The 220,225-nt window shown below is 62.3% G+C and carries 228 protein-coding genes, 5 tRNA genes and 1 pseudogene (2 of these 234 cut by a window edge); 105 read left to right on the forward strand and 129 right to left on the reverse strand.

The features are described 5' to 3' along the window. From JOY50_RS03880 to JOY50_RS03895, 4 genes are all read left to right on the forward strand, one after another. Positions 1-404, forward strand: partial view of a maleate isomerase gene (locus tag JOY50_RS03880; protein WP_028613312.1) — the 3' portion only. 349 nt of this gene lie to the left of the window's left edge; 404 of the gene's 753 nt are visible here — the last part of the coding sequence; the start codon falls outside the window, past its left edge; it ends in the stop codon at positions 402-404. Between the two features lie 15 nt (positions 405-419). Next, positions 420-1,061, forward strand: a complete 642-nt coding sequence (locus JOY50_RS03885) for an N-carbamoylsarcosine amidohydrolase (protein ID WP_243054805.1) — start codon at positions 420-422, stop codon at positions 1,059-1,061. Positions 1,062-1,268: 207 nt separating this feature from the next. Further along, positions 1,269-2,582, forward strand: a complete 1,314-nt coding sequence (locus JOY50_RS03890) for an MFS transporter (RefSeq protein WP_016498888.1) — start codon at positions 1,269-1,271, stop codon at positions 2,580-2,582. Between the two features lie 139 nt (positions 2,583-2,721). Then, positions 2,722-4,014 (forward strand): OprD family porin, encoded by a 1,293-nt coding sequence (locus tag JOY50_RS03895; RefSeq protein ID WP_132841671.1) that lies wholly within the window; start codon positions 2,722-2,724, stop codon positions 4,012-4,014. Positions 4,015-4,185: 171 nt separating this feature from the next. Here JOY50_RS03895 and JOY50_RS03900 read toward each other — a convergent pair whose 3' ends face one another. Further along, entirely contained in the window at positions 4,186-4,371 is a 186-nt protein-coding gene (locus JOY50_RS03900) for a hypothetical protein (RefSeq protein WP_132841666.1), read from the reverse strand. Positions 4,372-5,042: 671 nt separating this feature from the next. Here JOY50_RS03900 and JOY50_RS03905 point away from each other — a divergent pair. Next, the gene (locus tag JOY50_RS03905) at positions 5,043-5,237 is read left to right on the forward strand and encodes a hypothetical protein (protein ID WP_019470696.1); all 195 of its coding nucleotides are present in this window, start codon (positions 5,043-5,045) and stop codon (positions 5,235-5,237) included. Positions 5,238-5,368: 131 nt separating this feature from the next. On the opposite strand, the gene JOY50_RS03910 is transcribed toward JOY50_RS03905, so the two are convergent. Then, positions 5,369-6,274: a LysR family transcriptional regulator gene (locus tag JOY50_RS03910; RefSeq protein WP_132841664.1), complete on the reverse strand. Its 906-nt coding sequence runs from the start codon at positions 6,272-6,274 to the stop codon at positions 5,369-5,371. A gap of 98 nt (positions 6,275-6,372) precedes the next feature. Between JOY50_RS03910 and JOY50_RS03915 the strand changes: the two genes are divergently transcribed. Beyond that, positions 6,373-7,134 (forward strand): TSUP family transporter, encoded by a 762-nt coding sequence (locus JOY50_RS03915; protein ID WP_019470694.1) that lies wholly within the window; start codon positions 6,373-6,375, stop codon positions 7,132-7,134. Position 7,135: 1 nt separating this feature from the next. Here JOY50_RS03915 and JOY50_RS03920 read toward each other — a convergent pair whose 3' ends face one another. The 4 genes from JOY50_RS03920 to JOY50_RS03935 all read right to left on the reverse strand — a co-directional run bounded on the left by JOY50_RS03920 (position 7,136) and on the right by JOY50_RS03935 (position 11,304). After that, entirely contained in the window at positions 7,136-8,560 is a 1,425-nt protein-coding gene (locus JOY50_RS03920; protein ID WP_019470693.1) for a GGDEF domain-containing protein, read from the reverse strand. A gap of 137 nt (positions 8,561-8,697) precedes the next feature. Then, positions 8,698-10,527: an SLC13 family permease gene (locus JOY50_RS03925; RefSeq protein ID WP_243054806.1), complete on the reverse strand. Its 1,830-nt coding sequence runs from the start codon at positions 10,525-10,527 to the stop codon at positions 8,698-8,700. 125 nt (positions 10,528-10,652) lie between these two features. After that, entirely contained in the window at positions 10,653-11,045 is a 393-nt protein-coding gene (locus JOY50_RS03930) for a glycine zipper domain-containing protein (RefSeq protein WP_016498896.1), read from the reverse strand. A 73-nt stretch (positions 11,046-11,118) separates the two neighbouring features. Continuing rightward, positions 11,119-11,304, reverse strand: a complete 186-nt coding sequence (locus tag JOY50_RS03935; RefSeq protein WP_016487966.1) for a hypothetical protein — start codon at positions 11,302-11,304, stop codon at positions 11,119-11,121. Positions 11,305-11,528: 224 nt separating this feature from the next. On the opposite strand from JOY50_RS03935, the gene JOY50_RS03940 reads away from it, so the two are divergent. Further along, positions 11,529-12,689 (forward strand): GGDEF domain-containing protein, encoded by a 1,161-nt coding sequence (locus JOY50_RS03940; protein ID WP_138736074.1) that lies wholly within the window; start codon positions 11,529-11,531, stop codon positions 12,687-12,689. A gap of 1 nt (position 12,690) precedes the next feature. On the opposite strand, the gene JOY50_RS03945 is transcribed toward JOY50_RS03940, so the two are convergent. Further along, the gene (locus tag JOY50_RS03945) at positions 12,691-12,981 is read right to left on the reverse strand and encodes an RcnB family protein (RefSeq protein ID WP_132841654.1); all 291 of its coding nucleotides are present in this window, start codon (positions 12,979-12,981) and stop codon (positions 12,691-12,693) included. Positions 12,982-13,096: 115 nt separating this feature from the next. Here JOY50_RS03945 and JOY50_RS03950 point away from each other — a divergent pair, with 115 nt between their 5' ends. Both JOY50_RS03950 and JOY50_RS03955 read left to right on the forward strand, forming a co-directional pair. Further along, the gene (locus JOY50_RS03950) at positions 13,097-13,447 is read left to right on the forward strand and encodes a hypothetical protein (RefSeq protein WP_132841652.1); all 351 of its coding nucleotides are present in this window, start codon (positions 13,097-13,099) and stop codon (positions 13,445-13,447) included. 260 nt (positions 13,448-13,707) lie between these two features. Beyond that, entirely contained in the window at positions 13,708-14,529 is an 822-nt protein-coding gene (locus tag JOY50_RS03955; RefSeq protein WP_132841650.1) for a bifunctional 2-polyprenyl-6-hydroxyphenol methylase/3-demethylubiquinol 3-O-methyltransferase UbiG, read from the forward strand. On the opposite strand, the gene JOY50_RS03960 is transcribed toward JOY50_RS03955, so the two are convergent. From JOY50_RS03960 to JOY50_RS03975, 4 genes are all read right to left on the reverse strand, one after another. Beyond that, positions 14,530-15,297 (reverse strand): SDR family oxidoreductase, encoded by a 768-nt coding sequence (locus tag JOY50_RS03960; RefSeq protein WP_243054807.1) that lies wholly within the window; start codon positions 15,295-15,297, stop codon positions 14,530-14,532. Positions 15,298-15,333: 36 nt separating this feature from the next. Beyond that, a complete protein-coding gene (locus tag JOY50_RS03965) occupies positions 15,334-16,401 on the reverse strand; it encodes a phosphotransferase family protein (protein ID WP_132841646.1) in 1,068 nt (355 codons plus the stop codon). Between the two features lie 185 nt (positions 16,402-16,586). After that, complete coding sequence (locus tag JOY50_RS03970) at positions 16,587-16,904, reverse strand: SCP2 sterol-binding domain-containing protein (protein ID WP_132841644.1); 318 nt, start codon at positions 16,902-16,904, stop codon at positions 16,587-16,589. Positions 16,905-16,960: 56 nt separating this feature from the next. Then, positions 16,961-17,671, reverse strand: a complete 711-nt coding sequence (locus JOY50_RS03975) for a histidine phosphatase family protein (RefSeq protein WP_132841642.1) — start codon at positions 17,669-17,671, stop codon at positions 16,961-16,963. Between the two features lie 198 nt (positions 17,672-17,869). Here JOY50_RS03975 and sohB point away from each other — a divergent pair, with 198 nt between their 5' ends. Then, on the forward strand, positions 17,870-18,889 hold the full coding sequence (sohB, locus tag JOY50_RS03980) for a protease SohB (protein ID WP_132841640.1): 1,020 nt from the start codon (positions 17,870-17,872) through the stop codon (positions 18,887-18,889). 154 nt (positions 18,890-19,043) lie between these two features. After that, a tRNA-Cys gene (locus tag JOY50_RS03985) sits at positions 19,044-19,117 on the forward strand. Between the two features lie 387 nt (positions 19,118-19,504). Here the strand turns inward: JOY50_RS03985 and JOY50_RS03990 are convergent. Both JOY50_RS03990 and JOY50_RS03995 read right to left on the reverse strand, forming a co-directional pair. Next, positions 19,505-19,825 (reverse strand): hypothetical protein, encoded by a 321-nt coding sequence (locus tag JOY50_RS03990; protein WP_019470682.1) that lies wholly within the window; start codon positions 19,823-19,825, stop codon positions 19,505-19,507. 45 nt (positions 19,826-19,870) lie between these two features. Then, entirely contained in the window at positions 19,871-20,572 is a 702-nt protein-coding gene (locus JOY50_RS03995) for an SOS response-associated peptidase family protein (RefSeq protein ID WP_132842056.1), read from the reverse strand. A 102-nt stretch (positions 20,573-20,674) separates the two neighbouring features. Between JOY50_RS03995 and JOY50_RS04000 the strand changes: the two genes are divergently transcribed. From JOY50_RS04000 to JOY50_RS04010, 3 genes are read left to right on the forward strand one after another with little or no spacing between them, the layout of a single operon-like run. Beyond that, entirely contained in the window at positions 20,675-21,103 is a 429-nt protein-coding gene (locus tag JOY50_RS04000; RefSeq protein ID WP_132841629.1) for a LexA family transcriptional regulator, read from the forward strand. Next, the gene (locus tag JOY50_RS04005) at positions 21,093-22,367 is read left to right on the forward strand and encodes a Y-family DNA polymerase (RefSeq protein WP_019470679.1); all 1,275 of its coding nucleotides are present in this window, start codon (positions 21,093-21,095) and stop codon (positions 22,365-22,367) included. Before JOY50_RS04000 ends, JOY50_RS04005 begins: the two co-directional genes overlap by 11 nt. Beyond that, positions 22,361-22,570: a hypothetical protein gene (locus JOY50_RS04010; RefSeq protein WP_132841625.1), complete on the forward strand. Its 210-nt coding sequence runs from the start codon at positions 22,361-22,363 to the stop codon at positions 22,568-22,570. Before JOY50_RS04005 ends, JOY50_RS04010 begins: the two co-directional genes overlap by 7 nt. 81 nt (positions 22,571-22,651) lie before the next feature. Here the strand turns inward: JOY50_RS04010 and JOY50_RS04015 are convergent, their stop codons facing one another. The 3 genes from JOY50_RS04015 to adhP form a co-directional block, all read right to left on the reverse strand. Next, positions 22,652-22,888 carry a hypothetical protein gene (locus tag JOY50_RS04015; protein ID WP_132841623.1) on the reverse strand — a complete coding sequence of 79 codons (237 nt, stop codon included), beginning with the start codon at positions 22,886-22,888 and terminating at the stop codon, positions 22,652-22,654. A 386-nt stretch (positions 22,889-23,274) separates the two neighbouring features. Beyond that, a complete protein-coding gene (locus tag JOY50_RS04020; protein ID WP_132841620.1) occupies positions 23,275-23,481 on the reverse strand; it encodes a DUF6434 domain-containing protein in 207 nt (68 codons plus the stop codon). A 91-nt stretch (positions 23,482-23,572) separates the two neighbouring features. Next, positions 23,573-24,583: an alcohol dehydrogenase AdhP gene (gene adhP / locus JOY50_RS04025; RefSeq protein ID WP_132841618.1), complete on the reverse strand. Its 1,011-nt coding sequence runs from the start codon at positions 24,581-24,583 to the stop codon at positions 23,573-23,575. 482 nt (positions 24,584-25,065) lie between these two features. Here adhP and JOY50_RS04030 point away from each other — a divergent pair, with 482 nt between their 5' ends. Then, a complete protein-coding gene (locus tag JOY50_RS04030) occupies positions 25,066-25,263 on the forward strand; it encodes a hypothetical protein (protein ID WP_063425561.1) in 198 nt (65 codons plus the stop codon). A gap of 1 nt (position 25,264) precedes the next feature. Here JOY50_RS04030 and JOY50_RS04035 read toward each other — a convergent pair whose 3' ends face one another. Continuing rightward, positions 25,265-25,678: a DoxX family protein gene (locus tag JOY50_RS04035; protein ID WP_016498950.1), complete on the reverse strand. Its 414-nt coding sequence runs from the start codon at positions 25,676-25,678 to the stop codon at positions 25,265-25,267. A gap of 104 nt (positions 25,679-25,782) precedes the next feature. Beyond that, positions 25,783-25,867: transfer RNA gene (locus JOY50_RS04040), tRNA-Leu, on the reverse strand. Positions 25,868-26,084: 217 nt separating this feature from the next. Between JOY50_RS04040 and JOY50_RS04045 the strand changes: the two genes are divergently transcribed. From JOY50_RS04045 to JOY50_RS04055, 3 genes are read left to right on the forward strand one after another with little or no spacing between them, the layout of a single operon-like run. Beyond that, positions 26,085-27,245, forward strand: coding sequence for a nitrogen regulation protein NR(II) (locus tag JOY50_RS04045; RefSeq protein ID WP_132841616.1), 1,161 nt, complete (start codon positions 26,085-26,087; stop codon positions 27,243-27,245). A 5-nt stretch (positions 27,246-27,250) separates the two neighbouring features. Next, complete coding sequence (locus JOY50_RS04050; protein WP_132841613.1) at positions 27,251-28,696, forward strand: ATPase domain-containing protein; 1,446 nt, start codon at positions 27,251-27,253, stop codon at positions 28,694-28,696. Positions 28,697-28,707: 11 nt separating this feature from the next. Continuing rightward, the gene (locus JOY50_RS04055; RefSeq protein WP_132841611.1) at positions 28,708-29,061 is read left to right on the forward strand and encodes a response regulator; all 354 of its coding nucleotides are present in this window, start codon (positions 28,708-28,710) and stop codon (positions 29,059-29,061) included. A 41-nt stretch (positions 29,062-29,102) separates the two neighbouring features. Here the strand turns inward: JOY50_RS04055 and csrA are convergent, their stop codons facing one another. The 8 genes from csrA to JOY50_RS04095 all read right to left on the reverse strand — a co-directional run bounded on the left by csrA (position 29,103) and on the right by JOY50_RS04095 (position 34,935). Further along, entirely contained in the window at positions 29,103-29,300 is a 198-nt protein-coding gene (gene csrA / locus JOY50_RS04060) for a carbon storage regulator CsrA (RefSeq protein WP_012051904.1), read from the reverse strand. A gap of 254 nt (positions 29,301-29,554) precedes the next feature. Then, positions 29,555-30,577 carry a DNA topoisomerase IB gene (locus JOY50_RS04065; RefSeq protein ID WP_019470669.1) on the reverse strand — a complete coding sequence of 341 codons (1,023 nt, stop codon included), beginning with the start codon at positions 30,575-30,577 and terminating at the stop codon, positions 29,555-29,557. Positions 30,578-30,634: 57 nt separating this feature from the next. Continuing rightward, on the reverse strand, positions 30,635-31,726 hold the full coding sequence (gene modC, locus JOY50_RS04070) for a molybdenum ABC transporter ATP-binding protein (protein WP_019470668.1): 1,092 nt from the start codon (positions 31,724-31,726) through the stop codon (positions 30,635-30,637). Position 31,727: 1 nt separating this feature from the next. Beyond that, the gene (modB, locus tag JOY50_RS04075) at positions 31,728-32,408 is read right to left on the reverse strand and encodes a molybdate ABC transporter permease subunit (RefSeq protein ID WP_132841608.1); all 681 of its coding nucleotides are present in this window, start codon (positions 32,406-32,408) and stop codon (positions 31,728-31,730) included. Next, complete coding sequence (modA, locus tag JOY50_RS04080; protein WP_132841605.1) at positions 32,408-33,166, reverse strand: molybdate ABC transporter substrate-binding protein; 759 nt, start codon at positions 33,164-33,166, stop codon at positions 32,408-32,410. The genes modB and modA overlap by 1 nt, the downstream gene beginning before the upstream one ends. Before the next feature lie 188 nt (positions 33,167-33,354). Beyond that, positions 33,355-34,431 (reverse strand): nitronate monooxygenase family protein, encoded by a 1,077-nt coding sequence (locus JOY50_RS04085; protein ID WP_243054808.1) that lies wholly within the window; start codon positions 34,429-34,431, stop codon positions 33,355-33,357. Positions 34,432-34,454: 23 nt separating this feature from the next. Beyond that, positions 34,455-34,625, reverse strand: a complete 171-nt coding sequence (locus tag JOY50_RS04090; RefSeq protein ID WP_016498959.1) for a hypothetical protein — start codon at positions 34,623-34,625, stop codon at positions 34,455-34,457. Between the two features lie 7 nt (positions 34,626-34,632). Beyond that, positions 34,633-34,935, reverse strand: coding sequence for a DUF1883 domain-containing protein (locus JOY50_RS04095; RefSeq protein WP_016487931.1), 303 nt, complete (start codon positions 34,933-34,935; stop codon positions 34,633-34,635). Between the two features lie 160 nt (positions 34,936-35,095). Between JOY50_RS04095 and JOY50_RS04100 the strand changes: the two genes are divergently transcribed. From JOY50_RS04100 to JOY50_RS04135, 8 genes are all read left to right on the forward strand, one after another. After that, positions 35,096-35,455, forward strand: a complete 360-nt coding sequence (locus JOY50_RS04100; RefSeq protein ID WP_019470664.1) for a hypothetical protein — start codon at positions 35,096-35,098, stop codon at positions 35,453-35,455. Between the two features lie 77 nt (positions 35,456-35,532). After that, positions 35,533-36,183 (forward strand): cytochrome c, encoded by a 651-nt coding sequence (locus tag JOY50_RS04105; protein ID WP_243054809.1) that lies wholly within the window; start codon positions 35,533-35,535, stop codon positions 36,181-36,183. After that, entirely contained in the window at positions 36,180-37,094 is a 915-nt protein-coding gene (locus JOY50_RS04110) for a c-type cytochrome (RefSeq protein WP_132841598.1), read from the forward strand. Before JOY50_RS04105 ends, JOY50_RS04110 begins: the two co-directional genes overlap by 4 nt. Before the next feature lie 297 nt (positions 37,095-37,391). Further along, positions 37,392-38,231: a UTP--glucose-1-phosphate uridylyltransferase GalU gene (galU, locus tag JOY50_RS04115; protein WP_016487927.1), complete on the forward strand. Its 840-nt coding sequence runs from the start codon at positions 37,392-37,394 to the stop codon at positions 38,229-38,231. A gap of 97 nt (positions 38,232-38,328) precedes the next feature. Continuing rightward, positions 38,329-39,684 (forward strand): glutathione-disulfide reductase, encoded by a 1,356-nt coding sequence (gene gorA / locus JOY50_RS04120; RefSeq protein ID WP_019470661.1) that lies wholly within the window; start codon positions 38,329-38,331, stop codon positions 39,682-39,684. Between the two features lie 268 nt (positions 39,685-39,952). Further along, complete coding sequence (gene ahpC / locus JOY50_RS04125; protein ID WP_004375926.1) at positions 39,953-40,516, forward strand: alkyl hydroperoxide reductase subunit C; 564 nt, start codon at positions 39,953-39,955, stop codon at positions 40,514-40,516. A gap of 126 nt (positions 40,517-40,642) precedes the next feature. Then, a complete protein-coding gene (ahpF, locus tag JOY50_RS04130; RefSeq protein ID WP_243054810.1) occupies positions 40,643-42,205 on the forward strand; it encodes an alkyl hydroperoxide reductase subunit F in 1,563 nt (520 codons plus the stop codon). A 155-nt stretch (positions 42,206-42,360) separates the two neighbouring features. Next, positions 42,361-42,549 (forward strand): hypothetical protein, encoded by a 189-nt coding sequence (locus JOY50_RS04135; RefSeq protein ID WP_016498965.1) that lies wholly within the window; start codon positions 42,361-42,363, stop codon positions 42,547-42,549. Positions 42,550-42,553: 4 nt separating this feature from the next. On the opposite strand, the gene JOY50_RS04140 is transcribed toward JOY50_RS04135, so the two are convergent. The 3 genes from JOY50_RS04140 to nhaR all read right to left on the reverse strand — a co-directional run bounded on the left by JOY50_RS04140 (position 42,554) and on the right by nhaR (position 45,532). Beyond that, the gene (locus tag JOY50_RS04140) at positions 42,554-43,201 is read right to left on the reverse strand and encodes a YceH family protein (protein ID WP_132841590.1); all 648 of its coding nucleotides are present in this window, start codon (positions 43,199-43,201) and stop codon (positions 42,554-42,556) included. A 120-nt stretch (positions 43,202-43,321) separates the two neighbouring features. After that, entirely contained in the window at positions 43,322-44,533 is a 1,212-nt protein-coding gene (sstT, locus tag JOY50_RS04145) for a serine/threonine transporter SstT (RefSeq protein ID WP_138736084.1), read from the reverse strand. A 105-nt stretch (positions 44,534-44,638) separates the two neighbouring features. Next, complete coding sequence (gene nhaR, locus JOY50_RS04150; RefSeq protein WP_016498968.1) at positions 44,639-45,532, reverse strand: transcriptional activator NhaR; 894 nt, start codon at positions 45,530-45,532, stop codon at positions 44,639-44,641. 131 nt (positions 45,533-45,663) lie between these two features. Between nhaR and JOY50_RS04155 the strand changes: the two genes are divergently transcribed. Together JOY50_RS04155 and JOY50_RS04160 are read left to right on the forward strand one after the other, a co-directional pair. Further along, complete coding sequence (locus JOY50_RS04155; protein ID WP_019473606.1) at positions 45,664-45,903, forward strand: hypothetical protein; 240 nt, start codon at positions 45,664-45,666, stop codon at positions 45,901-45,903. A gap of 29 nt (positions 45,904-45,932) precedes the next feature. Continuing rightward, positions 45,933-46,685, forward strand: coding sequence for a TerC family protein (locus JOY50_RS04160; protein WP_019473607.1), 753 nt, complete (start codon positions 45,933-45,935; stop codon positions 46,683-46,685). A 61-nt stretch (positions 46,686-46,746) separates the two neighbouring features. Here JOY50_RS04160 and JOY50_RS04165 read toward each other — a convergent pair whose 3' ends face one another. Further along, the gene (locus tag JOY50_RS04165) at positions 46,747-46,923 is read right to left on the reverse strand and encodes a hypothetical protein (RefSeq protein ID WP_016498971.1); all 177 of its coding nucleotides are present in this window, start codon (positions 46,921-46,923) and stop codon (positions 46,747-46,749) included. 165 nt (positions 46,924-47,088) lie between these two features. Here JOY50_RS04165 and JOY50_RS04170 point away from each other — a divergent pair, with 165 nt between their 5' ends. Further along, positions 47,089-47,823, forward strand: a complete 735-nt coding sequence (locus JOY50_RS04170) for a peptidase C39 family protein (RefSeq protein WP_243054811.1) — start codon at positions 47,089-47,091, stop codon at positions 47,821-47,823. Positions 47,824-47,917: 94 nt separating this feature from the next. On the opposite strand, the gene JOY50_RS04175 is transcribed toward JOY50_RS04170, so the two are convergent. Beyond that, on the reverse strand, positions 47,918-49,201 hold the full coding sequence (locus tag JOY50_RS04175; protein WP_016498973.1) for an FAD-binding oxidoreductase: 1,284 nt from the start codon (positions 49,199-49,201) through the stop codon (positions 47,918-47,920). 203 nt (positions 49,202-49,404) lie between these two features. Here JOY50_RS04175 and JOY50_RS04180 point away from each other — a divergent pair. Then, a tRNA-Val gene (locus JOY50_RS04180) sits at positions 49,405-49,481 on the forward strand. Between the two features lie 169 nt (positions 49,482-49,650). Further along, positions 49,651-49,727 (forward strand) — tRNA-Val (locus JOY50_RS04185). Between the two features lie 48 nt (positions 49,728-49,775). Here the strand turns inward: JOY50_RS04185 and JOY50_RS04190 are convergent. Genes JOY50_RS04190 through JOY50_RS04205 form a run of 4 tightly spaced genes read right to left on the reverse strand, consistent with a single transcriptional unit; the run spans position 49,776 to position 53,451 of the window. Further along, positions 49,776-51,056 carry a TRAP transporter large permease gene (locus JOY50_RS04190; RefSeq protein WP_132841582.1) on the reverse strand — a complete coding sequence of 427 codons (1,281 nt, stop codon included), beginning with the start codon at positions 51,054-51,056 and terminating at the stop codon, positions 49,776-49,778. Continuing rightward, complete coding sequence (locus JOY50_RS04195; RefSeq protein WP_138736087.1) at positions 51,050-51,655, reverse strand: TRAP transporter small permease subunit; 606 nt, start codon at positions 51,653-51,655, stop codon at positions 51,050-51,052. Before JOY50_RS04195 ends, JOY50_RS04190 begins: the two co-directional genes overlap by 7 nt. Before the next feature lie 25 nt (positions 51,656-51,680). Next, positions 51,681-52,730, reverse strand: coding sequence for a TRAP transporter substrate-binding protein (locus JOY50_RS04200; RefSeq protein ID WP_132841576.1), 1,050 nt, complete (start codon positions 52,728-52,730; stop codon positions 51,681-51,683). Between the two features lie 49 nt (positions 52,731-52,779). Beyond that, positions 52,780-53,451, reverse strand: coding sequence for an RraA family protein (locus JOY50_RS04205; RefSeq protein ID WP_019473950.1), 672 nt, complete (start codon positions 53,449-53,451; stop codon positions 52,780-52,782). 112 nt (positions 53,452-53,563) lie between these two features. Between JOY50_RS04205 and JOY50_RS04210 the strand changes: the two genes are divergently transcribed. Then, positions 53,564-54,463, forward strand: a complete 900-nt coding sequence (locus JOY50_RS04210; protein WP_243054812.1) for a LysR family transcriptional regulator — start codon at positions 53,564-53,566, stop codon at positions 54,461-54,463. Between the two features lie 78 nt (positions 54,464-54,541). Here the strand turns inward: JOY50_RS04210 and JOY50_RS04215 are convergent, their stop codons facing one another. The 5 genes from JOY50_RS04215 to JOY50_RS04235 are packed head-to-tail and all read right to left on the reverse strand — an operon-like array spanning position 54,542 to position 59,038. Then, entirely contained in the window at positions 54,542-55,342 is an 801-nt protein-coding gene (locus JOY50_RS04215) for an HpcH/HpaI aldolase/citrate lyase family protein (RefSeq protein WP_243054813.1), read from the reverse strand. Positions 55,343-55,360: 18 nt separating this feature from the next. Beyond that, entirely contained in the window at positions 55,361-56,164 is an 804-nt protein-coding gene (locus JOY50_RS04220) for a carbon-nitrogen hydrolase family protein (protein WP_132841571.1), read from the reverse strand. 51 nt (positions 56,165-56,215) lie between these two features. Then, positions 56,216-57,211: a TRAP transporter substrate-binding protein gene (locus JOY50_RS04225; RefSeq protein ID WP_138736090.1), complete on the reverse strand. Its 996-nt coding sequence runs from the start codon at positions 57,209-57,211 to the stop codon at positions 56,216-56,218. A gap of 28 nt (positions 57,212-57,239) precedes the next feature. Further along, entirely contained in the window at positions 57,240-58,523 is a 1,284-nt protein-coding gene (locus JOY50_RS04230; RefSeq protein WP_019473954.1) for a TRAP transporter large permease subunit, read from the reverse strand. Next, positions 58,523-59,038 (reverse strand): TRAP transporter small permease, encoded by a 516-nt coding sequence (locus JOY50_RS04235; protein ID WP_138736091.1) that lies wholly within the window; start codon positions 59,036-59,038, stop codon positions 58,523-58,525. The genes JOY50_RS04230 and JOY50_RS04235 overlap by 1 nt, the downstream gene beginning before the upstream one ends. A gap of 329 nt (positions 59,039-59,367) precedes the next feature. Between JOY50_RS04235 and JOY50_RS04240 the strand changes: the two genes are divergently transcribed. Continuing rightward, entirely contained in the window at positions 59,368-59,937 is a 570-nt protein-coding gene (locus tag JOY50_RS04240) for an SPOR domain-containing protein (protein ID WP_138736092.1), read from the forward strand. A gap of 246 nt (positions 59,938-60,183) precedes the next feature. Further along, positions 60,184-60,609, forward strand: coding sequence for a bifunctional (p)ppGpp synthetase/guanosine-3',5'-bis(diphosphate) 3'-pyrophosphohydrolase (locus JOY50_RS04245; RefSeq protein WP_028613309.1), 426 nt, complete (start codon positions 60,184-60,186; stop codon positions 60,607-60,609). 3 nt (positions 60,610-60,612) lie between these two features. Here JOY50_RS04245 and JOY50_RS04250 read toward each other — a convergent pair whose 3' ends face one another. After that, on the reverse strand, positions 60,613-61,305 hold the full coding sequence (locus JOY50_RS04250) for an endonuclease (protein WP_132841561.1): 693 nt from the start codon (positions 61,303-61,305) through the stop codon (positions 60,613-60,615). A 6-nt stretch (positions 61,306-61,311) separates the two neighbouring features. Continuing rightward, positions 61,312-61,554 (reverse strand): DUF1654 domain-containing protein, encoded by a 243-nt coding sequence (locus JOY50_RS04255; RefSeq protein WP_028613307.1) that lies wholly within the window; start codon positions 61,552-61,554, stop codon positions 61,312-61,314. Positions 61,555-61,754: 200 nt separating this feature from the next. Between JOY50_RS04255 and JOY50_RS04260 the strand changes: the two genes are divergently transcribed. Continuing rightward, the gene (locus tag JOY50_RS04260; protein ID WP_138736093.1) at positions 61,755-63,800 is read left to right on the forward strand and encodes a TonB-dependent receptor; all 2,046 of its coding nucleotides are present in this window, start codon (positions 61,755-61,757) and stop codon (positions 63,798-63,800) included. A 150-nt stretch (positions 63,801-63,950) separates the two neighbouring features. On the opposite strand, the gene JOY50_RS04265 is transcribed toward JOY50_RS04260, so the two are convergent. Next, positions 63,951-65,039, reverse strand: a complete 1,089-nt coding sequence (locus JOY50_RS04265; protein WP_028613281.1) for an asparaginase — start codon at positions 65,037-65,039, stop codon at positions 63,951-63,953. A 403-nt stretch (positions 65,040-65,442) separates the two neighbouring features. On the opposite strand from JOY50_RS04265, the gene JOY50_RS04270 reads away from it, so the two are divergent. The 7 genes from JOY50_RS04270 to JOY50_RS04300 all read left to right on the forward strand — a co-directional run bounded on the left by JOY50_RS04270 (position 65,443) and on the right by JOY50_RS04300 (position 72,471). Further along, the gene (locus JOY50_RS04270; protein WP_132841554.1) at positions 65,443-66,402 is read left to right on the forward strand and encodes a sugar ABC transporter substrate-binding protein; all 960 of its coding nucleotides are present in this window, start codon (positions 65,443-65,445) and stop codon (positions 66,400-66,402) included. Positions 66,403-66,422: 20 nt separating this feature from the next. Then, complete coding sequence (locus tag JOY50_RS04275) at positions 66,423-67,976, forward strand: sugar ABC transporter ATP-binding protein (RefSeq protein WP_243054814.1); 1,554 nt, start codon at positions 66,423-66,425, stop codon at positions 67,974-67,976. Then, the gene (locus JOY50_RS04280; RefSeq protein WP_132841548.1) at positions 67,973-68,968 is read left to right on the forward strand and encodes an ABC transporter permease; all 996 of its coding nucleotides are present in this window, start codon (positions 67,973-67,975) and stop codon (positions 68,966-68,968) included. Before JOY50_RS04275 ends, JOY50_RS04280 begins: the two co-directional genes overlap by 4 nt. Positions 68,969-68,972: 4 nt before the next feature. After that, a complete protein-coding gene (locus JOY50_RS04285) occupies positions 68,973-69,995 on the forward strand; it encodes a LacI family DNA-binding transcriptional regulator (RefSeq protein ID WP_028613277.1) in 1,023 nt (340 codons plus the stop codon). Between the two features lie 15 nt (positions 69,996-70,010). Beyond that, complete coding sequence (gene rbsK, locus JOY50_RS04290) at positions 70,011-70,919, forward strand: ribokinase (RefSeq protein WP_138736096.1); 909 nt, start codon at positions 70,011-70,013, stop codon at positions 70,917-70,919. Next, the gene (gene rbsD / locus JOY50_RS04295; protein WP_028613275.1) at positions 70,916-71,314 is read left to right on the forward strand and encodes a D-ribose pyranase; all 399 of its coding nucleotides are present in this window, start codon (positions 70,916-70,918) and stop codon (positions 71,312-71,314) included. Before rbsK ends, rbsD begins: the two co-directional genes overlap by 4 nt. Positions 71,315-71,469: 155 nt before the next feature. Further along, entirely contained in the window at positions 71,470-72,471 is a 1,002-nt protein-coding gene (locus JOY50_RS04300) for a nucleoside hydrolase (protein WP_132841542.1), read from the forward strand. Here the strand turns inward: JOY50_RS04300 and JOY50_RS04305 are convergent. Continuing rightward, positions 72,443-72,655 (reverse strand): hypothetical protein, encoded by a 213-nt coding sequence (locus JOY50_RS04305; RefSeq protein WP_003250649.1) that lies wholly within the window; start codon positions 72,653-72,655, stop codon positions 72,443-72,445. The two genes, JOY50_RS04300 and JOY50_RS04305, sit on opposite strands and share 29 nt — an antisense overlap. A gap of 275 nt (positions 72,656-72,930) precedes the next feature. Here JOY50_RS04305 and JOY50_RS04310 point away from each other — a divergent pair, with 275 nt between their 5' ends. Beyond that, a complete protein-coding gene (locus JOY50_RS04310) occupies positions 72,931-73,260 on the forward strand; it encodes an I78 family peptidase inhibitor (RefSeq protein ID WP_132841540.1) in 330 nt (109 codons plus the stop codon). Between the two features lie 165 nt (positions 73,261-73,425). Here JOY50_RS04310 and JOY50_RS04315 read toward each other — a convergent pair whose 3' ends face one another. Next, positions 73,426-73,638, reverse strand: a complete 213-nt coding sequence (locus JOY50_RS04315) for a cold-shock protein (protein WP_016499013.1) — start codon at positions 73,636-73,638, stop codon at positions 73,426-73,428. Positions 73,639-73,801: 163 nt separating this feature from the next. Then, positions 73,802-74,107 (reverse strand): hypothetical protein, encoded by a 306-nt coding sequence (locus JOY50_RS04320; protein WP_019471869.1) that lies wholly within the window; start codon positions 74,105-74,107, stop codon positions 73,802-73,804. Positions 74,108-74,445: 338 nt separating this feature from the next. Between JOY50_RS04320 and thrS the strand changes: the two genes are divergently transcribed. The 10 genes from thrS (at position 74,446) to JOY50_RS04370 (ending at position 82,997) form a co-directional block, all read left to right on the forward strand. After that, complete coding sequence (gene thrS, locus JOY50_RS04325; protein WP_019471868.1) at positions 74,446-76,368, forward strand: threonine--tRNA ligase; 1,923 nt, start codon at positions 74,446-74,448, stop codon at positions 76,366-76,368. Next, the gene (infC, locus tag JOY50_RS04330) at positions 76,368-76,919 is read left to right on the forward strand and encodes a translation initiation factor IF-3 (RefSeq protein WP_016499016.1); all 552 of its coding nucleotides are present in this window, start codon (positions 76,368-76,370) and stop codon (positions 76,917-76,919) included. Before thrS ends, infC begins: the two co-directional genes overlap by 1 nt. A 60-nt stretch (positions 76,920-76,979) precedes the next feature. Beyond that, entirely contained in the window at positions 76,980-77,174 is a 195-nt protein-coding gene (gene rpmI, locus JOY50_RS04335; protein WP_003250667.1) for a 50S ribosomal protein L35, read from the forward strand. A 27-nt stretch (positions 77,175-77,201) separates the two neighbouring features. Next, positions 77,202-77,558, forward strand: a complete 357-nt coding sequence (gene rplT, locus JOY50_RS04340; RefSeq protein WP_003250671.1) for a 50S ribosomal protein L20 — start codon at positions 77,202-77,204, stop codon at positions 77,556-77,558. 109 nt (positions 77,559-77,667) lie between these two features. Further along, positions 77,668-78,684, forward strand: a complete 1,017-nt coding sequence (pheS, locus tag JOY50_RS04345) for a phenylalanine--tRNA ligase subunit alpha (protein ID WP_016487883.1) — start codon at positions 77,668-77,670, stop codon at positions 78,682-78,684. A 31-nt stretch (positions 78,685-78,715) separates the two neighbouring features. Next, positions 78,716-81,109: a phenylalanine--tRNA ligase subunit beta gene (gene pheT, locus JOY50_RS04350; RefSeq protein ID WP_019471867.1), complete on the forward strand. Its 2,394-nt coding sequence runs from the start codon at positions 78,716-78,718 to the stop codon at positions 81,107-81,109. A 4-nt stretch (positions 81,110-81,113) separates the two neighbouring features. Beyond that, positions 81,114-81,416 carry an integration host factor subunit alpha gene (ihfA, locus tag JOY50_RS04355; RefSeq protein WP_003250679.1) on the forward strand — a complete coding sequence of 101 codons (303 nt, stop codon included), beginning with the start codon at positions 81,114-81,116 and terminating at the stop codon, positions 81,414-81,416. Next, complete coding sequence (locus JOY50_RS04360) at positions 81,397-81,753, forward strand: MerR family transcriptional regulator (protein ID WP_003250681.1); 357 nt, start codon at positions 81,397-81,399, stop codon at positions 81,751-81,753. Before ihfA ends, JOY50_RS04360 begins: the two co-directional genes overlap by 20 nt. Positions 81,754-81,864: 111 nt before the next feature. After that, positions 81,865-81,941, forward strand: a tRNA-Pro gene (locus JOY50_RS04365). 249 nt (positions 81,942-82,190) lie between these two features. Further along, positions 82,191-82,997, forward strand: coding sequence for an HNH endonuclease (locus JOY50_RS04370; protein ID WP_138736236.1), 807 nt, complete (start codon positions 82,191-82,193; stop codon positions 82,995-82,997). A 214-nt stretch (positions 82,998-83,211) separates the two neighbouring features. On the opposite strand, the gene JOY50_RS04375 is transcribed toward JOY50_RS04370, so the two are convergent. The 3 genes from JOY50_RS04375 to JOY50_RS04385 form a co-directional block, all read right to left on the reverse strand. Then, positions 83,212-83,475, reverse strand: coding sequence for a DUF3077 domain-containing protein (locus tag JOY50_RS04375; RefSeq protein ID WP_243054815.1), 264 nt, complete (start codon positions 83,473-83,475; stop codon positions 83,212-83,214). 162 nt (positions 83,476-83,637) lie between these two features. Further along, complete coding sequence (locus tag JOY50_RS04380) at positions 83,638-83,880, reverse strand: hypothetical protein (RefSeq protein ID WP_243054816.1); 243 nt, start codon at positions 83,878-83,880, stop codon at positions 83,638-83,640. 481 nt (positions 83,881-84,361) lie between these two features. After that, complete coding sequence (locus JOY50_RS04385; RefSeq protein WP_019471428.1) at positions 84,362-84,541, reverse strand: hypothetical protein; 180 nt, start codon at positions 84,539-84,541, stop codon at positions 84,362-84,364. 215 nt (positions 84,542-84,756) lie between these two features. Between JOY50_RS04385 and JOY50_RS04390 the strand changes: the two genes are divergently transcribed. Then, complete coding sequence (locus tag JOY50_RS04390; protein ID WP_243054817.1) at positions 84,757-85,473, forward strand: hypothetical protein; 717 nt, start codon at positions 84,757-84,759, stop codon at positions 85,471-85,473. Positions 85,474-85,504: 31 nt separating this feature from the next. Here the strand turns inward: JOY50_RS04390 and JOY50_RS04395 are convergent, their stop codons facing one another. Both JOY50_RS04395 and JOY50_RS04400 read right to left on the reverse strand, forming a co-directional pair. Continuing rightward, positions 85,505-86,203 (reverse strand): hypothetical protein, encoded by a 699-nt coding sequence (locus tag JOY50_RS04395; RefSeq protein ID WP_049277758.1) that lies wholly within the window; start codon positions 86,201-86,203, stop codon positions 85,505-85,507. Between the two features lie 69 nt (positions 86,204-86,272). Further along, on the reverse strand, positions 86,273-87,055 hold the full coding sequence (locus JOY50_RS04400; protein WP_243054818.1) for a hypothetical protein: 783 nt from the start codon (positions 87,053-87,055) through the stop codon (positions 86,273-86,275). Positions 87,056-87,381: 326 nt separating this feature from the next. Here JOY50_RS04400 and JOY50_RS04405 point away from each other — a divergent pair, with 326 nt between their 5' ends. Continuing rightward, entirely contained in the window at positions 87,382-87,879 is a 498-nt protein-coding gene (locus JOY50_RS04405; protein WP_243054819.1) for a hypothetical protein, read from the forward strand. Between the two features lie 66 nt (positions 87,880-87,945). Here JOY50_RS04405 and JOY50_RS04410 read toward each other — a convergent pair whose 3' ends face one another. Beyond that, positions 87,946-88,773, reverse strand: coding sequence for a helix-turn-helix transcriptional regulator (locus tag JOY50_RS04410; RefSeq protein WP_243054820.1), 828 nt, complete (start codon positions 88,771-88,773; stop codon positions 87,946-87,948). A gap of 432 nt (positions 88,774-89,205) precedes the next feature. Here JOY50_RS04410 and JOY50_RS04415 point away from each other — a divergent pair, with 432 nt between their 5' ends. Continuing rightward, on the forward strand, positions 89,206-89,406 hold the full coding sequence (locus JOY50_RS04415; protein ID WP_132841518.1) for a DUF1737 domain-containing protein: 201 nt from the start codon (positions 89,206-89,208) through the stop codon (positions 89,404-89,406). Here JOY50_RS04415 and JOY50_RS04420 read toward each other — a convergent pair. Further along, on the reverse strand, positions 89,403-90,785 hold the full coding sequence (locus tag JOY50_RS04420; RefSeq protein WP_243054821.1) for a PLP-dependent aminotransferase family protein: 1,383 nt from the start codon (positions 90,783-90,785) through the stop codon (positions 89,403-89,405). The genes JOY50_RS04415 and JOY50_RS04420 overlap by 4 nt on opposite strands. Before the next feature lie 121 nt (positions 90,786-90,906). On the opposite strand from JOY50_RS04420, the gene JOY50_RS04425 reads away from it, so the two are divergent. Then, positions 90,907-91,776 (forward strand): DMT family transporter, encoded by an 870-nt coding sequence (locus JOY50_RS04425; protein WP_132841513.1) that lies wholly within the window; start codon positions 90,907-90,909, stop codon positions 91,774-91,776. 438 nt (positions 91,777-92,214) lie between these two features. Then, a pseudogene (locus JOY50_RS04430) lies at positions 92,215-92,604 on the forward strand (glutaminase); the annotation flags it as partial. Here the strand turns inward: JOY50_RS04430 and JOY50_RS04435 are convergent. Next, a complete protein-coding gene (locus JOY50_RS04435; protein ID WP_132841508.1) occupies positions 92,605-93,528 on the reverse strand; it encodes a LysR family transcriptional regulator in 924 nt (307 codons plus the stop codon). Between the two features lie 138 nt (positions 93,529-93,666). Between JOY50_RS04435 and JOY50_RS04440 the strand changes: the two genes are divergently transcribed. Both JOY50_RS04440 and JOY50_RS04445 read left to right on the forward strand, forming a co-directional pair. Then, on the forward strand, positions 93,667-94,491 hold the full coding sequence (locus tag JOY50_RS04440) for a phytanoyl-CoA dioxygenase family protein (protein WP_132841506.1): 825 nt from the start codon (positions 93,667-93,669) through the stop codon (positions 94,489-94,491). A gap of 80 nt (positions 94,492-94,571) precedes the next feature. Further along, complete coding sequence (locus tag JOY50_RS04445; RefSeq protein WP_243054822.1) at positions 94,572-95,963, forward strand: amino acid permease; 1,392 nt, start codon at positions 94,572-94,574, stop codon at positions 95,961-95,963. Between the two features lie 194 nt (positions 95,964-96,157). Here the strand turns inward: JOY50_RS04445 and JOY50_RS04450 are convergent, their stop codons facing one another. The 5 genes from JOY50_RS04450 to JOY50_RS04470 form a co-directional block, all read right to left on the reverse strand. Then, a complete protein-coding gene (locus tag JOY50_RS04450; protein WP_310505122.1) occupies positions 96,158-96,697 on the reverse strand; it encodes a DUF6708 domain-containing protein in 540 nt (179 codons plus the stop codon). A gap of 272 nt (positions 96,698-96,969) precedes the next feature. Then, the gene (locus JOY50_RS04455) at positions 96,970-100,176 is read right to left on the reverse strand and encodes a T6SS effector BTH_I2691 family protein (protein ID WP_243054823.1); all 3,207 of its coding nucleotides are present in this window, start codon (positions 100,174-100,176) and stop codon (positions 96,970-96,972) included. Positions 100,177-100,472: 296 nt separating this feature from the next. Beyond that, positions 100,473-101,825 (reverse strand): MFS transporter, encoded by a 1,353-nt coding sequence (locus tag JOY50_RS04460; protein ID WP_243054824.1) that lies wholly within the window; start codon positions 101,823-101,825, stop codon positions 100,473-100,475. A gap of 63 nt (positions 101,826-101,888) precedes the next feature. Then, positions 101,889-102,071, reverse strand: a complete 183-nt coding sequence (locus JOY50_RS04465; RefSeq protein WP_132841499.1) for a DUF2783 domain-containing protein — start codon at positions 102,069-102,071, stop codon at positions 101,889-101,891. 11 nt (positions 102,072-102,082) lie between these two features. Next, a complete protein-coding gene (locus JOY50_RS04470; RefSeq protein WP_243054825.1) occupies positions 102,083-103,783 on the reverse strand; it encodes an FAD-dependent monooxygenase in 1,701 nt (566 codons plus the stop codon). Between the two features lie 173 nt (positions 103,784-103,956). On the opposite strand from JOY50_RS04470, the gene JOY50_RS04475 reads away from it, so the two are divergent. The 3 genes from JOY50_RS04475 to JOY50_RS04485 all read left to right on the forward strand — a co-directional run bounded on the left by JOY50_RS04475 (position 103,957) and on the right by JOY50_RS04485 (position 105,289). Then, on the forward strand, positions 103,957-104,424 hold the full coding sequence (locus tag JOY50_RS04475) for an anti-virulence regulator CigR family protein (RefSeq protein WP_243054826.1): 468 nt from the start codon (positions 103,957-103,959) through the stop codon (positions 104,422-104,424). Positions 104,425-104,550: 126 nt separating this feature from the next. After that, complete coding sequence (locus tag JOY50_RS04480) at positions 104,551-104,775, forward strand: hypothetical protein (RefSeq protein WP_132841491.1); 225 nt, start codon at positions 104,551-104,553, stop codon at positions 104,773-104,775. Positions 104,776-104,926: 151 nt separating this feature from the next. After that, positions 104,927-105,289: a hypothetical protein gene (locus JOY50_RS04485; protein WP_063426880.1), complete on the forward strand. Its 363-nt coding sequence runs from the start codon at positions 104,927-104,929 to the stop codon at positions 105,287-105,289. Between the two features lie 57 nt (positions 105,290-105,346). On the opposite strand, the gene JOY50_RS04490 is transcribed toward JOY50_RS04485, so the two are convergent. The 3 genes from JOY50_RS04490 to JOY50_RS04500 form a co-directional block, all read right to left on the reverse strand. Further along, positions 105,347-105,805, reverse strand: a complete 459-nt coding sequence (locus JOY50_RS04490) for a GNAT family N-acetyltransferase (RefSeq protein WP_243054827.1) — start codon at positions 105,803-105,805, stop codon at positions 105,347-105,349. Between the two features lie 123 nt (positions 105,806-105,928). After that, entirely contained in the window at positions 105,929-106,693 is a 765-nt protein-coding gene (locus JOY50_RS04495) for a hypothetical protein (RefSeq protein WP_138736848.1), read from the reverse strand. 66 nt (positions 106,694-106,759) lie between these two features. Next, positions 106,760-108,037: a bifunctional O-acetylhomoserine aminocarboxypropyltransferase/cysteine synthase gene (locus JOY50_RS04500; protein ID WP_138736847.1), complete on the reverse strand. Its 1,278-nt coding sequence runs from the start codon at positions 108,035-108,037 to the stop codon at positions 106,760-106,762. A gap of 230 nt (positions 108,038-108,267) precedes the next feature. Here JOY50_RS04500 and JOY50_RS04505 point away from each other — a divergent pair, with 230 nt between their 5' ends. Next, positions 108,268-108,435, forward strand: a complete 168-nt coding sequence (locus JOY50_RS04505; RefSeq protein WP_165931604.1) for a hypothetical protein — start codon at positions 108,268-108,270, stop codon at positions 108,433-108,435. A gap of 65 nt (positions 108,436-108,500) precedes the next feature. On the opposite strand, the gene JOY50_RS04510 is transcribed toward JOY50_RS04505, so the two are convergent. From JOY50_RS04510 to JOY50_RS04545, 8 genes are all read right to left on the reverse strand, one after another. Beyond that, on the reverse strand, positions 108,501-109,271 hold the full coding sequence (locus JOY50_RS04510) for an SDR family NAD(P)-dependent oxidoreductase (protein WP_132841485.1): 771 nt from the start codon (positions 109,269-109,271) through the stop codon (positions 108,501-108,503). Positions 109,272-109,390: 119 nt separating this feature from the next. Next, positions 109,391-110,428 (reverse strand): NADP(H)-dependent aldo-keto reductase, encoded by a 1,038-nt coding sequence (locus tag JOY50_RS04515; protein ID WP_243054828.1) that lies wholly within the window; start codon positions 110,426-110,428, stop codon positions 109,391-109,393. Between the two features lie 41 nt (positions 110,429-110,469). Further along, complete coding sequence (locus JOY50_RS04520; RefSeq protein ID WP_243054829.1) at positions 110,470-111,426, reverse strand: hypothetical protein; 957 nt, start codon at positions 111,424-111,426, stop codon at positions 110,470-110,472. Positions 111,427-111,720: 294 nt separating this feature from the next. Continuing rightward, complete coding sequence (locus tag JOY50_RS04525; protein WP_243054830.1) at positions 111,721-114,165, reverse strand: TonB-dependent siderophore receptor; 2,445 nt, start codon at positions 114,163-114,165, stop codon at positions 111,721-111,723. Positions 114,166-114,263: 98 nt separating this feature from the next. Continuing rightward, a complete protein-coding gene (locus JOY50_RS04530) occupies positions 114,264-114,761 on the reverse strand; it encodes a RidA family protein (protein ID WP_063426870.1) in 498 nt (165 codons plus the stop codon). Positions 114,762-114,777: 16 nt separating this feature from the next. Beyond that, on the reverse strand, positions 114,778-116,358 hold the full coding sequence (locus JOY50_RS04535; protein ID WP_243054831.1) for an FAD-dependent oxidoreductase: 1,581 nt from the start codon (positions 116,356-116,358) through the stop codon (positions 114,778-114,780). Between the two features lie 46 nt (positions 116,359-116,404). After that, entirely contained in the window at positions 116,405-118,564 is a 2,160-nt protein-coding gene (locus JOY50_RS04540; RefSeq protein ID WP_243054832.1) for a TonB-dependent receptor, read from the reverse strand. Positions 118,565-118,988: 424 nt separating this feature from the next. Beyond that, positions 118,989-119,459, reverse strand: a complete 471-nt coding sequence (locus tag JOY50_RS04545) for a MarR family winged helix-turn-helix transcriptional regulator (protein WP_019473961.1) — start codon at positions 119,457-119,459, stop codon at positions 118,989-118,991. 199 nt (positions 119,460-119,658) lie between these two features. Between JOY50_RS04545 and JOY50_RS04550 the strand changes: the two genes are divergently transcribed. The 5 genes from JOY50_RS04550 to JOY50_RS04570 all read left to right on the forward strand — a co-directional run bounded on the left by JOY50_RS04550 (position 119,659) and on the right by JOY50_RS04570 (position 126,950). Continuing rightward, a complete protein-coding gene (locus JOY50_RS04550; protein ID WP_019473962.1) occupies positions 119,659-120,489 on the forward strand; it encodes a p-hydroxycinnamoyl CoA hydratase/lyase in 831 nt (276 codons plus the stop codon). A gap of 72 nt (positions 120,490-120,561) precedes the next feature. After that, complete coding sequence (locus JOY50_RS04555; protein ID WP_132841472.1) at positions 120,562-122,010, forward strand: aldehyde dehydrogenase; 1,449 nt, start codon at positions 120,562-120,564, stop codon at positions 122,008-122,010. Positions 122,011-122,083: 73 nt separating this feature from the next. After that, the gene (locus JOY50_RS04560; RefSeq protein WP_138736843.1) at positions 122,084-123,967 is read left to right on the forward strand and encodes a feruloyl-CoA synthase; all 1,884 of its coding nucleotides are present in this window, start codon (positions 122,084-122,086) and stop codon (positions 123,965-123,967) included. Further along, positions 123,964-125,205 carry a thiolase family protein gene (locus JOY50_RS04565; protein ID WP_243054833.1) on the forward strand — a complete coding sequence of 414 codons (1,242 nt, stop codon included), beginning with the start codon at positions 123,964-123,966 and terminating at the stop codon, positions 125,203-125,205. Before JOY50_RS04560 ends, JOY50_RS04565 begins: the two co-directional genes overlap by 4 nt. A gap of 14 nt (positions 125,206-125,219) precedes the next feature. Next, entirely contained in the window at positions 125,220-126,950 is a 1,731-nt protein-coding gene (locus tag JOY50_RS04570; protein WP_132841465.1) for an acyl-CoA dehydrogenase, read from the forward strand. Here the strand turns inward: JOY50_RS04570 and JOY50_RS04575 are convergent. Beyond that, complete coding sequence (locus JOY50_RS04575) at positions 126,931-127,956, reverse strand: formylglycine-generating enzyme family protein (protein WP_138736841.1); 1,026 nt, start codon at positions 127,954-127,956, stop codon at positions 126,931-126,933. The genes JOY50_RS04570 and JOY50_RS04575 overlap by 20 nt on opposite strands. Then, complete coding sequence (locus JOY50_RS04580; RefSeq protein WP_243054834.1) at positions 127,953-129,635, reverse strand: arylsulfatase; 1,683 nt, start codon at positions 129,633-129,635, stop codon at positions 127,953-127,955. The genes JOY50_RS04575 and JOY50_RS04580 overlap by 4 nt, the downstream gene beginning before the upstream one ends. A 250-nt stretch (positions 129,636-129,885) precedes the next feature. Here JOY50_RS04580 and JOY50_RS04585 point away from each other — a divergent pair, with 250 nt between their 5' ends. Together JOY50_RS04585 and mhpT are read left to right on the forward strand one after the other, a co-directional pair. After that, the gene (locus tag JOY50_RS04585) at positions 129,886-131,277 is read left to right on the forward strand and encodes an alginate export family protein (RefSeq protein WP_243054835.1); all 1,392 of its coding nucleotides are present in this window, start codon (positions 129,886-129,888) and stop codon (positions 131,275-131,277) included. Positions 131,278-131,310: 33 nt separating this feature from the next. Then, a complete protein-coding gene (gene mhpT, locus JOY50_RS04590; RefSeq protein WP_132841455.1) occupies positions 131,311-132,543 on the forward strand; it encodes a 3-(3-hydroxy-phenyl)propionate transporter MhpT in 1,233 nt (410 codons plus the stop codon). Here the strand turns inward: mhpT and JOY50_RS04595 are convergent. Further along, positions 132,540-133,550, reverse strand: coding sequence for a 5'-nucleotidase (locus JOY50_RS04595; RefSeq protein ID WP_132841453.1), 1,011 nt, complete (start codon positions 133,548-133,550; stop codon positions 132,540-132,542). The genes mhpT and JOY50_RS04595 overlap by 4 nt on opposite strands. A 179-nt stretch (positions 133,551-133,729) precedes the next feature. Here JOY50_RS04595 and JOY50_RS04600 point away from each other — a divergent pair, with 179 nt between their 5' ends. Further along, positions 133,730-134,239, forward strand: a complete 510-nt coding sequence (locus JOY50_RS04600; RefSeq protein WP_243054836.1) for a hypothetical protein — start codon at positions 133,730-133,732, stop codon at positions 134,237-134,239. Between the two features lie 174 nt (positions 134,240-134,413). Here JOY50_RS04600 and JOY50_RS04605 read toward each other — a convergent pair whose 3' ends face one another. From JOY50_RS04605 to JOY50_RS04615, 3 genes are all read right to left on the reverse strand, one after another. After that, positions 134,414-135,391 carry a D-2-hydroxyacid dehydrogenase family protein gene (locus JOY50_RS04605; protein ID WP_243054837.1) on the reverse strand — a complete coding sequence of 326 codons (978 nt, stop codon included), beginning with the start codon at positions 135,389-135,391 and terminating at the stop codon, positions 134,414-134,416. A 61-nt stretch (positions 135,392-135,452) separates the two neighbouring features. Beyond that, entirely contained in the window at positions 135,453-135,944 is a 492-nt protein-coding gene (locus JOY50_RS04610; protein WP_132841447.1) for a DUF1543 domain-containing protein, read from the reverse strand. A gap of 214 nt (positions 135,945-136,158) precedes the next feature. Further along, the gene (locus JOY50_RS04615; RefSeq protein WP_132841445.1) at positions 136,159-137,070 is read right to left on the reverse strand and encodes a LysR family transcriptional regulator; all 912 of its coding nucleotides are present in this window, start codon (positions 137,068-137,070) and stop codon (positions 136,159-136,161) included. 94 nt (positions 137,071-137,164) lie between these two features. Here JOY50_RS04615 and JOY50_RS04620 point away from each other — a divergent pair, with 94 nt between their 5' ends. Beyond that, a complete protein-coding gene (locus JOY50_RS04620; RefSeq protein WP_132841443.1) occupies positions 137,165-138,340 on the forward strand; it encodes an MFS transporter in 1,176 nt (391 codons plus the stop codon). Between the two features lie 163 nt (positions 138,341-138,503). Here the strand turns inward: JOY50_RS04620 and JOY50_RS04625 are convergent, their stop codons facing one another. The 4 genes from JOY50_RS04625 to JOY50_RS04640 all read right to left on the reverse strand — a co-directional run bounded on the left by JOY50_RS04625 (position 138,504) and on the right by JOY50_RS04640 (position 143,259). Next, the gene (locus JOY50_RS04625) at positions 138,504-140,987 is read right to left on the reverse strand and encodes a TonB-dependent siderophore receptor (protein ID WP_243054838.1); all 2,484 of its coding nucleotides are present in this window, start codon (positions 140,985-140,987) and stop codon (positions 138,504-138,506) included. Positions 140,988-141,082: 95 nt separating this feature from the next. Continuing rightward, positions 141,083-142,051: a FecR domain-containing protein gene (locus tag JOY50_RS04630; RefSeq protein ID WP_243054839.1), complete on the reverse strand. Its 969-nt coding sequence runs from the start codon at positions 142,049-142,051 to the stop codon at positions 141,083-141,085. After that, positions 142,048-142,554, reverse strand: coding sequence for a sigma-70 family RNA polymerase sigma factor (locus JOY50_RS04635; protein WP_243054840.1), 507 nt, complete (start codon positions 142,552-142,554; stop codon positions 142,048-142,050). Before JOY50_RS04635 ends, JOY50_RS04630 begins: the two co-directional genes overlap by 4 nt. Before the next feature lie 81 nt (positions 142,555-142,635). After that, positions 142,636-143,259: a glutathione S-transferase family protein gene (locus JOY50_RS04640; protein ID WP_243054841.1), complete on the reverse strand. Its 624-nt coding sequence runs from the start codon at positions 143,257-143,259 to the stop codon at positions 142,636-142,638. 198 nt (positions 143,260-143,457) lie between these two features. Here JOY50_RS04640 and JOY50_RS04645 point away from each other — a divergent pair, with 198 nt between their 5' ends. The 6 genes from JOY50_RS04645 (at position 143,458) to JOY50_RS04670 (ending at position 147,707) form a co-directional block, all read left to right on the forward strand. Then, positions 143,458-143,757, forward strand: a complete 300-nt coding sequence (locus JOY50_RS04645) for a DUF3077 domain-containing protein (protein WP_132841434.1) — start codon at positions 143,458-143,460, stop codon at positions 143,755-143,757. Between the two features lie 79 nt (positions 143,758-143,836). Continuing rightward, complete coding sequence (locus JOY50_RS04650) at positions 143,837-144,559, forward strand: hypothetical protein (RefSeq protein ID WP_132841432.1); 723 nt, start codon at positions 143,837-143,839, stop codon at positions 144,557-144,559. 290 nt (positions 144,560-144,849) lie between these two features. Further along, a complete protein-coding gene (locus JOY50_RS04655; RefSeq protein WP_028613243.1) occupies positions 144,850-145,770 on the forward strand; it encodes a LysR family transcriptional regulator in 921 nt (306 codons plus the stop codon). A gap of 170 nt (positions 145,771-145,940) precedes the next feature. After that, positions 145,941-146,717, forward strand: a complete 777-nt coding sequence (locus tag JOY50_RS04660) for an SDR family oxidoreductase (protein WP_243054842.1) — start codon at positions 145,941-145,943, stop codon at positions 146,715-146,717. A gap of 106 nt (positions 146,718-146,823) precedes the next feature. After that, a complete protein-coding gene (locus JOY50_RS04665; protein ID WP_243054843.1) occupies positions 146,824-147,273 on the forward strand; it encodes an antitoxin Xre/MbcA/ParS toxin-binding domain-containing protein in 450 nt (149 codons plus the stop codon). Next, complete coding sequence (locus JOY50_RS04670; RefSeq protein ID WP_243054844.1) at positions 147,270-147,707, forward strand: RES family NAD+ phosphorylase; 438 nt, start codon at positions 147,270-147,272, stop codon at positions 147,705-147,707. Before JOY50_RS04665 ends, JOY50_RS04670 begins: the two co-directional genes overlap by 4 nt. 7 nt (positions 147,708-147,714) lie before the next feature. Here the strand turns inward: JOY50_RS04670 and JOY50_RS04675 are convergent, their stop codons facing one another. Continuing rightward, a complete protein-coding gene (locus JOY50_RS04675) occupies positions 147,715-148,869 on the reverse strand; it encodes a cysteine desulfurase family protein (protein ID WP_243054845.1) in 1,155 nt (384 codons plus the stop codon). A 194-nt stretch (positions 148,870-149,063) separates the two neighbouring features. Next, positions 149,064-149,990 (reverse strand): LysR family transcriptional regulator, encoded by a 927-nt coding sequence (locus JOY50_RS04680; protein WP_243054846.1) that lies wholly within the window; start codon positions 149,988-149,990, stop codon positions 149,064-149,066. A gap of 139 nt (positions 149,991-150,129) precedes the next feature. Here JOY50_RS04680 and JOY50_RS04685 point away from each other — a divergent pair, with 139 nt between their 5' ends. The 3 genes from JOY50_RS04685 to JOY50_RS04695 all read left to right on the forward strand — a co-directional run bounded on the left by JOY50_RS04685 (position 150,130) and on the right by JOY50_RS04695 (position 153,305). After that, the gene (locus tag JOY50_RS04685) at positions 150,130-151,359 is read left to right on the forward strand and encodes an acyl-CoA dehydrogenase (RefSeq protein ID WP_028613239.1); all 1,230 of its coding nucleotides are present in this window, start codon (positions 150,130-150,132) and stop codon (positions 151,357-151,359) included. Between the two features lie 163 nt (positions 151,360-151,522). Further along, a complete protein-coding gene (locus JOY50_RS04690; RefSeq protein WP_243054847.1) occupies positions 151,523-152,923 on the forward strand; it encodes a PAAR domain-containing protein in 1,401 nt (466 codons plus the stop codon). Next, complete coding sequence (locus tag JOY50_RS04695) at positions 152,916-153,305, forward strand: hypothetical protein (protein WP_243054848.1); 390 nt, start codon at positions 152,916-152,918, stop codon at positions 153,303-153,305. The genes JOY50_RS04690 and JOY50_RS04695 overlap by 8 nt, the downstream gene beginning before the upstream one ends. 21 nt (positions 153,306-153,326) lie before the next feature. Here the strand turns inward: JOY50_RS04695 and JOY50_RS04700 are convergent, their stop codons facing one another. From JOY50_RS04700 to ribBA, 7 genes are all read right to left on the reverse strand, one after another. Next, positions 153,327-154,382 (reverse strand): TerC family protein, encoded by a 1,056-nt coding sequence (locus JOY50_RS04700; RefSeq protein WP_243054849.1) that lies wholly within the window; start codon positions 154,380-154,382, stop codon positions 153,327-153,329. A gap of 182 nt (positions 154,383-154,564) precedes the next feature. Next, positions 154,565-155,872, reverse strand: coding sequence for a substrate-binding domain-containing protein (locus JOY50_RS04705; RefSeq protein WP_132841420.1), 1,308 nt, complete (start codon positions 155,870-155,872; stop codon positions 154,565-154,567). A 185-nt stretch (positions 155,873-156,057) separates the two neighbouring features. After that, positions 156,058-157,206, reverse strand: coding sequence for an ABC transporter ATP-binding protein (locus tag JOY50_RS04710; protein ID WP_138736830.1), 1,149 nt, complete (start codon positions 157,204-157,206; stop codon positions 156,058-156,060). A gap of 19 nt (positions 157,207-157,225) precedes the next feature. Then, positions 157,226-158,035 carry an ABC transporter permease gene (locus JOY50_RS04715; RefSeq protein WP_132841412.1) on the reverse strand — a complete coding sequence of 270 codons (810 nt, stop codon included), beginning with the start codon at positions 158,033-158,035 and terminating at the stop codon, positions 157,226-157,228. 6 nt (positions 158,036-158,041) lie between these two features. Next, positions 158,042-158,959: an ABC transporter permease gene (locus JOY50_RS04720; RefSeq protein WP_016499075.1), complete on the reverse strand. Its 918-nt coding sequence runs from the start codon at positions 158,957-158,959 to the stop codon at positions 158,042-158,044. Beyond that, positions 158,956-159,981: an ABC transporter substrate-binding protein gene (locus JOY50_RS04725; protein WP_028613232.1), complete on the reverse strand. Its 1,026-nt coding sequence runs from the start codon at positions 159,979-159,981 to the stop codon at positions 158,956-158,958. The genes JOY50_RS04720 and JOY50_RS04725 overlap by 4 nt, the downstream gene beginning before the upstream one ends. A 356-nt stretch (positions 159,982-160,337) precedes the next feature. After that, complete coding sequence (ribBA, locus tag JOY50_RS04730; protein WP_243054850.1) at positions 160,338-161,459, reverse strand: bifunctional 3,4-dihydroxy-2-butanone-4-phosphate synthase/GTP cyclohydrolase II; 1,122 nt, start codon at positions 161,457-161,459, stop codon at positions 160,338-160,340. A gap of 78 nt (positions 161,460-161,537) precedes the next feature. On the opposite strand from ribBA, the gene JOY50_RS04735 reads away from it, so the two are divergent. After that, positions 161,538-161,831, forward strand: a complete 294-nt coding sequence (locus JOY50_RS04735) for a DUF1330 domain-containing protein (RefSeq protein WP_132841405.1) — start codon at positions 161,538-161,540, stop codon at positions 161,829-161,831. Between the two features lie 153 nt (positions 161,832-161,984). On the opposite strand, the gene JOY50_RS04740 is transcribed toward JOY50_RS04735, so the two are convergent. Next, positions 161,985-163,004: an alpha/beta hydrolase gene (locus tag JOY50_RS04740; RefSeq protein WP_243054851.1), complete on the reverse strand. Its 1,020-nt coding sequence runs from the start codon at positions 163,002-163,004 to the stop codon at positions 161,985-161,987. Positions 163,005-163,150: 146 nt separating this feature from the next. Between JOY50_RS04740 and JOY50_RS04745 the strand changes: the two genes are divergently transcribed. Continuing rightward, positions 163,151-164,038: a LysR family transcriptional regulator gene (locus JOY50_RS04745; RefSeq protein ID WP_132841402.1), complete on the forward strand. Its 888-nt coding sequence runs from the start codon at positions 163,151-163,153 to the stop codon at positions 164,036-164,038. A gap of 198 nt (positions 164,039-164,236) precedes the next feature. On the opposite strand, the gene JOY50_RS04750 is transcribed toward JOY50_RS04745, so the two are convergent. Genes JOY50_RS04750 through purU form a run of 6 tightly spaced genes read right to left on the reverse strand, consistent with a single transcriptional unit; the run spans position 164,237 to position 171,059 of the window. Then, positions 164,237-164,842: a sarcosine oxidase subunit gamma gene (locus tag JOY50_RS04750; protein ID WP_132841401.1), complete on the reverse strand. Its 606-nt coding sequence runs from the start codon at positions 164,840-164,842 to the stop codon at positions 164,237-164,239. Positions 164,843-164,844: 2 nt separating this feature from the next. After that, entirely contained in the window at positions 164,845-167,748 is a 2,904-nt protein-coding gene (locus tag JOY50_RS04755; RefSeq protein WP_243054852.1) for a 2Fe-2S iron-sulfur cluster-binding protein, read from the reverse strand. Continuing rightward, positions 167,745-168,050 carry a sarcosine oxidase subunit delta gene (locus JOY50_RS04760; RefSeq protein ID WP_028613225.1) on the reverse strand — a complete coding sequence of 102 codons (306 nt, stop codon included), beginning with the start codon at positions 168,048-168,050 and terminating at the stop codon, positions 167,745-167,747. Before JOY50_RS04760 ends, JOY50_RS04755 begins: the two co-directional genes overlap by 4 nt. Before the next feature lie 11 nt (positions 168,051-168,061). Continuing rightward, positions 168,062-169,303 carry an FAD-dependent oxidoreductase gene (locus tag JOY50_RS04765; protein WP_132841399.1) on the reverse strand — a complete coding sequence of 414 codons (1,242 nt, stop codon included), beginning with the start codon at positions 169,301-169,303 and terminating at the stop codon, positions 168,062-168,064. Further along, complete coding sequence (gene folD, locus JOY50_RS04770; RefSeq protein ID WP_132841397.1) at positions 169,285-170,196, reverse strand: bifunctional methylenetetrahydrofolate dehydrogenase/methenyltetrahydrofolate cyclohydrolase FolD; 912 nt, start codon at positions 170,194-170,196, stop codon at positions 169,285-169,287. Before folD ends, JOY50_RS04765 begins: the two co-directional genes overlap by 19 nt. Beyond that, positions 170,193-171,059, reverse strand: a complete 867-nt coding sequence (gene purU, locus JOY50_RS04775; protein WP_138736825.1) for a formyltetrahydrofolate deformylase — start codon at positions 171,057-171,059, stop codon at positions 170,193-170,195. The genes folD and purU overlap by 4 nt, the downstream gene beginning before the upstream one ends. Positions 171,060-171,270: 211 nt before the next feature. On the opposite strand from purU, the gene JOY50_RS04780 reads away from it, so the two are divergent. The 5 genes from JOY50_RS04780 (at position 171,271) to JOY50_RS04800 (ending at position 174,547) form a co-directional block, all read left to right on the forward strand. Next, positions 171,271-171,672 (forward strand): hypothetical protein, encoded by a 402-nt coding sequence (locus JOY50_RS04780; protein ID WP_138736824.1) that lies wholly within the window; start codon positions 171,271-171,273, stop codon positions 171,670-171,672. Positions 171,673-171,921: 249 nt separating this feature from the next. Next, the gene (locus JOY50_RS04785) at positions 171,922-172,143 is read left to right on the forward strand and encodes an MbtH family protein (protein ID WP_016499090.1); all 222 of its coding nucleotides are present in this window, start codon (positions 171,922-171,924) and stop codon (positions 172,141-172,143) included. After that, positions 172,140-172,859, forward strand: coding sequence for a thioesterase II family protein (locus JOY50_RS04790; protein ID WP_243054853.1), 720 nt, complete (start codon positions 172,140-172,142; stop codon positions 172,857-172,859). The genes JOY50_RS04785 and JOY50_RS04790 overlap by 4 nt, the downstream gene beginning before the upstream one ends. A 57-nt stretch (positions 172,860-172,916) precedes the next feature. Then, positions 172,917-173,468 (forward strand): hydrolase, encoded by a 552-nt coding sequence (locus JOY50_RS04795; RefSeq protein WP_028613220.1) that lies wholly within the window; start codon positions 172,917-172,919, stop codon positions 173,466-173,468. Between the two features lie 26 nt (positions 173,469-173,494). Then, positions 173,495-174,547, forward strand: a complete 1,053-nt coding sequence (locus JOY50_RS04800; RefSeq protein WP_243054854.1) for a DUF1615 domain-containing protein — start codon at positions 173,495-173,497, stop codon at positions 174,545-174,547. A gap of 173 nt (positions 174,548-174,720) precedes the next feature. Here the strand turns inward: JOY50_RS04800 and JOY50_RS04805 are convergent, their stop codons facing one another. The 9 genes from JOY50_RS04805 to JOY50_RS04845 all read right to left on the reverse strand — a co-directional run bounded on the left by JOY50_RS04805 (position 174,721) and on the right by JOY50_RS04845 (position 182,264). Next, complete coding sequence (locus tag JOY50_RS04805; RefSeq protein ID WP_243054855.1) at positions 174,721-175,584, reverse strand: metal ABC transporter solute-binding protein, Zn/Mn family; 864 nt, start codon at positions 175,582-175,584, stop codon at positions 174,721-174,723. Next, the gene (locus JOY50_RS04810) at positions 175,581-176,480 is read right to left on the reverse strand and encodes a metal ABC transporter permease (protein ID WP_028613217.1); all 900 of its coding nucleotides are present in this window, start codon (positions 176,478-176,480) and stop codon (positions 175,581-175,583) included. The genes JOY50_RS04805 and JOY50_RS04810 overlap by 4 nt, the downstream gene beginning before the upstream one ends. After that, on the reverse strand, positions 176,477-177,226 hold the full coding sequence (locus JOY50_RS04815) for a metal ABC transporter ATP-binding protein (protein ID WP_132841382.1): 750 nt from the start codon (positions 177,224-177,226) through the stop codon (positions 176,477-176,479). The genes JOY50_RS04810 and JOY50_RS04815 overlap by 4 nt, the downstream gene beginning before the upstream one ends. Continuing rightward, positions 177,223-178,125 (reverse strand): metal ABC transporter substrate-binding protein, encoded by a 903-nt coding sequence (locus tag JOY50_RS04820; RefSeq protein ID WP_028613215.1) that lies wholly within the window; start codon positions 178,123-178,125, stop codon positions 177,223-177,225. The genes JOY50_RS04815 and JOY50_RS04820 overlap by 4 nt, the downstream gene beginning before the upstream one ends. Positions 178,126-178,141: 16 nt before the next feature. Further along, positions 178,142-178,711, reverse strand: coding sequence for a DUF6162 family protein (locus JOY50_RS04825; RefSeq protein ID WP_243054856.1), 570 nt, complete (start codon positions 178,709-178,711; stop codon positions 178,142-178,144). Beyond that, positions 178,708-179,028, reverse strand: a complete 321-nt coding sequence (locus JOY50_RS04830; protein WP_138736820.1) for a hypothetical protein — start codon at positions 179,026-179,028, stop codon at positions 178,708-178,710. The genes JOY50_RS04825 and JOY50_RS04830 overlap by 4 nt, the downstream gene beginning before the upstream one ends. After that, a complete protein-coding gene (locus JOY50_RS04835; RefSeq protein WP_138736819.1) occupies positions 179,025-179,564 on the reverse strand; it encodes a thiamine pyrophosphate-binding protein in 540 nt (179 codons plus the stop codon). Before JOY50_RS04835 ends, JOY50_RS04830 begins: the two co-directional genes overlap by 4 nt. Then, positions 179,561-180,754, reverse strand: coding sequence for a PepSY domain-containing protein (locus JOY50_RS04840; RefSeq protein ID WP_138736818.1), 1,194 nt, complete (start codon positions 180,752-180,754; stop codon positions 179,561-179,563). The genes JOY50_RS04835 and JOY50_RS04840 overlap by 4 nt, the downstream gene beginning before the upstream one ends. A 175-nt stretch (positions 180,755-180,929) precedes the next feature. Then, the gene (locus JOY50_RS04845) at positions 180,930-182,264 is read right to left on the reverse strand and encodes a lysine N(6)-hydroxylase/L-ornithine N(5)-oxygenase family protein (RefSeq protein ID WP_132841377.1); all 1,335 of its coding nucleotides are present in this window, start codon (positions 182,262-182,264) and stop codon (positions 180,930-180,932) included. 172 nt (positions 182,265-182,436) lie between these two features. On the opposite strand from JOY50_RS04845, the gene JOY50_RS04850 reads away from it, so the two are divergent. Continuing rightward, positions 182,437-182,883, forward strand: coding sequence for a hypothetical protein (locus JOY50_RS04850; protein WP_132841374.1), 447 nt, complete (start codon positions 182,437-182,439; stop codon positions 182,881-182,883). 163 nt (positions 182,884-183,046) lie between these two features. Here the strand turns inward: JOY50_RS04850 and pbpG are convergent, their stop codons facing one another. Next, positions 183,047-183,973: a D-alanyl-D-alanine endopeptidase gene (pbpG, locus tag JOY50_RS04855; RefSeq protein ID WP_132841372.1), complete on the reverse strand. Its 927-nt coding sequence runs from the start codon at positions 183,971-183,973 to the stop codon at positions 183,047-183,049. A 494-nt stretch (positions 183,974-184,467) separates the two neighbouring features. Here pbpG and JOY50_RS04860 point away from each other — a divergent pair, with 494 nt between their 5' ends. Continuing rightward, positions 184,468-184,791: a DUF1654 domain-containing protein gene (locus tag JOY50_RS04860; RefSeq protein ID WP_132841219.1), complete on the forward strand. Its 324-nt coding sequence runs from the start codon at positions 184,468-184,470 to the stop codon at positions 184,789-184,791. 38 nt (positions 184,792-184,829) lie between these two features. Here the strand turns inward: JOY50_RS04860 and JOY50_RS04865 are convergent, their stop codons facing one another. After that, entirely contained in the window at positions 184,830-185,654 is an 825-nt protein-coding gene (locus JOY50_RS04865; protein ID WP_132842037.1) for a S24 family peptidase, read from the reverse strand. Positions 185,655-185,818: 164 nt separating this feature from the next. Between JOY50_RS04865 and JOY50_RS04870 the strand changes: the two genes are divergently transcribed. Continuing rightward, positions 185,819-186,151, forward strand: a complete 333-nt coding sequence (locus JOY50_RS04870; protein ID WP_019473702.1) for a hypothetical protein — start codon at positions 185,819-185,821, stop codon at positions 186,149-186,151. Between the two features lie 145 nt (positions 186,152-186,296). Here the strand turns inward: JOY50_RS04870 and JOY50_RS04875 are convergent, their stop codons facing one another. After that, a complete protein-coding gene (locus JOY50_RS04875) occupies positions 186,297-186,479 on the reverse strand; it encodes a hypothetical protein (RefSeq protein ID WP_028613209.1) in 183 nt (60 codons plus the stop codon). Between the two features lie 94 nt (positions 186,480-186,573). Further along, positions 186,574-186,918, reverse strand: a complete 345-nt coding sequence (locus JOY50_RS04880; RefSeq protein ID WP_243054857.1) for a hypothetical protein — start codon at positions 186,916-186,918, stop codon at positions 186,574-186,576. A gap of 160 nt (positions 186,919-187,078) precedes the next feature. Between JOY50_RS04880 and JOY50_RS04885 the strand changes: the two genes are divergently transcribed. Next, a complete protein-coding gene (locus JOY50_RS04885) occupies positions 187,079-187,900 on the forward strand; it encodes a shikimate 5-dehydrogenase (protein ID WP_243054858.1) in 822 nt (273 codons plus the stop codon). 126 nt (positions 187,901-188,026) lie between these two features. Here the strand turns inward: JOY50_RS04885 and JOY50_RS04890 are convergent, their stop codons facing one another. The 3 genes from JOY50_RS04890 to JOY50_RS04900 form a co-directional block, all read right to left on the reverse strand. Beyond that, entirely contained in the window at positions 188,027-188,269 is a 243-nt protein-coding gene (locus JOY50_RS04890; protein ID WP_132841213.1) for a hypothetical protein, read from the reverse strand. Positions 188,270-188,366: 97 nt separating this feature from the next. Continuing rightward, positions 188,367-188,894: a lactoylglutathione lyase gene (gloA, locus tag JOY50_RS04895; protein WP_132841211.1), complete on the reverse strand. Its 528-nt coding sequence runs from the start codon at positions 188,892-188,894 to the stop codon at positions 188,367-188,369. 222 nt (positions 188,895-189,116) lie between these two features. Next, entirely contained in the window at positions 189,117-189,476 is a 360-nt protein-coding gene (locus JOY50_RS04900) for a histone-like nucleoid-structuring protein, MvaT/MvaU family (protein WP_019473796.1), read from the reverse strand. 359 nt (positions 189,477-189,835) lie between these two features. Here JOY50_RS04900 and JOY50_RS04905 point away from each other — a divergent pair, with 359 nt between their 5' ends. Continuing rightward, on the forward strand, positions 189,836-191,125 hold the full coding sequence (locus JOY50_RS04905) for an OprD family porin (RefSeq protein ID WP_132841209.1): 1,290 nt from the start codon (positions 189,836-189,838) through the stop codon (positions 191,123-191,125). Between the two features lie 67 nt (positions 191,126-191,192). Further along, on the forward strand, positions 191,193-191,942 hold the full coding sequence (cobF, locus tag JOY50_RS04910) for a precorrin-6A synthase (deacetylating) (protein ID WP_243054859.1): 750 nt from the start codon (positions 191,193-191,195) through the stop codon (positions 191,940-191,942). 129 nt (positions 191,943-192,071) lie between these two features. Here the strand turns inward: cobF and JOY50_RS04915 are convergent, their stop codons facing one another. Beyond that, complete coding sequence (locus JOY50_RS04915; RefSeq protein ID WP_132841204.1) at positions 192,072-192,422, reverse strand: response regulator; 351 nt, start codon at positions 192,420-192,422, stop codon at positions 192,072-192,074. Positions 192,423-192,670: 248 nt separating this feature from the next. On the opposite strand from JOY50_RS04915, the gene JOY50_RS04920 reads away from it, so the two are divergent. From JOY50_RS04920 to JOY50_RS04940, 5 genes are read left to right on the forward strand one after another with little or no spacing between them, the layout of a single operon-like run. After that, complete coding sequence (locus JOY50_RS04920; RefSeq protein ID WP_243054860.1) at positions 192,671-196,138, forward strand: response regulator; 3,468 nt, start codon at positions 192,671-192,673, stop codon at positions 196,136-196,138. Further along, entirely contained in the window at positions 196,135-196,956 is an 822-nt protein-coding gene (locus JOY50_RS04925) for a protein-glutamate O-methyltransferase CheR (RefSeq protein WP_016499120.1), read from the forward strand. The genes JOY50_RS04920 and JOY50_RS04925 overlap by 4 nt, the downstream gene beginning before the upstream one ends. Then, positions 196,953-197,528 (forward strand): chemotaxis protein CheB, encoded by a 576-nt coding sequence (locus JOY50_RS04930; protein ID WP_132841200.1) that lies wholly within the window; start codon positions 196,953-196,955, stop codon positions 197,526-197,528. Before JOY50_RS04925 ends, JOY50_RS04930 begins: the two co-directional genes overlap by 4 nt. After that, complete coding sequence (locus JOY50_RS04935; protein ID WP_132841198.1) at positions 197,522-198,748, forward strand: hybrid sensor histidine kinase/response regulator; 1,227 nt, start codon at positions 197,522-197,524, stop codon at positions 198,746-198,748. Before JOY50_RS04930 ends, JOY50_RS04935 begins: the two co-directional genes overlap by 7 nt. Before the next feature lie 44 nt (positions 198,749-198,792). After that, complete coding sequence (locus tag JOY50_RS04940) at positions 198,793-199,170, forward strand: response regulator (protein ID WP_019472991.1); 378 nt, start codon at positions 198,793-198,795, stop codon at positions 199,168-199,170. A 109-nt stretch (positions 199,171-199,279) separates the two neighbouring features. Here JOY50_RS04940 and JOY50_RS04945 read toward each other — a convergent pair whose 3' ends face one another. From JOY50_RS04945 to JOY50_RS04955, 3 genes are read right to left on the reverse strand one after another with little or no spacing between them, the layout of a single operon-like run. Beyond that, positions 199,280-199,861 carry a TetR/AcrR family transcriptional regulator gene (locus JOY50_RS04945; RefSeq protein ID WP_016499123.1) on the reverse strand — a complete coding sequence of 194 codons (582 nt, stop codon included), beginning with the start codon at positions 199,859-199,861 and terminating at the stop codon, positions 199,280-199,282. 12 nt (positions 199,862-199,873) lie between these two features. Further along, on the reverse strand, positions 199,874-200,722 hold the full coding sequence (locus tag JOY50_RS04950) for a 3-hydroxybutyryl-CoA dehydrogenase (RefSeq protein ID WP_132841196.1): 849 nt from the start codon (positions 200,720-200,722) through the stop codon (positions 199,874-199,876). A gap of 13 nt (positions 200,723-200,735) precedes the next feature. Beyond that, positions 200,736-201,920: an acetyl-CoA C-acyltransferase family protein gene (locus JOY50_RS04955; protein WP_132841194.1), complete on the reverse strand. Its 1,185-nt coding sequence runs from the start codon at positions 201,918-201,920 to the stop codon at positions 200,736-200,738. Positions 201,921-202,088: 168 nt separating this feature from the next. Here JOY50_RS04955 and JOY50_RS04960 point away from each other — a divergent pair, with 168 nt between their 5' ends. Continuing rightward, a complete protein-coding gene (locus tag JOY50_RS04960; RefSeq protein WP_132841192.1) occupies positions 202,089-203,099 on the forward strand; it encodes an AraC family transcriptional regulator in 1,011 nt (336 codons plus the stop codon). 129 nt (positions 203,100-203,228) lie between these two features. On the opposite strand, the gene JOY50_RS04965 is transcribed toward JOY50_RS04960, so the two are convergent. Then, positions 203,229-203,666: a carboxymuconolactone decarboxylase family protein gene (locus JOY50_RS04965; protein WP_132841190.1), complete on the reverse strand. Its 438-nt coding sequence runs from the start codon at positions 203,664-203,666 to the stop codon at positions 203,229-203,231. 201 nt (positions 203,667-203,867) lie between these two features. On the opposite strand from JOY50_RS04965, the gene JOY50_RS04970 reads away from it, so the two are divergent. Beyond that, the gene (locus JOY50_RS04970) at positions 203,868-205,064 is read left to right on the forward strand and encodes a cyanate transporter (protein WP_138736814.1); all 1,197 of its coding nucleotides are present in this window, start codon (positions 203,868-203,870) and stop codon (positions 205,062-205,064) included. Here JOY50_RS04970 and JOY50_RS04975 read toward each other — a convergent pair. Both JOY50_RS04975 and JOY50_RS04980 read right to left on the reverse strand, forming a co-directional pair. Next, on the reverse strand, positions 205,057-206,490 hold the full coding sequence (locus JOY50_RS04975) for a PLP-dependent aminotransferase family protein (protein WP_132841185.1): 1,434 nt from the start codon (positions 206,488-206,490) through the stop codon (positions 205,057-205,059). The genes JOY50_RS04970 and JOY50_RS04975 overlap by 8 nt on opposite strands. A 141-nt stretch (positions 206,491-206,631) precedes the next feature. Continuing rightward, a complete protein-coding gene (locus JOY50_RS04980) occupies positions 206,632-206,970 on the reverse strand; it encodes a hypothetical protein (RefSeq protein ID WP_132841183.1) in 339 nt (112 codons plus the stop codon). Between the two features lie 196 nt (positions 206,971-207,166). Between JOY50_RS04980 and JOY50_RS04985 the strand changes: the two genes are divergently transcribed. After that, positions 207,167-207,751, forward strand: a complete 585-nt coding sequence (locus JOY50_RS04985; RefSeq protein WP_132841181.1) for a flavin reductase family protein — start codon at positions 207,167-207,169, stop codon at positions 207,749-207,751. Positions 207,752-207,853: 102 nt separating this feature from the next. Here the strand turns inward: JOY50_RS04985 and JOY50_RS04990 are convergent, their stop codons facing one another. The 5 genes from JOY50_RS04990 to glcD form a co-directional block, all read right to left on the reverse strand. Then, on the reverse strand, positions 207,854-210,022 hold the full coding sequence (locus JOY50_RS04990; protein ID WP_138736813.1) for a malate synthase G: 2,169 nt from the start codon (positions 210,020-210,022) through the stop codon (positions 207,854-207,856). Positions 210,023-210,174: 152 nt separating this feature from the next. Further along, complete coding sequence (locus tag JOY50_RS04995) at positions 210,175-210,573, reverse strand: heme-binding protein (RefSeq protein WP_132841176.1); 399 nt, start codon at positions 210,571-210,573, stop codon at positions 210,175-210,177. Next, the gene (gene glcF / locus JOY50_RS05000) at positions 210,566-211,801 is read right to left on the reverse strand and encodes a glycolate oxidase subunit GlcF (protein WP_243054861.1); all 1,236 of its coding nucleotides are present in this window, start codon (positions 211,799-211,801) and stop codon (positions 210,566-210,568) included. Before glcF ends, JOY50_RS04995 begins: the two co-directional genes overlap by 8 nt. Before the next feature lie 9 nt (positions 211,802-211,810). After that, positions 211,811-212,863 carry a glycolate oxidase subunit GlcE gene (gene glcE / locus JOY50_RS05005; RefSeq protein ID WP_243054862.1) on the reverse strand — a complete coding sequence of 351 codons (1,053 nt, stop codon included), beginning with the start codon at positions 212,861-212,863 and terminating at the stop codon, positions 211,811-211,813. Continuing rightward, positions 212,863-214,362: a glycolate oxidase subunit GlcD gene (gene glcD, locus JOY50_RS05010; protein WP_243054863.1), complete on the reverse strand. Its 1,500-nt coding sequence runs from the start codon at positions 214,360-214,362 to the stop codon at positions 212,863-212,865. Before glcD ends, glcE begins: the two co-directional genes overlap by 1 nt. Before the next feature lie 195 nt (positions 214,363-214,557). Between glcD and glcC the strand changes: the two genes are divergently transcribed. Beyond that, positions 214,558-215,322, forward strand: a complete 765-nt coding sequence (gene glcC, locus JOY50_RS05015; protein ID WP_028613196.1) for a transcriptional regulator GlcC — start codon at positions 214,558-214,560, stop codon at positions 215,320-215,322. A 121-nt stretch (positions 215,323-215,443) separates the two neighbouring features. Here glcC and JOY50_RS05020 read toward each other — a convergent pair whose 3' ends face one another. From JOY50_RS05020 to JOY50_RS05030, 3 genes are all read right to left on the reverse strand, one after another. Beyond that, entirely contained in the window at positions 215,444-215,761 is a 318-nt protein-coding gene (locus tag JOY50_RS05020) for a DUF2388 domain-containing protein (RefSeq protein ID WP_016487609.1), read from the reverse strand. Between the two features lie 208 nt (positions 215,762-215,969). Then, the gene (locus tag JOY50_RS05025; protein WP_132841161.1) at positions 215,970-216,938 is read right to left on the reverse strand and encodes an NAD(P)-dependent oxidoreductase; all 969 of its coding nucleotides are present in this window, start codon (positions 216,936-216,938) and stop codon (positions 215,970-215,972) included. Between the two features lie 10 nt (positions 216,939-216,948). After that, a complete protein-coding gene (locus tag JOY50_RS05030; protein WP_243054864.1) occupies positions 216,949-218,340 on the reverse strand; it encodes an FAD-binding oxidoreductase in 1,392 nt (463 codons plus the stop codon). A 200-nt stretch (positions 218,341-218,540) separates the two neighbouring features. Here JOY50_RS05030 and JOY50_RS05035 point away from each other — a divergent pair, with 200 nt between their 5' ends. After that, positions 218,541-219,599, forward strand: coding sequence for a GlxA family transcriptional regulator (locus JOY50_RS05035; RefSeq protein WP_132841155.1), 1,059 nt, complete (start codon positions 218,541-218,543; stop codon positions 219,597-219,599). 228 nt (positions 219,600-219,827) lie between these two features. On the opposite strand, the gene JOY50_RS05040 is transcribed toward JOY50_RS05035, so the two are convergent. Both JOY50_RS05040 and JOY50_RS05045 read right to left on the reverse strand, forming a co-directional pair. Beyond that, positions 219,828-220,178 (reverse strand): cupin domain-containing protein, encoded by a 351-nt coding sequence (locus tag JOY50_RS05040; RefSeq protein ID WP_132841152.1) that lies wholly within the window; start codon positions 220,176-220,178, stop codon positions 219,828-219,830. Between the two features lie 12 nt (positions 220,179-220,190). Next, positions 220,191-220,225 carry the end of an MFS transporter gene (locus JOY50_RS05045; protein ID WP_132841149.1) on the reverse strand. Its footprint extends 1,342 nt past the window's final position, so only the last 35 of its 1,377 coding nucleotides appear in the window; the start codon falls outside the window, past its right edge; the stop codon is at positions 220,191-220,193.

Raw genomic sequence — 220,225 nt, forward strand, 5'->3', positions numbered from 1 at the left:
GGGCGTTGGTCGAGGCCTTGCATGTGATGAAGGCCAAGCGCATTGCCATCGTCGCGCCGTACATGAAGCCTTTGACCGAGCTGGTGGTGAACTACATCCGCGAGGAGGGCTTCGAGGTGCAGGACTGGCGCGCGCTGGAAATCCCCGACAACCTCGCCGTGGCCCGCCACGACCCGGCCAACCTGCCAGGCATCGTCGCCGGCATGGACCTTGAGGGCGTCGATGTGGTGGTGCTCTCGGCCTGCGTCCAGATGCAATCGCTGCCGGCAGTGGCCAAGGTCGAGGCGCAAACTGGCAAGCCGGTGGTCACTGCTGCTATCGCCACTACCTACGCCATGCTCAAGGCGCTGGACCTGGAGCCGATCGTGCCGGGCGCCGGTGCCCTGCTGTCGGGCGCTTACTGAAATCGGGAGACGGACATGAGCGACGCACAAAGCGCCCGTGACAACTACCAGGGCGTATGGGGCCAGCGCATCGGCTTTGGCCGCAAACCAGCCCTGTTGATGATCGACTTCATGCAGGGCTACACCACCCCCGGCGCACCGCTGTACGCCCCGGGCGTGGTGGTGGCGGTCGAACAGGCCGCGGGCCTGCTGGCGCTGGCCCGCGACTGCGGTACCTTGGTGGTGCATACCAACATCCGCTACCAGCCGCCGCATTTTGCTGACGGCGGCGTGTGGGTGCGCAAGGCGCCGGTGATGAAGGACATGGTCGAAGGCAACCCGCTGGCGGCGTTCTGCGAGGCCGTTGCGCCACAGGCAGGGGAGGTGGTGCTGAGCAAGCAGTACGCCAGTGCCTTCTTCGCCACCAGCCTGGCCCCGCTGCTGCATGCTCAAGGCGTGGATACCGTGGTACTGGCTGGCTGCTCTACCAGCGGCTGCATCCGTGCCAGTGCGGTGGATGCCATGCAGCACGGGTTTCGAACTATCGTGGTGCGCGAGTGTGTCGGTGATCGCCACAACGACCCGCACGAAGCCAACCTGTTCGACATCGACAGCAAGTATGGCGATGTCGTCAGCCGCCAGGAGGCCATGCAGCAACTCAGGCACCTGGCCGGCTGAATGCCGGGTAGCCGTTACCAATAACAATCAAGGACCGGTGCGGGAAGCCCGTCCATGACCGCCTGCTGTCCGGGTGGTCGCCCCGCAGGAGCACTCGGGGTCTTCAGGCGCTGCCCCGGCACGCCGCGTATAGTGCGCGGGGTGCCCGGCGCGTCGAAAACTGCTGGCCTTAAAACAACCACAAAGTCGCCCGCCAGGAGACAGGAAATGCCAATTGCGAATGCAACCACGGTCCACAGTGACATCGACCATGGCACTAAAGCGCTGTACAGCAAAATCACCTGGAGGCTCATCCCCTTCCTGTGCTTCTGCTACCTCGCAGCTTATCTGGACCGCATCAATGTCGGCTTCGCCAAGCTGCAGATGCTCGAAGACCTGCAGTTCAGCACAGCGGCCTATGGCCTGGGTGCCGGGCTGTTCTTTGTCGGCTATATCATTTTCGAAGTACCGAGCAACCTGATCCTGCAGCGCGTTGGCGCCAAGCTGTGGATCGCACGCATCATGATCACCTGGGGCCTGCTGTCGGCCTGCACCATGTTTGTTTCCACCACCACCCAGTTCTATGTCCTGCGTTTTCTGCTGGGTGCTGCCGAGGCCGGCTTCCTGCCGGGCGTGTTGTACTACCTGACCATGTGGTACCCCACCTATCGGCGCGGGCGCATCATTGCCTTGTTCATGATCGGGCTGCCCTTGTCGAGCGTGATCGGCGGGCCGATTTCTGGCTGGATCATGGGGCATTTCGACCAGGTGCACGGCCTGCACGGCTGGCAGTGGCTGTTTTTGCTGGAAGCGATCCCCAGCGTGCTGCTCGGCATTCTCACGTTCTGGGCATTGCCTAACCATTTCCAGCAGGCCAAGTGGCTGTCGGCTGACGACAAGGCGCAGCTGGCAGCGGACCTGGCGGCTGACGATGCCGAGGGCAAGGACAGCAAGCACAGCTTCCGTGACGGCTTTTTCAACCTGAAGGTGTGGATGCTCGGAGGCATCGACTTTTCGATTTTGCTCAGCGCCTATGCCATGGGCTTCTGGATGCCGACCTTTATCCGTGATGCTGGCGTCAGCGATACCTTCCACATCGGTCTGCTCACGGCCATTCCGAGCCTGGCCGCACTGGCCGGCATGCTGATGATCGGGGCCAGCTCCGACCGCCACCGCGAGCGCCGCTGGCACATCATCGTGCCATTCATCATTGGTGCAATCGCCATGGCCAGCAGCACCTTGTTCAGCCAGAACCTGGTAATGACCGTGGCGCTGTTCGCCATTGCCTCGGCAGCGATCATCGGCGCGGTGCCGGTGTTCTTCAGCCTGCCGGCGACCTTCCTCAAAGGCACTGCGGCTGCCACCGGCTTCGCCCTGGCCTGCTCGGTGGCCAACATCGCAGGCCTGGTGAGCAACTCACTGATGGGCCTGGTCACCGACCTCACCGGTACCTCACACGCCGCGCTGTGGGTGTTTGCCGGCTGCCTGATCCTCAGCTGCTTCCTGGTCATCGCCTTGCCGGCGAAGCTGGTCAACCGCTAGCGGCCCAGCGCTTCAAGCAACGGCAGGGCAGGCGGGCCGGGTGCCCGCCTGCCGACCCTCTCTCGATGCAACCCGCACGTTGGCGGCCATACACGGCCGCCGCGCCGGGTTGCTGTTGCCCGAATCCAGGAGTAGCTCCATGCAAGATTCCACTGCACCGCGTTTTTCTTCATCTGCGTGCCTGGCCGGCGGGTGTATTGCCGCCGCGTTGTGCGCCGAGGCCTCGGCAGAAGAGGCCGGTTTCATCGAAGGTGCCCGCGCCACGCTGCAGGCGCGCAATTACTTCTTCAGCCGCGATTATGCCGATATCAAGGGCGCGAGCACCCAGTCGCGTACCCAGGAATGGGCACAGGGTTTTATCCTGAACGCAAGCTCTGGCTACACCCAGGGCACGCTCGGCGTCGGCGTGGATGTGACCGGCCTGCTGGGGTTCAAGCTCGACAGCAGCCCGCAGCATGCCAGGTCGGGTTTGCTGCCCAGCCTGGACAGCGGCAAGTCGGCGGACGAATACAGCCGCCTGGGGGCGGCGATCAAGTTCAAGGTCTCGCAAACCGAACTGAAGGTGGGCGAGTTGATGCCCAACCTGCCTGTGCTGCTGTTCAGCGATTTGCGCCTGCTGCCGCCGACCTACCAGGGCGCGATGCTGGAATCGCGCGAGTTTGCCGGGCTGACCCTGAATGCCGGCCAGTTCCGCTCCACCAGCCTGCGCGACTCGTCCAACAGCCAGAAAATGTACGCCCTGGTCAACGACCCGATCAACCCGGCGCGGCTGGCGCGCTTTACCAGTGATCGCTTCAACTACGTTGGCGCCGACTATGCCTTCAACGACAACCGTACCAGCGTCGGTGTGTGGCAGGCGCAACTGGAGGATATCTACCAGCAGCGCTTCTACAGCTTCAAGCACGCCGAGCCGCTGGGGGACTGGACGCTGGGGGTCAATGCCGGCTATTTCGATGCCCGCGAGGACGGCCGCAAGATTGCCGGTGACTACGACAACCATGCGCTGTTCAGCCTGTTCTCGGCCAAGACCGGCGGGCATACCTTTTACGTGGGCTACCAGCAGATCGGCGGCGATGATGGCTTTATCCAGGTGGGTGCCAACACCAACCCGATGGGTAATACGCTGCCGACCTATGAGTTTTCGGCGCCGGGCGAACGCTCGTGGCAGGTGCGGCATGACTACAACTTTGTCGCCTTGGGGCTTCCGGGCCTGACGTCGACACTGCGTTATGTGAAAGGGCGCGACGTGGACACCGGGCTGGGCTTTGAAGGGCGTGACCGCGAGCGTGACCTGGACCTGGCCTACGTGGTGCAGAGCGGGCCGCTGGCCGGCCTTGGGGTGCGGGTGCGCAATGTGATGGCGCGCTCCAACTACCGCACCGACATCGATGAGAACCGCTTGATCCTGAGTTATACGGTCAAGCTGTTCTGAAGCCGCCCCGCTGCGCGGCTTTTGTAGGAGCGGCCTTGTGTCGCGAAGGGCTGCGCAGCAGCCCCAGGGGTTCAGCGAAAATGCATAGATTGCCGGGGCTGCTACGCAGCCCTGTCGCGACACAAGGCCGCTCCTACAGGTCCGGGGCATGCTTTGCGGGAGCAGTAGGGGTCACTGCAAGGTCACGGGCTTCAGGCTGTCCGGCAACTGCCTGAGAGCCGCTTCAATCCGCGCTATAGGGCCAGCCAGAAGGTCCGCTTCCACGTCCTTGCCCTCACTTCTCAGGCGGTCACACTCAAGGCGCAGGTCCAGCAATTTTTTTTGTAGCTTCAGGGCCGAAGTATTGAACGGGTCCATGCTTTTCTCGTGGTGTAGGCTTCCGTGCCGTTGTAGGAAAAATGGACCGTAGCAGCTCGAATCTGCTGGAGAAACTGATGTTTCATACAGGTTGGCGCTCCTACCGCGATACTTCCCACAGCGCACAGTAAAAAGTCCTACAAATTGCGTTTCAATTCATGTGCTCCCAATCGCGCTCGACTTCCCGTGTCAGCTGGGCTCAGTCACCTCTCCAAGGGCAGGCCACCCTGCGTGGTTGCAGCCGGAGCCTGTAACACGTCTTGAAATCTCATGTAGCAATAATGTATCTGCGCTGTATCTGATCCGCTTTTTTTCCACAAACCTGAATCTGTAACCGTATCAGCCCAAGCCCGACAATATGCCCATTCCCGCATCACAACTGTAGAGGTTCCAATGGGCAAGCTGGCGCTGTTCCTGGGTGGTTTTCTGCTACTGACCATTCTGATTGGTATTCTTGGCACCATTCCGCCAAGCTGACTTCAACGGGTTTTCCTGCGCGGCCCGTCTACTTCAACTGGCGGGCCCAATACCTGGCCAATTGGCCAGTATTCTCCCCTCTTGCACTGCTGGACCAGCGGTAGGTGCAAGTCATTCTCAAGTGCAAAAGCCTCGTGTAGTCTCACGCCGCCGCTCGTTCGGGCCGGTCTTTTTGCCTTGGAGTCGATACATCAATGGAATACAAGAAAGGCACTTCAGCCATGCTGGAGTGGCGTAGCCGTTTTCTTGCCGAAGGCACACTTGATGAGCAGGGATATGACCAGGCATTGCGCGATGCCCTGGTGCTGGAGCAGGCTGGCGTGATCAGTACGCCGGAGTGGATCGAGCTGGTCAAGCTGGCAAACACGGCGTTGCTGGTTGTGCGATAAGTCGTTCTTTGCGTTGGGAAATCTGTCCACAAAAAACGTGGGTAGGTCTGTGGATAAAGTGCTGCAAGCCAGGCCCGCGGCGGGCTCTGTTAAATTGAGCAGAAATTGAACAGTCATTTCAGGGGGCTGTTTCAGCAGGCGAGGCCGGCACGGCGCAACGCCGTCAGCAAGTCGCGCACCCGCGCCGGCAGCTCGCCAGCAGGGTACACGGCATGCATCTGCGGGTCCTGGCCGCTGCTGGAAGTCAGGCGATAGTGCGGGCATACCCGTACCAACCGCCCGGCCTTGACCTGTGCTTCGCCAACCCAGGCAGCCAGGCGGGCGATGCCTGCGCCGGCCAGGGTGCCGTGGTACACCGCATCACCTGAGTCCAGGCGCAGCCGGGGCCTGGGGCGCAGGCTGGTGATCTGGTCGTCGCGGCAAAAATGCCAGGCCTTGAGAATGCGCGGAGCGGTGTGCAGGATCAGCGCATGCCCTTCGAGGTCCTCTGGTTGCTGGGGCGTGCCGGCCACGGCGAGGTACGCCGGGCTGGCATACAGGTGACGCTGGTAGGGCCACAGCGGGTAGCCGATCAGCTCGCTTGATTGCGGGAAGGCCCCACGCACCACGAAATCGAACTTGCCTTGCAGCGGGTCGAGGGTTTCGTCGCAGTACTGTACGTCCAAGGTCACTTTGGGGTGGCAGCGGGAGAACTCGGCAAGCACCTGTGGCAATACATGTTCACCCAGCAGTTGCGGCACGGCAAAGCGTATCCAGCCTTGGGCGCTGCCGCTGAGCGCGGCCAACTCGTCGGCAGCATCACGTTGCACATCCAGCAAGCGTTCGGCATGGGGCAGCAGGCGCTCGCCGGCTTCGGTGAGGGTTACCGCGTTGGCGTTGCGGTTGAGCAGTTTGCTTCCCGCGTTGTCTTCCAGGGTTTGTACCGCGCGGGTTACCGCGCTGGGCGAGCGCCCCAGTGCACGTGCGGCGGCCACGAAGCTGCGCTTGTGCGCCACGCTGACGAACGCCTGAATTTCCCGCAACATGTCCAATGCCATTGCCTGCTCCTTGTTGCAGTTTTTGCAATACGGCATTTCAACACAAGCGCGACACTTTGATTAGCCTTGCAGGCGTCTTCACTGCCTGGAACTGCGTCATGATGGATATTGCTGTGCTTTCTGTGTTCGCCTTTGCTGCTGGGCTGATCGATGCCGCAGTGGGGGGCGGCGGGCTGATCCAGATCCCGGCCTTGTTCAATGTGCTGCCCACCGCGCAGCCAGCGGCTTTGCTCGGTACCAACAAGCTGGCGTCGGTCTGTGGTACGGCCTTCGCGGCGCGCTCGTTCATTCGCAAGGTGACGCTGGACTGGGGGCTGATCGTGCCGGCGGCGCTCAGCGCCTTTGTCATGTCGTTCGCTGGTGCGGCCACGGTGTCACTGGTGCCGCCCAGTGTGATGCGCCCGGCCGTGCTGGTGATGATCGTGCTGATGGCCATCTACACCTTTATCAAGAAAGACTTCGGCACGCTGCACAAGCCTGCGCACATCGGCCGCAAGGAGCAATGCCTGGCGGTGCTGATCGGTGGCGCGATCGGCTTTTACGATGGCCTGTTCGGCCCTGGCACCGGCAGCTTCCTGATCTTCCTGTTCATCCGCTTTTTTGCCCTGGACTTCCTGCACGCCTCGGCCTCGGCCAAGGTGGTGAACATTGCCACCAATCTGGCGGCGCTGGTGTTCTTCGTGCCTTCGGGCAACGTGCTGTATGCCATCGCGCTGCCCATGGCCGCGTGCAATGTGCTCGGGGCACTTACCGGCACCTGGCTGGCGGTACGCAAGGGCGCAGGCTTTGTGCGCGGGCTGTTCCTGATACTGCTGTGCGTGCTGATCGCCAAGCTGTCGTGGGACTTGCTGGCCGGTTGACTCACACCACCTGGCGCTGTGCTTCTGCCTGTTCGACGCGGTTGCGGCCATGGGCTTTGGCCCGGTACAGCGCCTGGTCGGCACTTGCCAGCAACGCATCCAGGCTGGGGGCCGGGATATTGGCGTCACAGCCGGCCAGGCCGATACTCACGGTAATCTGCAAGCGCTGGTCGGCCTGCACCACGTGCAGGTCCTGTACCGCGCGGCGCAGGCGTTCGGCGGTGAACTTGGCACGTTCTGGCGCAAGGCCCGGGAGGATGACGACGAACTCCTCGCCGCCCAGGCGCGCGAGCAGTTCATCGTTGTGCAACTGGTCTTGCAGGGTGCTGGCGAACTGGCGCAGCACCTGGTCACCAACCCCGTGGCCGTGGGCATCGTTGATCGACTTGAAGTGGTCGATGTCCAGCATCATCAGGGTCAGTGGCAGCGCCTGGGCATGCTGCTGGCGGCTGTCCAGCAGCGCGTTGGCGCGGCGGGTGAAGGCGCTGCGGGTGAGCACGCCGGTCAAGTGGTCGATGGTGGCCTGGTGCGCCAGGCGGGCCATCAGGCTGCGGTTGGCCTGGCTGACGCAGGCCACCACCAGCGGGCCGAGCACCAGCATGGCAATGCCCAGGCGCGCCGACATCAGCGTGGTCACCCCAGGCTCGCTTTGCGGCACGCTGAAGTGCATGAGGTTTTGCGCCACCGCCACAATCAAGGTGCTGCCGGCGGTGAGTGTCAGCAGCGAAACCATGAATGGCGAGTAGGTCCAGGCACACCACAGCAAGGCGGCAATCGGGAAGGCAATGGCACCGGGGCCGCCAAAGGCAATGCTGACCGCCAGCGAGACCAGCAGCACAAGCAGCGGCGCCAGGCGGATGGCCTGGGCACCCCCGCGCACCAGGGCCCGTACCGAGGGCGCGGTGAGTAGCACTGGCAGCACCAGCACGCTGGTCGAGAACTGTTCGCTGAACCAGGCCAGCCAGGTGGCGCGCAAGGATTGCTCGAACCATGGTGCAGCCATGACCGCTGCCATGCTGGCCGCCACCATGGCGGCGGCGGCACAGGCGGCGAACACGCTGAGAACGCCGTGCGGCGTGCGCATGCGCCGGTGCAGGCGGGGCAAGCGCGACAGCAGCTGCCAGAGGGTGACCACCACACCAAGATTGCACAGGTTGAACCACAGGGCCGGCACCCAGGCACTGCCACACAGCAGGTCGGCACCGACCATGGCCAGCCAGACCAGGCTGAAACCGGTCAGTGTGGCCTGGCGGGGGTAGCGCAGCAGCACGCCGGCCAACACAGCGTTCACTGGCCAGAACAGCGACAGCGATTCGATCGGGCGTGCCAGAATGCCGCCCAGGGTGAGGGCAAAGGTCAGGCAAAGCAGAACTACGTAAGGCAACAAGCGCGATTGGGCTGGAAAAACCATGAACTCGACCGGCAAGCGGAAACGAAATCCAGGACAACGCCTTGAAGCACCTGGGGCAATTGCCCCCAGTGTGTTTCGTCAGGCCACTTGATGTCAATCTGCCGCGATCGGTCGAGATAATGTCAAACTGCTTCTAATCCTTGCCGCTTTCCTTACAACCCGAAGAACCACGGCACCATTACGACGGTGACCACCATCACCAGTACGGTGAACGGCACGCCGATTTTGACGAAGTCGGCGAAACGGTATTGCCCGGGGCCCAGCACCAGTGTGTTGACTGGCGATGACACCGGCGTCATGAACGCCGCCGACGCGGCCAGCGCCACGGTCATGGCAAACGGGTAGGGCGACATGCCCAGTTGCGCTGCGGTACTGACAGCCACCGGTGCCATCAATACTGCAGTGGCCGTGTTGGAAATGAACAGGCCAATCACCGCCGTGACGGCGAACAGGCAGGCGAGAATGGCACTGGGGCCGGCGCCACCCAGCACGCTGACCAGCCCACCCACCGCCAGGTCGATACCACCGGTTTTTTGCAGTGCCTGGGCGAACGGAAGCATGCCGACGATCAGCACCAGGCTTTGCCAATGAATGGCCCGATAGGCGCTGTTCATGTCGATGCAGCGGCCGGCGCCCATCAGCAGGCAACCGATCAAGGCCGCGATGACATTGGGCACGGCACCGCTCACCATCAGCCCGACCATTACCGCCAGGCTAAGCAATGCCTGCGGCGCACGGGTGCGGGCTGGCGCGACCTGGTCGATCTCGGCGGGCAGGCTCAGTACCAGGAAGTCTTTGGGCTGGCTTTGCAACTGGCGCACGGCCTTCCACGGGCCGACCACCAGCAAGGTATCGCCAAGGCGCAGTTGTTCTTCCACCAGTTGCTCTTCGATCGCCGCCTGTTCCCGGCGCAGGCCCACCACGTTGAGGCCGAAGCGGGTGCGGAAGGCCAGTTCGAGAATGCTCTTGCCGATCAGCTGCGAGCCCGGTGGCAGCGAGACCTCGGCCATGCCCAGCTCCTGGGACTGATCGATGAAATAAGCCGCCTTGAAGTGCAGTGGCTCCAGTTGCATGGTCTGGCACAGGCTGCGCAAGTCGTCGCGGTTGGCAAACAGGTCGAGCAGCAGCACGTCGCCCTGGTGCAGCACGGTGTTGGAGTCGGCGCCGATCACCCGTGTGGTGAACTTGTGCTGGCGCTCGATGCCGATCACGTTGGCGCCGTGCCGGGTGCGCAACTCCAGCTCGCCGAGGGTGTGGCCGATCAGCGGTGAATGAGGGCGTATACGCAGGCGCCGTTCACGGCCGTTGAGCTTGTAGTCCAGCACCAGGTCCAGCAGGGTGCGGCGGGTTTCCACGCGGCCGTCCTTGCGCACTTCGCCGTTCAGCCAGTGCCGGGTCAGCAGCATGTAGCCGATGCCCAACACCAGCACGACCAGCCCGAACGGGGTAAAGCTGAAGAAGCTGAAGCCCGCCTCGCCATTGCGCACCAGCTCGCTGTGCACCACCACGTTGGGCGGTGTGGCCACCAGGCTAAGCATGCCGCTGATCAGCCCGGCAAACGCCAGTGGCATCATCAGGCGGCTGGGCGACAGTTGCAGGCGCGCGGCAATGCTCAGCACCACCGGGATGAAAATGGCCACCACGCCGGTGGAGCTCATCATCGACCCTAGCCCGGCCACGGCCACCATCAGCAGCACCAGCAGACGTGTTTCGCTATTGCCGGCCCGCTCGCTCATCCATTCGCCAATGCGGTAGGCAATACCGGTGCGCACCAGGCCTTCGCCGATGACGAACAGGGCGGCGATCAGTACCACGTTGGGGTCGCTGAAGCCGGCCAGGGCCTGCTCCACGGTAAGGATGCCGAGTAGCGGCAGGGCCAGAATCACCATCAGCGCGACCACGTCCATGCGTGGGCGATTGATGATGAACAAGAGGACGACGATGGCCAGCAGGCCGAGGACCCAGAGCAGATCTTGGTTCATGGGTGGGGGGTGTTCCTTCACACGGGTCACGATAGACAGTAGCAGCCAGTGTGCCAGTTCGTGATGAAGGGGGTGTTGATGTGCTGCAACAAAAAGGGCTGCGCAGCAGCCCCTGAGTCAGGTAATCAGTGACGGTGACGGCGGTGCTTCTTGCTGCCGCGGTTGTCATCACCCAGGTGGTTGCCGAGGGCACCACCGGCCGCGCCGCCCAGGCCGGCACCGACGGTGGAGCCGGTCTTGCCGCCCACCGCGCCGCCCAGCAGCGAGCCGCCAGCCGAGCCCAGGCCACCGCCGATGGCGGCTTCGGTACGGTTGCCCTTGCGCGCACCTACCGCACTGCCGGCTGCGCCGCCGACGCCGGCACCGATGGCCGCGCCGGTCTTGCCGCCCAGTTGTTGACCGACAACGTTACCCAGCACACCACCCAGGCCACCGCCAATGGCGGCAGTACCGTCACCGGCGAAAGCGCCCTGGCAAAGCAGCAGGCCGAGGGCAAGGGAAGGCAGAGTCAGACGCATGATACGAACCTCAAAGGAATCATCAGGTTAAAGTGCCGCGCAGCGGGCGGCAGGTCAGGGGTGCAAAGACGCTTCAGCGGTAGTCGCGGTCACCGCGGTACTGACGATTGTCATCGTCATCGCGGTCATGCCGATGGTGGTGGCGGTGGCCACGGTCGCGGTCGCGCCAGCCATCGTCGTCGTCATGGTAGCGGTGGCTGTGGCAGCCTGCGGTCAGCAGGACGGCAGCAATCAGCGAAAGGCTTGCAAGGCGGGTCATCACGATATAGGTCCTTGATCCGCAATGGTTTACGGGACACTTCCTGAGACTGGGAATGATCCATTTGGTTTCCCGGGCGGGCAAAAAATTGTCGCTGCAGTGATAAGCGGCGAGCTTGAGGGCTGCTGTTCTGTCCCATTCGGTCATGGTCGAGTGCGCAATGTCCCCCTAGACTGTGAGGTAAGCCGCAGCCAAGACGGCAATCTGCCACTCGGTGAATCACGATGATCGCCCACACCCCCACGTTGTTCGCCGCCGTTGCCTTGGTTGCAACCATTCTGGCCTTCTGCCTGTTGCTGGTCGGGCGCAGCAATCGCCGTGACAACCTGCTGCTCACGGGTTGCGGGCTGCTGGTGCATGCCCTGGCTTATGTCTGCTACACCGTCTATGCCCAGGCCCCGCTGTGGGTCAGCTATGGGCTGGGCAACAGCTTGCTGTCGCTGGCTTTGGCGTTGTACACCGCCAGCCTGTTCCGGGTACGTGAGCAGGTGGTGCCCTGGCGTGTCATTTTCGTCATCCCCGCCTGCATGCTGGTGGGGCTGATGCTGCTGCTCGATACGCTGGAGCCGCGCATGCTGCTGGCGACACTGGTATTGATGCTGCAGTGCTCGCTGATCCTTTACTGGGCGTGGCGCCATGCCGAGCGGCCGGGCAGGGCCCACTTGCTGCTGCAGATCGGTGCGTTGATCAGCCTGGTCGGCCTGGGCATGCGTGTGGTCGCGGTGGCCAATGGCACGGCGGTGGAAATGCGTTACGACACCAGCAACCTCAAGCAGAGCATTTCCGTGGCAATCGGCACGGCGACGGTGATGATGTATTCGATCGGGCTGGTGCTGATGGCCAAGGAGCGCAGCGAGTCCCGTTTGCAGCACCTGGCCCTGCACGATGTGCTGACCGGCACATTCAACCGCAGGGCGATACTGGAACGGTTTGCCGTGGCGCTGGACCATGCCCGCCAGCAACAGGCCAGCCTGGCCGTGGCAATGATCGACATCGACCATTTCAAGCGCATCAACGACCTGTATGGGCACCTGGCCGGCGACGAGGTGCTGTGCCATTGCGTGCGCCAGTTGCAGCAGCGGCTGCGCCAGGGTGACAGCCTGGGCCGTTATGGCGGTGAGGAATTCCTGCTGGTGCTGCCGGGCACTGACCGCAGCGGGGCGATGGCTGCGCTGCAAGGGCTGCGCGAGGCCATTGCGCGTAGCCCGGCGTGTTTTGCCGGTGACCAGATCGAGTTGCGCTTCAGCGTCGGCCTGTGCTGTGGCGTACCGGGCCCCAACGACAGCACCGCCAACCTGCTGGCCCAGGCGGATGCTGCGCTGTACCAGGCCAAGGCCGCCGGGCGCAACACGGTGCACATGGCGGCATTGATCCAGGCGGGTTGAATCAGGACGCCGGCTGGATCGCCAGCACTACACCATTAGTGATCTGCACCAGCACGTAATGCTCGCCCATACGTACCCAATGGCTTTCCTTCTCGGGTGCGGGCAAGCCTTTGGCTTTCCAGTCCTTGATAGCCTCCTCGTCACGTTTGTACTGGTCCGGGGCCTTGTCGCCCACTTCAAGCGTGCGATTGTGGGTTTCCGGGGCGGTGATGCTTTCTTCGCTGGAAGGCGCGGCGCTGACGGCCAGGGGCAGGCAGGGCAGGGCGGCGAGTAGCAGATAGTGAAGCTTCATGTGGTGCTCCTTATGGCGGCATACCTTATCTGCGACAGCGGCATGCGCGTGACAATTCACTCGGGATGCTCGCGAGTGCTAGAGTCGCTTCTTTTTCGATACCCGAGGATGGAACATGCGTGCGATTCTGCCGATGGCCGCGGCGCTGATACTGGTCGGTTGTGCTTCTGCGACCATGGAGACGGCCCGCGGCGGCAAGCCGACTGCGCAGCTCGATTCGTACAAGGCGCCGCAGCTGGTGGCGCAGTGCATCCAGTTCAGCTGGCAGGAAGAGAAGGTGTTCGGCGACGATGCCAGTGGCTACCTGGAACCGCGCAAGCAGGGCGGGTTTACCGTGTATACCCGTGAGGCCGAAGCGTTTGTGGACGTTTACCCGCAGGCGGGTGGGGCGCGGGTGGATTACTACGCGCAGAAGAATGACGGCGTGGCGCTGCAGCGCCGGGCAGCGGCGGCTACCTGCCTGTAAAGGCCGGAGCCTGTAACGGCTTTATCGCCGACCTGTAGGAGCGGCCTTGCGTCGCGATAGGGCTGCGAAGCAGCCCCAGGGTTTCAGCGCAAATGCACATATTGCTGGGGCTGCTGCGCAGCCCTATCGCGGCGCAAGGCCGCTCCTACAAGGGCCAGTGCAGTCCAGTTGTTTGCTCTTTACAATTTTTAGCAATGCAGTGGTGTCGTAGATGGCCAAGTGGCAACTAGCATGAGCCGTTACCACTCAAGGAAGACACCATGGACCGTTCACTGCAACTCAACCGCACCAGTTGGGACGAACGCGCCCCGCTGCACGCTGCCTCGAAGGACTACGAAGTCGAGATTCTGGTCCAGCGCCCCGGGCACCTGTCCGAAACCGTGCGCTTCGACCTGCCTTTGCTCGGCGATATCAATGGGCTGAAGACCGTCCACCTGCAGTGCCACATTGGCACCGACACCCTTTCGCTGGCGCGCCTTGGCGCCAAGGTTAGCGGCCTGGACTATTCCGCGGCTTCGCTGGCCGAAGCGCGGGCACTGGCCGAGCGCTGCGCGGTGCCCATCGACTATGTAGAGTCCGACGTCTATGCCGCCGACAAGGTACTGCCGGCAGGCACGTTCGACCTGGTCTACACCGGTATCGGCGCGCTCTGCTGGTTGCCCCGCATCGAGCCCTGGGCACGCACGGTCGCGGCGCTGCTGAAACCGGGCGGGCGGTTGTTCCTGCGTGATGGGCACCCGATGCTGATGGCCGTGAATGAAGACCACCAGGACCGCCTGCAACTCGAATACCCGTATTTCGAGCACGAAGCGCCCACGGTGTGGCACAACGACCAGACCTACGTTGAAACTGAACAGCGCCTTGCCCACACCGAAACCCACGAATGGAACCACGGCCTGGGTGAAGTCGTTACTGCCCTGCTGGCGCATGGGTTGCAACTGACGGTGCTGGTCGAGCACCAGAGCATCCCTTGGGAGGCCCTACCGGGGCAGATGGTCAAGGGCAGCGATGGTGAGTATCGCTTGCGCGAGCAGCCTGCACGCCTGCCCCTGAGCTACACCTTGGTGGCGGTCAAAGCCTGATCAGGACAGGAAGCCGCCGTCGACGTTGAGTGCCGTGCCAGTGGTGTAGCTGGACGCATCGCTGGCCAGGTACAACACCGCGCCGGCCATTTCCTTGGGGTCGGCCACGCGTTTGAGCGGAATCTGCTGCAGTGCGGCGTTCAGGATGGCATCGTTTTTCACCAGTGCAGAGGCAAACTTGGTGTCGGTCAGGCCCGGCAGCAGGGCGTTGCAGCGAATGCCGAACTGGGCGCACTCCTTGGCGAAGACCTTGGTCATGTTGATGACTGCCGCCTTGGTCACCGAATAGATACCCTGGAAGAGGCCGGGTGACACGCCGTTGATCGATGCCACGTTGATGATGCTGCCGCCGCCATGCTCGCGCATCAGCTTGCCGGCCTCTACCGACATGAAGAAGTAACCACGGATATTCACGTCCACGGTCTTCTGGAAGGCATTCGGATCGGTGTCCAGCACGTTGCAGAACTGCGGGTTGGTGGCGGCGTTGTTGACCAGGATGTCCAGGCGCCCGAATTGTTCCCGGATACCGGCGAACACCTGCTGGATCTGCTCCAGTTCACCGATGTGGCAGGCCACCGCCGTCGCCTTGCCACCCGCCGCGATGATCGCCTCGGCCACCTGCTGGCAACCGTCCAGCTTGCGGCTGGAAACGATCACATGGGCACCTTGCTGGGCCAGCAGGTGGGCGATGGCTTCGCCGATGCCGCGGCTGGCGCCGGAAACGAAGGCAATCTTGCCGTCGAGGTCGAACAGGTGGGTCTTGGACATGCTGTTTTCCTTGTTATCCGTCGTCGTAGGCGTTGTTCAGAGGCTGGACTTTGCAATGGCCTGCAAGCTCATCTGCTCCAGCAAGCGGTTCATGTGGATGAACTGGGCGAAACGCTTGTCCTGGGTCTGGCCGTGGTAATAGCGGTAGTAGATCTGCTGGACAATGCCGGCCAGGCGGAACAGGCCATAGCAGTAGTAGAAATCGAAGTTGTCCAGCGCGATGCCCGCCCGCTCGGCGTAGTAATCCACGAACTGGCGGCGGGTGAGCATGCCGGGCGCGTTGCTCGGCTGGCGGCGCATCAGCTGCACCGGCGCCGGGTCGTCGGCCTCGATCCAGTAGGCCAGGCTGTTGCCCAGGTCCATCAGCGGGTCGCCCAGGGTGGCCATTTCCCAGTCCAGCACACCGATGATGCGCATGGGGTTGTCGGCGTCGAGGATCACGTTGTCGAAGCGGTAATCGTTGTGCACGATGGCGGGCTTTGGATGGTCGGCGGGCATTTTATCGTGCAACCACGCGGTCACCGTTTCCCAGCGCGGGGCATCCGGGGTCAGGGCTTTTTCGTAGCGGCTGGTCCAGCCCTCGATCTGGCGCTGCACATAGCCTGCCGGCTTGCCCAGGTCGGCCAGGCCACAGGCGTTGTAGTCCACCTGGTGCAACTCGACCAGGCGGTCGATAAAGCTTTTGCACAGGGCCTCGGTGCGGCTGGCGTCAAGGTTCAGCTCGGCAGGGATGTCCGAGCGCAGGATGATGCCCTTGACCCGTTCCATGACGTAGAACTCGCCGCCGATCAGGCTGCTGTCGGTGCAGTGCACATACGCTTTGGGGCAGAAGGGGAACCCGCTGTTCAACTGGTTGAGGATACGGAACTCGCGGCCCATGTCGTGGGCTGACTTGGCCTTTTGCCCGAATGGCGGGCGGCGCAGCACAAAGTCCCGGCCCGGGTAGCTGACCAGGTAGGTGAGGTTGGAGGCCCCCCCAGGGAACTGGCTTATGCTCGGCAGGCCGTCCAGGCCGGGGATGTTGGCCTTGAGGTAAGGGTCGATGACGGCCGCGTCGAGTTCTTCGCCGGGGCGTACCTGGGTGGACTGGTCGGTGAGCGTCATGCGTTTTCCTTATTCTCGATCGCAAGGACTATTGGCTAATCTAATGGCCTGACGGCGCTGGAACAAGCGTGCCAAGTGCCATATAGGCGAGGGTGTTGCAGGTCGATCACTGCACCGAATGCAGGCCAAAAAAAAACCGAAGCCGCTATGGCTTCGGTTTTTCGATCATCCAGTGTACCCAGCCCTCAGGACGGGAACAGCTCGCTGAGTTTCATCGACAGCATCATGTCGCCTTCAACGCGCAGCTTGCCGCCCATGAAGGCCTGCATGCCGTCGGTTTCACCACTGACGATGCCCTTCAGGGTTTCGCTGTCCATCACCAGGGTGCAGTTGGCGTCCGGGTTTTCGCCTTCCTGCAGGTCGCAGGTGCCGTCTTTGACGATCAGCGCGTATTGCTTGTCTTCGTCGGTGATGTTGAAGCCGAACACCAGGTCCAGGCCGGCGGCAGCGGATGGGTTGAACTTCTCTTGCATTTTTTTGACGGCATCAGCTACGGAGGTCATGGCGCATTCCTTATAGAGTTATTTACACGTCCCCGCAGGGACACAACAAACCGGGCTCATCGATAGGTGACAAGCTCCGGTACCCTCAACAGCTGCACATGGGCCTGGCTGTTGAAGGAGGCCAGTGCCACGTCGCGGCCGCGAAACTTCAGCTGGCTGAGCGACGTGTTGATGATCTGCCAGTTCAGCGCGAACGCCTGGCTGGGGGTAATACGTGTCACCAGGTGGAGCAGGGCGGCAATGGTGCCGCCCGAGGTGAAGATAGCGACATTGTCACCGCTGCCAGCGGTATCGAGCACGCGTTCCAGGCCAGCTTGTACACGGCAGATGAAAGCCTGCCAGCTTTCCAGGCCATCGTCGGCATGTTCGCCCGTGTGCCAGCGCTGCACCATCAATGCGAACAGGCGCTGGAATTCGCTGCGGTGTTGCGCAGCATTGCGCAGGATGTGCAGGGCATCGGGCTCTTCTGGCAGCAGCCCGGGCAACAGGGCGCGGATGACGCCATCGGCATCGAACTCATTGAACGCCGCGTCGGTCTCAACAGCCGGCACCGGGCAGCCGCTGGCATGCAAGGCCTGCAGGGCCAGGCGCGCGGTATCCTGCTGGCGGCGCAGGTCGCCTGCCACGCAGCGGTCCAGCCGAATACCCAGTTGGGCCAGGTGCTCACCCAGGGCGTGGCTCTGGCGCACGCCCACGGGCGAGAGGACGTCGTAGTCATCGGCACCGAAGGAGGCTTGGCCATGTCGGATCAGGTAGAGGTTGCCCACGAAAGGTTCCGGCCTGTCTGGAGGTTGCTGCGAGGTTAGGATGCAGCACACGGGCTGTCAACGAAAAAACATACAAGCGTTTGAAAAGGTTGTTTGAAAGGTGTTGCCAGCGTTTACACCGGCTGGCAGCACCTTGGGCGCAGCGGTATGCTTGCATCAGTTACGCGCCGCTTTGGCGCAGGTATTTAAGGAGTCAACGTGGAGTTTCTTGCCGAATACGCAAGCTTTCTCGCCAAAACCGCCACCCTGGTCATTGCCATCCTCGTGGTGCTGTCGGCCATCGCCGGGTTGCGCAGCAAAGGGCGGCGCAAGCCGGGTGGGCAACTGCAGGTCACCCGCCTGAACGAATTCTACAAGGACCTGCGCGAGCGCCTGGAGTCCGGCCTGCTCGACAAGGGCCAGCTCAAGGCTTTGCGCAAGCAGCAGGCCAAGGCGGAAAAACAGCAGAAGAAAGGCAAGGCCGACGAGAAGGGCCGGGTCTTCGTGCTGGACTTCGATGGCGACATCAAAGCCTCTGCCACCGAAAGCCTGCGCAACGAAATTACCGCGCTGCTGACCCTCGCCACAGCGCGTGATGAAGTGGTGCTGCGCCTCGAAAGCGGTGGTGGCCTGGTGCACAGCTACGGCCTGGCGGCGTCGCAACTGGCGCGCATTCGTCAGGCGGGCATCCCGCTGACCGTGTGCATCGACAAGGTGGCCGCCAGCGGCGGATACATGATGGCCTGCATCGGCGAGAAAATCGTCAGTGCGCCGTTTGCCGTAGTGGGTTCGATCGGGGTGGTGGCGCAGCTGCCTAACGTCAACCGCTTGTTGAAGAAGCACGATATCGACTTCGAAGTGCTGACTGCCGGCGAGTACAAACGCACCCTGACCGTGTTTGGCGAGAACACCGACAAGGGCCGGGAGAAGTTCCAGGAAGACCTGGACATCACCCACCAGCTGTTCAAGGACTTTGTCGCCCGCTACCGCCCGCAACTGCACATCGACGAAGTGGCCACTGGCGAAGTCTGGCTCGGCGTTGCAGCCCTCAACCGCCAGCTGGTGGACCAACTGCAGACCAGCGACGAGTACCTCAGCGAGCGCGCGCGCAACGCCAACCTGTTCCACCTGCACTACGCCGAGCGCAAGAGCTTGCAAGAGCGGATCGGCATGGCGGCCAGTGGCACGGTGGAGAACACTGTGGTGGGCTTATGGAGTAAACTCGGTCGCCTGCGCTAACACCTTGAACCCGTTGAAATTTTTTTTCGTTCAGGGGGTTGCAAGGTTAAAGGAATGAAGACATAATGGCGCCCATCGAAACGCAGCAAACTTTGAAAAAGGTTCAGCGTTTCAAGGAGATAGCAAAGCGCAAGCAGCTAGATCCGACCTTTGAGGCCGAGTAGCAAAGTGGTTATGCTCCGGATTGCAAATCCGTCTACGCCGGTTCGATTCCGACCTCGGCCTCCACCATTCGAAAGCCCCGCAGATTAGCGTCTGCGGGGTTTTTCTTTGTGCGTAGAAAACCCAGGTCGTTTCCGTATCAGCCCTCTCCTTGGAGTAGGGGATCCGCCGGCTTAACGCTCAGGCTGTCACTCCACGATACAGATCCACCGGTGGTTGTACCGGTATGGGGCCCTTGTGAATGCCACGTCTGATACTAGGGTCATGCCACGCTTCTGAAGCGCTTCGGTCAGTTGAGCGAGTGTCTCTGCCTGGATAGTCATTGCTGTCACCTCGTCAGATTTACTGCGTTCTTAATTCCTGACCGAGAAGACAACCGCCGGATTCAATTTTTTTGGCTCGCTGCACGATTGCGAGAAGGATCTCGCGGGCAGCGCCTACCCCGCTGACGCCTCAAAGCTTGTATTGAATGGTGTAGGACTCATCGGCTCTAGGCTCCATGGTGATAGGAATGCCGAAGATCTTTCCGTTACATTCACTGACGACACAGCGATACACGGCCCCTTGCCTGAGTTGGGTCCACAAGCCTTCATCATGTATCACTATGCATGCCACACGCTCTTCCGGATCATTTCTGACCTGGGCAACGTGGTGGTCCAGGTCGCAGCCGAACTCGGCAGTCGTGAACTCTGGATCGTAGCCTATCAACACCCCGTGCCTTTGCAGGTCGTCCCTTATACGTTCAATCACGTCGTCTGCTTCTTGTTTTAACATGATGGTTACCTCACGGTGCTTGTACCCCTCAAACTCTAGCTGACCCTACAGCTTTTCGTTGTCCAGTGGCGTAACCAACGATTCCCCCTCATTCCTGACATTACCTACCGCCTTGCTGACCGGGTACCAGCGAAAATCTGCTGCGGGCCGGCAGCCCTGTTCCACGATTGCCGCGGCCCGCTGCGGCGACGTAGTGGGTGCGATCCATTCCCGGGCGAGCTCAGGGGACAAGACCAAGGGTTTGCGGTCGTGGATATCGATCAGCCCTTGATCCGCTGCTGCTGTGATGATCACAAAACCATCGCGCTCGTCAGGCTCGATGTTCTGGTGCACTTCTGCAAGTGCCGCGAAGTACAGCGGCGCGCCATCCGCGCTGGTGATGTACAAAGGCTGCTTTCGCTTCGGGTCCGCTGGATCAGGAATCCACTCGAACCAGCCATTTGCCGGTGCCAGTACTCTGCCTGCGGGCCACAGCCCTTTGAAGAACTTGCCCGTCACCACCGTTTCGGCCCGAGCATTGATCGGATCCGGACGTTTCCCTTTTGCCCAGAACGGCGACCATCCCCATTTGACCCGATCCACACTCAGTCCTCCCTCCACCTGGCGTATGACCTCTACCCGGGTCGACGGCGCCACGTTGTAGCGGCTGATTGGCGCGTGGTCGTAGCCATTGATCACCACCAGGTCCAGCGATAGCTGGCGCAGGTAGTGATCCATCGACTCATAGATCGAGTACCGTCCGCACATCTTCCACCTCTCGCCCGTCAGAAATTTCATCGCCCAGGATTGACCAGGCAGCCGATGCCAGATTTACTGTATATGCATACAGTTTGCATTGGACCTTCCGTCATGACCATCACATCCCTGGGTACGCCAACCGGCGGCACCGAACCGCTACCGCTCTATTCGTTTCACGTTCCTGCGGGGTTCCCATCGCCTGCAGCGGACCATCTGGAAGGTCATATTTCCCTTGATGAACTGTTCGACCTGCGTGCGCCCCATGTGTATCTGGTAAAAGTCGAGGGTGACAGCATGCAAGGTGCAGGGATCTACTCGGGCGATATCGTCATCGTAGACCGCGGTCGCGAGGCCGAGCACGGCGATGTGGTGATTGCCGCCGTAAACAGCGAGCCGGTCTGCAAGCGCCTCCACCGTCGCGACGGCGTGGTGATCCTGAAATCGGAAAACCCTGCCTACCCACCACGGTACATCATGGAGGGCGACGAGCTGGTCATCTGGGGCGTCGTGCGTTACAGCGTTCGCGACCATGCGCAGTGACCCGGTATTTGCGCTGATCGATTGCAACGCGTTCTATGCGAGCTGCGAGCGGGTATTCCGGCCGGACCTGACCAAGACCCCGATTGTCGTGTTGAGCAACAATGACGGCTGCGTGATCGCCAGGTCGTACGATGCGAAGCCCTACGTGAAGATGGGCGAGCCGTATTTTCAGGCAAAGGACAAGCTGCGCCGCCACGGCATCATGGCCTTCAGTAGTAATTACGCGCTGTACGGCGACATGAGCGAGCGCGTCATGACCCTGATCGAATCGATGGTGCCTGACACCGAGGTCTACAGCATTGATGAATGCTTCGCCGATCTGTCGGGCATTCAGGAAAACCTGACGCAGTTCGGGCGAACCCTGCGCTCCAGGATCTTCCAGTGCACTGGGATCCCCGTGGGTGTCGGCATCGCCGGCACAAAGACGCTCGCCAAGCTGGCCAACCACACGGCCAAGCGCCTGCAGGCGCAGACGGGCGGGGTGGTCGACATTACCGATCCGTTCAAGCGCGATTGGGTGCTGCGCAATACCGAAGTGAAGGAAGTATGGGGCGTTGGCCGGCGGATGACCGCCCACCTCGAGGCGATGGGCATTCACACGGCGATGGATCTGGCCAAGGCTGATGCCTGGACGCTGCGGCAGAAATTCAGTGTGGTGGTGGAGAAGACTGCCCGCGAGCTGGCCGGCACGCCGTGCCTGGAACTGGACGAGGCCGAACCCCCGAAGCAGGAAATCTGTTGCAGCCGGATGTTCGGCAAGCGGCTGACAGAGCTGGCGCCCATCAAGCAGGCAGTGGCCACGTACGTTGGCCGAGCAGCGGAAAAGCTCCGGGCCCAGGGCTCAGTGTGCAAGCGCATGCGCGTCAGCATCCGCACCGGCATGTTCAACCCGGATGAGGCGCACCACGCACAGGGCGCGCTGGTGGAACTGCCATACCCAACCTGCGACACGCTGCTGATGACCCGGCTGGCCACCGATGCGGTCGGGCGAATTTTCAGGCCAGGGTTTCGCTACAGCAAGGCAGAAGTGCTGCTGATGGACCTGCGGCAACCAGGTGAATTTTCAGAGGACTTGTTTGCGCTCAAGCAATCAGTGGCCTGTGACCGACTGATGCAGGTGATGGATGACATCAACGGGCGCTGGGGGAGGGGGACGATGCGAGCCGCCAGCGTGCCGGCAGCCCCGGACTGGGGCATGAGGAGGGAGATGATGAGCCAATCCTACACGACGCGGATCGATCAGCTGTGGACGGTAAAATGTTGAGCCTGCCATCGGCGTGGCTGGACGAGCTGAGTGACCAGCCGGCCCTGGTGGCCGACCCCGATGGCAGGGCCGCAGTGCTTGCCGAGCTCGCGGTTTTCGCGCACCGACGCGGCGACGTTGACGCAGACCAGTTGGCCGACATGCTGGAGTTCGCTGAGGCGGCAAGGTTGTGGGCGCTTATTGAGCATGAAGAGGCGGCTTGAGCCGTGATCAAGGCAATTGATGAAGCCAAGGACGCAGGTCCTCCCCAGGGCTTCATGGTCCTCACCCTGCTCGGGCACGCGCTAGCCCTCAGGCAGGCTCACCCCGCAGATAAATTCATCCGACCCAAGCCGGTGCGACCCATACTCGACGACGTAACCAGCTCCAAGGCGCTCTGCTTCAACCTTGGCTGTATTCTGGTCCGCATAAACGTCGACAAAATGCCATGGGTGGCGGTCACGAAGCACGCCCCATCCGAGCACCCAGCCGGTATGGGCTGGGTCAGGCGGGAGATTCTTGGCCAGGCTGCGTATTGTCATGTGCATCCCTCGGGCACCGGTGATTACCCGCAATTGAACCGCTACTGATGAGAAACTGCGAGGTATTTCGTGGTGGGTACTGAGAACCTTTGCCATCAGCCGAACGTGCTGCGCCTGGCGACCCAGGTTTGACGTTTTTCTTTGAACCTGAAGCCGTGATGGTGGGTCATCAGAGAGGGCGAGCTTTGGTACCTTGTCATGTGCGCAAGCAATTCTGAAACGTTTGCCCGCTATCGTTTAACGTACGTGAAAACTCACCAACGACGGAGTCAAGGAATGGACTATTCCAGCATGGTTGAATCGTTGGACAAGATGCTGAAAGAAGCGGCCGCCAATCCTGATCGCAGGGCTGGGCAAGCCGGGCTACCGATGCCCGAAGCTGGTGGTCACCGTTGCATACGCAGCCATTCGTCCGCAACCTCGCCCATCGTGGATGGCGTGCCACTTTTGATCCATGCCATAAATGCACGGTCGAACTTGAATGCTTCCCCGCACTCACTGAGCAGAAACTGACGAACCTTCTGCGTGTTGCGGTAATGCTTGTCCAGCGGGGTGGCTCTGGTAATCGGCCCGGCGTGCCAGTCGAAGCTCATGGTCTGTTCCTTGACTGTTGAGAAAGCAAAAAGCCCGTAGAGGATCATTTACGGGCTTTGTGGTCGTTCGGAATGATCTGCTTTCAGGCTATCAACCTTCGAACTGGATCACCATGCGGCCTTTGATCTTGCCTTCCAGCATCTCGTCAAAGATCTGGTTGATATCCTCGATTGGCCGCAGAGTCACCTTGGGCACTACTTTGCCTTCAGCCGCAAACTGGAAGGCTTCCTGCAGGTCCTGGCGTGTGCCTACCAGCGAGCCCACCACTTCGATCCCATCCAGCACCAGGCGGGGAATATTCAGGTCCATGGACTCCGACGGAAGCCCGACGGCAACCAGTCGCCCGCCAGCGCGCAGGGCATCGACGGCCGAGTTGAACGCGCCTTTGGCGACGGCCGTCACCACGGCAGCGTGGGCGCCACCGGTCTTGGCCTGGATAACCTTCGCAGCGTCTTCGTTGAGCGGGTTGACGAGCAAATCTGCGCCCATCTCGCTGGCGAAGCGCAGTTGCTCTTCGTTGACGTCGATGGCGATCACTTTGGCGTTGAAGACGTTCTTGGCATATTGCAGGGCCAGGTTGCCCAAGCCGCCGAGGCCGTAGATAGCGATCCACTGGCCGGGGCGGATATTGGAGATTTTCACCGCCTTGTAGGTGGTGACGCCGGCGCAGGTAATGCTGCTGGCGGCAGCGGAATCGAGGCCGTCAGGTACTTTGACCGAGTAGTCGGCATTGACGATGCAGGCCTCGGCCATGCCGCCGTCTACGGTGTACCCGGAGTTCTTCACATCGCGGCACAGGGTTTCGTTACCGCTATTGCAGTACTCGCAATGCCCGCAACCCTGGTAGAACCAGGCAACACTGGCACGGTCGCCTGGCTTGAGCGAGGTAACGCCCGGCCCGACTGCCTGGACCACGCCGATGCCTTCGTGGCCCAGCACCACGCCGGTCTTGTCACCGAAGTCGCCATTCTTCACGTGCAGGTCGGTGTGGCAGACGCCGCAGCATTGCATCTTCAGCAGCGCTTCGCCGTGTTCGAGGGGCCGTAGGGGTTTCTCTACTATGGCCACGCGACGGCCTGGTGCAACAACAGCAGCTTTCATAAGAGCCTCCGTGTCTATCCGAGTGAGCTTGGGTTATCGCTGGGTTAGCATAGCCCTTGGCTGGTCGGGCAAAACTGCTACAGGTCATGCTTCAAAGCGTTAGCAGGCCGCGCCCTCGCGAGGCTGCAAAAAAAGGGGGCTGCTGCGCAGCCCATCGCGACACAAGGCCGCTCCTACCGGTTTTGCGTAGGCTTCAAGAACACGCTGCAAAAAGAAAAGCCCGCGGCAAGGGTGCGGCGGGCTTCAAGAACGTACGGAGCAGGGGTAGTGTGCCGATCCGGTTGTCAGTATTTCGTGAAGCTCAGGTCATGAGGCTGTCATGGTCCCTGGACCAAAAAAAGCCCGCCATGAAAGGCGGGCAAAAGACGTTTGAAGGGAGAGCCTGCAGGCTGCATGCGGCCGGTTAACCCAGGATTAAGCGAACGCATTGACCTGGGAGCCTGTTCAGCCTATACAGGCCTGCCATCACCCCAGGAGCCAGCATGCACGACGAAGACGACCTGCACGAACCCGAGCACGATCACCTGCTTGACCATGAATTTCTCTACGACGACATGGAGCCCGAGGCGGATGCCCAAGGCGCCGAGGATGAAGTGGAAGAAGACGAGGAAACGCTGGATGACCTCGATGACGAGGAGCGTGATCACCCAGCCTGGTTCGATGACTGCGAAGACGACTGACTCAGCGCCCGTCCACCGAAAAACGCCCTGGGCCGCTCACGGCCAGCAACAGAAGGCCGCCCATGATGCTCATATTTTTCAGAAACTGGGTCATGTTGGCGCTGCGTTCGGGGTCGACCATGTTCCAGAACGGGTGGCCCAGCAGCGCCGTGCCCAGCACGAATAGCGCGAACAGAAACGCCAGCGGACGGGTGTAGAAGCCCAGGATCAGCAGGATGGCGACGACAAACTCCATGATTACGGCAATTGCAGCCGCCAGCATGGGGGCAGGGGCGCCCAACGACGTCATGTAGCCAACCGTGCCATCAAAGCCGGTCAGCTTGGCCCAGCCAGACAAGACGAACAGGATCATCAGCAGCACGCGGGCAATCAAGATAATGATGTCGCGTTGGCCATCGAACAGGGAGTAGCGCATGGTGGCGTTCCAGTGGACGGGGACAAGCTCCACTTTAGCAGTTGCGCCAAGGATTGCTGGCAGGCAGCAAAAAGGCGCCGCAAGGGCGCCTTTTCGAGGAAGTTTGGTGCGAGTGGCGGGACTCGAACCCGCAAGGCTCACGCCGACAGATTTTAAGTCTGCTGTGTATACCAATTCCACCACACTCGCACGCTTGAAGGGGTCGCAGCGACCAGCTCGCTTCTAAGCAGAAGGGCTTTGCAATCAAGCGCGCTTTATAACCCATTGTTATAGTTGAGTCAACTGCAGCACCTATGATCAACAGAATGAGGGGTCGAACCTTTGGGCAATAGCCGCATCGCTAGCCGCTGCCGGGCACCCTCGGTTAAGCTCATAGCATCCCTCCTGCTGTACCAGTGGAGTCTTCATGGTTTCAGCTGACTGTCTCGACCACCCCGTCATGCCTGCGCACCGCTATGAACAGCTGGTTCAGTCGGTGGTGGATTACGCCATCTATATGCTCAACCCGTCTGGCCATGTGGTGTCGTGGAATGCCGGGGCGCAACGGATCAAAGGCTACCGCGCCGATGAAGTGATCGGCCAGCATTTCTCGCTGTTCTTCACCCCCCAGGATTGTGCCGACGGCCGCCCTGAGCGCTTGCTGCGCCAGGCGCTGGAACAGGGTGTGGCGCAGGATGAGGGCTGGCGCGTGCGCAAGGATGGCACACAGTTCTGGGCCCTGGCGGCGCTGGATGTGATCCGCGATGACCAGGGCCAGATCATCGGCCTGGCCAAGGTCACGCGGGACATTACCGACCGCCGTGAGTCGGCGATGCAGCTGGATGCAGTGCGCGCCCAGTTGTTCCAGGCGCAGAAGCTGGAAGCCCTCGGCCAGTTGACCGGCGGGCTGGCGCATGACTTCAACAACATGCTCACCATCATCATCAGCTCCGCGCGCCTGGCGCTGGCCAGCCAGGACCCGGCGCGTATCCAGCGCATGCTGCAGCATATTCTCGTCGCCGGGCAGCGGGGCACCGAGCTGACACAGCAGCTGCTCAGCTTTGCCCGCCACCGTCAGCTCGATGTGGCGTGCGTTGCACCGCAAGACCTTGTAGCCGCTACCCGCGGCCTGTTGGAACACGCACTGCCCAGCTCGATTGAGCTACAGGTGCAGTTGCAAGCGGGCTTGCCGTTGATCGAAGTGGACGCCGGGCAGTTGCAGATGGTGCTGCTGAACCTGCTGTTCAATGCCCGCGATGCCATCGCAGGGTCGGGCCGGATAGGCCTGACGGTCGAGTTGGTTGAGTTGGCGGGCGAGGTGGAAGGGCTGCACGGCAGCTTTGTGTGCTTTGTAGTGGAAGACGACGGCGAAGGGATTGCACCAGAAGTATTGCCGCGCATTTTCGAGCCATTCTTTACTACCAAGGCGTTCGGCAAGGGCACAGGCCTTGGCCTTAGCCAGGTATATGGTTTTGCCAGGCAGAGCGGTGGCGCCATCCACGTCGACAGTGATCCCGGCCATGGAACTTTCATGCAGCTTTACTTGCCCACGTATCAGGACAAGACCAACAGCCCACTCGACAGGTAAGCATCATGGCGCAGGCACTCAGGCGGTTGGCGACAGGTATCGAAGGGCTCGATGCGCTGCTCAGGGGTGGGCTGGTAGCCGGAGCCTCCTACATCATTCAAGGCCCGCCGGGTGCCGGCAAGACCATCCTGGCCAATCAGCTGGCCTGCGGGCACGTGCGCACGGGCGGCCGGGTGCTGGTGGCCACTTTGCTGAGCGAGTCGCATGAGCGGCTGTTCCAGTACCTGGCCACGCTGGACTTTTTCGACCCGACCCTGGTCGGCGATCAGATACAGTTTGTCAGTGCCTTCGACACCCTGGAGCAGGAAGGGCTGGATGCCGTGGTGCGGCTGCTGCGCCAGGAAATCGCCCGGCAGCAGGCCAGCCTGCTGATCGTCGACGGTGTGCTCAATGCCCGGGTGCGTGCCGAAACCACGCTGGACACCAAGAAGTTTGTCTCCGAGCTGCAGGGCCATGCGGCCTTTGCCGGCTGCACCGTGCTGCTGCTCACCAGCGCGCGCCTGGACGAGGGCAGCCCGGAGCACACCATGGTCGATGGGGTGATCGAGCTGGGTGAGCAACTGGTGGGCAGCCGCGCCGTGCGCCATATCCAGTTGCGCAAGACCCGCGGCAGTGCGGCGTTGTCGGGGCGCCACGAATGCCTCATCGACGAGGCCGGCATGCACGTCTACCCGCGTCTGGAGGCATTGTTCAGCCATCCCAGCCAGATGGGCAGCGGCACCTTGGCGCGTGTCAGCAGTGGGGTGCCAACCTTCGATGAGATGCTTGGAGGTGGCCTGGCCACGGGTTCGGTCAGCCTGTTGATCGGGCCTTCGGGTATTGGCAAGACGTCATTGGGCCTGGCCTTCCTGGCGGCCAGCACCCCGCAGGCGCCGGGGTTGCATTTCGGCTTCTACGAAACGCCCGAACGCCTGCGCAGCAAGGCTGCGTCGTTGGGTTACGATTTTGCTGCGATGGAACAGAGCGGTAGCTTGCAGCTGTGCTGGCAGCCGACCACCGAGGGCCTGCTGGACCAGGTCGGCGCGCGGCTGCTCGAGCTGGTTGCGGCGCGGGGCAGCAAGCGCGTGCTGATCGACAGCCTGGGTGCGTTCAGTCGCCTGGCCATCGACCCGACACGGCTCAATGCGTTTTTCCGCGCCATCGCGGGCGAGCTGCGCGCGCGTGATGTCAGCGTGATGCTGACCTGGGAAATGCGCGACATCTTCGGTGCCGAGATCAGCGCACCGGCCCCGGACCTGTCGAGTATCGTCGACAACCTGATGCTGATGCGCTTTGTCGAGCTGGACTCGCAACTACGGCGCATGGTGTCGATTCTCAAGGTACGTGACAGCCACCACGACCCAGCCTTGCACGAGCTGCTGATACAGCCGCAGGGCATTACCTTGCGCAGGGCATTCGAAGGCGCCTGCGGTGTGCTCTCGGGTACCCCCGTGCCCCAGGGGAGCGGGTGACGGATGAGCCAATGAACACCATCCTGATCGTTGATGACGAGTACCTGATCGCCGATATCCTCGGTTTTGCATTGGAGGACGAGGGTTATCTGGTAGAAAAGGCCAGCAACGGCAGCAAGGCGCTGGAGGTGCTGAAGGAGAAGCGCTTTCAGCTGGTGATCACCGATTACATGATGCCGATGCTAAACGGTGAGGAGCTGGTACGTGCAATGCGTGAAGACCCGGCATTGTGCGAGTTGCCGGTCATTCTCATGAGCGGCGCGCAGGCCAGCCAAGGATGCCCGGCCCTGTTCGCCGCAGTATTCGACAAGCCCTTCGACATGGACGTGATGATTGCCAAGGTGCGTCAGTTGCTGGGCACCTGAGCCTGGCGATCGAGCGCATCCATGTACCCTGGGGGGTAGGCTCAGTGTGAGTCTTCGTGTTTTTCCGGGGCCGGGCTGCCGGCCTGGATACGCTTGAAGATCTCTTCGCGATGGACCTGGACATCTTTCGGTGCATCGATACCGATCCTCACCTGCATCCCTTTGACGCCCAGAATGGTGACTTTGATGTCATCGTTGATGACGATGCTTTCGCCAACCTTACGGGTGAGTATCAGCATGTAGTTCTCCTTGGTGATGTAAAAGTCCGCAGGGCTTGTTTGCCACAGCGGCGGGAGCTTGTCCCTCTTCCTTCTCATTAAAGACGCTTTCGGCGGATAGGAATTCCCCGACAGACAAATTCTGTTGCGTGTCTTCACTTGCAGGGGCCGATGCAAACCGTCAACGGTTTGTCGGCCAAGGTGCTCGATGGCAAGAATAGGGGGCTTGGCGGCTAATGGGAAATTTCTTCGCATCATGGACTAAATAGACAGGCTTAATGGCCATCCTGTTCCTCAAGTGCCTGAAGAAACAGCAACAAGGCCACTTCTTCCGGGTCTAGGCCTTTGCGCACACGGTTTTTTGGCAAGCTGGCGAGGCGCCCCAGCGCATAGTGCTCCAGCACCGCCGGGTGGATATAGCAGCGCCTGCATACGGCCGGCGTGTTGCCCAGGCGCGTTGCTACCTGGCGGACTATCGCCGCGACCTGGCGTTTGGCTTCACTCTCCGGCTCCCAGGCCAGTGGCTTTAGCAAATCCAGCGCCAAACTGCTGCCGGCCCAGGTGCGGTAATCCTTGGCGGTAAAGTCCGCGCCGGTCAGCTGCTGCAGAAACTGGTTCACCTCGCCCGAGCCGACGCTATGGCGCTGGCCGTCTTCATCCAGATACTGAAACAGCGCCTGCCCAGGCAGCTCCATGCAGCGTTTGAGCAGGCTGGCCAGGCGCCGGTCGTTGAGGGTGACGTTGTGTTCGACGCCGCGCTTGCCGCGAAACTGAAAGCGGATGGTGCTGCCTTTGACTTGTACGTGGCGGTTGCGCAGGGTGGTCAGGCCGTACGACTGGTTATCGCGCAGGTAGCGCTGGTTGCCGATGCGGATCAGGGTGTGGTCCAGCAGGCTCACCACCAGCGCCATTACCTTTTCCCGGTCCAGCCCTGGGCGCGCCAGATGGGCTTCCAGCTGCCCACGCAGCTTTGGCAGCGCTTGGGCGAAGGCCAGCATGCGTCCGTACTTGTGCTGGTCGCGCAGTTCGCGCCACTGCGCGTGGTAGCGGTACTGCTTGCGGCCACGGGCATCACGGCCGGTTGCCTGCAAGTGGCCCTGCGGGTCGGTGCAGATCCACACATCGGTATAGGCCGGGGGGATCACCAGGGCGGCGATGCGCGCGAGGGTTTCGCTGTCGCGTACCCGCTGGCCGTCTGTATCCAGGTAGATGAAACGGTCGCGCCAGCGTCGCCGGGTCAGGCCCGGCTGGCTGTCGTCAACGTAGTGCAGGGTGCGCGGCAGGGGGCAGTCGAGCATGGGATGCTGGCCTCGATCGGGTCACTGATCAATGGACAACACCTGTGCGCAGGATGCTCAGCCCAAAAGGGCCACCGACTTGATCTGGGCGAACAGTACCTGGCCTGGGTGCAAGCCGAGCTGGTCTGCCGAGAAGCGGGTAATGCGCGCAAGCAGGGCATTGCCACCGGCATCCAGGCTGACCAGCACATGCGCCGGGTTGGCCGCCGGGCGGCTTTCGCGCACTCGCACCGGCAGGCGGTTGAGGATGCTGGACGTGCTGTCTGCCGCCAGTGCCAGGCTTACGTCCCGGGCCTGCACCTTGACCCGCAGCGTGCTGCCCATCACCTGCGCAGGGTGGGCAATGCGCAGCAACGGCCCGCTGCCGCCGGGCAGGCGCAGGTCGAGCAGGTCGTAGTGCGGATCGTGCCCAACCACCATGCCCTCGAATACCACGCCAGCATCCTCGCCCTGGGCCAGCGACAGGTCGAGGCGGGCCAGGGTTTCGCCAATCGGGCCGCTGGCGACCACCTGACCTTGTTCAAGCAACACCAGGTGGTCGGCCAGCCGCGCCACTTCATCCTGAGCGTGGCTGACATACACCAGCGGGATGTCCAGTTCGTCGTGCAGGCGCTCAAGGTAGGGTAGGATTTCGCGCTTGCGCGGCCCGTCCAGCGCCGCCAGCGGCTCGTCCATCAGCAGCAGGCGCGGGCTGCTGAGCAGAGCACGGGCAATGCCCACCCGCTGCGCCTCGCCACCCGACAAGGTCGCCGGGCGGCGTTGCAGCAAATGGCCGATACCCAACAGCTTGCAAGCCTGGTCGAGGCTGACCTTGCGTTCGCCAGCCGCTACCCGGCGCCAGCCGAATTCCAGGTTGCCGCGCACAGACAGGTGCGGGAACAGGCTGGCCTCCTGGAACACGTAGCCCACCGGGCGCAGGTGCGGGGCCTGGAAGTAGCTGCGGGCGGTGTCTTCCCAGACTTCGCCGTTTACCTCGATGTACGCACTGGCGGCCCGTTCCAGGCCGGCCAGGCAGCGAAGGCAGCTGGTCTTGCCGGAGCCCGAGTGGCCGAACAGCGCGCTGATGCCGCGCCCGGGCAGGTGCAGGTCAACGTCCAGGGTGAAGTCGTCGCGCGCCAGGTTCAGGCGCGCCACTATCGATGCGGTCATTTCAGCTCCAGCCAGCTTTGCCGCGGCGTCCGGCGTACAGCACGAGCAGCACCAGGAAAGAGAACACCAGCATGGCACCGGCCAGCCAGTGGGCCTGCGTATACTCCATGGCCTCGACGTGATCGAAGATTTGCACCGACACCACGCGGGTCTTGTCGGGTATGTTGCCACCGATCATCAGCACCACGCCAAATTCACCCACGGTATGGGCGAAGCCGAGGATGCTGGCAGTGAGGAAGCCGGGGCGGGCCAGCGGCAGCACCACATGTACGAACGTGTCCCATGGGCTGGCGCGCAGGGTAGCGGCGACTTCCAGCGGGCGCTGGCCGATGGCGCCAAAGGCATTCTGCAGCGGTTGCACCACAAACGGCATGGAATACACCGTCGAACCGATCACCAGGCCCGTGAAGCTGAACACCACGCTGCCCAGGCCCAACGCCTGGGTAGCCTGACCTAGCCAGCCGTGCGGGCCGAGGGCGATCAGCAGGTAAAAGCCGATCACCGTCGGTGGCAGTACCAGCGGCAGTGCCACCACTGCGCCCACCGGCCCGCGCAGCCATGAGCGCGTACGCGCCAGCCACCAGGCGATGGGTGTGCCGATAACCAGCAGGATCAGGGTGGTCAGGCTGGCCAGTTTGATGGTCAGCCAGATAGCACCCAGGTCACTGGCGTCCAGTGGCATCAGAGTTCATAGCCATAGGACTTGATCACCGCTGCGGCTTTCGGGCCTTTGAGGTATTCGACCAGCGCCTTGGCGGCCGCATTGTCCTTGCCTTTGTTGAGGATCACCGCGTCCTGGCGGATTGGGTCGTGCAGGTTGGACGGCACGATCCAGGCGGAGCCGTTGGTTACCTTGCCGTCCTTGTAGATCTGCGACAGGGCGACGAAGCCCAGCTCGGCATTGCCGGTGGAGACGAACTGGAAGGCCTGGGTGATGTTCTGGCCTTCGACGATCTTGCCTTTGGTGGCTTCGGTGAGCTTCAGCTTGTCCAGCACCTGGGTGGCGGCCAGGCCGTAGGGTGCCGCTTTCGGGTTGGCGATGGACAGGTGTTTGTAGTCGTTCTTCTTCAGTACGTCACCCTTGGCATCTACATAGCCTTCTTTCGCAGACCACAGGGCCAGGGTGCCGGTGGCGTAGGTGAAGCGCGACCCGGGGACGGTTTCCTTTTCTTCTTCAAGCTTCTTCGGGGTGCTGTCGTCAGCGGCGAGGAACACTTCGAACGGTGCGCCGTTCTTGATCTGTGCGTAGAACTGGCCAGTGGCACCGTAGGCCGCGACCAGTTTGTGGCCGGTATCTTTTTCGAAGTCTTTGGCAATGGCCTGGATGGGGGCTGTGAAGTTGGCTGCGACCGCGACCTGAACCTCATCGGCCCAGGCAGTGTTGAAGGCGAACAGGGTGGCCAGGGCGGTAGCGGCCAGGTGGGAGGGGCGGATACGCATGAAGACAGCTCCTTGGGGTTATCGTTATGTTCTGAACTATATAGCGATAGGCCATTTGCCGGGAAGGGGCTGGGTGATGCATTTGCGGGGCCGACCCCTTCGCAGCACAAGGCTGCTCCTACAGGTGCCGCAACCTGTGTAGGAGCAGCCTTGTGCTGCGAAGAGGCCGAACCTGTATATGAAAATGCCTAACGATTAACCAAGGCCAGTGCCTTTTCGGCAATCTCCCGGGTCAGCTCCCCCGCAGGCATGTGCTTACCCAGCCGCAGGGCCTGCCCCGACCACAGGTTGCTGAAGTCACTGTTTCCCTGCGGATCGGTGATCGCCCGCAAAGGCATCAATGCCCCACCCGCCAGCGGGAAGCGCGGTGCCAGGTCGCTCATCGGCCCCAGCTCGCGCATGATGCGGTTGTTGATGCCACGCGCCGGTCGGCCGGTAAACAGGTTGGTCAACGCCGTGTCGCTGGCGGGTGCGTTATCCAGCGCCTGGCGGTGCGCCGGCGAAACCTTGGCCTCGGGGCAGAACAGGTATGCCGTGCCGATCTGCACTGCCGAAGCGCCCAAGGCCAGTGCCGCCACCAGGCCGCGGTGGTCACCGATCCCGCCTGCGGCAATCACCGGCACGCTGACCGCGTCCGCCACCTGCGGCACCAGGGCAAAGGTGCCGATCTGGCTGGTAATGTCGTCGCTGAGGAACATGCCCCGATGGCCGCCGGCTTCATACCCCATGGCGATGATCGCGTCACAGCCATTGCGTTCCAGCCAGACGGCTTCTTCCACCGTAGTGGCGCTGGACAGTACCTTGGCACCGCTGGCCTTCACCCGTTGCAGCAGGTCAGCCTTGGGCAGGCCGAAGTGAAAGCTCACCACCTCCGGGCGCAGTTGCTCGATCAGCTGGCAGCTTTGTTCGTCGAACGGCGCACGGTTGGACACTGGCGTGGGGGCCGTGAAATCAGCACCCGTTTCGTTGTAGTAAGGCTTGAGGGCCTGCTTCCAGCCGGCATCGCGCTCGGCATCGGGCGCTGGCGGCTGGTGGCAGAAGAAGTTCAGGTTCAGCGGGCGGCCCGGGCAAGCGTTTCGAAAGGCTGCAATCTCGCCCCGTACTTGGTCGCCTGTGAGCATGGCGCAGGGCAGGGCGCCAAGCCCCCCTGCGTTGGCCACGGCGATGGCCATGGCCGAACCGCTGGCACCGGCCATGGGCGCCTGGAGAATGGGCAACCCGATGCCCAGCAGATCGAGGATACGACGGTCGGGCCAGTTGCTCATGCAGTTCTCCTTGGCGCGCAGCCTTACAGTGCCTTGCTCACCTGAATGTCGCTGATCTTGTCGGCGTCGTCGCCGTGGATCTTGCGCAGGGCATCGAGTGCCTGTTCCTGCGACGCGTCGGGCATGACGGCGAAATCCCAGCGGCGCTGGCCGTCGAGCTTGTATTTGATGACGTACTTGATGTTCTGGGTCATGGCAGTCTTATCTGAGTTTCGACGACGAGCGACGGATGATCTTGATCTTGTGGCTCAAGGTGGGCTTGCGCGTTACCGAGATCGGGCGGGTGGTCACGGTGTCGATGGTGATGTTCCAGAAACCGGTGCTGGGTACCGTGATTTTGGCCGGGAAGTCAACGAACTGGCCGCCATGGTAGGTGTGACGGCCGCCGTTCTTGAAGCTGCGGAAATTGGCGTCGTTCATCAGGCGGATATTGCAGCGCTGGGAGCATTCGATAACGACGATGTCGTCCTCGTTGAGGTGCTCGCGCTGGTGTACGAATTTCATGTGATGCTCCGCAAGGTTTGGATCTGTAAAGGCAAAAGATACCACGATGTGTCGTTACACTGGCGCGCTCGATGGCCAGGCCCCGATAAATCTGCCAAGGCAGGGAGCAAAACTGCCTGGCTGCGGTCGAACAGGATTCTTGAAGGCTGAGGTGCTCTAAATGAAGTGGATGGTGGCGGTGTTGTCTGTGGCGCTGGGCGGTTGTGTCAGCGTTTCGGAGCTGGAGCAATCGCACGAAACGCTGGATGTGATTTCCGGCAAGACTCCACGTGAATATGCCGACTGCATCAAGCAGAAGCTGGCCGATACGCGCGATCCGCTGGTGGAAGAGCCGCGTGGCGACGGCCTGCGCCTGATCGTGCCGCAGAAGATCAGCTCTGGGGTAGGCCCGGCGGCGTTGGTGGACATCGACAAGCGTGGCAGCGGCAGCAGCATCAAGCTGCGTGAGCGGCTGAACAACTTCCCCCTGCGCCTGGGCGATGTGCGCACGGCGGCCACCCAATGCATCTCCGGACATTGATCTGAGGCAACCGATCTTCCTGTCTTTGCTTATATGTTTTAAGCCTAAACATATAACAAAAGAAAAGGAGATTCGTGATGACACCGTTCAGACGCGTCCTGATCGGCAGCCTGCTGATCCTGGCCTGGCCCACGGCGCATGCCGTCGATGGCCAGAAAGTCTTCACCCAGGGTGGGGCCAACCCCGCCGCCATGGCTTGCCTCGGGTGCCATGGCCCGGACGGCAAGGGCATTGCCGCTGCCGGCTTTCCACGTCTGGCCGGGCTGCCGGCCGGTTACCTCAGCAAGCAGTTGCACGATTGGCGCAGCGGTAGCCGCAAGCAACCTGTGATGGAACCGTTGGCCAAAGCTCTGACCGAGGATGAAATCAAGGCGGTGAGTGCCTACCTCGCCAGCCTGCCGGCCGACCCTGCCGGCACTCTGTGGCGCCAGCAGATTGCCGATGACCCTACCACCCGCATGGCCCTTTACGGCGACTGGAGTCGGCAGATACCGGGCTGTGTGCAGTGCCATGGCCCTGGCGGCGGTGGGGTTGGCGAACACTTCCCGCCTTTGGCCGGCCAGCCTGCCAGTTACCTGGTGGCGCAGCTCAATGCCTGGCGCGACGGCAGCCGCAGCAATGACCCCAACCAGCTGATGGTCGGTGTGGCCAAGGCCATGACCGATGACGAGATCAAGGCTGTGGCCGAGTTCTTCGCGCGCGCCGCCACCCAGGAGGTCGCGCCATGAAGCCGATGATTCCAGCCTTGTTGTTGCTGGCCATGAGCAGTGCCCAGGCCGCCCCGATCGCCATGGAAGACCAGTCGCAACTGACGGTGCCTGGCATGCAGGCCGCGCCGCAATTTGTACCGCCCGCTGAAAGCGAGTTGCCCGCCAATGCCTTTGGCAAGATGGTGCGCGAGGGCCATGCCCTGTTTGTCGATACGCGCCGGCTGATGCCCGAGGCCGTGGGCAACGGCATGAACTGCAGTAACTGCCACCTCGACCAGGGGCGCCTGGCGCATTCGGCGCCGATGTGGGGCGCCTACCCGATGTACCCCGCGTACCGCAAGAAGAACGACAAGGTGAATACCTATGCAGAGCGTATCCAGGGGTGTTTCCAGTTCAGCATGAATGGCAAGCCACCTGCCGCCGACAGCCCGCAGATGACGGCACTGGCGACCTATGCGTACTGGCTGTCGACCAAGGCGCCAACGGGCGTGGAGATTGCCGGCCGTGGTTACCCCGAGGTGCCGCAGCCCGAGGGCGGCTATGACTTCAAGCGGGGCCAGCAGGTGTACCGCGAGCAATGCGCGATTTGCCATGGCGACAACGGCGAAGGGCAGAAGGTGGCCGGTGAGTACGTGATGCCGCCGCTGTGGGGCAAGGACTCCTACAACTGGGGCGCTGGTATGCACCGCATCAACACGGCGGCCTCGTTCATCAAGTACAACATGCCGCTGGGCAAGCCGGGCAGCCTCAGCGATCAGCAGGCCTGGGACGTTGCCGCGTGGGTCAACCGCCATGAACGGCCGCAGGACCCGCGGTTGGTGGAGGGCTCCATCGAGAAGACACGGGTGAAGTTCCATGCCAATGACGGCGTGAACCTGTATGGTCAGAAGGTAGATGGGGTGCTGATCGGGCAGGGCAGCGGTAGCTGATGCAGCGCCTGTGCCGGCCTGTTCGCGGGTGAACCCGCTCCCACAGATCTGTGCAGAGCTCAAGCCTGTTGAGCTACCTGTGGGAGCGGGTTTACCCGCGAAAGGGCCGGTACAGGCACCCTGATTTTGCTGTCATCCGCCCGTCATGTATGACGGTAATATTTACGATCCCCCGGAACTATCTACACTGGGTTATCTCTATGATGGCATCGGTCGCTATCAGGGGCATTGTAAGGTAAGTGCCGCCTGATTAGACTGCGCCGAATTCCACAGGCCTAGCCTTTGTTAAGGACGTATATGATCAAAAAATGCTTGTTCCCGGCGGCCGGCTACGGCACTCGCTTCCTGCCCGCTACCAAAGCCATGCCCAAGGAAATGCTGCCGGTGGTCAACAAGCCACTGATCCAGTATGGCGTTGAAGAAGCATTGGACGCCGGTCTGAACGAAATCTCCATCGTGACCGGTCGCGGCAAGCGCGCCCTGGAAGACCACTTCGACATCAGCTACGAGCTGGAAAACCAGATCAAGGGCACCGACAAGGAAAAATACCTGGTGGGTATCCGTCGCCTGCTCGACGAGTGCTCGTTCTCCTACACCCGCCAGACCGAAATGAAAGGCCTGGGCCACGCGATTCTCACCGGCCGCCCACTGATTGGCGACGAGCCGTTTGCCGTGGTGCTGGCGGACGACCTGTGCGTCAACCTGGACGGTGACGGTGTGCTGGCGCAGATGGTCAAGTTGTTCAAGCAATACCGCTGCTCGATCGTCGCGATCCAGGAAGTCGACCCGCAGGAAACCAACAAATATGGCGTCATTGCCGGCGAGGAGATCCGTGACGGTATCTTCCGTGTGGACTCGATGGTCGAGAAGCCCAAGCCTGAAGATGCCCCGTCGAACCTGGCCATTATCGGCCGCTACATCCTGACCCCGGATATCTTCGAGAAGATCGAGCAGACCGAGCCGGGCAAGGGTGGCGAGATCCAGATCACCGACGCGCTGATGAAGCAAGCGGCCGAAGGTAACGTGATCGCCTACAAGTTCAAGGGCAAGCGTTTCGACTGCGGTGGTGCCGAAGGCTACATCGAGGCGACCAACTTCTGCTTCGAGAACTTCTACAAGGCTGGCAAGGCTTACTGATAAGCCCAGCTGGTACGAGAGCCACCCTTCGGGGTGGCTTTTTTGTTTGCGGTGGCCAACGGCGTTATGCTGTGCGCCTGCCTAGGAGACTGAATACATGGCCTACGATTTTGATCTGTTCGTGATTGGTGCCGGGTCCGGCGGTGTGCGCGCAGCGCGCTTTGCCGCGGGCTTCGGCGCAAAAGTGGCAGTGGCCGAAAGCCGCTACCTGGGTGGCACCTGCGTCAACGTCGGCTGCGTGCCGAAAAAACTGCTGGTGTACGGCGCGCATGTCGCGGATGAACTGGAGCAGGCCGCAGGTTACGGTTGGTCCCTGGAAGAAGGGCACTTCGACTGGGGCACCCTGATTGCCAACAAGAACCGCGAGATCGAGCGCCTCAACGGCATCTACCGCAACCTGCTGGTCAACAGCGGCGTCACCCTGCTGCAAGGCCACGCACGCCTGACCGGCGCCAATGAAGTGGAAGTGGAAGGCCAACGCTACACCGCCGAGCACATCCTCATCGCTACCGGTGGCTGGCCGCAGATCCCGGACATCCCGGGCAAGGAACTGGCGATCACCTCCAACGAAGCCTTCTACCTCAAAGACCTGCCACGTCGGGTGCTGGTGGTGGGCGGTGGCTACATTGCCGTCGAGTTCGCGGGCATCTTCCAGGGCCTGGGGGCCGACACCACGCTGCTGTACCGTGGCGACCTGTTCCTGCGCGGCTTCGATGGCTCGGTGCGCACACACCTGAAGGAAGAACTGGAAAAGCGCGGCCTCGACCTGCAGTTCAATGCCGATATCCAGCGTATCGACAAACTTGAAGATGGCAGCCTCAAGGCCACCCTCAAGGACGGCCGCGAGCTGGTTGCAGACTGTGTGTTCTACGCCACAGGGCGGCGCCCGATGCTGGACAACCTGGGCCTGGAAAACACCGGTGTCGAGCTGGATGCGCGTGGTTACATTCGTGTCGATGAGCAGTATCAGACGACTGCGCCTTCGATCCTGGCCATTGGCGATGTGATCGGCCGTGTGCAGCTTACCCCGGTGGCCCTTGCCGAAGGCATGGCCGTGGCACGGCGCCTGTTCAAGCCGGAGCAGTACCGCCCGGTGGACTACCAGAACATCCCGACGGCGGTGTTCAGCCAGCCGCCTATCGGTACTGTCGGCCTGACCGAGGAGCAGGCGCTGGAGGCCGGGCACCAGGTGCAGGTGTTCGAAAGCCGCTTCCGCGCCATGAAGCTGACCCTGACCGACATTCAGGAAAAGACCCTGATGAAATTGGTGGTCGATGCCGAGACCGACAAGGTGCTGGGGTGCCACATGGTTGGCCCTGACGCCGGCGAGATCATCCAGGGCCTGGGCATTGCCCTGAAGGCCGGTGCGACCAAGCAGCAGTTCGACGAAACCATTGGCGTGCACCCGACGGCCGCCGAAGAGTTCGTGACCATGCGCACAGTCACCCGCTGACGCCACTGGCCTCATCGCCGGCAAGCCAGCTCCTACAGGTATTGCGCAAGTCCATGGGCCTGCGCTGTACCTGTGGGAGCTGGCTGGCCGGCGATGAGGCTCCTGAATGCTGCGCAATCCTTTGCTCAGCCCATTCCCTTCTATTAATTAACCCCGGTTATAGCCAAAACCAATCGCAAGCATGAGCTTTGCCAATGAGCCATCAGCGGGATGATTAGTTAGGATTCTATCCATCAACTGATTCCAACCCCATGAAGGAGCGTCTCTCATGCCAATCATCAACAGCCAAGTCAAACCGTTCAACGCCACCGCCTACCACAAAGGCGAGTTCGTCCAGGTCAGCGAAGCCGACCTGAAAGGCAAGTGGTCTGTCGTGTTCTTCTACCCGGCCGACTTCACCTTCGTCTGCCCGACTGAACTGGGTGACCTTGCCGACAACTACGCCGAGTTCCAGAAGCTGGGTGTGGAAATCTACGGCGTGTCCACCGACACCCACTTCACCCACAAAGCCTGGCACGACACTTCGGACACCATCGGCAAGATCCAGTACCCGCTGATCGGTGACCCGACCCACGTCATTTCGCGCAACTTCGACGTGCTGATCGAAGAAGCCGGCCTGGCCGATCGCGGTACCTTCGTGATCAACCCGGAAGGGCAGATCAAGATCGTCGAACTGAACGACGGTGGTGTAGGCCGCGATGCTGCCGAACTACTGCGTAAAGTGAAGGCTGCCCAGTACGTGGCTGCCCACCCGGGCGAAGTGTGCCCGGCCAAGTGGAAAGAAGGCGAAGCGACTCTCGCCCCGTCCCTGGACCTGGTTGGCAAGATCTAAGACTGTGAGCCAGTCGCGGGCGGTACTCAGCCGCCAAAGCTGAAGTTGTTACCGCCCCGTCAAACGCCCGGGCGACATCGCCTGGGCGTTTTTGTATCCGAGTTTTGAAAAAAAGGAATCGCCCGTATGTTGGACGCCACGCTTAAATCGCAACTGAAAACCTACCTGGAGCGGGTCACCCAGCCGATCGAGATCGTAGCCTCCCTCGACGACGGCGCGAAGTCCCGCGAATTGCACGACCTGCTGGTGGAAATTGCCGGTTTGTCGAACCTCATTACCTTCAGCGCGGACGGTACCGATGCCCGTCGTCCGTCGTTCTCGCTGAACCGCCCGGGTAGCGATATCAGCCTGCGCTTCGCCGGCATACCCATGGGCCATGAATTCACCTCGCTGGTGCTGGCGCTGCTGCAAGTCGGCGGCCACCCGTCCAAGGCCAGTGCCGAAGTGATCGAACAGATCCAGGCGCTGGAAGGCGAGTTCACCTTCGAAACCTACTTCTCGCTGTCGTGCCAGAACTGCCCGGACGTGGTCCAGGCGCTGAACCTGATGGCAGTGCTCAACCCTAATGTGCGCCATGTGGCCATCGACGGTGCGCTGTTCCAGGATGAAGTGGAATCGCGCAAGATCATGGCGGTGCCAAGCGTGTACCTGAACGGCGAGGTGTTCGGCCAGGGCCGCATGGGCCTGGAAGAAATCCTCGGCAAGATCGACACCAGTGCCGGTGCTCGCCAGGCCGAGAAGATCAACGCCAAGGACGCTTTCGATGTACTGGTGGTCGGCGGTGGCCCGGCCGGCGCTGCAGCGGCCATCTACGCCGCACGTAAAGGCATCCGCACCGGTGTCGCCGCCGAGCGTTCCGGCGGCCAGGTGCTTGATACCCTGGCCATCGAAAACTTCATCTCGGTGCAGGAAACCGAAGGGCCGAAGCTGGCCACGGCACTGGAAGAACACGTCAAGCAATACGACGTGGACATCATGAACCTGCAGCGCGGCGAAGCGCTGATTCCAGCCACCGATGGCGGCCTGCATGAAGTACGACTGGCCGGCGGTGCCTCGCTCAAGGCCAAGACCGTGATCCTGGCCACGGGTGCCCGCTGGCGCGAAATGAATGTGCCGGGCGAGCAGGAGTACCGCGGCCGTGGCGTGGCCTACTGCCCGCACTGTGACGGCCCGCTGTTCAAAGGCAAGCGCGTGGCGGTGATTGGCGGCGGTAACTCAGGCGTGGAAGCGGCGATCGACCTGGCCGGTATCGTCGCCCAGGTGACGCTGATCGAATTCGACAGCCAGCTGCGTGCCGATGCGGTGTTGCAACGCAAGCTGCACAGCCTGCCGAACGTGAAAGTGATCACCAGCGCGCTGACCACCGAGGTGCTGGGCAATGGTGAGAAAGTGAGCGGCCTGCGTTACAAGGACCGCACCACCGACCAGCAGCACGAGGTGGCGCTGGAAGGGATCTTCGTGCAGATCGGCCTGCTGCCGAACACCGATTGGCTGAAGGGCACCGTCGAGCTGTCGCCGCGTGGCGAAATCATCGTCGATGCCAAGGGCCAGACCAGCATCCCGGGTGTGTTTGCCGCCGGTGACGTGACTACCGTGCCGTACAAGCAGATCGTGATTGCTGTGGGTGAAGGGGCCAAGGCTTCGCTGGCAGCCTTCGATCACCTGATCCGTACTTCGGCACCGGCATAAGCCTGCGCTGGCCCTATCGCCGGCAAGCCAACTCCTACAGGTGATCACAGAATTCGAAACTGTGGTGCACCTGTGGGAGCTGGCTTGCCGGCGATAGGGCCTTCGAAGGCTGAGGGTGTCTATGATTACTGCAGATCCTCTCAGGAATCACACCCATGACCCTGATCAGTCGCGAACCCTGGTGGTTAGTCCCCCCAAAGCCTGGCCAGCAAGAACAGGACCTGCACTGGGGCTACCTGGAAATCTACGCCGACGGCCGCACCGTGTTCGTCGACCAGCGCCCCAGTGACCGGGAGCTGGCCGAACGCAAGAGCTGCCGCAACTTCCCCGACCGCGAGCCGTGACGGCTCAGCCTTCCAGCTCGGCCAGGCGTGCCTCCAGCGCCGCGATGCGGGCTTCGAGGGCTTCGATGCGGTCTTCCGAGACACTGCCGCCACTGCTGCGCGCACCACCTTCCTGTTGACGTGCAGCGAGGATCACCTCGATCTCTGCCGGGTCGCCCAGGGCGTGGGTGTAGCGGTCTTCACGCTGGCCGGCCTGGCGTGGCAGGTGCAAGGCCAGGCCGCGCGAGATCAGGCGCTCCAGCTGGTGCTGGATCTGATCGGTGTCGTCGAAGTCGTGCAGACGGTTGCTGCGGGTAAGCAGTTCGTTGAGGGTTTGCGGGCCACGCAGGAACATCAGGCCCATCAGTATCAGCTGGGCCGGCACCAGCTCCAGTGCCTTGTCCACCCGTTGTTCCCAGCGGTCGGCACGGCTGCCCATCTGCAGGCGGGTCATGTCCTGCCCTTCAAGGGCGCGCAAGGCCTGGCCGACCTGGCCTTGGGTCAGGTTCATCACCGGCTCGCGGCTGGTCTTCTGGTTGCAGGCCAGGACCAGGGCATTAAGGGTCAGCGGGTAGCTTTCCGGGCTGGTGGCCTGCTTTTCGATCAGCGAACCGAGAATGCGGATCTCAACGCTGTTGAAGCGGCCTTCATCTGCGGTTTCGTGTTCTGACATGGCCCTGTCTCATTACTGGGGAAAGGCCACTAGCCTAGGTAATGCGCCTGGCTTAAGCAATCACTGACATCATCGCTGGTAGGCTTGCCTGCAAGGGGCCGCACAGCGGCCCCTTGGTCTTCAAGCGCTACGGCGCTCTTCGGCTTGGCAAGCCGCCGCTGTGAACAGCACGTCGGTCGACGAATTGAGCGCTGTCTCGGCCGAATCCTGCAACACGCCAATAATGAAGCCCACCGCCACCACCTGCATGGCAATTTCACTGGGGATGCCAAACAGGCTGCACGCCAGCGGAATCAGCAGCAGCGAGCCGCCGGCCACACCCGAGGCGCCGCAGGCGCACACCGCCGCCACCACGCTGAGCAGCACGGCCGTCGGCAGGTCAACCGGGATACCCAGGGTATGCACCGCAGCCAGGGTCAGCACGGTAATGGTGATTGCTGCACCGGCCATGTTGATGGTTGCGCCCAGCGGGATCGACACCGAATAGGTGTCTTCATGCAGGCCAAGGCGCTCCGACAGTGCCAGGTTGACCGGGATGTTGGCCGCCGAGCTGCGGGTGAAGAACGCGGTAATACCGCTTTCGCGCAGGCACAGCAGGGTGAGTGGGTAGGGGTTGCGGCGAATCTTCCAGAACACGATCAGCGGGTTCATCACCAGCGCCACGAACAGCATGCAGCCGATCAGCACAGCCAGCAGGTGCAGGTAGCCGAGCAGTGCGTCAAGGCCAGACTGGGCAAGCGTGGAGCTGACCAGGCCAAAAATGCCCAGCGGGGCGAAGCGGATGACCACGCGCACGATCAGGGTCACGCCATTGGACAAGTCTTCGACCACGGTACGGGTGGTTTCGCCAGCATGGCGCAGGGCCACGCCCAGGCCGATTGCCCAGGTCAGCACGCCGATGAAGTTGGCGTTGAGCAGGGCATTGATCGGGTTGTCGACCGCGCTCAGCAGCAGGTTCTGCATCACCTCGGTGATGCCGCCCGGCGCGCTCAGCGTTGCCTCGCCAGTGCTCAGCACCAGGCTGGACGGGAACAGCATGCTGGCGACCACGGCCACCACCGCTGCGGCGAAGGTGCCCAGCAGGTACAGCCAGAGGATCGGGCGGATATGGGTTTCCTGGCCGTGGCGGTGGTTGGCGATCGAGGCCATGACCAGGACGAACACCAGCACGGGCGCCACGGCCTTCAGGGCGCTGACGAACACCTTGCCAAGGAAGGCCAGGTCGCGGGCAATGCCAGGCGCGAGCAGGGCAAGGGCAATGCCGGCGAGCAGGCCGATGACGATCTGTGTCACCAGGCTGGTGCGGTTGAGGAGGCGGAGAAGGGGGGTCATGTGCAGCGGTATCTCGGAATCTGGAAAGGGCGCGACTTTACCATAGAGTACTTGTGGGGCTGTTGCGGCCTGTTCGCGGGTAAACCTGCGAACAGGCCGCCGCAATCACCAATGAAACAACTCCCGACGCGCCCCCTCGGTAATCGCCACGATCCCCGGGTGCTTGACCTTGCGTTCCACCGAAATGGCATAGAACGACTCGTGCACGGCCTCGGTCTGGCCGATCAGCGTCACGCCATACTGGCGGCATACTTCTTCGGCGATCACGCTGGGGGCAACGAAAATGCCGCTGCCCGACTGGCCGAACGCCTGCATCAGGGCACTGTCATCGAACTCGCCCACGATACGTGGCTGCACCTGTTGCTCACTCAGCCAGCGTAACAGGCGGCTGCGCACCACGGTTTCCTGGCCGGGAACCAGCAACGGGGCGTCCTGCAGGCAGGCCGGGAAGGGGCCCTCCAGGCGCTGTGCCAGCGCCGGCGTGGCGAAGAAGCTCAGCCCGCACTCACCCAGCTTCTGGCTATAGCCCTTTATGTCCAGGTTGCCGGGCATCGGGCTGTCGGAAATCACCAGGTCCAGGCGCTGGATGGCCAGGTCGGCCAGCAACCGCTCAAGTTTGTCTTCGCGGCAGTTGATGCGCAGCACTTCATCCAGCTCCATGGTAGGTGCCAGCAGGCGGTAGACGATGGATTTGGGCACCACGTCGGCCACCCCCACGCGGAACAGGATCTGCTCCTGCGGGCCTGCGCGCAGCATGGCTTCGAGCTCGCCGCCGATCTGGAACATCTGCTCTGCATATACCAGCGCCTGGCGGCCGGTCTCGGTCAGCTCCAGCTGCCGGCCGGCGCGCTGAAACAATTCAAGGCCGTAGGTTTGCTCGAACAGGCTGATCTGCCCGCTGATGGTCTGCGGCGTAAGGTTCAGTTGTTCGCTGGCGCGGGTAATGCTGCCCGTCTTGGCCACGGCCCAGAAGTAATGCAGCTGGCGATAGTTGAGCACCGTCGGTCGTCCCGATTCGTAAAAACCGAAGTATACGCCATGAAAATACGAATTTTCCTGAACTATCAGCGTCTTTAGAATGCACCGCATCAGGCGCCATGCGCCGACGGGACATTTCAAGCGAGGACACCATGCTGCAACTCAAATCCATCGGTACCCCACTGGTGCTGGCGTTGGCCCTGTTCACCCTGGCAGGCTGCGACCAGGCTGAGAAATCCGCCCAGCAGATGCTGGACCAGGCCGCACAGTCGGCCAAGCAGGCGATTGACGACACCAACAAGGCCGCTCAGCAGGCGTTGAACGAGGCCATCGGCGGCGAAGGGCAAAAGCCCGAAGATGCCGACAAGAAAAAAGACACCCAGGAAATCTGACCCTAAACCGCCGCTGCAGGATTTGAACAATGGAATACTTGCTGGAACTCGCCGCTAGCCCCACCGCCTGGGTTGCCCTGGCTACGCTGGTCGCCATGGAAGTTGTACTGGGCATCGACAACCTGATCTTCATCTCCATCCTGACCAACAAACTGCCCGTGGAGTACCGTTCCAAGGCACGGCGTATCGGTATCAGCATGGCCTTGGTCATGCGCCTGGCCTTGCTCAGTACCGTGGCCTGGATCGTACAGCTGACCGACCCGGTGTTCGAAGTGTTCGGTAACGCCTTCTCCTGGAAGGACATGATCCTGATTGCCGGTGGCCTGTTCCTGCTGTGGAAGGCGACCAAGGAAATCCACGAAAGCGTCGACCCGCATGGCGCCAAGGAAGAAGCCAAGGTCGGCTCGACAGTTACCTTGGGCTTTGCAGCGGCAATCTTCCAGATCCTGCTGCTGGACATCGTCTTCTCGGTTGACAGCATCATCACCGCCGTGGGCATGACCGAGCACTTGCCGATCATGATCATTGCCGTGATCACGGCAGTCATCGTGATGATGGTGGCCGCCGACCCGCTGGCCAACTTCATCAATGACAACCCGACGGTGGTCATGCTGGCCTTGGGCTTCCTGATCATGATCGGCATGACGCTGATCGCCGAAGGTTTTGGCGCTCATGTACCGAAGGGGTATGTGTATGCGGCCATGGCGTTCTCGACCGTGATCGAGATGCTCAACATTTTTGCTCGCCGGGCGCGATTGAAGCGTGAGGCGGCTGAAGGTTGATGTAAAGAAGGTTGATGCAAAAGGCGGGGCGCATTGCGCCCCGTTCGCGTTTTATGAAGTCTTAATGCACCCCGGCTGGCCGCCGTGCCCGGCGCACAGGTTGCGGCTTGGCAGGGGCCTGTGGTGGCAGGTGGTGGTGGGAATGGCGCCGCACGATACGCAGTACGCCCCATAGCATGGCGGCTGCAACGCTTAGCCACATGCCTACCAGCATGAAAATTGCCATGGTCAGGCTCATCTGTGCCTCCATCTCTACGGCAAGCGCTCGATTGGCCAGCGCTGCCTTCCAGACACTGCTTTAGTCTAGCCCTTCGCCTGTGACGTTCCATCGAACAAAGGTCTATCTCTGAGTCCGATTCGCTCCAAGCCGCTGTCGGACTATACCCGCGCCGCTGTCGGACCTATGATCGGTGGCCAGAGCCGGGCGCTGCCTGCCTGGCGTTGGAACAAGCGAGTGTCCATGCAGCAACATTCCATCAAAGCTGCCCCGCGGCGGCTGCTGGCCGCCTGTCTGATGGCAGCCACCCTGGCTGGCTGTGCCAGCGCACCGCCTGCCAATCTCAAAGGCCTGCCGCAGCGTGTCGAGATCAGCAGCGTGCCGTTCTACCGTGGCAACGCCAACCACAGCGGTGCCATGGCGCTGGCAGCGGTGCTGTCGCAACAGGGCGCGCCGATTACGCCTGGTTTACTGGACAAGCCGCTGAACCTGCCCCATGGCGCAGAAGCGCTGGACACGGCTATCCCTCGCGTGGCGCGGGACTACGGCATGGTGGTTTACCCACTGGATAAGCAACTGGACGCGCTATTGACCCAGGTGGCGGCGGGCAACCCGGTGCTGCTGCGTTACGAGGAGGGTTCGGCCTGGTGGAGTGAGCCACGTTATGCGGTGCTGATCGGCTATGACCGCTACAAGCAGCGTGTACTGCTGCGCTCGGGCATGCACCGGCGCCAGGTGATGGCGTTTGATGACTTTGCGTCGGCGTGGGCGAAGCAGGGGAGTTGGGCGGTGCTGGTGCAGCCACCGCAGCAACTGCCGGCCCAGGTGGATCGCCAGCGGTGGTTGCAAGCTGCGGATGAACTGGCGCGGGCGGGGCAGGAAATTGCGGCAAAGCAGGCTATCAGCAGCCTGAACAAATAGCGTTGCCTGTTCCCACAGGTAGCGCACTGGATTCGACGCCTGTGCGGTACCTGTGGGAGCTGGCTTGCCGGCGATAGGGCCAGGCCTGCTTACATCAGAAGCCCAGGCGATCGCGCAGGCTGTAGTACCAGGCGCCAATGGCGCTGAACGGCACACGCAGCATCTGGCCACCCGGGAACGGGTAGTGCGGCAGGCCGGCGAAGGCGTCGAAACGCTCAGCCTGACCGCGCAGGGCCTCGGCCAGCACTTTGCCCGCCAGGTGGGTGTAGGTCACGCCGTGGCCCGAGCATCCCTGCGAGTAGTAGATGTTGTCGCCGATACGGCCAACCTGGGGCAGGCGCGACAGGGTCAGCAGGAAGTTGCCGGTCCAGGCGTAGTCGATCTTCACGTTCTTCAGCTGCGGGAAGGCCTTGATCATCTTCGGACGAATGATCGCCTCGATGTTGGCCGGGTCACGCGCGCCGTACACCACGCCACCGCCGAAGATCAGGCGCTTGTCGCTGGTCAGGCGGTAGTAGTCGAGCAGGTAGTTGCAGTCCTCGACGCAGTAGTCCTGCGGCAGTAGGGTGCGCGCCAGCTCTTCGCCCAGCGGTTCGGTGGTGATCACCTGGGTGCCGCATGGCATGGACTTGGCGGCCAGTTCTGGCACCAGGTTGCCCAGGTAGGCGTTGCCGGCGACGATAATGAACTTGGCGCGTACCTTGCCTTGTGGGGTGTGTACGACCGGGTTGGCACCGCGCTCGATGCGGATTGCCGGGGTTTGCTCATAGATGATGCCGCCCAGCGACTCGACCGCAGCAGCTTCACCCAGGGCCAGGTTCAGTGGGTGGATGTGGCCGCCGCTCATGTCGAGCATGCCGCCGATATAGCTGTCGCACGCGACCACTTCACGGATGCGCTTCTGGTCCATCAGCTCGAGCTGGTTGTGGCCGAAGCGTTCCCACAGGCGCTTTTGCGACTCCAGGTGGCCCATCTGCTTGCTGGTGATGGCGGCGAACACGCCACCGTCTTTCAGGTCGCACTGGATGTTGTACTTGGCCACGCGCTCACGAATGATGCGCCCGCCTTCGAAGGCCATGTGGCCCAGCAGTTGTGCCTGCTTGGGGCCGACAGTGCGTTCGATGACGTCGATGTCGCGGCTGTAGCTGTTGACGATCTGGCCGCCGTTGCGGCCAGATGCGCCGAAGCCGACCTTGGCCGCTTCGACGATGCTCACCTTGAAGCCGTTTTCCAGCAGGAACAGGGCGCTGGACAGGCCGGTGTAGCCGGCACCGATGATGCACACATCGGTTTCCACCTCACCCTGCAGCGCCGGACGTGGCGGCACCGGGTTGGCCGAGGCGGCGTAGTAGGACTGGGGGTAGGGGGTGTTAGCCATGCTGCAGGAACCTCGTGTTTTATATTTTTAACGAATGTACCGATGCTATCAATAATAATAAACACCCGCTAGTCGTATGGTGAAAATCCTTTACGGCCAACCCTCCAACCAGCCTTTATATAAAGGGTTTAAGATTCAGTAGCTTAGCGCGAAAAAAAGTGTTGACAGGGCTTTTGGAATGCGTAGAATGCGCACCACACGACAGGCACATAGCTCAGTTGGTTAGAGCACCACCTTGACATGGTGGGGGTCGTTGGTTCGAGTCCAATTGTGCCTACCAAATCGAAGAAGGGGTGATCCGAAAGGGTCACCCCTTTTTTCATTGCCCCTTTCCATGGGTGCCGCAAACCGCGGTACGGGCGCAGCGCTCACATTCCAAAGTTTTTGATTTTTCTCAAAAAAAAGCTTTACAGGTACGCATCGGATCACTAATATGCGCACCACACGACAGGCACATAGCTCAGTTGGTTAGAGCACCACCTTGACATGGTGGGGGTCGTTGGTTCGAGTCCAATTGTGCCTACCAAATCCCAAAAAGGGCGATCAGAAATGATCGCCCTTTTTGCATTCTCCGCTAGAACGCCTTTGGCAGCCACAGCGCCAGTTGTGGAAAGGCGATCAGCAAGCCGATCAGCACCAGTAAAGCCAGGCAGAACGGCAGCGCGCCGTACACCACGTCCATAAAGTTGCCGCGGCCACGGATGCTCTGCACCACGAAAAGGTTCATGCCGAACGGCGGGGTGATCTGGCCCATTTCGCACAGCACGATCAGCACCACCCCGAACCACAGTGGGTCAAAGCCCAGGGCGACGACGATCGGCACGATCAGCGGCGCCGTGGTGATCAGCATCGCCAGGGTGTCCATGAAGCAGCCGAGCACGATATAGAACAGGATGATCGCCAGTAGCGTGGCCGTAGGTGACAGGTTCAGGTCGGTGACGAAGTTGACCAGGGTGGTGGTCAGCCCGATGGACGCCAGCACGAAGTTGAGGAAAAACGCCGACAAGGTGATGAAGATGATCATGCCGGTGGTACGCAACGTGGCTTCGAAGGCTTGGCCCAGGCTTTGCCAGGTGAGAGCCCGGCGCCACAGGCCCAAGCCCAGGGCGCTGAGTACCCCCAGTGCCGCCGACTCGCTGGCAGTGGCAAAACCGCTGTAGATCGAGCCGATCACCAGGGCGAAGATGGCCAGTGGCGGCAGCAGGTCGGGGATGCAGGCCAGGCGTTCTGCCCAGCGGGTGTGTTCTTTGCGCCCACCCAATTGCGGGCGCACCAGGCAGGCCAGCACGATCAGTGCGACGAACAACAGGCTGAGGATGATGCTGGGGATGGTTGCAGCCAGATACAGCTTGGGCACCGACACGTTGGCGATCAGGGCGAACAGGATCATGTTGATCGATGGCGGAATCAGGATACCCAGCGTGCCGCCAGCGGCGATTGAGCCCAGGAACAGCGGGGCGTTGTAGCCTTTGCGTTCCTGCTCCGCAATGGCCAGGGTGGAAATGGTTGCGGCGGTTGCCACGCTGGAGCCGCTGGTGGTGGCAAACAGCGCGCTGGCGCCGATGTTGGAGTTCATCAGCCCGCCCGGCAGCCAGGACAGCCATTTCTCGACCGCCTGGTACATGCGCCCGGCCACCCCCGAACACACCAGCAGTTCACCCATCAGTATGTATAGAGGGATGGCCACCAGCAGGAACTCTGCGCTGGTGTTCCAGGCGATTTCGCCCATGGCATTGCTCAATGGCAGGGTCGAGAACAACTGCGACAGCGACATCCCCAGCAGGCCGACACTGACGGCGGCGGCCACGCTCAGCGCCAGCAGGGCCAGCAGCAGGAACAAGGTGATGCTCAGCATGGCGTGTGCTCCTTGGCGGTGTTGGCCGCGGGGTGCAGTTCTTCCTCGATTTCCTGCTCGACCGTGTTGATACCTATCAGTGCACTGACCGCCCCCCAGCGCCCGCGCAATAAATGCCCCAGGCTCACCAGCGCCAGGCTGAGCAGGGTCAGGGCGAAGAACAGGTAGCCGGCAAACCAGATGGATTGCGGTATCCATTGCGGTACTTGCAATGGCGTGTTGGACACTGAGCGGTAATCGATGGAGTCCTGCAGCACATTCCAGGCGTGAAAGGCCAGGGTGCTGACCAGCACGGCCATGCAGGCCAGGGCGAACAGGTCGAGCGCCACCCGTGGTTTCAGGCCAAGGCGAGCGTAGAGGATGTCGACGCGGATGTGCGAGCGCTTGAGCAAGGTGACCGGAAACGCCCAGGCGCTGGTGACTGCCAGAATATAGCCGGCAATCTCATCGGCGCCGCCCATGGAGATGCCCAGGGTCTTGCGCAAGATCAGGTCGATGCCAATCAGCAGGGCGCAGCCGAGCAGGGCAAAGCCACCTACCCAGGTGCTGGCCTTGGCGATGGCGGTGATGGCCGCCAGGCCGGAACGGGCCGTATTCATCACTGTCTGCTCCGAGGGAAAGGGCTTATGGGGCCAGGCGCATGCCGATGGCACGGCCTGCGCTGGCATTCCATTGCTCGACACAAACTGGGCCGCAACGCTTGCCCCAGTTGTTGGCGATTTCCAGCGCCGCCTGGCGCACGCGCTGTTGTTCTTGCGGGTCGGGTGCCGACGCGCTCATGTGCGCCGGTTGGTGGATCTGGCAGTCGGGGCTGCCGATATTGCATGCCTTGGCGTAACGGTTTTCCCTGGCTGTCTCCTGCCACAGGGCCTCTTCCAGCACCTTCGACTGCGCCTGCAGCAGTTGCTGCACCTCAGGCGGCAACTGTTGCCAGCGCTTGAGGCCGATGCCATAGAAGCCGACCGACCAGTCCACCGGCAGGTCGTACAGGTACCCGGCCACGTCGTACCATTTGCCGGCGTTACCCGAGCCGATGCCGGTAATGGCGCAGTCGATGACGCCGGTCTGCATGGCGGTCACCACTTCGGCAAAGGGTAGGGTGACCGGGGCAGCGCCAATGGCCTTGACCAGCTCGGCCATGTTGCGCCCGCGCGTGCGGATTTTTCGGCCTTTGAGGTCGGCCAGCGATTGCACGGGCGCGCGGCAGAAAAACACCTGCGCAGTGTACGGCACGGTGGCCAGCAGCTTTATGCCATGGCGCTCGGCCATACGCTGTTCCAGCACCGGCTTGTAGGCGTTGGCAATGCGGCGGGCGGTGCCGATGTCGGCGGCCATGCCCGGCAGGTCGATGCCTTCGAAGGTGGCATCGTCACCAGCGACGAATGCGAACACGCCCATGCCGATGTCTACCGCGCCAAAGCGCATCAGGCGGATGATTTCCGGGCCCTTGAGGCCGCTCTCCGACAGCCCCAGCAGCTGGGCGGTGACCTTGCCGTGGGATGCGGTGGGCAAGGTGTTGGTCCAGAACGGCTGTTCAACGGCGCGGAACGTGTAGTTGTGGCTACCGCCACCGATCACGTTGAAACGGATTTGCGGGTAGTCCTGCGCCTGTGCGGCCGGGCTGCCCATCAGCGCGCCAAGCGCCAGCGGTATGAGCCGGGAGATGAGCTTCACGGTAGTCCTCTTGTTGTTGTTCGGGAGCTACTTCGGGTACGGTCTGGCGCTATTGGCGAGGGCGGGTCGCCGCCTCGATGGTCGACCGCGACCCGACGATATCGGGAAACTTCTCGCCCTTGGCCAGCCGGGCAAGGGTGTGCTTTTCGTTGCGCTGGAAGTCGATTGCCCGTTGCGCCAGTTCTACCACCTTGCCTGGGCGCAGGAATACGATGCCGTTTTCGTCCGCCACCACGGCGTCGCCCGGGCGCACGATGACCCCGCCGCACTGGATGGCAGTGCAGAACTCGCCTTCGTGGCCGATCACCCGCGTGGTGATGGCACTGGCACCGCGTGACCATACCGGTACGCCGTGCTCGCGCAGTTCGCCAAGGTCGGTGACATAACCGTCGACAATGATCCCGGCTACCCCGGCCTGCTTGGCGGCGTAGGCCATGGCCCCACCCAGCGCGGCGGTGATGCGCTCGCCGCAACGGTCCACGACCAGGAAATCGCCGGGGCGTGCGCAGCCCATGGCGTAGTGCAGGATGCCACCGTCATTGCCGGGCATGCGTACGGTTACGGCAGTGCCCACCGCCCGTACATTCTGCAAGTGTGCCTTGATTTCCGGGTGGGGTATGCCGTGGGTAATGAAATGGCCGATAGTTGCCGGTTCGGCGTTGATCAGTATTTCAAGTTCGTGGGCGTTAACCGGGGCAGGTAGAGCTTCGATGATATACATAGGGAGTTGTTGTTATGCCGGATGCTTTTTCGAAGGGTTTCGGTCATCCTAACAAGCGCCCTGAACGGTCGATAATAAAAATCCGTAAGCAGTAGCCGGAGCAGTTTTTATCATGCGTATCACGCTGATGCAGATCGAGGCATTCTACTGGACCGCCCGCCTGGGCGGTGTGCACGCGGCCTCACGGCATCTTCACCTGACGCAACCTGCGGTGTCGGCGCGCATCAAGGAAATGGAGTCGTTGCTCAGCGTCAAGCTGTTCGACCGCAGCAAGCAGCGCATGAGCCTTACCGCCGACGGCCACACGGCGCTGCGCCATGCCGAACTGGTACTGAACAACAGCACGCAGCTGGAGCAGTTCGCTGCCCAGCAGAAGCAACACCGGCGCCTGCGCCTGGGTGCGGACGAGTGCTCGGCCATGGTCGGGCTGACCGCGGTAATAAGCGAAATCAAGGCGCACTTCCCGGAAATTACCCTGGAAATCACCATCGATGTCGGCGCCGCGCTCAACCGCAAACTGAACGATCACGAACTGGACATCGCCCTGCTGACCAACCCGGCCACACGCGAGGATGTGACCGATGTGTTCCTTGGCTGGATGACATTTCAGTGGGTGGCGGCGCGGCACCTGGAGATTGCCGACGGGCCGTTTCTGCCGCAGCAGGCGCGGCAGTATTCGATCGTTACCCACAGCGCGCCGTCGACATTGTATTCGGTGGTGGACCGCTGGTTGCAGGAAAGCGGCTCGGCGAGCCACGCTTTTCATTCCAGCAACTCGCTGGCGTTTATTGCCAAGATGGTATCGGCGGGGCATGCCATCGGCATATTGCCGGTGCCACTGATTCGCGACATGTTGGCGGTGGACATGTTGAAGACATTACCGTGCGACCCGGCGATCCCTGCGGCAAAGTTCTGCCTTTCCTATTTGACTGAACGGCCGGACATGCAACTGGGTGAACTGGTAACGATCATTCGGGCGACACTGGTAAAACAGAACTTTCTGGTGGATTAGTTGCGCGCCCGCAGGCACCGTAGCAGCCCGAAAACTGCGTGGTGCCTGCAGGCGCCGGTTGTGTGGCGTGTCAGCCGGTCAGGTGAGCGCCTGTTTTACTGCAGCGATATGTTGCCCGGCCTGGTTGAGCCATGACAGATCGCTGCCCATCAGCAGCATATCGCTGCCCATGTCCAGCAACCGCCTGGCGGTGACCCGGTCGGCCGGAAAGCACGGCACCATCACCTTGATCGAGCGGGCGTGGCATTTCTCGATCAGCAGTTGCAGGCGTTGCCGCACCTCGGGGTTGCCCAGGCGGTAGTCGACCGGCAACCCGCGTGAAAGTGAGTAGTCCGCCGGCCCGAAGTGCACTGCATCGATCCCTTCCACATCGAGAATCTCATCGATGTTGTCGAAAAACTCATAGCTTTCGGCCATGGGCACGATCACGCTGCGCTCGTTTTCTGCCTGCGTATAGCGCGCCCAGTCGAAACCTGGCCCGGCGAACCCGGCCGAGCGCACCGAGCTGTCGCCACCGCGGCGTCCCAAGGGCGGAAACTTGCTGTAATGGATGATCTGGCGCATCTGCGCGGCGTTATGCACTTGCGGCACGATCACCCCGGCAGCGCCCATTTCCAGGGCCTTGCGTATATCCCACTCCAGGGTGCCCCGTACTCGTACCAGGCTGGGGATTGCAGCGCTGCTGGCGGCCAGCAGCAGTTTTTCCATGTCGCGGTCCACGCCCAGCGCGGTGTGCTCGGCGTCAATGAAGACGAAGTCCAGACCCCAGTTGCCGGCCACCTCGATGGCCATGCAGGCGGTGCTGTAGATGTTCATGCCGAAGGTGGTACCGCGCGCCATGCGGGCCTTCAGCAAGGTGTGTGTGGTGCTTTGGTTCATGTTCGATGCCGCCTTGGGTCAGATGCGATAGGTTTCAGGCAGCCGGTCGCGGAACGGGTGCACTTCGAATATGCCCGGGTCACGGATCAGCGATTTGTTGCGGGCCTTGGCCAGGTCGATCTCGGCGGTGTACACGCCGTCTTCCAGGCCGGCGCGCACCAGGGTCTTGCCAGACGGTTCGATGATGTGGCTGGTGCCGATGAACTGCATGCCTTCGTCCATGTCGTTGCGGTTGGGAGCAACGAAGTACACCATGTTTTCGGCGGCGCGCACGGTGCTGAAAATGTCCGGCAGCATGCGTGCCTGTTCTGGCCAGGCAGCAGGCAGTACGACGATGTCGGCACCTTCCAGGGCCAGGGTGCGAACCACTTCGGGGAAGCGGATTTCGTAGCAGATGGCCAGGCCGATGCGGCCAATTTCGGTATCGAACACAGGCGGCGCCCATTCGCTGGGGCGGTCGGTGAAGCGGTCGCCGATCATGAACGGCAGGTGGCGCTTGCGGTGCAGGCCGATGATGCCCTGCGCGCCGATCAGCGCAGCCGTGTTGTACACCGAGCTGGCGTGCCGCTCGTAGAAACCGACCACGATCAGGATGCCGGTCTGCGCCGATACCTCCAGCAGCGGCGCCAGGGCGTCGAGGCTGATGGCGCCGCGCTCGAGGTCTTCACGGCTGTCGAACGCGCCACCGGTGATCAGGCATTCGGCAAAGGCGATCAGCCGCGAGCCTTCTGCAGCGGTCTGGCGTGCCAGCGTGGCAACCTTGTCGACGGTCAGGGCCGGGTTACCGGCCACCGGGTGAATCTGGGCTACGGAGATTTTCATGCTGTTCCTTGATGGCAGTTGAAAGGCGCCGCAATGCGCGGCGCGAGGGCGTCACTGTGGCTGGTAGCCCATGGCCTGGTAGACCTTGCTGACCAGTTCGGGATTGATCTGTGCGGCGTACTTGTCGACCACGGGGCGGATTTTGGCCTGGATGCGCGCCACCTCTTCGGGCGGCAGCTGGTTGACTTGCATGCCCGCGCCCTGCAGCTCGGCGATGGCCTTGCTGTCGGCCTCCCGGGAGATGCGCCGTTGTTCCAGGCGCACTTCCTGGGCAACCTCGGTCAGCAGTTGCTGCTCGTCCTTGTTGAGGCTGTCCCAGAACGTCTTGCTGATCAGCACGATCTGCGGGTTGTAGTTGTGCCGGGTCAGGCTCAGGTACTTCTGCACCTCGTTGAAGCGCGAGGCGAGGATCAGCGCCGCCGGGTTTTCCTGGCCGTCCACGGTGCCGGTCTCCAGCGCCGTGTGCACCTCGGTGAAAGGTAGCGGCGTCGGGTTTGCACCCAGTGCCGCCCACACGTCGAGGAACAGCGGCGATTGCTGGGCGCGAATCTTCAGCCCGGCGATGTCTTCAAGCTTTTGCACCGGCCGCGCATTGTTGGTCAGGTTGCGCTCGCCCAGCTCCCAGAACGCCAGGCCTACCAGGTTTTTCGCCGGCAGCTGGTCGGTGAGCATCTTGCCCACCTCGCCGTCGAGCATGGCATCGACCTTGGCGGTGTCGGTGTACAGGAACGGGAAGTCGAGGATGCCAAAGTCGGTGACGTGGTTGAGCATCAGCCCGGCGTTCCAGGTCATCATTTCCACCACGCCACCCTGCAAGGACGACAGCACCTGCACGTCGCCGCCCAAAACACCGTTGGGGAAGGTGCGCACCTTGATCTTGCCTTCGCTGCGCTCCTGGACCTTCTTGGCGAACAGTTCCATGCCGATGGCCGGTGGCGTGCCCTTGGGGCTGGTGGCGGCGAACTTGATGACGCGGGCGTTGTAGTCGGCGGCCATGCTCAAGCTGCTGGACAGCAACAGGGCGGTGATGAGGGCGAGTTTCTTCATGGGCAGTACCTTTATTGTTATAGGGGGATCAATGCCCGAACCACTGGGCGGGAACGGTGACCAGTTCGGGGAAGATGACCAGCAGGAACAGCACGATGATTTCCGCGATCAGGAACGGGAACGTGCCTTTGAGCAGTGCCTCATAACGCATGCGACCGATGCCACAGACCACGTTGAGCACCGTGCCCACCGGCGGGGTGATCAGGCCGATCGAGCAATTGATCATGAACAGCACGCCGAAGTAGATCGGGTCGATGTTCGCAGCGGTCACCACCGGCACCAGGATCGGTGCGAGCAGCAATACGGTGGGGGTGAGGTCCATGACCATGGAAATCACCAGGATCAGCAGCATCAGCACTACGATCAGCAGCCGCGGGTTGTCCATCACCGGCTGGATCAGGTCGATGATTTGCCCGGGGATGTCGGCGATGGTGATCATCCAGGCCGGGATCGACGCGGCAGCTACCAGGAACATCACGGCAGCGGTGGTCTTGCCGGCGCGTAGCAGCAGTTCGTTCAGCGACTTCAGGCTGAGCTCGCGGTAGATCAGCGACGACACCAGCAGCGCGTAGACACTGGCCACCGCACCGGCCTCGGTCGGGGTGACCACGCCAAAGCGCAGGCCGACGACGATGATCACCGGCAGCATCAGCGCCCAGAAGCTGTCAACCAGGGCCTTGAGGCGCTCTTTGCCGCTGGCCTTGGGGCTCAGTTCCACATCGTTGTTACGCCGCGACATCAGCCACCAGGCCACCACCAGTGCGGCGGCGATCATCAGGCCCGGGGCGATGCCGGCGAGGAACAGCTTGGTGATCGACAGCCCCGAAGCCACGCCCAGCACGACGAAACCGATGCTGGGTGGAATGATCGAACCCAGCACCGACACCGATGCGATCAGGCCCCCGGAGCGGTCACGGTTGTAGCCGGCGATAACCATCATCGGCAGCAACAGGGCGGTTAGCGAGGCGGCGTCGGCCAAGGCCGAACCGGACAGGCTCGACAGCAGCACGCCGGCAAAAATGGTGACGTAGCCAAGCCCGCCGCGCAGGTGGCCGACCAGGGTGATGGCCAGCTTGATGATGCGCTTGGACAAGCCGCCGCTGTTCATTACCTCGCCAGCAATGATGAAAAGCGGAATTGCCAGCAGCGGGAAGCTGCCCGCCGAGTTGATGATGTTCTGCGCGATGATCTGGCCATCGAACAGGCCCAGCAGCCACATCAGCGCCACGCCGCAGAGGATCAGGGCATAGGCGATGGGGGCGCCGATCAGGATGGCGGCCATCAGCACGCCGACGAAAACAGACAGGGCCATTATTCGACTGCTCCGTCATTGAGCGAAGTTTCGGTCTGGGCGGGCGTCGGGAGGGTGCCCGTGAGGTTCCTGACCAGTTGGGTGCAGATCAGCAGTGCGCTGAGGATGCAGAAGACCAGGCCCGCGCCGTAGAAGAGCGCCATGGAAATACCCGTGGAGGGAGCGCCGACATGCAGGTTGATCAGGGTCTGCTTCCAGCTGCCGTCGAGAAACAGCCAGGTCACATAGAGCATCAGCAGTTGCGTCAGTGCCAGCAGGCAGCGGGCCACACCAGGCGAGACCCGGCGGGTGACGATGTCGACGCCGATGTGCCCGTGTTCGTGCAGCATCAGCTGCGCGCCAGCAAACACCAGCCAGACAAACGCCAGGCGGGAAATTTCTTCGCTAAAGAACAACCCCGAGTTGAAGCCATAGCGCAGCACGACGTTGGTGAAGATCAGGCAAGTGATGCCGACCAGGCAACCTACCACCAGCGTCTTGAGGATGATGAAGTAACCATCGACCAGGGTTTTCATGGCGCCTCCTGGGGCAAAGCTGCCCAGCAAGCGCCAAAAGCGCCCGGTGCGATCATGCGGACGCGAGCATCCACCTGTATGTATGAACGGGACATGGGTTCACCTTTATTATTATTCGACATACGTCGTCGTATGACTGCCCCGATTCTTGTACGAAACGCCCGGTTTGCGCTGCCTCAAGTTTTTTATCAGCGGGATAAGAAATGGCAATCAGCGCCGCCGTCGGTGGTGTCGTCCGATGACTTGGTTGCAAGGTGTAACGTATGGTCGCGGTCCTTGCGCGGGGCCGTCGTGCTAGAATCCGCCCCTTCGAATCTGGAGGTACACGCGTGCGCAAACTGGCTGTGGTAATGGCAGTGCTTGCCTTGGCGGGCTGTGAGAACGAGGTGGAAGGCGTGCACAAGCAGGTGGCCGAACACCTGCACAACCCCAAGACCGCCAAGTTCGGCAACGTGCGGATCGACACCCAGGGCACCATCTGCGGCCAGGTCCGCGGCAAGGACGATGCCGGGCAGTACGAAGCCTACCGCAGCTACGTGGCGATCAAGCGCGATGGCCAGTACGACATCATCGTCGACGACTCCGGCAACAACCTGCGCATACGCGAGCTGTGCGGCGGCGCCGACCTGCAACGCCGTGCCGATGCACTGGCTGGCCAGCCGGCACCCGAGGGCTGGGATGTGGAAGTGATCCAGGGCGCCAACATGGGCGCCCTCAGCGACATGACCGCACGGCTGATCGAAAAGGGCATCCCGTCTTCGGTGGAATACCGCAACGGCAAGCCGGTGGTGCTGATGGGGCCGTTCCCTAGCCGTGAAGAAGCACAAGCGCGCAAGGACGAAGTGATGGCCAAGCTGGGCACCGATTCGGTGGTTATCCAGCACGGCGCAGCCCGCTAGAACTGCAGCAGTGGGCGGGAGCCCGGAGCCTTCGCGGCACCTGTGGGAGCGGGCATGCCCGCTAAGAACCCGGCGCGGTGTATGGCACCGGCGTTGCCGGTGTTCGCGGGCATGCCCGCTCCCACAACATTTGCCTTCATAGGCCGCGCCAACCGGGTGTGTGTAGCTTTGTCAGGCGTGTGTTAGACATTGTTCACACAAGTTTGGCTATGCTTGGGTGGGAGATGCCGAACGGGGAGGGGCCTCATGTCTACACTGGAGCGGGCCATTGCCGTGGCCGCCAGGGCCCATGAAGGGCAATACGACAAGGGTGGGGTGGCGTATATTCTCCACCCGCTACGCGTGATGATGCGGGTGTCCACACCCGAGCAGCGGATTGTCGCAGTGCTTCACGATGTGATCGAGGACACCCCGCTGACCCTGTCCGACCTGGCGCGCGAGGGGTTTGCGCTGAAAATCCTTGCCGCCTTGCTGGCGCTCAGTCGCCGTGAAGGCGAGCCGTACCAGGACTTCGTGGTACGCCTGGGCGACGACCCGTTGGCGCGAACCGTCAAGCTGGCCGACCTGGCCGATAACAGTGACCTTTCGCGCATTCCTTGCCCTGGCCCCGCCGACCTGGCGCGGCTGGCCCGGTATCGGGAAGCCAGCGCCTATTTACAAGCGCTGAGCTGAGGATCAACCACACGCCTTGAGGTTGACCGGCCCGACGAACTCGTTGCCCCGCCCCATCACGCAGGCCACCTGTTGGTTGCGTTGGCGCTCCCATACCTGCGGGGGGTAGGTCTTGTTCCAGGCCTCGAACAACTGGCGGTCCTGTTTGGACAGGCGCAGGTTGTACTGCTTGCTCATGTAGAAGTAGGTGCGGGCGATCATGCCGCGGATCGACGGGCGTGGCATCACCTTCTTGGCCTTGAAATCGACCTGGGTCAGGCAACTGCCATACTGGCCGCGTTGTTCCGGCAGCCAGCCGAAACTGAAGTTGCTCCGGTCGCCGTTGACCTCGCCAATGCTTGGCACCAGGTTGTGCAGGTCGGCTTCGGCGCGTTTGTACACTTCGTCATGCTGCGAGCACTGCTTGCGCCCGCCGCTTTGCCAGCACTGGCGCTGATGGCCGATCTGCCAGGCGGGTACTATGTGTTCCCACTCGATGCGCGACGCGCGCTGGGCATTCTTGCGAGGGGCATAGCCGCAGGACGCCAGGTCGACCTTGTTGCCCTTGTATTTGCAGCCGCAGTAAAACTCGGTCGATTGCGGCGCATAGAGCTTCCAGGCGACTTTCTTGGCCTCTTGGAAGGTGCGTGGGGCATCGGCTTGAACAAGCGGCGTGGTCAGTAACAGGCAGGCTGCCGCAAAAAGCGAAACTCTCATGCGTGGTCAGTCTTCCTTCGGCACAGTCCAGAAAATCTGCACGCCGCCATCGTCGCGGTGGGCGAGGGTGACGTTGTCGTTTTCTGCGATCTCCTCCAGCAGGCTGTCCCAGTCTTCCGGGCTTTCCTGTTCCAGCCGAAAGATCAGCGCCGCACGGCTGCGCTGGGCGGTGGGGCTGTTGATGATCTTCTGGATGCGTACACCCAGCTGTTCATAGCTGCTCGGGGTGGCGGAGGCGGTACTGGACACAGGAAATTCCTTGTTTTGCTGTATGTGTATACAGTATTTCAGCGTAAGTAAATTCGCAACAGCTTGCCAGGAAAAATCCTGCGTTCGCGCTGCCGCTGCTGGTCTGGTGTAATACCGGCAATTTCTGGAAGCTGCGCATGTATCGATTTCTTTCTCGTTTTCCTTCATCTACAAGCCTGGTCCTGCTGTTTGCAGGTGGCATGAGCGCCAATGGCGATGCCAAGGCCAGTTCACCCGATGTAGTCGTCATGGCACCGCTGGTGGTGACCGGTGCCTATGCGCCCACCAGCACATTCGACCTGCCGTTTTCGGTGGATACCGTTGACCTGTCCCACGGCACGGATGGCGAACTGGGCGTCAACCTGTCAGAAGTGCTGAGCAAAGTCCCTGGGCTGGTGGTGCAGAACCGGCAGAACTATGCGCAAGACCTGCAGATTTCCTCGCGGGGCTACGGTGCACGCTCGGCCTTCGGCGTGCGTGGCATCAAGCTGCTGAGTGACGGCATACCGGCCAGTACGCCCGACGGGCAAGGCCAGGCCGCTACGCTGAACCTGGACGTGGCCGACCGTATCGAAGTGCTGCGCGGCCCGGCAGCGACGCTGTATGGCAGCAACGCCGGTGGTGTGATCCAGATGTTTACCCGGGACGGGCAGGGGCCTGCACGCGTGGGTGCAGAAACCACCTTCGGCAGCGACGGCTTCAACAAGAACCACCTGTCTGCAGAGGGCGGGAACGACAGCGCAGGGTTCGTACTGGATGCCTCGCGCCTGGATACCGATGGCTACCGCGACCACAGTGCCGCGCGCCGTGACCAGACCTTCGCCAAGGTCAATTTCAAGCCCGACGACGACTCGCGCATGGCGCTGATCTACAGCAGCCTGGAGCAGAACAACACGCAGGACCCGCTGGGGCAGACCTGGGATGCCTACAAGCATGACCCACGTTCCACAGCGGCAGTGGCCGAAACCTACAACACCCGTAAAAGCATCGACCACCAGCAACTGGGCATGAACTACGAGCGCTACTTTGGCGATGCCACGCTGCAGTTCAACCTGTATGCGGGGCGGCGCAGCGTGGTGCAGTATTTGTCGATCCCCAGAACGGTGGCCTCGAACAGCCAGCGTGGCGGCGGGGTCGTAGACTTCGACCGCGAGTTCCACGGCGGCACCCTGCGCTGGATACAGCCGGTTGCGGACGTGCCCGGCAATCTCACCTTCACTGTCGGCGCCGATTACGACCAGAGCAAGGACGACCGTCGCGGTTATCAGAATTTCAGCGGTGACCAACTGGGCGTCAAAGGTGAGCTGCGCCGTGACGAGAAAGACACCGCTACCAGCCTGGACCCGTACCTGCAGGCGCATTGGGAAATCGGCAACTGGACCAGTGAGCTGGGGCTGCGCTACAGCACCATGGAAATGCGTGTCGACGACCATTACCTGGCCAACGGTGACTCAAGCGGCTCGAAGAAGTACCAGCAGGCCACGCCATCGCTGTCGGTGATGTACGCGTTCACGCCTGATTTGCGCGGTTACGTGAGCGTAGGCAAAGGCTTCGAAACCCCCACGCAGGCCGAGATGGCCTATGCGCCGGGCGAGGTCGAAAGCTTCAACTTCGGCCTCAAGCCCGCCACCAGCATGCAGTACGAAATGGGCGTGAAGTACCGGCTTGGCGAGCGCACGCGCCTGAATGCGGCGGTGTATGAGATTCACACCGATGACGAAATCGTCGTTGCCAGCGCTACGGATGGTCGAACCAGCTATCGCAATGCGGGGCGTACCGTACGACGCGGCTTTGAGGCGAGCCTGCAAAGTGACTTGAGCGAGCAGTGGCAGACCACCTTGGTGTATACCCGCACTGACGCCCGCTATGCCGATGACATCAGCCAGACCATCGAAAGTGGCAACCGCTTGCCCGGTGTACCGCTGGACAACCTGTATGGCGAGCTGGTCTGGAAGCCGGTGTCGTCCATCAGCATGGGGGTTGAAGGGCAGTACCGCAGCAAGGTGTATGTGGACGACAGCAACAACGCCAAGGCCGCACCTGCGTATGCGGTATTCAACTGGCGGGCCCGGTTCGAGCAACATGTGGGGCCCTGGACGTTCCACCAGCTGCTGCGGCTGGACAACCTGTTCGACCGGCAGTATGTGGGGTCGGTGATTGTCGGCGACGGCAACGGGCGTTATTACGAGGCAGCGCCTGGGCGGTCGTGGTATGCAGGGGCGGGGTTGGAGTACCAGTTCAGGTAGCCGGCAACATCCTGACGAAGCATGCAGTGCGGTGAATGGCGGGGTGAACCCGATCTCATGGAATAAACGCTAACTCGGTGCCTTAGCAGGGACTCTGTGGGAGCGGGCTTGCCCGACGCAAGGCCGCTCCCATAGTGGAGCGTGAGGTACTCAGTACTCCCAGAAGATCCGCTGCAGCTCTTTGCTGTCCTGGGTCTTGGTCATCGCCACCATCGCCAGAATCCGCGCCTTCTGTGGGTTCAGGTCGTGGGCCACCACCCAGTCGTTCTTGTCATCCGGCTGTTCGGCGTTGCGCAGCACGAAGCCACCCTGGTTGACGTGCGACGAGCGGATGATCTGCACGCCGTTCTTGCGCAGTTCCTGCAACGCCGGCACCACCCGCGACGACACCGAACCGTTGCCGGTGCCTGCGTGAATCAGCGCCTTGGCACCGTTCTGCGCCAGTGCCTTGTAGGCGGTGTCGGTCACGTTGCCATAGCCATAGGCAATGTCCACCTGCGGCAAGCTGCTGATCTGCTTGATGTCGAACTCGGAATTGACCGTATGGCGCTTGGCTGGCAGGCGGAACCAGTAGGACTTGCCTTCCACCACCATGCCCATCGGGCCCCAGGCGCTCTTGAAGGCTTCGGTCTTGATGTTGACCGACTTGCTCACGTCACGCCCCGACTGGATCTCGTCGTTCATGGTCACCAGCACACCCTTGCCACGCGACTGCTTGTCGCTGGCCACCGCCACGGCGTTGTACAGGTTGAGCATGCCGTCGGCAGACATGGCGGTACCCGGGCGCATCGAGCCGACTACCACGATTGGCTTGTCGGTCTTTTCCACCAGGTTGAGGAAGAAGGCGGTTTCTTCGAGGGTGTCGGTGCCGTGGGTGATGACGATACCGTCGACATCCTTGCTGTCGGCCAGCTCGGCGACGCGCTTGCCGAGTTTCAACAGGTCGTCATTGCTGATGCTTTCAGAGGCGATCTGCATCACCTGCTCACCGCGCACGTTGGCGATGTCGGCCAGTTCCGGCACGCCGGCAATCAGCTTGTCGACGCCCAGCTTGGCGGCCTGGTAGGTGGCGCTGTTGGCAGCGCTGGCGCCGGCGCCGGCAATGGTGCCGCCCGTGGCGAGGATGACCACGTTGGCGAGTTTCTGCTGGGTTTCGGCTTCTTTGGCTGAGGCGGAGGTTGGCAGGATCAGCAGCAGGGCGAGTGCGCTGGGGGCGAAGGTTTTAAGTGCGGCATTCATCGTTATTGTTCTCTCTCTTCCTAGTGAGATAGTTATTGAGTCGCGCAGGGCTACAGGCATGTTTCGTACCAGCTTGCGCGGACGGCTTTTTGTGTGGGAGCGGCCTTGCGTCGCGATGGCTGCGCAGCAGCGCCAAAATGCTGGCTTCAGCACACATTGCCGGGGCTGCTGCGCATCCCATCGCGACACAAGGCCGCTCCTACAAGGGCAGTGTTTCATTCGTAATTCCGAACAAGCATAGGAAAAGGTGTTCGGTTTTTCGGAAAAATCTGCATAATCGGCCACAGCAGTTCTTGGCCTCCGACAGCCAAACGGATTTGACAAACCGCGGTCCTGTTTCCATAGTTAGTCAACGCAAACGTTTGCGATCCGATAAAAAACACAAGATTCGGAGTCATCGTCCATGAAACTGCCGTTCCCCGGTCGTCTGCTGGCCCTCGCTGTCGTTTCCTCTCTTTCCCTCGCACTGCCCCTGTCTGCTGCCCACGCCGAAGACAAGCCCAAGGTCGCCCTGGTGATGAAGTCACTGGCCAACGAATTCTTCCGCACCATGGAAGACGGCGCCAAGGACTACCAGAAAGCCCACGCCGACGAATTCGACCTGGTTGCCAACGGCATCAAGAACGAGACCGACACTGGCGAGCAGATTCGTATTGTCGAGCAGATGGTCAATGCCGGCGCCAAGGCGCTGGTGATTGCCCCGGCAGATTCCAAGGCGCTGGTGTCGGCGGTGCAGAAGGCCATGGCCCAGGGCGTGGTGGTGATCAACATCGACAACCGCCTGGACCCTGATCTGCTCAAGAGCAAAGGCATCAGCGTGCCCTTCGTCGGCCCTGACAACCGCAAGGGCGCGCGCCTGGTCGGTGACTACTTGGCCAGCCAGAAGCTGAAGGCCGGCGACCAGGTGGGCATCATCGAAGGCGTGCCGACCACCACCAACGCCCAGCAGCGTACCGCCGGTTTCAAGGACGCCATGGACGCCGCGCAGATGAAAATCGTCTCGGTCCAAAGCGGCAATTGGGAAATCGACAAAGGCAACGCCGTCGCCGCCTCCATGCTTAACGAATACCCCGATCTGAAGGCCCTGCTGGCCGGCAACGACAGCATGGCCCTGGGCGCCGTGTCGGCCGTGCGCGCCGCCGGCAAGGCCGGCCAGGTGCAAGTGGTGGGCTACGACAACATCAACGCCATCAAGCCGATGCTTGCCGATGGTCGCGTGCTTGCCACCCTCGACCAGGCCGCCAGCCAGCAGGCGGTGTACGGCATTCAGGCTGCGCTGAAAATGGTCAAGGGCGAGAAACCGGATGTGGATGCCGACAACGTCATCCAGACCCCGGTCGAACTCATCACCAAGAAGCCCTGACGCTGCCAGGAGAAACGGCCATGCCTGCATCGGCCAATGAAGTGGTGCTGTCCGCCAGCGGCCTGGGCAAGACCTACGCCCAGCCCGTGCTCGGCGAGGTCAGCCTGAACCTGCGGGCCGGCGAAGTGCTGGCCCTGACCGGCGAGAACGGCGCGGGCAAAAGCACGTTGTCCAAGCTCATCAGCGGCCTGGAGGTGCCCACCACCGGGCACATGACCTACCGCGGCCAGGCCTACGCGCCCGGCAGCCGCAGCGTGGCCGAGCGCCTTGGGGTGCGCATGGTGATGCAGGAGCTGAACTTGCTGCCGACGCTGACCGTGGCGGAAAACCTGTTTCTCGACAACCTGCCCAGCCGCTTCGGCTGGATCAGCCAAAAGCGCCTGCGCCAGTTGGCCACCGCCGCCATGGCGCAGGTCGGGCTCGATGCCATCGACCCGGATACCCCGGTGGGCGAGCTGGGCATCGGCCATCAGCAGATGGTCGAGATTGCCCGCAACCTGATCGGTGACTGCCATGTGCTGATCTTCGACGAGCCCACCGCCATGCTCACTGCGCGCGAGGTGGAGTTACTGTTTACCCAGATCGAGCGCCTGCGCGAGCGGGGCGTGGCCATCGTTTATATCTCCCATCGTCTCGAAGAATTACAGCGCGTGGCCCAACGCATCGTTGTACTGCGCGATGGCAAGCTGGTGTGCGACGAGCCGATCCAGCGCTACAGCAGCGCCGAACTGGTCAACCTGATGGTCGGCCGTGAACTGGGCGAGCATATCGACCTGGGTCGCCGACAGATCGGGGCGCCGCTGCTCAAGGTCGACAAACTCAGCCGTGCTGACAAGGTGCGCGAAGTGTCGTTTGAGGTCAGGGCAGGGGAGATCTTTGGCATCTCCGGCCTGATCGGCGCCGGCCGTACCGAGCTGTTGCGCCTGATCTACGGTGCCGATCGCGCCGACAGTGGCAGCATCGCGCTCGGCCAGCCGCCGCAGGCGGTAAGCATCGACTCGCCCAAGGCCGCAGTGCGGGCCGGGATCGCGCTCATCACCGAAGACCGCAAAGGCGAGGGCCTGCTGCTGACGCAGTCGATCAGCGCCAACATCGCCTTGGGCAACCTGGGTGCGGTATCGCGGGCGGGCGTGCTCGATGGCGAGGCGGAACAGGCCTTGGCCGAGCGCCAGATCCAGGCCATGCGCATTCGCAGTGCTGGCGCGCAGCAAGTGGTGGGCGAGCTGTCTGGCGGCAATCAGCAGAAGGTGGTGATAGGCCGCTGGCTGGAGCGCGACTGCCAGGTGCTGCTGTTCGACGAGCCCACCCGGGGCATCGACGTGGGTGCCAAATTCGACATCTACGGCCTGCTGGCCGAATTGGCGCGCCAAGGCAAGGCACTGGTAGTGGTGTCCAGCGACCTGCGCGAGCTGATGCTGATCTGCGACCGCATCGCCGTACTATCGGCCGGCCGCCTGATCGACACCTTCGAACGTGACCATTGGAGCCAGGACCAGCTGCTTGCCGCCGCTTTTGCCGGTTATCAGAAACGTGACGCGCTGCTGCACGATGCAGCCCCCAGGATGGATGTATGAAAACCACCCCGCTGGACACTCAAGGCGCCGCCCCCGTGCGCCGCAGCGGCACGTACTTTGGCCTGGGCACCTACCTGGGCCTGGCCGGCGCCTTGCTGGCGATGATCGTGCTGTTCTCGTTCTTAAGCAGCCACTTCTGGTCGTACAGCACCTTCAGCACCCTGGCCAATCAAATCCCCGACCTGATGGTACTGGCCGTGGGCATGACCTTTGTGCTTATTATCGGCGGTATCGACCTGTCGGTGGGTTCGGTGCTGGCCTTGGCTGCTTCTGCAGTGAGTGTGGCGATTCTTGGCTGGGGCTGGGGCGTGCTGCCGTCGGCGCTGCTGGGCATGGCTGTGGCCGCGCTGGCCGGCAGTATCACCGGTGGGGTTACCGTGGCCTGGCGTATTCCCTCGTTCATCGTCTCGCTCGGCGTGCTGGAAATGGCCCGCGGCCTGGCCTACCAGCTCACCGACTCGCGCACCGCCTACATCGGCGATGCCTACGCCTGGTTCTCCAACCCGATTGCCTTTGGCATTTCGCCAGCGTTCATCATCGCCTTGCTGGTGATTGTGCTGGCCCACCTGGTGCTGACCCGCACGGTGTTCGGCCGTTACCTGATCGGCATTGGTACCAACGAAGAGGCCGTGCGCCTGGCTGGCATCGACCCGCGCCCATACAAAGTGCTGGTGTTCGCCCTGATGGGGCTGCTGGCAGGCCTGGCCGCGCTGTTCCAGATTTCGCGCCTGGAAGCAGCCGACCCCAACGCCGGCTCCGGCCTGGAGCTGCAAGTTATCGCCGCCGTGGTAATTGGTGGCACCAGCCTGATGGGCGGGCGTGGCTCGGTCATCAGTACCTTCTTTGGCGTACTGATCATTTCCGTATTGGCGGCCGGGCTGGCGCAAATTGGCGCCAGCGAGCCGACCAAGCGCATCATCACCGGGGCGGTGATCGTCATCGCCGTGGTGCTCGACACTTACCGTAGCCGGCGTGCAGGCCGGCGGAACTGACACTATGGCAACCATCAAAGACGTCGCGGCATTGGCGGGCATTTCCTACACCACCGTGTCCCATGTATTGAACAAGACCCGCCCGGTGAGCGAACACGTGCGGCAGAAGGTTGAAGCCGCCATTATCGAGCTGGACTACGTGCCCAGCGCTGTGGCGCGTTCACTGAAGGCGCGCAGCACAGCCACCATCGGCCTGCTCGTGCCCAACAGCGTCAACCCGTACTTCGCCGAGCTGGCACGGGGCATTGAAGACGCCTGCGAACGCAACGGCTATTGCGTGATTTTGTGCAACTCGGACGACAACCCACAGAAGCAGCGCAGTTACCTGCGTGTGCTGCTGGAAAAGCGCATTGATGGCTTGGTGGTGGCCTCGGTGGGCCAGGACAGTGACCTGCTGCAAAGCCTGGCCTGCGTGCGCACGCCGATGGTGATCGTCGACCGTGAGCTGGAAGGCGTGGATGCCGACCTGGTGCGCATCGACCACGAGCACGGCGCCTACCTGGCCACCCAGCATCTGCTGGAGCTTGGCCATCGCGACGTCGCCTATATCGGCGGCCCCGCCGAAACCGGGGTTACCCAGTTGCGCCTGAACGGCTTCCGCCGTGCCATGGCCGAAGCCGGTGTGCCGGTGCTGGGCAGCCGTGTGCTGCACTGCGACTTCACCAGCCCGGGTGGGCACGCAGCAGCGGCGCAGGTGCTGGAGGGCAAACGGCCCACGGCGATTTTTGCCGGCAACGACATGATCGGCTTTGGTGTGCTGCGTGCTGCAGCCGAACGCAATATCAGCGTACCGGGCGAGCTGTCGGTGATCGGTTTCGACGACATCGAGCTCAGCCGCTATGTGTACCCGCCGCTGACCACGGTAGGCCAGTCGATTCGCGAGCTGGGCGAAAGCGCCGCCTCGCTGCTGCTGTCGCGCATTGGCACACCCCGCCACGGTGCGGCGGAGCAACGCATCGTTGCCCCGCGCATCGTGCTGCGTGAGTCCACCGGGCCGCGCCCGGACCTGTTCAACGATTACCGCTAACGCTAAGGAAACGTCATGAATGCCAAGGTTGTGGTGGTCGGCAGCCTCAATATGGACCTGGTGGCCCGCGCCCAGCGCCTGCCCCGGGCCGGCGAAACACTCCCCGGCGAAAGCTTTTTCACCGTGCCGGGCGGCAAGGGCGCCAACCAGGCCGTGGCGGTGGCACGGCTGGGCGGCAGCGTGGCGATGATCGGCAATGTGGGTGACGATGACTATGGCCGGCAACTGCATCGGGCCCTGTATGTCGAGGGCATCGATTGCCAGGGCGTCAGCACCTGCCCAGGGGTGTCCAGCGGTGTGGCACTGATTACCGTGGATGCTGCCAGCCAGAACTGCATCGTCATCATTCCTGGCGGCAACGGCCTGCTGACGCCGCAGTCGGTACAGCGCTTCGATGCGTTGCTGCAGGCGGCCGAGGTGGTCATCTGCCAGCTGGAAGTGCCGGTCGACACCGTGGCCTGGACATTGGCCAGGGCCCGTGAGCTGGGCAAGCAGGTAATCCTGAACCCGGCGCCGGCCACCGCCCCCTTGCCGGCGGACTGGTTTGCCTGCATCGATTACCTCACGCCTAACGAAAGCGAGGCCGAAGCCCTGACCGGGGTGGCAGTGACTGACCAGGACAGTGCCCGGCGTGCTGGCGAGCGCTTGCTACAGCTGGGCGCGGGTAAAGTGATCATCACCCTGGGGGCGCAAGGGGCCTTGCTGATTACTGCGCAGGGCCATCAGCACTATCCGGCGCCGGTGGTGCAACCGCTGGACACCACCGCTGCTGGCGATACCTTCATTGGTGGCTTTGCTGCCGGGCTGGTGCGGGGGCTGGAGGAGGGCGAGGCCATTGCCTTTGGCCAGCGTGCCGCCGCCTTGTCGGTTACCCGTGCCGGTGCCCAGCCGTCGATTCCTTACCTGGCGGAGCTGGCCCCATGAAGAAAACCCCGTTGCTGAACGTTGCCCTGTCGCGGGTCATTGCCGGCATGGGGCATGGCGATATCCTGGTGATCGGCGATGCCGGGCTGCCGGTGCCACCGGGCGTGGAGCTGATCGACCTGGCCATCACCCCCGGCCTGCCGGATTTCGCCAGCGTGTTGCGGGTAGTGCTGAGCGAGTTGCAGGTAGAACGGCATGTGCTGGCTGAAGAAATGCAGAAAGTGGTGCCGCCCGGGCTGGTCGAGATCGAGCGACTGAAGGGCAAGCTGGGCAAGCGCGAATGGCTGAGCCATGAAGATTTCAAGGTGCTGTCGCGCAGTGCCCGCGCGGTGGTGCGCACAGGTGAGTGTCAGCCTTACAGCAACATCGCCCTCATCTCCGGCGTCACCTTCTGAAGGCGGGGGCGTTGCCCCCGATCGCCGGCAAGCCAGCTCCCACAGGGATATCACCCGCCTCGAAGGCGGCGCTGTACCTGTAGGAGCTGGCTTGCCGGCGATTGGGCCGCACTGCGGCCCCGGAACCCTCTACCTAGGCAACAGGAGTGCCCCCCATGCTCAAACCCCTGCTACAAGGAATCGCCTTCATGGCCACAGCCACCACCCTGCAGGCCGCCCCCATCGACCTGATCATCGACACCGACCCCGGCGCCGACGATGTAGTCGCGCTGTTCCTGGCCATGGCCTCGCCCGACGAACTCACTATCCGCGCCATCACCACCGTGGCCGGCAACGTGCGCCTGGATAAAACCTCGCGCAACGCCCGCCTGGCCCGCGAATGGGCGGGGCGCGAAGACATCCCGGTGTACGCCGGCGCCGGCCGCCCACTGGTGCGCGCGCCGATCTACGCCGCCGACGTTCATGGTGAAGAAGGCCTTACCGGTATTCAGGTGCACGAGCCCAAAGCCCCTCTGGCACAAGGCAATGCAGTGCAATACTTGGTCGACACCCTCGGCACAGCCAAACCGCACAGCATCACTGTCGCTATGCTTGGCCCACAAACCAACCTGGCACTCGCGTTGATCCAGCGGCCGGACATCGCCAAGGGCATCAAGGAGGTGGTGGTCATGGGCGGTGCGCATTTCAACGGCGGCAACATCACCCCGGTGGCGGAATTCAACCTGTACGCCGACCCGCACGCTGCAGAAGTGGTGCTGGCCAGCGGGGTGCAACTCACCTACCTGCCGCTGGACGTCACCCACAAGCTGCTGACCAGCGACGCCCGCCTGAAACAACTGGCAGCCGTGAACAATCAGGCCAGCAAGCGCGTGGTCGATATCCTCAATGCCTACATCACCCACGACATGGACCTGTACGGCATGCCCGGCGGCCCGGTGCATGACGCCAGCGTCATTGCCTACCTGTTAAAGCCTGAGCTGTTCAGTGGCCGGCGCATTCACATGAGCATCGACAGCCGCGAAGGCCCGACTTTCGGCCAGACCGTTGCCGACTGGTACGGCGTGCTCAAGCAGCCGGCCAATGTGTTGTGGGTGGAGCAGGGCGATGCCCAGGGGCTGTTTGACCTGCTCAGTGCCCGTCTGGCGCGATTGGAATAGCCGCGTGCGGCGCGTAGCGCTCGAACACCTGGTCGATGAAGCTGCGTGCCGCCTCGGCACCGTTGTCGCGTACCAACAGGTCAATGGCGATCAACAGCAATTCTTCCGGTGTGCCAGGGCTGTACGCGCTCTGGCCCTCCGCCCATTTGACCTTGATGTCGGCATCGATGCTGTGGGTACTCATGAAAAGCTCTCGCTTGGGGCCCGGTACGGAAGGGTGAACACCTGACCCTGGTGTTCGATGGAGGCGGGATGCGCTCCACTTCTTGCAGCAAATCATGGCTTTGCGCCAGTGACCGTGCGCGCTAAGCATATGGCAAACGCAGTGGGTTGTGCAAAATCCAGTCACGATTGCTTTTCGCCTCGGTGCCAGAGTTCAGGCAGACTTGACCGGTTTTGCAACAAATACCCAGCGGAGCTGTCGGAACAGACAGTTCCCGGACCCATTTAGGAGGCTTCATGTTCCGTACCCGTGCTTACCTGGCAACCCTGGCGGTGGCTGCTGTCCTGGCTGGTTGCAGCACTGGTGGCAATGCTGGCGGCAAAGCTGGCGGCGATGCCCCGGCGGCATCGGCTGGCAACGATGGCCGCTGCGAAGCCAGCGGCGCCGATTTTGCCATTGGCAAGCCCGCCAGTGCCGACCTACTGGAGCAGGCGCGCAAGGCCAGTGGCTCGCAGATGGCACGTATTCTCACGCCGCACGATGTGGTCACCTTGGAGTACCGCTCCGAGCGTCTCAACCTGAACGTGGACGAGCAGGGCAAGGTGACCCGCGTCAACTGCGGTTGATGCAGCTCCAAAGGCCCATGCGGTCCCTGTAGGGGCGGCCTTGCCGGGGCGCCGGACCGGCCCTTTCGCGGCACAAGGCCGCTCCTACAAAGAGCAGCGTGTGCCGCCTGGTAAGCGCCCATAAAAAAACCCGCCACAAGGGCGGGTTTTTTCACAGCTTCCGAATTACTCCGGACGAACCTGAGCAGCCTGCATGCCCTTCTGACCGCGCTCGGCGACGAAGGAAACTTGCTGACCTTCTTTCAGGCTCTTGAAGCCGTCGGATTCGATGGCCTTGAAGTGAACGAACAGGTCGTCGCCGCCGCCTTGTGGGGTGATGAAGCCGAAGCCTTTCTCATCATTGAACCATTTGACGGTGCCGGTTTGGCGATTGGACATGGGATGAATCTCCAGAAACTTGAAATTTTTCGAAGTGCCTAGACGCCTGAGCTGTCTGGCACAGATGACATCATAGTCTAATTCTGCGGAAGTAGCGCCTTTTACCTTCACCGGATGTTGATCCAGCGCAAAATAATGGTCAGCCACCACCGGCTTTAAGGTTTCAGCGCTTCGGTGCGCAGGCCTGTTGCACCACGGTCTGGGCCTTTTGCATCAGCTTGGCGTCAACGCCATCCTGGCTGTCCAGGTCGGCAATCTCGGCGTCGGTGAAATTCTTTTTGATAGCTTGTGCGCCGCAGTCGCAGTGTTTTTTCGCGGTGGCAGCGTCAACGCCCTGGCTGCCGGCCACTTGCGTGCACTGGGCGGTGTAGGCGGCCTCCTTCCCTGCAGGGAAGTTGCCGGCGTTCGCAGCCACGGGCAGCAGCAGGGCGCCAGCGGCCGCCAGGGCCAGAAGGGACGGAACTCGCATAACCAGTTACTCCTTGGGTTAAGGTCTCATCAAGAGTAGGTTGCTTCCCAAAGTCTGAGCGGTATTTTTCCGCGTTAGTTCACCGCTGCGGTTCAATTTCCAAATATTTCTGCCTGGGGTGCAACCCGCGTGCTAGCATGCTCGGCTTGTGGTCGCGCCTGTGCCGGCTGCAGCTATCTTTTTTCTTTCCAGTCACTCTGGTTCGTCCCTTGCAAGCCGAAAGGCTTCTGCCACTGTGAGGCAGGCTTCCTTATGAAGGAAGGCAGGCCGGATCTTGTACTGGCTCATCCCAACCCACGTGACCTTTGGTAGGGGTCACCACTAGGAGAGGAGGCGCCATGCCCGTTATTACTCTTCCCGATGGCAGTCAACGTTCGTTTGATCACGCCGTATCCGTAGCCGACGTTGCCGCTTCCATCGGCGCCGGCCTGGCCAAGGCCACCGTCGCCGGCAAGGTCGACGGCAAACTGGTCGATGCTTGCGACCTGATCAGCCACGACGCCACCCTGCAGATCATCACCCCTAAAGATGAAGAGGGACTGGAGATCATCCGTCACTCGTGCGCCCACCTGGTCGGCCACGCAGTGAAACAGCTGTACCCGACCGCCAAGATGGTGATCGGCCCGGTTATCGACGAAGGCTTCTATTACGACATCGCCTACGAGCGCCCCTTCACCCCTGAAGACATGGCCGCCATCGAAAAGCGCATGATGGAGCTGATCGAAAAAGACTACGACGTAGTCAAAAAGGTGACCCCGCGCGCCGAAGTCATCGATGTGTTCAAGGCTCGTGGCGAGGACTACAAGCTGCGCCTGGTCGAAGACATGCCGGACGAGCAGGCCATGGGCCTGTATTACCACGAAGAATACGTCGACATGTGCCGTGGCCCGCACGTGCCGAACACCCGCTTCCTCAAGGCATTCAAGCTGACCAAGCTGTCCGGTGCCTACTGGCGCGGTGATGCCAAGAACGAGCAGCTGCAACGCGTGTACGGCACCGCCTGGGCCGACAAAAAGCAGCTGGCAGCTTACGTTCAGCGCATCGAAGAAGCCGAAAAACGCGACCACCGCAAGATCGGCAAGCAGCTCGACCTGTTCCACCTGCAGGAAGAAGCCCCGGGCATGGTGTTCTGGCACGCCAACGGCTGGACCGTGTACCAGGTGCTCGAGCAGTACATGCGCCAGGTTCAGCGCGCCAACGGCTACCTGGAAATCAAGACGCCGCAGGTTGTCGACCGTATTTTGTGGGAGCGTTCCGGCCACTGGTCCAACTACGCCGAGAACATGTTCACCACTTCGTCGGAAAGCCGTGACTACGCGGTAAAACCGATGAACTGCCCGTGCCACGTGCAGGTGTTCAACCAGGGCCTGAAAAGCTACCGCGACCTGCCGCTGCGCCTGGCCGAGTTCGGTGCCTGCCACCGTAACGAGCCGTCCGGCGCGCTGCACGGCATCATGCGCGTGCGTGGCTTTGTGCAGGACGACGCGCACATCTTCTGCACCGAAGAACAGGTGAAGAAAGAAGCCGCCGACTTCATCAAGCTGACCCTGGACGTGTACAAGGACTTCGGCTTCAGCGATATCGCCATGAAGTTGTCCACGCGTCCGGCCAAGCGTGTCGGTTCTGAAGAGCTGTGGGACCGTGCCGAAAGCGCACTGGCCGACGCCCTGAACGAATCGGGCCTGGAGTGGGAATACCAGCCAGGCGAGGGCGCCTTCTACGGCCCGAAAATCGAGTTTACCCTGCGCGACTGCCTCGGCCGGAACTGGCAGTGTGGTACCCTGCAGTACGACCCGAACCTGCCAGAGCGTCTGGACGCCAGCTACATCGCCGAAGACAACAGCCGTATTCGCCCGGTCATGCTGCACCGCGCCATCCTCGGTTCGTTCGAGCGCTTCATCGGTATGCTGATCGAACACTACGCTGGCGTGTTCCCGGCGTGGCTGGCTCCGACCCAGGCGGTGATCATGAATATCACCGACAAACAGGCCGATTTCGCCCTCGAGGTTGAGAAATCTCTGAACGGTAGCGGTTTCCGTGCCAAGTCGGACTTGAGAAATGAGAAGATCGGCTTTAAAATCCGCGAGCATACTTTGCTCAAGGTCCCGTACCTTTTGGTTATAGGGGATCGCGAAGTCGAAACGCAGACCGTTGCAGTGCGTACTCGCGAAGGCGCAGACCTGGGCTCCATGCCCGTCGCCCAATTCGCTGAGCTTCTGACACAAGCGGTTTCCCGGCGTGGTCGCCAAGAATCGGAGTAATGACTATTAAGCGTGAAATGAGAAACGATAAGCGTGCTGTACCGAAGGCCCCGATCAACGAGAATATCTCGGCCCGCGAGGTTCGGTTAATTGGCGCAGACGGCGAGCAGGTTGGCATCGTCTCGATTGATGAAGCGCTGCGTATCGCTGATGAAGCGAAGCTGGACCTGGTAGAAATCTCTGCAGACGCGGTACCGCCTGTCTGCAAGGTCATGGACTACGGCAAGCACCTCTTCGAGAAGAAGAAGCAGGCCAACGAAGCCAAGAAAAACCAGAAGCAGATCCAGATCAAAGAAATCAAGTTTCGTCCAGGGACGGAGGATGGGGATTACCAGGTAAAACTACGCAACCTGGTACGTTTCCTTACCGATGGGGACAAGGCCAAGATCTCTCTGAGATTCCGTGGTCGTGAGATGGCCCACCAGGAGCTGGGCATGGAGCTGTTGAAGCGGGTTGAAGCTGACCTGCTTGAATACGGCACCGTTGAGCAGCATCCGAAGATGGAAGGACGCCAGCTTATGATGGTCATCGCCCCCAAGAAAAAGAAGTAATCTCCCGGGCACGGCAGGCCTGATGATTATGTGTAATTTTATCGAATGCGGAGTTCCAACATGCCAAAAATGAAAACCAAAAGCGGTGCTGCGAAGCGCTTCCTGAAGACAGCTTCGGGCTTCAAGCACAAGCACGCTTTCAAGAGCCACATCCTGACCAAAATGTCGACCAAGCGTAAGCGTCAACTGCGCGGTGCCAGCTTGCTGCACCCGTCTGACGTGGCAAAAGTCGAGCGCATGCTGCGCGTTCGTTAATTCTGGTTAAGATAGAGGAAGTTACTCATGGCTCGTGTTAAGCGTGGCGTCATCGCTCGTAAGCGTCACAAGAAAATTCTGAAACTGGCTAAAGGTTACTACGGTGCACGCTCGCGCGTATTCCGCGTAGCCAAGCAAGCGGTCATCAAGGCAGGCCAATACGCCTACCGCGACCGTCGCCAGAAGAAGCGTCAGTTCCGCGCACTGTGGATCGCTCGTATCAACGCCGGTGCCCGCACCAACGGTCTGTCCTACAGCCGTCTGATTGCTGGCCTGAAAAAGGCTTCGATCGAAATCGACCGTAAGGTTCTGGCCGATCTGGCAGTGAACGAAAAAGCGGCGTTTGCTGCGATTGTCGAGAAAGCTAAAGCCGTTCTGGCTTAAGTACCCGCGACAATCACCCGGCGGCGCTAGCGCCGTCGGGCATTGAACGTCATCGATAGGGGAAGAGCCTTCAAAGCTCTTCCCCTATTTTCGTATCTGGAGTCTGTACATGGAAAACCTGGATGCGCTGGTCTCCCAAGCCCTAGAGGCTGTGGAGCGCGCTGAAGACATCAATGCCCTGGAACAGATCCGGGTTAATTATCTCGGCAAGAAGGGCGAACTGACCCAGGTGATGAAGACCCTGGGCAACCTGCCAGCCGAAGAGCGGCCGAAAGTCGGCGCGCTGATCAACGACGCCAAAGAACGCGTCACCGTTGTGCTCAATGCCCGCAAGGCCGCCTTTGAAGAAGCCGAGCTCAGCGCTCGTCTGGCTGCCGAATGCATTGACGTCACCCTGCCAGGCCGCGGCCAGGCCACCGGTGGCTTGCACCCGATCACCCGTACACTCGAGCGCATCGAGCAGTTCTTCACCCACATCGGCTACGGCATTGCCGAAGGCCCAGAGGTCGAAGACGACTACCACAACTTCGAAGCGCTCAACATCCCCGGCCACCACCCGGCCCGGGCGATGCACGACACCTTCTACTTCAATGCCAACATGCTGCTGCGTACCCACACCTCGCCGGTGCAGGTGCGGACCATGGAGTCCACCCAGCCGCCTATCCGCATTGTGTGCCCAGGCCGCGTATACCGCTGCGACTCGGATATCACCCACTCGCCGATGTTCCACCAGGTCGAAGGCCTGTTGATTGATCGCGATATCAACTTCGCCGACCTCAAGGGCACCATCGAAGAATTCCTGCGGGTGTTCTTCGAAAAAGAACTGGCGGTACGTTTCCGCCCATCGTTCTTCCCCTTCACCGAGCCGTCCGCCGAAGTCGACATCCAGTGCGTGATGTGTTCCGGCAACGGCTGCCGCGTGTGCAAGCAAACCGGCTGGCTGGAAGTGATGGGCTGCGGCATGGTGCACCCAAGTGTGCTGCGCATGTCCGGCATCGACCCTGAAGAGTTCCAGGGCTTCGCTTTCGGCATGGGCGCCGAGCGCCTGGCCATGCTGCGCTATGGCGTCAACGATTTGCGTCTGTTCTTCGACAACGACCTGCGGTTCCTTGCCCAATTCCGCTAGGCCCAATCGACGCACATTCTAGGAGAACAGCATGAAATTCAGTGAACAGTGGCTGCGCGGTTGGGTAAACCCGCAAGTCTCCCGTGACGAACTGGTCGCCCGCCTGTCCATGGCCGGCCTCGAAGTTGACAGCGTTACCCCCGCTGCCGGCCAGTTCAGCGGCATTGTCGTGGGCGAAATCCTCGCCACCGAACAACACCCGGACGCCGATAAACTGCGCGTGTGCCAGGTGACCAACGGCCAGGAAACCTTCCAGGTCGTGTGCGGCGCCCCTAACGCCCGCCCAGGCATCAAGATCCCGTTCGCCATGATTGGTGCCGAGCTGTCTGGCGACTTCAAGATCAAAAAGGCCAAGCTGCGCGGCGTCGAGTCCTTCGGCATGCTGTGCTCGGCGGCCGAGCTGGAAATCAGCGAAGAGAACGACGGCCTGCTGGAGCTGGCGGCCGACGCCCCGGTTGGCGAAGACATTCGCAAGTACCTGAGCCTTGACGACGCCAGCATTGAAATCGGCCTGACCCCCAACCGCGGTGACTGCCTGTCCATCGCAGGCCTGGCCCGCGACGTCAGCGCCCTGTACGACACCCCGGTCACCCGCCCGGTAGTGCCTGCCGTAGCGCCTGCCCACGACGAAGTGCGCCCGGTCGAAGTTAGCGCCCCAGCTGCCTGCCCGCGCTACCTGGGCCGCGTTATCCGTAACGTCGACCTCAGCAAGCCGACCCCACTGTGGATGGTCGAACGCCTGCGCCGCAGCGACGTGCGCAGCATCGACGCCGCCGTCGACATCACCAACTACGTGATGCTCGAACTCGGCCAGCCGATGCACGCCTTCGACCTGGCTGAAATCAACGGCGGCATCCGCGTTCGCATGGCCGAAGAGGGCGAAAAGCTCGTCCTGCTCGACGGCCAGGAAGTGGCCCTGCGCGCCGACACCCTGGTCATCGCCGACCACACCCGCGCCCTGGCCATCGCCGGCGTCATGGGTGGCGAGCACAGCGGTGTGAACACCGAAAAAACCCGCGACCTGTTCCTGGAAAGCGCCTTCTTCGAGCCGATTTCCGTTGCCGGTAAAGCCCGTTCCTACGGCCTGCACACCGATGCCTCGCACCGCTACGAGCGCGGCGTCGACTCGCAGCTGGCCCGCGAAGCCATCGAGCGCGCCACCCAGCTGCTGCTGGACATCGTCGGCGGCGAAGCTGGCCCGGTGGTCGAAGCTGTCAGCGAACAGCACCTGCCGCAAGTGGCCCCGGTTACCCTGCGCGCCGAACGCATCACCCAGATGCTCGGCATGGAAATGGACCCAGCCCAGGTCGAGCAACTGCTCAACGCCCTGGAACTGACCACCACCAAGAGTGGCGGCTCTGAAGGTGTAGCGCAGTGGACCGTCAACGTCCCAAGCCACCGCTTCGACATCAGCCTGGAAGTGGACCTGATCGAAGAGCTGGCCCGCCTGTACGGCTACAACAACCTGCCGGTTCGCTACCCGCAAGCCCGCCTGGCCCCACAGGGCAAGCCGGAAACTCGCGGTGACCTGCCAACCCTGCGCCGCCTGCTGGTTGCCCGCGGCTACCAGGAAGCCATCACCTACAGCTTCATCGACCCGAAACTGTTCGAACTGTTCAGCCCGGGCGTAGAGCCGCTGTTGCTGGCCAACCCCATCTCCAGCGACATGGCCGCCATGCGTGCGTCCCTGTGGCCGGGCCTGGTCAAGGCACTGCAGCACAACCTGAACCGCCAGCAAGACCGCGTGCGCCTGTTCGAAAGCGGCCTGCGCTTCGTCGGCCAACTGGGTGACCTGCAGCAGCAGCCAATGATTGCCGGCGTTATCACCGGCAGCCGCCTGCCAGAAGGCTGGGCCAACGGCCGCGACGGCGTCGACTTCTTCGACGTAAAAGCCGACGTGGAAGCCCTGCTGGGCTACTCCGGCGCCCTGAGCGATTTCACCTTCAGCGCCGGCAAACACCCAGCCCTGCACCCAGGCCAGACCGCCGCCATCGAGCGCGACGGCAAACTGGTTGGCTACCTTGGCGCCATCCACCCGGAGCTGGCCAAGGCCCTGGGCCTGGACCGCCCGGTGTTCCTGTTCGAGCTGGTGCTGGGTGACGTGGTCGAAGGCCGCCTGCCGAAATTCAGCGAGCTGTCCAAGTTCCCGGAAACCCGTCGTGACCTGGCTTTGATTGCAGGACGTGATGTAGCTTCTAGCGCGGTGCTTGAATTAATTCGTGACAATGCAGGCGAATGGCTCACAGACCTCAGGCTGTTTGATGTCTACCAAGGTAAAGGCATTGATCCTGATAGAAAAAGCCTTGCCGTTGGCTTGACCTGGCAGCATCCATCGCGCACTCTTAACGACGATGAGGTGAACACTACCCTGCAAAACATCCTCACCTCGCTCGAACAAAGGTTGAACACCACGTTAAGGAAATAACGGCATGGGTGCTCTGACGAAAGCTGAGATGGCCGAAAGGCTGTACGAGGAGCTGGGGCTTAACAAGCGTGAGGCCAAGGAGCTGGTCGAGCTGTTTTTCGAAGAAATTCGGCACGCACTTGAAGAGAACGAGCAGGTCAAGCTGTCCGGTTTCGGCAACTTCGACCTTCGCGACAAGCGCCAGCGGCCGGGCCGCAACCCCAAGACAGGGGAAGAGATCCCGATCACCGCACGGCGCGTCGTCACCTTTCGTCCAGGGCAGAAGTTGAAGGCCCGGGTTGAGGCCTATGCTGGAACCAAGCCATAACGACGAACTGCCCCCCATACCGGGCAAACGCTACTTCACCATTGGTGAAGTGAGTGAGCTTTGTGCGGTAAAGCCGCACGTGCTGCGGTATTGGGAGCAGGAGTTCGACCAGCTTAACCCTGTGAAGCGGCGGGGGAACCGGCGGTATTACCAGCGGCAGGATGTGCTGATGATCCGCCAGATTCGTGCGCTGCTTTATGACCAGGGGTTCACCATTGGCGGGGCGCGGTTACGGCTCTCCAGTGATGAGGCTAAGGATGAGTCCAGCCAGTACAAGCAGCTGATTCGGCAGATGATTGTTGAGTTGGAGGATGTGCTGGTGGTTTTGAAGAAGTGAGATCTTTCCGATAGGTGGAATTTTTTTAAGAAAAAGCTTCCACTTATCAGATGGTTAGGGTACATTCTTCAACGTCCTCAGCAACATTGAGGACATGCTTCAAAGCCCAGTCGGGGCGTAGCGCAGCCCGGTAGCGCACTTGCATGGGGTGCAAGGGGTCGAGTGTTCGAATCACTCCGTCCCGACCATTATTGAAACGAAAAAGCCCAGTCGGAAACGACTGGGCTTTTTTGTGTCGGTCCCTTCCTGAAGAAGTTTCATATCTCCCTTCCGCTATGAGGCACGTCGCGCATGAGCCAGTGGCCTGTAGCCCGGTCTGGTGCGGCTCGTGGGGCATAACGAATTACACAACTCTTAGCGGTTATGTCAATCCTCACTACATGTGGGAAATTTCCTCTTTTTTGGTAGGCTTTTGCAACCAGTCGAGAGGAAATGTAATGCCCTTCGTCATCGTTGAAAACGACACATCGCAATGGGAAGACCAGACAGGCGCTGTCTATCACTTCCCCAAACGCTACAAGGCCTGGCTTGCCCCTGGAACTGAAGTGATCTACTACAAAGGGCGTATTAAGGACCAAGCCTTTGCTTCCGCCCGACTCAGCGCTGCGCCGCATTATTTCGGCAAGGCACGCATCGGTAAGGTCTATGCGGACCCAAAGAGTGATAAGGGTGATCTTTTTGCGTTTGTCGAAAATTTCACGCCTTTTGGAGAAGCTGTCTCAGCAAAAATCGACGGGATGTACCTGGAGACTATTCCTGCTACTCGCGTTAAGAACTATTGGCGTGACGGGGTTCGGCCCATCTCCCAGGCCGATTACGATGCAATCTTAAGCCATGCGAAGCTCTTACCTTCGCAGGCTGAAGCGGTCATGTCGAACGCCGAAGATGATGCATACATCTTTGAATCGTTCAGTGAGGGCAGCAAGACAAATTACTTCGGAACCCGCTATGAGCGCAGGAAAGATCTGAGGATGAAGGCCATTGCCTTTCACGGGCTTGATTGCAAGGCATGTGGCTTTGATTTCGAACTGGCTTACGGTGAGCACGCGAAGGGCTTTATTCATGTTCACCACGTAGTACCAATTTCGAAACTGGGAGGGGAGCAGGTCGTGAACCCTGAGACAGATTTAGTGACGCTGTGCGCCAACTGTCATGCGGTAGTCCATCGCAAGCAAGACATGACTCTGAGCGTAGCTGAGTTGAAAGGGATGTTACGCGGGCGATGGGTCAGCGATTCTCTGTAGAGACCTGAGCGTACGCTGGCTTGAGTCGATACCACGCGACGGACTTGTACAAAACGCGAAAGGTTTTTCAGCTTATTGGTGCCTTTGCGTTTCCTCTTTGATGTCGTTAGTGATGGAGCAGGATCTGGGATGGCAAAGCAGGCCGTTTAGTCGGACTGCCTCCGAGACCGGGTTTGAACTTGGTCTCGAAGACTTCCGTTGAGGTGCGGGCGATTCAGCGCATCATCCCCAGCTCATCATCATCCATCAGCGCCTTGGCCAAAGCGCACAGGTAGTGCGAAGCCCAAATTAGCTGTGGCTTGTCCTCCATCAAGCCATCCAAGGTCATATCCCGTGCGTAGCCCATCATTTCCGATGCCTGTTCCCGCGCACTCTGGCAAGGGATACCGGCCTCAATACGAAACAGCGGATGGGTCTGGTTTTCACCCTGATAGAAAGTGGTTTTGCCGACGGTGAATTTGGTTTCTTCTGTGGACATTGGTCGATCTCCCCGAAATCTCTAGTGCCTGGGCTGGCCTCTCGCCGGCAAGCCAGCTCCCACAAGTGCTGCATAGGCTTCACGATCTGCGACATGGCTCAGATCCATGTGGAGGCTCGGCTTGCAGGCGTTTGGGGGCCTGGGCGACACATCAATTTGGCTTCAGTGCGAAGTCCCAGGCTCAGTAGGCATCTGCACTTGGACTATTGCGGACTCCAGTAAAGCCCGCAGCGTCTCCAGTTCATGCATCGAGGTCATCATCAAAATCGATGCTGGCGACTTGGGCTGTAGCAGCATTGCCTGATGCACGACAGTCGCAGCGCAAAGCGCGTAGTCCGAGGCTTCGAGGAGGGTGTCTTCGAGGCAGAGATTCTTGTGGGGTGGATCAGGAACTATCTTCAGCATGCTCACGCTCCAACAATGGTTGAGCTGCTATCCCCCCCGCTGTCAAACGGGAGGGTGGCAGCTGTACGCGGGTTGACAGACCGAGATTGTTGGCACTCGGCGCACACGATGGTGCCCGCACGTACAGCCGCCATAAGCGTTTGCACACGGACAACAATCGACGGTCTGTCAAAACCGGTCGCTGAATTGGCAGCGACCGGTCGAGACTAGGGCTGACTATTTCCATGTGCAACGAAAATCAGGCGCGAGGAGTATCTTTGGGAAATGGCCTACAAGGAAGGGGTTATTTCTGATTTTTCGACCCGCTGCCGTTCCTCAAGACGTCGACAGGAAACATGCGGGCAAAAGAAAGCCCGCCGAGGCGGGCTAAGTACTATCACGTAGGGATAGCTTGATACTGCCTAAGCCACTGTGAAAATTGGGTGAAAGAAAAGTCCCCAGAATGTGATCAACCAGCGACGTTAGCGGGGCCCCGCGCCATTTACAGCTGGGCTTTTTGCCGCTGGTAGCGCTGAAAACGGGTAACAGCGATTTGGACGGCAGCTGCCACGAGGCACAGCAGGCCGATTTTCCAGCTGCCCTCCAGGCCGTAATGCTCGGCGATTTTCCCAGTGAGGAGGACGCTAACGAAGATGGCGAAAGGCAGGATCAATTTGTTCATCGGGTCTTCCAGCAGGCTACAAATGGCTCGGGTGAGGATGCAGTTCACCCAGCGGAAATGACGCGATCTTAGCAAATCCGTTTGCGGCTTTGTGGTCACATCCACAGCGGCTGCACGGTCTGCTGTCTGTAGCGCGATAATGGCAAAGGGGCAGCATGGACTTCCGCCATTCGGCCCTCGAAACTGATCCACTCTCATCTCGACCAGGGCAGGTCATGAATAACCTGAAACGGACCACCTTTCTCATGCTACTGCTGGCAGTGGCCTCGTTAACCGCCTGCGTCCCTTGGAAACGCGAACGTGCCGCCTACGCGGACATCTGCGAATCCGAGTTCCAGTTCAAGGTGCCAGGGCCGCAGGGTGAGACCACGCTCTACCTGGAAACCTACCTCTACGACCACGCCGCTCTATGGGGCGAAAAGGCCTACAAGCAAGCCCTGTACGTGCAGTACCCGGGCGAGAAGTACTCGCGGCAGGAATTTTATGTGCAAATGGTCGCCTACAACAAAGACCGCCAGCGCCCGTCGACTGATTCCAAGCGTGGTGAGCCGCCGATACCGGTGCTGTACGACAGCCGTCAGGCTTACATTACCTTAGAAGACGGTTCGCGGCTGAATGCACGGCCCCAGGTGTACGTGGGCGTCAACGAGACCTACGACTTTCCGTTGGTGAATGAGAAGACCGCCCGGCCATCGCCGTACGACATCAACAGCGATGAAGTGCACCGGATGATTCCCAGGATGACCAATAACAAGCGCTACGGCTCGGCTTATGTGATCTTCCAGACGGACAAGCTGAACGCCGATTCCAAGTGGACCATTCACCTGGGCAGCCTGGAGGTGCAGGGGCGGAAGGTGGAGATTCCGCCTTTGCGGTTGTGCTATCACCCCGTCAGGAAATGGATCGGGATCGAGCCCCTGATGCGGCCTTGATCGCAACGTTTGGAAGGTAGCGGATACCTTCTTAGTTTTGCTGCGGAAGGCCGGCCCAGCCATCCCGCATGCCAGCAAACACGTTCAAGCTTGGGCATACCAGGCGCACCATGCGGTCCGCCTTGCGACGGAATTTCAGGTTTTCGTCCTCTGTCCAAACGTAGGCTTTGAGCCAGATCGTCACGGAACCGACCTGAAAGCGCAGGGCGCTCTCTTCATCCAGAATCTTCATCGCTCGCTTGATCTTTTCATCGCGCTCAAACACGGTGGCTACCAGCCCGACGCGATAATCCAGGCCGTCATCCTGCTGCTGCTTCACGGCGCGGAAGTCGGCATCGGAGAAACGATAGTAGCCCCCTCGTTCCAGTTCGAGCTCAGTCTTGATTTCATCATCCTGGTAGCTGTAGGGATGGCTGTGATAATCGCCAAGGAACGTGACCTCGGGGAAGAACGTATCGATGAAGTTCTGTTTGATTTCCTGCGGTGCATCACCGTAGGAGATCGACCCTTTGTCTCGGGTGACAGCGGTGCAAGTGTCTGCCCAAACCACGCGATACATGGTTTGCCCGCCTATGGAGGTTTGAGCGTAACCCCACAGGTGGCCGTACGTTTCCACCCGCGCTGCGAAGTCGCCGTTTTCAAGCTGATGCTCGACTTTGTAGGCTTCCAGCGCCGAGGTGACGATGCTGAAGAATGCTTGTTCGGATATGGATACTACTGAGTTGACCATGGGTAGCCTAGGGTTGGTTGATCGTGTGGTGGGACGTAGCTTGGCGCAGCACTTACTTCAGTGCTGTCATCAACCGTGCGGTGGGCCCGGGTCGGTTTGATCATTCGGCTGGTTGCCAAGGAGTATCTGCTCCAGAAGAAAGCGACGTGCCGCGCGTGAGCCGGCACTGAGGCTGCTCGGGTGCTGAATGCGATAGCACTGTATCGAGCCATGCAGGCGGAAGCGCCACAGTTGATTTACCGGAATGCCTTGCGCACGGTAATCACCCAGGTCGTTGCAAACGCTGTGTTCGCCTTTGTGCGGGAAGAACTGCTGGCGTATGTGGGCACTGCTCGCGCCGTTGGCAAACACAATGATGTCTGGGCGAAGTATGGTGATTTGCGCCTCGAGCAGGCGCTTGGATACTTTCGCGAGGTCTTCGAAATGTCGCCAGCGCATGGGTGACCCTTTCTGCCATGCGAAGCTGAAGAGGTTGGCCCAGGCGATACCGATGGGTTGGTCGGCCTGGTGGAGTTCGCGCAGAAAGTTGAAGAAGCTGGCCCCTCGGTCGGCTTTGTCCTGGATGTACTTTGCCAAGTGGCGTTGCTGGATTGCCATGGCGCGCTGGATGTACTCGTCCAGGTCAATGAAGGGTTTTCCGGCGGTCAGCACATCCCAGCGACGCGTTTCTCGGCCCACGACCATAATGCGTTTCGCCGCCTGCTCGAAGAGCGGTGACGTACCCGGAAGAAACAAACCTGAAAGGTGCTTGAAATCCGCTTCGTGCTCGCGGCTGCGATCCAGCCAATGCAGGGGTAGGTCTGATAGCGTTTGGCGGTATGCCGTGATCAATTGCTGCTGCTTGCTTTCCATCGCTTGTGTTCCACGGCCGCATCTATCGGCGGATGTTGTCGGTGCATAAGGTTTGCAAATTGTCGGGATAGTGTCAATTTGATGTCGCGCGAGGAAAATGGTACGTGCTGAACAAGAACTCCTCAGCAGGTTCGTTAACGGACCTTGAAGTAAGGGCTTCCCTCCATTGACTGATTTGAGTGCCATGTGGGTAGCAAAGGTGACGTGGGCTGGGTTGGCAGTGGATGCGGAGCTGCATTGGTAGTATCAAAGTGATATCACTTTGTATATAGTCGCCCGCGGCCGATGAGCGGCCTTGCCAATGACGGCGCGAGGGGGCACTCCTGATGATGGTTCGGAAGTTGATTGGGGCTGCGGTAGCCGTAGCAATACTGGGTACTCAAGGTTGCGCGAGCATTGTGGGAGAGTCGCGATATCCGGTAGCTGTATCGAGTGCACCGCCGGGGGCGTCCTTTGAAATCACCGACAAGAACGGTACTGTCGTGCACACCGGCAATACCCCAAGTACTGTTACCCTGAAGTCGGGGAAAGGTTATTTCTCGGGGCAGACCTACACCCTGCGGTTTAAAAAAGTGGGATATCCAGACAAGACCGTTGAACTGGATTCGAGCCTAAGCGGTTGGTACTGGGGCAATATCCTGATTGGCGGGCTTATCGGAATGCTCATTGTCGATCCCTTGACCGGCGCCATGTACAAGCTGCCAGAGTTCGCCTCTGCGGATATGGGCAAGCCGTTGGCAAATGCTGGTGAACAGCCCTTGAAAGTTGGCGTCATCGACGACTTGACCGCGGCTCAGCGCGAGCGGCTTGTTCCGGTTAACTGACCAACTGCATACATACCCTGACCTCCGAGACCGATGCATCGCGGCCTTGGGGGAGAGGTGCTGCTGTCAGTGAAGCGGGCCAGGCCACTTGCGCTGGGTAGCCAGCGCCAACAACTCACGCTGCCCCGAAATACCCAGCTTGCGGTACAGCCGCTTGATATACGTGGCCGCACTGGACAACTGAATGCCCATGCTTGCGCTGATGGCCTCTACCTCACAGCCGGCCAGCATCAGTTGCAGCAACTCCTGGTCACGCCGGGTCAGTTCCGGGTACAGGCTGACAACCCGCTCGCTGAGCAGTGCCGGCATTTCATTGGCTTCGAGATAGGCCCGGTAATGCAGGCGCGAGATTTGTACGATCAGCGGGGCGGCTGTTTCGAGGAAGTTGATTTCGGTGGTTGAAAAGCGGCCGTGTTCACGACCCCGATAAAAATTCACTGACAGCCAGCGGTTGCCCTCGCAATGGGTTAGCAGTGCGACGCGTTCGGAAATCTGCGGCAGCTCGTAGCAGATGCGTCGGTAGTCGCGGTGGGCGATGTCTTCGATGCCCTGGCGTTGCACCATGATGCGGTCGGCGGTCGACAGGGCAGGGCGCGCGGTCATCGCCTGTTGGTTGCCATCCATGCTGTAGAAGCGTTCGGCGTAGTTGCTGGAAATTCTGGGTAGCTCGATCATCCGCGCACGGTCGGCGAATGAAATGATTTGCGGGCTGCGGTTGGGGCTGTAGGCGAAGATGGTGCATTGGGCCAAGGGGACTTGGGCGCTGACCAGTTTCAGCATGTCGGCGGCCAGCAGCTTGCCGTGGCTTTCGCTTGTGCGCGAGAGCAGGGTGGCGATTTGCTCGATGGGGAGGCGGAAGTCGGTAGTGGAGGGGCGTAATGGCCAGAATTCCATGCTGTACTCCCTGGGGACAAGGCATTACTTATTGTTAGGCGGCCGCTGGGGGCTGTTGGGCAGGATAACCAAATTGGGAGCGAGGCGCTTGGCTTGGGCGCGCGTCCTGGGCTCAAATGTGTAAACCATGTCCCCGGTTTACGGTGTGAAGGGTCTCCGGTCATGCACTGCCCAGAATCTGACACGGTGTACGGCACCGGCTTCGCCGGTGTTCGCGGGTGAACCCGCTCCCACAGGTATTGTGCAGGCTTCGGGTTTACCCTTTACCTGTGGGAGCGGCCTTGGCCGCGAATACCGGCGAAGCCGGTGCCGTGCACCGCGCTGTCTGCAGCATCAGGTCTGAGCAGGTTGGGAGTGGAAGGGCGTGTAGCCGTAGCCCGGTAGTTACCAGTACTCTTGGAGGACTCACCGACTTCTTCAAGGACCGAACAGATGACTCAACCACCGGATGGGCTGCCGATTTACCGGGTGCTGACTGGCCCCGATGACGCTTCGTTTTGCCATAAGGTCAGTGATGCCTTGAAGCTGGGATATCAACTCCATGGCGGACCTGCGCTCACGTTCAATGGCCAAGATGTGATCGTTGCGCAGGCGGTTACCTGGCCCGGGGCGCAGAATGGGGCCCGCGACTAAGCACTCAGGGCGCGTTTCAGCACTTCATAGATTCTGGCGTCACCCGATTGCGCCACGTTGAAACGGAGAAAATCGCCCGCAGTCATCGACTGGCTAAACGCATTTCCGGGCGCCAGCACTACACCTTCATTCAAACAGGCCCTGGCCAGCGTTGCTGCATCCTTGCCTTGAGGCAGCTGGCACCAGAGGTACAGGCCTGCCTGCGGCATTATCCAGGGCTTGATACCGATGGCTTGAAGCTTGGTTGCCGTCTTGTCCATTGCCTCGGCTAACCGAAGGCGCACACTCTCCATGTGTTTTCGGTAGCCGCTATCCGTAATAGCGTGATGAATGATGTCTGCGGCCAAGCGTCCACCGCCGAATGTAGTCGCAATCTTGAGGTCGACCAGGCTCTCGATCCATTCACCACGGGCAGCGATGTAGCCGCATCGAACCGATGCGGAAATGGTCTTGGAAAAGCTGCCAATCTGGATGACGCGAGAGAGGCCATCGAAGGCAGATAGGCGTGGCGCGGGCGTAGTCTCGAAATCCCCGAAGATGTCGTCCTCGACGATCACCAGGCTAGAAGCGTCGGCCAGTTTTAGCAGCCTGTGCGCCGTGACTGGAGACAGGGTGGCCCCGGTGGGGTTGTGAATGCCGGAATTTGTTATGTACAACCGGGGCGCATGTTCGAGCAGGGCAGCGCCGAAGGCATCGATATCCGGGCCCGTCGCCGTGTAGGGTACGCCTACAATCTTTACCCTGTGTGCTTTCAACAGTGCGTGAAAGTTGAAATAGCAGGGGTCGTCCACCAGCACAGTGTCGCCCGGTTCCAGCAGAAAACGGCAAATCAGGTCGATGGCGTGCGTGCTGGATTCGGTGAGCATGATCTGTTCAAGAGTGGCTTCGGTGCCGATGCCCGCCAGCCGCCGCGACAAGAATTGCCGAAGGGGCGGGCTGCCAAGCGGGGATGCGTACTCAGCCAGTTTCTCTGTTTCAGAACGGGCAACAACTCGAAGCGCTTTACGCATGCCAGCTTCGTACATCCAGGAGGGAGGAAGCCACCCGCACCCGGGTTTCAATGCATCGCTGGCGGTTTCAAGCGACTGGCGGGAGATCCACAGCGGGTCGACAACACGATCCAGTTTGGGGCCGAGTTCGGTCAGTGCCAGTGGCGCCGCTGGCCCGGCTACGTAAAAGCCGGAGCCAGGGCGAGAGCTGAGTACACCTTCTGCCATTAGCCGTTCATAGGCTTCAAGCACGGTGGAAACCGATACTTGCATGGTCTGGGCCATTGCGCGGACGGAAGGAATTCTTGCGCCTGGTGTGTAGGTTCGAGCGGCTATCCTGGACTGGATTTCACCCATGACAGTGTGAATTCGCGTGCCGTTGCGTTTCATCGCACCCTCAACTGTGCTGGATTCATATGCATAACAGTTCGGTTTAACTGTATTGGATTGTACGTGGCCTTGCTGAGCCTGTCAGTGATGTACTGAGCCTTGGCTTATCGAGGATGTACCGATGGAAAAATCAACAAGCGGGTGGATCAACGGCTTCATAGGCGTCGCGATCTTCGCGGGATCGTTGCCGGCAACCCGTGTGGCTGTGGCGGCCTTCGAACCTACGTTTCTGACCTGTGCCCGGGCAACCATTGCCGCCTTGTTGGGTGCGCTTTTTTTGATCGTGCTACGCCAGCCACGCCCTTCACGTGGTGATTTGTCGTCATTGGCTTTAACCGCGCTTGGGGTTGTTATCGGCTTTCCGCTGCTGACGGCATTGGCCCTCCAGCACGTCACCTCCGCCCATTCCATTGTTTTTGTCGGGCTCCTGCCACTCTGCACCGCAGGGTTTGCCGTTTTGCGGGGCGGTGAGCGGCCTCGGCCACTGTTCTGGTTGTTCTCGATGGCAGGTGCGGGGCTGGTGGTTGGCTATGCGTTGATAAATGGGGGAGAGGCGTCGGCAGTGGGCGACCTGTTGATGATGGCTGCGGTCGTTGTGTGTGGGTTGGGGTATGCGGAAGGGGCGCGTCTGTCACGTACGTTGGGTGGTTGGCAGGTAATCAGTTGGGCATTGCTTCTGGCGTTGCCGTTTATGCTGCTGCTGACAATCGCTAATTTTCCGGCGCCTGATGCCTTCGCCAAGGTCAGCGCCCCTGCGTGGTTCAGCTTCGGCTACGTTTCACTGTTCAGCATGCTGATCGGGTTTGTGTTCTGGTATCGAGGGCTCGTGCAGGGTGGCATTGCGGCGGTGGGGCAATTGCAACTGGTTCAGCCGTTCATGGGGCTTGGTCTGGCAGCGTTGCTTTTGCATGAGCACGTCAGCTGGATGATGCTTGTGGTGACGCTGGGGGCTGTGATCTGTGTGGCCGGGGCCAAGAAATATGCCCGGTAGATGAAGCGTCTACGTAATACCTCAGTACAAAGACCGCGAGCATACCGCCACACCCTGTGGGAGCGGGTTTACCCGCGAACACCGGCGTAGCCGGTGCCATACACCGTGTTGGATTCTTCGCGGGTGAACCCGCTCCCACAGGGTCGGCGGCGCGCGCTCAGTCTTTGTCCTCCACGCGGCAGCTCGCCGCTCGATCTCACAGGCACTGCAAATCTACAGGCCTGCCAATGCGCATTAGCACCGTACCGTAACCCCCGCATTCACCGAATGGAAGCGTGCACCTGAACCGAATGTAGCCAAGTCTGCGCTCAGGCGCAGGGCATCGAGCTGGGCGCCGGTGTACAGGCCCAGGTGGTAGTTGTCGCTGTGGCCTTTGGCATCGCGGTCGTCGGCATGTTCTTGCCGAATGTGTGATCAATGCCGCTCAGTCTTCGTCAAGACTTCCATAACGAAGTCGAGCCGGTGCTGCGCAGTTACTTCAGTTACTGCGCGCCGCAAATGAACTGCCTGGACCTGGCCCGGGCATTCTGCTTCCTGGCCAACGACGGGTTTTGCAAGCACAGCGAAGAGCAAATCCTCACCCGGCGCCAGGCCCAGCAGGTGAACTCGATCATGGCCACCAGCGGGCTGTATGACGAAGCCGGTAATTTCGCCTACCGAGTGGGGTTGCCAGGCAAGAGTGGCGTGGGTGGCGGCATTGTGGCGATTGTGCCGGGGCAATTTACCGTATGCGTTTGGTCCCCCGAGTTGAATGCTGCGGGCAACTCCCTCGCGGGCATGGCGGCGCTGGAGTTGCTGAGTTCACGGATCGGGTGGTCGGTGTTTTGATCAGTGGGCGGGCTCGCGGCTAACAGCGCCTGCTATCTCCCGAGTCACCCAACCCTTGAACGCCTCCGCTACCGGTGATGGGTGCATGGCGCCTGACTGGGCCAGCACCACTTTTTGCGGTGACACCTCTTCCAGTAATGGTCGGCACAGCAGCGGTGTACCGTCATAGCAGTGGTCACCGGCGGGGCGGGTGCATGACAGGGCAACCCCGTAGCCATGCGCGACCAAGCCTCGTTGCATCTCGAAGGTTTGGGTGTATTGCTGCGTGCGTGGTTGCAGGTTATGCGCCCAAAACAGTGAAAGGAAGTATTCACGCGTTTGTGCGATGTCCTCAAGAATCAGGCATTCCTGGGCCAGTTCATGCAGCGGTATGGCTGCCAAGTGGGCCAGGCGATGGTCTGTGGCGATGAGCGCGTAAGGTTTCAACTCGGCCAACACCTGGCGCGGCAGCGAGGGATCAAGGCCTATGTCGTAAGTAAGCGCAAGTTCTGCCTTACCTGCGCTCAGGTGGCGGTGCACGCCTGCCAGGTCCGTTTCGAACAGCGTTACCTCCACATCGGGGTACTGCTTGCGAAAGCTCGATAGCAGCCGGGGTGCGAAGTAAGGGCCTAAGTCTTGAAAGCAGATAAGCGACAGGTTGCCGCGCAGCGAGCCTTGCGCCGTATCGGTGTTCTGATTCATGGCGATGGCCATACCAATGATATCGCGGGCCTGTGCGAGCAATCGCGTGCCCGCTGACGTCAGCTCCAGCCCTCGGCTGACCTGGCGCCGGAATAGCCGCTCATTCAACGCCTCTTCAAGTTGGGCAATAGCGACCGATACCGACGGCTGTGAAACATGGCGGGCTCTCGCCGCAGCGCTGATGCTGCCGTGTTCGGCCACGGCGACGAAGTACTCTAACTGCCGGAAAGAGAAGCCTATCATTTTTTCCTATACTCAGGATTAGGAAATATATTCTTTTCCTATTGGTGCCGAAAAGCAATACTCGCCGTGCACCATGCTTATCTCGCTTACCTTCTGGCAGTGGTGCTGTTGCCCAATAAAAAAACCAAAGGGTGCTTTATGAAACAGTCCGCCGAATTTCAACTCAGCGAAGAAACCATCGAAGCCTTCCAGCGTGATGGTGCTGTCTGCGTACGTAATCTGTTCACGCCGGAGGAAGTTGCACTGCTCGAAACCGGCATCGAACAGAACCTGAAAACCCCCAGCGAGCGCGCCAAAGTGGCGAGCCGCCCCGACGACCCGGGTTGGTTCTTCGAGGACTTCTGCAACTGGGGCGATATCGCGGCCTATCGCCAGTTCATCTTCGAGAGCCGGGTGGGTAGCGTTGCCGCTCAACTCATGAACAGCGAAACAGCCCGGCTTTATCACGATCATCTGCTGGTCAAGGAGCCCAACACGCGCCAGCGCACGCCTTGGCACCAGGACCAGCCGTACTACAACATCGACGGGCGCCAGAACTGCAGCATGTGGATGCCTATCGACCCCGTCGCCAGGGAGTCCACCCTTGAGTTTGTAGGGGGCTCGCACCTGGGGCCGTGGCTGATGCCGCGCAGCTTCCTCGACAGCCAGGCGCAATGGTTCCCGGAAGGTAGCCTGGCTGACTTGCCGGATATCGAGGCCGATCGCAGCGCCTGGAACATCCTCGGCTGGGAGCTTTCCCCAGGCGACGCCGTGTTCTTCCACATGCTGACCTTGCACGCTTCTGGAGGTGTCGGGGGCAATCGCCGGCGCCGTGCCTTCTCGGTGCGTTTCCTGGGCGACGACATCACTCACGCACCGCGCCAGTGGAAAACTTCACCACAGTTTCCCGGGCTCGAAACACAATTGGCCAGCGGTGCCCAGATGAACCATGAGTTGTTCCCGGTGCTGTGGCCCAGAGCTTGATGATTGAATAAATGCGTGCCTGATTAAAACGCACAGCATCTGCGTTGTGCGGACCTGATAATAAAACCAAGAAGGTATCTATGAGCGCTCAATCTTCACAACAGCTGAAGCGGGGTCTGTCTACCCGGCATATTCGCTTTATGGCGTTAGGTTCTGCTATCGGTACGGGGCTGTTCTATGGCTCGGCATCGGCAATAAAACTGGCAGGGCCCTCAGTTTTGCTTGCCTATTTGATAAGCGGCGCAGCCATTTACATGATGATGCGTGCCCTTGGCGAAATGGCGGTTCATAACCCGGTGTCAGGCTCGTTCGGCCACTATGCCAGCCAATACCTGGGCCGCTATTTTGGCTTTCTGACTGGTTGGAGCTACGCGTTCTCCATGTTGGTGGTGTGCCTGGCAGACGTGACGGCGTTTGGCGTCTATATGGGGCTGTGGTTCCCGGAAACACCCGCCTGGATCTGGGTGCTTGGAATAGTGCTCTTCATCGGGGCGCTGAACCTGTGTAGCGTGAAAGTGTTCGGCGAGATGGAGTTCTGGCTGTCGTTGCTGAAGGTGACCGCTATCGTTGCCATGATTGTGGCAGGCGGGGCTGTGCTGCTGTTGGGTATCCAGTTGAATGACGAGGCAGGCACTGTTACCGGCATCTCGAACCTGTGGAGCCACGGCGGGTTCTTCCCTAATGGCATCGGTGGGATGATTGCTTCGTTCACCGTTGTGATGTTCGCTTTTGGCGGGGTCGAAATGATCGGCATTACCGCAGGCGAGGCAAAGGACCCGAAGCGCGTGCTGCCTAAGGCCATCAACTCGGTGCCTCTGCGCATTCTGCTGTTCTATATCCTTACCCTGTTCGTGCTCATGGCCATTTACCCCTGGACCAGCATTGGCAGCCACGGTAGCCCATTCGTTCAGATCTTCAGTGGCCTTGGCATAAGCTCAGCGGCAACTGTGTTGAACATCGTTGTAATTTCCGCTGCGGTATCAGCCATCAATAGCGACATCTTCAGCGCCGGGCGAATGATGTACGGTATGGCTCAAAACGGCCAAGCCCCTGCCGGATTCGCATTACTGTCGCGTTTCGGTGTGCCGTGGATGACGGTTGCAGTGATGGGCGTCGCTCTGCTGTTGGGCGTGGTATTGAATTACCTGGTGCCAGAAGACTTGTTCCTGGTGCTTGCCGCGGTGGTCACTTTCTCCATTGTCTGGGTCTGGTTGATGATCCTGCTATCGCAAGTGGCCATGCGGCGGGGCATGAGTAAGGAGGAGGTTGCTGCACTGGGCTATCGGGTGCCGCTGTGGCCGGTAGGGCCGGCTTGCGCGATTGCGTTCATGGTGTTCATCTTTGGTGTTCTTGGTTGGTTCCCGGCCAGCCGCACCGCCATGTATGTTGGGGTTGGCTGGTTGGTCCTTCTGTCTTTGGGCTACTGGCTGTGGGGTGTACGCAGACCGCGGCCAGTGTCAGCCAGCGCTTGAGGCATTGAACCGTTCGCGTCCGCATTGCGAGCTTTTGTCTGGGCAGCTGCTCTTGCAGAAATATCCAAGTCATGTGCTGTACCTGTGGGAGCGGGTTCACCCGCGAACACCGGCAAAGCCGGTGCCATCCAGCGCGCGGTTTCGTCCTACAGGCATGATCTTGGCCGAATCGCCAGCACCGAGTGCGGTAGTTTTCAGGAGACCTCATCCGTTGCTGGCGCAGTGCGAGACTCAAGGTCGATTTCCGTCGGCCACTGTACTTTCGGCGCCAGGCAATGCATGTGGCTCAGGCCATCGTCATCGTTCCAGTCGCGGGGTGGGTGCACGAACTTGGGCAGGGCTTCAGGGCCTTGCTGCATGAAGAGCCGGGCGATGGCCCAGTAAGCCTTGCCCTCATGCAGGGTATGAGTGAAGAAGACGCGATCAATGACTTCGTCAGTCTCAGGATTACGGACTGACAGCATGACGTTTTCGATCAGGCCACCATGGCCAGGGGCGAAGATGCGGTATACCTCGGCGGTGACGTCGTCCCAGTTGTAGGCGACGGGTTGGACACCCCAGCGTTTACGGCTGAAGATGAAGATGCGGTCGAAGCGGTACTGGTAAAAATAGACTTTCCGACGCAAGCGATTAAAGCGAATAGGCTCATCCCTGGGAAGAACAACGTCCAGTTTTATGTAAGGAAACAAAACCCACGCGGCAGCAGGAGGGCTAAGTACCAAGAATGCATTCATTGCCCAATCACCTTGCCAGCCATCTACAATAAAGCTCCGGTACAAAAATAGCGCAATTCCACAGCAGAACAGAAGCGTGACAGTCCCAACCAGAACGCCTATGCCACGCAAATTCACCGTAGCTCTTGGCAGCTCCAAATATGCTTGATCGCAGTAGTTGGGAGGTGGGGTTAATTTGTCCACGTCACACTGCAAGGTCGGAGTTTGATCAACATGAGGCAGGTCATAGCTCCAGCCTATTGTTCGAGCCCACAGAACTTTACTGCTGCTTCTCACTCGTTCACCTCCCGAATACAACTCTCTAGATGCGCATTCGCTATCTCTCGATCTGGCCAGTGCGCCACCCGTAGTGTCGCTGCGACTATGCTGTGCCTTCCAATGGCTGGCGCAAGCTCTATCACGCCAACATTTTCCAGAAGGAAAATACCCGCATTGTCTGCGTAGCCATGCAGCTTCGTTTGCAAAGTAAAATTGGGCGTGTAATCAGGGAAGCGTGGTGGTGCATAATCAGAGGTTTTCGCTGCTTCAGATAAAGGTTCTAAATCTGCAGCGTTATATTCCCCTGACGCAATCACTTCCCCGCCGTCAAAATCAGGGAATTCACCATCACGCATGCGGTGGACCGTTAAACTCCAGAGGTAGGCGGAGTGCACCTCACTGTATTGAGGTAAAATTATTTGGAACTTTATTTTATGCTCTACAGTCAAGTTTATTAATCCGCCCAATTTAGGTGCGGTTTGATTGCTCGCCAGGGTTGACTCAAAATTCAGCTTTGCATGCAGCCCCAAGGTTGCCGCATTTAACTCAGCAAACGCTATATCTGCCCACTCAGGAGTATCCCAATGTATGCGTGGGTTCTCATTGGCTTTCCCGAAATAGCACCGTTTCACCCAGCGTTCGAAACTGTCAGATTCATTTTTTTCAGCTCGTTTGCTTAATGAATACGCAATGAGCGTCAAGATAATAGCCGCACCTACTGGGCCTATTAGATAAGGTTGTGCGACTGCCAGGGTAAACGCCCCTGCGCCAGCACCATAGAGCAGACCAGCCACGGCATGCTGTCTACTAGCTATAACGTCGCCCGCCGCCGAGGTCCGTTTGGTCGCAGAAATCGATTGCGCAACATCGAAAATGCCAGCTACAGCACTTAGCAAAGCTCCGAACCTTATCAGTGAAGCTCCAGTGCCTGCCGCCCATGACGTCTTAATTAAAGCGGTACTGGACCTCATGACTAGCCCAACCAACTCGATCTGACCGCCCAATATCCCCAATTGCGAACCCTGCAACGCCAGCTTGGCCTCATGCGCCTTAGGTCCAATCTCGGCTTCCGTCTTCTCCTGGTTTCTGCTCAGGCTGTCGTATTGCAAGTACAGCCCTCCAATCGCCAGCAGTACTTCCCAGCTTCCCGCCACACCCCGCAAGCCGCGAAACCCGGTTCGCACCAACTGCGCCGCCTGCTGCGAAGTAATACGCATGCCCTGCAACACCTTTCGGGCATTCGACTCGAGCGTCCCCGCCGCTACCGAGACATCCACCAAGGTACGCTGCGCCAAGCTGCTTGCCTGAGTTACCTTCATGTTGGCTTCCTCAAACAACCGTCCATGCACGTCCGCCGCTGTACCCTCGACCCACACCGACACACTGATCATGGTGTTGGTAAACCGCGGATCCAGCACGGCCAGGCTCATCAGCCCGTGCTGGATGATCGGCCGCACCTTGTTCCAGGCCTTGGTTGAATGAATGTCGATGTCATCGATGTTGCGATGCATCCGATCCCGTGCCTCGGCAATCGACGCATTGGCCTTGTGCTGCAACTCGCGCAGGTGGGAACTCTGCAAGGCGTAGTACTCGCCCAGCTTCATCTTCACTTCCAGCTCGATCAGGTGCACGCCGTTGTACAGGAACTGCGTTGTACTGTTCAGGTGCCGCACGGCGGCCTGAATGCCAAGTGGCAAATTGGGCGACAACCGTTGGCTGGCGGCGTTGAGCGCGCCCTGAGTTTCGGCGATGGCTTGCTTGAGGGTGTTGCGCATGCGCAAGCCGGCATCGTCGCTGGCGATGATTTTGCTCAGCATCGAGTAAAGCTTGTCGCTGTCATTCCAGTTGATGGTTTCGGCAGCAGAAAAGCTGGGAAGCAGGCCAGCCAACAACGTATGGTCGCGCATCAGCAATGCGCGGTAGGGTGGGCTGTCTGGATCCTCTAGCCATTTCAGCCAGAGGGTTTCGCTGGTGCCGGCCGCAGGAGCCGCTCCCGGCACAATCGCCTCGGTAATCCCGCCACCCAGGCACAGCGCCATGGTCTTGGCATACGCTACGCCAGACTCCCGGTGATCACCGTCGTAGTCGTACTGCTCGGCCACCTTGAACATGGGCGTGTCGAACAGCGCGGCGTAAGCACGGGCGTCCTTGTCGATGAAGCGCTGGAACTCGGCTTCCTGCTGGTCATACTCGGCCTGGAACGCAGCACGTTGTGGTTCGTGGTAGCGCTGTTCGAGTTTATCGTCGCTGTCCTTCATCGCTTGCTCGACCATACGCGGCCGCTCTACCGTAGGGTCAATCGGTACAAACGGTCCTCTACCCGCCATCGGCTCCAGTGAAGGCACCTTCTGCGCTGCCCACTCGCGATGCGTGGCCCGAATGGCCTGGAGGATCTGCGAGGTCTGCAGCTGATAGGCACGCATGGGGTCCTCACGCCAGACCTGGCGCTTCACCACCCAGTTCAAGCGCTGATGGTTGAATTCCTGAATCAGGCCAACGGTATCGTCGAGCACCACCGCCAGCACGCCGTTCTCCAGCTTGTGCCGGTTCATCGCGTTGACCAGGTACCCCTTCAAGGCAAACCTACGTAGCTTGCGAGTGTGAAAGCCATGCGCACTGTCAAACGGCGAGCACCCATGCTGGGCGTACTCGAACACATCCTTGTCGACCTGCAGGTTATCCGGCGTCATGGCAATGCCCAGTAATTCTGGGTTGTTACGCGCCTGGGTCAGGTCGACCCCCTCGAAGCGATGCGCAGGTGCCTGGCCCTTCTTGTAGGCATTCAACACGCTCGCCGGCCAGGGGTCGCTGGAGAAAGCCAGCCAAGCGCTGCCATACCGGTCGGTATCGATGTTCAGGAAGGATGAAGGAATGTCGTGGTTTTCAGTGGCGCATTTTTCGGGCAGCGACGCGGGTAGGCCGTCTGACGGTTCGTAGGGGTTGAAGCGGCGCAGGTGGCCCTGTTCGCTGACTTCGTAGGCATGCCAGACCTGCTGATCGAGCAGCACATACAGGTAACCCATGCGCAAAGTGCGCAGGCCCATCTTCGCCGAGATATGCAGGCTACCCGCCACAGTCGTGATGCACTCCGGTCGTGTATCCGGTACCAGGGCGCGGCGTAGCGGCAGGATCGGCAGGCCCTGGCGTTCGCAAGCCATGCACTGGTCAGAAGGGAGCCCGGCTTCGGCTGTCGCAATGGCGATACGTTGACTGAGGGTCAAAAACGACCTCGCGCTGAAAGGGACTGTGATGGTCCCTGAACACTAACGAGGAATCGCTTGCCGGAGGTTCCTAGGGCGTCCTAAAACCTTGTAGGAAACGTCTCTAAATGAGCCCTTGGACAATCATTAAACTGTCCACTCACAGGCCCTGGAGTCATGCGGAGGCTTGTGGGAGCGGGCGCGCCCGCGAACACCGGCAGCGCCGGTGCCATCCACCGCGTCGCATTTTTCGCGGGTGAACCCGCTCCCACAGATTTTGCGTAAGGCTTGGGTTTATCGAGGCGGCCAACCGCCGGCTACAGCTTTTGTGCATGCTTGGGGACCGAGGTGGGCGAGGGCAGGGGCAGCATGAAGGTCAGCAACGCGCCTATCACCAACAGCACCGTGGCATAGACAATCCCGGCCGTGAAACTTTGGGTCAGGTCTTTCAACCAGCCAACCATCAGCGGGTTCAGCGCCGAACCTGTGTTGCCGAACGCGTTGATCACCGCAATGCCAATGGCGCGCGCCTTGAACGTAAGCGCCTGGTCCGGGGTAGTCCAGAATATCGACATGGCGGTGTACGACCCGGTGGCGGCCATGCAGATGCCGCACAGTTGCACCACCGGGTTACCGGCATAGGCGGCAAACATCCAGCCGGCAGCGGCCATCAGCATGGGCAGCACCAGGTGCCATTTGCGTTCCTGGCTGCGGTCGGAATGGAGCCCCCACACCACCATGCCGATGATGGTACACACCTGCGGGATCATCGCCAGAAAGCCAATGGTGCTGTTGCTGCTGTCAGCGGCACTGATGCTCTTGATGATCAGCGGCGTCCACACGGCGATCATCGCCAGCGTGTTGACCAGGCAGAAATACACCAGGCTGAACATCAGCACCGTGGGTGAGAGCATCTCGCGCAGCAGGCTGCCGGGGCCGTCTCCTGTTGTGTGGTTGGAAGGCGAGTTGTCTGCGGCCAGGGCATGCTGCAGATGTTGCTTGTCTTCGTGGCTCAGCCAGCGGGCCTGCTGCGGCGTGTCGTTCAGGTAGCCGAACACCACAAAGCCCATGATCACCGAAGGCAGGCCCTCCAGCAGAAACAGCCACTGCCACCCGTGCAAGCCCCACACGCCATCCAGCCCCAGTATCAGCCCCGAGATCGCCGACCCGAAGCCTGCGGTAAACGGCATCGCGATCATGAACAGGGCGTTGGCCCGTGCCCGGTATGCCGCCGGGAACCAGAACGTCAGGTACAGCAGCACACCGGGCAGAAAGCCTGCCTCCGTGATACCGACCAGAATCCGCAGCAGGTACAGGCTGCTGGCATCGGTCGCGAACAGTGTCGCGGTCGAGGCCAGCCCCCAGGCGATCATCAGGCTCCCGATCCATTTGCGCGCACCCACCCTGGCCAAGGCCATGTTGCTGGGGATACCACAGGCGATATAGGCGATGTAGAACAGCGTGGTTGCCATGCCGAACTGGGTACTGCTCAGGCCCAGGTCGCCCATCATGGTCAGGCCGGCAAAGCCGATGTTGATCCGGTCGAGAAACGACAGCACAAAGCACAGGAACAGAAAGCCGAGCAGGCGCTTGGACACTTTGCGCATCACGGTTTGATGGGGGTTGCTGGCGGTTTCTGTCGTTGGAACGGGGGCAGTGGTCTGATGCATGTGGGCGCCTGATTATTATTGGTTTCAGCGGCACCGGCTCCGGTGCATGGGCAAGTGCAGGTGCTACAGGTCTTGAAGCGCGCACTGGGCAAGTTCGGTGAAAGCCTGGGCATCGCCGAGCGCATGGGCGCTGAGCAGCGCCAGCTTGGTCAGGAACAGCTCGGCCTTGGCCGGTGTGGCCTGGTCCAAAGCGTCCGCCAGTACGTCGTAAACCACTTCCAGGTCTGCTGCGGTCAGGGTGTGCATGGCGCTTCCTCTCAGTGCTTGCCCAGGGCGGTGTCGATGGCGGATTGCAGTTGTGCGGCCGATACCTGCAGCCAGCGGGCGCAGACGTGCTGGTCCGGGCGCACCAAGTAAGCGCCATTGCGGGGGATGCCATACCTGGCGGCGATGCGGCCGGTGGTGTCGTCGATCAGTTGGTCTGCACCGGTGATGATGGCCTGGGCGTTTTGCGCAATCGCGATGATCTGCAAGGGCACGCCGCTGCTGCGAATGGCAGTCGCCTGCTCGACCACGTCATTTGGGATGCGGTCACTGTCGGTGAAATAGAGCAGGTAGAAGCAGGCGCCCAAGTGGTCGAACAGGTAGTCGTCTTCGGCCAGCCTGATGTTCAGCAGCGGGGCGCCGTTGCGCGGGCCGGCAGTGAAATGTTCATTGTCGTCAGTTGCACAGTTGAGCACCGAGTCCGCGTAATCGTGTGGCCGCGAGGTGCGCCAGTGATACAGCGGGCGGACGAACGCCTGGGTCAGCGACAGCGACAACACCGCATCGCGTACCAGGCGGTAACCCGCAGTAGGTGGCGCCATGAACCGGGTGCTCTTGCCGGCCTCGCTGATGATTTCCCGCGCTGCACTGACGCGTTCGGTGGAATAGGACGGCAGCAGCTTGGGGCCTGCCAAACCCTTCAGGGTGAGGGCCAGTTTCCACACCAGGCCATGGCAGTCCTGGAACCCGGTATTAGCGCCACGCACACCAAAAATCGGCAACAGGTGTGCCGCGTCCCCGGCGAATATCACGCGCTTCTGGATGTAATTTGGCAGGGTCAGCGCGCGCGCTGAATAGACCGAGCTCCAGTCCATTTCCCACTGTGGGTCTTTGACGCCAAGCATGTGTAGCTGGGCATTGATACGTTCGCGCAGTGACTCCGGCTGCAGCGCCTGTTCCGGCGTTTCGTTTACGGGCAGTTGGTAGTCAATTCGCCAGATATCACCCGGTTCGCGGTGCATCAATACGGTGTTGCCCGGGTTCCAGTCCGGGTCGAAATAGGCCAGGCGCTCGGTGGGTAGGCCCAGGTCGATCTTGATATCAGCAATCACGAAGCGCCCTTCGTAGGCGGTACCCTCCAGTTTCAGCGCCAGCAGGCTGCGAAAGGTCGAGCGGGCGCCGTCCGCCGCTACTACCCAGTCAGCCTCCAGCTCATAGCTACCGGCTGGGGTATCGATGCTCAGCCGGGCGAAGTCGTCATGCTGCGCCAGGCCGGTTACGCGGTTGCCCCAGCGCAGTTCCACCAACGGGTTGGCCTCGACGGCCTCGACCAGAAACTGCTCCAGGCAGGGCTGCTGCAGGTTGGTCATGGGCGCGTAGCGGTCGTCTGGGTCGTGTGGGCTTTCCATACGGAACACCCGCTGGTTGCGGTAGAACGAATTGCCACAGCTCCACGGCAAGCCGAGCTCGCAGACCCGCTCGGCGACGCCTACCTGCTGCAGGATTTCCAGCGAGCGGCGGGTGAACACGATCGCCCGGCTACCCTCGCTCACTTGCCGTTCCGCCGCCAGTACCACGCAGGCTATGCCATGACGGGCAAGGTCCAGGGCAGTGGTCAGGCCGATCGGGCCGGCGCCTACCACCACTACAGGTTTGCGTTCCACCCGGGCGGCCCCGACGCTGGCCGTATGGGCGGTGAAGACTTGATAGTTGAAATAGAGGGAGCGACGCGGCTCGCTGTGGGGCTGATGCATGCGGTGCACATCCTTATTTTTGTAGCTTTTCAGGTGTGCAAGTGACTGTACGTGAGGCTACAGTCAGCGATGTCCCCTTGAGGGGACAACTGCTATTTCCATGGCCTGCAGAGCGAAGCAGGCGCTGCGCACTGTCTATAATCTGGGCAACTCTTCGCGCAACGGATGCTCACATGGCCAGATCAACAGTCCTTACAGCTGTTCTCACCTCATTGGCCTTGGCTGTTGGCCCGGCGCTCGCTGACCCGGGTAACGGCAAAGGCCAGGGCCAAGGTCAGGGGCACGGCAAGGGCCAGGCTCAACACTCCCAAGGCCAGGGCAATGCGGGCGGCCACAAGCAGAACGCTGGCGCCAAGGACTGGCACGGCGGCCCGTCCATCGACCGTGGTGATGTGCTGGGCATTCTCGGTGGCCACCGCAGTTACTGGAGCCCAGGCCCCGCATTGCCTCCAGGTATTCAAAAGAACCTGGCGCGCGGCAAGCCCTTGCCGCCCGGAATCGCCAAAAAACTGGATGGCCGCCTGTTGGGGCAGCTGCCGCACTATGACGGCTATGAGTGGATGCAGGCGGGCGCGGACTTGATTCTGGTCGCTGTGGCGACCGGGATCATCTATGAGGTGTTGAACGGGGCGTTCGACTAGGGCCGCAGGCAAGGGTGTCAACCGCTGCCGTCAAGGCGGGCTGGAATGAGGCCTGCGGCCGATTGCTGAATTATTTTTTGTCCATCAGGTCAGGTAATGAGTCCCTTATCTGCTTCTGAGGTTCTCATGCACACGTATACCGTTCGCTACCTGCTCAACGGCCAGCCTGCCAGTCATACCTTTGAGCTGAAACAGAATGCACTCGCCCTGCACGAAGCGGCGCTTCACCTGATGGTGCTGCACTTTGGTGATGGCGAGAACAGCCTGGTCATGCCGCCCGCCGACGCCACCCCTCTGCAGATTCTTGCGCAGGCAGAGGTACTGGGTTTATCGCAAATCCAGCTGGCTTGACCGCTGCCAGTTCAAGCCGCCTGCACCCTGGCAAGCAAAAGCCGCGATCCCGGCCTTTTGCACCACCGGTCGAACACAAGGCACTCTCACCAGCCCATTTCTCTCTGAACAACAAGCGCACCTTCGCTGCGCTGCAACCAGGAGAACGCCCATGGCAATCGACCACAATGGCCCCGACTCGCCCTACCCGGGGCCAACGGAAAATACCACCGACGCAGAGGCGGCCCACGGCTCGGGCCTTGAAGAGGCTGAGTCCGAGCCCAAGCAAGGCGTCGGTGAAGCCTGGTCCGAAAAGCGCCCAGTAGACTGGGACCCACCTCCCGGCAATCCCGGTTCGGACCAGGACGGGCAGCTCGACCGGGACAACGGTACCGCAAGAACCAATGATGAGCAGGCGGGTGCAGGTGATGGAGAGGTTCCATTACCCGCAGATGATGACGGCCCGATTGAAGAGGAAATGAAAGACGTGGAGGCTAATAACTCGGTATCTGCCGAGCATCCTCAACCGCGTTGATGGCGTTTGCCTTACAGGGCCAGATGCCAGCAACTTTAAGGCGTCCAGGCCCTGCCATCATGGTTCGATTAGCCGCTTCTCCATGATGATCGTGCGTTCATCGCCGTGGTATTCATCACGTACTTTGCTGTACCCCAAGCGCGTGTAGAAACCCTGCGCCGTAATCGAAGAGGGCACTCGCAACCGTTGTGAGCCATGCATCAGCGCCTCGTTTTCGACTGCCAACATCAAATGCTCGCCGATTCCTGACCGCTGATATTCGGGGGCGACGAATACGCTTCTGACTACATCATCTTCAAGGCTGGCAGTGGCCACGACCTCATCGTGATCGGCCGCAACGAAGATCAGGCGTTTCTCAAGCAGGTCAGCAATGCGCGCTTCGCTGAACGATTGCTCGACCCTGGCAATGGTCGCGGCATCGTAGTCCGCAGCGTTTGTCTGGCGCAGGGCGGCGATGATCACTTGGCTGATGCCAGCAGCATCGGCCATTACAGCTCTGCGAATCATATAGTCCATGGCTTGCCTCGATATATTGATCCAGCAGCGCTGCGCCGGTGTTCTGCACAGCCCAGGATTTACGCGGTCCCTGTAGGAGCGGCCTTGTGTCGCGATGGGCTGCGCAGCAGCCCCAATAGCACATCAACGCCGCCTCAACACAGTGGCCAACCCAACGGTCAGCACCACAGCACAAACCATGGCCAGCCCGATGGTAACGCCAACGCCCCACGTTTCGAGCAGCCCCGCCAAAACCAGATAAAACGCGATCACCCCCACTGCCCCGATCGCATTGCCCCGCACCATCGCAACCATCCCGGCCCGCCCGCCTTGTACGTGGGCGAACACCACCAGCGGCCAGGCAATCACCGGTATCGGCGCGAGCATCCCGCTGGTCGCCGGGCCCAACCAACTGGCCAGGCTGGTGATGATCATCAGCAGGCAAGTAGCAGACACCATGCGCAGCGGGATCTCCCAAAATCGCTGACGGGTGCGGCTCAAAGTGTCGGGCTTGGGCTCGCGGCCGCTGGCGCGTATCAGCACGCCGATCAGCACCAGTGCCACGGCAATCGACAGGTACAGGTTGCCCCAGTGGGTGAACGTATAGGCGGCCACGCCATAGCACAGCAATGCCAGCAGAACGGCCGCGGCGGTGCCGTGCCTGCGCGTGGCCAACAGGTAGAAGGTGTAGGTGGCCTGCACCGCCGCCAGGCCGCCCAGTGCGCCGGGTATCGCGCCCAACGCGAAGGCATTGCCCTGTTCCAGGCACAGGAAGGTCATTACCAGTGCCGAGGTGATCGGCAGGCCGGACAGCAACCCACCCAGCAAACCGCCCCAGCGCCGCGAAGCGAGGGAGATGGCCCACATCAGCAGGGGGGTGACGATAAGTTTCAGGTAGAACAAGGTCATTGCGGATGTATCCAGGCTAGATGACGGGGCGCGCCCGCCGTCGGCATTGGGTAGGGCGCAGATGAATCACCCGCGGCTGGCCTCCAGGGCCTGGGCCAGGTCGGCGATGATGTCGTCGCTGTGCTCGATACCGATCGACAGGCGCACCATGTCCCGCGGCACGCCGGCCTTTTCCAGCTCCTCGTCGTTGAGCTGGCGGTGGGTGGTGGAGGCGGGGTGGCAAGCCAGTGACTTGGCATCGCCGATGTTCACCAGGCGCACCACCAGTTGCAACGCATCGATGAAACGCGCACCGGCAGCCTGGCCGCCCTTGATGCCGAACGACAGGATCGACGCCGGCTTGCCGCCGGTGTAGCGCTGGGCCAGTTCATGCTCGGGGTGGTCGGGCAGCCCGGCGTACTTCACCCAGGCCACCTGCTCGTGGGCTTGCAGGTAATGGGCGACCTTCAGCGCATTCTCGGTGTGGCGCTCCATGCGCAAGGCCAGGGTTTCCAGGCCTTGCAGGATCAGGAAGGCGTTGAACGGCGACAGCGCGGCGCCCATGTTACGCAACGGCACCACGCGGCAGCGGCCAATGAAGGCGGCGGGGCCGAAGGCTTCGGTGTAGGTGACACCGTGGTAGGACGGGTCGGGGGTGTTGAGCAGGGCGAAACGCTCCTTGTTGTCGGCCCAGGGGAACGTGCCGGCGTCGATGACGATGCCGCCGATGCTGGTACCGTGGCCGCCGATGTACTTGGTCAGCGAGTGCACGATGATGTCCGCGCCATGCTCGAACGGTCGGCACAGCACCGGGGTGGCCACGGTGTTATCGACGATCAGCGGCACACCGTGGCGGTGGGCGGCTTCGGCCAGTGCGGCGATATCGACGATATTGCCGGCGGGGTTGCCGATGGATTCGCAGAACACCGCCTTGGTGCGCGCATCGATCAACGCTTCGAGGGCAGCGATGTCGTCATGGGCGGCGAAGCGGGTTTGGATGCCCATGCGCGGCAGGGTGTGGGCCAGCAGGTTGTAGGTGCCGCCGTATAGCTTGGCCACCGAGACAATGTTGTCACCGGCCTCGGCGACGGTCTGGATGGCGTAGGTGATGGCCGCCATGCCCGAGGCCACCGCCAGCGCGCCGACCCCGCCTTCGAGGGCGGCCATGCGCTGCTCGAGCACATCGTTGGTAGGGTTCATGATGCGCGAATAGATGTTGCCGGCCACTTTCAGGTCGAACAGGTCGGCGCCGTGCTGGGTGTCGTCGAAGGCGAAGGAGGTGGTCTGGTAGATCGGTACGGCCACTGCCTTGGTGGTCGGGTCGGGGCTGAAGCCCGCGTGGATGGCGAGAGTTTCCAGCTTCATGCAATCGTTCCTTGAGCGTGGGGTGGAAGCGTTCGAGCATGCGGCGGTGGGGGGGAGTGGGTCAAGGACGCTTTACCGAGCCATTCTCTCGCCTTCGCCACGCCGTTGTGCCTGCACCGACTGTAAAGATATGCAAAGTTTCCCCGGGCCATCATGCCGCAGCTCTAGAATCCGCCCGCTGCCCAGCCGGCTACTGGCAGGCAGCAGATCTAACCCTGTGGAGCGTTCCAATGAAGTCGAAACATCTTTTCCGTGCAGCCCTGGTTGCAGTCCTGGTATCTAGCCTGTCGGGTTGCTGGATGTTCATGCCGCCGGGCGGTGGCGGCGGTCACGGTGGTGGCCACGGCGGTGGCGGTGGCGGTGGCTTCGGCGGCCATCAGGGCGGTGGCCCTCGCTGATCTGACCTCGCGATGGAACGCACTGCCTCGGCCGGGCTGCAGCAGCGCACCCGGCGCGAGCGCGCTCACCACGCTATCCGCTCGCCATCCCACCCCCAAAAACTGCCACTCTCCGACGGCCCAAGCCGCCCCACCTGCTCAATCACACAACGTGCAGCAAACGCCGGTTCAAACAGCTGCCCCTCCGTCACATTCCCTTGAAACGGCCGTGAGAGTTCGGTATCGGTAGTCCCCGGATGCAGCGCCAGGACCGTGGCGTTCGGGTTCAGGCGTTTCAGTTCGATGCTTGCCGTGTGCAGCAGCTGGTTCAGCGCCGCCTTGCTCGCGCGATAGCTGTACCAGCCGCCCAGTCGATTGTCGCCGATCGAACCAACCCTGGCCGACAGGGCTGCAAAGGTGGCGGGCTGTTTGCGCAGCAGTGGCATCAGGTGCTTGAGCAACAGGATCGGTGCGAATGCATTGGTGACGAAGCTGGCCTGCAGGCTGGTGAGGTCCAGTTGGGCCAGCGATTTCTCGGCTTTGGTGCCCTCTTGGTGGAGGATACCGAGTGTACTGATAACCAGGTGAAGGTGCGGGCAGGCAATGCCCACCTCGTTTGCAAGCGCCGCCAGCGCCAGCTCGTCGCGCGCATCGCAATCCAGCAGTACCACGCGTTCGCCATATGCCCGGGCAAGGGCAAGCAACCCGTCAGCGGTGCTGGCATGCCGCGACACAGCCCAGACCCGGCTTACATCATCGCGGGTCAGCAACGCCGTACACAGTGCCAGGCCGATACCTCGGCTGGCGCCACATATCAGCACGCGGGCATTGGCAGATAATCCGGGGATCAGGCTCATAAGATGCGCCTCATGTCTCGAATGAATCTAACTCAATGGCACGGACTTTTGTAATAGGGGCCGTGCCGTTCGGATGGGCTGCGCAGCAGCCCCAATATCTCGCAGGCCACTCAGCTAACTCAAGGTGCCGGGTTCGGCTGTTGTTGGTGAATAGCCTCGATCCCCGCCAGCACTTCGTCATCCAGCCGCAATTCCACACTGGCCAGGTTGCTGCGCAACTGCTCCAGCGTGGTAGCACCAATGATATTACTGGTCACAAACGGCTGCGCAGTCACGAACGCCAGCGCCAGCTGCGCAGGGTCGAGCCCGTGCTGGAGGGCCAGTTCCACATAGGCGCTGGCGGCCTTTTCAACCTGCGTGTTGTTGTATCGCTGGAAGCGCTCGAACAGGCTCAAGCGTGCCCCGGCCGGGCGGGCGCCGCCCAAGTACTTGCCAGACAGCACGCCAAACGCCAGAGGCGAGTACGCCAGCAGGCCGATCTGTTCGCGCAGGGCAATTTCCGCCAGGCCCACTTCAAAGCTGCGGTTCAGCAGGCTGTAAGGGTTCTGGATCGACACCGCCCGCGGCCAGCCGCGGGTTTCAGCCAGTTGCAGAAACCGCGAGGTGCCCCAGGGCGTTTCGTTGGACAGGCCGATATGGCGGATTTTGCCGGCCTTGACCAGGTCGTCCAGCACTTCCAGGGTGTCTTCGATGGCGGTGGCTTGGTCGTCCGGCTCGTGCTTGTAGCCTAGTTGGCCGAAGCAATTGGTTTTGCGGTCTGGCCAGTGCAGTTGGTAAAGGTCCAGGTAGTCGGTTTGCAGGCGGTCCAGGCTGGCGTCCAGGGCGGCGACGATGTTCTTGCGGTCCAGCCGCGGGTTGCCGTCGCGAATGTGCTCGAGGCGGCCGGGGCCGGCGACCTTGCTGGCCAGCACCCAATCACTGCGGTCGCCATGGCGGCGGAAGTAGTTGCCAATGATGGTTTCCGTGCTGCCATAGGTGGTGCCGTTTGGCGGCACGGGGTACATCTCGGCGGTATCCAGTGTGTTGACCCCGGCATCTTTGGCCAGGCGGATTTGTTCGAAGGCTTCGGCTTCGGTGTTTTGCTCGCCCCAGGTCATGGTACCGAGGGTGATGGCGCTGAGCTTAAGGTCGGTGCGCCCGAGGGTACGTTTTTGCATGGCACTTCCTTGATGAATGGTTCGGGAAAAAGGTTCCAGCCTTAGCCTCTCGCAACGGCCTGCCCAGACTCCTGCCCAAGCCGGCTGAAGATCAGCGCCGACAATACGCAAAGCAGGCTAGCCAGCGCCATGGCCAACCCGATGTCTTCAATGGCGGGCACGCCATGGCCATTGGTGTGCTGGATGAGCCCCAGCAGCAGGGCCGCGATGCACACTGCCAGGCTCATGCCCAGCTGAACCGACATGGCCGACAAGGTGCTGGCCTGGCCGGCTTGTTCGCGGCTGACGTCGGCGTAGCCAAGCGCCCCCAGAGTGCTCATCTGCAACGAGCGCGACACGCCGCCCGAAAACAGCACAAGCAGCGTCAGCACCATACCGGTATCGGGCCGTAACAGGGCACACAGGGCCATGCAGGCGGCACCGATGATGGCGTTGCACACCAGAATGCGGCGAAAGCCAAAGCGTCGCACCAGGCGCACCGAGATGAACTTGATGACCAAGGCGCCCGCGCCCCCGGCAAAGGTCATCAACCCGGCCTGCAAGGCGCTCAGGCCAAAACCTACCTGGAACCGCAGCACCAGCAAAAAGGGCAGGGCAGCGCTGCCCAGCCGAAACAGCATGCCGCCCAGCAGCACGATACCGAAGGTGGGGATGCGCAGTAGCGAGAGGTCCAGCAGCGGCGTGGGGTAACGCTTGGTGTGGTGCAGGTAAAAACTGCCGAACACAATGCCCGTGGCCAGTAGCAGCGCAGGCCAGTAACCGCCAAGCAACTGCCCGTGGCCGAGTGATTCGAACGCCAGCATCAGGCTGGCCAGCGCCGCACTGCTGAGCACGAAGCCGACCTTGTCCAGTGGATGCTGCTGTTGGCCGCAGTAGTCGGGCACATGCCGCATTACCAGTACGATACCCAGCAGGCCGATGGGTACCTTGCGGTCCAGCGGTGCATCGGGGGCACTGGTTGCAGGCCGGGGGGTGGCTGGCGCGTTCAGAGGACGCAACCGTTGTTGTCTGGCAGCCGGGACGTGGCGTGTGGCATGAAGGGCGGCTCCTGGGAAGATGGCGCACCTTAGCGATTATTCGACAGACCTGTGAAATACCCAGCGGTGCTATGTTAATAATTAAAATAACTGATGTTGAAATACTTTAAATATGCGTTTTGTAATAGGTTTTTCGGAGCCACTTTGCGGCCCGTCGCGACACAAGGCCGCTCCTACAGGCGATCGCGGTTCTTGTAGGAGCGGCCTTGTGTCGCGATGGGCTGCGCAGCAGCCCCAGTCTGCAAACGGTGCATATCAGAAGTTGTAAGTCAGCCGGGTGAAGTAGTAACCCCCGGTAAAACCATAAGGTGAATACGCCCCATACCCCTTGGTCATGGTCTTGCTGCTGGGGTTCTGCCGTTCGGGGTAAACATCAAACAGGTTCTGTGCCCCCACGGCCAGGTTGAGGTCTTTGGTCAGCTGATACCCCACATCGATGTCGGTAATCCAGCGCGCCTTGTACTCACGGTCCAGGCTGCGGTCGGTCGCCGAGTTCACTTCACGCCATGAACCATAGCGGGTCAGGGTCAGGTTGCTGGTCCAGCGGTCGCGTTGCCAGTTGGCGCCCAGAATCAGCTTGGTGTGCGGCTGCACCTCAGTCAAAAAATTGCGCGCCTGGCGGTCCATCAGGCTGTAGTCCGTGCCCTGGATAGTGACGTTCTCCTTGTAGCTCAGGATCTGCGTCTGGTTCCAGTTGAAGGCGGCTGTCCATTTCAGTTGCCCCCAGTTGCCCAGGTTCTGGTCGAAATTGCCGACCAGGTCCAGGCCCTTGGTGCGGGTGTTTGCGCCGTTGGTGAAGTAGCGCCCGCCAGAGGTGGAGTCGATACCGTTGTCCAGCAGCGTCTGGGTTACTTCGTCGCCCAGCAGGGTGCCGGTGAGGGTGATGCGGTCGCGTACGTTGATCACGTAAGCATCTGCGGTAAACGACAGTTGCGGGGCAGGCTGATAGGTCAGGCCCAGGCTGTAGTTGGTCGAACGCTCGGGCTTGAGTGCGGTGGCGCCCAATGCCTTGGCTGCCGCCGAGTCCACCGGCAGTACGCCGTAGTTGATCGATTGGTACACACCATTGACCACACCGTAGGTAGTCGAGCGGGCGCTGAACAGGCTGTTGGCCAGCGACGGTGCACGAAAGCCGTTGCTGACCGTGGCGCGCACGGCCAGCTCGGGGGTGAACTCGTAGCGCGTGGTCAGCTTGCCGCTGCGGGTGGCGCCCACTCCGCGGTTGTAGTGTTCGTAGCGCAATGCGCTGCCCAGGTACCACTGCGGCAGCGGGTTGAAGCCGACGTCGATGTAGCTGGCCACGCTGTTGCGGCTGGTGCTGGTGGCTTCGTCCGGCGAGATGCCGTTGGTGACCTGTGCACCGGACGCGGCGCAGTCGCCCGGCGCACGGCAGTAGCCGCCGTTGGCCCACGAGGCCCAGTCGCCATCGCGCACCTGGTAGGTGTCACGGCGGTGCTCCAGGCCCCAGGACAGGTCAAGCGGCTTGTCCAGGCCGATGTCGAAGCTGCGTTGCAGGTCCAGGTTGCTGGTCAGCTGTGTGGCGATCCAGGTGCCCGATTCGAAATGGTTGGGCGTGGCCTCGCCCAGCGAGGCGTTCTGGTTGTGTGTGGTGCCCTGCAGCGCCGCGTTGCGCCCGTAGGTGCTGGACAGGTCCCAGGCCCACTCGCCGGCATTGCCCTTGGCGCCAAAGGCCCCTTGCACATCATCTTCCTCGATGTACCAGGTGGGCGCGTAACCGCCGGGGTAACCGTTAGGGCCGGTGGTGATGGTGTTGGTGATGGTCGGCAGGCGGAAGTTCTGCCCCTGCTCGGCCTTGCGGTGCGAATAGGTGGTGAAGGAATACAGGGTCAGATCATCGCTTAGCGGCAGTTCGGCGTTGTAGCCCAGGGTCAGCAGGTTGATCTTCGGCGTGCCGTAGCCGCCGTAGGTCGACTTGCCGGCCTTGTCGAAGGCTTCGGCATAGCTGTAGCCGTTGGCGCTGGCCTTGTTGTCGTCGTTCTGGCTGCGCGCATCCAGGGCCAGTTGCACGATGCCACTGTCACCGATTTCGAACCCCTTGTTCAAGCCTTGCTGCACGGTCTGCTTCTTGCCGTCGTAACCCTGGCCGGCGTTGGTCACCGAGGTGCCGGTAGCGTCGGCCTTGAGGATCACGTTGATCACCCCGGCGATGGCGTCGGAGCCGTACTGGGCAGCCGCGCCATCGCGCAGCACCTCGACGTGGTCGATGAGGCTGATGGGGATCAGGTCAAGGTCGGTGGGCGCAGCGCCCGCCTGGATGCCGCTGATGTTCAGGGTAGCGCTGGTATGGCGGCGCTTGCCGTTCACCAGCACCAGCACCTGCGCCGCATTCAGCCCGCGCAGGCTGGGCGCACGGGCCATGCCGCTGGCGTCCCAGCCGGTCTTTTCCGGCAGGGTGAAGGATGGCACGCTGGCGCTGAGGGCTTCCATCAGGCCGGGTTTGCCGGTTTGCTGCAATTGCTTGGCGCTGATCACATCGATCGGCACCGGGCTTGTGGTGACCGTGCGTTTTTCCGAGCCACGGTTGCCGGTGACGATCACGGTGCCGAGCTGTGACGGGGCCGTGGCCTGGGTAGCGCTTTCGGCAAATGCGTCAGGCGCGGCCAGGCCGGTGGTACCAAGGGCCATGGTCAGCAGTGCGGGTTGCAGGCGCGGGCTGGGCAGTTTCAAGGCGTGAAGCATGTTCGCTCTCCATGAGCGCTGTCGAACAGCGGGTGCACAGGGGCCGCCCGCCGGGTGGCCCCGGCAGGCAAGCAACAAGGGGGTGGGTTAGCGGCGTATCAGGGCGCTTTTGCAGCGACCGCTTCGATCTCGACCAGGGCGCCCGGCAGGGGCAGGGCCACCACCTGCAAGGCGGTGCGAGTTGGCTTTTTCGGTTGCTCGGCAGTGGCGAAAAATTCGGTGTAGGCGGCTTGCAGCCCGGCAAAATCCAGCTTGCCTTCGGTGGCGGGGTCGCCTACCAGAAACACCCTCAGCTGTACCACGTCACTCAGGCCCAGGCCCTGGCTTTGCAGGGCTGCCTGGATCTTTTTCAGTACCGAGCGGGCCTGGGTTTCGGTGTTGCCATAGGCGGCAATGGTCTGCGGTGGCGCCTTGGGGTCGGCGACGTCGGGCAGCGTCCCGCTGATGAAGGTCAGCGAGGTACCGGCGGGTACGGTGACCAGTTGCGAAATGGGGAACTTCGAACCTGGCGGGTCGACACGCTTGATGGTGTCGGCCTGGGCGGTAAGTGCGGACAGTGACATGAAGGCTCCAAGCAGCAGGGCAGTTGTGTTCATCAGAAGGCTTCCTTGTTCAGGCGGCGACGCCGCGTTGCTGTTGCAGGGCGTGCTGGGCGATCTGCCCGACTACATGGCGTGCCGAATCCGCAGCGCTGTTCTGCCAGATGCCCACCCCGCCATGGGCCAGTGCATCGCTGGCCAGCCAGGTGCGGCCCTGGGGCTGGTTGAGGTGCGAGTAGCCGGGTTCGGCCAGCACGTCATGGACAATCCACGGGCTTTCGCTGAACGGCACCTTGGACCAGTTCACCGCCACCCCGCGCTGCAACTTGCCGGCATGGCCCGGGTGCAGCGACTCCACGGCCTGGCGCGAGGACGCCAGTTGCTGCTCTGTCGAACGCGTGGCAAATGTGCGCGCCACTTCGCCGGTGTTGTAGGTGCCCACCAGGATGCCTTGCGCACTGTTCAGGTGGTCGCTGGGGTACCACAGCAGCCGCGCTTCGTGGTTGATGTAGGAGAGCCCGCCATAGATCTGGAACTCGCTTTCCCAGAAGCGCGGTGCCTGCCACGCCACCTTGTTGGCCAGGTCCGGCTTGGCCTGGGCGATGGCCGCCTGGGTGGTTTTGCCAAAGTTGTGGTCAACCCGGGCCAGCAGTGGCAGGGGGATGGTGACGATGGCGTAGTCGGCGGTTTCCACCTGGGTCTTGCCGCTGCGACGGTCACGCCAGGTAACCTGGCTACCGTTGTCGCCGGTGCGGATCGCCTGCACTTCGGCGTGCAGTTGCACCTTGGCCTGCACCTTGGCGTACAGGGCCTTGGCAATCTGGTCCATGCCGCCGACCGGCTGGAACATGGTGGCGGAAAACTCCGGGATCTCGTCAAACACCAGCGGCAGCATCAGGTTAGGGTTTAGCAGTTGCTTGAGTGCGACTGGCTGGCGCTGGATCGGTGTCTGGTCGCCCGCGCCGGCGAAGCGGGTGTAGCCGGCGCGGACCGAGCCCTTGTAGTGGCGCTGCTCGTCGAGGTCGCCATACACCTTGAGAAAGTCCAGCAAGGCCTTCTGGTCGCCGGTGTCCAGTTCCTTGTCCAGGGCTTTGCCGCTGATGCTGCGCGACAGCAGTTCGCTGAGGTGCCCACGGGTGTCATTCACCGCCTGGCGCAGCAGCAACGGTGGCTGGGCAAGGTCTGGTTGGGCGAGGGCGTTGCGGCTGCTGTTTACCAGCACTTCCAGCGGCACGCCCAGCTCGCGGCAGTAGCCGAGGATGGTCAGGTGGTGGCTGGGCAGCCGTGCGGGCCCTGCATTGAAGTAGTGGCCGTTGTCGAAACGCACCTGCTGGCGGCTGCCGTCATTGTGCAGTACCTCGTCGCCGTTGCGCAGCGTCCAGGCGCGCCCGCCGATTCGCTCGCGGGCTTCCAGCACGCGCACCTCAAAACCGGCTTTGCCAAGTTCATAGGCTGCCACCAGGCCACTGATGCCAGCCCCCACCACCAGCACGCGCTTGCCGTTGCCGGACGTGGTCGGCAGGCCCAGCGGCTGGAAGGTGCTGGCCGTGGCCGCAGTGGGCAACAGGCCCAGGGCGGACAGGCTGCCAAGCGCGGCGCCATAGCTGCCAGCGGCCATCAGGTGGGCAATAAGGTCTCTACGGGTCAAGCCCATGGTGTGTTCTCCTTGCAAGTGAAAAGTGAGTCCGTTCAGCGCGGCGCTACAGCTCGTAGCGCACGCTCAGCAGCACGGTGCGTGGATCGTTCACCGAGTAGTAGGCGGTGCGGCTGGCGGCCGAGTAGGCGATGCTTTGCGGGTAGGCGCGGTCGAGCAGGTTCTTGACCGACAAGGTGGTGGTCCAGTGGCCGTCCGCGCTGGCATAGCTGGTGCTGGCATTCCAGAAGCCCTGGGCAGGTACTTCGTAGATATCGGCGTTCAGCGGGTTGGCGTAGGAGCGGGTCTGGTACTGGTAGTCGGTGTTGGCCACCAGCTCACCCGGCAGGTTGACGGGCACCGTCCAGTTCAGGCCAAGGCTGGCGTTCCATTCCGGTGCAAAGATCATTTCCTTGCCGTCGGCACTCACGCCTGGGCCACTGGCATTCTGGAAGTCGTCGTACTGGCTTTTCAGGTAGCCCAGGTTGGCGGTCAGGCGCAGGTCGCGCGCCAGCAGCACGGTATTTTCCAGCTCCACGCCGTAGGTGTGGGCACTGCCAACGTTGGTGCGCAGGTTGGCGCTGATGGCCGGGTCCCAGGCATTAGTTTGCAGGTCGTCGTAGTCGTTGTAGAAGAAGGCGATGTTGCTGCGCAGGCGGCCATCGGCAAAGTCGCCCTTCAAGCCCACCTCATAGGTGGTGACGTTTTCCGGATCAAAGCCTTGCTCGGCAGCGGCGCGGGTTGGCGCGCGGTTGTCGAAGCCGCCAGCCTTGAAGCCCCGGGCCACATAGCCGTATTGCACCAGGTTGTCGCTCCAGGCGTACTCCAGGCCGATCTTGGGGCTGAGCGATGCCCAGGAATCGCTGGTTTCGGCAGCGAAATTGGTGCCGGTGATTGCCCGGTCGGTGGTGATGGCGTAGTTGGTGTAATCGAAGTTCTTGTGCTCGTGGGTGAAGCGCAGGCCGGTGGTCAGCGACAGGCGAGGGGTCAGCTTGTAATTGCTCTGCCCGTACAACGCGTAGCTTTCGGTGTCGGTGGTGCTGTATTGGCCGCTGGCATTGACCCGGTTTTGCGCCACCGAAAAGGTCAGGCTGTCGCGCTCGGCGCGGAAGCGTTCCTTGTACAGATACACACCGAGGGTGTAGCTGAACCTGTCGTATTCGCCGTTGAGCTGGAATTCCTGGGTGGCGTAACGCTGCTTGTAGGTGATCAGGTTGTTCTGGATCGGCGACGCGGTGCCGCTGTTGGCTTGGCCGGAGTTGTCGTAGTCCACCGGCTGGTCGAATTCCGACCAGGCCGTGACCGACTTGAAACTCAGGTGGTCATCGATGTTGTAGAGCGCACGCAGTACCGCACTGCCCTGGTCCAGCTTGTTCTTCGGGTCGAGGCTGCTGTAGGTCTTGAACTTGTCGAAATGGCCATTGGCCGGGTTGAAGGGCGTATAGCTGGTGGTATCGCCGCGGTCGAAGGTGCCGGCCAGGGTCAGTTGCACGTCCCAGGGCGAATCCTGCGGGGCCAGGCGCAGCTTGCCGCGGTAGGACTGGATGTCGATGTTGTTGACGTCCTTGTGGCGGGTGCGGTTGTACACGGTGCCGTCGCGGGTCAGGCGTATGGCCGAAAAGCTGCCGAACAGGGTGTTGTCCACCAGCGGCCCACTGACCAGCAGGCGCCCGTTCTGTGCGTTGTAGTTGCCGGCACCCAGCTCGACGAAGGCGCGGGCCTGCTGGGTCGGGTCGCGGGTGATTACCCGTATCGCGCCGGCTGCACTGTTGCGCCCGTACAGGGTGCCTTGTGGGCCGCGCAGCACTTCAACGCGCTCCACGTCGTTGAAGTCCAGCATCGAAGAAATCGCCCGCGGGATGTACAAATCATCGGCGTATACCGCAACGGCCGCTTCCTGGATCGGGTCGGTCTCGCCAATACCGCGTATGCCGTAGGTTTGTGCGCTGTAGGAAATGGACTGGCGGTTCAGCGTCAGGTTGGGCACCCGACCGGACAGGTCCCGCACGTTGTTGATCTGCGCATCCTGCAGGGTGCGCTCATCGAAGGCGCTGATCGCCAGCGGGGTTTTCTGCAGGTTCTCTTCACGGTGCTCCGCCGTGACGGTGACGGTTGGCAGCTTGTCGCCTGGCGTTTGGGCAGGCTCGGCGAAGGCCGTGGGCGTGAAGAGGGCAAATGCAACGGCGGCGGACAGGTGAGGGCGTACAGGGTAGGGCAAAGGCTTCATGCTGCAGCTTCCAGATAACCAGCATCGAGTGGGATTTCGGATACCTGGATACCGGAGCCGGGTGAGGTGACCTGAGGCTGAAGGAGGTATTAGGTTCCTTTGCCTCCGCCAGTCAGGGGTCGGTCTGGTGAGAACATATCTCTATGAAAAAACGTTTTGAAATACTTTTTGCGTATAAGCTAATATTATTAATATGAATTAATAAAAATGCTTAAAATTCAATAAATGCATTTTATGGTTGATGTAGAGGTGGTTTTTCAGGCGCCGAGTGGTCAGTCAGGACTAAACCTCCACATCCACGAAGCTGGTGGGTTACTTCGAATCGCTGCGGGCCAAGGTTCGTAAGCCTCAAGGATGAAAAGCATACCTCTTTGGCCAACGCAGGGGGCTAGCTGTCTCCGGTTTGCACCCCTGCGCCTGAGCGTCACTCCAGGTAAATCTTGGTCAACAACCGCAACAACTGGTCCCGCTCCTCATCATCCAGCGCCGAGGTCGCCTCGCGGTCGCTGTCCTTGGCGATCTGCTTCAGTTCCTTGAGCAGCGCTTCTCCGGCCTTGCTCAAGAAGATTCCGTAAGACCGCTTGTCCGGCTTGCACCGCACGCGCACGGCCAAGGCCCGTTCTTCCAGCTTGTTCAGCAGGGGCACCACCTGCGGTGGCTCGATCGCCAGCGAGCGCGCCAGGTCCGCCTGCATCAACCCAGGGTTCTGCTCGATCACCGCCAGCGCCGAGAACTGCGCCGGGCGCAGGTCGTGTGCCGAGAGCCTGCCAATAAGGTTCTGAAACAGCTTCAATTGGGCGCGGCGCAGGGCGTAACCGATCAAGTCTTCAAGTACCCCATCCGCAGCTGCAGCGGGCATGGAAGCGGTTTCGGTAGTGCGGGCAGACCTTGCCATGGGGGTACAGGCTCCTGGCTCATGGATAAGAAAGTTACCCAGTCTGCCTGCCTTGGAGAAATCCGGCTAGGGGAGTGACTGGCAAATAACCGCCACACCGGCAGCGGCGGAAAGATAATTTTCATAATAGTTAATTGACATAACTAATTGCCTCGCTTAGCTTGGTGTTCACCACCTCGAACAACAAGAGTGCAGAACCATGAGCAAATACGAAGGCCGCTGGGCTACCGTGAAGGTCGAACTGGAGTCGGGCATTGCCTGGGTCACCCTCAACCGCCCGGAAAAGCGCAATGCAATGAGCCCCACGCTGAACCGGGAAATGGTCGACGTGCTGGAAACCCTGGAACAGGACAGCGACGCCGGGGTGTTGGTGTTGACCGGCGCAGGTGAGTCGTGGACTGCAGGCATGGACCTGAAGGAATACTTCCGTGAGGTGGACGCCGGCCCGGAAATCCTGCAAGAAAAAATCCGCCGCGATGCCTCGCAATGGCAATGGAGGCTGTTGCGCATGTATGCCAAGCCGACTATCGCAATGGTCAACGGCTGGTGCTTTGGCGGCGGCTTCAGCCCGCTGGTGGCCTGCGACCTGGCCATCTGTGCCGACGAGGCTACCTTCGGCCTGTCGGAAATCAACTGGGGCATCCCGCCGGGCAACCTGGTCAGCAAAGCCATGGCCGATACCGTTGGCCACCGCCAGTCGCTGTACTACATCATGACCGGCAAGACCTTTGGTGGGCCTAAAGCCGCCGAGATGGGGTTGGTTAACGAAAGCGTGCCACTGGCGCAATTGCGTGACGTTACCCGCGAACTGGCGCTCAACCTGCTGGAAAAGAACCCGGTGGTGTTGCGTGCGGCCAAGAACGGTTTCAAGCGCTGCCGCGAACTGACCTGGGAGCAGAACGAAGACTACCTGTACGCCAAGCTCGACCAGTCCCGTCTGCTGGACACCGAAGGTGGGCGCGAGCAGGGCATGAAGCAGTTCCTCGACGACAAGAGCATCAAGCCAGGCTTGCAGGCCTACAAGCGTTGAGCTCAAGCGGGCTGGGCCATTACCGGCCACAGCCTGCAGGTATTCCCTATAAGTACAAAAAGAGGAATAAGCATGTTGCAGGTGCCTTTGCTGATAGGCGGGAGGTCGTGCCCCGCCAGCGATGGACGTACCTTCGAACGCTGCAATCCGGTCACCGGTGAAGGGGTGTCGCAAGCCGCCGCTGCCACGCTGGCCGATGCCGATGCGGCGGTAGCCGCTGCCAGTGCAGCGTTCCCGGCCTGGGCTGCCTTGGCGCCCGGCGAGCGTCGCAGCCGTTTGCTGGCCGGTGCAGACTTGCTGCAGGCGCGGGCAAACGAGTTTATCGCGGTGGCGGGTGAGACCGGGGCCATGGCCAACTGGTATGGCTTCAATGTGAAACTGGCCGCCAATATGCTGCGCGAAGCCGCAGCCATGACCACGCAGATTACCGGTGAAGTCATCCCTTCGGATGTACCTGGCAGTTTCGCCATGGCCTTGCGCGCGCCCTGTGGCGTGGTGCTGGGCATCGCGCCCTGGAACGCCCCGGTCATCCTGGCTACCCGGGCCATCGCCATGCCGCTGGCCTGCGGCAACACGGTGGTGCTCAAGGCTTCGGAACTGAGCCCGGCAGCGCACCGGCTGATCGGCCAGGTGCTACACGATGCAGGCCTGGGCGACGGCGTGGTCAACGTGATCAGCAATGCCCCGCAAGACGCCCCGGCCATCGTCGAGCGGCTGATCGCCAACCCGGCCGTGCGCCGTGTCAATTTCACGGGTTCTACCCATGTCGGGCGCATTGTCGGTGAGCTGGCCGCCCGGCACCTCAAGCCTGCCTTACTGGAGCTGGGCGGCAAAGCCCCGTTGCTGGTACTGGACGACGCTGACCTGGATGCAACCGTCGAAGCTGCGGCGTTTGGCGCCTACTTCAACCAGGGGCAGATCTGCATGTCCACGGAGCGGCTGGTGGTGGACAGCCGCATCGCCGATGCCTTTGTCGACAAGCTGGCGGTGAAGGTGGCCGGTCTGCGCGCCGGCGACCCGCAGGCCAGCACATCAGTGCTCGGCTCGCTGGTCAGCGGCGCGGCCGGTGAGCGCATCAAGGCGTTGATCGATGATGCCGTGGCCAAGGGCGCACGCCTGGTATGTGGCGGCCAGCTGGATGGCAGCATCCTGCAGCCGACCCTGCTCGACCACGTCGACAGCAGCATGCACCTGTACCGCGAGGAGTCCTTCGGGCCGGTGGCGGTGGTGTTGCGCGCCGAGGGTGACGAAGCCTTGCTGAAGCTGGCCAACGACTCCGAATTCGGCCTGTCGTCGGCCATCTTCAGTCGCGACACCAGCCGTGCGCTGGCACTGGCCCAGCGGGTGGAGTCGGGCATTTGCCATATCAATGGCCCGACCGTGCACGACGAGGCGCAGATGCCGTTTGGCGGGGTCAAATCGAGTGGCTACGGCAGCTTCGGCAGCCGCACGGCCATTGATCAGTTCACCCAGCTGCGCTGGGTCACCCTGCAGCATGGCCCGCGGCATTACCCCATCTGAGCAACACGCAATTGGCCGCCACCGGCAGCGCCGGGCGGCGGCGGATGTAAAACAAGAACAAGGAGCAACCTGCGTGAATACCGAAGCCCGCTTACGGTCGTCCGACCCTGGCCAATGCCCGCCCTACCGGCAGGTCTCCATCGGGCACCCTCAGGTGCAGGTCAGTGAAGCCGACGGCATCCTGCGCATGCAGCCGGTCGAGCCCCTGGCACCGCTGCCTGCGCGTTTGCTCGACCGGCTGCTGCACTGGGCGCAGATGCGCCCGGATACTGTGTTTATTGCAGCGCGTGAGCCTGACGGCGCCTGGCGTGAAATCACCTATGCGCAAATGCTCAGCCAGGTGCGCACCATTGCAACCCACCTGCTGGGCCTTGGCCTGAGCGCCGAGCGGCCGCTGGCGCTGTTTTCCGGCAATGACATCGAGCATCTGCAGATTGCGCTGGGTGCCATGTATGCCGGCATCCCGTATTGCCCGGTATCGCCGGCTTATGCACTGCTGTCGCAGGATTTTGCCAAGCTGCGGCATGTATGCCAGGTGTTGACCCCCGGCCTGGTGTTCACCACCGATACTCAGCCGTTTTTGCGCGCCTTCGATGCCGTGCTTGATGCGTCGGTACCCGTGGTCAGCATGCGCGGCGAAGCACCGAGGCGTGGGCACTTGAGCTTCGACAGCCTGCTGCAACCCTGCGACACCGCTGCTGGCGATGCAGCGTTTGCCGCAACGGGGCCCGACACCATCGCCAAGTTCCTCTTTACGTCGGGCTCCACCAAACTGCCCAAGGCGGTGATCACCACTCAGCGCATGCTCTGCGCAAACCAGCAGATGTTGCTGCAAACCTTCCCGGTGTTCGCTGAAGAGCCGCCGGTGCTGGTGGACTGGCTGCCCTGGAACCACACCTTTGGCGGCAGCCACAACCTTGGCATCGTGCTGTACAACGGTGGCAGCTTCTACCTGGACGCGGGCAAACCCACCCCGCAAGGCTTCGGCGAAACCTTGCGCAACCTGCGCGAAATCTCGCCAACGGCCTACCTTACCGTGCCCAAGGGCTGGGAAGAACTGGCCAAGGCACTGGAGCAGGACGCCCAGTTGCGTGATGTGTTCTTCGCCCGCATCAAGCTGTTTTTCTTCGCCGCAGCGGGCCTGTCGCAAAGCGTGTGGGACCGCCTGGACCGCATCGCCGAGCAGCACTGTGGCGAGCGTATCCGCATGATGGCTGGCCTGGGCATGACCGAAGCGGCGCCGTCTTGCACCTTCACCACCGGGCCGTTGTCGATGGCCGGTTATGTGGGGCTGCCGGCGCCGGGTTGCGAAGTGAAGCTGGTACCCCAGGCCGACAAGCTGGAGGCGCGCTTCCGCGGCCCGCACATCATGCCGGGTTACTGGCGTTCGCCGCAGCAAACCGCCGAGGCCTTTGACGAGGAAGGGTTCTACTGCTCGGGCGATGCGCTGAAGCTGGCCGATTTGCAGCAGCCCGAACAGGGCCTGATGTTCGATGGCCGTATCGCCGAGGACTTCAAGTTGTCGTCCGGGGTGTTCGTCAGTGTCGGCCCGCTGCGTAACCGAGCAGTGCTGGAAGGCTCGCCCTATGTGCAGGACATCGTGGTAACCGCGCCGGACCGCGAGTGCCTGGGGTTGCTGGTGTTCCCGCGTTTGCCCGAGTGCCGGGCACTTGCTGGCCTGGCGGCCGATGCCAGTGATGCCGAGGTGCTGGGCAGCGACACGGTGCGCAACTGGTTTGCCGCCTGGCTGGCGCGCCTTAACCGTGACGCCCAGGGCAACGCCAGCCGCATCGAGTGGCTGGCGCTACTGGAAGAGCCGCCGTCGATCGACGCGGGCGAAGTTACCGACAAGGGTTCGATCAACCAGCGTGCGGTGCTGCAGCGGCGGGCCGCGCAGGTAGACGCACTGTACCGCCGTGAAGACCCGACCCAGCTGCACGCGCAGGGGCGGCCATGAGCAGCGCCGGCCTGTGCACAACGTTCGATGACGCGGCCATTGTGGATATGGTGCGCACCCCCTGGGTAGACCTGGGCGGCGCACTGTCCGCTGTGTCGCCCATCGACCTCGGCATCAAGGCCGGGCGCGAGGTACTGGCACGGGCCGGCATCGCCCCGCAGGCGGTGGACAGCGTGCTCGCCGGCAGCATGGCCCAGGCCAGTTTCGATGCCTACTTCTTGCCGCGCCATGTAGGGTTGTACTGCGGTGTGCCGCAGTCCGTCCCGGCGCTGGCGGTGCAGCGTATCTGCGGCACCGGGCTTGAACTGTTGCGCCAGGCTGGCGAGCAGTTGCGCAGTGGCGCCCAGCAGGTGCTGTGTGTGGGCGCCGAGTCGATGTCGCGCAACCCGATTGCGGCCTACGAACACCGAAACGGTTTTCGGCTGGGTGCGCCGGTCGGGTTCAAGGACTTTCTCTGGGAGGCGCTGTACGACCCCGCTGCCGGCGTGGACATGATTGGTACTGCGGACAACCTGGCGCGTGAATACGGCCTGCACCGTGAATGCGTGGATGCCTGGGCCTTGCGCAGCCACCAGCGCGCCTTGCACGCCCAGCAGCAGGGCTGGTTCGATGAGGAAATCGTCGGCGTCACGGCGCAGGCATTCGACGTTGAAGGCTGCCTGCCACGCGGCATCGACTTGCCGCGTGGCGTGAGCGAAGTCAGCCGGGACAGCCATCCACGGCCTACCGATGCTGCAGCGTTGGCCCGGCTGCGTGCCGTGCACCGTGACGGCGTACAAACGGCGGGCAACAGTTGTGCAGTGGTCGATGGCGCCGCCGCAGCGGTGGTAGCGCGCTACTCAGCCTGTACCCGGCTGCCGTTGGCGCGCTTGCTGATGGCCACGGCGGTTGGCGTGTCGCCGCACACCATGGGCATCGGGCCCGCTCCGGCCATCGCGTTGCTGCTGGAACGCAGCGGCCTGCACCTGGAACAGATCGACCGTTTCGAAATCAACGAGGCTCAGGCTGCCCAGGTGCTGGCCGTGGCCCGGGCGCTGCAGCTCGATGTGGAAAAGCTCAACGTTCATGGTGGTGCCATTGCCCTGGGTCACCCGCTGGCCGCCACCGGCCTACGGGTGGTGCACACCCTGGCTCGGCAACTGCGCCGGGATGGCCTGCGCTACGGGATTGCCGCCGCCTGCATCGGCGGTGGCCAAGGCATGGCGCTGCTGATCGAAAACCCACAATTCACGGTTTGAACGCGAGGTATCCCATGCCCTGGAAGGCGCCATTGGCGGACATGCAATTCGTGCTGCAACACTGGCTGGGGGCCGAGCAGGCCTGGCAGGCAATGCCTCCCTATGCAGATATCGATCTCGACCTGGCCACTCAGGTGCTGGAAGAGGCCGCCCGCTTCAGTGAACAGGTGCTGGCCCCGCTGAATGCACCGGGCGATCGCCAAGGCTGCCGCCTGCACGAAGGTAATGTGCGCACACCGGAGGGTTTCCCGGCGGCCTACCGTGCCTATGTCGAGGGTGGCTGGCCGGCGTTGGCCTGTGCCCCCCAGCTCGGCGGGCAAGGGCTGCCGATGGTGCTGGACGCTGCCTTGCAGGAAATGCTGTTCGCCAGCAATCATGCCTGGGCCATGTATACCGGCATCGCCCATGGCGCCTACCTGTGCCTGAAAACCCATGCGTCTGTCGAACTGCAGGCGCGGTATCTGCCGGGCATCGTCAGTGGCCAAACCCTGCCGACCATGTGCCTGACCGAGCCTCAGGCCGGCAGTGACCTGGGCTTGCTGCGCTGTCGCGCCGAACCCTTGGGCGACGGCCGCTACGCCGTCACCGGCAACAAGTTGTTCATCTCGGGCGGCGACCACGACCTGACGCACGACATCGTGCATCTGGTGCTGGCGCGGCTAGCGGATGCACCGGCGGGCAGCCGTGGTTTGTCGCTGCTGCTGGTGCCGAAATGGCTGGACGATGGCCAGCGCAATGCCGTGCACTGCGATGGCCTTGAGCACAAGCTGGGCATTCGCGGCAGCGCCACCTGCGCGCTGCGCTTCGAAGGGGCCAGCGGCTGGTTGGTGGGGCAGGCGCACGGTGGCCTGGCCGCCATGTTCGTGATGATGAACTCGGCCAGGCTGCATGTCGGCCTGCAGGGGCTGGCGCATGCGCAGGCGGCTTGGCAGTACGCCAGGGAATACGCTTTGGAGCGCCGGCAGATGAATGCACCGGGGCAGCCCAAGGGCGCTGCCGACCCCATTCACCTGCACCCTGCCATGCGCCGCATCTTGCTGGAGCTGCGTGTGCGCACCGAGGGCATGCGTGCCCTGGGCTACTGGGCAGCGCACTGGCTGGATATTGCCGATGCATCAGCTGACCTCGCACAACGGGCCAAGGCCTCGAAGCTGGCAGCGCTGTTGACGCCCATCATCAAGGCCGTGTTCACCGACCTCGGTTTCAACCTGGCCAGCAAGGCGCTGCAGGTGTTCGGTGGGTATGGCTACACCTGCGAGTTCGCCATCGAGCAAACGCTGCGCGACAGCCGCATTGCGATGATCTACGAAGGCACCAACGAAGTGCAGGCCAACGACTTGCTGCTGCGAAAGGTGCTGGCTGATGGGGGCGACGGCTTTGCGCTGCTGCTGGTCGAGCTGCGGCAGGAAACTGGCGCGAGCGAGGAGGGCGATGCGCTGCGCAGGGTTTGCGACACGCTGGAAGTGATGCTTGCCAAGGTGCAGCTCAGCGCAGCAGACGACCCCGAGTACCCATACCGGGCTGCGGGCGACTTCCTGCAACTGTGCGGCACAGCCTTGCAGGCCTATGCCTGGGCCCGCACGTGCCGCTGCATTCAGGCGCTGCCTGTAGACGCGCCGCAGCGCCTGGAAAAGCAGGAAAGTGCCCGTTACTTCTTCGACTACCTGCTGCCCGATTTCGACCGGCAGGTGGCGGCCATCGAAGCGGCCGCATCACCTTTGCCGTTTATTCACGAACCGTTCTGAACCCCACGTGCGAGGTCGCCATGAACACCGGCTGCGGCTGCCGCGCCGAGGGCCGGTAGCGCATGCAGCGGTCTGCCGAGCACAGGTGCGAACCGCCCTTGATCACGGCCACTTTCACCCCAGGTTCGGCGGGGTCAAAGCTTTCGTCCAAGGTGGGGCCTGGCGGGTCGAGGGCGGCGTCACGCTGCGGGTCGTGGCCAGGACGATAGCCCGTTCGGGTCAGTTCCCACACATTTCCCCCGGCATCGAACAGGCCAAACCGGTTGGTCGGAAAGCATCCCACTGGTGAGGTGCCGGTGAAGCCGTCGGCTGCCGCGTTGTGATAAGGAAACTGGCCCTGCCAGGTATTGGCCATGATCCGGCCTTTGGGCAACTCCGTTTTGCCCCAGCTGAAGTCGGCATCCTGCAAGCCGCCGCGCATGGCGTACTCCAGCTGGGCCTCGGTGGGCAGCGTGCGTCCGGCCCAGTGTGCATACGCCTGCGCATCCTCAAGCACCACCTGCACAACCGGGTGGTTTTCCAGCCCCGCCACGCTGCTGCCAGGGCCTTGTGGGTGCCGCCAACTGGCCCCCGGCACGAACTGCCAGCCTGGGTTGAGTACATCCGGCCCTTGCTGGAACACCATTGCGCCAGGCACCCGCAGGTGCTCGGGGAGGGTAGGGTCGTCCTTGAAGCTGATGCCCCGCTCGGCATGGGTGAGGTAACCGGTAGCGGCTACGAAGCGGGCAAACTGGGCGTTGGTGACCGGATGCACATCGATCCGGAAGGCCGACACGCTTGCCGCCTGTGGCGGGCCTTCTTCGTCGTAGAAACGGTCCGAGCCAAAGCTGAACGTGCCGCCTGGCACGCGCACCATGCCGTCACGCCAAGCGCCCTGGCGCGCTGCGGGCAGGCCACTGTAGCCGTTGCACAGCAGCAGCGGCGCCGGGGCTTCTGGCCAGGCGCTGTAGCCCACGGCGAGCAGGCCGGCGGCGACCAGTGCGCAGCCGGCTACTCGGGCAATCATGGCTTGCTGGCCACGGCCGGGCTGGCCAGTTTGGCAGGGCTTGCGGGGCGGCCATCGGCGTCAATAGCGATATTGCTGCGCTGCGCATACGCCTTCCAGTCGCGCAGCATGCTGGCGACCTGCTCGGGGTGGTCGGCAGCGATGTCGTGGTGCTCACCAGGGTCTGTGCCCAGGCTGTACAGGTGCCAGGCCGGCTTGCCATCGGTGGCATCCCACAGCAGCTTCATGGGCCCTTTGCGCAACGAGGCGCTGCCGTTGATTTCCCAGCCCAGGGCTTCGTCCTCGGCGTGAATGCGCGTGTCCTGGCCCTGCAGGTAGCCCAGGGCCGAGGTGCCTTGCGGCGGCACGATATCGCGTTCCCGGTACTTGATGCCGGGCATGGGGGCGTCAGCCAGTTGCAGCAGGGTTGGCATGATGTCCCTGACACTGGCCAGTTCCGCGCTGCGCCCAGGCTTGATGGTTGCCGGGTAGTAGACAAAGGCGGGCACGCGGATGCCGCCCTGGTAGGTCGTCATCTTGTAGCGGCGGCTGGGCAGGGCGCTGACCTGGGCCCAGGCCGCGCCGATCATCAGGAACGAGTCACGTTTGCCGTAGTTGTCCAGGTTGTTGTCGAAATGCTGCTTGATCCAGTTCGGGTCGACGCGGGTAGCGTTCTCCGGCCCGTTGTCGGACATGAACAGGATCAGCGTGTTATCCAGCTCGCCGGCCTTGCGCAGGTGATCTACCAGCCGACCGACTTCGGCATCCAGGGCAGCGACCATGGCCGCATACACCTCCATGGTGCGCGCTGACTGGCGTTGCTGCTCAACGGTCAGTGATGCCCAGCTCGGCACGCCCTCCAGTTGCGCTTGCAGCGGGAAGTCCGCCGGCACCAGGCCGGCCTTGCGCTGGCGCTCCAGGCGTTCGTGGGCAATGGCCTGGTAGCCCTGATCGTAGCGGCCGCGGTACTGCGCCAGGTATTTGTCCGGTGCCTGCAAGGGCCAGTGGGGCGCGGTGTAGGCGGCGAAGGCGAAGAAGGGTTTTTGACTGGCCTTGCCTTCGTCGATGGCGGAAATCAGGCGGTCGGTGAACCAGGTGCTGGAGTAGAAGTCGTCGGGCAGTTCGATGGGTTTGCCGTTGTGCTGGAACGTTGCGCTGTAGTTCGACTGCAGGTCCATGTTGGCTTGCTTGAAGTGCGCAGCGCCCCCTTCCAGCAGCACGGAGGCCTGGTCGAAACCACGGTTTTGTGGCTGCTGTGCGGGCTGCATGCCCAAGTGCCATTTGCCGGAGATGTAGGTGCGGTACCCGGCATCGTGCAGCAGTTCGGCCAGGGTGGCGACGTTGGCGCCGAGCACGCCTTCGTAGCCCGCGCGCACCTCGGCGCCTGCCGGCAGGCGTTTGCGTGCTTCGGCCATCATGCCCAGCCCGGCAATGTGCGGGTCATTGCCCGACATCAGCATTGCGCGTGTGGGGGAGCAACTGGGCGCGGCATGAAAGTCTAGCATCAGGCGGCCGTCGGCCAGCAGCTTGTCCAGGTGCGGGGTCTGGATCTCGCTGCCCAGGGCGGACAGGTCGGAAAAGCCAAGGTCATCGGCGACGATCAGTAGAATGTTTGGTTGCTTAACTGTTTGCGCAGCCATGGCCTGGCTGGCGCCGAGCATGAGCAGGCCGAGGGCGGCTAGGGGTTTGAGGCAGTTCATGTAGGTGCTCTTGTTGTTTTAATGAGTGCTTTTTGCACGTAAGACGGCGGATCAGACGCCGCGCAGGACAAATACTAGCCACCAATGGCGCCTTGTCGCAGCCCCTGTGCGCATTAGTGTTCGATCAGCGAACGCAGAATCGCGCCTGCCTCTTGCGGGCGTCGATTGGCTATTGACGGCAAGATGATTAACAAAAATAATCGTTAACAGAGTTATCCAATTTTATAAAAACAAGTAAAGGGAAATTCTGATGACGAGGCCGTTGAACCGGGCGTTGGTGCCCGTTGTGCTGCTTTCGCTGTGCCAGTGCGTGCAAGCGGCCAGTCCGCTTGAAGACAGCCGGCCAGGCCGGCCCGGCGCCCCGCGCTGGGTCGAGGACTACCGTTTTCTGGATGACCCCGCCAAGGCCAGCGACCCTTTCGATGGGCTGCGCTACCATCGTTTGTCCGAGTCGGCCTGGTTGCAACTGGGGGCCGAAGCGCGTTACCGCGCCGATGCACTGAACAAGCCGTTCTTCGGCTTGCGTGGCCTGAACGACGACTCCTACCTGTTGCAACGGTTGCAAGCCCATGCCGACCTGCACCTGTTCGATGATGCCCTGCGTACCTTCGTGCAGGTGGAGAACACCCGTGCGTTCGGCAAAGACCTGTACTCACCCAATGACGAAGGCCGAAATGAAATCCGCCAGGCATTCATCGACTTCAACCACGACTTCGCCGCAGGGCGCTACACCACGCGGGTCGGGCGCCAGGAAATGGCCTTTGGCGACCAGGTGTTCGTCACATACCGGGATGTCCCTAACCTGCGCCTGAGCTTCGATGGCGTGCGTGCCAGCCTCAACCTCAAGGACGGGCGCAAGCTCGACGCCTTTGCCGTCAGGCCGTTGAAAACCGGCGAAGACAGTTGGGACGACGGCAGCAACAATGCGGTGAAGTTCTACGGCCTGTACGGCACCTTGCCGCTGACGGCCGTGTGGAACATGGACCTGTTTGCGTTCGGCCTCGAAACCGACGACCGCAGCCTGGCTGGCGAGACGGGGGATGAGCAGCGCTACACCTACGGCACCCGCCTGTTCGGCCGCTATCAGGCCCTGGACTGGAGCTGGAACCTGGCCGGGCAGGGTGGCCACTTGGGCGGCGCCTCGATCCGTGCCTGGGCGGTGTCGAGCGACAGCGGCTACACCTTCGACCGCCCTTGGCTGCCACGCCTGGGCATGCGTGTCGACGCCGCCAGCGGTGACAGTGACCTGGGCGACGGCAAGGTCGGCACCTTCGACCCGCTGTTCCCGCGGAACGGCGTTTACGGTGAGGCCAGCCTGACCACCTTGAGCAACGTGATCGTGGTCGGGCCCACGTTCGGCTTCTCGCCCTGGCGCACGGTGCGCTTCGAACAAGGCGTGCTCGAGGTGTGGAAGCAGCGCGAAGAAGATGGCGTGTACATGCCTGGCATGAGCCTGTTGGCCAACACCCGGGGCACCGGCCGGCATGTGGGCACCATCTACCGCGCCAACACACGATGGCTGGCGACACCCAACCTTACGCTGGATCTCGACATGAAGTACTACGACGTCGGCGCTGCCATCAAGGAAGCCGGCGGCGAAGACTCGTCGTTCGTTTCCTTGCGTGCCACGTTCAGGCTTTGACTTCCCGACCCATAACAACAAAAGGGGCCACACATGAGTCATTCATCCTCATCTTCAAGCAAGCCGGTGCTTACCATCGGCCTGTGTTTTCTGGTGGCGCTGCTGGAGGGGCTGGACCTTCAGGCCACCGGGGTTGCAGCGCCGCACATGGCCAAAGAGTTTGCGCTGACCCCGGCCATGCTTGGCTGGGTGTTCAGTGCCGGGCTGCTGGGGCTGCTGCCCGGCGCGTTTATTGGTGGCTGGCTGGCCGATCGGCTGGGCCGCAAGGCCATCCTGATCGTGGCAGTACTGTTGTTCGGCGGCTTCTCGCTGGGTACCGCCCACGCTGATACGTACACCACGCTGCTGATCGCACGCCTGATGACCGGGTTGGGGTTGGGGGCCGCCTTGCCGATCCTGATTGCCCTGGCCAGCGAGGCCGCGCCGCAGCGCCTGCGCAGCACGGCGGTAAGCCTGACTTACTGCGGCGTGCCCCTGGGCGGGGCGATCGCGTCGGTCATCGGCATGGCCGGGCTGGGCGAAGGCTGGCGGACGGTGTTCTACGTGGGTGGCATTGCCCCCATCGCGATCGCCTTCGTGCTGATGGTATGGCTGAAGGAGTCCCAGGCGTTCCGTGCCCAGCCCGCGGCCAGTGCCGCCGGCAACGGCATGCTGGGCCAATTGTTCGGGCCGGGCCAGGCAAGCCGCACCTTGTTGCTGTGGGTGGCGTGCTTCTTCACGCTTACTGTGCTGTACATGCTGCTCAACTGGTTGCCGTCTCTGTTGATTGGGCAAGGCTATAGCCGGCCACAGGCGGGCGCGGTACAGATTCTGTTCAACCTGGGCGGCGCTGCAGGTTCGTTCCTCACCGGGCGGATGATGGACCGGGGCTTCGCCGGGCGGGCCGTGTTCATCGCTTATGCCGGCATGCTTGTCTCGCTGGCGGGCTTGGGGTTGTCGAGCACTTTTGGCTTGATGTTGCTGGCCGGGTTTACTGCGGGCTATTGCGCCATTGGTGGGCAGTTGGTGCTGTATGCGCTTGCGCCAACGTTGTATTCGACCCAGGTGCGCGCCACAGGTGTGGGTGCTTCGGTAGCGGTAGGGCGCCTGGGGTCGATGGCCGGGCCGTTGGCAGCAGGGCAGATCCTGGCGGCGGGGGCAGGCGTAGGTGGCCTGCTGCTGGCGGCATCACCTGGCCTGGTGGTGGCGGCATTGGCGGCGCGTGCGTTGTTGGGCCAACGTAGCCGCCCGACCGCCAATGCCCCGGTTGAGGAAGTTGCTCGCTAGACAGGTTGGATGGCACCGGCAGCGCCGGTGTCTTCCGGTTCCTGCACAGGCGTGGCGAGCGGGGAGAGCGTCGTTGAAAGCCCCCTGTTCGCCACCCCGAACGGCACATGCACCATCGGCAAATCCCCCGCCGGCGACTGCAGGTGGCTGCGCTGGTCGTCAAAGAATACATGCGGCTTCAGGATCGACAGCACCCTGGGTTTCTCCATCCCGCCGAGAAAGAAGCACTCGTCCGGCGACACCCCCCAATCCTTCAACGTCGTCACCACCCGCTCATGCGAAGGCGCATTGCGCGCCGTGACAATGGCAATCCGCAAGATCCGCTTGTAGGCCGGGTCCTCGGCCAGCTTGCGGTCCTCCAACATGCGTATCAGCGAAAGCTTGCGGTACAGGTCCGCCAGTGGCCCTGGTGAATGCGGAATGCCTTGGTGCACGCGCTCGTGCTCCTGAAAGTCGTCCAGGTTGTCGTTGCGCTTGTACACGCTTTCCGCCTCGTCGTCGGCAATCACGCCATCGAAGTCGAAGGCCACCCGCAATTCAGTGTCGATCTCGTCATCGTAAATGCGCGTCGGCAGCACCCTGCCGGCGGGGTAGTTGGCATCGATGGCTTTCTGTACGTCTTCCTCATTGGCACTGAGAAACAGCGAGGCATTGAATGCCGGGATGTACTCGTAGGGCGAGCGGCCGGACATGAACGCCGCGCGGGTGATGTCCAACTGGTAATGGTTTATCGAACGAAACACCCGCAGGCCGGTTTCCGGGGAGTTGCGCGAAAGCAGCACCACTTCTACCGGCAGTTGCTCGGGAAAGGCCTGGTTGATACTCAGGAAGCGGCGAATGAACGGGAACGCCACGCCTTTGGGGAATGGCTCGTCCAGGTTCTGCTGTTGGTGCTGGCGGTACGCCTCGACACCCTGGGACTTGTAGATGTCGTCCGAGACGGTGAGGTCGAACAGCGCACTCGAGGCAACGCCAATGACCAGTTTCTGTTCGATGGGGTAGGGCATTGAGCAACTCCTGAGCCTGTGCTGATGGCAAGTGTACGCCTGCGCGCTGACGAAAGCCCTCAGGCCTCTGGTACCACGGATACCTGATCAACCGCTCAATGCTCTCGTACGCCAGTGGATTCAGTGATGCCAATTTGATAGCTTTCCGCACTTTACCGCTGTATCCGGGGCAGGAATTGATGAACCAGCTAGACGAACCCAAGCAACAGCTCGACGAACTGCTGGCGCTGGCCGACGGCCATGCCTTCTGCAGGCAAGAGGTGGAGCGCCTTGAAAGTGTGCAGGGCCAGCTTGCAATCGAACTGGCCGCGCTGCAGGCCAGTGGCGAGGTGCAGAACCGGAAACTGGTTGCAAGTACCCTGGCCCGCGTGCAGAAGGAAGGGGCGATCCGCAAGAGCCTTGAGCAGCATCAGGAGCAGCTGGCTGTGAGCAACCTGGCCCGGGAAGCGTTGTCCACCACTGTGACTACGGCGTTGAAGAGGCTTGCCCTGGCAACCAGTACCCAGGCGCAGCGCGTTGACAGCATCGAGGCGCGTTTGGCCAGCCTGGCTGAGCGCCAGCGTGAATGCGAGCTGCCATTGCAGCAGTTGGCCGGGATCGGCTGGGCGGCGTATCTGGAGCGCAATGCCGTGCCGCTGGTGGCGCTGGCGGTGGCTGTGTTTGCGCTGGGGCTGAACCTGTTCGGTTGAACGTTGCTTAAAGGCAAACCTGAGGCCTGCGCGGTCCTTGTGGGAGCGGGTTCACCCGCGAAGAATCCTGCACTGTGGATGGCACCGGCTTCGCCGGTGTTCGCGGGCATGCCCGCTCCCACAGTGATCGCGCGAACTCTGAAATTTTAAACAAGACAGTTGCTCCCGCAGGGCTCAGCGTCGAGCCACCAGGGCCTCAGGGTTGGCAACGTTCTTCGGCTCGCCTTCGAAAAAGGCCAGCACATTGTCGAAGGCGTCGCCAAAGTACAGCTCGTAGCCGTTCTTCTCCACGTACCCCAGGTGCGGTGTACTGAGTACACGTGGGTGGCGCAGCAGCGGATGGGCGGGGTCGAGCACCGGCTCTTCCTCGAAAACATCCACTGCCGCGTAACCCGGCCGACCGGCATCCAGTGCCTGCAGCAATGCCCCCGGAGCAATCAGTTCTGCGCGGCTGACGTTCACCAGCAAGGCGTCGGGCTTCATGTGGGACAGGTCGTCGAAGGTCACCCCGTGGCGTGTCTGGTCGGACAGGCGCAGGTTCAGGCTGACAATATCCGCTTCGGCAAAAAATGCCTCACGCGAGGCGGCTGCGCGGTGGCCATCGGCTTCGGCTGCGGCGCGGCTGCTGTCGCTGCCCCACACCAGCACGGGCATGTCGAACGCCTGGGCATAACGCGCCAGACGCTGGCCGATCTTGCCGTAGCCCCAAATACCCAGCAGCTGGCCGGCCAGCGCCTGGCCCAGGTTGACCTGCCATTGGCCTTGGCGGAACGCATCGATGGCCGGCACCAGTTGCCGGCGGGCATTGAGAATCAGCGCCCAGGCAAGTTCTGCAGGCGCCACCGGCGAGCCGCGCCCCTCGGTCACGGCAATGCCGCGTGCGGTACAGGCAGCCAGGTCCAGGTGGCTCGACACCTTGCCGGTCTGGCTGATCAGCTTGAGGTTGGGCAGGCGGTCGAGCAAGGCGGCGTCGATGCGGGTACGTTCGCGGGTGAGTACCAGTGCGTCGGTATCGGCAAAGCGTGCTGCAAGTTGCTCCAGCGCGGCTGGCTGACGCTCATGAAGCACGCTGACAGCGTGCCCGCTCAGCTTGCCGAAGCAGTCGAGCGTGCGGATCACATCCTGGTAGTCGTCGGGTATGACAATGCGCATGGTGGTCTGGGCCTGGCGGTACGGTGAAGCGTCGAAGATACCCCAACTGCAGGTATCAACGTCAGATCAGGATGTAGTCGCTGCGCACCACCACCGGCTCATGCGCCCCTTCGACCAGGTGCACGAACTGCCCGCCCACCTGGTCGATTGCCAGGCAGTCGTCGACATCGAGCAAGGCGTCGGTGTGCGGCTTCAGCCAGTGTGCCTGCATGCGCTGCTTGCCCAGTGCCTTGGCTTCGGTCTTGTTGTGGGCGGCAACCAGCAGGTAGCGGTGCGCCTCGCCGAACACATCGCGTTCGTAACCGCCGAGGTTGATGAAGTACAGGCGCAGGGCCCCCCTGGCGGGGGCATGCGGGCGCAGTTCGACGCGCTGGCCGTCTACGCCGTGCACCTGCAGCCACGAATCGATGTGCAAGCCTTTTGGGCTACCGAACCAGGCCTGACGCAACTGCGGGTAGGCCTGTTCGAAGGTGTCGGCCTGGGCGAATACCACGTCGTGGACTTCAATCTTGGCGCCGGGATGGCGGCCTCCGAGCATGACGACGTAAAGCATGGGTGGTCCTTTGCATGGCTAAAATGAACATGCGAATTGTACCCAGGCACAGCCCGTTCCATGAAGCGATGACCTAGCATTGTGGGAGCGGGCATGCCCGCGAAGCAGGCAGTGCGGTGGATGGCACGGGCTTCGCCCTTCTCGCCCTCGCTGCCGTTGGCTTCTTCGAACGCCACCGTGGCACTGTGATGCCTCGGCCGGGGCGAGTCATCGATTACAAGGGATTGCGCAGGCCGCCAGCCAGGTGCTCTACAAGAAAGTCCACAAACACCCGCACCCGCGCCGGCATCGCCTGGCCACCGACGAACACCGCATGGATCGGCTCGCGGTCGTCAGGGTTGTACGCCTCCAGCAATGGCACCAGCCGCCCGCTGGCCAGGTCGTCCAGCACCGTGAAGGTACCGATGCGTGCCACTCCGGCACCGATCCTGGCCAGTTGCGCCAAGGCTTCGCCGCTGCTGCATTCGATGTTTCCTGTCACCTTCAACGAGAACACCTGCCCGTCGCGGCGAAACGGCCAGTCGGGCGCGGCACGGCGGAAGTTGAAGCGCAGGCAGTTGTGCCGGGCCAGGTCTTCAGGCTCAAGCGGGGTACCGCAGCGTTGCAGGTACTCGGGCGAGGCGACCACCACCTGGCCGGTTTCACCAATGGCGCGGGCGCTCAACGAACTGTCCGGCAGGTGCCCGAAACGCAACGCTACGTCGGCCTGGCCGCCGAGAATGTCGGCCACTTCGTCACTGAGGGTAAGGTCAACCAGCACTTGCGGGTAGCGTGCGCTGAAGGCCGCCAGCAGCGGTACTACGGTCAACCGGGCGTGGCCCAGTGCAGCGCTCACCCGCAAGCGCCCGCGCGGCACGCCCTGGTCGGTAATGGCTTCTTCCACTTCGAGCATGTCGGCCAGCACCCGACGTGCACCGCGCAGGTACGCCTCACCCTCAGGGGTGAGGGTGATCGCCCGGGTGGTGCGCAGCAGCAGGCGGGTGCCCAGGCGCTGTTCGGTGCGGGCGATGATGCGGCTGACCGCAGAAGGCGTCAGGTTCAGTGCCCGTGCGGCGGCGGACAGGCTGCCTTCTTGCGCCACCCTGGCAAATATCTCCATCTCGCCTGATCTTCCACTGAAGTCCATTTGTGCCTCGTGCGCAAAGGTGGTTAGCAAAAAAGCACTCTAGTGCGATTTTGAAACAGATCGTAGCATTTGCGGCATAGATAAGGAGCTTGCCATGCGTATCAATCCACCTCTTGTCGCACTTGCCATCGGTGCCTTTGGCATCGGTGTCACCGAGTTCGCCCCCATGGGCATGTTGCCCAGCATCGCCACTGACCTTGGCGTTTCCATCCCTGCCGCCGGGCTGCTGGTCAGCGCCTATGCCATTGGCGTGCTGATCGGCGCACCGCTGATGACCCTGGCCACGGTGAAGATCCCGCGGCGGTACTTGCTGATCGGGCTGATGGCCATTTTCACGCTGGGCAACCTGATGTCGGCCCTGGCCAGCGACTACGCCAGCCTGCTGGTGGCCCGCGTGGTCACCTCGCTCAACCATGGTGCCTTCTTCGGCATCGGCTCGATTGTCGCGGCCAGCGTGGTACCGCCCGAGAAGCGCGCCGGGGCGGTCGCGGCAATGTTCATGGGCTTGACCCTGGCCACCATCGGCGGCGTGCCGCTGGCGACCTGGTTTGGTGAAATGCTGGGTTGGCGCACGGCATTCTGGGGTATTGCCGGGCTTGGTCTGGTGGCGATGACCACGCTCTGGTACGCGCTGCCCAATGTGCCGTCGCCCAAAGGCGACGGGGCCATGGCCGAAATCCGGGTGCTGGGCCGCGGCCCGGTACTGGCGGCGTTGCTGCTGACAGTGGTGGGTTCCAGTGCGATGTTCACGGTGTTCACCTACATCGCGCCGATCCTGCAGAGCGAGGCGGCAGCGTCCACCACGTTCGTGACAGCCATGCTGGTGTTGTTCGGTGTTGGCCTGACCTTGGGCAACGTGTGGGGCGGCAAGGCGGCAGACCGCTCGATCGACCGCACGCTAATCCTGTCGTTGGCGCTGTTGATTGCCGTGCTGCTGGTGTTCCCGCTGGTGCTGGACTGGCCGCTGCCGACGGCCGTGGCGATCCTGCTCTGGGGCGCGGCCAGTTTTGCACTGGTGCCGCCACTGCAGATGCGGGTGATGGAGGCAGCCAAGGATGCACCCAACCTGGCATCGGCGGTGAACATTGGTGCATTCAACCTGGGCAATGCGATTGGCGCGGCGCTGGGTGGCGCAGTGATCAACGCAGGTTTGGGCTACCCGGCGATTTCCCTGGCGGGCGCAGCGATGGCGGCGCTGGGTTTGGTGATGGTGTTGCTGTTTGCCTGGCGTGGGCGGGTGGTGGCAGCGGGGCGGCAGGTTGCGGTGTAACTGGCCGAGATCCCGGGGGCGCTTTGCGCCCCTATCGCGACACAAGGCCGCTCCTACAGGGAAAATGCGATCCCTTGTAGGAGCGGCCTTGTGTCGCGATGGGCTGCAAAGCAGCCCCAGAATCCAGCAGGTATCACCGAAATCGCGAGCAACACTGCACGATTCAGAACTTGCCGCGCAAGGTCAGCATATAGTTGCGCGGCGCGCCGTACCAGTTGCCGGTATCGCTGGCATCCACGGTCTGGTAGTACGTCTTGTCGAACAGGTTGTTGCCATTGAGCGTGGCCGTCCAGTGCTCATCGATGCGGTACTCGACCAAGCCGTTCCACACCGCATAACCGGCCTGGCGGAACGCATACGGGTCTTGCTGGCTTAGCCCGCCGTCGGGAAGTCGGCGCTGAATGAAGCCACTCTTGTAGCTGTCGCTCTGGATGATGGCACCCAGGCCGACCTTCCAGCGTTCGAACTCGCCGGGCAGTTGATAGGTGGTGAAGAACTTGAACAGGTGCTTGGGTGTTTGCGTGCTCATCGGCGTGCCGTTGTTGGCGGCATTGCCGGCAACACGTTGCCTGTTGATGTTGAAGGTGTAGCCGGCCATGGCTTGCCAGCCGGGGGCCAGCTCACCGGAAATCTCGCTGTCGATACCCTTGCTGATCACCTCGCCAGAGGCGCTGTAGAAGCCTTGGCCAGTGCTCACCGCTTCGTTCAGGCGCTTGGTGTAGTAAAGCGCGCTGGACAGGTTGAGGCGCCCATCGAGCAACTCGCCTTTGGTACCGAACTCGTAGGTTTCGCCCTCGATCGGGTCCAGTGGCTGGCTGCTGGGGGACTTGAAGGCGGTTTGTGGCTGGAAGATCTCGGCATAGCTGGTGTACAGCGACCACTGCCGGTTCAGGTCGAGCACCAGCGCGCCAAACGGGGTGATGACGCCGCGGTTGCTTTCCTTGACCCGGGTGTCGGCATTGTTGAAGGCCGGGACCACGGTGCGGGTGTTGTCACGGTAGTCGGAGTAGCGTGCACCCAAGGTCAGGTGCAGTGGCTCGGCAAGCTGCGCCTTGAAGGTGGCATAGGCACCGGATTTGCGCTGGTTCCAGTCGGGGTTGTAGTAGTAGCTGGGGGGTGTGCGCGGCTTGGGCATGGCGCCGGCGTCACCTGTGGTGATGTCGAAGGGCACGTTGATGTCGCTTACTTGCGACAGGTCGCTGTCGTCGGAGTAGCTGCGCATCACTTCTTCATAGTCGGCACCGACCAGCAGTTCGTGGGTCAGGCCAAAGGCTTCGAAGGTGCCGGACAGGTTGGCATCGAACAAGTCCTGCTGGTTGTTGTAACCGCGGATGAAACGCTTGAAAGTGGTCTGGTTGGTGTTCGGGTCGACGGCGGCGCTCACTTCGCCAATGTCCTGGGTCGAATCGAACTTGCTTTTGGTGTAGCTGGCCTTGAACTTCCAGTTTTCGTCCAGCGCGTGCTCGACCTTGGCGAAGTACTCGGTGCGCTTGTAGTTGTTGGCTGACCAGTCGGCGGCCAGCGAGCGGCTGCGTGAGGTGCCGATCTCGGTGCCGTCCTTGTAGCGCACCAGGCCGCGGTCCCAGTATCCATCCATGTCCCGCCATTCATAGGTGCCGCCGATGCTCACCAGGGTGGCCGGGCTCAGGTCTGCCTCCAGGGTGCCGAAAATCACGTGCTTCTCGCTGTCGGCATTGTCGTAGAAGTATTTCTTGTCCTCGAACGACATCGCCACGCGGCCGCGAAGTGCACCGTCGAACCCAAGCGGGCCGGTCAGGTCGACTTCGGAGCGGTAATTGTCCCAGCTGCCCGCCGACTGGCTGATGCTCAGCTGGTTGAACGGCAGGGCGCGTTTGCGCACCAGGTTGATGCTGCCGCCCGGGTCGCCAGTGCCGCCGAACAACCCGTCGGAGCCACGCAAGACTTCGACGTGGTCGTACGCGGTCATGTCGGGCAGGGTGTCGAAGGCTTCGTTGCGCAGCATCGGTGCGCCGCCGTCGGTCTGAATACTGCGGATGACGAAGCCACGCGAGTAGATCTGGTTTTTCGTGTCGTTGCCGCCGACCACGGTGATGCCGGTGGTCTGGTCCAGCACCTGGGTCAGGCTGGTGAGGTGCTGGTCATCCATACGCTGGCGGGTCATAACACTCACCGACTGCGGGGTTTCGCGCAGGCTGCGAGGTGTCTTGCCGCCGGTGGTGATCGCACCTGTGGTGTAGGAACCGGTGTTCTCGGTCTGCTCGCCGAGGTTGGCAGTGCCGGTCACGTTGGTCGGGTCCAGTGCCACAGCACCCAATGGCAGCGGTTCGCTGGCGGGGATCAGGCGGTAACCGCCGTCCTGCGGCATCGATTGCAGGCCGCTGCCGACCAGTAGCTGGTGCAGGGCTTGCTGGCTGCTGAAGCTGCCCCGCAGCCCGGCGCTGTACTTGCCGGCCAGGTCACCCGGGGTGAAGGCAATGTTCAGGCCGGTGCTGCGGCTGAGGGTGGTCAAGGCTGCATCCAGCGAGCCAGCTGGGATGGCGAGGTCGTAGCGCGTGGTGGTGCTGGCGCTGTCTGCGGCATGGGCCAGCGGCAGCATAGCCAGGCCAAGGCTGGTGCAAAGCAGGGCTTGGCGGATGGCGAGGCGCAAGGGGGCGGGTCGGGTCACGTGGGGTTCTCGTTGGCAATTTGAGTGTTCTGCTGTGTATGCCGGGCGAGATTGCAAACCCCTTCACCCGGCGAGCACTTTTTTGCCAGGTTGTTTCAGGCGCTCAGGCGTACCCAGTAACGCGTCATTGCCTGTACGCGCAAGCCGTGGGCCTGGGCGATGAACGTCAGGGTGGCGTCGGTGTCGGTGAGGTTGAAATTACCGCTGATAGTGCGTTTCGCAACCTGCGGGTCACAGCCCAGATAGCCGTTGCGATAACGGCCGAGCTCGTCGAGCAGTTCAGCCAGCGGCATCGCCCGTGCGGTCAGCAGGCCGTCGCGCCAGGCGGCGGCGTCTTCGGCGTTGCCGGGCAGGCGCAGCACGTTGTCGCGGGTTACCTGCCAGGTTTCTCCGGGTTGGGCAACGGCACCGGTACCCGAGCGTGGCTGTATGTTCACGGTGCCTTCGGCAACGCCCAGGCGGCAGGCGTCGGCGTACTGACGTATGTTGCAGCGGCTGCCGTGGGCGGTGAACGTGGCCAAGGTGGTGGTGACCTGCAATGGGCGCTTTTGCAGGCTGGCGCAGTCGGCACCACTGACCAGGTACAGCTCGCCGCGCAGCAGGTCGATGCGCCGTTGCCGGGCATCGAAATACACACGCACGGCGCTGTCGGTATTTAGCTCCAACTGGCTGCCATCGGCCAGGGTCCAGCGCTGATGTTCGCCGACACGGGTGCTGTAGTCGGCCATCAGCCGCTGCCAAGGCGCGGTTTCGCGAGTCCCCCAAGCGGTGCTGCCGACTGCTGCGAACAGTGCCAGCAGTTTCAGCACCTGGCGCCGTTGCAGGCGGGCTTCAGGCAGTTTTTCCAGCGCTTGGCGCGCCAGCCCGCTCGGCACACCGGCAAAGTGCCCGCTCAGGCTCTGCATACGCGCCCAGGCCAGGCGATGGGTTTCGTCATCCGCCAGCCAAGCCTGGAAGGCCGCCCGGGTGGCAGGGTCGGGGCGGTTGTAGGTGAGACGGATCGACCATTCTATGGCCTGGTCCACCGTTGCGCTGGGTAGTGCCGGCAGTGTGCTGGCGCTCATGGCATGGTCTCGAAGACCAGCTGATAGCAGTGGCGCAAGGCTTTGCTGAGGTCGCGCTCAACGGTGGACAGCGACACCCCCAGCTGCTCGGCAATGCGCGGGCAGGGCATGCCATCCAGTTGTGCCAGCAGGAAGATGGTACGCGTGCGGGCGGGCAGCGCGTCAAGTAGGCGGTCAATGGCCACCAGTGCCTCGATGGCCAGGGCACTGGTCTCCGGTGACGGCACTTCGGCCTCGGGCAATTGCGCCAGCGTCTCCAGCCAGGCCCGCTCGATGTCGCGATGGCGCCACAGGTCGATGACCAGGCCGCGGGCGATCGTGCGCAAATAGGCGCGTGGCTCCAACAGCGCCCTTGCCTGGCGCCTTTGCAGCACGCGGACAAAAGTGTCCTGGGCAAGGTCGGCAGCATCCGCTGCGTTGTTCAGCCGATGGCGCAGCCAGCCTTGCAGCCAGCCGTGGTGCTCGACGTAAAGATGCTCGATGGGGTGTCTGCTGCCGGGCATGCCATTCTTCCGTGTTCGCGCACTAATGGTAATGACTCGCATTATTACCCAATGCCCGGCAGTGAAACCAGTGCTGTACGTTTACGGCGTACCGTTACGGCCGTGCAGGTGATAGGCCGGGCGCTCGCTCAGGCGCTCGTAATAATCACGTACCGCTGGCAGGTGCGGGTGTTCGAACGGCGTTTCGAACCAGCGGTTGACCGACAGGCCGATAGGGATGTCGGCCAGGGTGAACTGGTTGCCGGCCACATACGCACCGGTGCTGGCCAGTTGGCGGTCGAGGATGTGCATGTAGCGTGACCAGTCCGCGCAGCCGGCGGCAAGCGCTTGCGGGTCCTGATGGGCGGGCGAGTGCCGGACCAGTGACATGAACGCGTAGCTCCACGAGCGGTTCAGGTCCGAGGCCTGCCAGTCGATCCACTGATCGATCCTGGCCCGCGCCTGGGCATCGTCGGGGTAAAACGCGGTGGCACCATAGCGGTTGGCCAGGTAGCGGATGATGCTGTTGGATTCCCACAAGGTGAAGTCGCCATCCTTTATCACCGGGATCATGGCGTTGGGGTTCAATGCCAGGAACTCTGGGCTGTCAGTGGCCTTGAAGCCAGAGCCCCAGTCTTCGCGCTCGAATGCGACCTCGAATTCGGCGCAGGCCCACAGGACTTTTCGTACATTGATGGAAGAAGCTCTGCCCAGTATCCGTAGCATGGTGTTCGTCCTGATGTGGGGAGGTGAAGATCGTCCGACACTGCCATGCGCCGGTCAAGGGGCTGATCGGTAGCAGAGAGCCCACTTCAGGGGATCTTGTAGTCCATTTCCGAAAGTGACCCTTGCCACACTCCTGGTCATTGTGATGGGCGAGGCTGCGTCCTAGTCTGGACATGCTCGTAACCCCGAGGAATGGACATGGATAACGACACCCTCAAAAGCAACAAGCTCAATGTCGTGCGTGCAGCGAGCCGGTTTGGCCACGCCGACGCCGAACTGGTGCAGATGAAACCGCAGCTGCCAATGAGGACCGCACTGACGGAGGCCTCGAGCATCATGGGCTGCATCACTGAAATTACCCGCAAGGCCATCGACCGGCCAGGCGACCGCAAGGTGATGATGCAGGCCACGTTTTACCTGGCAGGCATGGCCAAGGCACTGATCGATGGCCAGCTGCTGCAGATGCGTCAGGCGCGCGAAGGCGAGCGCGAACCCTAGTCAAGCTTGCCTGGGGGGCCTGAACTTGGCACCCTTGGGCGGTTTGAATCGTCTGTATCACCACAGAAGGAAGTTTGCATTGAGCTGGGACAAGGTGGGGAAACTCCTCGTAGCCGTGCTTGTTGGCCTGATGGTCCTTTTGGCCGCCTACGTGTTGCTCAGGGGCAACCCGCGTCTGGAGGCGTCACTGAGCTATGCCTACCTCACCTATCCCACCCAGTTCAGCGAGCGTATCAGCAAAGCCAGCGAGCAACTCAAGTATGAGCAGTTGCAGGGGCGCATCAACAGCATCGGCCAGGGCGAGCTAAGCCACGACCAGGTCGAGAGGTTGATCGAAATGGCACAGGCACCCTATGCCCAGCTGTTCGCCAAGCCTTTCGAGGCCGGGCTGGTCGATCACCGTACTGGCTTGCTCATCGAACTACGCAACAGTGGTGACGCGCCGGTACGCGAGGTAAAGATCCGCCTGCCGGCCAAGGGCCTGGTGCAGGTGCGTGATGCTGCCGGCAACGACACCCTGCTGGAGGCCGCCACCGCGCAGGTGGACATCCCGGCCATCGAGCCGGGTGGCACGTGCAAGGTCTGGGTCTATTTCGATGCAGACTATTTGCAGATCCGCCAAGGCGGGGTCAGCATCAGCCACGCCGACGGAGTGGCCAATGTGCAGGTGTACCACGAGGTCATCGGTTTTCCAGCCATGGTGGCCCGCTACAGCCGGGAGTTGATGGTGTTGCTGGGTGTACTGGCGGTCAGCGTGCTGGGCCTGGGTTATGCCTGCCTGGCACGGCGTAGACCGCGGTAAACGCGTTACTCGAACATAAATACCTGCTTGGGCGGGGACCTGTGGGAGCGGGCAAGCCCGCGAACACCGGCGCAGCCGGTGCCATGCAGCGCGTCGCTCTCTTCGCAGGCGCGCCCGCCCACAGGTTAAAGCGGCGTTTGCCGAAGCCTTGTTCCACGGGCGACAGCGCAGCATAACGGGCTGGTATGCGTGTTCTGCGATCAAGGGTCATTTGCTTGAAACTCAACACTCCCCCCGTTGCCGACCCTCTATAGTGCTCGGCATTACAAGACCCCTGTCGAGCCTGCCTGATGATCCCTTCACTGGATTCCATTTTTTCTCGCCTGCGCCTGCGCCAGTTGCGTCTGCTGATCGAGCTGGATCGCTGTGGTTCGCTGCACAAGGCGGCCGAAGCCATGGCCATTTCCCAGCCTGGGGCTACCAAGGCGCTGCGCGAGGTGGAGGAGGTGCTGGGGGTACCGTTGTTCCAGCGCCTGCCCAGCGGGCTGGTAGCCAACGACGTGGGTCGTTGCGTGGTGCGCTATGCGCGGCTGATCCACAGCGACCTGGGGCATCTGCGCGAAGAGGTGCTAGGCATCGTCCAGGGCCAGGGCGGGCGCCTGGCAGTGGGCAGCATCATGGGGGCCATGCCGACCCTGGTCAGCGCCCTGGGGCGCTTGCGCCGCAAGCAGCCGCAGTTGGCGGTGGAAATTGCCGAGAATACCAGCGCCAACCTGCTCGCCCAACTGGACGAGGGGCGCCTGGACCTCGCCATCTGCCGGCCCGGGCTGGGCCGCGACGCGGCGGACTATGCCTTTGTCGAGCTGGCCCAGGAGCCGTTGGTGGTGGTCGCGCACCCGCAGCATCCGCTTGCCGGGGCAGCGGCACTGGCGATCAGCGATTTGAGCCATTACCGCTGGGTGGTCTACCCGGTGAACATGCCCATGCGCCAGGCGCTGGAGCGCGAGTTGAGCGAAGCAGGGGTGCAGGTGCCCCGCTATCCGCTGGAAACCTTTTCCACCTTCGCTACGTTCATGCTGCTGGAAGATGACCCGACGCTGGTGGCGGTCATTCCCAGTGCCGTGGCAGCCTTCGCCGAGCAGCGAGGGTTGCTGGTGTCGCTGGCGGTGCAGCTACGGGCGTTGAGCGAGCCCTTCGGCATCGTGCACCGTGTGGCGGCGCCGCTATCGCCAGCGGCGCGGTTGCTGGTAGAAGAATTGACGGCCAATTGAAGTTTGACGGCGCTCGCCCGCCAGCCCATTGCTGGCGGGCTGGTGGGGATAAGCGATGGTTATTGGTGGATCAGCTCTTTTCATTATCGGCGGCCTTGCCTGTGCTCTAGATTACCCCCGGCACGGCCTGCCAGTACCCCTGTAACCCTATTGCATCAAGGAGCAACCCAATGGATCTAGGCATTACCGGCCGCTGGGCCATCGTCTGCGCGGCCAGCCAGGGCCTGGGCAAAGGCTGCGCCGAGGCGCTTGGCAAAGAAGGCGTGAACCTGGTCATCAATGCCCGCACCCAAGCCACCCTGGAGCAGACCGCCAGCGAGTTGCGGGCGGCCTGCCCAGGCATCGAGGTGCGTACTGTGGCCGGCGATGTGGCCGATGCCCAAGTGCGCCAGGCGCTGTTGGCGGCCTGCCCGCAGGTCGACATCCTGGTCAACAACGCCGGTGGCCCGCCACCGGGGGACTTCCGTGACTGGGGGCGCGACGATTGGCTGAAGGCGCTGGACGCCAACATGCTCACCCCGATAGAGCTGATCAAGGCGGTGGTCGACGGCATGGCCGAGCGCGGTTTCGGCCGGGTGGTGAATATCACCTCTGGCGCGGTGAAGGCGCCGATCGACATTCTTGGTTTGTCCAACGGCGCCCGCAGTGGCCTGACCGGTTTCATTGCCGGCCTGGCCCGGCAGCAGCGCCTGGCGGGCAGCAATGTGACACTGAACAACCTGCTGCCAGGGGCGTTCGACACCGCACGCCTGCAAAAGACTTTGAAGGCGGCGGGTGGCGATGTGCAAGCCACTGCCCAGGCCCGGCGCAAGGCTATTCCGGCGGCGCGCTTTGGCGATGCCGGGGAGTTTGGCGCGTACTGTGCATTTCTGTGCAGTGCGCATGCCGGTTATATCACCGGGCAGAACCTGCTGATCGACGGCGGGGCGTATCCGGGTACCTTCTGAGAGGTGCGGGGGCAGAGTGCCCCCTCAACCACGGGGGCCAGGCAAACTGGCAATGATCCGGCGAATACCGCATACTTGTCGGCAAACGCCGAAACAGGAGTATGCCATGCTTGCCGAAGTGCTTCGCGACAACGGTTACCACGAGTACCGGGCGCGCCTGCAGGCGCTGCTGGAAATACCCGAACTTGCCAGTGACTTCGAAATCCACACCCGCATCACCCATGGTTTTGCTGCCACCTGGCTGGTGAAGCTGACTGAGTGTGGTGTGTTCACGCCGGTGGAGCGGGACCAGATCATTCCCCTGCGCACCCTGAAAACCCGTATCGAGCGGGATCAGCCGCTGACCGTCGAAGAGAGTGATCGGCTGTTCCGCTCGGCCCACATCACCGCCATGGCCGAAGCCGTGTTCGGTGAGGCGGACAAGGCCAAGCGCTGGCTGTCCAAGCCCAAGGAACGCTTCTCGGGGCTGACGCCCATGCAGATGCTCACCACCCAGCAAGGCACCACTCAGGTCGAAGAGATGCTGCTGCAGATTGCCGAGGGCTTTGGCCTGTGATTTTGTGGCGTATCAGCGCCTACGCAGATTTGAGTGGCACTGGGGGTTTGCGTGTAAGCGGCCGCTGGCACCAGGCGGGCCGGCCCGTGGTATATGCCGCCACCAGCCCTTCCGGGGCCATGCTCGAGGTGCTGGTGCACCTGGAGATCGACCCCGAGGACTTTCCTACCACCATGCGCCTGATCCGCATCGATTTGCCAGACACGGTTTCACAGGCGCAGTTGCCCGCCTTGCAGCCCGGCTGGTCCGCTCAGCCTGAGTTGACCCGGGCGTTGGGCAATCGCTTTCTGGATGACTGCTCAGCATTGTTGCTGCCGGTGCCGAGCGCGATCATGCCCAGTACCATCAACTTCCTGTTCAACCCACGGCACGCGCAGGCGCAGCGTGCGAAGATCCAGGTCGAGGATTTTACCCCGGACAGCCGCTTGTTCTAGCGCGTGTTCACCACAGTGCAGCCGATGCCGTCGTCAGCACCCGGCTAAACACTGCGAGCGCCTGGTCCACTTGCGCCTCGGTGGTGAATCGGCCGATGCTCAAGCGCACGCTGTTGCGTGCCTGACGTTCGTCCAGCCCCAGTGCCAGCAGTACATGCGAGGCGGCGTTGCTCGCCGAGTTGCAGGCCGATGTGGTCGACAAGGCCAGCTCGCTGGCCAGGGCCGCGCTGTTGAAACCCTTGCTGTCGATGCACAGGTTCAGGGTATGGGGGATGCGTTGGCTGGCGCTGCCGTTGAGGGTGACGCCGCGTAAAGCCAGCAAGCCCTCGCGCAGGCGCGTGGCCAGTTGCTCAAGGCGCTGATGCTCGCTGTCACCTGGTTCGCCGGCCAGCGCAAAGGCGCTGCCCATGCCGGCGATCTGATGGGTGGCCAGGGTGCCGGAACGCAGGCCCTGCTCATGGCCGCCGCCGTGCATCTGCGCACGCATCAGCGTCCGGGCGCGTGGCCCGACATACAGCGCGCCTATCCCTTTTGGCCCGTAAACCTTGTGCGCCGAAAACGACATCAGGTCCACAGCCATCGCGTTCAGGTCGATGGCGAGCTTGCCTACGGCCTGTGCAGCATCCACGTGCAGCAGGGCACCGTGGGCACGTACCCGTTGGCCAATGGCGGCAAAATCGGTAACCGTGCCCAGCTCGTTGTTGACCGCCATCAGCGATACCAGGCGGGTGTCCGCGCGCAACGCTGCCTGCACGCTTGCAGGCTGGATGAGGCCGGCGGCATCCGGCGCCAGGCGGGTAACGGCCCAGCCTTGGCGCTCCAGTTCGGCCACCGTGTCGAGCACGGCTTTGTGCTCCAGCTGGCTGGTGATCAGGTGCCCAGGCTGGTCGAAGCCTTGGGCAATGCCTTTGAGTGCCAGGTTGTTGGATTCGGTCGCGCCCGAGGTCCAGACCAGATTGCTGGCTTGCGCGCCGACGCGCTCGGCCACTTGCTGGCGTGCTTGCTCCACGGCTTGCCGGGCGGCTTGGCCATAGGCATGGCCACTGGACGCCGGGTTGCCGAAGTTGGCCTCGCTGCCAAGGCAGGCAAGCATGGTTTCGATGACCCGATCGTCGACGGGGGTAGTGGCGGCGTAATCGAAATAGAGTGGGGCGCTGGGCATTGGGGCGGGTCCATGTCTGTCGCCGTGAAATCGGCGATTATTGGGCTAAGCGTATCCGCCATGGGCAAGATATTTTTCGCTTCCCGCCGCTTTTTTCTCATTTGGTGTGAGAAAACGTTCTCTCTATCTAACCTTTAGTAGAATATTTTTCTTCTGGAGGGGCCAGGCTGATCGGCTGCCCCTCGCAGGCGGCTTCAGGCGGGCTGCAGGGCTTTCTCTTCCTCGGCTACCACGCGTTCGCACAATTCGGTGATCTGCTCGCGCATCCAGCGGTTGGCCGGGTCCTGGTCGGTGCTTTCATGCCAGTACAGGTGCGTTTCCAGGGCGGGCACCTCCACTGGCAGTGGCTGGTAACGCAACTGATGACGACGGGCGAAGCGCTCGGGAACGGTCATCGCCATGTCGGTCTGCTGCAACACCTGCGAGGCCATCAGGTAGTGCTGCGAACGCAGCGCGACCTTGCGCTGAACACCCATCTTGCCCAGCGCCAGGTCGACGTAACCCAGGCCGTTGCGGCGGCTGGAAATATGGATATGGGTCATGCCCAGGTAGCTGTCGAGGGTCAGCTTGCTGTCAGCCAGCGGGTGGCCCTGGCGCAGGGCGCACACATAGCGGTCTTGCATCAGCTTGATGTGGCGCACCTGCGGGTCGGTGTTCAGGGGGGCGTCGATGGCGAAGTCCAGGCGGCCGGCGGCGAGCTCCTTGGTGGTCTCGCGGCGCTTGCACAGGAAGCTTTCGATCAGCACCGCGGGCGCCAGGCGGCGCAGGCGCTGGAACAGCGGCGGCAGGATGACCGCCTCGGTCAGGTCGGTCATGCTGATGCGGAAGGTTTTGTTGGCCTGCTGCGGGTTGAAGATGCGGCTTTCCTGCACCGAGCTACGCAGCAGTGCCAGGGCGTTGCGTACCGGGCCGATGATGTTCTGCGCCATCGGCGTGGGCACCATGCCTTGTGCGGTGCGCACGAACAGTGGGTCGTTGAAGGTTTCGCGCAGCCGCGAAAGGGCGTTGGACACTGCAGGCTGGGTAATGCCGACAATCTGCCCGGCGCGGGTCAGGTTGGCTTCGGTGTAGATCGCATCGAACACGATGAACAGGTTGAGGTCGACCTTGCTGAGGTTCATGGGCGCCGCTCTTTGTTGGAATTATTGGCCGATCATATATCGGTTATGAATGTTTATACACGCGGAAAATAGACTAGGTGGATGGGGGCGGGCTGCTCTAGGCTCTGCCCATGTACTCCGAACCGTGAAGGTAGCCCCGATGGATTTCGCCTATTCGCCCAAGGTCCAGGCACTGCGCGAGCGCGTTACTGCGTTCATGGACGCCTACGTGTACCCCGCCGAAGCCGTGTTCGAGCGCCAGGTTGCCGAGGGCGACCGCTGGCAGCCCACGGCAATCATGGAAGAACTCAAGGCCAAGGCCCGCGCCGAAGGGCTGTGGAACCTGTTCTTGCCCGAATCGGAATACGGCGCCGGCCTGAGCAACCTGGAATACGCCCCGCTGGCGGAAATCATGGGCCGCTCACTGCTCGGTCCAGAGCCCTTCAACTGCTCGGCGCCGGACACTGGCAACATGGAAGTGCTGGTGCGTTATGGCAGCGAAGCGCAGAAACGCCAGTGGCTGGAGCCGTTGTTGCGCGGTGAGATCCGCTCGGCGTTTGCCATGACCGAGCCGGACGTGGCCTCCTCGGACGCTACCAACATGGCCGCCACTGCCGTGCGTGACGGTGACGAATGGGTCATCAATGGCCGCAAGTGGTGGACCTCCGGCGCCTGCGACCCGCGTTGCAAGGTGATGATCTTCATGGGCCTGTCCGACCCCGAAGGCCCACGCCACCAGCAGCATTCGATGGTGCTGGTGCCCACCGATGCGCCGGGCGTGAAGATCGTCCGCCCGTTGCCGGTGTTCGGCTATGACGATGCCCCTCATGGCCACGCCGAGGTGCTTTTCGAGAACGTACGGGTGCCGTATGAAAACGTGCTGCTCGGCGAGGGGCGCGGCTTCGAGATTGCCCAAGGGCGCCTTGGCCCAGGCCGTATCCACCACTGCATGCGCTCGATCGGCATGGCCGAACGTGCGCTGGAGTTGATGTGCAAGCGCTCGGTGGAGCGTACTGCTTTTGGTCGGCCACTGGCACGGCTGGGTGGCAACGTCGACAAGATCGCCGACTCACGCATGGAAATCGACATGGCCCGGCTGCTGACGTTGAAGGCGGCGTACATGATGGACACCGTCGGCAACAAGGTGGCCCGCAGCGAAATCGCGCAAATCAAGGTGGTGGCGCCGAACGTGGCGTTGAAGGTGATCGACCGGGCGATCCAGATGCATGGCGGGGCAGGGGTGAGCGGCGATTTCCCGCTGGCCTACATGTACGCCATGCAGCGCACCCTGCGCCTGGCCGACGGGCCGGATGAAGTGCACCGGGCGGCGATTGGCAAATATGAAATTGGCAAATATGTGCCGGTGGAGCTGTTGCGTAGCGGGCGCTGAAGTCGTCAGCCTGAGCCGGCCTCTTCGCGGGTGAACCCGCTCCCACAGTGATCCCGCAAACTCCCGCAATGTGTAGGAAGTATCTGAATTTCGGCTGAGGCCCCCTGAATCTCCCTTGCTGGTGATAGGTTTTCAACCCTAACCAGCTACAGGGAGTTTAGGGATGCGCGTCAATTTGGAGGGAAAGGGTCAGGCGGTAGATGGTGATGTCACTACAACGGGCGCTGTCTGTATTGCGACCGGGGCGGGCTACTTGGACGAAGGCCGGATGGTACTCCGTGAAGGCGACCACACCACGCCATGCCCTCTTTGCGGGCAGGTGGGAACCGTCGCTGAAGGTGTGGATCACTTTATTTCCGATGGCCAGCGGGTGGCCATGGATGGCGCGCTGGTTGCCTGTGGCTGTTCGCCGGGCAGCAACCGGGTGGTCGCACCGTTATATGAAGCACCGCCGTCCATGTATTCCATTGCGGGGGGTACCAATACCCACTTTAATCAGCCGTCAGCCACCGCCTACCCCGGGCGCTTCTCCCGACCCGTCGTAGGGGCACTGCCCGATTCGCTAGAGCCTGGCTTCTATGTAGTTCCTCGGCGCATGTCGTTCCCCCAAGTGCTGCTGCAACTGGCCGAGCACGATGCCACGTTGCCCATCTCCCGGTTGCAGCGGCTCAACCCGACGTTTGAGCAAGGCTTCAAGGCTGGGGAAATCTTCGTTATCGGTGATCCTGACAACGCAAATGCCTGTACGCGCGAAGAGGGAGAACTGATGGCGGCTGCACAGCATGCGCGGCGTGCTTTGGAGGTGCTCGACTACGCCGAAGCGGATTTCATGATGCAGCACCAGGCCGAAATCGCCGGCTTGCTCAGCAACGCCAGTCTGTCCATGGGCGTCGGCAAGGACATGCTCGATCAAGGCTTGAAACAGGTCAGTCATACCTTGACCAGTATCGAGCAGTTGCACCAGCGGGAGTTCATGCGCCACGGCCATTTGAACAGCCCGGGCTTTTTCGCTGAACGGCGGCGGCTTCTGCAGCAGCTGGATGGACAGTTGAAAACGGCATTTTTGAACAAGCAGTTGAACCTTGGGAACTATGAGCGCTTGAGGAGGAGCTTGAATATTTCGACCAAGAGTCTTGTGCATCATTGGTCGAAAGCGGGCGGGCCGGGGCAGATTCCGGGGTACGCCACGCATTTGGATAAGGTGGCGCGGCTGAGCAAGTATCTTGAATATGGTGGGTATGCTGCAATTGGGCTGGGGGCTACGTCATCTTATCTGAAAGTGCAAGAGGTCTGTGTTGCAGGTGAAACTGATGACTGCCGGAAAGTCCGACTCACCGAAACGGGTAGTTTCGCTGGTGGCTTAGGAGGAGGGATGGTGGGAGGTTACATCGCAGGTGCTGCCGCTGCCGCGCTATGCGGTGTTTTCGCGGTGGGTACCGGCGGCCTTGGTGTTCCCGTATGCGGGATTGTCCTGGTTGGCGCCGGCTCTGCGGCAGGCTCTATGGGTATTGGCGCAGCTGGCGAGAAGCTCGGTGAAGTAATTTATGAGGTGATGGATGATTGACTTTGATAGCTGGTCGCCATACTTGCGAATAGCTTTCTTAGTTGCGCCCTTCATTATCGGCCTTGTCGGTATTGCTATGAATGTACAGATTGCGCTGTCGACGGATTTTGATATAGCTCTTTCAGCGATTACCAGCAATCCCTACCTGCAACAGATGAAGCCCGTGTGGGGCCGAGGGAATCTGAGGTCTCGATGTCTACTGATGAGCACGGTAAGCGCGTTGGTTACATTTCCTTGGCTTCATTTGCGCTTGGGATGGTTGGACGAGGCGGAACTTGAAAGGTTTCCGCCCAAGTTGAGGCGAAAATTAGGGGCAGCTCTTTGGCTGATCCTGATCTCATCAGTCTGGGCGGGGGTGGGTTATTTCATTATCAAGAAATGATCTCCGCCCAGATTCGTAATTTCAGACCCGCATCTGCGGGTCTTCCTTTTTATTGCTAAATTCACCACCGGCATTCGCAGGCTGTTTGGGTTGAATTTCCGCCTTCTCCCCCCGCGTCTTCACCAACGAAACCACCACCCCACCCAGCAACAACCCAAACGTCACCCCCAACGACAGCAGCGCCGGTACCTTGCCCACCATGCCGTGATAGAAAATCTTGCAACCAATAAAGATAAGCACCAGCGCCAACGCATACTTGAGGTAAACAAACCGGTGCATCAACGCCGACAGCGCGAAGTACAACGAACGCAGCCCAAGGATGGCAAAGATGTTCGAGGTGTATACAATGAACGGGTCCTGGGTAATGGCGAAAATCGCCGGCACGCTGTCGACGGCAAACACCAGGTCGGCCAACTCGATCAGCACCAGTGCCAGGAACAACGGGGTGGCATAGCGCAGCGCCTTGCTGTGGCCGGCCGGGGTCTGGTGTACGAAGAAGTGCGAGCCGTGGATCTGGTCGGTGACCCGCATGTGCCTGCGCACGAACTTGAGTATCGGGTTGTTGGCCAGGTCAGGGTGGCTGTCTTCTTTCGAAAGCGCCATCTTCACCCCGGTAAACAGCAGGAAGGCACCGAAGATATACAGCACCCAGGCAAAGTTCTGCACCAGCGCGGCGCCCACGCCAATCATGATCGCCCGCAGGAACACCACCCCCAGGATGCCCCAGAACAGCACCCGATGCTGGTAACGGCGGGGGATGGCGAAGTAGCTGAAGATCATCGCCATGACGAACACGTTGTCCATCGACAGCGATTGCTCGACCAGGAAACCGGTGTAGAACTCCAGCGCCGATTGCGCGCCCAGCTGGAACCAGACCCCGACGCCGAACAACACGCCGACGCTGAAGTAGCCCGAGTACAGCAGCAGGCTTTCGCGCATTTCGATTTCGCGGTCGTGGCGGTGCAGCACGCCCAGGTCGAGCACCAGCAAACCGATGACGATGGCTATGAACACCAGCCACATCCAGGCGCTGGTGCCGAGTACAGGGGTGGTGAGGAATGCTTGCAGAGCTGTCATGAGCCCCTCCTTGAATGTCGACGTTGCATGGCAACAGTGATCCGACATGGCGGCTTGGCAGCCGTCAGAGGGGCCCGGTATCACATGAATTTGAGCCTAGACCCGATTGCAGGAGATACCGAATGGGGAGCTGTTACATTTCTTTGCCGGCGCCCCTGGAGGAGCACAAGCCCCCCCTCAATTCAATACACCCACACCTCGACCCGCCGATTGCGCAGTCGCCCTTGCTCCAGCTCATTGCCGGCCACCGGCAGTTCATCGCCCATGCCCGTCACCTCCAGCAACTCCACGCCATCGCGCGCCAGCTCGCGGCGCACTGCCTGGGCCCGAAGGCGCGAGAGCAGGGCGGCGCGGCCAGGCGTTTCCTTGGGGTCGCCAAACCCTACCAGCACCGCTTTGCTCTTAAGCTTGCCAGCCTGGCGCAGGTACTCGGCCACCCGCTGCACATCGCGCAGGGCCTTGTTGTCGAGGCTGGCGCTGCCTTCCTGGAAGCGGAAGTTCACGCTCAGCCGCTGCGCCTGTTGGGCCAAGGTACGGTAGCGCGGCGGCATGTCTGCCTGGGGCACTACTGGCTGGGCCTTGATCTGCTGCGAAACAAAGCCCTGCTGGGCAACGATGGCCTGGCCGGCCGGGCTCTGGGCAAAGTCGGCCAGGGCCCTGGCCTGTGGCTTGGGGTTGGCCGGCAGGTAGAAGTACAGGCGCCGTGACAGCGGGTAATCTTCGCTGGCCACCAGGGCGCGCTCCGGCAGCATGGCCGGTGCGTCGCCTTCGGCTACCGCCAGCACCTTGGCCCCGTGCACCGCAGCCAGGCTGCTGAAGCCGATGGCCTGGCGGTCGGTGGCCACCTGCGCAGCCAGTTCGTCACTGGACTCGAAGCGCCGGGCCTTGGCTGACAAGTCGTGGTGCTGGGGCTCCAGCACCAGCGCCTTGAACGTCTCGAAGGTGCCGGAGCGGTCGTCACGGGCGTATAGGTGGATGGCGCCGCCAGCAATACCCAATTGCTCCCAGTGTTGGATCTGCCCGGAGAAAATCTGCGCCAGTTGCTGCGTGTTCAACCGAGGTAGCGGGTTGTCGGGGTGGACGATGACCGCGACACCGTCCAGCCCGATCACTTGCTCGGCGCTGGCAGCACGCAGGTCGCCTAGGGCCTGAAGTTGGCGCACTTCGCTGTCGTTGATCGGTCGCGAGGCGGCTGCCAGGTCGGCGTCGCCACGGCCGAGGGCCGCGAAGCCGGTGCTGGAACCGTGTGCGGCGATGTCGACACGCAGGGGTTGGTCATGCGCATCGCGTGCGGTGATCACGGTCTCGTTGGCCCACTTGCCAGGTTGCTGCTCGATTGCGGTGGCTTGCTGCGCGCGCAATTGCCCCTGCACCAGCGCTGGCAGCAAGGCCGCGCCGATGGTGTTGGAGCCTTGCGCACGCATGTGCATGGGCTCGGCCAAGGTCGCTAACGGGATCAGGGTGAACAGCAATACAAGCAGGCGGGGCATGCCGGGTGGCCCTGTGGCATAGAGTTGGCCGGCAGATTACGACAGTGGCGTGATGATAATGTGACAGTCCGTAGGGGAGGGCTCTGCCCTCCATTCGCGACACAAGGCCGCTCCCACAGGCGACCGCGATTCCTTGTGGGAGCGGCCTTGCGTCGCGATAGGGCCGCAAAGCGGCCCCGGTTATCTCAATGCGCCCCGGCAGACTTGCTCAAATCACTCTCGGCCCACTCGGTATAGATGCACGCATCCGCCACCGCCCAGCGCACCTTCACGCTGTCGCCCGGCTGCATCGGCATGCCCGCGGCCGACAGTGCCTTCACCGTCAGCTCGGTACCCCCTGCAGTCATCACATGGCAGGTCTGGCTTTCACCCAGGAACAGCACTTCGCCAACCTTGGCACTGACCTCGTTCCAGCCCGCCGGCAGTGGCTCGCGCGCGGCCTGTTCGACGGTCAGGGCCAGGGCTTTTTCCGGGCGCACCATGATCAGCGCATCCTGCCCAGCGGCCAGGCCCGGGGTCAGGCGGATGGCCACCGGCTGGCCCTCGAAACTGCCTGCGCCATTGCTGCTGGCCTTGATGCGCAGGAAATTGGAGTTGCCCAGGAACGAGGCGACAAAGGCATTCGGTGGGTTCTGGTACAGGTCGTAACCGGTGCCCAGCCCGACGATCTTGCCATGGCTGAAGATGGCGATGCGCTGGGACAGGCGCATGGCTTCTTCCTGATCATGGGTGACGTAGACGATGGTGATACCCAGCCGGCGGTGCAGTTGGCGCAGTTCGTCCTGCAGGTCTTCGCGCAGCTTCTTGTCCAGCGCGCCGAGTGGTTCGTCCATCAGCAGGATGCGTGGCTCGTACACCAGTGCCCGGGCAATCGCCACGCGCTGCTGTTGCCCGCCGGACATCTGCGACGGCTTGCGGTGGGCGAACTGCTCCAGCTGTACCAGCTTGAGCATGGCGTCGACGCGCTTGTTGGTCTCACTGGTGCTCAGCTTGCGGATGGCCAGTGGGAAGGCGATATTGTCGCGCACGTTCAGGTGCGGAAACAGCGAGTAACGCTGGAACACCATGCCGATGTCACGCTTGTGCGGCGGTACATTCACCAGCGACTGGCCATCGACCAGGATTTCGCCGCTGCTGGGCGTTTCGAAGCCGGCCAGCATCGACAGGGTGGTGGATTTGCCCGAGCCGCTAGACCCGAGGAAGGTCAGGAACTCGCCGTCCTGGATTTCCAGGTCGAGGTTGTCCACGGCGGTGAAGTCGCCGTAGTGCTTGTTCAGGCCGCGCAGGCTGACCAGGGTTTTGCCTGGCGCGTTGTCTTTGATCACTGCACTCATTGTTGTTTTCTCCGCGCGCTCAGGCGTTTGTTTCGGTGCGCCGGCGCAAGGCGGCGGCAATGAACATGACAAACAGCGACAGGCCGATCAGCAAGGTCGAGGCCACGGCGATGACCGGGCTCAGGTCCTGGCGCAGGGTGGTCCACATCTTCACCGGCAGTGTCTGCAGGTCGGGGCTGGCCATCATCACGCTCAGCACCACCTCATCCCACGACACCAGGAAGGCGAACAGGCCGCCGGCGATCATCCCCGGGCGAATGGCCGGGAAGGTAACCTTGAAAATCGCCTGCAGGCGCGAGGCACCGCAGATCACCGCGGCATCCTCGATCGACTGGTCGAACAGCTTCAGCGAGTTGATGATCGAGATGATGGTGAAGGGCAGGGCGACGATCACGTGGCTGACCACGAAGGCGAACAGCGTGCCGGTGTAGCCCAGCTTGAGAAACAGTGCGTACACCGCCACGGCGATGATCACCAGCGGCACGATCATCGGCATGGTGAACAGCCCGTACAGCAGCTCGCGGCCCGGGAAGCGGCCACGCACCAGGGCGAATGCGCTGGGCAGGCCCAGCAGCACGGCGGCGACGGTGGTCAGCACGGCCACCTTCAGGCTGGCCAGCGCGGCGTCCATCCACTCCGGGTTGGAGAAGAACTGGCCGTACCACTTGAAGGTCCAGCCCGGTGGCGGAAACACCAGCCACTGGGACGAGCCGAACGACAGCAACACGATGAACACCACCGGCAGCAGCAGGAAGGCCGCAATGACCCCGGTGGTCAGGTACAGGCCCGTACGCAGCGGGCGGCCCATGGCATTGGGAGACAGGAGCATGGCGGTTTACCTCGCGTTGCCAACCGGGGATTCCGGCTGCAGCTTCAGGTACAGGTAGAAGAGCACCAGGGTGATCGCCACCAGCAGTGCGGCAGCGGCGCTGGCCAGGCCCCAGTTGAGGAACGACTGCACCTGCTGGATGATGAATTCGGGCAGCATCATGTTCTGCGCCCCGCCCAGCAGTGCCGGGGTGACGTAGTAACCGAGCGACATCACGAACACCATCAACGCGCCGGAGAACAGCCCCGAACGGCACAGCGGCAGGAACACCTTCCAGAAATTGGTCCACGGGCTGGCGCCGCAGATGGAGCCGGCCTGCAGCACCATCGGGTCGATGGCGTGCATGGTGGCCTGCAGCGGCAGCACGATGAACGGGATCATGATGTAGCTCATGCCGATTACCACGCCGGTGAGGTTGTGCACCATTTCCAGCGGGGTATCGATGATACCCATGGCCATCAACGCCTTGTTGATCACCCCCGAGCTTTGCAGCAACACCAGCCACGAGTAGGTGCGCGCCAGCAGGCTGGTCCACATCGACAACAGCACGATGTTCAGCAGCCAGCGGCCCCAGCCCTTGGGCACCAAGGTAATTGCCCAGGCCAGCGGGAAGCCCAGCAGCACACTGATCAGGGTGACCACGCCGGCCACCGAGAAGGTGTTGAACAGCACCCGTGCGTAGGCCGAGTTGGCGAACAGCTGCTCGTAGTTGCCCAGCCCCGGCGTTGGCTCCAGCACCCCACGCAGCAACAGGCCGACCAGCGGGGCAAAGAAGAACAGGCCAAGGAACAGCAGGGCCGGCAGCAGGTTGCGGCTGCCCTTCCAGCGCTGGCTCAGGCTGGCGCGGCGGGGGGCCGTTCCGGGGGCGCCGGTGCCCGTGGGGGCACCTTGCGCGTTATGCAGGGCGTTGATGGCGACTTTCATTTGACCAACCACTCATTCCAGCGGGCCGCGATGGCCTGACCGTTCTTGGCCCAGTAGGCGAAGTCGAGGGTGACCTGGTCCTGGGCGTAGGCAGTGGGCAGGTTTGGCGCAAGGTCTTTGTCCAGCTTGGCCACGCTGTCGACGTTCACCGGGGCGTAGGCGGTCTTGTTGGCGAACTCGGCCTGGCCTTCGGCGCTGCTGGCGTTGGCCAGAAACTTCATGGCCGCGTCCTTGTTCTTGGCGCCTTTGGGGATGACCAGGAAGTCCGCCATGACCAGGTTCTGTTTCCAGCTTACGCCCACGGGTGCACCGTCTTGCTGCAGGGCGTAGACACGGCCGTTCCAGAACTGGCCGAGCGAGGCTTCACCCGAGGCCAGCAACTGCTGCGACTGGGCGCCACCGCCCCACCAGACGATGTCTTTCTTGATGGTGTCGAGTTTCTTGAAGGCGCGGTCCAGGTCCAGCGGGTACAGCTTGTCTGGCGCTACGCCGTCGGCCAGCAGGGCCAGTTCCAGCACGCCGGGGCTGGGCCATTTGTACAGGGCGCGTTTGCCCGGGTAGGTCTTGGTGTCGAACAGTGCAGTCCAGTCCACCGGCTTGTTGGCACCCAGCTTGCCTTCGTTGTAGCCCAGCACGAAGGAGAAGAAGAACGAGCCGACGCCATGGTCGGACACGAAGCGAGGGTCGATCTTGTCACGCTTGATCTGGGTGAAGTCGAGGGGTTCCAGCAGGCCTTCGCTGGCGGCGCGCAGGGCAAAGTCGGCTTCGACATCGACCACGTCCCATTGCACGTTGCCGCTTTCGACCATGGCCTTGAGTTTGCCGTAGTCGGTGGGGCCGTCCTGCACGACCTTAATGTCGGTGGCCTTGGTGAAGGGTACGGCCCACGCTTCTTTCTGGGCGTCCTGGGTGGTACCGCCCCAGCTGACGAAGTTCAGGCTGTCAGCGGCCTGGGCGGCTTGACATGCCAGGGTCAGCAGGCTGGCGGACAGCACTGCGGTTACACGTTTGCTCAACAGCATGGTTACGCCCTCGTTGCTTTTGTTATTCGAGGCGGGGCTTTTGATGCACCCGCCAACAGTGTTCGGGGAGCAGCTAAAACAAAGTGTCTTGGTGGCCGTTTTTAATTGTAGGTGCCGGCCTACAGATTCAAGGTCTACGGGATATCATATTATGGTATTCCAAACTTTTGGCAAGGGGTATGAGGCGACCGGCCATCACCCCGGCCTTTGCCAGCTGCCGCAACCCTTTGTAGGAGCGGCCTTGTGTCGCGAAAGGGCCGCACAGCGGCCACAGGGTTTCAGCGTCGACACACAAATTGACGGGGCCGCTATGCGGCCCTTTCGCGACACAAGGCCGCTCCTACAAGGGGACTGTGTCAGGTCGGAAGGCCTGGCTCGAACGGAATGCTCTGCACCACCTCCAGCTCATACCCCGCCAGGCCGGCGTACTTCAGTGGTGGCCCCAGGTGACGCAGCTTGCCCACGCCCAGGTCCTGCAGAATCTGCGCCCCGGTGCCGACTTCGGAGTACACCTTCGACTGCCCACGCTGGTACGGCCTTACCGGCTGGGTCAGCTGCGGCACACGCTCAAGCAGGGCCTGGGAGGATTCATGGTTGGCCAGGATCACCACCACGCCTGTACCTTCGTCGGCTACCTTCTGCAGCGCCGCCCACAGCGTCCAGTTGGCGGGGCCAGCGTATTCGGCACCGACCAGGTCGCGCAGCGGGTCGATCACGTGCACCCGCACCAGGGTCGGTTGCTCGCGACGGATGTCGCCCATGACCATGGCCATGTGCACGCCGCCTTCAATGCGGTCCTCATAGGTGACCAGGCGGAAGGTGCCGTGCACGGTCGGCAGTTCGCGCTCGCCGATACGTTTGATGGTCTGCTCGGTGCTCAGGCGGTAGTGGATCAGGTCGGCGATGGTGCCGATCTTGATGCCATGCCGGGCGGCGAACACTTCCAGGTCGGGGCGGCGGGCCATGGTGCCATCGTCGTTCAGCACTTCAACAATGACCGACGCCGGGCTGAAGCCGGCCATCCGGGCCAGATCGCATCCTGCTTCGGTGTGGCCGGCGCGGGTCAGCACGCCGCCTTCGCGGGCGCGCAGGGGGAAGATGTGGCCAGGTTGCACCAGGTCTTCGGGGCGGGCGGTCGGGGCCATGGCCGCTGCCACGGTGCGTGCCCGGTCGGCAGCGGAAATGCCGGTGGTGACGCCGGTGGCTGCTTCGATCGACACGGTGAACGCCGTGCTGAAAGCGCTGCCGTTGGCCGGTACCATCTGCTCCAGGCCCAGGCGCTGGCAGTGTTCGTCGGTCAGGGTCAGGCAGATCAGGCCGCGCGCTTCGCGGGCCATGAAGTTGATGGCCTGGGCGTCGCAACGCTCGGCGGCGATCAGCAGGTCGCCTTCGTTCTCCCGGTCCTCGTCATCCACCAGCAGGACCATCTTGCCTTGCCGGTAGTCCTCGAGAAGCTCCTCGATGGTGTTGAATGCCATGTTGCACGCTCACTGTGGTGGGGTGGTTTTTATGGTATACCATCATACACAAATATCGCCGTAACAGGAGAGCAGCGCATGAAGGCCTATTGGATCGCCCATGTGGACGTGACCGAACCCGAGCAGTATCAGCAGTACACCCAACGCGCGCCGGCAGCCTTCAAGGCATTCGGCGGCCGCTTCCTGGCACGTGGCGGGCGCAGCGAGGCGATGGAAGGGCGGCCTACCCCTCAGCGTAGCGTGGTGATCGAGTTCGATTCGTACGATCAGGCGGTGGCGTGTTATCACTCCGCGCTGTATCAGGAGGCTTGCAGCCATCGCCAGGGGGTGGCGAAGGCTGAAGTGATCATTGTCGAAGGGTTTGAACCCTGATGTTGGGCTGATGGCCCTTTCGCGGGTAAACCCGCTCCCACAGGTGCACCACAAACTTCCAGTTCTGTGGTGTACCTGTGGGAGCGGGTTTACCCGGGAAGAGGCCTGGCCTGCCTTACGGCACGCCAGCCTGTGCCGCATGGGTGGATAAGGTTATTGAAGGTGGGCTTTGAGTTCACCGGCCGCCTGGCGCATGGCTGCTTTCACCGCTGGCACCTGGCTCAGCGGATTGAGCAGGCCGTAGTCGTGGATCATGCCGTTGTAGCGCACCGAGGTAACGGTTACCCCAGCAGCGTTCAACTTGCGGGCATACGCTTCGCCTTCATCGCGCAACACATCGAACTCGGCCGTTTGCACCAGCGCCGGCGGCAGGCCCTTCAACTGCTCACTACTGGCTCGCAGCGGCGAGGCGTAGATCTGTTCCCGCGCCTTGGCATCGGTGGTGTAGCTGTCCCAGAACCACTTCATCATCCCGGTGGTCAGGAAGTGCCCTTCGGCAAACTGTTTGTACGAAGCGGTCTCGAAGCTGGCATCGGTCACCGGCCACAGCAGCAACTGGAAGCGCAGGGCAGGGGTGCCGGCCTGTTTGGCTTTCAGCGCCACGACTGCCGCCATGTTGCCGCCAACGCTGTTGCCAGCCACCGCCAGGCGCTTGCCGTCCACGCCGATCTCCTTGCCATGCTCGGCCACCCAGCGGGTCGCAGCGTAGGCCTGGTTGATCGCTGTGGGGTAGTGCGCTTCCGGCGACGGGGTGTAGTCCACATAAACCGCCACCGCACCCGAACCAACCACCAGGTCGCGTATCAGCCGCTGGTGAGTCGGGAAGTCGCCAAGCACCCAACCGCCGCCGTGGAAGAACATGAATACTGGCAGGTCACCCTTTACATTGGCCGGGCGTACCACTTGCAGCTTGATCGACTCGCCGTTGGCCTGGAGGGTGTGTTCCTTCACCTCGATACCGGAGAGGTCGACCTTGACCGAAGCCTGGGCGCTCGTCAGCACTGCTCGGGCATCTTTCGGGCTGAGTTGCTCCAGTGGCTTGCCGCCGCCTTGTTCCAGGGCTTCGAGGAAGGCCTGGGTGTGTGGCTCGACACCTGGGCCACCCGCAGCGAAGGCGCTGGAAACGGACAGGGCCAGAAGGGAGGCGGTAAGGGTTTTGTGGACAATGTTCATGAGCGAATCCTTTTCCATGCAAGTGTTAGTAGTGGGCGTCTTGCCTGGCCTGCTGGGCCATCGCTGCGACTTGTGCATAGGTTAGGCAGATGCACTGGCGGGAAAAAGCCGCTATAAAGCGTTTGACTGTCACCATGAGCGAGACAATGAACCCCTACGAAGACATGCGTATCTTTGCCCAGGTCATGGAGGCCGGCAGTTTCACCGCTGCCGCCGACCGCCTGGGCATGTCCAAGCAATCGGTAAGCCGGCGCCTGATGCAGCTTGAAGAGCGCCTGGGCGTACGCCTGCTCAACCGCTCTACCCGGCGCCTGGACGCCACGCCGCTGGGCCAGCACTACTACCAGTCGGCGCTGCGCCTGCTGGGCGAGGTGCAGCAGGTGGAGCACGACATCAGCGGCCAGGCCCAGGCCCTGCGCGGCACTTTGCGGCTGAGCGCACCGCTGTCGTTCGCCATGTCGCACTTGGGCTGCCTGTTGACCGAGTTTTTGCAATTGCACCCGCAAGTCGATGTTGAGGTGGACCTGAGTGATCGTGCCGTGGACCTGATCGGCGAGGGCTACGACCTGGCACTGCGGATTGGCGCGCTGGAGGACTCCAGCCTGATTGCGCGGCGTATTGCCAGTGTCGAGCGGGTTTATTGCGCAAGCCCGGCGTACCTGCAGGCGCGGGGTGTACCGCTAAAACCGGAGGATCTGGCCGGGCACGACTGCCTGCCCTATGGGCATTCGCGACAGGTGCAGTGGCAGTTCCGCCAGGGCGGCAAGGCGCAGGCGATTCAAGTGACAGGGCGCATGCGTGCGAACAACGGCGAGTTGCTCAGGGATGCCGCCATCGCCGGGATGGGCGTGACCTACCTGCCGACCTTCATAGTCGGCCAGGCGATGGCGGATCGGCGGCTGGTGAGGGTGCTTGAAGCCTGGACGCCGCCGGCGTTGCAGTTATCAGCGGTGTACCCGCAGCACAGGCAGGTGGCGAGGCCGGTGCAGGGTTTTGTGAGCTTTCTGCACGAGCGCCTGGTGCACTTGCTGTGAAATTCACCCGCGAACGCCTTGGCCCATGGCTTGATATCGCGTCATGCAAACAAGGCGGTCGCGCGCGCCTGCCACAGGCATGACTGGCCCGAAACAAACGTAGGTGCGAGCTTCGCTCGCGATGCGCCACGCGGGCGGCGCTCGATCTCCCAGGCACCGAAACTTCTGCGGCGAACCCTCCGCACACCGCACCGCGTATCACCCCAGCAACACACCCGGCTCAATCAAACTGCCATCGAATTCATCCATGGCATCCAGCATCGCTTCGCGCAAATACCCCAGTGATGCCCGATCAAACAGCAGCTGCAACGCCGGCCGCTCATCACTGCCCACATTCACCACAATCACATTGATGCGTGCCACCGAAGTCTGCGCCACCGCCCCAACCGGAAATGCCCCGGCACGCAAGTCCACGGCGCACAACTTGGCCATTACCGCGCTGCCATATACCCCTGACAGCTGCAGCCAGGCATGGCTGTCCTGCCGCGGCAGCAGGTAGTTGCGCCGGGCATCCTGAACCCACCCGGCCTCCAGGCCAGCCACCCGCGCGCCATCGTTGGCCAGGTTGCCCAACAGCAGGTACTCGGTCTGAGACAACCGTGTCACCCAGCTTCCGTCATCCTGGCGCACGGCATGGTTTGGCTGTGCAGGCAAATCGTAGCCAAGCTGTTGAAGATAAGCGGCGCTGTCACTCCCGCGAAATCCGACTCTCGCCAACTCGGTCAGGTCAGTCAACGCACAGGTGTGCAACAACTCGGCCCGCGGGGTGCGAGGGACAAACGCTTCGGCTTGCAAACTGGTCATGGTCAGAGCTCCTGGCGCAGGTTGTCGGGGTCGTGGAAGGGCAGTTGCACCACCTTGGCATGCACCATCGCGCCGCCCTCCACGCGGATCGGGATGTGCATGCCTGGGGTGGCCTGGTGGGCGCCGGCATAGGCCAGGCCGATGATCTGCCCCAAGGTTTGCGAGTACTCGCAGGAAGTGACATTGCCGGTGATGTCCGGCCCGTCCAGTACCAGGTGCCCCTCAAGTGGCTGCGGGCTGCCCTGTGGCAGGGTGAAGCCGACCAGCTTGCGCTTGAGCGGCTGCGCCTCAAGGATTTCGATGGAACGCTTACCGACGAAGAACGGCTTCTTGCGGCCGATGGCCCACTGCATGTCGATCTCTGCCGGGTGGGTCATGCCGTCGGTGTCCTGGCTGATGATCACATGGCCTTTTTCCAGGCGCAGCAGGCGCTGGGTCTCCACGCCGAAAGGGCGAATACCCAGGCCTGCACCGGCTTGCATCAGTTCGTCCCACAGGCGCTCGGCATGGCGCGCTGGCACATGCACCTCATACCCCAGCTCACCAACGAAGCCGACCCGCAGGATGCGTGCGGGGATGTCGGCCACCTTGCCCTGGCGTACGCCGAGGTAAGGGAAGGCTTCGGCCGACAGGTCCACGTCACCGCACACCTTGGCCAGCACCTGGCGTGACAGTGGCCCGGCCAGGTTGACGGCAGCCAGGGCGGCGGTGACGTTGGTGATGTCCACGTCCAGGCGCCACTGCGCATTCCACTTCAGCATCTGTTGATAGATGCCGTCGACGCCGCTGGTGGTGGCGGTGACATAGAAGTGTTGCTCGCCCAGGCGTGCGCAGACGCCGTCGTCTATCACCACGCCCTGTTCGTTGGTCATCAGCGCGTAGCGGGTGCGGCCGACCGGCAGCTTGGCAAAGCCGAAGGTGTACACGCGCTCCAGCAGTTCTGCGGCGTCTGGGCCGCGTACGTCCAGGCCACCCAGGGTAGAAACGTCAATCAGGCCGACTTTTTCGCGCACATGGCGGGCTTCTTCCTGCATGCAGCGCTCACGTTCCTCTGGCTTGCCGTAGTAGGCCGGGCGTTGCCAGATACCGGCAGGCATCATTTTCGCCCCGGCTTGCAGGTGGCGACGGTGCATGGGTGTTTGCCGGTACGGATCGAAGGCACGACCGGCCACGTGCGCCAGTTTTTCTGCCTGGAACGGTGGGCGGGCGGTGGTCACCCCGGTCTCGCTGATGCTGCGGCCGGTGGCATGGGCGACCAGGCGTGCAGTGGGCAGCGCCGAATGGCGCCCCTGGGACGGGCCCATGCCGACCGTGGAGAAGCGCTTGACCAGTTGTATGTCGCGGTAGCCACTGCGGGTGGCGTTGACGATGTCGCGCACTTGCAGGTCTTCGTCGAAGTCGACGAAATCCTTGCCTTTGGGGTGCGGGAAAATCGGCCAGGGGAAATTGACCTTGGCTTCGGCGCTGAACACCGGCTGCGACGGTGCTTGCAGGCCCAGCGCTGCCACTGCTTCGGCGGCCCCGCGTGTGGCATCGGCCAGCACGTTGGCCAGCGCGTGACGGCCGTTCACCGAGCCTGCGATATCCAGCCCGGCCGGCAGGTTGCTGAGGGTGAACTCGTCACGGTTGACGTCATAGGCCAGCTTGCCACCGGCCTGGCACAGCAACTGATACACCGGCATGTAGCCCGCCGACATGCACAGCAAGTCGCAGGCCAGGCGCAGGCCATGCGCGCCGACCTTGCCCTGGCCGGTGATCGGGCGAATGTCCACGCCGCTGACATGGCGCATGCCTGTTTCGTGCAGCGCTTCGTACACCGTGCTGCCCAGGTGCACGGGGACATCGCGGCGCTTCAGTTCGGCGGCCAGTGCGGCATCGGCTGGCGCGGCGCGCATATCGACCACGGCGGCTACGGCTACGCCTTGCTCCTGCAGGTCGAGGGCGGCCAGGTAGCCGTCATCGTGGCCGGTGAGGATCACCGCACGCTGGCCCGGCTTGACTGCGTACAGCTTCATCAGCCGCTGGGCGGCGCTGGTCAGCATCACGCCTGGCAGGTCGTTATTGCGGAACACCACCGGCTGATCGAACGAACCGGCCGCCACCAGGCAACGGCTGGCGCGCACCTTGTACAAGCGTTTGTGCTGGATCACCGGCAGGTAGTTGTCGGTGAACCAGCCGTTGCAGGTGGCATCCAGCAGCACCTGGATGTTCGGGTGGCCCTCGATGGCGGCCAGCAGCTCCTGGCGCAGGCTGGCGGCGCGGGTGCCGGCGATGTCGAAGCGGGCGTAGGTGAGCGAGCCGCCCAGCACCGGCTGTTGTTCGATCAGCAGCACCTTGGCCCCGGCATTGGCCGCGTCCAGCGCGGCGCGCAGGCCGGCGGGGCCGCCGCCGATCACCGCCACATCAACGAACAGATAGGCTTTGTCGTAATACTGCGGCTTGAAGCCAAGGTCGAGCACCCCCAGGCCGGCCTTCTTGCGAATCAGCGGCTCCCACACTTTCCACATGCCCTTGGGCTTGTAGAACGAGCGGTAATAGAAGCCCACCGGCATGAAGCGGGAAAACTTGCCCAGGTAGGCGTCGCGGTCATGCTCCAGGCTGCCGTTGAAGTTCTGCCCTTCGACCACCTGGCCCTCGCGGGCAAGCTCCAGGTCGGCCAGCACGTTGGGTTCTTCAGGCAACTGCACCAGGGTGTTGGCATCCTGCCCGGCCATGCTCAGCGGGCCGCGTGGGCGATGGTATTTGAACGAACGTGACAACAGCCAGCGACCGCCACCAAGCAGGGCGCTGGCAATGGTGTCACCGGCAAAGCCCTGGCAGGCCTGGCCGTCGAACTGGAAAAGCAAGGGCCGCTCGCGGTCGATCAGCAGGCCCATGGGTGCGGGGAGGCGAGTGTGGCTGTTCATCCGGCGATCTCCGGGGTGGCGGCGGGGGTGAAGTCGACCCGGCGGTCGAACAATGCTTTCGGGTCGAAGGTGCGCAGCACCTGGTCGCTCACCGTGTGGCGCTCGGCCAGAAACCAGTAGCTGGAGGCGTTGTGCAGCCACCACTCGGTCACCACCCCGGCCAGGTTGTCGCTGTTGAACACATAGTCGGCCCACTCGGCGTCGCTGCAGCTGGCCGGGTCGGGCATGTGCTTGAACTCGCCGCCGTAGGTGAACTCGCTGATGTTGCGCGGGCCGTTCAAGGGGCAGGTCAGGATCTTCATCGTTGATGCTCCTAATGGCTGGCCGCAGTTGCGCCCATTTCGTTGACTTGCTGAAAGCGGCTGAAGCGCTCCAGGGCGAAGGGGGCGATCATTTCGGGCACCTGGCCGCCGCTGGCCACCAGCTCGGCCATGGTCTTGCCGCAGATTGGTGTGGCCTTGAAGCCCCAGGTGCCCCAGCCGGCGTCCAGGTAGTAGTTGTGTACCGGCGACAGGCCCATGATCGGGCTGTAGTCCGGGGTCATGTCGGTCATCCCGGCCCACTGGCGCATCAGCTTGGCGTTGGCCATGAACGGGAACATCTCGATGGCGTGGGCCAGCAGGCTTTCCTTGAGGTCCAGGGTGGAGCGGGTGTTGTACAGCGGGTAAGGGTCGGAGCCGCCGCCAAAGACAATTTCTCCCCGGCTGGTTTGCTGCACGTAACAGTGCAGCGCCGAAGAACTCACCAGCGGGTCGAGAAACGGTTTGAATGGCTGGGTGACCATGGCCTGTAGCGGGTAAGTGTGGATCGGCGCACGGATGCCAGCCTTGGCCATCAGCAGCGAACTGGCGCCGGCTACGGCCTGGACCACACAGCCGCACTGCACCGTGCCCCGGTTGGTCTTGACCGCTTCGATGCGGCCATTGCGAATCAGCAGGTCCTGTACTTCGGTCAGTTGGTGGATTTCCACGCCGCGCTTGGCTGCCTGCTTGGCGTAGCCCCAAGCGACGGCGTCGTGGCGCGCGGTGGCACCGTCGATGTGCCACAGGCCCGCCAGTACCGGCAGGTGGCCAGGGTCGAGGTTGAGGCTGGGCACCAGTTCGCGAATCTGTTGGCGGTCGATCATTTCGGTACGCCCGCCAAAGTGCCTGTTGACCTCGGCACGCTGGCGGAAGGCGCGCACGGTGGCATCGGTGTGCGCCAGGGTGAGTTGGCCGCGCTCGGAATACATGATGTTGAAGTCGAACTCGTTCGACAGGTTCTGGAACATGCGCACCGATTCTGCGTAAAAGCGCACACCCTCGCTGGTGAGGTAGTTGGAGCGGATAACCGCGGTGTTGCGTGCGGTGTTGCCACCGCCCAGGTAGGCCTTTTCCAGCACGGCGACGTTGGTGACGCCGTGGTACTTGGCCAGGTAGTAGGCGATGGCCAGGCCGTGGCCACCGCCGCCAATGATCACCACGTCATAGCGTGGCTTGAGTTCGCACGGTGGCGGCAGGTCGACCTCCACCGGGTAGTCGGCACTCAGGCCGTATTTCAGCAGGGCGAAAGGCATGCGGTGCGCTCCTGGTGGGCGGCCTGTTGCTGCAGGTCGAGGGCGAGCAGGGTGTTTTTCATCAGGTAGGCGATGGTCATCGGGCCGACGCCACCGGGCACCGGAGTAATGCCGGCGACCTGGGGCAGGGCAGCGGCGAAGTCGACATCACCGACCAGGCGGCTGTGGCCGCCGTCATCGACGCGGTTGATGCCGACGTCTATCACCACCGCGCCGGGCTTGAGCCAGTCGGCACCGATCAGCCGTGGCTTGCCCACCGCGGCCACCAGGATGTCGGCCTGGCGGCACAGCGCCGGCAGGTCGCGGCTGCGCGAGTGCACCACGGTCACCGTGCAGTCGGCCTGCAGCAGCAGGGCAGCCATGGGCTTGCCGACAATGTTCGAGCGGCCGACTACCACTGCATGCTTGCCGCGCAGTTCGCCACAGGCGTCGCGCAGCAGGCGCATGCAACCGCTGGGGGTGCACGGGGTGAGCACATCGCGGCCCTGGGCCAGGCCACCCACGTTCTCGCTGTGGAAGCCGTCCACGTCCTTGAGCGGGTTGATGGCCTGCAATACACGGTGCTCGTCGATGTGCCCGGGCAACGGCAGTTGCACGAGGATGCCGTTTACCTCCGGGTCGAGGTTCAGGCGGTCGATCAAGGTCAGCAGGTGGGCCTGGGTGGTGTCGGCGGGCAGGCGATGTTCCAGCGAGCGGATGCCCACCTCTTCGGCGCGCAGCACCTTGTTGCGTACGTACACGTGGCTGGCGGCATCGGCGCCCACCAGCACCACGGCCAGGCCCGGTTGCACGCCGCCGTGGCGCAGTTGCTGCACTTGCTCGCGCACTTCGGCCAGCACCCGCGCGGCGGTAGCCTTGCCATCGATCAGCTTGACGCTGGGAAGGGTGTTCATTTGAAGATCACCGTGCGGTCGTGGTTGAGGAATACCCGGTGTTCAAGGTGGTATTTCACGGCGCGGGAAAGGGCGATGGTTTCGGTGTCGCGGCCGATGGCCACCAGATCCGCCGGGGCGTAGGCGTGGTCCACGCGCTGCACTTCCTGCTCGATGATCGGGCCTTCGTCCAGGTCGCTGGTCACGTAGTGGGCGGTAGCGCCAATCAGCTTGACCCCGCGCTGGTAGGCCTGGTGGTAGGGCTTGGCACCTTTGAAACCGGGCAGGAACGAGTGATGGATATTGATCGCCCGGCCCGACAGCTGGCGGCACAGGTCATCGGAGAGGATCTGCATGTAGCGCGCCAGCACCACCAGTTCGGTGCCAGTGTCCTCGACGATGCGCAGCAGCGCGGCTTCCTGTTCGGCCTTGGTGTCTTGGGTCACCGGCAGGTAGACGAAGCGGATGCCTTGGCGCTCGGCCATCGGTCGCAGGTCCAGGTGGTTGGAGACCACGGCGGTGATGTGCATGTCCAGCTCGCCCTTGGCGTGGCGGTACAGCAGGTCGGACAGGCAGTGGTCGAACTTGCTCACCATCAGCAGCACGCGCATCGGCCGGGCGCTGCTGTGCAGGCTCCACTGCATATCGAAGCGCTGGGCCACGTCGGTAAAGCCAGCCTCCAGTTGCGGCGTGTCACCGCTGATACCGGTGTTGAAGCGGAACACGGCGCGCATGAAGAAGCGCCCATTGTCCTCGTCGTCGAACTGCGCCATCTCGCTGATGTAGCAACCGTGCTCGGCCAGGTAGGTGGTCACCGCGGCGACGATGCCGGACACGGCCGGGCAACTGACGCGCAGGATGAAGTGATCGGGAGCGGGGTGCATGTCGGATAGGCCTCGTGATGGAGTGGGGCAGGTCGGGCACAAGGGCAAAAGAAGCTTCGCGAGGGGGCGAAGTGGTGTTTCTTGTCAGGAATATAAATTTCCTTTAGGCGATTTATAGGCGAAATGAGGGGTGACGGTCTAGCGGTTTGTGAAATTTTTTATCCTGACAGGAAAGTTTTTTTTGAGGCCTTTGCCGGGCTATGCTTGCTCCATGACCACACCACCGCCTCTGCGCCAACCTTGCCCTCCTGGTGCCTGCGACTGCGGCCGGGAACACTTGGTCGATCACCCGCAGGCGGCCCAGCGCATCCTCCTGCTGACCCGTCAGGAAGAAAAGCGCCTGCTTGAACGCCTGGAAAACCTCAAGGACCTCGAGGACCTGCAACGCCTGCAGCAACGCCTGTACGAAAACCTCGGCATCCGCGTGCACATTGCCCCCGGCTACAACGAAGTGCGGACCATGCGCGGTATCGTCATTGAACTGGATGACCAGCCGGGTCTGTGCCGCAAGACCCGGCAGTCGATCCCGGCGGCAATTCGGCGTGGGCTGGAGCGCAACCCTCAGGTCGCCTTCCGCCTGCTCGATACCCACGACCTGCTGCGTGATGCCTGACCTTTGATTTCTGCACCGCTTGCTCTTTGTGGGAGCGGCCTTGTGTCGCGATAGGGCTGCGCAGCAGCCCCGGCTGTTTCATTGGAAACGCCGAAATCGGGGGGCCGCTTTGCGGCCCTATCGCGACACAAGGCCGCTCCCACACGGTGGCGCGTCAGTTCCTCTAATTTTTTCAACGCTTGCTACGTCTACTTGAAAGCCCCCCTGCACCAGGCGTGCAGCGGCACTAACCATTCAAGGAGACAGGCAATGACTTCCGTTTTCGACCGCGACGATATTCAGTTCCAGGTAGTGGTCAACCACGAAGAGCAGTACTCGATCTGGCCGGACTACAAGGCCATCCCCAACGGCTGGCGTGCCGTGGGCAAGAGTGGTTTGAAAAAGGACTGCCTGGCCTACATCGACGAGGTGTGGACCGACATGCGCCCGCTGAGCCTGCGCCAGAAAATGGCCGAAGCCGCTACTCAGTGAATCCACTGAACCTGCTGTGCCTGCCGTATTCCGGGGCCAGCGCCATGGTCTACAGCCGCTGGCGACGCAAGCTGCCAGCCTGGCTGCAAGTACGCCCGGTGGAGCTGCCCGGGCGTGGTGCGCGCATGGCCGAGCCGCTGCACACCGACATGCAAGCCCTTGCCCGGCAACTGGCCAGCGAGCAGCGCCTGGCGGCCAATGCCCCCTATGCGCTGCTCGGGCACAGCCTGGGCGCGCTGCTGGCGTTCGAGCTGGCCCATGAGCTGCAAGCGCTGGGCTGCCCGCCGCCATTGGCGCTGTTCGCCTGCGGCACGGCGGCGCCCACGCGGCGTGAGGACTACGACGGCAAGAACTGGCGCGAGCCCAAGAGTGACGCCGAGCTGATCAGCGAGTTGCGCGAGCTTCAGGGTACCCCCGAGGAAGTGCTGGCCAACGCCGAACTGATGAGCCTGACCTTGCCTATCCTGCGCGCCGACTTTCTGCTCTGCGGCACCTACGCCTACCGCCAGCGGCCGGCGTTGCAGTGCCCGCTGCACGTGCTGGGCGGCGCGCAGGACCGGGCCAGCGACGAGCAATTGCAGGCCTGGCGCCAAGAGACCCAGGGCGAGTTCTCGCTGCAGATGTTTCCCGGTGGCCACTTCTTCATCCATGAGCAGGAAGACCACGTGCTCGGCGCGCTGACGGCTTCACTGGAACCGTTCCGGCTTTCTGCCTGATTGACGTCACCGCTTGCCTGGTGGAGGCTAGGCCTTTTCCCAGGCAAGGGGCGGACAATGCTGATCGATCCACACAAGGCCACGCTGCTGGTCGTCGACATCCAGGAAAAACTCATCGGCGCCATGAGCGACCCCGAGGGTACTCAGGCGCGGGCACGCTGGTTGTTGGCGGCGACCGCCGAGCTGGAGTTGCCGACGGTGATTTCCGAGCAGTATCCCAAGGGCCTGGGCCATACTTTGGCGCAACTGCTGGCCGCAGCACCGGCCGCCGAAGTGGTGGAGAAAAGCCATTTTTCCTGCGTGGCCGCCGAGTGCCTGCCGGCCAGCCTGATGGCGCGTGAGCAGGTGATCGTGTGTGGTATGGAAACCCATGTCTGCGTGCTACAGACGGTGCTTGGCCTGCTGACGCTGGGCAAGCAGGTGTTCGTGGTCGAGGATGCCTGCGACAGCCGCACCCCGGCCAGCAAGGCGGCGGGCCTGGCGCGCATGCGTGCCGCCGGGGCGCAAGTGGTGACCCGTGAGATGGTGTTGTTCGAATTGATGGGCAGTGCCGGCCACCCGCTGTTCCGCCACATCAGCAAAACCTACCTGGTCGGTGAACAGCCCTGAACGGCCGGTTACTGGCTGCCGGGTTGATGGCCCTGGCACTGCTGCAAGGCTGTGCCGGGCGCCGTGAAGAAGTCCCAGAAGCTGATCCGGCCAAGGTCCGTGCCCAGCTGCTGCGGTTGCTGCCTGCCCAGGCCAAGGATCGCGAGGGCTGGGCCAGGGACATTCAAGTGGCATTCGAAGCCCAGCGTATAACGCCAAGCAAAAGCAATCTGTGTGCGGTACTCGCGGTGACCGAACAGGAATCGACCTTCACTGCCGATCCGCAGGTACCCAACCTGGGGCGTATCGCCCGTGAGGAAATCGACCGCCGTGCCGCACGCCTGCATATTCCCAGACTGCTGGTCGACGGCGCTCTGAAAACCCCTTCGGGCAACGGCCAGAGCTACCAGCAGCGTTTGCAGGCAGTGCGCAGCGAGAAGCAGCTGAGCGAGCTGTATGACGAGGTCATTGCCCGTGTGCCGCTGGGCAAGACCTTGCTGGACGGGCTGAACCCGGTGCACACCGGCGGGCCGATGCAGGTCAGCATCGACTTCGCCGAAAAGCATGCGCAGGCTTACCCCTACAGCCATGACGGCACGATTCGCCAGGAAGTGTTCACCCGGCGCGGCGGCATGTATTTCGGTATTGCCCACCTGTTGGGCTACCCGGCCAGTTATGAACGCCAGCTGTACCGTTTTGCCGATTTCAACGCGGGCTGGTACGCCAGCCGCAACGCCGCGTTCCAGGCGGCATTGAGCAAGGCGACCGGCGTGCCGCTTGCCCTGGACGGCGACCTGGTTGCACCGGGGGCGATCATGCCAGGCACCACCGAGCAGGCCGCGAGAAAGCTCGGGGTGAAGCTGGGGCTGCGTAACCCGCAGATTCGCAGCCAGCTGGGGGAGGGTGACAGCCTGGCGTTCGAGGACAGCAAACTGTACAGCGGTGTGTTTGCCCAGGCCGATGCCAAAGCCGGCAAACCGGTGCCACGGGCGGTGTTGCCGGGGATCGAGCTGAAGAGCCCGAAGATCACCCGCAAGCTGACCACGGCGTGGTTTGCCGGGCGGGTGGATGAGCGCTATCAGCGGTGCATGAAGCGTTAGTCATGTGTTGCCTGTGCCGACCTCTTCGCGGGTAAACCCGCTCCCACAGGGTTAGCACTGACCATGAGGTCAGCGCAGTACCTCAAGGCCTTTGCAGGGATACCACTGGTTCGGAAGGCAGTGAGGTCCCTGTGGGAGCGGGTTTACCCGCGAAGAGGCCGGCGCAGGCACCATCAGCTTTCGCCCAATGCCCCCACCACCTGGTCGACACTGGCCTTCAACCCTGCAAATGCATCGTCAGGGTCACTCTCCACCACCACCAGCTTGGCCCCGGCTGCCTTGATCACTTCGGCTACAGCCGCGTCTGGCTGGCGATGGTCCAGCACCAGTGCCACAGCCTGCGCTTTCAGGTTCGCCTCCAGCGCCTTGAGCGCGGCAGCATCCCATTCGGTCGGCAGCGGCTGCTCCACCACATCCAGGTTCAACCCGCTGGCAAGGTAACCCAACCGCTCGGACAGGCTCACCACCGTCAGGTTGTCGACCTTGGCCAGGCGTGTCTGGCTGGCGGCAGAAAGCTCCAGCAACTGGCGCTTGAGCCCCGCCAGGTTGCCCTGGATCTTCGCTTTGTCACCCGGTGCCAGGCGCTCCAGGTCGTTGGCCACCACATCGGCCATACGCCCGAGGTTGGTCGGGTTGAGCCAGGGGTAGGCGCCATAGGCATCGTCACCCGAGACCGCAATCCCAGGCAGCGCGCCATCCACCGGCCGTGCGGCATCGATTTCGACGATACGGATGTTGCTGCGCCGGGCCATTGGGTACAGCGGGTCGTCTCGCCAGATCGAACGCACGCCGATCACCGCGTCGGCCTGCTGTGCGGCCTTTTCCAGGCTGGCGCCACCGCGCCCGCTGAAGTACGACGGCTGGCGGCTGGCCGGCAGGTTGGCCGGCGCTGCGCGTTTTAGCTGTACTGCAGTGCCGTCGAGCAGCGCGCTGGCCAGGCTGTGGGTGACGGGCAGGGTGGTCAGCACTTGTGTGGCAAAGGACAGCGACGGCAGGCCGGCCAGGGCCAGCGCCAGGGTAAGGCGTTTGAAATTCATGCCGGGTTTCCTTGCAGGCGGGGGACGAGGGCGCGGGCCAGGGCGGCCAGGGCAAAGCAGATGCCGGCGACCAGGATGATCGCGGCGCCTGACGGCACCGGCAGGTCGAAAACGATCGGCAGCAGGATGCCAAACAGGGTGCTGATGGTGGCAATCACCACCGACAAGAAGAAAAAGCCCTTGAGCGACTGGCTGACCAAGCGTGCGGCGGCAGCGGGGATGACCAGCAGCGCACCGACCAGGATGGCCCCGATTACCTTCACGGCGGCCACGGTCACCAAAGTCACCAGCACCACGAACAGGTAGTCCAGGGTTTTTACCGCTACCCCGCGCACCGCGGCCAGCTGTGGGTTGAAACTGGCCAGCATGATGCGGTTGTACAGCGGCAGCGCCAAGGCCAGCACCAGTACCGCGACGATGCCCAGCACCACCAGGTCCTGGCCACTGACTGTCAGCACCGAGCCGAACAGCACGTTCTCGAGGATGTGCACGTTGATCTTGCCTGCCAGCATCAGCAGCAGGCTGGCGCCCAGCGCCAGCGACACCGACAGGAACACGCCAATCAGCGTGTCCGGCGACAACCCGGTACGGTTGCGCAGGAAATTGAGCAGGATACCGAACAGCAGGCAGTAGCCGAACAGGCTGCCGTAAGGGCCGGTGTAGGGCTCGCCCAGCAGGATACCGATGGCCACGCCGGTCAGCGCGGCATGGCCCACGGCCTCGGAGAAGAAGGCAAAGCGCTTGACCACCACCAGGGTGCCCAGGCCTCCCAGCACTGGGCCGATCATCAGGCCGGCCAGCAGGGCGTTGACCACGAAACCGTAGGCCAATGCCTCGGGCAGGTAACCAGCGGTGGCCCAGTCCTGGACCAGTTGGCGAAATGCTTCAAAACTCATGAGGCAAGGCTCTCGCTACGCGGGTGAACGGAGAACAGGCCGAGCAGGCGCTCCGGGGTCAGGGCCTGGGCGGGTGGAGCGTCGAACAGCACCTTGCGGCTCAGGCCGGTTACCCGGTCAGCAAGGCGCAGCACGGCTTCCAGGTCGTGCTCGATCCACAGCACGGTGGTGCCAGCCTGGCGCCAGCCCTTCAGCAACTGCTCGAACACCTGGATACCGGCTTCATCGAGTGCCGACATGGGTTCATCCAGCACCAGCAACTGCGGCTCGGGGATCAAGCCTTGGGCCAGCAACACGCGCTGTCGCTCGCCCCCGGACAACGCACCCATGCGCCGCTTGCGCTTGTCGAGCATGCCGACTTGCGCCAGGGCCGCGTCGATGGCCGGTTGCACACGCCGGGACAGGCCGAGAAAGGCCGGGCGGCGCTGGCACATGGCGGCCATGAAGTCGTCCACGGTCATCGGCAGGCCGCGGTCGAACTCCAGGGCCTGCGGCACATAGCCAATCACTTCGCGTTCGCTCGGCCAATGCAGGGTCAGCTGGCCCTGATGCGGCATTTGCCCGAGCAGGGTCTTGATCAGCGAGCTCTTGCCGCCGCCATTGGGGCCGACGATGGCGTGCACGCTGCCTGGCGCCACGCTGAAACCGACCTGTTCAAGGATGCGTGTGCGGCCTAGCGTCAGGTCGATGCCAGCGAACTCGATGCGCGGCCCGAAAGCCGTCACCAGGTTGGCTGCGGCGGTCATGCGCGGTTCTCCTGGATGGCGCGGACCACGGTGTCGAGGTTGCGCTTCATTTCCACCTCGTACTTTTCCTTGGTGTATTCGCCATAGGAGATGTGCGTCAGCGGGTACAGGCGCACGCCAGATTCGCGCTGGATGGTTTCGACATAGGCCGACGGGAAGTCCATTTCCGAGAAGATCACCCGCACGTCCAGGGCCTTGAGCTGGTCGATGGTCTTTTTCAGCTGGGCTGGGCTGGGTTCGATGCCATGGGCCGGTTCGACCACGGCGGTCACCTCCAGGCCAAAGTCGCGGACCAGGTAATCGTAGGCGGCGTGGATGGTGGCAACCCGGAAGGTGGCGCTGGGGGCCTCGGTGACCTTGGCCAGGGCTTCGGCACGCAGGGTACGCAGACGCTTGGCGTAGGCCCGGGCATTTTGCGTGTAGAGCTTGGCGTTGTCCGGGTCAAGCTTGCCCAGTTCGCGGGCGATGTTGTTGACCTGGGCGATGGTGGTGCTGATCGACAGGAAGGTGTGCGGGTTGACCACTTTGCCAGCGCCGCGGGCGGCAATGCCGGTGGCGGCCAGCAACGGAACGTTCTGGTTGGCTTCGATGGTGTTGATACCTGGCTTTTCGCTGGCAGCGATCATGCGGTCGGCGAAATCGTCGTGGCCGACGCCGTTGAGCACCACTACATCCAGGGTGCCGATGCGCTTGATGTCCTCGGCCCGTGGTTCGTAGGCGTGGGGGTTGAAGCCCGCTGGGATCAGCGGCACCACTTCGGCCTTGTCGCCGACGATGTTGGTCACGTAGCTGTAGTAGGGGTGCAGGGTGATGCCGATGCGCAACGGCTTGCCGTTATCGGCCAGGGCCATTGCCGGCAGGGCAAGGGCCAGGAGCAGGGCGAGGGCGGAGCGGAACATGGGGAAGTCCTTGGGTTCAGTGACGGTGTTCGCGGGTAACCCCGGCGTCGTAGTGGCTGACCACCTGCTGCCAGCCAGCGGCAATCAGTGCCGCCTGGCCGAGGTCGTCCGGGGCCATGGCGGCGCTGTCGCGACGCAGCCAGATATCGGCTTGGCCAGTGCTGTCGGCCGGCAGGATCAGCAGCAGGCTGCCGGCGACTTCAGGGGCCTGGCTGCGGCCCAGGTAGGCGCCGGGCTCCAGCCACGACCATTGGTGGCCGCCACGGCTCTGGCTGCCGGCATCGACCACGAAGGGCGGCAGACCTTCTTCGGCCAGCGCCTGCACGCTAGGCACGGCAGCGTTTTCTTCACGCAGCAGCTGGATCTCGTCGAAGGCCACCCGCAGGTCGGTGTACAGGCCTTGCTCGGCGGCGGTGAGGTCGCGGCGGGCGTCAATCTGGTGGCCGGCGATGGTCTGTTCGTCTTCGCGCTCACCACGCAGCAGCACCACGCTGGCGGCGAGCACCACGATCAGCAGGCTGATCAGCAGCACGTACAGGGTTTCGTGGCCGGCGCCGGCCGGGCGAATTACTTGGGCGCGGCTCATGGCTGGGCGATATCGGCGTAGTCGACTTCCACCACATGCCCGGGGCCGGCGTCGAACAGCACGTAGAACTCGCCGTCCGGGCGCTTGAAGGTGAGCGTCGAGTCGTCGCCAAGCTTGCCGCCGACCAGCACCTGCTCGTCATAACCGATCACATCCAGGGTCACCCCGGGGGCACCGCTGCCGTCCGAGAAGCCGCCGGTGCACTTGACCTGGCCGCCGGCCGTTTCTTCGCATTCGCACATCGGGTTATGCGCCAGGGCGGGGCCGGCGGCCAGCACCAGCAAGGGCAGGGCGAGTGTTTGCATCAGCTGTTTCATTTCTTGCCTCCTTGTTTTTCGAGCCAGGCCACGGTGGCTGGCGATGCTTTGGCCAGGGGGACCGACGCCTGGTGCATGCTGCCGTCCCAGCCTTCCAGGGTGATCCAGATCTGTGCGTCGGGTTTGGTGCGCGGCGAGATCGGCAGCGAGGTGCCCATGTTGTAAGGCGCGCCGAAGAAAATCGTGCCGGCGGCGCGCAGGCTGCGTGGTTTGCCAATACGCAGGTAGGCTGCCTTGACGTCCTTGACGCACGCCTTGCACAGCGACGCATTGAACGACTTGAAGTAGCCGGCGGGGCCGTCGGCACGTGGCGCCTCGTCACGCAGTTCGGCCAGGTCGAGGCTGTACGGGCCAACCTGGATATTGCTGATCACGTTGGCGCCAAGGCCGGCTTCGCCGCGGAACAGTTTTGCGTCGGCGAAGTACTTGGGCATGAAGCCCAGCGGGATGAGGATCAACAGGATGTTCAGGTGAAAACGCCACTTCAGCCATAGCTGCTTCAGCGGGCTGGCGGGCAGGGCTTGGGCTTGGCTCATGAGTGGATCTCCACGGTGGTTTCACTGCGTGCCGCACGGGGGGCTCGCCCGCTGCGTTTGAGGGCGGCGGCGGTGGCCTGGGCGGTGCGTTTGGTCCAGATCAGCAAGCCGCTGAGCACCATCAAGGTCAGGATCAGCCCGAAGAAGAACCAGATCAGCTTGATCGGCAGGCCGCCGAAGTCGCCGGTGTGCAGCGGGCGCATGGATTCGGTGACGAACTCCAGCGCCGAGCGGTCGCTGATCAGGAACTGGCTGTCGACATTGCTTGTGTACGGGTTTACCGAAGCACTCTGGAACATCAACGGGTACCAGCCCGGGCCGGACAGGGTGATGTGGCTGTAGGCGGTGGCGGGAAGCGAGATGGCATTCACCTCCAGCCCCGGGATCGCCAGGCCGGCGATGCGCGCTGCCTCATCCAGGTCGATGCGTGAGGCCGGGCTGCCATCTTGGGTCTGTGGCACTTCTTCACGGGCAATCACCGGCACGATGGGCCGGCTGGATATGGTGATGTGGTTGTCGAACAGGATCGCCTGGATCAGGAACCAGGTGCCGGTGATGGCAATGACCGCAATGAACCAGATCGACCACACCCCGGCCAGGCGGTGCACGTCACCCCAGAAAATCCGCGAGCCATGGCCGGTGCGCACGGGTTTGAAAAAGCCCTTCCAGAACTTCTTGTACACCACCAGGCCGGTGACCAGCGAAGCCAGCATAGGCAGGCCAAGCAATGACACCAGGTACCAGCCCCAACTGAAACCGTTGGTGAACGGCACCAGCCACCAGCCATGCAGGGCGCGGGTGAAGGCTTCGAAGTTGAAGTCCGGGGTCTTGCCCTGAATGGCCGCTGTGTAGGGGTTTACATACAGCGTTGGGCTGGTGCCGTCAGGCAGGGTGACACTGGCTTTTACTGCGAAGTGCGAACCATCCGGCTGGCTCAGGCGCTCTACCACCATGTCCGGCTCGGCCTTGTTCAAGGCTTCCAGCACCTGCTGAAAGCTCAAACGCTCGACGTCTGCGTCGGGCTTGTTGGCACGCACGGCCGGGTCGGCGAGCCAGACGATCTCCTGGCTGACCACGGCGAGCATGCCGGTAAAGCAGACGATCAGCACAAAGAACCAGATCGGCAGGGCGAGCCAGCTATGGACCAGGAACCACAGCCTGGATTTGGATTTTTTCGGTGATTTGGCCATCAGACGGTCTTCTGCAATGGGTGGTCGAGCGTATGCCCAACCAAAGAGGGCTGTACTGATAAGGACGAATGAGAATTGAAAACCTGCCGATTTAAATGCAAGCAAATGTTTCTAAATGCAAAGCCGGCCTGCGCGCGAGGCGTCAGGCCGGCTTTGAAGGCATGCAGTAGAAAGGTCAGGCGCGGGTCAGGGCCACTGCCGGTTGCGGTTTACCGTGCAATTGCGCCAGGTCCTGGTACAGCGCTCGGCCGATTTCCGCAGCGCGGGCCGGCAGCACCGAGAGCAGTGTGTCGCTCAGGCCGTGACTGGTCTCGCAGAAGCCCTGCAGGTACACCGAGGCCTGCAGATCGGGGCTGGCCAGTACGCGGTAATTGCGATCGACGCTGAAATCGTCCAGGTAACCGGCCAGCGGCGCCAGTAGGTCACGGTGCGAGCGGCGCTCGTAGCCGGTGGCGAGGATCACGGCATCGTAGCGGTGGGTTTGCTGCTGGCCGGTGGCGAGGTCGCGCAGGGTCAGTTCCAGGCCTTCGCGGGTAGCTACTACGGCTTCGACCTGGCGGCGGCACAGCACGTTGTGACGGTGCTGGTGGGCGACCTTCTGCCGGTACAGGATGCCGTAGATGCGTTCGATCAGGTTAAGGTCCACCACCGAGTAGTTGGTGTTGTGGTATTCGCCCAGCAGTTTGCTGCGCTGGTCGGCCGGTTCGTTGTAGACCAGGTCGGTGTAGTCCGGCGAGAAGATCTCGTTGACGAACGGGCTGTCGTCGGCGGGTTTGAGGGCCGAGCCACGCAGGATCATGTCGACCTTCACCGACGGGTAGCTGTCATTGAGATCGATGAATGCCTCGGCGGCGCTTTGGCCCGAACCGATCACTGCGATGCGCATCGGTTTGCCGGCGGTGCACGGCAGCTTGTTCAGGCTGCTCAGGTACTGGGAGTGATGGAATACCCGCGGGTCGTCCTTGAAGGCACCGAACTTTTCCGGGATTTTCGGCGTGCCGCCGCTGCCGACCACCACCGAGCGTGTTCGGCGGCTGTATTCGCGGCCCTGGGCGTCGCGCGAAACCAGGCGCAGGTGCTCGACCCGGCCAGCCTGCACCTCAGGTTCGATGCGCAGCACTTCCTGGCCGTACACCGCCTGGGTGGCAAAATGTTCGGCGGCCCAGCGCAGGTAGTCGTTGTACTCCAGGCGGCAGGGGTAGAAGGTACCGAGGTTGATGAAGTCGGCCAGGCGCTGCTTCTGGTGCAGGTAATTGACGAAGCTGTAGGGGCTGGTGGGGTTGCGCAATGACACCAGGTCCTTGAGGAACGAGATCTGCAGCTCGCTCTGGGTGGCCAGGGTTTCGCCGTGCCAGCGGTAGTCCTGCTGCTTGTCGATAAACAGTGCGTCGAGGGCGTGGCCCTGGGACTCGGCGAGTTCTTCCAGAGCAATGGCCAAGGCCAGGTTGGAAGGGCCGAAGCCCACGCCGATCAGATCTTTGATGGTTTCCTGCTGTGAGGACTGGCTCATGGCTGCGATTCCCTGAATGGTCGATATGGAGGCCCGCCGGGGCTCCGGCTCCTGCGCAAGTACATGTGTTGGAACGAGCCAGTCGCGGGGGAATTTAGGCGGGCTAAAGAACTGTGCGCAATGGCCGATAGGGGGTTACGGCAAGGACTTATCTTTCAGCCAGGGAATAGACATGAGCGCAATTACGGCTAGCAACCTGATGATCAACGGCGTTTCAGCGCAGACGCTGAGCGCCAACGCAGCCACTGAACGCGAACAGGCAAAACAGGCCGGTGAGGCGCTGGGCCCTTTGAGCATCAGTAGCGACAGCATGAAAGTTTCAGCGGGTAGCCAGGCACAACCTGCGGACAGTGAAGACAGTGGCGAGTCAGAGGCCGTATCCGAGCTGCGTCAGCTGATCAAGGACCTGCAGAAGCAACTGGTCGAGGAGCAGAAGCAGTTGGCCGCGCTGCAGAACAGCAAGATGGATGAAACGGCCAAGGCGGCTGCGGTGGGCGCCAAGCAGGCAAGCATTGCCACCATCAACGGGCAGATCATGGCTGCCACGGCGCAGCTGCTGGAGCTGTTGCAGCAAGAGGGTGGCAGCAGTTCGGGCGGGATGGTCAGCGCCACGGCCTGACTGTCTCGCGCAACAACCTGTAGGAGCGGCCTTGTGTCGCGATGGGCCGCAAAGCGGCCCCAGGATTTCAGCTTCGCCGCATCAATTGCCGGGGCCGCTTTGCGACCCATCGCGACACAAGGCTGCGCCTACACAGGTTTTGCGCAGCGCCAGGGCCAGGCGGTTATTCGGACGCTATGCGCCCCTTGTTCTGCCGCTCGCTCTTGTACTGCATGGCCACTGCCGGTGCCGGCTTGGCTGCGCCGGTCTCCAGCCACTGGCGCATGCGGCTGGCATCGGCAAAGTGGGTGTACTTGCCGAAGGCATCGAGGATGACCATGGCCACCGGGCGGTTGTCCATGCGGGTCAGCAGCACCAGGCAGTGCCCGGCTTCGTTGGTGAACCCGGTCTTGGTCAGCTTGATGTCCCAGTTGCTCTTGTTCACCAGGTGGTCAGTGTTACGGAAGCCCAGGGTGTAGTTGGGCTTGCGGAAGGCCACGGTCTTTTCACGGGTGGTCGACAGGTCGCTCAGCATCGGGTACTTGCGCGAGGCCATCAGCAGTTTGGCCAGGTCGCGTGCGGTGGACACGTTCTGCGTCGACAGGCCGGTCGGCTCAACGTAGCGAGTATGTGCCATGCCCAGGCTGCGGGCCTTGGCATTCATTGCCTTGATGAACGCCGGGTAGCCGCCGGGGTAGGCGTTGGCCAGGCTGTTGGCCGCACGGTTTTCCGACGACATCAGGGTAATCAGCAGGGTCTCGCGGCGGTCGAGTTGGCTGCCCAGGCGCACGCGGGAATACACGCCTTTCATTTCCGGGTTGTTGGCGATGGTCATGGTGAGCATTTCATCCATGGGCAGCTTGGCATCCAGTACCACCATCGCTGTCATCAGCTTGGTGACCGAGGCGATCGGCACCACGCGGTCGGCGTGGCTCGAATACAACTCCTGGTTGGTATTCAGGTCGACCAGCAGCGCGCTGCCTGAAGCCAGATGCAGCTTGGACGGGTCACGTTGGACTTGGGCCGGGGGTTGTGCAGCAGCTGTCGACGGAAGGGTCGCGGTACCTGTGAGCAACAGCAGCAGGCTGAGGATGGACAGGGATGTTTTCACGTTGAGGCTCACTAAAAGGTGGTATGTCGTTGGCTGTGCAAGGGTTTCCCCCAAACCGCTGCATTGTGGAGTATGGCCTAAACGCTGTCGAATGCCTTATGACTAAAGGGCGCAAGGTGAACGAAATTTAATCCTGTGCTTTGTTAAAGGCGCATCAGTATGCAATGAGGTATGCCGCTACGCCCTTGGCAAGGCGCCAAGGCTTCCAGAGTGAAAGATGATCGAACAATCGGCTGTAGTTGCCCGCCAGCCCTGCAACCGCGAGGTAGACAAACCACTTTCGCAGCAATCTGGAGAACTTTCTTTTGATGAATCGCAACAATGGGCACACCTTGGAAAATGGCACCGTCGAGTTTACCGGGTCAGTCGGGTTGTAGGGCCGCCGTAATTACCTGTGGGCGAAATTTTTCTGCGGCGGGGCTTTACGCTGGATTTGGCGGTGAGATAAGCTTTCCTGGAATACTGTACGAATATACAGCTATCAGGATGGGAATATGTCTAAGCACATGATGGCAGCACCTCAGCAGTGCCAGGAAATGACCGGGGTAGAGCGGCTTGGCTTGCGGGTTTCGTCGATGATCAACCACCCGGTCGCGCAGACGCAGCGCTGGGTCGTTGTGCATCGCCTGGAGACCGACGGTGACGCGGAATGGGAGGAAGTGATGGGCCGGCTGCTGGAAACGCCCGAGCTGGACCTGACCTTCAACGATGACCAGAGCGTGACAGTGCGCTGGGCGCGCAGCAGCGTGGAAGAGCGTGACGACTTTATCGTTGGGCAGGACAGCGAGGAGCGTGTGGAGGCGGCGGCACCTTTCTAGCTACCAGCAAACGCCCGCCGGGCCGGGCGGGCTTCGTTCTACACAAGGTGGGCATTCCACACCAATAGCACCCTGGCCTGAATGTAAGTCTCTTCTCGGCGAATCATGCGGTCTTTGTGCCGCGAATTGTCGGAGATCATCTCGAAATGGTCCTCATCAGCGATCTGCAGTCGCTTGATGTAGATGTGGTCGCCCCAAGAAAAGAAGTAGATGCCATCGCCAACGAACTCGCGAATGCTGACATCGACGATCAGCGGGTCGCGGTGCTTGATGGTCGGCTCCATCGACTGGCCCCAGCCCGTTACCATCTTCAGGTGGTGATGTTCTGTGAACGCCACACCCAGTTCGCGCAGATGGCTGGGGCTGACGCGAACGTCCTTGAACATTTCGGGGTAGTCGTGGGGGATCTGGCCCCCGCCCATGGCAGCCCGCACATCGTAGTGGGCAATCCACACCTCGTCACCGACCAGGCCAGGGCGAACACGCTCAGCCTTTACCAGCGTGGCATCCTGCGGTTCTTCTGCAGCGGCCAGCAACCTTTGCCGGGTTTCTTCAGGGATGCCTCTGCCGCTTCTGGCAAGCATCTGCTTGACCAGGTCGGCCGCCGAAAGCTTGCCGTCGCCCGTTTCGACCGACGCCTGCACAGGGTCGCCTGCCGACAGTGCGTCGAACCAACCCCGTGGCAAACCTTCGATGCCCTCGATTCTGCGGGCCACGTCATCGCCCAAGTTTTTCGCGGTCTTGTCGGAAAGGATCTGGCTCAGGTGTGCAGGCGCCATGCCCCAGCGTTCTGCGCAGGATCCCTTCCTCTGGCTGCCAATGAGCTTGACCAGGTTGTGCTTGCGAATGTCGTAGATGTCCATGGGGCGAAGCATGCCAGTGTTTAGCTTGCTGCTAAATGTGCGCATGGCTAAATTGGCTCTTGTGGTGTAGTTAGCTGTAGGCTAAATTAAATGCACAAACAAATAAAGCCAGCGAGACATTTTTCTCCCGGGCTCATCGCATCATCATCTGTAATGAGGTTCACATGGATCCGACCGACCTCGGCCTGGGCACAGTCACTTGGCTGAGCGGAACGGGCACTGTGTTACTGGGGGCATTTCTATGGCTGCGCAAGTGGTTGTCCAGGGATGCAACCGAGCGTGCGATGGACAGCGCAGATATTGCAGTCATCCGCCGACTGACCGAGCTGCTGGACATTGAGCGGGATGCTCGCAGAGAGGCAGAGGCCAAAGCTGACCAATTTGCCCGGGAGCGCAACGAGCTGGTGTTAAGCGTAGGGCGGCTACAAGGCAAGGTCCTGGCGCTGACCAGCCAGTTGGCTGTGGCGACAAAAATCACTGGCCCGAAAAAACTGTAGGCGCGAGCGTGCATCGCGATGCGCCGCGTGGGCGGTGCTCGATTTGCGCGCCACCTCAAACTTCCAGCCAGGCGTTTTGGCAAAAAAAAGCCCGCCAGATCGGCGGGCCATAAGGGCGTAGGGAGCAACGCACAACAAATTCGGGTCAGGCGACCAGGGTGCCTGGTTGCAACTGCTCGACCAGGGCCTGGGCCGAGGCAAGGGTCGGCATCGGGCCGCTTACGGCTTCGCCGTTGCGCACCAGGTACCAGCATGCCAGCAGGCCCTGCTCACGCAGTGAAGTGGGAACGGCGCTGCCGACAACGGACATGATCTGGATAGTGGCCATGTGGACCTCCTGTGAAACATGGCTCTACCATACGCAGCAGCCTGAGCGGTTTGAAATCAACTTCGTCGATAGTGGTCATTAGTTCTATCAACCGTTACCAGCGCGGCGGGCCGTAATACACCGGTGGCGGGCCGTAGTAGGTGCGGTAGCCCGGGGGTGGCGGTGCCGGCGCGTAGTACGGTTGGTAGTACACGGGTTGCGGCGGCGGTTGCACGTACACCGGCGGCGGCCCGTAATAGACCGGCTGGCGTTCGACGTACACGGTACGGTCACGCCCGCCATAAACCGTTGCCCCCACCACAGCACCGACCACCGCCGCACCCAGGATCGGGCCCGGCCCATACCAGCCACCGCCGCCATGGCCGCCGTGGGCAGCAGCGGGCCCGCTGATGGCCAAGGCGCCGACCAGCAGGGCGATTCCGGGAATGTGACGGCTCATGGAGCACCTCGCAGAGAAACCCCACGTTCGGGGCCTTACTAATATGACTCCAGTCTCTGTCAGCTGAGCACAGGGGAACGGTAAAGGTTGTGTAAGGGACGACCAGTGGTTGCCTCTGTTACGCTGCACAAACGTTTCAGTTATGACAAAGGAGCAGGTTATGTCGACAACTCCCAGCAGGGATACCGTGCTGTGCATCTCCCTGGCCGGCCGCCCCGGTACCTTCGGCGTACGTTTTCACAACCACCTGTACCAGCAGTTGGGCCTGGACTTCTACTACAAGGCCATGTGCACCGATGACCTGCCTGCGGCGGTGGCGGGTATCCGCGCGCTGGGTATCCGCGGTTGCGGCGTGTCGATGCCGTACAAGGAGGCGTGCATGGCCCTGGTCGACGAAATCGACCCGTCGGCGGCTGCCATCGAGTCGGTCAATACCTTGGTCAATACCGATGGCCACCTGAAAGCCTACAACACCGATTACCTGGCCGTGCGCCAGTTGCTGGCGCAGCATCAGGTCGATCCGGGCACCGCCTTTGCCTTGCGCGGCAGTGGCGGAATGGCCAAGGCTGTGGCCAGTGCCCTGCGCGATGCCGGCTTTGCCGAAGGCGTCATCGTTGCGCGCAACGAGCAGGCCGGTCGGCAACTGGCGGATGTGTGTGGTTATCGCTGGGTGCCGGAGCTGGGCGACATTTGCCCGCCGATGCTGGTGAACGTGACGCCGATCGGTATGGCAGGCGGGCCGGAGGCAGAGGCGCTGGCGTTTTCCGAGCAGGCCATAGCGGCGGCGGAGCGGGTGTTCGATGTGGTGGCGATGCCGGAACAGACGCCGTTGATCCGCCGGGCCCAGGCGTTGGGCAAGCCGGTGATTACCGGGTTGGAGGTGATAGCGCTGCAGGCGCTGGAGCAATTTGTGCTGTACACCGGGGTACGGCCGACGCGGGCGCAGGTAGATGCGGCAGTGGCTTACGCCCGGGATATCTAGTTACTCCTGTGCTGGCCTCTTCGCGGCTAAAGCCGCTCCCACAGGTACAGCGCAGCCACTGAAATCTGTGAAGTACCTGTGGGAGCGGCTTTAGCCGCGAAGAGGCCGGTACAGGCTATACCAGGGTCAGAACACCTTGTGCCCGTAATCCAGCTGCTGGTCGACCAGGGCCCGACCATGGGCCAGCGACACATGCTGCGCATTCTCAAGGTCGGAGAAAAACTTCATTGGCATGGACAGACGCTTGCTGGTATGCCCGTCGGGCGCGGTGATCAGGCAGCCGGCGGCGTAGGGCAGGGGGGAGTCGGGGTGGGGCATCACGCTGGCGGTGATGGTGTGCTCGCGGTATTCACAGTGAAGAGATTGCATCGTCCTTACCTCGCTGTGGCATATGAAGCAGTTACCTTCATATACCACAGCAAGGGGCCGGGAGTTCCCGGTCCGACGAGCGAACGGCGATGAACGCTTAGCCTTTGAGCTCGGTCGGCTGGATCACTTCTACCCAGTAACCGTCCGGGTCCTTGACGAAGGCCAGGTGGTTCATGCGCCCGTCCTGCAGGCGTTTCTGGAAGGGCACTTCCAGTGCTTCGAAGCGCGCACAGGCGGCGCGCACGTCCGGCACCGAGATGCAGATGTGGCCAAACCCGCGCGGGTCGGTGTTGCCGTTGTGGTAGGCGAACTCGGCATCGTTTTCGGTGCCGTGGTTGTGGGTCAGCTCCAGTACGCCAGGGATGGACTTCATCCACTGGTGGCGTGCTGCGTCATCGGCGGGAATCTGCGCCGGGTCGACCAGGGCCAGGAAGTACAGGCTGAAGGCGGCTTCGGGAAAGTCGCGCTTGTCGACTACGCGAAAGCCCAGCACGCGGGTGTAGAAGTCCAGCGACTTCTCGATATCCTTGACCCGCAGCATGGTGTGGTTGAAGACGAATTGTGCGGTAGCGGCATCCGGTTGGGCGGTGACGCCAGGCAGGGTTTGCAGATCGTGCAGGCTCATGGGAACTCCTGAGACGGGGCCGGGCGCAGGGCACCGGCAAAACAGACAGGCTGGCCATGATACGGCAGTGCGCTGATTGCGCAAATGAAAGCGCCCTGCACAAGGCAGGGCGCTGGAATTAGAGGCCCGCATGTGCGGGCGCGTGGGGTCGCTAGTCCTTTAGCTGTCTCGATACTGAGCCAGCCCTTGTGAAAAAAGTGTGAAGTGCGCGTGGACGTTTCATCAGCGTACCCAACTTTCTACCGTGGCGCCTCCGTACTGTTCTTTCCAGGCCTTGAGGCCACGGTGGTTGCCGCCCTTGGTCTCGATCCGCTCGCCGGTGTGCGGGTTTTGATAAACTTTTACCACCCGCGGGCGGCGCTGTTGCTTGGGCGCTGGGCTGGTAGCCCTGCCCACCGCCTTGGGGTCGAGGATGGCGATGATATCGCGCAGGCTCTTGTCGTAGCTTTTCATCAGGCCGACTAGTTTCTGCTCGAATTCGATTTCGCGTTTGAGGCCGGCATCCTTTTTCAACGCCTCCAGTTGCGCCATCTGCTCCTGGAGCGCTTTTTCGGCAGCACGAAACTCTGCAAGTCTGGACACTGTAATCACTCCTGTACGTCAGTCGTGGCAGGGCGTGACGAACATTGAATACGCATAAAACGCCAGCCACGCGGGTGGGTTCCGCTGTTCGCTGATATCGAGTGTAGTCATTCATGGGTACTGGGTAAACTGCTAACTTTTGCAAGTAAGACGGGAACTTTCCTAGTTTTGCGAGCGCTATTTCCCGGTTTTTTCGGGTCTGCCTCCCAGCACGTGTAGACCATGGTCCAATGGCCCGCGGCAGAGCCATTGCGCGATCATTTCAGATGATAGCCGATGATTGTTCGGCTTGTCGCAGTGCCGTGGCCAGTGTGTGCCGCAGTGTGTTAACTCGCCTTTGATTCTGGATGTTTCTTCGCATGTTTGCCCCTTTTCCCCTCGCCCACGGGCGCCGTGTTGCCGGCCTGTTTCTCTTGTGTGCCGGTGCCAACGCCCAGGCTGCCGGTTTTCTTGAAGACAGCAGTGCCAAGCTTGAAGCACGCAATGTCTATTTCAACCGGGACTTTCGTGACGGCCACAGCAGTTCCAGTCAAGGCGCGTCCAAGCGGGAAGAATGGGCACAAGGTTTCATCCTTAATGTGCAGTCGGGTTATACCCAGGGGCCGGTAGGTTTCGGCGTGGATGCACTGGGCATGTTCGGTTTCAAACTGGACTCTAGCCCGGCGGACAGTAACAGCGGTTTGCTGCCTTCTTCCGGGCATGATCCTCGGCACTCGGCTGACCAGTACGCGAAGATGGGGCTGGCGGCCAAGGTCAAGGTGTCCAATACCGTGCTCAAGTACGGCTCGATGATGCCGGATGTGCCCTTGCTCAAATACAACGACGGCCGCCTGCTGCCTACCATGTTCCATGGCGCCATGCTCACTTCTGAAGAAGTGCGCGACTTGAAGTTCACCCTGGCCCGTCTGGACAAATACACCGCGCGGGATTCCACCGACCGCCAGGACATCCGCGTGCACTGCAAGAACAAGCGCTATGCCTGCGACATCGAGGCTGACCACTTCGACCTGGCCGGTGTCGACTACCGCTTCAACGAGCGGATCAGCGCCCAATACCAGGTGGCCAAGCTGGAAAATATCTACCGCCAGCACTTCCTCGGCCTGGTGGCCAGCCAGCCGTTGGCGGTAGGCAGCCTGTCGGCCGACCTGCGCCTGATCAAGAGTGATGACATTGGCAACGCTCGCGCCGGTGCAATCGACCATCGCGCCTTCAGCGGCATGCTCGGCTACAGCCTGGGTGGCCACAAGATCAGTGCGGGCTGGCAGCGGATGTATGGCGACAGCGCCATGCCGTACCTGGATGGCAGCAACCCGTACCTGGTCAACTATGCCCAGGTCAACGACTTCGCCGCCGCTCAGGAGCGTTCCTGGCAGGTGCGTTATGACTACGACTTCAAGGCGCTGGGTGTGCCCGGCCTGACCTTCTTCACCCGTTACATCAACGGCGACAATATCAAGGTGCCGGGCAGCAGCGCCGAAGGCAAGGAATGGGAGCGCGACACCGAGTTCAAGTACCAGGTGCAAAGTGGCACTTTCAAGGATGTCAGCGTGCGCCTGCGTAATTCCACTTACCGTAGCAATTATGAAAAGTGGGCGCGTGACATGGATGAAACACGGGTCATTGTCAGCTACAACTTCTCGATCTTCTAAGCGGGCATTTTGCCAAATACCGGTAGCCGCCTGACAATGGCTGCTGGTTCCCGCAAAGGGCAGGGCGATGAAAGACCTGTTGTTGATCGGTATTGGCGCGGGTGACCCGCGCCAGATCACGTATGAAGCCGTTGATGCGCTGCGTAGCGCTTGTGTGTTTTTCGTGCTCGACAAGGGCAGCGACAAGGATGAACTGGTACGCCTGCGCAAGGCCATTGTGCAACGTTACCGTCCCGAAGGTGGCTATCGCCTGGTGCAGGTGGCCGACCCCTCGCGCGATGGCCAGGCGGATGACTACCTTGGCGCGGTGCAGGACTGGCACCGGCAGCGTGCTGCGCTGTACGCCCAGCTGATCGAGCAAGAGATTGGCGATGGGGAAACCGGCGCTTTTCTGCTGTGGGGCGAGCCGACGCTGTACGACAGCACCCTGCGTATTCTCGAACTGGTCCGCGAACGCGGCGTGGCGCTGCGCCTGCAGATAATCCCTGGCATCAGCAGTGTGCAGGCGCTGGCGGCGCGTCACCAGGTGCCGCTCAACCGCATCGGCGAGCCGCTGACCGTGCTGCCAGGGCGGCGCCTGGCCGGGCATGGACCTATCGACAACGTGGTGGTGATGCTCGATGGGCAGTGCGCATTTGCCCAGCTCGACGACCCGGAGTTGATGATCTATTGGGGCGCTTACCTGGGGACTGAGGATGAAGTGCTGATTGCCGGGCCGTTGCAGGCGGTGAAGGCACGGATACTGGAGGTGCGTGAGCAGCAGAGGCGGCGCAAGGGGTGGATCATGGATACCTATCTGTTGCGCAGGGAGCTGTGAGCTGTGTTGCCTGTACTGGCCTATTCGCGGGTAAACCCGCTCCCACAGGTACTGCACAGCGTTCGAAACGGTGCGGTCCCTGTGGGAGCGGGTTTACCCGCGAAGGGGCCGGTACAGGGAGCCCCAATCTCAAACCGGACCGAGAATGGCCACCACTTTGTCCCGCAACTGGTCGATGCTGAACGGCTTGCCGATCAGGTGCATGCCCTCGGGCACATTGATGCTGTCGGCATAGCCACTGGCGAACAGCACGGGCAGCAGTGGCCGCAGCTCGCGCGCTTTGCCTGCCAGCACCTCGCCACGCATGTCCGGCAAACCCACATCGGTCATCATCAGTGCCAGTGTCTGGCTCGGGTCTTCGAGCACCCGCAGGGCGGCTGCGGCGTCTTGTGCCTCAATGACCGTGTAGCCCAACTCGTCGAGCACTTCGACCATCAGCATGCGTACGATGTCGTCGTCTTCGACTACAAGAAGATGCATGGTTCGGATCCTGTACAAATGAATGTCTTTAATCTGTGCACCTGGTGGCAGCAGAAGTTCCCGAGGATACCGATCCCTGCAATCAGATGGAACGATTGGAGCACACAGCCTTCAAATACTGGCTAAATGCCCTGCCAGACCCTTCAAAGCTGGTTAGACTCGCTTATCAGGACGGCGCAGTGGCAGATAACAACAACGACTGATCCGCCACTCTTTCCAATGGACTTTTCTTGCTCGGGCGTTTTCACATGATTCAAGCAGCCTCGATGGACCAGCGAAGCTTTCGCAAGCTGTTGAGCCGCAACATCGGCCTCCCCCTGGGGGTAGGCCTGCTGGGGGCCGTGGCCTTTGTCGCGGTAATCAACTACCTGCTTTCGGCCATGCAGTGGGTCGAGCACACCGACCGGGTGATCGGCAATGCCAACGAAACGGTCAAGCTGTCGATCGACATGGAAACCGGCATGCGCGGTTTTCTGATCACGGGTGACGAGCGTTTTCTTGACCCCTACGAGGTAGCCAAGCCACGTATTCTCGGCAGCCTGCAAAGCCTGCGCGGCATGGTCGAGGACAACCCGCAGCAGGTCGATCGCATCGACCGGCTGATTGCCTTGCAGCAGGCCTGGAACGACTTCGGCAACGAGATGATTACCCTGCGCCGCAGCCAGGGCGATTACCAGGCGTCGATCGGCAATGGCCGGGGCAAGCGCATCACCGATGAAATCCGCAAGGAATTCGATGGCCTGATCAGCACCGAACAACAACTGCGCATGGCCCGTAACGAAAAGGTCAGTTCCGTCACTTTGACGGCGATCTCGGCCTTCGTGCTGTTCATCGTCAGCCTCAGTGCCTTGCTGGCGTATCTGGGCCGTCGAGACCTGCTGGCACTGTCGACCAGCTACGATGAAAACCTTCAGGCCCAGCAACGCTCGGCGCAGCGCCTGGAGCAGCAGGCCTGGTTGCGCAACGGCCAGACCCAGCTGGCTCAGCAGGTGCTCGGGCAACTGACCTTGCCCATGCTCGGCGACAACATCCTGCGCTTCTTCGCTTCTTATCTGGGCAGCGTGGTGGGCGCCGTGTATGTGCGCGACGAGCATGGCCGCCTGGTGCGCGTGGCCTGTTATGGCCTGGGCGCCGAAGAGCAGGCTCGCGAGCAGATCAGGCTGGACCACGACGGCCTGTTGGCCCAGGCGGTACGCGAAGGCCGCCTGTTGCGCCTGGATGACCTGCCAGAAGACTTCTATCGCCTCAGTTCCGGCCTGGGCAGCGGCTTGCCGCGCAGTGCGCTGCTGATGCCGGCTACCGAAGACGGTCAGATCAACGGGGTGATCGAGCTGGGTTTCCTGCGCCCCCTGGAAGAACGCGACGAAGAGCTGCTAGAACGCGTCGGCGGCAACCTCGGCATGTCCATCGAAAGTGCCCGTTATCGTCAGCGCCTGCAGGAAGTGCTGGCCGAAACTCAGCAACTGAATGAAGAGCTGCAGGTGCAACAGGAAGAGCTCAAGACTGCCAACGAAGAGCTCGAGGAGCAGTCGCGGGTGCTCAAGGAGTCCCAGGCCCACCTGGAAACCCAACAGGCCGAGCTGGAGCAGACCAACGAGCAGTTGTCGGAACGCACCGATGCGCTCGACCGCAAGAACGATGAACTGGGCCGGGCGCAGCTGGAATTGCAGGCCCGCGCCGACGACTTGCAGCGCTCGAGCAAGTACAAGTCCGAATTCCTTGCCAACATGTCCCACGAGCTGCGCACGCCGCTGAACAGCTCGCTGATCCTGGCCAAGCTGTTGGCAGAAAACGGCGAAGGCAACCTCAGCGAGGAGCAGGTCAAGTTCGCCGAATCCATCTACTCGGCCGGCAACGACCTGCTCAACCTGATCAACGACATTCTCGACATCGCCAAGGTCGAGGCCGGCAAACTCGAAGTACGCCCCGAAACCACCCAGGTCGAGCGCTTGGCAGAAGGCTTGCGCGGCATGTTCCAGCCGCTTGCCGGCCACAAGGGCCTGGCCTTCGAGGTCAAGGTCGAGCCGCAGGTGCCGGCCACCCTGTTCACGGACCGTCAGCGCCTGGAGCAGATCCTCAAGAACCTGTTGTCCAACGCCATCAAGTTCACTGAGCGCGGCCAGGTCAGCATGAACGTCAGCTTCCAGGCTGACAGCGGTATCGTGTTCGCCGTGCGCGACAGCGGCATCGGCATTGCTGCCGATCAGCAGCAGGCGATCTTCGGCGCCTTCCATCAGGTCGATGGCACCAGCAACCGCCGCTACGGTGGCACCGGCCTGGGCCTGTCGATTTCCCGTGACCTGGCGCATTTGCTCGGTGGCCAGATCAATGTCGACAGCACCCCTGGCCAGGGCAGTGTGTTCAGCCTGATCCTGCCGGAACGCTACGCCGCCGAGGCCGAAGACATCGAGCCGCAAAGCCTGCGCCCTGCCGTCGACGCGTTGCCGCCTGCACCGCAAGTGCCGGTGGCCGCTGCTGCCATGCGCCCGGCACCGACCTTTGCCGACGACCGCGAGCGGGCACCCTTCGATACCCGTTGCATTCTGGTGATCGAAGACGAGCCCAACTTTGCCCGCATCCTCTTCGACCTTGCGCACGAACTGGGCTATAGCTGCCTGGTGGCTCATGGTGCCGACGAAGGCTTCGAGCTGGCGGCCCAGTACATACCGGATGCCATCCTGCTGGACATGCGCCTGCCCGACCACTCGGGCCTGACCGTTCTGCAGCGCCTCAAGGAGCAGGCCGGCACCCGCCATATCCCGGTGCACATCATTTCCGTGGAAGACCGCGTCGAAGCGGCCATGCACATGGGCGCGGTGGGGTATGCGGTGAAACCCACCAGTCGCGAGGAGCTCAAGGAAGTCTTCGCTCGCCTGGAAGCCAAACTTACCCAAAAGCTCAAGCATATCCTGCTGGTGGAGGACGACGACCTGCAGCGCGAGAGCATCGCCCGGTTGATTGGCGACGACGATATCGAGATCACTGCCGTGGCCATGGCCCAGGATGCCTTGGCGCTGTTGCGCGAGAACATCTACGACTGCATGATCATCGACCTCAAGCTGCCGGACATGCTCGGCAATGAGCTGCTCAAGCGTATGACCGCCGAGGATATCCGTTCCTTCCCGCCGGTAATCGTTTACACCGGGCGCAACCTGACCCGCGAAGAAGAAGCCGACCTGCTCAAGTACTCGCGTTCGATCATCATCAAGGGCGCGCGTTCGCCGGAGCGCCTGCTCGACGAAGTGACGCTGTTCCTGCACAAGGTAGAATCGCAGCTGTCCAACGAACGCCAGCGCATGCTCAAGACTGCGCGTAGCCGCGACAAGGTGTTCGAAGGGCGCAAGGTGCTGCTGGTGGATGACGACGTGCGTAACATCTTCGCCCTGACCAGTGCCCTGGAGCACAAGGGCGCCATCGTCGAGATTGGCCGTAACGGCCGCGAGGCCATCGAGCGCCTGGAGCAGCATGACGACATCGACTTGGTGCTGATGGACGTGATGATGCCTGAAATGGACGGCTTCGAGGCCACTCGGCTGATCCGCCAGCAGGCACGCTGGCGCAAGCTGCCGATCATCGCCGTGACCGCCAAGGCCATGAAGGATGACCAGCAGCGTTGCCTGCAGGCCGGAGCCAATGATTACCTGGCCAAACCGATCGACCTGGACCGTTTGTTCTCGTTGATTCGTGTATGGCTGCCGCAACTGGAGCGAATTTGACTAGCGAACGTAACACCGACATCGAAATCCGCTTGCTGATCGAGGCCATCTACCTCAAGTACAGCTACGATTTCCGCAATTATTCCGGCGCCTCGATCAAGCGCCGGATCCTGCATGCGCTGCGCCAGTTCGATTGCCTGACGGTATCGGCGCTGCAGGAGCGCGTACTGCACGACCCGGGCATGTTCATGCAATTGCTGCAGTACCTGACGATCCCGGTCAGCGAGATGTTCCGCGACCCTGACCACTTCCTTGCCGTGCGCAACGAAGTGGTGCCGCTGCTGCGCACCTGGCCCTCGATCAAGGTCTGGATCGCGGGCTGCAGCACGGGGGAGGAGGTGTATTCCATGGCCATCCTGTTGCGTGAGGAAGGGCTGCTTGAGCGCACCATCATCTACGCCACCGACATCAATCCGCATTCGCTGGACAGGGCCAAGCAGGGCATCTACTCGATGCAGAGCATGCGCGAGTACGAGGAAAACTACCGCCTGGCCGGCGGCCGTCGTGACTTTACCGAGTACTACACAGCGGCCTATGGCAACGCCATCATGGACAGCAGCTTGCGTGACAACGTGACGTTCGCCGATCACAGCCTGGCCACCGACAGCGTGTTCTCCGAGACCCAGCTGGTGTCGTGCCGCAACGTGCTGATCTACTTCAACAAGGAGCTGCAGGACCGCGCCCTCGGGCTGTTCCACGAGTCGCTCTGCCACCGGGGTTTCCTGGTGCTGGGCAGCAAGGAGTCGGTGGACTTTTCGGCCTACAGCGACCGGTTCGAGCCGCTGGTCAAGCCCGAACGGATCTTCCGTAAATCATGAACGGCGTACGCGCAGTGGTGATCGGCGCCTCGGCTGGCGGCGTGGCGGCATTGTTCGAAGTGCTCGGCGCGCTGCCACCGGCGTTCGCCCTACCTGTGCTTTGCGTGCTGCACCTGCCGGACGACCGCCACAGCCAACTGGCCGAAGTGCTGCAGCGTCGGCTGCATCGGCCGGTGCACGAGGCATGTGACAAGGAACCCATCAGCAGCGGGCAGATCTATGTGGCGGGGCCGAGTTACCACCTGTCGGTGGAGCACGACCTGACGCTGTCGCTGAGCCAGGAAGAACCCGTGCATTTCTCGCGTCCAGCAATCGATTTTTTGTTCATCTCGGCGGCCGATGCCTATGGCGACGGCCTGCTTGGCGTGCTGCTCACCGGTGCCAACGAAGACGGCGCCAGGGGCCTTGCCTATATCAAGAACAATGGGGGCCGCACGATAGTCCAGGACCCTCGCGACGCACAGGTCGCCCTGATGCCGGAGGCCGCCCTGGCCCTGCACCAGCCCGACCATATCCTTACTCTGAGTGGTATCGGGCAGCTGCTCGCGACCTTGGAATATAGCGCATGCTAAGCCACACCATCGCCAAACTGCTGATTGTCGACGACCTGCCGGAAAACCTGCTGGCGCTCGATGCCCTGATCCAGGGCGAAGACCGCGAGGTGCACCAGGCCCAGTCTGCCGAAGCGGCGTTGTCGTTGCTGCTTGAGCACGAATTCGCGCTGGCCATCCTCGATGTACAAATGCCGGGCATGAACGGTTTCGAACTTGCCGAGTTGATGCGCGGCACCGACAAGACCAAGAACATCCCGATCGTTTTCGTCAGCGCGGCCGGCCGCGAGATGAACTATGCCTTCAAGGGCTACGAGAGCGGGGCCGTGGACTTTCTGCACAAGCCGCTCGATACCCTGGCGGTAAAAAGCAAGGTCTCGGTGTTTGTTGACCTTTTCCGCCAGCGCAAGGTGCTTGGCCGGCAGCTGGAAGCCCTGGAGCATAGCCGCCAGGAGCAAGAGCTTTTGCTCAGCCAGCTGCAGGTGGCGCGATGTGAGCTGGAGCATGCCGTGCGCATGCGTGACGACTTCATGTCGATCGTCTCCCACGAGGTGCGTACGCCGCTCAATGGCCTGATCCTGGAAACCCAGTTGCGCAAGATGCACCTGGCGCGGGGCAACCTGGATGCCTTCAGCGCCGACAAGCTGCAGGCCATGGTCGAGCGCGACGAGCGGCAGATCAACAGCCTGATCCGGTTGGTCGAGGATATGCTTGATGTTTCGCGCATCCGTACCGGTAAATTGTCGCTGCGCCCCAGGCTGTTTGACCTCGCCCAACTGGTGCGTGGGTTGGTGGAAAACTTCACCGCGCAGGCCATGGCATTGGAAACCCACATCGAACTGCAGCGCTGCGAAGCATTGAAGGGTGAGTGGGACGAATTCCGGATTGAACAAGTAGTGGCCAACCTGTTGTCCAACGCAATGCGTTACGGCGAGCGCAAACCGGTGCAGGTGCGAGTGTTCGAGCAGGAGGGCATGGCTTGGGTGCAGGTGCAGGATCAGGGCATCGGTATCAGCGCCGTCAACCAGCAGCGGATCTTCCAGCAATTTGAGCGCGTCGCTGCCCAGCAAGCCAGCGGAGGCTTGGGTTTGGGGTTGTACATCTCCGAACAGATCGTGCAGGCGCACGGTGGCCGGATACGGGTTGAAAGCGAGGAAGGCAAGGGCGCCACATTCACCCTGCAATTGCCGCTTGCAACATTCAAAGAACAAAACGACCAGGCGCGGGCAACCTCTGCGTGAGCCTGGGGTCTGATGGCCAACTGTAAGAATTTCAAGGCGTTAACATGAGTGAAGATGCACAAGATGTGGTGTTGGTCGTCGAGGACGAACCTGCGATTCGCATGATTTTGCGCGATTACCTGGCGGGTGAGGGGTACCACGTGCTGGTTGCCGAAGATGGCGAGCAGGCGTTTGCGATCCTGGCCAGCAAACCGCACCTGGACCTGATGGTGACGGACTTCCGCTTGCCGGGTGGCATCTCCGGGGTGGATATTGCCGAGCCTGCGGTGAAGTTGCGGCCAGACCTGAAGGTGATATTCATCAGTGGCTACCCGGCCGAGATTCTCGAGTCTGGCAGCCCGATCACCCGCAAGGCACCGATCCTGGCCAAACCGTTCGACCTGGATACCTTGCACGAGCAGATCCAGAGACTTTTGCGTTAAAGCTGGTGGCCCTATCGCCGGCAAGCCAGCTCCCACAAGTACTGCCCAGGCCTTGAGATCTGCAGCGTACCTGTGGGAGCCGGCTTGCCGGCGATAGGGCCAGTACAGGCTATCGCAGGGTGCGCTCTATACCACCTGCCAACATGCTCTCCATCAGCCCCAGCCCCTGTTCCTCTGGCAATGCCTTCAACATCCCCGGCAACTGGTTCAGCAGCGTCGCCACCACATGCGCCGTCGCCACCAAGGCTTGCCCCTGCAACTTTGCCTGTGGCGCGATCAACCTCAGCAACCCCGCCTCGTAACGTTTGCGCAACAAGGCCAGGCGCGCCTGCTGGTCATCGCTCAGGCAGCACAAGTCGCGCTCCGCCAAGCGAAACTGCATCGGCCGCTCGGCATGCAATTGCCAGTGCGCTGCAATCAGGCAGCCCAATGCCGAGGCACCGCGGGCCATGGCCCGGCGGCCTTGGTCCAGGGTGGCCTGCAGTTCTTCGTACAACTCCTCGATCAAGTCGTACAACAGGTCCTGCTTGCTGGGAAAGTGATGGTACAGCGAGCCCGCAGTCAGCCCCACATGGGCCGCCAGCTCGCGCATGCTGACTTGGCCAAAGCCCTTTTCGGCAAACAGCGCCATGGCCCGGTCGCGTCGCTCCTCAAAGCTGGCACAGCGCATTGCGGCATTGACCGGGGGCATGGCGCCTTGTCCTCAGTAGGTGAAGAAACCGCGGCCGGTCTTGCGCCCCAGCCAACCGGCCGCGACCATTTCCTTGAGCAGCGGGGCAGGGCGGTACTTGCTGTCGCTGAAGCCTTCATGGAAGGCCTCCATGATCGCCAGCAGGGTGTCCAGGCCGATCAGGTCGGCCAGGGCCAGCGGGCCGATGGGCTGGTTGCAGCCCAAGCGCATGCCGGTGTCGATGTCCTCGGCACTGGCCAGGCCTTCCTGGCGCACGAAGATCGCCTCGTTGATCATCGGCACCAGGATGCGGTTGACCACGAAGCCCGGGCGGTTGCCTGCGGTGATCGGGGTCTTGCCGACCTTTTCAGTCACCACCAGCGCCTGGGCGTAGGTGCTGTCGCTGGTCTGCAGGCCGCGAATGATCTCCACCAGCGCCATCATCGGCACCGGATTGAAGAAGTGCACACCGATGAAGCGCTCGGGGTGCTCGATGCTGGCGGCCAGCTGGGTGACCGACAGCGACGAAGTGTTGGTGGCGATCAGGCAGTCGGCAGCGACGTTGGCGGCCACTTGCTGCAGGATGCGCTGCTTGAGCTGCAGGCTTTCGGTGGCGGCCTCGATCACCAGCTGCGCGCTGCTGAGCTGGGCGTAGTCGGTGCTGGCGCGGATACGCGTTTTCGCCGCAGCGGCCTTGTCCGCATCCAGGGTGCCCTTGCTGACCTGGCGCTCGAGGTTCTTGCTCAAGGTGGCCACGCCGCGCTCCAGCGCCGCGTCGGAAACATCCACCAGCAGCACCTGGTAGCCGGCGACAGCGCACACCTGGGCAATGCCGTTGCCCATGGTGCCGGCGCCGATCACGGCGATCTGTTCAATGCTCATGTGCCAGGCTCCCTCAGACGCGCTCGAAGACTACGGCGATGCCTTGGCCGCCACCGATACACATGGTGGCCAGGGCGTAGCGGCCCTGAATGCGCTGCAGTTCATGGATGGCCTTGGTGGCGATGATTGCGCCAGTGGCACCCACCGGGTGGCCCAGGGAAATACCCGAACCATTGGGGTTGACCTTCTCCGGGTCGAAGCCCAGCTCGCGGGCCACGGCGCAGGCCTGGGCGGCGAACGCTTCGTTGGACTCGATTACGTCCAGGTCCTGCAGTTTCAGGCCGGTCTTTTCCAGCACCTTGCGGGTGGCCGGGATCGGGCCAAGGCCCATCAGTTCGGGCTCGACACCGGCGTGGGCATAGCCCACCAGGCGCGCCAGCGGCTTCAGGCCCAGGCGACGCACGGCATCACCGCTGGCCAGCACCAGGCCGGCCGCGCCATCGTTGATGCCGCTGGCGTTGCCGGCAGTCACGGTGCCGTCCTTCTTGAACACGGTCTTCATGCCGGCCAGTTGCTCGGCGGTAACGTCGCCACGCACGTGTTCGTCCACGGCGAACTGTACGGTGCCTTTGCGGGTTTTCAGCTCCACCGGGACGATCTGGCTGTCGAAACGGCCTTCGGCAATGGCGCGGGCGGCGCGGCGCTGGCTGGTCAGGGCCAGTTCATCCTGCATCTGGCGGGTAATGCCGTGTTTGGCGGCGACGTTTTCTGCGGTGATGCCCATGTGGAAGTGTTCGAACGGGTCCTGCAGCACGCCGACGGTGTAGTCGATGCCTTGCAGGTCGCCCATGCGCGCGCCCCAGCGCGCCTGCGGCAGCAGGTACGGGCCACGGCTCATGGACTCGGCACCGGCGGCCACGGCCACGTCGGCATCACCGAGCAGCAGGCACTGGGTGGCAGAAACGATGGCCTGCAGGCCCGAGCCGCACAGGCGGTTGACGTTGAAGGCAGGGGTTTCCTTGGGGATGCCGGCGTTCATTGCGGCAACCCGCGACAGGTAGGCATCGCGCGGTTCGGTCGGGATCACGGTACCCATGACCATATGGCCGATCTGCTCGGCGGCCACGCCCGAGCGCTCAATGGCGGCGCGGGTGATGGTAGTTGCCAGGTCGGCCAGGGGCAGGTCCTTGAGCGAGCCTCCAAAACCACCGATGGCGGAACGCACGGCACTGACGACGTAGATTTCTGGGCTGCTCATAGAGGCTCCGTAAGCTTAGGCATGGCGGGACCGGGCCAGGCTCTGCGAGAATGGCCGGCGGTCCCGGAGTGGGATCGAGTCTAGGCAAAGGCTCTGTTGCAGCCTATGCCGGATCTGTTCAAACAACCTGGCACTTTTTGCCACTCAGCATAGACAGCGAAAACCACCATGCGCGATAGCGATTCGGTCGCCGTGTACTTTCTCAATGCCATGCTCCACGCCCTGCGCGACAGCCCAGCCGAGCGTGATGCACAGTTGCACGCGGTAGGCATCGACCCGCAGCTGCTTGAACAGCCCCAGGCACGCGTACCGGCCAAGGCCTTCGCCGAGCTGTGGCTGGCGCAGATCCAGCACCTGGGCGACGAGTTTTTCCGTCTCGACAGCCATGGCATGCCGTTGGGCAGTTTCGCCCTGATCTGCCGGGGGCTGATCCTTGAACCGAACCTGGAAAAGGCCTTGCGCCAGTGCCTGGGTGGCTTCGGCCTGTTCCTGCACGACCTTCGCGGCAGCCTGACGGTGCGCGGTGGGCGCGCGCTGATCAGCGTGCAGTCGAGCATTGCCGACCCGCTGACCCGGGTGTATGCCGAGGAAACCTACCTGGTGCTGATGATCGGCATGTTGTGCTGGCTGGCCGGGCGGCGCATCGCCATCGACCGTACCGAGCTAGCAGTGTCGCGCCCGGCCCAGGAAGACGACCTGCTGTTGTGGGGCCCGGACCTGCGCCTGGGCAGCGGGCGTACCGAAGTGGAGTTCGACAGCGCCTACCTGCGTCTGCCGGTGGTGCAGGACCTGGCGACCCTGAAAACCTTTCTGCGCAGTGCGCCGCAGGGGCTGGTGATCCGCTTTCGCAACCAGAATGGGCTGGTGGCCGAGGTATACCGGCACCTGCGCGCGCGGCACTATGGGCAGTGGCCGACACTGGCGGCGCTGGCACAGCAGCAAGGGATCAGTGCCAGTACGTTCCGCCGGCAACTGGAGCGGGAGGGGCGTTCCTATCAGCAGATCAAGGATGAGGTGCGCCGGGCAATGGCCTTCGAGCGGTTGCGCGAAGGGACATTGAGCATTGCCGAAATAGCCGAGCAGGCAGGTTTCCAGGAGCCCAGTGCGTTTCACCGAGCGTTCAAGAAGTGGACCGGGCAGAGCCCCGGAAGCTATCGAGCGCGGTTGGCCGGGCGGTAGTTGTTCCCTGTAGCGGCCCTATCGCCGGCAAGCCAGCTCCCACATGTTCTCCACAGTATTCGAGGCTTGCGGAGTACCTGTGGGAGCTGGCTTGCCGGCGATAGGGCCGGTGCTGCGATCATTGAATGATCAGGCCGGCACCATGGCAAACCCGACCCCGAAGCGGTTCCAGGCATTGATGGTGGCAATCGCCAGGGTCAGGTTGACCACCTCGGCCGGCTCGAAGTGTTCCTGCAGGGCTTCATATTGCCCCTGCGGCGCGCCGTCCTCAGGCAGTCGAGTCAGGCTTTCTACCCAGGCCAGTGCCGCACGTTCACGCGGGGTGAAGTAGGCGGTTTCGCGCCACACGCTCAAGGTCTGCAAGCGCGCTTCGGTCTCACCTGCCTTGCGCGCATCGTTGGCGTGCAGGTTGACGCAATAGGCGCAGCCGTTGATCTGCGAAGCGCGCAGGCGCACCAGCTCCAGCAGCGAGCTCTCCAGGCCGCTCTTGGCCAGGGCCTGTTCCAGGCCGACCATGGCTTTGTAGGCTTCCGGGGCGTGCTTGGCCCATTCGATACGGTTGTGCATGGCTGTCTCCAAAGGGTATGGGATGGGAATGGCACTACTGTAACGCTGCCCTTTGGCCTCCCCGATAGCCAATTGCACACATAAGCTGGAGGCCAATCGTCCATTCAGGTGGCCACTGACAAGCATCCAATCTCTTCATTTCTGCCAGGCCTGCCAAGCCGGGATAATGGCCGGGTCCTGCTACCCGAGAACCGATTCACAATGAGAGCTGCTTTGAACCTGTTGCTGGTGATCCTGCTGGCGCTGAACCTGCGGCCGATCCTGACCAGTATCGGCCCGTTACTCGAACCCATGCGCGCCAGCACCGGGCTGGGCTACCAGCAGGCAGCCCTGCTGACGGCGGTGCCGGTGCTGTGCATGGGCCTGGTGCCGTTGCTGCAGCCTTGGCTGCGACGCTGGATCAGCGAGCATGGCGGCATGCTCGGTGGCCTGGCTGCAATTGCCCTGGCCTGCCTGTGGCGCCTGCAACTGGACAGCGCCTGGGCGTTGATTGCCAGTGCGGTGGTCGCCGGCCTGGGCGTGGCGGTGGTGCAGGGCATGATGCCGGGCCTGGTCAACCGCTGGTTTCCAAGCCGCCTGGCGGGGGCGATGGGGCTGTACTCGGCGGCGTTGATGAGTGGTGGCGGCATGGCTGCGGTGCTTGGTCCCCATATCAGCGGCCATTTCGGTCACTGGCAGGTCGGCCTTGGCCTGTGGGCGATCCCGGCGCTGCTGGCACTGGTGGCGTGGGCCGTACTGCGGCCACGGCAGGGGGCGCCAAAGCTGGCCGGCGCTGCAGGCGGGCACTGGTTCAGCACGCGCCGGGCCTGGTTGCTGGCCTTGTACTTCGGCCTGATCAATGGCGGCTACACCAGCATGGTGGCGTGGCTGCCGGCGTACCATATCGAGCACGGCGGCAGTGCTCAGGGCGGCGCAGACCTGGTCGGCCTGATGACGGTGTTCCAGGTGGCCGGCGCTCTGGGGTTGCCGCTGTTGCTGCGGCGTTGGGCCGACCGCCGCCCGGGCCTGTGGCTGGCACTGACGATCCAGCTGGCCGGTTTCCTTGGCCTGCTGCTGGCACCCACGCAGGCTTCGGGGCTGTGGGTCGCGATGATCGGTTTTGGCCTGGGCGCCTGCTTCAGCCAGAGCCTGACGCTGACCCTGGAGCACCTGAAGACGCCCGCCGAGGCCGGCAGCCTGGCGGCGTTCGTGCAGGGCATCGGCTTTATCATCACCGGTATCGTGCCGTATATCACCGGCTGGCTGCGTGACGTGAGCGGTGACTTCCAGGCGTCGTGGATGCTGCTCACCGTGACCGTGGTGGCCATGTTGCTGGTAACCAGCTGCTTCAATCCGCGCGGTTACGCCGCAGCCATCGCGCGACCGGTCGCACCAGGTAACGCCGCGCCGGTCAGCTGAGGCGTTGCAGGGTATCGCGCACCCGGTCCAGTGCCGGGTCGATGTCCAGCAGTTCGATGGCGCCGAAGCCCATCAACAGCCCCGGGCGGACCGGCGCTTCGCTGAAGAATGGCGCCAGTGAATACAGGCCGACCTCTACCTTGCGTGCGAGGTTGGCCAGTAACTCCACATCCACCCCGGGCGCCGCCAAGGCGCTGAGGTGGAACCCGGCGCTTGCGGGTATTGCGCTGAACCACGGTGCCAGGTCGCCCCCCAGGCGCCCCAGGATGCGCTCGCGGCGGGCGCTGTAGACCTCGTGGCAGCGGCGGATGTGCTTGTTCAGGTGGCCTTCGCCTAAAAAACGCGCCAGCGCCCATTGCAGCAAAGTCGGGCTGTGCCAGTCGCTCAGGTGCTTTGCCACGCAAGCGGCTTGCAGTACGGCAGGCGGCAATACGGCATAGCCCAGGCGTAGTTCTTGCAGCAAGGTCTTGGAAAAGGTCCCGACATAGGCCACCAGCCCATGCCGGTCCAGGCGCTGGAGTGCGTCCGAAGCTGGCCCGTGGTAGCGGAACTCGCAGTCGTAGTCATCTTCGATGATCAGTGCACCCAGCTCGGCAGCCCGCGCCAGCAGGGCATGCCGGCGTGGCTCGCTCATGGGCATGCCCAGCGGGAACTGGTGCGAGGGCGTTACGTAGATCAGCCGGGTGCCATCGGCGATCTGCTCCACGCACAGGCCTTCATCATCCACCGGCACCGATTGCAGGCGTGCACCCAGGGCCAGAAACAGTTGCCGTGCCGGCGGGTAGCCGGGGTCTTCCATGGCCACCTGGCAGCCTGGCTCAACCAGTACCCGGGCGATCAGGTCCAGCGCTTGCTGGGCGCCGTTGCACACCAGCAGGTCAGCCGCGCTGCAGTGCACGCCGCGGGCGTAGGCGATGTGGTGGGCAATCGCCTCGCGCAGCTCCGGCAGGCCCTGCGCCTGGAACTGCCGTTCGGGGTGGCGCTGGCTGCGGCGCAGGGCATAATTCAGGCAGCTGCGCCATTGGTCGAACGGGAACTGCGACTTGCTCGATGCCCCGCCGACAAAGTCATAGCGCGAGGGCGTTTGCAGGTGGCGTTGGGCGAGCACGGTGGCGCGCTGCTGCCAGCGTTCGAGGGATGCGGCACCGGCCAGGGGAACGGTGGCTGATTCATGGCTGCGCAGGGGTTGGCGCGGAGTGATGAACGTGCCACGGCCGACCACGCCGCTGAGCAGGTTGTCGTAGGTCAGCCGTGAGTAGGCCTCGGCCACGGTCTTGCGCGATACGCCCAGTTGTTCAGCCAGCAGGCGGGTAGGCGGCAGTTGGGTACCGGCGGCCAGGTGGCCGCTGTCGATACCGGCGCGCAGCTGCTGATAGAGCTGGTCGGCCAAGCCTTTGCGGCCGTCCAGGCGAATGTGCAGTTCCATGGGGTGGTCCGGAGCGGTGGAGTGCTCAGGATAGCGGATTGGACAGGAAGGCTCCCACAGGTATCGCGTACACCTCAGCCTTGACGCGGTCCTGTGGGAGCTGGCTTGCCGGCGATGGGCTGCAAGGCAGCCCCGGAAATCTCAGAACCGGGCAGTGCTCACAGTGATATAGCCTTTTTCTGCCAGCGCAATGCGTATCACCGTCTCATCCTCCGGCCCGTTGCGGTTGCGCCTGATGCGCACGCCTTCTACCGTCGAAGCCTTCATATGCTCCGAAATGGCCCGCCCGTTCGCGTCGAAGAACACTTCGCTGGCCAGCAACTCGATACGTTCGATCAATTGCCGGGACTGTTCATCGGTGGCGCAGAAGAACATCACCCCCGACAAGTGCGGGTCTTCATCGGGGTTGCTCATGTCATGGGCCAGCATTTCGCGCAGGCTGCTGCGCAGTTCGGCGATGGGGCGGGCGTACAGGTGCATGCGGAGCCTCCTCTGGAGCGCGGCTTTGCTTCATCCAGATCCGATCTTGTTTTCTAAGGTCAGCGACAGCAAGTAGGACGCTTCCGAGAACCTTGTGGGAAATGTCTGAAGGCGCTGAGGTGCAACGCTTGACTGGCAGGAGGCGGGGGGGCTGCTGCACAATCCGTCGTCTGATACCGTCTTGCCGAGGATTGCCATGAACAGCCATTTCCAACCCGTCGACCTGAAAAAGGCCTATCGCCTGTTGAACCACGGCCCGACGGTGCTGGTGTCGGCCAGCCACGAGGGGGTCGACAACGTCATGGCGGCTGCCTGGGCCTGTGCACTGGACTTCGACCCGCCCAAGGTGACCGTGGTGCTCGACAAGATCGCCCGCACCCGGCAGTTGGTGGAGGGAAGTGGCTGGTTTGTGATCCAGGTGCCGACCGCAGCGCAGGCGCAGCTGACCCACCAGGTAGGTACCCGCAGCCTGTTCGACCAGCCCGACAAACTGGCCAGCATCGGTGTGCAGCTGGCGCGGGTCGAAGGGCATGCGGCGCCGCTGGTACAGGGCTGCTCGGCGTGGCTGATGTGCCGGGTGATCGACGAGCCGCACAACCAGAACACCTATGACCTGTTCATTGGCGAGGTGGTGGCGGCTTGGGCCGATGACCGGGTGTTCCGGGACGGGCACTGGGCTTATGAAAGCGCCGACCCGCAATGGCGCAGTCTGCACTACGTGGCGGGTGGGCATTTTTATGCGATTGGCGAGGCGGTGGTGGTCGATTCGCAGGATTTGTAACGCCAGTGTTGACTTCTTCGCGGGCGCGCCCGCTCCCACAGGTACCGCGCAGGCCTGACGGTTTGCCCAAAACCTGTGGGAGCGGGCGTGCCCGCGAACGCATCAGCGCAGAACCTCCTGCTTGAAGCGCAAGCGCCAGCCATGCAGCAACGGCTCGGTATAGCCGCTGGGCTGCTCGCGCCCTTTGAACACCAGGTCCCGCGCAGCGCGCAAGGCATGCGATGTATCGAAACCGGCTGCCATCGGCCGGTATGCCGGATCCCCCGCATTCTGCTGGTCGACTACCTGGGCCATGCGTTGCAAAGTCGCCTCGACCTGCTCGGCCCCCACCACCCCATGGTGCAGCCAGTTGGCAATGTGCTGCGCGGAAATGCGCAGGGTGGCGCGGTCTTCCATCAGGCCCACATCGTGAATGTCGGGCACCTTGGAACAGCCAATTCCTTGCTCGACCCAGCGCACCACGTAACCGAGGATGCCTTGGCAGTTGTTGTCCAGTTCGGCCTGGATATCAGCGGCACTCCACGGCCGTTCGGCGCTGACCGGAATACTCAGCAGGTCATGCAGCAAGGCGCCGCGCTGGGCTTCCAGGTCGACCTGTTCCAGCGCCTGTTGTACGGCGGCTACGTCTACCTGGTGATAGTGCAGCGCATGCAAGGTGGCGGCCGTGGGCGACGGCACCCAGGCAGTGTTGGCACCGGCCTTTGGCTGGGCAACTTTCTGTTCGAGCATGGCCGCCATCAGGTCGGGCATGGCCCACATGCCCTTGCCGATCTGTGCCTTGCCGCGCAGGCCGCAGGCCAGCCCGACCAGCACGTTGCTGCGTTCGTAGGCCTGGATCCAGGCACTGCCTTTCATGTCGCCCTTGCGCAGCATGGCGCCGGCTTCCATGGCGCTGTGCATCTCGTCACCGGTGCGGTCGAGGAAGCCGGTATTGATGAACACCACCCGTGACGCCGCGCTGGCGATACAGGCCTTGAGGTTGACGCTGGTGCGTCGCTCCTCGTCCATGATGCCCATCTTCAGGGTATGTGCCGGCAGGCCCAGCAGGGCTTCGACGCGGCCGAACAACTGGTCGGCGAAGGCCACTTCGGCCGGCCCGTGCATCTTCGGCTTGACGATGTACAGGCTGCCTTCGCGGGAATTGCCGCGGCGCTTGAGGTCGTGCAAGCCGATCAAGCTGGTAATCACGGCATCGAGGATGCCTTCGGGGATCTCCCGGCCATCGCGGTCGTGGATGGCCGGGTTGGTCATCAGGTGGCCGACGTTGCGGATGAACAGCAGCGAGCGGCCCGGTAGGGTCAAGGGGTGGCCGTCTACGCCGTGGTAATGGCGGTCTGCGGCCAGGGTGCGGTTGAAGGTTTTGCTGCCTTTGCTCACCTGTTCGCTCAGGTCGCCCTTCATCAGGCCCAGCCAGTTGCGGTAGACGTGGACTTTGTCGTCGGCATCCACGGCCGCTACTGAGTCTTCGCAGTCGATGATGGTGGTCAGCGCGGCTTCCAGGGCGATGTCCTTGACCCCGGCCAGGTCCTGCTGACCGATCGCACTGGTCGGGTCGATCTGGATTTCGAAATGCAGCTGGTGGTGCTGGAGCAGGATTGCCGTGGGTGTGCTCGGCTCACCCTGGTAACCCCGCAGTTGTGTGCGATTCTGCAACACGACCTGACGGCCGTCGGCCAGGGTGACCTGCAGGGTGCCCTGGTCGATCGCATAGGCTGTGGCGTCGCGGTGCGAAGCGCCGTCGAGTGGGGCGCTAGCGTCGAGGAACTGCCGGCCATAGGCAATCACCTTGTCACCGCGCACCGGGTTGTAGCCTTGGCCGCGTTCGGCGCCAGCGGTTTGGGCAATGGCATCGGTGCCGTACAGCGCATCGTACAGCGAACCCCAGCGGGCGTTGGCGGCGTTGAGGGCGTAGCGGGCATTGCTCAGTGGCACGACCAGCTGCGGGCCGGCTTGCACGGCGATTTCGCGGTCGACGTTGCGGGTGCTGATTTGCACGGTTTCGGGGGCGTCGACCAGGTAGCCGATACCTTGCAGAAAGTGCTGGTACGCGGCCATGTCGCGGATCGGGCCGGGGTGCTGGCGGTGCCAGTTGTCCAGCTCGGTTTGCAGGCGCTGGCGTTCGGCGAGCAGGGCGCGGTTTTGCGGGGCAAGGTCGTGGACGAGGGTGCTGAAACCTTGCCAGAAGGCGTTGGCTTCGATGCCGGTACCGGGGAGGACTTCGTCTTCGATGAAGCGCTGGAGGGTGGGGGCGATCTGGAGTTCGTTTGGCATTGTCTGTTCGCTCGATGTTCGGTCTTCGGGAATTCAGTCGCCTGCGCGGGCCTCTTCGCGGGTAAACCCGCTCCCACAGGGACCGCAGGCACCTCAAATCCAGTGCAGTACTTGTGGGAGCGGGTTTACCCGCGAAGAGGCCGTTACAGGATTTACAAGGCAGCCGCCCCAGCCTTGGCTACCTGGGCATCCTGTTCGGACTTGACCCCGGATACGCCAATGGCACCCACCACCTGGCCATCCACCCGCAGTGGCACGCCACCTTCCAGGCTGGTGAGCAGCGGTGCGGTGACGAATGCGGTGCGGCCACCATTGACCATTTCCTCGTAATCCCGGGTTTCCTTGCGCCCCAGCGCGGAGGTACGGGCTTTCTCCACGGCAATGTAGGCACTGGCCGGCGCACAGCCATCCAGACGCTCCAGGGCCAAGGGGTGGCCGCCGTCGTCGACCACGGCGATGGTCACGTTCCATTGTTGTGCCAAGGCTTCCTGGCGGGCGGCGGCCAGCACACGGACGACTTCGGCATGGCCGATCACGAACTTGCTATGCATGGGGGTTCTCCGGGTTCAAGGCTGCTTCGACGATTTCGATCCAGTGCCGTACCGGCGTGCGCCCGGCCCCGTCGAGGTGGGCCTGGCAGCCGATATTGGCGGTAGCGATGACTTGCGGTTTGCCGCTTTCCAGGGCGTTGAGGCGGTTGTCCCGCAGTTGCAGCGACAGCGCTGGCTGGGTCAGCGAATAGGTGCCAGCCGAGCCGCAGCACAGGTGCCCGTCCGGCACCGAAGTCAGGGTAAAGCCCAGGCGCGTCAGCAGCGCCTCTACCGCCCCTCCAAGTTTTAGGGCGTGTTGCAGCGTACAGGGGCAGTGGAAGGCCAGGCGCTGCTCGGCGCACAGGCCCAGTTGCTCGACCGGCTCATCACGCAGTACTTCTACCAGATCGCGGGACAGGGCGCTGACCCTTGCAGCTTTGGCAGCGTAGCGGGTGTCGTGCTCCAGCAGGTGACCATAGTCGCGCACGAACGCGCCGCAGCCGCTGGCGGTTTGCACGATGGCCTCGGCACCTGCTTCGATAGCCGGCCACCAGGCGTCGATATTGCGCCGCGCACGCTGCAGGCCTTGCTCCTGGGCATTGAGGTGATAATCCACCGCGCCACAGCAGCCGGCCTGATGGATCGGTTGCACGCTAATCCCCAGGCGGTCGAGCAGGCGTGTCGCAGCGGCATTGGTATTGGGTGACAAGGCCGGCTGCACGCAGCCTTCCAGCATCAGCACCTGGCGTGCGTGGCGTGGCGCGGGGCGCTCGCCGGGCGCCGTGATGCGCGCCGGTAGCTTGCGCTTGAGCGTGGCCGGCAGCAGCGGGCGCAGGGCCTGGCCGCTGTGGGTCAGCGCCTTGAACAACGCAGGGCGTGGCACCACCGTACGCAGGCCCTGGCGCAGCAGGCGCTGACCGAGCGGGCGCTGCACCTGCTGGTCGACCACGGCGCGGCCGATGTCCAGCAGGTCGTGGTACCTGACCCCGGATGGGCAGGTGCTTTCGCAGTTGCGGCAGCTCAGGCAGCGGTCCAGGTGCAGTTGGGTGCTGGCGGTGACCGGCTCGCCTTCCAGCACCTGCTTTATCAGGTAGATGCGCCCGCGCGGGCCGTCCAGTTCATCGCCCAGCAGCTGGTAGGTGGGGCAGGTGGCGGTGCAGAAACCACAGTGCACGCAGGAGCGCAGAATGCTTTCGGCCTCGTCGGCGCGGGCCAGCCGGCGGCTTGTTTCGCTCAGGTTGGTTTGCATGGTCTGGCCTCACAGGTCCGGGTACAGGCGGCCAGGGTTGAACATCCCCTGGGGGTCGAGCTGCTGCTTGAGGGCGCGGTGGTAACGCATCAGTGCGGCGTGCAGGGGTGGGCTGCTGGCTGCACCGGGGGCGTAGCAGGTGGCGTGGCCGCCCACCTTGGTAACCTGGTCGCGAATCGCCTGCGCCGGTGCGCTGGACTTCAGCCAGCGCTGGGCACCCCCCCAGTCGATAAACTGCCGGCCGGGCAGGTGCAACTCGCCGGTGGCGTTGGGCAGCGACAGCCGCCATAGCGGCGCGGGGTCACTGAAGAACGCCAGGCGCTGCTCGCGCAGGTCGCGCCAGAAGCCGCTGTCGAGGGTTTCGCCGCCCAGGCGCTGGCGGGCCGACTGCACCGAGCCCTCACCGCCTTCCAGGCGCAAGTACAGGGCGTCTCCGTCATGGCAGGCCGCGCTGATCGGCAATGGCTGCTGGCCCCATTCGGCCAGCTCGGCCAATGCCTGGTGGCTGCCCATCGGCAGGCGCAGGCTCAGGCATTCGCGCGGCCGAGGCAGCACTTTCAAGGAAACTTCAGTCAACAGCCCCAGGCAACCGAAGCTGCCGGCCATCAGCCGTGATACATCGTAACCGGCCACATTCTTCATTACCTCGCCACCAAAGCGCAGCAGCTTGCCGTGGCCGGTGATTACCCGCGTGCCGAGCACGTAGTCACGTACCGAACCGGCCCACGGCCGCCTGGGGCCGGACAGGCCCGCCGCGACCATGCCGCCCAAGGTGGCCTCGGGGCCCAGATGCGGCGGTTCGCAGGGCAGCATTTGGCCGGCCTCGTGCAGCGCCGCTTCGATCTCGCGCAGTGGTGTGCCTGCGCGGGCGGTGAGCACCAGTTCGGTCGGGTCGTAGCTGACGATGCCACGGTGGCTGCGGGTGTCGAGTACTTCGCCGGCCACCGGGCTGCCGAGCATGGCCTTGCTGTTGCTGCCCTGGATACGCAATGGCGTGCCCTGGTTCAAGGCCTCGTTGACCTGCGCCAGCAGGGCCTGGCTGGTATCGCGGTCGATGCTCATCAGAAACGCTCCAGCTCGGGGAAGGGCAGTTGCCCGTGGTGCACGTGCATGGCGCCGAACTCGGCGCAGCGGTGCAGGGTGGGGATGTTCTTGCCGGGGTTGAGCAGGCCCTGGGGGTCGAAGGCGGCCTTGACCGCGTGGAACAGGGTGATTTCGTCGCTGTTGAACTGCGCGCACATCTGGTTGATTTTTTCGCGGCCTACGCCGTGCTCGCCGGTAATGCTGCCGCCCACCGCCACGCACAGTTCGAGGATCTTGCCGCCGATGGCTTCGGCCCGCTCCAGCTCGCCGGGCAGGTTGGCATCGAACAGGATCAGCGGGTGCATGTTGCCGTCGCCGGCGTGGAACACGTTGGCTACGCGCAGGCCGTATTCGCTGGACAGGTCACTGATGCCCTTGAGCACCCGCGGCAGTTCGCGGCGTGGGATGGTGCCGTCCATGCAGTAGTAGTCCGGGGAAATGCGCCCCACCGCCGGGAAGGCGTTCTTGCGCCCGGCCCAAAAACGCACGCGCTCGGCCTCGTCGCAGGCCAGCCGCACTTCCCGGGCGCCGGCTTGGGTCAGCACGGCGGCCACCCGTTCGCAGTCGTCGTGCACATCGGCCTCCACGCCGTCCAGTTCGCACAACAGGATGGCCGCCGCGTCCACCGGGTAGCCGGCGTGTATGAAGTCTTCGGCAGCGCGGATGGCCAGGTTGTCCATCATCTCCAGCCCGCCTGGAATGATGCCGGCGGCGATGATTTCGGCCACCGCCCGGCCAGCGTCCTCGACGCTGTTGAAACTGGCCAGCAGCACCCTTGCCACCTGAGGTTTGGGCAGCAGTTTCACGGTCACTTCGGTGACGATGCCGAGCATGCCTTCAGAGCCAGTGAACAGCGCCAGCAGGTCGAAGCCGGGGCTGTCCAGGGCATCGCTGCCCAGGGTCAGGTGTTCCCCTTCGACCGTGAGAATGTCCACCTTGAGCAGGTTGTGCACGGTCAGGCCGTACTTGAGGCAGTGCACGCCACCTGCGTTCTCGGCGACGTTGCCACCAATGGAGCAGGCAATTTGCGAGGACGGGTCTGGCGCGTAGTACATACCATGAGGTGCGGCGGCCTGGGAGATGGCCAGGTTGCGTACGCCGGGTTGCACACGGGCGTAGCGGCCCTGTGGGTTGACCTCAAGGATGCGGTTGAAGCGCGCCATCACCAGCAGGATGCCCTTGGCCAGCGGCAGGGCACCGCCCGACAGGCCGGTACCGGCGCCACGCGCTACCACTGGCACCCCGCGCTGGTGGCAGAGCTTGAGCAGCGTTTGCACCTGCTCCAGGCGCTCGGGCAGCACCACCAGCAGCGGCACAGTGCGATAGGCCGAAAGGCCATCGCATTCGTAGGGTTTGAGGTCTTCTTCGCGGTGCAGGACTTCGAGGTCCGGCAGGGCACTGCGCAGTGCCTGCAGCAGGGCTGCCTGGTCCACGGCGGGTAGTGCGCCATCGACGCGTTCGTCGTACAGGATATTCATCGGCTCACTCGGCAACGGTTTTTGTAGTTGTTGGCAAAGCGGTCACCGTTGCAGCCTGCGCGTGCCAGCAGCAGCGGTCGAGCATGGCAGGCACTGGTCCTACCAGTTTTTCTTCGGGGTACTGGTTATTGATGGGTTTACCCGGCTAGATTGGGGCAGGTGGTCTAACTGGTCCTACCAGCAGGAGGGTGCGCAATGGTTACTGACGGCAAGGGCAAGGTCGCCGACCAGGTGGCCGAGCGGGTCGAGCGGCTGATCGTCGACGGCGTGCTGAAGGTGGGCCAGGCCCTGCCGTCGGAGCGGCGGCTGGTAGAGAAGCTGGGTTGTTCACGCTCTGCCCTGCGCGAAGGGCTACGCATTTTGCGTGGGCGCGGCATCATCGACACCGAGCAGGGGCGAGGCTCGTTCGTCGCCGACCTGACAGGGCAGGCGGGCGCCACACCGTTGATGCACCTGTTCAGCTCCCAGCCGCGCACGCTGTTCGACCTGCTGGAGGTGCGGGCGTTGCTGGAGGCCGAGTCGGCGCGGCTGGCGGCGTTACGCGCCACCGAGGTCGACCGCTTGCTGATTCGCCGGCGTTATGAAGAAATGCTGGCTGCCCACGAGGCGGCAGAGGCGCTGGACGCCCGTGAGCACGCCCGCCGTGACCATGCCTTTCACCGGGCGATCAGCGAGGCGTCGCACAACCCGGTGCTGGTGCATACCCTGCAATCGCTCAGTGACCTGACCTTGAGCACCGTGTTTGCCTCGGTCAACAACCTGTATTGCCGGCCGGCGCAAAAACGCCAGATTGATCGGCAGCATGCGCGGCTGTATCACGCGGTGATGGAGCAACTGCCGGAGCAGGCGCAGCGGGCGGCGCGTGAGCATATCAACGGGATACGCGACAGTCTGCGGGAGATCGAGCAGGAAGAGCAGCGCCTGGTCAGGGCGACCATGCGCATGGATGGTTGGGGGTGAGGTCGCCTGTGCCGGCCTCTTCGCGGGTAAACCCGCTCCCACAGGAAACGCACTAGATCTGAAGGCGGTGCAGTCCCTGTGGGAGCGGGTTTACCCGCGAAGAGGCCGGTACTGGCTGACTTCAATGATCGGCTATACGGTCATCCTGGGAAAGAATAGCCCTGGCCAGCTCTTCATCATTGGCCTGCAGCCCCGGATGATCCTTGCGGGCCTGTTCCAGCGCCGACTCTACATAAGCGCCACGGATCGCACCGCCGCTGGCGACGAAGGCAGACAGCTCGTCACGGGCCGGGATGATCCGTTTGTCGTCCTTGAAGGTCGAATACAGCGAAGCGGAAACACCGGCCGAGGTGGCGACGTCGCCCGCATCGACGCGGGCCAGGGCAGCACCAGCAGGCAGCAGGAGCAGCAGCGCAGGGGCGAGGAGTAGGTGGCGCATGTCGAGTTCTCCAATAGCGTGAAGCACAGGGAAATAAACCACTCAGTGTTTAAGAGGGCCGGGGGGGCGGGTAGTTCCCTTTGCTGGCTGGAGATTGTCGGGGCCGCCGCGCGGCCCCCGAGGTAGGGTCAGGCCAACTGGTAGGTGGTCTTCACCCGGGTAAAGAACACGAAGGCGCCATCGACGTAGCGGTTTTTGGTGACAAGGGTCATGCAGTGCGAGTCCTTTTCTCACAAACCTGGCGGGCGACGAAGTCGCTGATATTGTCCACGGCGCTGTCCATCAGCTGCTGCATGGCGTCTTCACTGCTCCAGGCGATATGCGGGTTGAGCAGGAAGTCGTCGCGGTCGATCAGTTCGAACAACGGGTTGCTGGGGTGCAGCGGCTCCACTTCCACTACATCCAGCGCCACACCGCCCAGGCGGCCCTGTTGCAGCGCCTGAATCAGCGCCGCTTCGTTGACCACACCGCCGCGGCCGGTGTTGACCACGATGGCATCGGGCTTCATCAATGCCAGCTGCCCGGCATCAATGAGGTTGTGGGTTTCTGGCGTGAGCGGGCAATTTATCGACAACACGTCGCAGCTTTTCAGCAGCTCGGCCAGCGGCCGGCAATCGGCGCCCTGGCGCTTGCCGCCGCGGTCTTCGAACAGCACCTGCATGCCGAATGCCCGCGCCAGGTGTGCCAGGCGCAGGGCAATCGGGCCGCTGCCGATGATCGCCAACTGCTTGTCGCGCACATCGCGGATGCGGTGGTTGAAGTAGATGTTCTGGTACGGCTTGTCGCCGGCATGCACCTGGCGCATCAGGCGGGTGAAGGCGGCCGGGCGGCGGAACAGTTCAAGGATCATCGCCAGGCTGTGCTCGGCCACGGTGTTGGCGGCATAGCCCGGTACGCTCGATACTTCGATGCCGTTGGCTTCGCAATAATCGACATCCACGATGTCACGACCGGTCAGGGCCAGCGAGATCATCTTCAGCCTGGGCAACTGGCGCAGGTGCTCTTCGCGCAGCGGCACGCTGCAGGTCAGCGCCACGGTCGCGTCTTTGAGGTGCTCCGGCACCTGGTCGGGGTGGGTGTAGGCGTACTGCTGCCAGCTGTGATCGCAGTCGGGGCGCTTGAGGCGGGTGGAAGGCGCCAGGCTTTCGTCGTCAAGGAAGACGATATGTTCGCTCACGGTCTTGTCCTTATTTTTTCTGCGCGGGCACGTAACCGGCGGGCGCCATGCCCACAAGCTGGCGGGTGATGAAGCTGGCATCCTGGTCGTGGTCTTCCAGCGATTCCTTGCGCACCAGTGCATCGCGAACCAGATGTGCGCCAAAGAAGCGCAACGGCTCTGGCGGCAGCAGCTTCATCTTCTGGTTGACCAGGCCACAGTTGGCCCACTCGTCGTTGGCATGGGTGGCCAGCGACTTGATGATGCGGCTGGCAAACACCGTGGTGGCGACGCCGTTGCCGGAAAAACCGATGCCGTAGCTGACGGTCTGGTGATGGTCGAGGTAGCCAAAGTTGGGCAGGCCCTTCATGGCGCGGTCGATTGGCCCGGTCCAACTGCTGACCACCGGTACATCCTGCAACTGCGGGTACAGGCGGCGCAGTTCGGCAGCGACCTTGTCGGCGGCCGGCGAGGGTTTTTCATACAGGTTGCCAATGCGCCCGGCATAGGCGAACTGGCCCAGCGGCTTGCCAAACACCACGCGCCCGTCCGGGGTGTTGCGCCAGTAGTTGAGCACGGTGCGCGAATCGGTCATGCATTCGCCGCGGCTGAAACCGATGGCGTCGAGCTTGGCCTTGACCGGCGCGGTGGCGACCATGTCGCTGGACATGATCGCGATCATCCGGCGCAGCTCGGGGAATTGCGCGCCCCAGGCGTTGAGCGCCAGCACCACGTGGTTGGCTTTTACATGGCCTTTGGCGGTGTGCACCACCGGGTGCTTGCCGCGCTGCAGGTGAGTGAACGGCGATTTCTCGAAAACCTGCACGCCCAGCTTCAGTGCCACGCGGCGCAGGCCGCGGGCCAGCATGGCGGGCTGCACAGTGGCCGCGTTGGGGTCGAAGATGCCGCCCAGCACCAGTGGCGAGCCGACGCGGCCGCGAATGGTCTGGCGGTCCAGTTCCTGGAACGGGTTGACGTCGAGTTTCTGCAGGCCGTCGGTGAGTACGCGCCACGAGTTCATCTGCCGCTGGTTGGTGGCCGTCCACAGCCAGCCGTCCTTGCGGTACTGGGCGTCGATGCCGTGCTCCCGGCAGAAGCTGCCGATCTCGTCGATGGCCGACTCGGCCGCCTCGCAGATGCGCCGCGCCTCAACATCCCCGCAGATGGTGCGCACCGACAGGTACTTGCCCCACCAGTTGGTGGCCACACCGCCGTTGCGCCCGCTGGCACCCGAGCCGCAGCGGTCGCGCTCGACGATGACGATGGTTTTTTCCGGGTGCGCCTGTTTCAGGCGGATGGCCGACCACAGGCCAAGGAAGCCACCGCCGACGATGCACACGTCGGCTTGAATCGAGTCCTGCAGGGCAGGGGCCAGGTCGTTGTCCAGGTCCAGCGCCTGGGCATACCAGAATCCACGGTACATGAGGGGTGCCTCTGAGCATGTTTGTCTTGTGCCTACATGATGCTCAGCCGGGCGAGTGCGCTGATATTACAGCCATGACAATTGATAGAACGGCGCCGCCTTTTGTCACGGATTTCCTATTTGTGGGGATGCATATGATATGACGGACGCAGGGCGCGCTTTAGAATGACGCCATTACCGATGTAACGAGGCCAGCGTCCATGTTTGCCGAACAACAAGAGCAACCGGTACAAGCCCCCGTCATCACTGCGCAGGTCAAGCCCGAACTACGGGTAGGTTTCGTGCTGATGAACCACTTCACCCTGGTGCCGGTGGCGGGGTTGGTGGACTCGCTGCGCTTTGCTGCGGACAAGTCATTCCGCAGCCAGCAGGTGTTGTGCCAGTGGGACTGGATGACGCTGGACGACCAGCCGATCACCGCCAGTTGCGGCATGCCCATTTCGCCGACCAAGCCGCTTAACCTGTTTGCCCAGTACGACTATGTGGTGCTGGCCGGTGGCCTGCTGGACGAAACCCGCAATCCGCCGGCCTGGCTGCTGGATGCCCTGCGTGAGGTGCATGCGGCGAATATCCCGATCATCGCCCTGTGCTCGGGGTCGTTCGTGCTGGGCAAAGCCGGGCTGCTCGATGGCCGGCGCTGTGCGTTGCATTTCACCTTGCGCGACGAGTTCAAGGAGCGTTTTCCACTGGCCACGGCGGTGATCGACAAGAGCTACGTGGACGACCGCGGCATCATCACCTGCCCGGGCGGCACGGCCATCGACCTGGCGGCCAGCCTGATCCGCCGGCATTGCGGCGCAGTGCGGGCGCAGAAGGGGCTGGAATACCTGCTGGTGGACGAGCGCGCTGAAGAGCGGGACAAGGCGTCCAGCGAATGCGTGTACCAGAACGACCGCGTGCAGCGGGCGATCAGCTTCATGCGCGCCAACCTGGATGCCTCGATGACGCTCAAGGCCGTGGCCGAAGCAGTGGGCACCCACCCTCGGCAGTTGCACCGCGAATTTGTGGCCAATACCCAGGAGCCACCGGCCAACTACTGGCGCAAGCTGCGCCTGGATCATGCTCGGCGGTTGCTGGTGAACACCAGCCAGAACATCACCACCATTGCCTTGGCCTGCGGGTTTTCCGATGCGTCGCACTTTATCCTGTGGTTTCGCAAGCAGTATGGCGAGACGCCGTATAGCTTCCGCAAGCGCAGGCATGAAGTGGAGCGGTTTGACTGGCATGGCGACAAGGTGGGGTTGGACCCGGAGCTCTAACAAGCTATCGCGGTCAGGTGTAGGAGCGGCCTTGTGTCGCGATGGACCGCAAAGCGGTCCCCGTATTTCAGCTTCGCAGCAGAAATTGCCGGGGCCGCTTTGCGGCCCATCGCGACACAAGGCCGCTCCTACAGGGACCGCGTGGGTGTCAGGGCTGGCCGAAGGCCTGCATCTCCATCCGGCTGGTCCGTTTGCCGGGGCTGATAGGTTCGATCATCCATTTGTGCCTTAGAACAGCACGTAAGTCTTGCGCAGGGTTTCGCGAATGTCCCAGACACCCTCGCAGTTCTCCGGGAACAGCACTGCGTCGCCGGCGCGCAGCTCTACCGGCTCGCCACCGTCGGGGGTAAAGGTGCACCGGCCGCTGACAATGTGGCTGAACTCTCGGTTTTTCAGGTGCCGGCGGAACACCCCCGGGCTGCTTTCCCATACGCCGATGCTGGCGCCGACGGCTTCATCCGTCTGGTCCTGGGCGGTGGCGGCCTGGGCGACGGGCTCACCGATCGGCAGGCGGGCCGGGGCGGGGGCACCCAGCGTCGCGAGGGGGGCATTGCGCACGACAGTCAGTACTTGGCTCACGAATAGGCTCCTTCAGGCTTTACGAACAACGGGTTTGGCAGCGGAGG

The sequence above is a fragment of the Pseudomonas sp. BP01 genome (assembly GCF_022760795.1).
GTDB classification, from domain to species: Bacteria; Pseudomonadota; Gammaproteobacteria; order Pseudomonadales; family Pseudomonadaceae; genus Aquipseudomonas; species Aquipseudomonas putida_Q.

Bases quoted from the DNA above. Each gene is read 5' to 3' on its own strand.
- JOY50_RS03885 (WP_243054805.1), top strand. From the start codon at position 420: ATGAGCGACGCACAAAGCGCCCGTGACAACTACCAGGGCGTATGGGGC.
- JOY50_RS03890 (WP_016498888.1), top strand. From the start codon at position 1,269: ATGCCAATTGCGAATGCAACCACGGTCCACAGTGACATCGACCATGGC.
- JOY50_RS03895 (WP_132841671.1), top strand. From the start codon at position 2,722: ATGCAAGATTCCACTGCACCGCGTTTTTCTTCATCTGCGTGCCTGGCC.
- JOY50_RS03900 (WP_132841666.1), bottom strand. From the start codon at position 4,371: ATGGACCCGTTCAATACTTCGGCCCTGAAGCTACAAAAAAAATTGCTG.
- JOY50_RS03905 (WP_019470696.1), top strand. From the start codon at position 5,043: ATGGAATACAAGAAAGGCACTTCAGCCATGCTGGAGTGGCGTAGCCGT.
- JOY50_RS03910 (WP_132841664.1), bottom strand. From the start codon at position 6,274: ATGGCATTGGACATGTTGCGGGAAATTCAGGCGTTCGTCAGCGTGGCG.
- JOY50_RS03915 (WP_019470694.1), top strand. From the start codon at position 6,373: ATGATGGATATTGCTGTGCTTTCTGTGTTCGCCTTTGCTGCTGGGCTG.
- JOY50_RS03925 (WP_243054806.1), bottom strand. From the start codon at position 10,527: ATGAACCAAGATCTGCTCTGGGTCCTCGGCCTGCTGGCCATCGTCGTC.
- JOY50_RS03930 (WP_016498896.1), bottom strand. From the start codon at position 11,045: ATGCGTCTGACTCTGCCTTCCCTTGCCCTCGGCCTGCTGCTTTGCCAG.
- JOY50_RS03935 (WP_016487966.1), bottom strand. From the start codon at position 11,304: ATGACCCGCCTTGCAAGCCTTTCGCTGATTGCTGCCGTCCTGCTGACC.
- JOY50_RS03940 (WP_138736074.1), top strand. From the start codon at position 11,529: ATGATCGCCCACACCCCCACGTTGTTCGCCGCCGTTGCCTTGGTTGCA.
- JOY50_RS03945 (WP_132841654.1), bottom strand. From the start codon at position 12,981: ATGAAGCTTCACTATCTGCTACTCGCCGCCCTGCCCTGCCTGCCCCTG.
- JOY50_RS03950 (WP_132841652.1), top strand. From the start codon at position 13,097: ATGCGTGCGATTCTGCCGATGGCCGCGGCGCTGATACTGGTCGGTTGT.
- JOY50_RS03955 (WP_132841650.1), top strand. From the start codon at position 13,708: ATGGACCGTTCACTGCAACTCAACCGCACCAGTTGGGACGAACGCGCC.
- JOY50_RS03960 (WP_243054807.1), bottom strand. From the start codon at position 15,297: ATGTCCAAGACCCACCTGTTCGACCTCGACGGCAAGATTGCCTTCGTT.
- JOY50_RS03965 (WP_132841646.1), bottom strand. From the start codon at position 16,401: ATGACGCTCACCGACCAGTCCACCCAGGTACGCCCCGGCGAAGAACTC.
- JOY50_RS03970 (WP_132841644.1), bottom strand. From the start codon at position 16,904: ATGACCTCCGTAGCTGATGCCGTCAAAAAAATGCAAGAGAAGTTCAAC.
- JOY50_RS03990 (WP_019470682.1), bottom strand. From the start codon at position 19,825: ATGTTAAAACAAGAAGCAGACGACGTGATTGAACGTATAAGGGACGAC.
- JOY50_RS03995 (WP_132842056.1), bottom strand. From the start codon at position 20,572: ATGTGCGGACGGTACTCGATCTATGAGTCGATGGATCACTACCTGCGC.
- JOY50_RS04000 (WP_132841629.1), top strand. From the start codon at position 20,675: ATGACCATCACATCCCTGGGTACGCCAACCGGCGGCACCGAACCGCTA.
- JOY50_RS04005 (WP_019470679.1), top strand. From the start codon at position 21,093: ATGCGCAGTGACCCGGTATTTGCGCTGATCGATTGCAACGCGTTCTAT.
- JOY50_RS04010 (WP_132841625.1), top strand. From the start codon at position 22,361: ATGTTGAGCCTGCCATCGGCGTGGCTGGACGAGCTGAGTGACCAGCCG.
- JOY50_RS04015 (WP_132841623.1), bottom strand. From the start codon at position 22,888: ATGACAATACGCAGCCTGGCCAAGAATCTCCCGCCTGACCCAGCCCAT.
- JOY50_RS04020 (WP_132841620.1), bottom strand. From the start codon at position 23,481: ATGAGCTTCGACTGGCACGCCGGGCCGATTACCAGAGCCACCCCGCTG.
- adhP (WP_132841618.1), bottom strand. From the start codon at position 24,583: ATGAAAGCTGCTGTTGTTGCACCAGGCCGTCGCGTGGCCATAGTAGAG.
- JOY50_RS04030 (WP_063425561.1), top strand. From the start codon at position 25,066: ATGCACGACGAAGACGACCTGCACGAACCCGAGCACGATCACCTGCTT.
- JOY50_RS04035 (WP_016498950.1), bottom strand. From the start codon at position 25,678: ATGCGCTACTCCCTGTTCGATGGCCAACGCGACATCATTATCTTGATT.
- JOY50_RS04045 (WP_132841616.1), top strand. From the start codon at position 26,085: ATGGTTTCAGCTGACTGTCTCGACCACCCCGTCATGCCTGCGCACCGC.
- JOY50_RS04050 (WP_132841613.1), top strand. From the start codon at position 27,251: ATGGCGCAGGCACTCAGGCGGTTGGCGACAGGTATCGAAGGGCTCGAT.
- JOY50_RS04055 (WP_132841611.1), top strand. From the start codon at position 28,708: ATGAACACCATCCTGATCGTTGATGACGAGTACCTGATCGCCGATATC.
- csrA (WP_012051904.1), bottom strand. From the start codon at position 29,300: ATGCTGATACTCACCCGTAAGGTTGGCGAAAGCATCGTCATCAACGAT.
- JOY50_RS04065 (WP_019470669.1), bottom strand. From the start codon at position 30,577: ATGCTCGACTGCCCCCTGCCGCGCACCCTGCACTACGTTGACGACAGC.
- modC (WP_019470668.1), bottom strand. From the start codon at position 31,726: ATGACCGCATCGATAGTGGCGCGCCTGAACCTGGCGCGCGACGACTTC.
- modB (WP_132841608.1), bottom strand. From the start codon at position 32,408: ATGCCACTGGACGCCAGTGACCTGGGTGCTATCTGGCTGACCATCAAA.
- modA (WP_132841605.1), bottom strand. From the start codon at position 33,166: ATGCGTATCCGCCCCTCCCACCTGGCCGCTACCGCCCTGGCCACCCTG.
- JOY50_RS04085 (WP_243054808.1), bottom strand. From the start codon at position 34,431: ATGAGCAACTGGCCCGACCGTCGTATCCTCGATCTGCTGGGCATCGGG.
- JOY50_RS04090 (WP_016498959.1), bottom strand. From the start codon at position 34,625: ATGACCCAGAACATCAAGTACGTCATCAAATACAAGCTCGACGGCCAG.
- JOY50_RS04095 (WP_016487931.1), bottom strand. From the start codon at position 34,935: ATGAAATTCGTACACCAGCGCGAGCACCTCAACGAGGACGACATCGTC.
- JOY50_RS04100 (WP_019470664.1), top strand. From the start codon at position 35,096: ATGAAGTGGATGGTGGCGGTGTTGTCTGTGGCGCTGGGCGGTTGTGTC.
- JOY50_RS04105 (WP_243054809.1), top strand. From the start codon at position 35,533: ATGACACCGTTCAGACGCGTCCTGATCGGCAGCCTGCTGATCCTGGCC.
- JOY50_RS04110 (WP_132841598.1), top strand. From the start codon at position 36,180: ATGAAGCCGATGATTCCAGCCTTGTTGTTGCTGGCCATGAGCAGTGCC.
- galU (WP_016487927.1), top strand. From the start codon at position 37,392: ATGATCAAAAAATGCTTGTTCCCGGCGGCCGGCTACGGCACTCGCTTC.
- gorA (WP_019470661.1), top strand. From the start codon at position 38,329: ATGGCCTACGATTTTGATCTGTTCGTGATTGGTGCCGGGTCCGGCGGT.
- ahpC (WP_004375926.1), top strand. From the start codon at position 39,953: ATGCCAATCATCAACAGCCAAGTCAAACCGTTCAACGCCACCGCCTAC.
- ahpF (WP_243054810.1), top strand. From the start codon at position 40,643: ATGTTGGACGCCACGCTTAAATCGCAACTGAAAACCTACCTGGAGCGG.
- JOY50_RS04135 (WP_016498965.1), top strand. From the start codon at position 42,361: ATGACCCTGATCAGTCGCGAACCCTGGTGGTTAGTCCCCCCAAAGCCT.
- JOY50_RS04140 (WP_132841590.1), bottom strand. From the start codon at position 43,201: ATGTCAGAACACGAAACCGCAGATGAAGGCCGCTTCAACAGCGTTGAG.
- sstT (WP_138736084.1), bottom strand. From the start codon at position 44,533: ATGACCCCCCTTCTCCGCCTCCTCAACCGCACCAGCCTGGTGACACAG.
- JOY50_RS04155 (WP_019473606.1), top strand. From the start codon at position 45,664: ATGCTGCAACTCAAATCCATCGGTACCCCACTGGTGCTGGCGTTGGCC.
- JOY50_RS04160 (WP_019473607.1), top strand. From the start codon at position 45,933: ATGGAATACTTGCTGGAACTCGCCGCTAGCCCCACCGCCTGGGTTGCC.
- JOY50_RS04165 (WP_016498971.1), bottom strand. From the start codon at position 46,923: ATGAGCCTGACCATGGCAATTTTCATGCTGGTAGGCATGTGGCTAAGC.
- JOY50_RS04170 (WP_243054811.1), top strand. From the start codon at position 47,089: ATGATCGGTGGCCAGAGCCGGGCGCTGCCTGCCTGGCGTTGGAACAAG.
- JOY50_RS04175 (WP_016498973.1), bottom strand. From the start codon at position 49,201: ATGGCTAACACCCCCTACCCCCAGTCCTACTACGCCGCCTCGGCCAAC.
- JOY50_RS04190 (WP_132841582.1), bottom strand. From the start codon at position 51,056: ATGCTGAGCATCACCTTGTTCCTGCTGCTGGCCCTGCTGGCGCTGAGC.
- JOY50_RS04195 (WP_138736087.1), bottom strand. From the start codon at position 51,655: ATGAATACGGCCCGTTCCGGCCTGGCGGCCATCACCGCCATCGCCAAG.
- JOY50_RS04205 (WP_019473950.1), bottom strand. From the start codon at position 53,451: ATGTATATCATCGAAGCTCTACCTGCCCCGGTTAACGCCCACGAACTT.
- JOY50_RS04210 (WP_243054812.1), top strand. From the start codon at position 53,564: ATGCGTATCACGCTGATGCAGATCGAGGCATTCTACTGGACCGCCCGC.
- JOY50_RS04215 (WP_243054813.1), bottom strand. From the start codon at position 55,342: ATGAACCAAAGCACCACACACACCTTGCTGAAGGCCCGCATGGCGCGC.
- JOY50_RS04220 (WP_132841571.1), bottom strand. From the start codon at position 56,164: ATGAAAATCTCCGTAGCCCAGATTCACCCGGTGGCCGGTAACCCGGCC.
- JOY50_RS04225 (WP_138736090.1), bottom strand. From the start codon at position 57,211: ATGAAGAAACTCGCCCTCATCACCGCCCTGTTGCTGTCCAGCAGCTTG.
- JOY50_RS04230 (WP_019473954.1), bottom strand. From the start codon at position 58,523: ATGGCCCTGTCTGTTTTCGTCGGCGTGCTGATGGCCGCCATCCTGATC.
- JOY50_RS04235 (WP_138736091.1), bottom strand. From the start codon at position 59,038: ATGAAAACCCTGGTCGATGGTTACTTCATCATCCTCAAGACGCTGGTG.
- JOY50_RS04245 (WP_028613309.1), top strand. From the start codon at position 60,184: ATGTCTACACTGGAGCGGGCCATTGCCGTGGCCGCCAGGGCCCATGAA.
- JOY50_RS04250 (WP_132841561.1), bottom strand. From the start codon at position 61,305: ATGAGAGTTTCGCTTTTTGCGGCAGCCTGCCTGTTACTGACCACGCCG.
- JOY50_RS04260 (WP_138736093.1), top strand. From the start codon at position 61,755: ATGAGCGCCAATGGCGATGCCAAGGCCAGTTCACCCGATGTAGTCGTC.
- JOY50_RS04265 (WP_028613281.1), bottom strand. From the start codon at position 65,039: ATGAATGCCGCACTTAAAACCTTCGCCCCCAGCGCACTCGCCCTGCTG.
- JOY50_RS04270 (WP_132841554.1), top strand. From the start codon at position 65,443: ATGAAACTGCCGTTCCCCGGTCGTCTGCTGGCCCTCGCTGTCGTTTCC.
- JOY50_RS04275 (WP_243054814.1), top strand. From the start codon at position 66,423: ATGCCTGCATCGGCCAATGAAGTGGTGCTGTCCGCCAGCGGCCTGGGC.
- JOY50_RS04280 (WP_132841548.1), top strand. From the start codon at position 67,973: ATGAAAACCACCCCGCTGGACACTCAAGGCGCCGCCCCCGTGCGCCGC.
- JOY50_RS04285 (WP_028613277.1), top strand. From the start codon at position 68,973: ATGGCAACCATCAAAGACGTCGCGGCATTGGCGGGCATTTCCTACACC.
- rbsK (WP_138736096.1), top strand. From the start codon at position 70,011: ATGAATGCCAAGGTTGTGGTGGTCGGCAGCCTCAATATGGACCTGGTG.
- rbsD (WP_028613275.1), top strand. From the start codon at position 70,916: ATGAAGAAAACCCCGTTGCTGAACGTTGCCCTGTCGCGGGTCATTGCC.
- JOY50_RS04300 (WP_132841542.1), top strand. From the start codon at position 71,470: ATGCTCAAACCCCTGCTACAAGGAATCGCCTTCATGGCCACAGCCACC.
- JOY50_RS04305 (WP_003250649.1), bottom strand. From the start codon at position 72,655: ATGAGTACCCACAGCATCGATGCCGACATCAAGGTCAAATGGGCGGAG.
- JOY50_RS04310 (WP_132841540.1), top strand. From the start codon at position 72,931: ATGTTCCGTACCCGTGCTTACCTGGCAACCCTGGCGGTGGCTGCTGTC.
- JOY50_RS04315 (WP_016499013.1), bottom strand. From the start codon at position 73,638: ATGTCCAATCGCCAAACCGGCACCGTCAAATGGTTCAATGATGAGAAA.
- JOY50_RS04320 (WP_019471869.1), bottom strand. From the start codon at position 74,107: ATGCGAGTTCCGTCCCTTCTGGCCCTGGCGGCCGCTGGCGCCCTGCTG.
- thrS (WP_019471868.1), top strand. From the start codon at position 74,446: ATGCCCGTTATTACTCTTCCCGATGGCAGTCAACGTTCGTTTGATCAC.
- infC (WP_016499016.1), top strand. From the start codon at position 76,368: ATGACTATTAAGCGTGAAATGAGAAACGATAAGCGTGCTGTACCGAAG.
- rpmI (WP_003250667.1), top strand. From the start codon at position 76,980: ATGCCAAAAATGAAAACCAAAAGCGGTGCTGCGAAGCGCTTCCTGAAG.
- rplT (WP_003250671.1), top strand. From the start codon at position 77,202: ATGGCTCGTGTTAAGCGTGGCGTCATCGCTCGTAAGCGTCACAAGAAA.
- pheS (WP_016487883.1), top strand. From the start codon at position 77,668: ATGGAAAACCTGGATGCGCTGGTCTCCCAAGCCCTAGAGGCTGTGGAG.
- pheT (WP_019471867.1), top strand. From the start codon at position 78,716: ATGAAATTCAGTGAACAGTGGCTGCGCGGTTGGGTAAACCCGCAAGTC.
- ihfA (WP_003250679.1), top strand. From the start codon at position 81,114: ATGGGTGCTCTGACGAAAGCTGAGATGGCCGAAAGGCTGTACGAGGAG.
- JOY50_RS04360 (WP_003250681.1), top strand. From the start codon at position 81,397: ATGCTGGAACCAAGCCATAACGACGAACTGCCCCCCATACCGGGCAAA.
- JOY50_RS04370 (WP_138736236.1), top strand. From the start codon at position 82,191: ATGCCCTTCGTCATCGTTGAAAACGACACATCGCAATGGGAAGACCAG.
- JOY50_RS04375 (WP_243054815.1), bottom strand. From the start codon at position 83,475: ATGTCCACAGAAGAAACCAAATTCACCGTCGGCAAAACCACTTTCTAT.
- JOY50_RS04380 (WP_243054816.1), bottom strand. From the start codon at position 83,880: ATGCTGAAGATAGTTCCTGATCCACCCCACAAGAATCTCTGCCTCGAA.
- JOY50_RS04385 (WP_019471428.1), bottom strand. From the start codon at position 84,541: ATGAACAAATTGATCCTGCCTTTCGCCATCTTCGTTAGCGTCCTCCTC.
- JOY50_RS04390 (WP_243054817.1), top strand. From the start codon at position 84,757: ATGAATAACCTGAAACGGACCACCTTTCTCATGCTACTGCTGGCAGTG.
- JOY50_RS04395 (WP_049277758.1), bottom strand. From the start codon at position 86,203: ATGGTCAACTCAGTAGTATCCATATCCGAACAAGCATTCTTCAGCATC.
- JOY50_RS04400 (WP_243054818.1), bottom strand. From the start codon at position 87,055: ATGGAAAGCAAGCAGCAGCAATTGATCACGGCATACCGCCAAACGCTA.
- JOY50_RS04405 (WP_243054819.1), top strand. From the start codon at position 87,382: ATGATGGTTCGGAAGTTGATTGGGGCTGCGGTAGCCGTAGCAATACTG.
- JOY50_RS04410 (WP_243054820.1), bottom strand. From the start codon at position 88,773: ATGGAATTCTGGCCATTACGCCCCTCCACTACCGACTTCCGCCTCCCC.
- JOY50_RS04415 (WP_132841518.1), top strand. From the start codon at position 89,206: ATGACTCAACCACCGGATGGGCTGCCGATTTACCGGGTGCTGACTGGC.
- JOY50_RS04420 (WP_243054821.1), bottom strand. From the start codon at position 90,785: ATGAAACGCAACGGCACGCGAATTCACACTGTCATGGGTGAAATCCAG.
- JOY50_RS04425 (WP_132841513.1), top strand. From the start codon at position 90,907: ATGGAAAAATCAACAAGCGGGTGGATCAACGGCTTCATAGGCGTCGCG.
- JOY50_RS04435 (WP_132841508.1), bottom strand. From the start codon at position 93,528: ATGATAGGCTTCTCTTTCCGGCAGTTAGAGTACTTCGTCGCCGTGGCC.
- JOY50_RS04440 (WP_132841506.1), top strand. From the start codon at position 93,667: ATGAAACAGTCCGCCGAATTTCAACTCAGCGAAGAAACCATCGAAGCC.
- JOY50_RS04445 (WP_243054822.1), top strand. From the start codon at position 94,572: ATGAGCGCTCAATCTTCACAACAGCTGAAGCGGGGTCTGTCTACCCGG.
- JOY50_RS04450 (WP_310505122.1), bottom strand. From the start codon at position 96,697: ATGAATGCATTCTTGGTACTTAGCCCTCCTGCTGCCGCGTGGGTTTTG.
- JOY50_RS04460 (WP_243054824.1), bottom strand. From the start codon at position 101,825: ATGCATCAGACCACTGCCCCCGTTCCAACGACAGAAACCGCCAGCAAC.
- JOY50_RS04465 (WP_132841499.1), bottom strand. From the start codon at position 102,071: ATGCACACCCTGACCGCAGCAGACCTGGAAGTGGTTTACGACGTACTG.
- JOY50_RS04470 (WP_243054825.1), bottom strand. From the start codon at position 103,783: ATGCATCAGCCCCACAGCGAGCCGCGTCGCTCCCTCTATTTCAACTAT.
- JOY50_RS04475 (WP_243054826.1), top strand. From the start codon at position 103,957: ATGGCCAGATCAACAGTCCTTACAGCTGTTCTCACCTCATTGGCCTTG.
- JOY50_RS04480 (WP_132841491.1), top strand. From the start codon at position 104,551: ATGCACACGTATACCGTTCGCTACCTGCTCAACGGCCAGCCTGCCAGT.
- JOY50_RS04485 (WP_063426880.1), top strand. From the start codon at position 104,927: ATGGCAATCGACCACAATGGCCCCGACTCGCCCTACCCGGGGCCAACG.
- JOY50_RS04490 (WP_243054827.1), bottom strand. From the start codon at position 105,805: ATGGACTATATGATTCGCAGAGCTGTAATGGCCGATGCTGCTGGCATC.
- JOY50_RS04495 (WP_138736848.1), bottom strand. From the start codon at position 106,693: ATGACCTTGTTCTACCTGAAACTTATCGTCACCCCCCTGCTGATGTGG.
- JOY50_RS04500 (WP_138736847.1), bottom strand. From the start codon at position 108,037: ATGAAGCTGGAAACTCTCGCCATCCACGCGGGCTTCAGCCCCGACCCG.
- JOY50_RS04505 (WP_165931604.1), top strand. From the start codon at position 108,268: ATGAAGTCGAAACATCTTTTCCGTGCAGCCCTGGTTGCAGTCCTGGTA.
- JOY50_RS04510 (WP_132841485.1), bottom strand. From the start codon at position 109,271: ATGAGCCTGATCCCCGGATTATCTGCCAATGCCCGCGTGCTGATATGT.
- JOY50_RS04515 (WP_243054828.1), bottom strand. From the start codon at position 110,428: ATGCAAAAACGTACCCTCGGGCGCACCGACCTTAAGCTCAGCGCCATC.
- JOY50_RS04525 (WP_243054830.1), bottom strand. From the start codon at position 114,165: ATGCTTCACGCCTTGAAACTGCCCAGCCCGCGCCTGCAACCCGCACTG.
- JOY50_RS04530 (WP_063426870.1), bottom strand. From the start codon at position 114,761: ATGAACACAACTGCCCTGCTGCTTGGAGCCTTCATGTCACTGTCCGCA.
- JOY50_RS04535 (WP_243054831.1), bottom strand. From the start codon at position 116,358: ATGGGCTTGACCCGTAGAGACCTTATTGCCCACCTGATGGCCGCTGGC.
- JOY50_RS04540 (WP_243054832.1), bottom strand. From the start codon at position 118,564: ATGAAGCCTTTGCCCTACCCTGTACGCCCTCACCTGTCCGCCGCCGTT.
- JOY50_RS04545 (WP_019473961.1), bottom strand. From the start codon at position 119,459: ATGGCAAGGTCTGCCCGCACTACCGAAACCGCTTCCATGCCCGCTGCA.
- JOY50_RS04550 (WP_019473962.1), top strand. From the start codon at position 119,659: ATGAGCAAATACGAAGGCCGCTGGGCTACCGTGAAGGTCGAACTGGAG.
- JOY50_RS04555 (WP_132841472.1), top strand. From the start codon at position 120,562: ATGTTGCAGGTGCCTTTGCTGATAGGCGGGAGGTCGTGCCCCGCCAGC.
- JOY50_RS04565 (WP_243054833.1), top strand. From the start codon at position 123,964: ATGAGCAGCGCCGGCCTGTGCACAACGTTCGATGACGCGGCCATTGTG.
- JOY50_RS04570 (WP_132841465.1), top strand. From the start codon at position 125,220: ATGCCCTGGAAGGCGCCATTGGCGGACATGCAATTCGTGCTGCAACAC.
- JOY50_RS04575 (WP_138736841.1), bottom strand. From the start codon at position 127,956: ATGATTGCCCGAGTAGCCGGCTGCGCACTGGTCGCCGCCGGCCTGCTC.
- JOY50_RS04580 (WP_243054834.1), bottom strand. From the start codon at position 129,635: ATGAACTGCCTCAAACCCCTAGCCGCCCTCGGCCTGCTCATGCTCGGC.
- JOY50_RS04585 (WP_243054835.1), top strand. From the start codon at position 129,886: ATGACGAGGCCGTTGAACCGGGCGTTGGTGCCCGTTGTGCTGCTTTCG.
- mhpT (WP_132841455.1), top strand. From the start codon at position 131,311: ATGAGTCATTCATCCTCATCTTCAAGCAAGCCGGTGCTTACCATCGGC.
- JOY50_RS04595 (WP_132841453.1), bottom strand. From the start codon at position 133,550: ATGCCCTACCCCATCGAACAGAAACTGGTCATTGGCGTTGCCTCGAGT.
- JOY50_RS04600 (WP_243054836.1), top strand. From the start codon at position 133,730: ATGAACCAGCTAGACGAACCCAAGCAACAGCTCGACGAACTGCTGGCG.
- JOY50_RS04605 (WP_243054837.1), bottom strand. From the start codon at position 135,391: ATGCGCATTGTCATACCCGACGACTACCAGGATGTGATCCGCACGCTC.
- JOY50_RS04610 (WP_132841447.1), bottom strand. From the start codon at position 135,944: ATGCTTTACGTCGTCATGCTCGGAGGCCGCCATCCCGGCGCCAAGATT.
- JOY50_RS04615 (WP_132841445.1), bottom strand. From the start codon at position 137,070: ATGGACTTCAGTGGAAGATCAGGCGAGATGGAGATATTTGCCAGGGTG.
- JOY50_RS04620 (WP_132841443.1), top strand. From the start codon at position 137,165: ATGCGTATCAATCCACCTCTTGTCGCACTTGCCATCGGTGCCTTTGGC.
- JOY50_RS04630 (WP_243054839.1), bottom strand. From the start codon at position 142,051: ATGAGCGCCAGCACACTGCCGGCACTACCCAGCGCAACGGTGGACCAG.
- JOY50_RS04635 (WP_243054840.1), bottom strand. From the start codon at position 142,554: ATGCCCGGCAGCAGACACCCCATCGAGCATCTTTACGTCGAGCACCAC.
- JOY50_RS04640 (WP_243054841.1), bottom strand. From the start codon at position 143,259: ATGCTACGGATACTGGGCAGAGCTTCTTCCATCAATGTACGAAAAGTC.
- JOY50_RS04645 (WP_132841434.1), top strand. From the start codon at position 143,458: ATGGATAACGACACCCTCAAAAGCAACAAGCTCAATGTCGTGCGTGCA.
- JOY50_RS04655 (WP_028613243.1), top strand. From the start codon at position 144,850: ATGATCCCTTCACTGGATTCCATTTTTTCTCGCCTGCGCCTGCGCCAG.
- JOY50_RS04660 (WP_243054842.1), top strand. From the start codon at position 145,941: ATGGATCTAGGCATTACCGGCCGCTGGGCCATCGTCTGCGCGGCCAGC.
- JOY50_RS04665 (WP_243054843.1), top strand. From the start codon at position 146,824: ATGCTTGCCGAAGTGCTTCGCGACAACGGTTACCACGAGTACCGGGCG.
- JOY50_RS04675 (WP_243054845.1), bottom strand. From the start codon at position 148,869: ATGCCCAGCGCCCCACTCTATTTCGATTACGCCGCCACTACCCCCGTC.
- JOY50_RS04680 (WP_243054846.1), bottom strand. From the start codon at position 149,990: ATGAACCTCAGCAAGGTCGACCTCAACCTGTTCATCGTGTTCGATGCG.
- JOY50_RS04685 (WP_028613239.1), top strand. From the start codon at position 150,130: ATGGATTTCGCCTATTCGCCCAAGGTCCAGGCACTGCGCGAGCGCGTT.
- JOY50_RS04690 (WP_243054847.1), top strand. From the start codon at position 151,523: ATGCGCGTCAATTTGGAGGGAAAGGGTCAGGCGGTAGATGGTGATGTC.
- JOY50_RS04695 (WP_243054848.1), top strand. From the start codon at position 152,916: ATGATTGACTTTGATAGCTGGTCGCCATACTTGCGAATAGCTTTCTTA.
- JOY50_RS04700 (WP_243054849.1), bottom strand. From the start codon at position 154,382: ATGACAGCTCTGCAAGCATTCCTCACCACCCCTGTACTCGGCACCAGC.
- JOY50_RS04705 (WP_132841420.1), bottom strand. From the start codon at position 155,872: ATGCCCCGCCTGCTTGTATTGCTGTTCACCCTGATCCCGTTAGCGACC.
- JOY50_RS04710 (WP_138736830.1), bottom strand. From the start codon at position 157,206: ATGAGTGCAGTGATCAAAGACAACGCGCCAGGCAAAACCCTGGTCAGC.
- JOY50_RS04715 (WP_132841412.1), bottom strand. From the start codon at position 158,035: ATGCTCCTGTCTCCCAATGCCATGGGCCGCCCGCTGCGTACGGGCCTG.
- JOY50_RS04720 (WP_016499075.1), bottom strand. From the start codon at position 158,959: ATGAAAGTCGCCATCAACGCCCTGCATAACGCGCAAGGTGCCCCCACG.
- JOY50_RS04725 (WP_028613232.1), bottom strand. From the start codon at position 159,981: ATGCTGTTGAGCAAACGTGTAACCGCAGTGCTGTCCGCCAGCCTGCTG.
- ribBA (WP_243054850.1), bottom strand. From the start codon at position 161,459: ATGGCATTCAACACCATCGAGGAGCTTCTCGAGGACTACCGGCAAGGC.
- JOY50_RS04735 (WP_132841405.1), top strand. From the start codon at position 161,538: ATGAAGGCCTATTGGATCGCCCATGTGGACGTGACCGAACCCGAGCAG.
- JOY50_RS04740 (WP_243054851.1), bottom strand. From the start codon at position 163,004: ATGAACATTGTCCACAAAACCCTTACCGCCTCCCTTCTGGCCCTGTCC.
- JOY50_RS04745 (WP_132841402.1), top strand. From the start codon at position 163,151: ATGAACCCCTACGAAGACATGCGTATCTTTGCCCAGGTCATGGAGGCC.
- JOY50_RS04750 (WP_132841401.1), bottom strand. From the start codon at position 164,842: ATGACCAGTTTGCAAGCCGAAGCGTTTGTCCCTCGCACCCCGCGGGCC.
- JOY50_RS04755 (WP_243054852.1), bottom strand. From the start codon at position 167,748: ATGAACAGCCACACTCGCCTCCCCGCACCCATGGGCCTGCTGATCGAC.
- JOY50_RS04760 (WP_028613225.1), bottom strand. From the start codon at position 168,050: ATGAAGATCCTGACCTGCCCCTTGAACGGCCCGCGCAACATCAGCGAG.
- JOY50_RS04765 (WP_132841399.1), bottom strand. From the start codon at position 169,303: ATGCCTTTCGCCCTGCTGAAATACGGCCTGAGTGCCGACTACCCGGTG.
- folD (WP_132841397.1), bottom strand. From the start codon at position 170,196: ATGAACACCCTTCCCAGCGTCAAGCTGATCGATGGCAAGGCTACCGCC.
- purU (WP_138736825.1), bottom strand. From the start codon at position 171,059: ATGCACCCCGCTCCCGATCACTTCATCCTGCGCGTCAGTTGCCCGGCC.
- JOY50_RS04780 (WP_138736824.1), top strand. From the start codon at position 171,271: ATGACCACACCACCGCCTCTGCGCCAACCTTGCCCTCCTGGTGCCTGC.
- JOY50_RS04785 (WP_016499090.1), top strand. From the start codon at position 171,922: ATGACTTCCGTTTTCGACCGCGACGATATTCAGTTCCAGGTAGTGGTC.
- JOY50_RS04795 (WP_028613220.1), top strand. From the start codon at position 172,917: ATGCTGATCGATCCACACAAGGCCACGCTGCTGGTCGTCGACATCCAG.
- JOY50_RS04800 (WP_243054854.1), top strand. From the start codon at position 173,495: ATGGCCCTGGCACTGCTGCAAGGCTGTGCCGGGCGCCGTGAAGAAGTC.
- JOY50_RS04805 (WP_243054855.1), bottom strand. From the start codon at position 175,584: ATGAATTTCAAACGCCTTACCCTGGCGCTGGCCCTGGCCGGCCTGCCG.
- JOY50_RS04810 (WP_028613217.1), bottom strand. From the start codon at position 176,480: ATGAGTTTTGAAGCATTTCGCCAACTGGTCCAGGACTGGGCCACCGCT.
- JOY50_RS04815 (WP_132841382.1), bottom strand. From the start codon at position 177,226: ATGACCGCCGCAGCCAACCTGGTGACGGCTTTCGGGCCGCGCATCGAG.
- JOY50_RS04820 (WP_028613215.1), bottom strand. From the start codon at position 178,125: ATGTTCCGCTCCGCCCTCGCCCTGCTCCTGGCCCTTGCCCTGCCGGCA.
- JOY50_RS04825 (WP_243054856.1), bottom strand. From the start codon at position 178,711: ATGAGCCGCGCCCAAGTAATTCGCCCGGCCGGCGCCGGCCACGAAACC.
- JOY50_RS04830 (WP_138736820.1), bottom strand. From the start codon at position 179,028: ATGAAACAGCTGATGCAAACACTCGCCCTGCCCTTGCTGGTGCTGGCC.
- JOY50_RS04835 (WP_138736819.1), bottom strand. From the start codon at position 179,564: ATGAGCCAAGCCCAAGCCCTGCCCGCCAGCCCGCTGAAGCAGCTATGG.
- JOY50_RS04840 (WP_138736818.1), bottom strand. From the start codon at position 180,754: ATGGCCAAATCACCGAAAAAATCCAAATCCAGGCTGTGGTTCCTGGTC.
- JOY50_RS04845 (WP_132841377.1), bottom strand. From the start codon at position 182,264: ATGAGCCAGTCCTCACAGCAGGAAACCATCAAAGATCTGATCGGCGTG.
- JOY50_RS04850 (WP_132841374.1), top strand. From the start codon at position 182,437: ATGAGCGCAATTACGGCTAGCAACCTGATGATCAACGGCGTTTCAGCG.
- JOY50_RS04860 (WP_132841219.1), top strand. From the start codon at position 184,468: ATGTCTAAGCACATGATGGCAGCACCTCAGCAGTGCCAGGAAATGACC.
- JOY50_RS04865 (WP_132842037.1), bottom strand. From the start codon at position 185,654: ATGGACATCTACGACATTCGCAAGCACAACCTGGTCAAGCTCATTGGC.
- JOY50_RS04870 (WP_019473702.1), top strand. From the start codon at position 185,819: ATGGATCCGACCGACCTCGGCCTGGGCACAGTCACTTGGCTGAGCGGA.
- JOY50_RS04875 (WP_028613209.1), bottom strand. From the start codon at position 186,479: ATGGCCACTATCCAGATCATGTCCGTTGTCGGCAGCGCCGTTCCCACT.
- JOY50_RS04880 (WP_243054857.1), bottom strand. From the start codon at position 186,918: ATGAGCCGTCACATTCCCGGAATCGCCCTGCTGGTCGGCGCCTTGGCC.
- JOY50_RS04885 (WP_243054858.1), top strand. From the start codon at position 187,079: ATGTCGACAACTCCCAGCAGGGATACCGTGCTGTGCATCTCCCTGGCC.
- JOY50_RS04890 (WP_132841213.1), bottom strand. From the start codon at position 188,269: ATGCAATCTCTTCACTGTGAATACCGCGAGCACACCATCACCGCCAGC.
- gloA (WP_132841211.1), bottom strand. From the start codon at position 188,894: ATGAGCCTGCACGATCTGCAAACCCTGCCTGGCGTCACCGCCCAACCG.
- JOY50_RS04905 (WP_132841209.1), top strand. From the start codon at position 189,836: ATGTTTGCCCCTTTTCCCCTCGCCCACGGGCGCCGTGTTGCCGGCCTG.
- cobF (WP_243054859.1), top strand. From the start codon at position 191,193: ATGAAAGACCTGTTGTTGATCGGTATTGGCGCGGGTGACCCGCGCCAG.
- JOY50_RS04915 (WP_132841204.1), bottom strand. From the start codon at position 192,422: ATGCATCTTCTTGTAGTCGAAGACGACGACATCGTACGCATGCTGATG.
- JOY50_RS04920 (WP_243054860.1), top strand. From the start codon at position 192,671: ATGATTCAAGCAGCCTCGATGGACCAGCGAAGCTTTCGCAAGCTGTTG.
- JOY50_RS04930 (WP_132841200.1), top strand. From the start codon at position 196,953: ATGAACGGCGTACGCGCAGTGGTGATCGGCGCCTCGGCTGGCGGCGTG.
- JOY50_RS04935 (WP_132841198.1), top strand. From the start codon at position 197,522: ATGCTAAGCCACACCATCGCCAAACTGCTGATTGTCGACGACCTGCCG.
- JOY50_RS04940 (WP_019472991.1), top strand. From the start codon at position 198,793: ATGAGTGAAGATGCACAAGATGTGGTGTTGGTCGTCGAGGACGAACCT.
- JOY50_RS04945 (WP_016499123.1), bottom strand. From the start codon at position 199,861: ATGCCCCCGGTCAATGCCGCAATGCGCTGTGCCAGCTTTGAGGAGCGA.
- JOY50_RS04950 (WP_132841196.1), bottom strand. From the start codon at position 200,722: ATGAGCATTGAACAGATCGCCGTGATCGGCGCCGGCACCATGGGCAAC.
- JOY50_RS04955 (WP_132841194.1), bottom strand. From the start codon at position 201,920: ATGAGCAGCCCAGAAATCTACGTCGTCAGTGCCGTGCGTTCCGCCATC.
- JOY50_RS04960 (WP_132841192.1), top strand. From the start codon at position 202,089: ATGCGCGATAGCGATTCGGTCGCCGTGTACTTTCTCAATGCCATGCTC.
- JOY50_RS04965 (WP_132841190.1), bottom strand. From the start codon at position 203,666: ATGCACAACCGTATCGAATGGGCCAAGCACGCCCCGGAAGCCTACAAA.
- JOY50_RS04970 (WP_138736814.1), top strand. From the start codon at position 203,868: ATGAGAGCTGCTTTGAACCTGTTGCTGGTGATCCTGCTGGCGCTGAAC.
- JOY50_RS04975 (WP_132841185.1), bottom strand. From the start codon at position 206,490: ATGGAACTGCACATTCGCCTGGACGGCCGCAAAGGCTTGGCCGACCAG.
- JOY50_RS04980 (WP_132841183.1), bottom strand. From the start codon at position 206,970: ATGCACCTGTACGCCCGCCCCATCGCCGAACTGCGCAGCAGCCTGCGC.
- JOY50_RS04985 (WP_132841181.1), top strand. From the start codon at position 207,167: ATGAACAGCCATTTCCAACCCGTCGACCTGAAAAAGGCCTATCGCCTG.
- JOY50_RS04990 (WP_138736813.1), bottom strand. From the start codon at position 210,022: ATGCCAAACGAACTCCAGATCGCCCCCACCCTCCAGCGCTTCATCGAA.
- JOY50_RS04995 (WP_132841176.1), bottom strand. From the start codon at position 210,573: ATGCATAGCAAGTTCGTGATCGGCCATGCCGAAGTCGTCCGTGTGCTG.
- glcF (WP_243054861.1), bottom strand. From the start codon at position 211,801: ATGCAAACCAACCTGAGCGAAACAAGCCGCCGGCTGGCCCGCGCCGAC.
- glcE (WP_243054862.1), bottom strand. From the start codon at position 212,863: ATGAGCATCGACCGCGATACCAGCCAGGCCCTGCTGGCGCAGGTCAAC.
- glcD (WP_243054863.1), bottom strand. From the start codon at position 214,362: ATGAATATCCTGTACGACGAACGCGTCGATGGCGCACTACCCGCCGTG.
- glcC (WP_028613196.1), top strand. From the start codon at position 214,558: ATGGTTACTGACGGCAAGGGCAAGGTCGCCGACCAGGTGGCCGAGCGG.
- JOY50_RS05020 (WP_016487609.1), bottom strand. From the start codon at position 215,761: ATGCGCCACCTACTCCTCGCCCCTGCGCTGCTGCTCCTGCTGCCTGCT.
- JOY50_RS05030 (WP_243054864.1), bottom strand. From the start codon at position 218,340: ATGTACCGTGGATTCTGGTATGCCCAGGCGCTGGACCTGGACAACGAC.
- JOY50_RS05035 (WP_132841155.1), top strand. From the start codon at position 218,541: ATGTTTGCCGAACAACAAGAGCAACCGGTACAAGCCCCCGTCATCACT.